The organism is Komagataeibacter nataicola, from assembly GCF_003207795.1.
Lineage (GTDB): Bacteria > Pseudomonadota > Alphaproteobacteria > Acetobacterales > Acetobacteraceae > Komagataeibacter > Komagataeibacter nataicola.
This window is the reverse complement of record NZ_NIRT01000001.1, coordinates 1-228,230: the sequence shown is the minus strand read 5'-3', so window position 1 is coordinate 228,230 and position 228,230 is coordinate 1. Positions and strand designations below refer to the sequence as shown.

At 64.2% G+C, this 228,230-nt stretch carries 215 protein-coding genes, 5 tRNA genes and 1 pseudogene (1 of these 221 running past the window's edge); 157 read left to right on the top strand and 64 right to left on the bottom strand.

The genetic code is table 11. The annotated features are described in order from the left end of the window. From rplC to CDI09_RS00980, 31 genes are all read left to right on the top strand, one after another. Positions 1–598: the 3' portion of a 50S ribosomal protein L3 gene (rplC, locus tag CDI09_RS01130; protein WP_061271393.1), read on the top strand. It extends 86 nt beyond the left edge of the window; 598 of the gene's 684 nt are visible here — the last part of the coding sequence; the start codon falls outside the window, past its left edge; its stop codon occupies positions 596–598. Positions 599–610: 12 nt separating this feature from the next. Further along, positions 611–1,225, top strand: coding sequence for a 50S ribosomal protein L4 (rplD, locus tag CDI09_RS01125; protein ID WP_061271391.1), 615 nt, complete (start codon positions 611–613; stop codon positions 1,223–1,225). 35 nt (positions 1,226–1,260) lie between these two features. Further along, the gene (locus CDI09_RS01120) at positions 1,261–1,557 is read left to right on the top strand and encodes a 50S ribosomal protein L23 (protein WP_172157796.1); all 297 of its coding nucleotides are present in this window, start codon (positions 1,261–1,263) and stop codon (positions 1,555–1,557) included. 16 nt (positions 1,558–1,573) lie between these two features. Next, positions 1,574–2,404 carry a 50S ribosomal protein L2 gene (gene rplB, locus CDI09_RS01115; RefSeq protein ID WP_061271389.1) on the top strand — a complete coding sequence of 277 codons (831 nt, stop codon included), beginning with the start codon at positions 1,574–1,576 and terminating at the stop codon, positions 2,402–2,404. A gap of 12 nt (positions 2,405–2,416) precedes the next feature. Further along, positions 2,417–2,695 (top strand): 30S ribosomal protein S19, encoded by a 279-nt coding sequence (gene rpsS / locus CDI09_RS01110; protein ID WP_007399623.1) that lies wholly within the window; start codon positions 2,417–2,419, stop codon positions 2,693–2,695. 2 nt (positions 2,696–2,697) lie between these two features. Next, positions 2,698–3,099, top strand: coding sequence for a 50S ribosomal protein L22 (gene rplV, locus CDI09_RS01105; RefSeq protein WP_007399624.1), 402 nt, complete (start codon positions 2,698–2,700; stop codon positions 3,097–3,099). A gap of 3 nt (positions 3,100–3,102) precedes the next feature. Then, complete coding sequence (gene rpsC, locus CDI09_RS01100) at positions 3,103–3,780, top strand: 30S ribosomal protein S3 (RefSeq protein WP_061271387.1); 678 nt, start codon at positions 3,103–3,105, stop codon at positions 3,778–3,780. A gap of 53 nt (positions 3,781–3,833) precedes the next feature. Continuing rightward, positions 3,834–4,250 (top strand): 50S ribosomal protein L16, encoded by a 417-nt coding sequence (gene rplP / locus CDI09_RS01095; protein ID WP_007399626.1) that lies wholly within the window; start codon positions 3,834–3,836, stop codon positions 4,248–4,250. 1 nt (position 4,251) lies between these two features. Beyond that, positions 4,252–4,488 (top strand): 50S ribosomal protein L29, encoded by a 237-nt coding sequence (gene rpmC, locus CDI09_RS01090; RefSeq protein ID WP_078524559.1) that lies wholly within the window; start codon positions 4,252–4,254, stop codon positions 4,486–4,488. A 13-nt stretch (positions 4,489–4,501) separates the two neighbouring features. Then, complete coding sequence (rpsQ, locus tag CDI09_RS01085) at positions 4,502–4,783, top strand: 30S ribosomal protein S17 (protein WP_078524558.1); 282 nt, start codon at positions 4,502–4,504, stop codon at positions 4,781–4,783. A gap of 14 nt (positions 4,784–4,797) precedes the next feature. After that, positions 4,798–5,166 (top strand): 50S ribosomal protein L14, encoded by a 369-nt coding sequence (gene rplN / locus CDI09_RS01080; protein WP_061271379.1) that lies wholly within the window; start codon positions 4,798–4,800, stop codon positions 5,164–5,166. Next, a complete protein-coding gene (gene rplX, locus CDI09_RS01075; protein ID WP_078524557.1) occupies positions 5,166–5,486 on the top strand; it encodes a 50S ribosomal protein L24 in 321 nt (106 codons plus the stop codon). The genes rplN and rplX overlap by 1 nt, the downstream gene beginning before the upstream one ends. 10 nt (positions 5,487–5,496) lie before the next feature. Beyond that, a complete protein-coding gene (gene rplE, locus CDI09_RS01070) occupies positions 5,497–6,066 on the top strand; it encodes a 50S ribosomal protein L5 (RefSeq protein WP_061271377.1) in 570 nt (189 codons plus the stop codon). A gap of 105 nt (positions 6,067–6,171) precedes the next feature. Then, the gene (rpsN, locus tag CDI09_RS01065) at positions 6,172–6,477 is read left to right on the top strand and encodes a 30S ribosomal protein S14 (RefSeq protein WP_061271375.1); all 306 of its coding nucleotides are present in this window, start codon (positions 6,172–6,174) and stop codon (positions 6,475–6,477) included. Between the two features lie 12 nt (positions 6,478–6,489). After that, the gene (gene rpsH / locus CDI09_RS01060; RefSeq protein WP_010506719.1) at positions 6,490–6,888 is read left to right on the top strand and encodes a 30S ribosomal protein S8; all 399 of its coding nucleotides are present in this window, start codon (positions 6,490–6,492) and stop codon (positions 6,886–6,888) included. A gap of 10 nt (positions 6,889–6,898) precedes the next feature. Next, positions 6,899–7,432, top strand: a complete 534-nt coding sequence (gene rplF, locus CDI09_RS01055; RefSeq protein WP_078524556.1) for a 50S ribosomal protein L6 — start codon at positions 6,899–6,901, stop codon at positions 7,430–7,432. Beyond that, the gene (rplR, locus tag CDI09_RS01050) at positions 7,432–7,794 is read left to right on the top strand and encodes a 50S ribosomal protein L18 (protein WP_078524555.1); all 363 of its coding nucleotides are present in this window, start codon (positions 7,432–7,434) and stop codon (positions 7,792–7,794) included. The genes rplF and rplR overlap by 1 nt, the downstream gene beginning before the upstream one ends. A gap of 17 nt (positions 7,795–7,811) precedes the next feature. Beyond that, positions 7,812–8,390, top strand: coding sequence for a 30S ribosomal protein S5 (rpsE, locus tag CDI09_RS01045; protein WP_014105019.1), 579 nt, complete (start codon positions 7,812–7,814; stop codon positions 8,388–8,390). Then, positions 8,383–8,571 (top strand): 50S ribosomal protein L30, encoded by a 189-nt coding sequence (gene rpmD / locus CDI09_RS01040; RefSeq protein WP_061271369.1) that lies wholly within the window; start codon positions 8,383–8,385, stop codon positions 8,569–8,571. The genes rpsE and rpmD overlap by 8 nt, the downstream gene beginning before the upstream one ends. A gap of 1 nt (position 8,572) precedes the next feature. Next, complete coding sequence (rplO, locus tag CDI09_RS01035; protein WP_078524554.1) at positions 8,573–9,061, top strand: 50S ribosomal protein L15; 489 nt, start codon at positions 8,573–8,575, stop codon at positions 9,059–9,061. Between the two features lie 158 nt (positions 9,062–9,219). Then, positions 9,220–10,569, top strand: a complete 1,350-nt coding sequence (gene secY, locus CDI09_RS01030; protein ID WP_078524553.1) for a preprotein translocase subunit SecY — start codon at positions 9,220–9,222, stop codon at positions 10,567–10,569. Then, positions 10,566–11,225 carry an adenylate kinase gene (locus CDI09_RS01025; RefSeq protein ID WP_078524552.1) on the top strand — a complete coding sequence of 220 codons (660 nt, stop codon included), beginning with the start codon at positions 10,566–10,568 and terminating at the stop codon, positions 11,223–11,225. The genes secY and CDI09_RS01025 overlap by 4 nt, the downstream gene beginning before the upstream one ends. 234 nt (positions 11,226–11,459) lie before the next feature. Continuing rightward, on the top strand, positions 11,460–11,837 hold the full coding sequence (gene rpsM, locus CDI09_RS01020; RefSeq protein WP_061271361.1) for a 30S ribosomal protein S13: 378 nt from the start codon (positions 11,460–11,462) through the stop codon (positions 11,835–11,837). A gap of 77 nt (positions 11,838–11,914) precedes the next feature. After that, entirely contained in the window at positions 11,915–12,307 is a 393-nt protein-coding gene (gene rpsK / locus CDI09_RS01015; protein WP_003621069.1) for a 30S ribosomal protein S11, read from the top strand. A gap of 121 nt (positions 12,308–12,428) precedes the next feature. After that, on the top strand, positions 12,429–13,448 hold the full coding sequence (locus tag CDI09_RS01010) for a DNA-directed RNA polymerase subunit alpha (protein ID WP_078524551.1): 1,020 nt from the start codon (positions 12,429–12,431) through the stop codon (positions 13,446–13,448). Between the two features lie 33 nt (positions 13,449–13,481). Next, a complete protein-coding gene (gene rplQ, locus CDI09_RS01005) occupies positions 13,482–13,907 on the top strand; it encodes a 50S ribosomal protein L17 (protein ID WP_061271359.1) in 426 nt (141 codons plus the stop codon). A 265-nt stretch (positions 13,908–14,172) separates the two neighbouring features. Further along, positions 14,173–15,216, top strand: coding sequence for an ABC transporter substrate-binding protein (locus CDI09_RS01000; RefSeq protein WP_078524550.1), 1,044 nt, complete (start codon positions 14,173–14,175; stop codon positions 15,214–15,216). Beyond that, a complete protein-coding gene (locus CDI09_RS00995; RefSeq protein WP_078524549.1) occupies positions 15,213–15,977 on the top strand; it encodes an ABC transporter permease in 765 nt (254 codons plus the stop codon). The genes CDI09_RS01000 and CDI09_RS00995 overlap by 4 nt, the downstream gene beginning before the upstream one ends. 5 nt (positions 15,978–15,982) lie before the next feature. After that, positions 15,983–16,792 (top strand): ABC transporter ATP-binding protein, encoded by an 810-nt coding sequence (locus CDI09_RS00990; RefSeq protein ID WP_408884477.1) that lies wholly within the window; start codon positions 15,983–15,985, stop codon positions 16,790–16,792. Between the two features lie 99 nt (positions 16,793–16,891). Further along, complete coding sequence (locus tag CDI09_RS00985) at positions 16,892–17,152, top strand: hypothetical protein (RefSeq protein WP_078524547.1); 261 nt, start codon at positions 16,892–16,894, stop codon at positions 17,150–17,152. A gap of 61 nt (positions 17,153–17,213) precedes the next feature. Then, positions 17,214–17,390: a DUF1328 domain-containing protein gene (locus CDI09_RS00980; RefSeq protein WP_078524546.1), complete on the top strand. Its 177-nt coding sequence runs from the start codon at positions 17,214–17,216 to the stop codon at positions 17,388–17,390. A 60-nt stretch (positions 17,391–17,450) separates the two neighbouring features. Here the strand turns inward: CDI09_RS00980 and CDI09_RS00975 are convergent, their stop codons facing one another. From CDI09_RS00975 to CDI09_RS00955, 5 genes are all read right to left on the bottom strand, one after another. Beyond that, positions 17,451–19,019 carry an efflux transporter outer membrane subunit gene (locus CDI09_RS00975; RefSeq protein ID WP_078524545.1) on the bottom strand — a complete coding sequence of 523 codons (1,569 nt, stop codon included), beginning with the start codon at positions 19,017–19,019 and terminating at the stop codon, positions 17,451–17,453. Between the two features lie 5 nt (positions 19,020–19,024). Then, positions 19,025–22,324, bottom strand: coding sequence for an efflux RND transporter permease subunit (locus CDI09_RS00970; protein ID WP_078524544.1), 3,300 nt, complete (start codon positions 22,322–22,324; stop codon positions 19,025–19,027). Beyond that, complete coding sequence (locus CDI09_RS00965) at positions 22,321–25,497, bottom strand: efflux RND transporter permease subunit (protein WP_078524543.1); 3,177 nt, start codon at positions 25,495–25,497, stop codon at positions 22,321–22,323. Before CDI09_RS00965 ends, CDI09_RS00970 begins: the two co-directional genes overlap by 4 nt. 63 nt (positions 25,498–25,560) lie before the next feature. Then, positions 25,561–26,778 (bottom strand): MdtA/MuxA family multidrug efflux RND transporter periplasmic adaptor subunit, encoded by a 1,218-nt coding sequence (locus CDI09_RS00960; protein ID WP_078524542.1) that lies wholly within the window; start codon positions 26,776–26,778, stop codon positions 25,561–25,563. Between the two features lie 181 nt (positions 26,779–26,959). After that, positions 26,960–28,348 carry an MFS transporter gene (locus tag CDI09_RS00955; RefSeq protein ID WP_078527704.1) on the bottom strand — a complete coding sequence of 463 codons (1,389 nt, stop codon included), beginning with the start codon at positions 28,346–28,348 and terminating at the stop codon, positions 26,960–26,962. A gap of 178 nt (positions 28,349–28,526) precedes the next feature. Between CDI09_RS00955 and CDI09_RS00950 the strand changes: the two genes are divergently transcribed. The 4 genes from CDI09_RS00950 to CDI09_RS00935 all read left to right on the top strand — a co-directional run bounded on the left by CDI09_RS00950 (position 28,527) and on the right by CDI09_RS00935 (position 32,047). Continuing rightward, the gene (locus tag CDI09_RS00950) at positions 28,527–28,829 is read left to right on the top strand and encodes a CsbD family protein (RefSeq protein WP_078524541.1); all 303 of its coding nucleotides are present in this window, start codon (positions 28,527–28,529) and stop codon (positions 28,827–28,829) included. Between the two features lie 156 nt (positions 28,830–28,985). Further along, positions 28,986–29,639 carry a ribonuclease HII gene (locus tag CDI09_RS00945; protein WP_078524540.1) on the top strand — a complete coding sequence of 218 codons (654 nt, stop codon included), beginning with the start codon at positions 28,986–28,988 and terminating at the stop codon, positions 29,637–29,639. Positions 29,640–29,646: 7 nt separating this feature from the next. Continuing rightward, on the top strand, positions 29,647–30,750 hold the full coding sequence (locus tag CDI09_RS00940; protein ID WP_061271341.1) for a site-specific DNA-methyltransferase: 1,104 nt from the start codon (positions 29,647–29,649) through the stop codon (positions 30,748–30,750). A gap of 22 nt (positions 30,751–30,772) precedes the next feature. After that, positions 30,773–32,047, top strand: a complete 1,275-nt coding sequence (locus CDI09_RS00935) for a DNA adenine methylase (RefSeq protein ID WP_110571147.1) — start codon at positions 30,773–30,775, stop codon at positions 32,045–32,047. 107 nt (positions 32,048–32,154) lie between these two features. Here the strand turns inward: CDI09_RS00935 and CDI09_RS00930 are convergent, their stop codons facing one another. The 5 genes from CDI09_RS00930 to CDI09_RS00905 form a co-directional block, all read right to left on the bottom strand. Then, entirely contained in the window at positions 32,155–32,751 is a 597-nt protein-coding gene (locus CDI09_RS00930; protein WP_078524537.1) for an ankyrin repeat domain-containing protein, read from the bottom strand. Positions 32,752–33,028: 277 nt separating this feature from the next. After that, complete coding sequence (locus tag CDI09_RS00920; protein WP_078524536.1) at positions 33,029–35,164, bottom strand: hypothetical protein; 2,136 nt, start codon at positions 35,162–35,164, stop codon at positions 33,029–33,031. 5 nt (positions 35,165–35,169) lie between these two features. Then, positions 35,170–37,905 carry a DUF4159 domain-containing protein gene (locus tag CDI09_RS00915; protein ID WP_110571145.1) on the bottom strand — a complete coding sequence of 912 codons (2,736 nt, stop codon included), beginning with the start codon at positions 37,903–37,905 and terminating at the stop codon, positions 35,170–35,172. Continuing rightward, the gene (locus CDI09_RS00910) at positions 37,902–38,903 is read right to left on the bottom strand and encodes a DUF58 domain-containing protein (protein ID WP_078524535.1); all 1,002 of its coding nucleotides are present in this window, start codon (positions 38,901–38,903) and stop codon (positions 37,902–37,904) included. The genes CDI09_RS00915 and CDI09_RS00910 overlap by 4 nt, the downstream gene beginning before the upstream one ends. 2 nt (positions 38,904–38,905) lie before the next feature. Further along, positions 38,906–39,958, bottom strand: a complete 1,053-nt coding sequence (locus CDI09_RS00905; RefSeq protein WP_078524534.1) for an AAA family ATPase — start codon at positions 39,956–39,958, stop codon at positions 38,906–38,908. Between the two features lie 94 nt (positions 39,959–40,052). Between CDI09_RS00905 and CDI09_RS00900 the strand changes: the two genes are divergently transcribed. The 6 genes and pseudogenes from CDI09_RS00900 (at position 40,053) to CDI09_RS00875 (ending at position 47,017) form a co-directional block, all read left to right on the top strand. Then, positions 40,053–40,622, top strand: a complete 570-nt coding sequence (locus tag CDI09_RS00900; RefSeq protein WP_078524533.1) for a DUF1285 domain-containing protein — start codon at positions 40,053–40,055, stop codon at positions 40,620–40,622. A gap of 29 nt (positions 40,623–40,651) precedes the next feature. Then, positions 40,652–41,839: a CCA tRNA nucleotidyltransferase gene (locus CDI09_RS00895; protein WP_205836690.1), complete on the top strand. Its 1,188-nt coding sequence runs from the start codon at positions 40,652–40,654 to the stop codon at positions 41,837–41,839. A gap of 74 nt (positions 41,840–41,913) precedes the next feature. Beyond that, positions 41,914–43,683, top strand: a complete 1,770-nt coding sequence (locus tag CDI09_RS00890) for an ABC transporter ATP-binding protein (RefSeq protein ID WP_078524531.1) — start codon at positions 41,914–41,916, stop codon at positions 43,681–43,683. Positions 43,684–43,824: 141 nt separating this feature from the next. Beyond that, positions 43,825–44,913, top strand: coding sequence for an HlyD family secretion protein (locus CDI09_RS00885; RefSeq protein WP_078524530.1), 1,089 nt, complete (start codon positions 43,825–43,827; stop codon positions 44,911–44,913). Continuing rightward, a pseudogene (locus CDI09_RS00880) lies at positions 44,910–46,485 on the top strand (DHA2 family efflux MFS transporter permease subunit). The gene CDI09_RS00885 and the pseudogene CDI09_RS00880 overlap by 4 nt, the downstream one beginning before the upstream one ends. 112 nt (positions 46,486–46,597) lie before the next feature. Continuing rightward, positions 46,598–47,017, top strand: coding sequence for an NUDIX hydrolase (locus CDI09_RS00875; protein ID WP_078524529.1), 420 nt, complete (start codon positions 46,598–46,600; stop codon positions 47,015–47,017). Here CDI09_RS00875 and CDI09_RS00870 read toward each other — a convergent pair. From CDI09_RS00870 to gpmI, 4 genes are all read right to left on the bottom strand, one after another. After that, complete coding sequence (locus CDI09_RS00870; protein ID WP_078524528.1) at positions 46,999–47,502, bottom strand: RNA pyrophosphohydrolase; 504 nt, start codon at positions 47,500–47,502, stop codon at positions 46,999–47,001. The genes CDI09_RS00875 and CDI09_RS00870 overlap by 19 nt on opposite strands. 22 nt (positions 47,503–47,524) lie before the next feature. Continuing rightward, a complete protein-coding gene (locus CDI09_RS00865) occupies positions 47,525–49,129 on the bottom strand; it encodes a S41 family peptidase (protein ID WP_078524527.1) in 1,605 nt (534 codons plus the stop codon). A 147-nt stretch (positions 49,130–49,276) separates the two neighbouring features. Continuing rightward, positions 49,277–50,587 carry a murein hydrolase activator EnvC family protein gene (locus CDI09_RS00860; protein ID WP_078524526.1) on the bottom strand — a complete coding sequence of 437 codons (1,311 nt, stop codon included), beginning with the start codon at positions 50,585–50,587 and terminating at the stop codon, positions 49,277–49,279. A 53-nt stretch (positions 50,588–50,640) separates the two neighbouring features. After that, positions 50,641–52,194, bottom strand: a complete 1,554-nt coding sequence (gpmI, locus tag CDI09_RS00855; protein WP_078524525.1) for a 2,3-bisphosphoglycerate-independent phosphoglycerate mutase — start codon at positions 52,192–52,194, stop codon at positions 50,641–50,643. Between the two features lie 92 nt (positions 52,195–52,286). On the opposite strand from gpmI, the gene msrB reads away from it, so the two are divergent. Further along, on the top strand, positions 52,287–52,688 hold the full coding sequence (msrB, locus tag CDI09_RS00850) for a peptide-methionine (R)-S-oxide reductase MsrB (protein WP_078524524.1): 402 nt from the start codon (positions 52,287–52,289) through the stop codon (positions 52,686–52,688). Between the two features lie 119 nt (positions 52,689–52,807). Next, the gene (upp, locus tag CDI09_RS00845; RefSeq protein ID WP_078524523.1) at positions 52,808–53,461 is read left to right on the top strand and encodes a uracil phosphoribosyltransferase; all 654 of its coding nucleotides are present in this window, start codon (positions 52,808–52,810) and stop codon (positions 53,459–53,461) included. 179 nt (positions 53,462–53,640) lie between these two features. On the opposite strand, the gene CDI09_RS00840 is transcribed toward upp, so the two are convergent. The 4 genes from CDI09_RS00840 to carA all read right to left on the bottom strand — a co-directional run bounded on the left by CDI09_RS00840 (position 53,641) and on the right by carA (position 60,121). Next, positions 53,641–54,837 carry a threonine ammonia-lyase gene (locus CDI09_RS00840; RefSeq protein WP_078524522.1) on the bottom strand — a complete coding sequence of 399 codons (1,197 nt, stop codon included), beginning with the start codon at positions 54,835–54,837 and terminating at the stop codon, positions 53,641–53,643. A gap of 10 nt (positions 54,838–54,847) precedes the next feature. Further along, the gene (gene greA, locus CDI09_RS00835; RefSeq protein WP_078524521.1) at positions 54,848–55,321 is read right to left on the bottom strand and encodes a transcription elongation factor GreA; all 474 of its coding nucleotides are present in this window, start codon (positions 55,319–55,321) and stop codon (positions 54,848–54,850) included. Between the two features lie 134 nt (positions 55,322–55,455). Next, positions 55,456–58,710, bottom strand: coding sequence for a carbamoyl-phosphate synthase large subunit (gene carB, locus CDI09_RS00830; RefSeq protein ID WP_078524520.1), 3,255 nt, complete (start codon positions 58,708–58,710; stop codon positions 55,456–55,458). Positions 58,711–58,723: 13 nt separating this feature from the next. Then, a complete protein-coding gene (carA, locus tag CDI09_RS00825; protein WP_078524519.1) occupies positions 58,724–60,121 on the bottom strand; it encodes a glutamine-hydrolyzing carbamoyl-phosphate synthase small subunit in 1,398 nt (465 codons plus the stop codon). A gap of 153 nt (positions 60,122–60,274) precedes the next feature. Here carA and CDI09_RS00820 point away from each other — a divergent pair, with 153 nt between their 5' ends. From CDI09_RS00820 to CDI09_RS00775, 9 genes are all read left to right on the top strand, one after another. Further along, positions 60,275–60,733: a GatB/YqeY domain-containing protein gene (locus tag CDI09_RS00820; protein WP_078524518.1), complete on the top strand. Its 459-nt coding sequence runs from the start codon at positions 60,275–60,277 to the stop codon at positions 60,731–60,733. A 22-nt stretch (positions 60,734–60,755) separates the two neighbouring features. Next, the gene (gene dnaG, locus CDI09_RS00815) at positions 60,756–62,549 is read left to right on the top strand and encodes a DNA primase (RefSeq protein WP_078524517.1); all 1,794 of its coding nucleotides are present in this window, start codon (positions 60,756–60,758) and stop codon (positions 62,547–62,549) included. A gap of 220 nt (positions 62,550–62,769) precedes the next feature. Then, the gene (gene rpoD, locus CDI09_RS00805) at positions 62,770–64,749 is read left to right on the top strand and encodes an RNA polymerase sigma factor RpoD (protein ID WP_110571143.1); all 1,980 of its coding nucleotides are present in this window, start codon (positions 62,770–62,772) and stop codon (positions 64,747–64,749) included. Next, the gene (locus CDI09_RS00800) at positions 64,739–65,341 is read left to right on the top strand and encodes a GNAT family N-acetyltransferase (RefSeq protein ID WP_078524514.1); all 603 of its coding nucleotides are present in this window, start codon (positions 64,739–64,741) and stop codon (positions 65,339–65,341) included. Before rpoD ends, CDI09_RS00800 begins: the two co-directional genes overlap by 11 nt. Before the next feature lie 94 nt (positions 65,342–65,435). Next, positions 65,436–65,990, top strand: a complete 555-nt coding sequence (locus CDI09_RS00795) for a hypothetical protein (protein WP_078524513.1) — start codon at positions 65,436–65,438, stop codon at positions 65,988–65,990. A 159-nt stretch (positions 65,991–66,149) separates the two neighbouring features. Beyond that, positions 66,150–66,635 (top strand): 30S ribosomal protein S6, encoded by a 486-nt coding sequence (gene rpsF, locus CDI09_RS00790; RefSeq protein ID WP_078524512.1) that lies wholly within the window; start codon positions 66,150–66,152, stop codon positions 66,633–66,635. Positions 66,636–66,641: 6 nt separating this feature from the next. Further along, a complete protein-coding gene (gene rpsR, locus CDI09_RS00785; protein ID WP_061271282.1) occupies positions 66,642–66,917 on the top strand; it encodes a 30S ribosomal protein S18 in 276 nt (91 codons plus the stop codon). A 13-nt stretch (positions 66,918–66,930) separates the two neighbouring features. After that, a complete protein-coding gene (rplI, locus tag CDI09_RS00780) occupies positions 66,931–67,521 on the top strand; it encodes a 50S ribosomal protein L9 (RefSeq protein ID WP_061271280.1) in 591 nt (196 codons plus the stop codon). A gap of 119 nt (positions 67,522–67,640) precedes the next feature. Next, positions 67,641–68,864 carry an SAM-dependent methyltransferase gene (locus CDI09_RS00775; protein ID WP_078524511.1) on the top strand — a complete coding sequence of 408 codons (1,224 nt, stop codon included), beginning with the start codon at positions 67,641–67,643 and terminating at the stop codon, positions 68,862–68,864. A 96-nt stretch (positions 68,865–68,960) separates the two neighbouring features. Here the strand turns inward: CDI09_RS00775 and rsmA are convergent, their stop codons facing one another. The 9 genes from rsmA to cysQ all read right to left on the bottom strand — a co-directional run bounded on the left by rsmA (position 68,961) and on the right by cysQ (position 79,900). Then, a complete protein-coding gene (gene rsmA / locus CDI09_RS00770) occupies positions 68,961–69,812 on the bottom strand; it encodes a 16S rRNA (adenine(1518)-N(6)/adenine(1519)-N(6))-dimethyltransferase RsmA (RefSeq protein ID WP_078524510.1) in 852 nt (283 codons plus the stop codon). A gap of 8 nt (positions 69,813–69,820) precedes the next feature. Further along, entirely contained in the window at positions 69,821–71,197 is a 1,377-nt protein-coding gene (locus CDI09_RS00765) for a peptidylprolyl isomerase (protein WP_236944607.1), read from the bottom strand. 25 nt (positions 71,198–71,222) lie between these two features. After that, positions 71,223–73,601 carry an LPS-assembly protein LptD gene (locus CDI09_RS00760; RefSeq protein WP_078524508.1) on the bottom strand — a complete coding sequence of 793 codons (2,379 nt, stop codon included), beginning with the start codon at positions 73,599–73,601 and terminating at the stop codon, positions 71,223–71,225. Next, complete coding sequence (lptG, locus tag CDI09_RS00755; protein WP_078524507.1) at positions 73,601–74,716, bottom strand: LPS export ABC transporter permease LptG; 1,116 nt, start codon at positions 74,714–74,716, stop codon at positions 73,601–73,603. The genes CDI09_RS00760 and lptG overlap by 1 nt, the downstream gene beginning before the upstream one ends. After that, complete coding sequence (gene lptF / locus CDI09_RS00750) at positions 74,713–75,879, bottom strand: LPS export ABC transporter permease LptF (RefSeq protein WP_078524506.1); 1,167 nt, start codon at positions 75,877–75,879, stop codon at positions 74,713–74,715. The genes lptG and lptF overlap by 4 nt, the downstream gene beginning before the upstream one ends. A 100-nt stretch (positions 75,880–75,979) precedes the next feature. Next, complete coding sequence (locus tag CDI09_RS00745; RefSeq protein ID WP_078524505.1) at positions 75,980–77,437, bottom strand: FAD-binding oxidoreductase; 1,458 nt, start codon at positions 77,435–77,437, stop codon at positions 75,980–75,982. Next, on the bottom strand, positions 77,434–78,087 hold the full coding sequence (locus tag CDI09_RS00740) for a hypothetical protein (RefSeq protein WP_078524504.1): 654 nt from the start codon (positions 78,085–78,087) through the stop codon (positions 77,434–77,436). Before CDI09_RS00740 ends, CDI09_RS00745 begins: the two co-directional genes overlap by 4 nt. A 38-nt stretch (positions 78,088–78,125) precedes the next feature. Continuing rightward, entirely contained in the window at positions 78,126–79,103 is a 978-nt protein-coding gene (locus tag CDI09_RS00735) for an L-threonylcarbamoyladenylate synthase (protein WP_078527702.1), read from the bottom strand. A gap of 11 nt (positions 79,104–79,114) precedes the next feature. Next, positions 79,115–79,900, bottom strand: a complete 786-nt coding sequence (gene cysQ / locus CDI09_RS00730) for a 3'(2'),5'-bisphosphate nucleotidase CysQ (RefSeq protein ID WP_078524503.1) — start codon at positions 79,898–79,900, stop codon at positions 79,115–79,117. Between the two features lie 151 nt (positions 79,901–80,051). Here cysQ and CDI09_RS00725 point away from each other — a divergent pair, with 151 nt between their 5' ends. The 9 genes from CDI09_RS00725 to CDI09_RS00670 all read left to right on the top strand — a co-directional run bounded on the left by CDI09_RS00725 (position 80,052) and on the right by CDI09_RS00670 (position 89,649). After that, positions 80,052–81,521, top strand: a complete 1,470-nt coding sequence (locus CDI09_RS00725) for a leucyl aminopeptidase (RefSeq protein WP_078524502.1) — start codon at positions 80,052–80,054, stop codon at positions 81,519–81,521. A 42-nt stretch (positions 81,522–81,563) separates the two neighbouring features. Next, positions 81,564–82,010, top strand: coding sequence for a DNA polymerase III subunit chi (locus tag CDI09_RS00720; protein ID WP_078524501.1), 447 nt, complete (start codon positions 81,564–81,566; stop codon positions 82,008–82,010). A gap of 52 nt (positions 82,011–82,062) precedes the next feature. Beyond that, positions 82,063–82,914, top strand: coding sequence for an aldo/keto reductase (locus CDI09_RS00715; RefSeq protein ID WP_078524500.1), 852 nt, complete (start codon positions 82,063–82,065; stop codon positions 82,912–82,914). Between the two features lie 458 nt (positions 82,915–83,372). Further along, positions 83,373–85,232, top strand: a complete 1,860-nt coding sequence (locus CDI09_RS00695) for a proton-conducting transporter transmembrane domain-containing protein (RefSeq protein WP_110571140.1) — start codon at positions 83,373–83,375, stop codon at positions 85,230–85,232. Continuing rightward, a complete protein-coding gene (locus CDI09_RS00690; protein ID WP_110571139.1) occupies positions 85,232–86,197 on the top strand; it encodes a hypothetical protein in 966 nt (321 codons plus the stop codon). The genes CDI09_RS00695 and CDI09_RS00690 overlap by 1 nt, the downstream gene beginning before the upstream one ends. 2 nt (positions 86,198–86,199) lie before the next feature. Next, positions 86,200–86,745: a hypothetical protein gene (locus CDI09_RS00685; protein WP_078524496.1), complete on the top strand. Its 546-nt coding sequence runs from the start codon at positions 86,200–86,202 to the stop codon at positions 86,743–86,745. Then, positions 86,742–87,803: a hypothetical protein gene (locus CDI09_RS00680; protein WP_078524495.1), complete on the top strand. Its 1,062-nt coding sequence runs from the start codon at positions 86,742–86,744 to the stop codon at positions 87,801–87,803. The genes CDI09_RS00685 and CDI09_RS00680 overlap by 4 nt, the downstream gene beginning before the upstream one ends. Then, a complete protein-coding gene (locus CDI09_RS00675; protein ID WP_078524494.1) occupies positions 87,800–89,200 on the top strand; it encodes an NADH-quinone oxidoreductase in 1,401 nt (466 codons plus the stop codon). Before CDI09_RS00680 ends, CDI09_RS00675 begins: the two co-directional genes overlap by 4 nt. Next, positions 89,200–89,649 carry an NADH-quinone oxidoreductase subunit B family protein gene (locus tag CDI09_RS00670; RefSeq protein ID WP_078524493.1) on the top strand — a complete coding sequence of 150 codons (450 nt, stop codon included), beginning with the start codon at positions 89,200–89,202 and terminating at the stop codon, positions 89,647–89,649. Before CDI09_RS00675 ends, CDI09_RS00670 begins: the two co-directional genes overlap by 1 nt. Positions 89,650–89,728: 79 nt before the next feature. Here the strand turns inward: CDI09_RS00670 and CDI09_RS00665 are convergent, their stop codons facing one another. The 3 genes from CDI09_RS00665 to CDI09_RS00655 are packed head-to-tail and all read right to left on the bottom strand — an operon-like array spanning position 89,729 to position 92,066. After that, on the bottom strand, positions 89,729–90,595 hold the full coding sequence (locus CDI09_RS00665; RefSeq protein ID WP_205836668.1) for a CDP-alcohol phosphatidyltransferase family protein: 867 nt from the start codon (positions 90,593–90,595) through the stop codon (positions 89,729–89,731). A 6-nt stretch (positions 90,596–90,601) separates the two neighbouring features. Further along, positions 90,602–91,279 carry a phosphatidylserine decarboxylase gene (locus CDI09_RS00660; RefSeq protein WP_078524492.1) on the bottom strand — a complete coding sequence of 226 codons (678 nt, stop codon included), beginning with the start codon at positions 91,277–91,279 and terminating at the stop codon, positions 90,602–90,604. 34 nt (positions 91,280–91,313) lie between these two features. Continuing rightward, positions 91,314–92,066 carry a methyltransferase domain-containing protein gene (locus CDI09_RS00655; protein WP_078527696.1) on the bottom strand — a complete coding sequence of 251 codons (753 nt, stop codon included), beginning with the start codon at positions 92,064–92,066 and terminating at the stop codon, positions 91,314–91,316. 108 nt (positions 92,067–92,174) lie between these two features. Here CDI09_RS00655 and gloB point away from each other — a divergent pair, with 108 nt between their 5' ends. After that, positions 92,175–92,906, top strand: a complete 732-nt coding sequence (gloB, locus tag CDI09_RS00650; protein WP_078524491.1) for a hydroxyacylglutathione hydrolase — start codon at positions 92,175–92,177, stop codon at positions 92,904–92,906. Positions 92,907–93,126: 220 nt separating this feature from the next. After that, positions 93,127–93,663, top strand: coding sequence for a polyhydroxyalkanoate synthesis repressor PhaR (gene phaR / locus CDI09_RS00645; RefSeq protein WP_110571138.1), 537 nt, complete (start codon positions 93,127–93,129; stop codon positions 93,661–93,663). A gap of 12 nt (positions 93,664–93,675) precedes the next feature. Here phaR and pdxR read toward each other — a convergent pair whose 3' ends face one another. Continuing rightward, positions 93,676–95,223 carry a MocR-like pyridoxine biosynthesis transcription factor PdxR gene (gene pdxR, locus CDI09_RS00640; RefSeq protein ID WP_078524489.1) on the bottom strand — a complete coding sequence of 516 codons (1,548 nt, stop codon included), beginning with the start codon at positions 95,221–95,223 and terminating at the stop codon, positions 93,676–93,678. A 94-nt stretch (positions 95,224–95,317) separates the two neighbouring features. Between pdxR and CDI09_RS00635 the strand changes: the two genes are divergently transcribed. Then, positions 95,318–96,058, top strand: coding sequence for a pyridoxamine 5'-phosphate oxidase family protein (locus tag CDI09_RS00635; RefSeq protein WP_236944605.1), 741 nt, complete (start codon positions 95,318–95,320; stop codon positions 96,056–96,058). 159 nt (positions 96,059–96,217) lie between these two features. On the opposite strand, the gene CDI09_RS00630 is transcribed toward CDI09_RS00635, so the two are convergent. From CDI09_RS00630 to CDI09_RS00610, 5 genes are all read right to left on the bottom strand, one after another. Continuing rightward, complete coding sequence (locus CDI09_RS00630) at positions 96,218–96,952, bottom strand: lysophospholipid acyltransferase family protein (protein WP_078524487.1); 735 nt, start codon at positions 96,950–96,952, stop codon at positions 96,218–96,220. Between the two features lie 75 nt (positions 96,953–97,027). Then, positions 97,028–97,678 (bottom strand): YdcF family protein, encoded by a 651-nt coding sequence (locus CDI09_RS00625; protein ID WP_078524486.1) that lies wholly within the window; start codon positions 97,676–97,678, stop codon positions 97,028–97,030. Further along, the gene (locus tag CDI09_RS00620; RefSeq protein ID WP_078524485.1) at positions 97,657–98,601 is read right to left on the bottom strand and encodes a cell division protein FtsX; all 945 of its coding nucleotides are present in this window, start codon (positions 98,599–98,601) and stop codon (positions 97,657–97,659) included. Before CDI09_RS00620 ends, CDI09_RS00625 begins: the two co-directional genes overlap by 22 nt. Beyond that, entirely contained in the window at positions 98,601–99,272 is a 672-nt protein-coding gene (locus CDI09_RS00615; RefSeq protein ID WP_078524484.1) for a cell division ATP-binding protein FtsE, read from the bottom strand. The genes CDI09_RS00620 and CDI09_RS00615 overlap by 1 nt, the downstream gene beginning before the upstream one ends. A gap of 22 nt (positions 99,273–99,294) precedes the next feature. Beyond that, entirely contained in the window at positions 99,295–99,702 is a 408-nt protein-coding gene (locus CDI09_RS00610; protein ID WP_078524483.1) for a hypothetical protein, read from the bottom strand. A gap of 133 nt (positions 99,703–99,835) precedes the next feature. Between CDI09_RS00610 and CDI09_RS00605 the strand changes: the two genes are divergently transcribed. The 11 genes from CDI09_RS00605 to CDI09_RS00555 all read left to right on the top strand — a co-directional run bounded on the left by CDI09_RS00605 (position 99,836) and on the right by CDI09_RS00555 (position 113,639). Then, the gene (locus CDI09_RS00605; RefSeq protein ID WP_078524482.1) at positions 99,836–100,429 is read left to right on the top strand and encodes a chemotaxis protein CheW; all 594 of its coding nucleotides are present in this window, start codon (positions 99,836–99,838) and stop codon (positions 100,427–100,429) included. After that, positions 100,426–101,808: a CheR family methyltransferase gene (locus CDI09_RS00600; protein ID WP_078524481.1), complete on the top strand. Its 1,383-nt coding sequence runs from the start codon at positions 100,426–100,428 to the stop codon at positions 101,806–101,808. The genes CDI09_RS00605 and CDI09_RS00600 overlap by 4 nt, the downstream gene beginning before the upstream one ends. Continuing rightward, on the top strand, positions 101,808–102,359 hold the full coding sequence (locus CDI09_RS00595; RefSeq protein ID WP_078524480.1) for a chemotaxis protein CheW: 552 nt from the start codon (positions 101,808–101,810) through the stop codon (positions 102,357–102,359). The genes CDI09_RS00600 and CDI09_RS00595 overlap by 1 nt, the downstream gene beginning before the upstream one ends. 6 nt (positions 102,360–102,365) lie before the next feature. Next, entirely contained in the window at positions 102,366–104,048 is a 1,683-nt protein-coding gene (locus CDI09_RS00590; RefSeq protein WP_078524479.1) for a methyl-accepting chemotaxis protein, read from the top strand. 10 nt (positions 104,049–104,058) lie between these two features. Further along, entirely contained in the window at positions 104,059–106,161 is a 2,103-nt protein-coding gene (locus tag CDI09_RS00585; RefSeq protein WP_110571137.1) for a hybrid sensor histidine kinase/response regulator, read from the top strand. Positions 106,162–106,166: 5 nt separating this feature from the next. Beyond that, on the top strand, positions 106,167–107,258 hold the full coding sequence (gene cheB / locus CDI09_RS00580) for a chemotaxis-specific protein-glutamate methyltransferase CheB (protein WP_408884479.1): 1,092 nt from the start codon (positions 106,167–106,169) through the stop codon (positions 107,256–107,258). 9 nt (positions 107,259–107,267) lie between these two features. Continuing rightward, positions 107,268–109,130: a response regulator gene (locus CDI09_RS00575; protein WP_078524476.1), complete on the top strand. Its 1,863-nt coding sequence runs from the start codon at positions 107,268–107,270 to the stop codon at positions 109,128–109,130. Positions 109,131–109,168: 38 nt separating this feature from the next. Then, on the top strand, positions 109,169–111,136 hold the full coding sequence (locus CDI09_RS00570; protein WP_078527694.1) for a response regulator: 1,968 nt from the start codon (positions 109,169–109,171) through the stop codon (positions 111,134–111,136). 64 nt (positions 111,137–111,200) lie between these two features. Further along, on the top strand, positions 111,201–111,794 hold the full coding sequence (gene hslV, locus CDI09_RS00565) for an ATP-dependent protease subunit HslV (RefSeq protein WP_078527692.1): 594 nt from the start codon (positions 111,201–111,203) through the stop codon (positions 111,792–111,794). Beyond that, complete coding sequence (hslU, locus tag CDI09_RS00560; RefSeq protein ID WP_078524475.1) at positions 111,794–113,107, top strand: ATP-dependent protease ATPase subunit HslU; 1,314 nt, start codon at positions 111,794–111,796, stop codon at positions 113,105–113,107. The genes hslV and hslU overlap by 1 nt, the downstream gene beginning before the upstream one ends. 85 nt (positions 113,108–113,192) lie before the next feature. Beyond that, complete coding sequence (locus CDI09_RS00555) at positions 113,193–113,639, top strand: SufE family protein (RefSeq protein ID WP_078527691.1); 447 nt, start codon at positions 113,193–113,195, stop codon at positions 113,637–113,639. Between the two features lie 231 nt (positions 113,640–113,870). Here the strand turns inward: CDI09_RS00555 and CDI09_RS00550 are convergent, their stop codons facing one another. Beyond that, positions 113,871–114,080 (bottom strand): heavy-metal-associated domain-containing protein, encoded by a 210-nt coding sequence (locus tag CDI09_RS00550; RefSeq protein WP_078524474.1) that lies wholly within the window; start codon positions 114,078–114,080, stop codon positions 113,871–113,873. Between the two features lie 237 nt (positions 114,081–114,317). Between CDI09_RS00550 and CDI09_RS00545 the strand changes: the two genes are divergently transcribed. Beyond that, a complete protein-coding gene (locus CDI09_RS00545) occupies positions 114,318–114,671 on the top strand; it encodes a hypothetical protein (RefSeq protein ID WP_211308930.1) in 354 nt (117 codons plus the stop codon). A gap of 630 nt (positions 114,672–115,301) precedes the next feature. Here the strand turns inward: CDI09_RS00545 and hpnR are convergent. After that, positions 115,302–116,846, bottom strand: a complete 1,545-nt coding sequence (gene hpnR, locus CDI09_RS00540) for a hopanoid C-3 methylase HpnR (protein ID WP_078524472.1) — start codon at positions 116,844–116,846, stop codon at positions 115,302–115,304. Positions 116,847–117,231: 385 nt separating this feature from the next. On the opposite strand from hpnR, the gene CDI09_RS00535 reads away from it, so the two are divergent. After that, positions 117,232–117,546 (top strand): hypothetical protein, encoded by a 315-nt coding sequence (locus tag CDI09_RS00535; RefSeq protein ID WP_078524471.1) that lies wholly within the window; start codon positions 117,232–117,234, stop codon positions 117,544–117,546. Positions 117,547–117,638: 92 nt separating this feature from the next. On the opposite strand, the gene CDI09_RS00530 is transcribed toward CDI09_RS00535, so the two are convergent. After that, the gene (locus CDI09_RS00530; RefSeq protein WP_078524470.1) at positions 117,639–118,199 is read right to left on the bottom strand and encodes an HNH endonuclease; all 561 of its coding nucleotides are present in this window, start codon (positions 118,197–118,199) and stop codon (positions 117,639–117,641) included. Positions 118,200–118,422: 223 nt separating this feature from the next. Here CDI09_RS00530 and gluQRS point away from each other — a divergent pair, with 223 nt between their 5' ends. The 3 genes from gluQRS to CDI09_RS00515 all read left to right on the top strand — a co-directional run bounded on the left by gluQRS (position 118,423) and on the right by CDI09_RS00515 (position 121,810). After that, a complete protein-coding gene (gene gluQRS / locus CDI09_RS00525) occupies positions 118,423–119,301 on the top strand; it encodes a tRNA glutamyl-Q(34) synthetase GluQRS (RefSeq protein WP_078524469.1) in 879 nt (292 codons plus the stop codon). Positions 119,302–119,369: 68 nt separating this feature from the next. Then, the gene (locus CDI09_RS00520; RefSeq protein WP_078527689.1) at positions 119,370–120,572 is read left to right on the top strand and encodes a pyridoxal phosphate-dependent aminotransferase; all 1,203 of its coding nucleotides are present in this window, start codon (positions 119,370–119,372) and stop codon (positions 120,570–120,572) included. Between the two features lie 11 nt (positions 120,573–120,583). Then, entirely contained in the window at positions 120,584–121,810 is a 1,227-nt protein-coding gene (locus CDI09_RS00515) for a pyridoxal phosphate-dependent aminotransferase (protein ID WP_078524468.1), read from the top strand. A 69-nt stretch (positions 121,811–121,879) separates the two neighbouring features. Here the strand turns inward: CDI09_RS00515 and CDI09_RS00510 are convergent, their stop codons facing one another. Then, positions 121,880–122,362: a hypothetical protein gene (locus CDI09_RS00510; RefSeq protein WP_078524467.1), complete on the bottom strand. Its 483-nt coding sequence runs from the start codon at positions 122,360–122,362 to the stop codon at positions 121,880–121,882. Positions 122,363–122,386: 24 nt separating this feature from the next. Next, positions 122,387–123,037, bottom strand: a complete 651-nt coding sequence (locus CDI09_RS00505; protein ID WP_078524466.1) for a hypothetical protein — start codon at positions 123,035–123,037, stop codon at positions 122,387–122,389. 403 nt (positions 123,038–123,440) lie between these two features. Between CDI09_RS00505 and CDI09_RS00500 the strand changes: the two genes are divergently transcribed. After that, entirely contained in the window at positions 123,441–124,016 is a 576-nt protein-coding gene (locus CDI09_RS00500; RefSeq protein ID WP_078524465.1) for a gluconokinase, read from the top strand. 6 nt (positions 124,017–124,022) lie between these two features. Here CDI09_RS00500 and CDI09_RS00495 read toward each other — a convergent pair whose 3' ends face one another. Further along, positions 124,023–124,595: a cob(I)yrinic acid a,c-diamide adenosyltransferase gene (locus tag CDI09_RS00495; RefSeq protein ID WP_078524464.1), complete on the bottom strand. Its 573-nt coding sequence runs from the start codon at positions 124,593–124,595 to the stop codon at positions 124,023–124,025. Between the two features lie 275 nt (positions 124,596–124,870). After that, positions 124,871–125,440, bottom strand: a complete 570-nt coding sequence (locus CDI09_RS00490; RefSeq protein ID WP_078524463.1) for a DUF4142 domain-containing protein — start codon at positions 125,438–125,440, stop codon at positions 124,871–124,873. 310 nt (positions 125,441–125,750) lie between these two features. On the opposite strand from CDI09_RS00490, the gene CDI09_RS00485 reads away from it, so the two are divergent. Then, positions 125,751–126,128, top strand: a complete 378-nt coding sequence (locus CDI09_RS00485) for a DUF423 domain-containing protein (protein WP_078524462.1) — start codon at positions 125,751–125,753, stop codon at positions 126,126–126,128. Further along, positions 126,125–127,081, top strand: coding sequence for an SAM-dependent methyltransferase (locus tag CDI09_RS00480; protein ID WP_078524461.1), 957 nt, complete (start codon positions 126,125–126,127; stop codon positions 127,079–127,081). The genes CDI09_RS00485 and CDI09_RS00480 overlap by 4 nt, the downstream gene beginning before the upstream one ends. Here CDI09_RS00480 and CDI09_RS00475 read toward each other — a convergent pair. The 4 genes from CDI09_RS00475 to CDI09_RS00460 all read right to left on the bottom strand — a co-directional run bounded on the left by CDI09_RS00475 (position 127,050) and on the right by CDI09_RS00460 (position 131,736). Continuing rightward, positions 127,050–127,349, bottom strand: a complete 300-nt coding sequence (locus CDI09_RS00475; protein ID WP_078524460.1) for a hypothetical protein — start codon at positions 127,347–127,349, stop codon at positions 127,050–127,052. The genes CDI09_RS00480 and CDI09_RS00475 overlap by 32 nt on opposite strands. 138 nt (positions 127,350–127,487) lie before the next feature. Next, the gene (locus CDI09_RS00470) at positions 127,488–129,161 is read right to left on the bottom strand and encodes a M3 family oligoendopeptidase (RefSeq protein WP_078524459.1); all 1,674 of its coding nucleotides are present in this window, start codon (positions 129,159–129,161) and stop codon (positions 127,488–127,490) included. A 51-nt stretch (positions 129,162–129,212) separates the two neighbouring features. Continuing rightward, the gene (locus CDI09_RS00465) at positions 129,213–131,153 is read right to left on the bottom strand and encodes an OPT family oligopeptide transporter (RefSeq protein WP_257788375.1); all 1,941 of its coding nucleotides are present in this window, start codon (positions 131,151–131,153) and stop codon (positions 129,213–129,215) included. Positions 131,154–131,157: 4 nt separating this feature from the next. Beyond that, on the bottom strand, positions 131,158–131,736 hold the full coding sequence (locus CDI09_RS00460; protein ID WP_078524457.1) for a hypothetical protein: 579 nt from the start codon (positions 131,734–131,736) through the stop codon (positions 131,158–131,160). Between the two features lie 251 nt (positions 131,737–131,987). On the opposite strand from CDI09_RS00460, the gene ispH reads away from it, so the two are divergent. The 18 genes from ispH (at position 131,988) to leuB (ending at position 147,944) form a co-directional block, all read left to right on the top strand. Further along, positions 131,988–132,986 (top strand): 4-hydroxy-3-methylbut-2-enyl diphosphate reductase, encoded by a 999-nt coding sequence (gene ispH / locus CDI09_RS00455; RefSeq protein WP_078524456.1) that lies wholly within the window; start codon positions 131,988–131,990, stop codon positions 132,984–132,986. A gap of 13 nt (positions 132,987–132,999) precedes the next feature. Beyond that, positions 133,000–133,971 (top strand): homoserine kinase, encoded by a 972-nt coding sequence (locus tag CDI09_RS00450; protein WP_078524455.1) that lies wholly within the window; start codon positions 133,000–133,002, stop codon positions 133,969–133,971. Next, on the top strand, positions 133,968–134,468 hold the full coding sequence (gene rnhA / locus CDI09_RS00445) for a ribonuclease HI (RefSeq protein WP_078524454.1): 501 nt from the start codon (positions 133,968–133,970) through the stop codon (positions 134,466–134,468). The genes CDI09_RS00450 and rnhA overlap by 4 nt, the downstream gene beginning before the upstream one ends. Continuing rightward, on the top strand, positions 134,465–135,190 hold the full coding sequence (locus CDI09_RS00440) for an ABC transporter ATP-binding protein (protein ID WP_078524453.1): 726 nt from the start codon (positions 134,465–134,467) through the stop codon (positions 135,188–135,190). The genes rnhA and CDI09_RS00440 overlap by 4 nt, the downstream gene beginning before the upstream one ends. 216 nt (positions 135,191–135,406) lie before the next feature. Further along, positions 135,407–136,189 carry an ABC transporter permease gene (locus CDI09_RS00435; RefSeq protein WP_078527687.1) on the top strand — a complete coding sequence of 261 codons (783 nt, stop codon included), beginning with the start codon at positions 135,407–135,409 and terminating at the stop codon, positions 136,187–136,189. 206 nt (positions 136,190–136,395) lie between these two features. After that, positions 136,396–137,301: a nucleoside hydrolase gene (locus CDI09_RS00430; protein WP_078524452.1), complete on the top strand. Its 906-nt coding sequence runs from the start codon at positions 136,396–136,398 to the stop codon at positions 137,299–137,301. Between the two features lie 182 nt (positions 137,302–137,483). Beyond that, on the top strand, positions 137,484–138,446 hold the full coding sequence (pstC, locus tag CDI09_RS00425) for a phosphate ABC transporter permease subunit PstC (RefSeq protein WP_078527685.1): 963 nt from the start codon (positions 137,484–137,486) through the stop codon (positions 138,444–138,446). Position 138,447: 1 nt separating this feature from the next. After that, positions 138,448–139,356, top strand: coding sequence for a phosphate ABC transporter permease PstA (pstA, locus tag CDI09_RS00420; RefSeq protein ID WP_078524451.1), 909 nt, complete (start codon positions 138,448–138,450; stop codon positions 139,354–139,356). Continuing rightward, entirely contained in the window at positions 139,353–140,138 is a 786-nt protein-coding gene (gene pstB / locus CDI09_RS00415) for a phosphate ABC transporter ATP-binding protein PstB (RefSeq protein WP_078524450.1), read from the top strand. The genes pstA and pstB overlap by 4 nt, the downstream gene beginning before the upstream one ends. A 147-nt stretch (positions 140,139–140,285) precedes the next feature. Next, the gene (locus CDI09_RS00410; RefSeq protein ID WP_078524449.1) at positions 140,286–140,822 is read left to right on the top strand and encodes a Spy/CpxP family protein refolding chaperone; all 537 of its coding nucleotides are present in this window, start codon (positions 140,286–140,288) and stop codon (positions 140,820–140,822) included. A gap of 196 nt (positions 140,823–141,018) precedes the next feature. Then, positions 141,019–142,413 (top strand): signal recognition particle protein, encoded by a 1,395-nt coding sequence (gene ffh, locus CDI09_RS00405; protein ID WP_078524448.1) that lies wholly within the window; start codon positions 141,019–141,021, stop codon positions 142,411–142,413. A 58-nt stretch (positions 142,414–142,471) separates the two neighbouring features. Continuing rightward, positions 142,472–142,816, top strand: coding sequence for a 30S ribosomal protein S16 (rpsP, locus tag CDI09_RS00400; RefSeq protein ID WP_010506467.1), 345 nt, complete (start codon positions 142,472–142,474; stop codon positions 142,814–142,816). A 40-nt stretch (positions 142,817–142,856) separates the two neighbouring features. Continuing rightward, positions 142,857–143,408, top strand: a complete 552-nt coding sequence (gene rimM, locus CDI09_RS00395; RefSeq protein ID WP_078524447.1) for a ribosome maturation factor RimM — start codon at positions 142,857–142,859, stop codon at positions 143,406–143,408. After that, on the top strand, positions 143,405–144,151 hold the full coding sequence (gene trmD, locus CDI09_RS00390; protein ID WP_078524446.1) for a tRNA (guanosine(37)-N1)-methyltransferase TrmD: 747 nt from the start codon (positions 143,405–143,407) through the stop codon (positions 144,149–144,151). Before rimM ends, trmD begins: the two co-directional genes overlap by 4 nt. 31 nt (positions 144,152–144,182) lie before the next feature. Then, positions 144,183–144,578, top strand: coding sequence for a 50S ribosomal protein L19 (gene rplS / locus CDI09_RS00385; RefSeq protein ID WP_078524445.1), 396 nt, complete (start codon positions 144,183–144,185; stop codon positions 144,576–144,578). Between the two features lie 137 nt (positions 144,579–144,715). Then, positions 144,716–146,119 carry a 3-isopropylmalate dehydratase large subunit gene (leuC, locus tag CDI09_RS00380; RefSeq protein WP_078524444.1) on the top strand — a complete coding sequence of 468 codons (1,404 nt, stop codon included), beginning with the start codon at positions 144,716–144,718 and terminating at the stop codon, positions 146,117–146,119. A gap of 2 nt (positions 146,120–146,121) precedes the next feature. Beyond that, positions 146,122–146,745, top strand: a complete 624-nt coding sequence (leuD, locus tag CDI09_RS00375) for a 3-isopropylmalate dehydratase small subunit (RefSeq protein WP_078524443.1) — start codon at positions 146,122–146,124, stop codon at positions 146,743–146,745. Between the two features lie 80 nt (positions 146,746–146,825). Beyond that, positions 146,826–147,944, top strand: coding sequence for a 3-isopropylmalate dehydrogenase (leuB, locus tag CDI09_RS00370; RefSeq protein WP_078524442.1), 1,119 nt, complete (start codon positions 146,826–146,828; stop codon positions 147,942–147,944). 166 nt (positions 147,945–148,110) lie between these two features. Here leuB and CDI09_RS00365 read toward each other — a convergent pair whose 3' ends face one another. Genes CDI09_RS00365 through def form a run of 4 tightly spaced genes read right to left on the bottom strand, consistent with a single transcriptional unit; the run spans position 148,111 to position 150,560 of the window. Beyond that, positions 148,111–148,848, bottom strand: coding sequence for a response regulator (locus CDI09_RS00365; RefSeq protein ID WP_061272125.1), 738 nt, complete (start codon positions 148,846–148,848; stop codon positions 148,111–148,113). After that, complete coding sequence (locus CDI09_RS00360) at positions 148,845–149,393, bottom strand: MarR family winged helix-turn-helix transcriptional regulator (RefSeq protein WP_205836667.1); 549 nt, start codon at positions 149,391–149,393, stop codon at positions 148,845–148,847. The genes CDI09_RS00365 and CDI09_RS00360 overlap by 4 nt, the downstream gene beginning before the upstream one ends. A 16-nt stretch (positions 149,394–149,409) precedes the next feature. Continuing rightward, positions 149,410–150,033 carry a COQ9 family protein gene (locus CDI09_RS00355; protein ID WP_078524441.1) on the bottom strand — a complete coding sequence of 208 codons (624 nt, stop codon included), beginning with the start codon at positions 150,031–150,033 and terminating at the stop codon, positions 149,410–149,412. Then, positions 150,030–150,560 (bottom strand): peptide deformylase, encoded by a 531-nt coding sequence (def, locus tag CDI09_RS00350; protein ID WP_078524440.1) that lies wholly within the window; start codon positions 150,558–150,560, stop codon positions 150,030–150,032. The genes CDI09_RS00355 and def overlap by 4 nt, the downstream gene beginning before the upstream one ends. A 239-nt stretch (positions 150,561–150,799) precedes the next feature. On the opposite strand from def, the gene rpsU reads away from it, so the two are divergent. Further along, positions 150,800–151,003, top strand: a complete 204-nt coding sequence (rpsU, locus tag CDI09_RS00345) for a 30S ribosomal protein S21 (RefSeq protein WP_010506446.1) — start codon at positions 150,800–150,802, stop codon at positions 151,001–151,003. A gap of 90 nt (positions 151,004–151,093) precedes the next feature. After that, positions 151,094–152,491: a sensor histidine kinase gene (locus CDI09_RS00340; protein ID WP_078524439.1), complete on the top strand. Its 1,398-nt coding sequence runs from the start codon at positions 151,094–151,096 to the stop codon at positions 152,489–152,491. A 23-nt stretch (positions 152,492–152,514) separates the two neighbouring features. Here CDI09_RS00340 and CDI09_RS00335 read toward each other — a convergent pair whose 3' ends face one another. Continuing rightward, a complete protein-coding gene (locus tag CDI09_RS00335) occupies positions 152,515–153,084 on the bottom strand; it encodes an outer membrane protein assembly factor BamE (protein WP_078524438.1) in 570 nt (189 codons plus the stop codon). A 184-nt stretch (positions 153,085–153,268) separates the two neighbouring features. Between CDI09_RS00335 and CDI09_RS00330 the strand changes: the two genes are divergently transcribed. The 7 genes from CDI09_RS00330 (at position 153,269) to CDI09_RS00300 (ending at position 157,797) form a co-directional block, all read left to right on the top strand. After that, positions 153,269–153,799, top strand: a complete 531-nt coding sequence (locus CDI09_RS00330; protein WP_078524437.1) for a YceD family protein — start codon at positions 153,269–153,271, stop codon at positions 153,797–153,799. A 171-nt stretch (positions 153,800–153,970) separates the two neighbouring features. Beyond that, positions 153,971–154,174 (top strand): 50S ribosomal protein L32, encoded by a 204-nt coding sequence (gene rpmF, locus CDI09_RS00325; protein ID WP_010506434.1) that lies wholly within the window; start codon positions 153,971–153,973, stop codon positions 154,172–154,174. 166 nt (positions 154,175–154,340) lie between these two features. Continuing rightward, a complete protein-coding gene (plsX, locus tag CDI09_RS00320) occupies positions 154,341–155,429 on the top strand; it encodes a phosphate acyltransferase PlsX (protein WP_078524436.1) in 1,089 nt (362 codons plus the stop codon). A gap of 89 nt (positions 155,430–155,518) precedes the next feature. After that, a complete protein-coding gene (locus tag CDI09_RS00315) occupies positions 155,519–156,490 on the top strand; it encodes a beta-ketoacyl-ACP synthase III (protein WP_078524435.1) in 972 nt (323 codons plus the stop codon). Between the two features lie 99 nt (positions 156,491–156,589). Beyond that, a complete protein-coding gene (locus CDI09_RS00310) occupies positions 156,590–156,913 on the top strand; it encodes an integration host factor subunit alpha (protein WP_078524434.1) in 324 nt (107 codons plus the stop codon). Continuing rightward, positions 156,910–157,638, top strand: a complete 729-nt coding sequence (locus CDI09_RS00305) for a MerR family transcriptional regulator (protein ID WP_078524433.1) — start codon at positions 156,910–156,912, stop codon at positions 157,636–157,638. The genes CDI09_RS00310 and CDI09_RS00305 overlap by 4 nt, the downstream gene beginning before the upstream one ends. Positions 157,639–157,723: 85 nt before the next feature. Next, positions 157,724–157,797, top strand: a tRNA-Pro gene (locus CDI09_RS00300). An 86-nt stretch (positions 157,798–157,883) separates the two neighbouring features. Here CDI09_RS00300 and CDI09_RS00295 read toward each other — a convergent pair. From CDI09_RS00295 to CDI09_RS00285, 3 genes are all read right to left on the bottom strand, one after another. Beyond that, positions 157,884–159,035 (bottom strand): AI-2E family transporter, encoded by a 1,152-nt coding sequence (locus tag CDI09_RS00295; protein ID WP_078524432.1) that lies wholly within the window; start codon positions 159,033–159,035, stop codon positions 157,884–157,886. A 68-nt stretch (positions 159,036–159,103) separates the two neighbouring features. Further along, entirely contained in the window at positions 159,104–161,188 is a 2,085-nt protein-coding gene (locus CDI09_RS00290) for a S9 family peptidase (RefSeq protein WP_078524431.1), read from the bottom strand. A gap of 26 nt (positions 161,189–161,214) precedes the next feature. Beyond that, positions 161,215–162,066 carry an NUDIX hydrolase gene (locus CDI09_RS00285; RefSeq protein ID WP_078524430.1) on the bottom strand — a complete coding sequence of 284 codons (852 nt, stop codon included), beginning with the start codon at positions 162,064–162,066 and terminating at the stop codon, positions 161,215–161,217. Positions 162,067–162,195: 129 nt separating this feature from the next. Here CDI09_RS00285 and CDI09_RS00280 point away from each other — a divergent pair, with 129 nt between their 5' ends. The 4 genes from CDI09_RS00280 (at position 162,196) to fusA (ending at position 167,161) form a co-directional block, all read left to right on the top strand. After that, a complete protein-coding gene (locus tag CDI09_RS00280; RefSeq protein ID WP_078524429.1) occupies positions 162,196–164,019 on the top strand; it encodes an ABCB family ABC transporter ATP-binding protein/permease in 1,824 nt (607 codons plus the stop codon). A 100-nt stretch (positions 164,020–164,119) separates the two neighbouring features. Beyond that, on the top strand, positions 164,120–164,386 hold the full coding sequence (locus CDI09_RS00275) for a hypothetical protein (RefSeq protein WP_078524428.1): 267 nt from the start codon (positions 164,120–164,122) through the stop codon (positions 164,384–164,386). Positions 164,387–164,567: 181 nt separating this feature from the next. Next, entirely contained in the window at positions 164,568–164,867 is a 300-nt protein-coding gene (gene rpmB / locus CDI09_RS00270; RefSeq protein WP_061272153.1) for a 50S ribosomal protein L28, read from the top strand. 206 nt (positions 164,868–165,073) lie between these two features. Continuing rightward, positions 165,074–167,161: an elongation factor G gene (fusA, locus tag CDI09_RS00265; RefSeq protein WP_078524427.1), complete on the top strand. Its 2,088-nt coding sequence runs from the start codon at positions 165,074–165,076 to the stop codon at positions 167,159–167,161. Between the two features lie 627 nt (positions 167,162–167,788). Here fusA and CDI09_RS00260 read toward each other — a convergent pair. Both CDI09_RS00260 and CDI09_RS00255 read right to left on the bottom strand, forming a co-directional pair. Further along, a complete protein-coding gene (locus CDI09_RS00260) occupies positions 167,789–168,655 on the bottom strand; it encodes an MBL fold metallo-hydrolase (RefSeq protein WP_078524426.1) in 867 nt (288 codons plus the stop codon). Further along, entirely contained in the window at positions 168,636–171,440 is a 2,805-nt protein-coding gene (locus tag CDI09_RS00255; RefSeq protein ID WP_078524425.1) for a phosphoenolpyruvate carboxylase, read from the bottom strand. The genes CDI09_RS00260 and CDI09_RS00255 overlap by 20 nt, the downstream gene beginning before the upstream one ends. 157 nt (positions 171,441–171,597) lie before the next feature. Between CDI09_RS00255 and CDI09_RS00250 the strand changes: the two genes are divergently transcribed. The 9 genes from CDI09_RS00250 (at position 171,598) to CDI09_RS00210 (ending at position 179,595) form a co-directional block, all read left to right on the top strand. Then, entirely contained in the window at positions 171,598–172,893 is a 1,296-nt protein-coding gene (locus tag CDI09_RS00250) for a DUF445 domain-containing protein (protein WP_078524424.1), read from the top strand. Positions 172,894–173,014: 121 nt separating this feature from the next. Further along, on the top strand, positions 173,015–173,476 hold the full coding sequence (locus CDI09_RS00245; protein ID WP_078524423.1) for an SUF system Fe-S cluster assembly regulator: 462 nt from the start codon (positions 173,015–173,017) through the stop codon (positions 173,474–173,476). 19 nt (positions 173,477–173,495) lie between these two features. After that, the gene (gene sufB, locus CDI09_RS00240) at positions 173,496–174,986 is read left to right on the top strand and encodes a Fe-S cluster assembly protein SufB (RefSeq protein WP_078524422.1); all 1,491 of its coding nucleotides are present in this window, start codon (positions 173,496–173,498) and stop codon (positions 174,984–174,986) included. Positions 174,987–175,001: 15 nt separating this feature from the next. Further along, positions 175,002–175,775: a Fe-S cluster assembly ATPase SufC gene (sufC, locus tag CDI09_RS00235; protein ID WP_078524421.1), complete on the top strand. Its 774-nt coding sequence runs from the start codon at positions 175,002–175,004 to the stop codon at positions 175,773–175,775. Next, positions 175,772–177,046, top strand: coding sequence for a Fe-S cluster assembly protein SufD (gene sufD, locus CDI09_RS00230; RefSeq protein WP_078524420.1), 1,275 nt, complete (start codon positions 175,772–175,774; stop codon positions 177,044–177,046). The genes sufC and sufD overlap by 4 nt, the downstream gene beginning before the upstream one ends. After that, positions 177,046–178,296, top strand: a complete 1,251-nt coding sequence (locus CDI09_RS00225; RefSeq protein ID WP_078524419.1) for an aminotransferase class V-fold PLP-dependent enzyme — start codon at positions 177,046–177,048, stop codon at positions 178,294–178,296. The genes sufD and CDI09_RS00225 overlap by 1 nt, the downstream gene beginning before the upstream one ends. A 9-nt stretch (positions 178,297–178,305) precedes the next feature. Continuing rightward, positions 178,306–178,734: a Fe-S cluster assembly sulfur transfer protein SufU gene (gene sufU / locus CDI09_RS00220; protein ID WP_078527681.1), complete on the top strand. Its 429-nt coding sequence runs from the start codon at positions 178,306–178,308 to the stop codon at positions 178,732–178,734. Between the two features lie 7 nt (positions 178,735–178,741). Beyond that, positions 178,742–179,194 (top strand): SUF system Fe-S cluster assembly protein, encoded by a 453-nt coding sequence (locus CDI09_RS00215; protein ID WP_078524418.1) that lies wholly within the window; start codon positions 178,742–178,744, stop codon positions 179,192–179,194. A 20-nt stretch (positions 179,195–179,214) separates the two neighbouring features. After that, on the top strand, positions 179,215–179,595 hold the full coding sequence (locus tag CDI09_RS00210) for a HesB/IscA family protein (RefSeq protein WP_078524417.1): 381 nt from the start codon (positions 179,215–179,217) through the stop codon (positions 179,593–179,595). A 127-nt stretch (positions 179,596–179,722) separates the two neighbouring features. Here the strand turns inward: CDI09_RS00210 and CDI09_RS00205 are convergent, their stop codons facing one another. From CDI09_RS00205 to CDI09_RS00195, 3 genes are all read right to left on the bottom strand, one after another. Continuing rightward, the gene (locus tag CDI09_RS00205) at positions 179,723–180,997 is read right to left on the bottom strand and encodes a class I SAM-dependent RNA methyltransferase (RefSeq protein ID WP_078524416.1); all 1,275 of its coding nucleotides are present in this window, start codon (positions 180,995–180,997) and stop codon (positions 179,723–179,725) included. A gap of 11 nt (positions 180,998–181,008) precedes the next feature. Next, complete coding sequence (locus tag CDI09_RS00200) at positions 181,009–182,580, bottom strand: DEAD/DEAH box helicase (protein ID WP_078524415.1); 1,572 nt, start codon at positions 182,578–182,580, stop codon at positions 181,009–181,011. Positions 182,581–182,793: 213 nt separating this feature from the next. Next, complete coding sequence (locus CDI09_RS00195) at positions 182,794–183,246, bottom strand: CopD family protein (RefSeq protein ID WP_078524414.1); 453 nt, start codon at positions 183,244–183,246, stop codon at positions 182,794–182,796. A gap of 135 nt (positions 183,247–183,381) precedes the next feature. Here CDI09_RS00195 and CDI09_RS00190 point away from each other — a divergent pair, with 135 nt between their 5' ends. The 27 genes from CDI09_RS00190 (at position 183,382) to CDI09_RS00060 (ending at position 211,814) form a co-directional block, all read left to right on the top strand. Then, complete coding sequence (locus tag CDI09_RS00190) at positions 183,382–184,845, top strand: NAD(P)H-hydrate dehydratase (protein WP_110571135.1); 1,464 nt, start codon at positions 183,382–183,384, stop codon at positions 184,843–184,845. Between the two features lie 81 nt (positions 184,846–184,926). After that, positions 184,927–185,011, top strand: a tRNA-Leu gene (locus CDI09_RS00185). A 97-nt stretch (positions 185,012–185,108) separates the two neighbouring features. Next, positions 185,109–186,446 carry a trigger factor gene (gene tig / locus CDI09_RS00180; RefSeq protein ID WP_078527679.1) on the top strand — a complete coding sequence of 446 codons (1,338 nt, stop codon included), beginning with the start codon at positions 185,109–185,111 and terminating at the stop codon, positions 186,444–186,446. Positions 186,447–186,710: 264 nt separating this feature from the next. Further along, positions 186,711–187,346 (top strand): ATP-dependent Clp protease proteolytic subunit, encoded by a 636-nt coding sequence (locus CDI09_RS00175; RefSeq protein ID WP_061272180.1) that lies wholly within the window; start codon positions 186,711–186,713, stop codon positions 187,344–187,346. Positions 187,347–187,480: 134 nt separating this feature from the next. After that, on the top strand, positions 187,481–188,740 hold the full coding sequence (gene clpX / locus CDI09_RS00170; protein ID WP_078524412.1) for an ATP-dependent Clp protease ATP-binding subunit ClpX: 1,260 nt from the start codon (positions 187,481–187,483) through the stop codon (positions 188,738–188,740). 162 nt (positions 188,741–188,902) lie between these two features. Beyond that, complete coding sequence (gene lon / locus CDI09_RS00165) at positions 188,903–191,398, top strand: endopeptidase La (protein WP_078524411.1); 2,496 nt, start codon at positions 188,903–188,905, stop codon at positions 191,396–191,398. Positions 191,399–191,579: 181 nt separating this feature from the next. Continuing rightward, positions 191,580–191,867, top strand: coding sequence for an HU family DNA-binding protein (locus CDI09_RS00160; protein ID WP_061272185.1), 288 nt, complete (start codon positions 191,580–191,582; stop codon positions 191,865–191,867). 82 nt (positions 191,868–191,949) lie between these two features. Further along, positions 191,950–192,024: transfer RNA gene (locus CDI09_RS00155), tRNA-Val, on the top strand. 34 nt (positions 192,025–192,058) lie between these two features. Then, a tRNA-Asp gene (locus tag CDI09_RS00150) sits at positions 192,059–192,135 on the top strand. A gap of 290 nt (positions 192,136–192,425) precedes the next feature. Beyond that, complete coding sequence (locus tag CDI09_RS00145) at positions 192,426–192,791, top strand: NADH-quinone oxidoreductase subunit A (RefSeq protein WP_078524410.1); 366 nt, start codon at positions 192,426–192,428, stop codon at positions 192,789–192,791. A gap of 23 nt (positions 192,792–192,814) precedes the next feature. Continuing rightward, positions 192,815–193,396, top strand: a complete 582-nt coding sequence (locus CDI09_RS00140) for a NuoB/complex I 20 kDa subunit family protein (RefSeq protein WP_078524409.1) — start codon at positions 192,815–192,817, stop codon at positions 193,394–193,396. 1 nt (position 193,397) lies between these two features. Then, the gene (locus tag CDI09_RS00135) at positions 193,398–194,054 is read left to right on the top strand and encodes an NADH-quinone oxidoreductase subunit C (RefSeq protein WP_408884478.1); all 657 of its coding nucleotides are present in this window, start codon (positions 193,398–193,400) and stop codon (positions 194,052–194,054) included. Between the two features lie 4 nt (positions 194,055–194,058). Then, positions 194,059–195,315, top strand: coding sequence for an NADH-quinone oxidoreductase subunit D (locus tag CDI09_RS00130; protein ID WP_078524407.1), 1,257 nt, complete (start codon positions 194,059–194,061; stop codon positions 195,313–195,315). 5 nt (positions 195,316–195,320) lie between these two features. Continuing rightward, positions 195,321–195,971 (top strand): complex I 24 kDa subunit family protein, encoded by a 651-nt coding sequence (locus CDI09_RS00125; protein WP_078524406.1) that lies wholly within the window; start codon positions 195,321–195,323, stop codon positions 195,969–195,971. A gap of 5 nt (positions 195,972–195,976) precedes the next feature. Then, positions 195,977–197,302, top strand: coding sequence for an NADH-quinone oxidoreductase subunit NuoF (nuoF, locus tag CDI09_RS00120; RefSeq protein ID WP_078524405.1), 1,326 nt, complete (start codon positions 195,977–195,979; stop codon positions 197,300–197,302). A 5-nt stretch (positions 197,303–197,307) separates the two neighbouring features. Then, positions 197,308–199,374: an NADH-quinone oxidoreductase subunit NuoG gene (nuoG, locus tag CDI09_RS00115; protein WP_078524404.1), complete on the top strand. Its 2,067-nt coding sequence runs from the start codon at positions 197,308–197,310 to the stop codon at positions 199,372–199,374. 4 nt (positions 199,375–199,378) lie between these two features. Next, positions 199,379–200,401 carry an NADH-quinone oxidoreductase subunit NuoH gene (gene nuoH / locus CDI09_RS00110; protein WP_078524403.1) on the top strand — a complete coding sequence of 341 codons (1,023 nt, stop codon included), beginning with the start codon at positions 199,379–199,381 and terminating at the stop codon, positions 200,399–200,401. Beyond that, the gene (gene nuoI, locus CDI09_RS00105) at positions 200,401–200,889 is read left to right on the top strand and encodes an NADH-quinone oxidoreductase subunit NuoI (RefSeq protein WP_078524402.1); all 489 of its coding nucleotides are present in this window, start codon (positions 200,401–200,403) and stop codon (positions 200,887–200,889) included. Before nuoH ends, nuoI begins: the two co-directional genes overlap by 1 nt. Before the next feature lie 78 nt (positions 200,890–200,967). After that, entirely contained in the window at positions 200,968–201,741 is a 774-nt protein-coding gene (locus CDI09_RS00100; RefSeq protein WP_078524401.1) for an NADH-quinone oxidoreductase subunit J, read from the top strand. Continuing rightward, positions 201,734–202,057: an NADH-quinone oxidoreductase subunit NuoK gene (gene nuoK, locus CDI09_RS00095; RefSeq protein WP_078524400.1), complete on the top strand. Its 324-nt coding sequence runs from the start codon at positions 201,734–201,736 to the stop codon at positions 202,055–202,057. Before CDI09_RS00100 ends, nuoK begins: the two co-directional genes overlap by 8 nt. A 5-nt stretch (positions 202,058–202,062) precedes the next feature. After that, complete coding sequence (gene nuoL, locus CDI09_RS00090; protein WP_078524399.1) at positions 202,063–204,000, top strand: NADH-quinone oxidoreductase subunit L; 1,938 nt, start codon at positions 202,063–202,065, stop codon at positions 203,998–204,000. A 25-nt stretch (positions 204,001–204,025) separates the two neighbouring features. Next, on the top strand, positions 204,026–205,450 hold the full coding sequence (gene nuoN / locus CDI09_RS00085) for an NADH-quinone oxidoreductase subunit NuoN (protein WP_110571134.1): 1,425 nt from the start codon (positions 204,026–204,028) through the stop codon (positions 205,448–205,450). Positions 205,451–205,453: 3 nt separating this feature from the next. Continuing rightward, on the top strand, positions 205,454–206,245 hold the full coding sequence (locus tag CDI09_RS00080) for a biotin--[acetyl-CoA-carboxylase] ligase (protein ID WP_078524397.1): 792 nt from the start codon (positions 205,454–205,456) through the stop codon (positions 206,243–206,245). Positions 206,246–206,543: 298 nt separating this feature from the next. Beyond that, on the top strand, positions 206,544–208,187 hold the full coding sequence (locus CDI09_RS00075; protein ID WP_078524396.1) for a ribonuclease J: 1,644 nt from the start codon (positions 206,544–206,546) through the stop codon (positions 208,185–208,187). A gap of 363 nt (positions 208,188–208,550) precedes the next feature. Then, positions 208,551–209,873 carry a proline--tRNA ligase gene (gene proS / locus CDI09_RS00070; RefSeq protein WP_078524395.1) on the top strand — a complete coding sequence of 441 codons (1,323 nt, stop codon included), beginning with the start codon at positions 208,551–208,553 and terminating at the stop codon, positions 209,871–209,873. Between the two features lie 2 nt (positions 209,874–209,875). Beyond that, a complete protein-coding gene (locus CDI09_RS00065; RefSeq protein WP_078524394.1) occupies positions 209,876–211,120 on the top strand; it encodes a lipoprotein-releasing ABC transporter permease subunit in 1,245 nt (414 codons plus the stop codon). Further along, positions 211,113–211,814 carry an ABC transporter ATP-binding protein gene (locus tag CDI09_RS00060; RefSeq protein WP_078524393.1) on the top strand — a complete coding sequence of 234 codons (702 nt, stop codon included), beginning with the start codon at positions 211,113–211,115 and terminating at the stop codon, positions 211,812–211,814. The genes CDI09_RS00065 and CDI09_RS00060 overlap by 8 nt, the downstream gene beginning before the upstream one ends. A 371-nt stretch (positions 211,815–212,185) precedes the next feature. Here CDI09_RS00060 and CDI09_RS00055 read toward each other — a convergent pair whose 3' ends face one another. Both CDI09_RS00055 and CDI09_RS17505 read right to left on the bottom strand, forming a co-directional pair. Further along, a complete protein-coding gene (locus CDI09_RS00055) occupies positions 212,186–212,701 on the bottom strand; it encodes a hypothetical protein (protein WP_078524391.1) in 516 nt (171 codons plus the stop codon). Positions 212,702–212,746: 45 nt separating this feature from the next. Next, positions 212,747–213,376, bottom strand: a complete 630-nt coding sequence (locus CDI09_RS17505; RefSeq protein WP_146220793.1) for a hypothetical protein — start codon at positions 213,374–213,376, stop codon at positions 212,747–212,749. Here CDI09_RS17505 and dnaE point away from each other — a divergent pair. The 7 genes from dnaE (at position 213,353) to CDI09_RS00015 (ending at position 226,711) form a co-directional block, all read left to right on the top strand. Then, entirely contained in the window at positions 213,353–216,787 is a 3,435-nt protein-coding gene (gene dnaE, locus CDI09_RS00045; RefSeq protein WP_078524389.1) for a DNA polymerase III subunit alpha, read from the top strand. The two genes, CDI09_RS17505 and dnaE, sit on opposite strands and share 24 nt — an antisense overlap. A 241-nt stretch (positions 216,788–217,028) precedes the next feature. Continuing rightward, on the top strand, positions 217,029–218,198 hold the full coding sequence (metX, locus tag CDI09_RS00040; protein ID WP_078524388.1) for a homoserine O-acetyltransferase MetX: 1,170 nt from the start codon (positions 217,029–217,031) through the stop codon (positions 218,196–218,198). A gap of 2 nt (positions 218,199–218,200) precedes the next feature. Then, on the top strand, positions 218,201–218,815 hold the full coding sequence (gene metW, locus CDI09_RS00035) for a methionine biosynthesis protein MetW (RefSeq protein ID WP_078524387.1): 615 nt from the start codon (positions 218,201–218,203) through the stop codon (positions 218,813–218,815). A 26-nt stretch (positions 218,816–218,841) separates the two neighbouring features. Then, entirely contained in the window at positions 218,842–219,453 is a 612-nt protein-coding gene (locus CDI09_RS00030; RefSeq protein ID WP_078524386.1) for a nitroreductase family protein, read from the top strand. A 308-nt stretch (positions 219,454–219,761) separates the two neighbouring features. Beyond that, positions 219,762–221,105, top strand: a complete 1,344-nt coding sequence (locus CDI09_RS00025) for a DEAD/DEAH box helicase (RefSeq protein ID WP_061272239.1) — start codon at positions 219,762–219,764, stop codon at positions 221,103–221,105. 492 nt (positions 221,106–221,597) lie between these two features. Further along, positions 221,598–226,190 (top strand): UDP-forming cellulose synthase catalytic subunit, encoded by a 4,593-nt coding sequence (gene bcsA / locus CDI09_RS00020; RefSeq protein ID WP_110571133.1) that lies wholly within the window; start codon positions 221,598–221,600, stop codon positions 226,188–226,190. 167 nt (positions 226,191–226,357) lie between these two features. Then, positions 226,358–226,711 (top strand): transposase, encoded by a 354-nt coding sequence (locus tag CDI09_RS00015; protein ID WP_170120481.1) that lies wholly within the window; start codon positions 226,358–226,360, stop codon positions 226,709–226,711. 50 nt (positions 226,712–226,761) lie between these two features. Here the strand turns inward: CDI09_RS00015 and CDI09_RS00010 are convergent. Then, positions 226,762–226,851 (bottom strand) — tRNA-Ser (locus CDI09_RS00010). Between the two features lie 66 nt (positions 226,852–226,917). Further along, complete coding sequence (locus tag CDI09_RS00005) at positions 226,918–227,976, bottom strand: tyrosine-type recombinase/integrase (RefSeq protein ID WP_078524383.1); 1,059 nt, start codon at positions 227,974–227,976, stop codon at positions 226,918–226,920. Between the last annotated feature and the right edge of the window lie 254 nt (positions 227,977–228,230).

Sequence of the window (228,230 nt, the reverse complement as noted above, 5' to 3'; positions counted from 1 at the left end):
GCTTGATGATCTGCAGGTGGTTGATGTTCGCACCACCGAGCGTGATGGCTACACAGCCGTCCAGCTTGGCGCGGGCAAGGCCAAGGTCAAAAATGTGTCCAAGCCGAACCGCGGCCATTTTGCCAAGGCCAAGGTCGAGCCCAAGAAGAAGCTGGCGGAATTCCGTGTATCGGATGACGCCGTCCTGGAAGTCGGGGCTTCTCTGTCCGCCGCCCATTTTGTGGTGGGGCAGAAGGTGGACGTTACCGGCACCAGCAAGGGTAAGGGTTTTGCCGGCGCGATGAAGCGCTGGAACTTTGCCGGTCTCGAAGCCACCCACGGTGTCTCGATCAGTCACCGTTCGCACGGTTCCACGGGTAACCGCCAGGATCCGGGCAAGGTTTTCAAGAACAAGAAGATGGCCGGCCATCTCGGTTCCGAGCGTATCACTACGCTGAACCTTGAGGTTGCGGCTGTTGACGCCGAAAAGAACCTGATCATGATCCGCGGCTCCGTGCCGGGCGGAAAGAATGAAACGGTTCTCGTTCGTGATGCGATCAAGAAGGCCCGTCATGCCGAGGCGCCGTATCCGGCGGCCCTGGTTGAGGCTGCGGGCTGAGGATAGAGGGCAATGGATTACGAGATCAAAACCCTCGATAACGGAAGCGCAGGTACCGCCAGCCTTCCCGACGAGATTTTCGCCGCAACGCCGCGCACGGATATTCTGGCGCGTGTGGTGCACTGGCAGCTGGCAAAGCGCCGGGCTGGTACGCACAAGGTCAAGGGCATGGGGGAAGTCTCCGGCACGACCAAGAAGCCGTATCGCCAGAAGGGCACGGGTAGCGCCCGCCAGGGTTCGCTGCGTGCGCCGCAGTACCGCACCGGTGGTATTGTTCATGGCCCCGTGGTGCGTGACCATGGCTATGACCTGCCCAAGAAGGTGCGTCGCCTTGGCCTGATTTCCGCCCTGTCGCAGAAGGCGGCGGAAGGCAAGCTGGTGGTGCTCGATGCTGCGACCGCCTCGGGCAAGTCGGCCGAGCTGGCCAAGAAGCTGAAGGTCCTGGGCTGGACATCCGCGCTGATCGTGGATGCCGCGGTTGAAGAGAACTTTGGCCGCGCGGCGCGCAACCTGCCGAAGATCGACATTCTTCCGACGGTGGGCGCCAATGTCTACGATATCCTGAACCACGATGTGCTCGCGATCACGCGCGCCGGGGTTGAGGGTCTGAAGGAGCGTCTGGCATGACCAACATCCTTGCAATCCGCAAGAAGGCGGAGCGTATGTCTCGGGAAGCGATGTACGACATCATCCGCTCCCCCCTGATCACGGAAAAGGCGACCGCCCTTTCCGAGAAGAATCAGGTTGGCTTCAAGGTCGCGATCAGCGCCACGAAGCCAGAGATCAAGGTTGCGGTCGAGACGCTGTTTGGCGTGAAGGTTCTGGGTGTGAACACGCTCATCCAGAAGGGGAAAGCCAAGCGCTTCAAGGGACGTCCCGGCCAGCGTTCGGATGTTAAGAAAGCGTTTGTTCAGCTTGCAGAAGGTCAGTCCATCGACCTGACCGCGAAGCTGGTCTGACGCGGGGTGACAAGAAATGGCATTGAAGCACTTTAATCCAGTTACCCCCAGCCTGCGCGGAACGGTTCTGATCGACCGCAAGGAGCTGTGGAAAGGCAAGCCCGTCAAGGGCCTGACCGAGGGGAAGAACAAGAGCGGCGGCCGTAACAACCACGGCCGCACCACCTCGCGTTTCATCGGTGGCGGACACAAGCAGTCCTACCGTTATGTTGACTTCAAGCGTCGCAAGTTCGACGTGGTCGGCACGGTGGAGCGCCTGGAATACGATCCCAACCGTACGGCGTTCATCGCGCTCATCAAGTATGCTGATGGCGAGCTGGCCTACATCATCGCGCCGCAGCGCCTGAAGGTGGGTGACGAAGTCATCGCCGGTGCGCGCGCCGATATCAAGCCGGGCAACGCCATGCCCCTGTCTGCCGTTCCGGTGGGCACGATCATCCACAACATCGAGCTCAAGGCCGGTGCTGGTGGCAAGATCGCCCGCTCGGCTGGCACGTATGCACAGCTGGTCGGCAAGGACATGGGCTATGCCCAGATCAAGCTGCAGTCCGGTGAGCTGCGTGTTGTTCGCGCGGAGTGCATGGCCACCATCGGTGCCGTGTCCAACCCGGACAACATGAACCAGCACCTGGGCAAGGCCGGCCGCAATCGCTGGCTGGGCCGCCGCCCGCACAACCGTGGTGTTGTCATGAACCCGGTTGACCATCCGCATGGTGGTGGTGAAGGACGCACTTCGGGTGGGCGTCATCCGGTTACGCCATGGGGCAAGCCGACTAAGGGTTACAAGACCAGGGTCAACAAGCGTACGGACAGTCTGATCATCCGTCGCCGGAAGACCGGCAAGTAAGGGGCATTTAAGATGGCACGTTCCGTCTGGAAGGGCCCGTTCGTGGACGGGTATCTGCTGAACAAAGCCGATGCATCGCGCGCGTCGGGCCGTAACGAAGTGATCAAGATCTGGTCGCGTCGATCCACCATCCTGCCGCAGTTCGTCGGACTGACGTTCGGCGTCTATAACGGGCACAAATTCCTGCCCGTGCAGGTTTCCGAGAACATGGTGGGGCACAAGTTCGGTGAGTTCTCACCGACCCGTACCTTCACGGGTCATTCTTCGGACAAGAAAGCGAAGCGGGGCTGAACATGAGCAAGCCTAAGCATCCGCGCACGCTCGCGGAAACCGAGGCGCAGGCGCTGACGCGGAACATCCGCATCAGCCCGCGCAAGCTGAACCTTGTTGCGGGTCTGATCCGCAACAAGCCGGCCGCGCAGGCAATCGCCACTCTCACATTCTCCAAGCGTCGTATTGCCCAGCAGGTCAAGAAGACGCTGGAAAGTGCGATCGCCAACGCCGAGAACAACCACCAGCTGGACGTTGACCAGCTGGTCGTTGCCCGCGCTGAGGTGGGCAAGTCGATCGTGATGCGTCGTTTCCACGCACGTGGTCGTGGCCGTTCGGCCCGCATCGAGAAGTTTTTCAGCCACCTGACCATCGTCGTGGCCGAAAAGAAGCCCGAAGCTGAAACCGAAAAAAAGGCGGCCTGATCCATGGGACATAAAGTTAATCCGATCGGGCTTCGGCTCGGTATTAACCGGACATGGGACAGCCGCTGGTACGCCGATGCGGACTATGCCCGCCTGCTGCATGATGACCTGAAGCTGCGCGCCTACCTGCGCCGCAAGCTGGCAGGTGCCGGCGTGTCCCGCGTGGTGATCGAGCGCCCGGCCAAGAAGCCGCGCGTGACCATCTATGCGGCACGGCCCGGCGTGGTGATCGGCAAGAAGGGTCAGGACATCGATGTGCTGCGCAAGGATCTGGCCCGCATGGCCAAGACCGACGTCGCGCTGAACATCGTCGAAATCCGCAAGCCGGAAATCGACGCGACCCTGGTGGCCGAGAACATCGCCCAGCAGCTCGAGCGCCGCGTTGCCTTCCGTCGCGCCATGAAGCGCGCCGTGCAGTCCGCCATGCGCCTTGGCGCGCAGGGTATCCGGATCAACTGCTCGGGCCGTCTTGGCGGCGCGGAAATCGCGCGCGTCGAGTGGTATCGTGAAGGTCGGGTGCCGCTGCATACTCTGCGTGCGGACATCGACTATGGTGTGGCGACCGCCAAGACGACCTATGGCACCTGTGGTGTGAAGGTCTGGATCTTCAAGGGCGAGATTCTTGCCCATGATCCGCTGGCGCAGGACCGTCGCGCCGCCGAACAGGCCCCGCAGCGCTAACTGCGGGGTCCAATGGACCTAGATGCGCCAGGCGGCGCGTGAGGATTTGAAAAATGCTTTCTCCCAAGCGGACAAAGTACCGCAAGGCCCACAAAGGGCGCATTCATGGGTTGGCCAAGGGCGGCACAACCCTGAATTTCGGGGCTTTTGGCCTGAAGGCTCTCCAGCCTGAACGGATCACGGCCCGCCAGATCGAAGCGGCCCGTCGGGCCATTACCCGTGCCATGAAGCGTGCGGGTCGTGTCTGGATTCGGATTTTCCCTGATCTTCCGGTCTCGACAAAGCCGGCAGAAGTGCGTATGGGGTCCGGCAAGGGGTCGCCCGAATATTGGGTGGCTCGTGTGAAGCCGGGTCGAATCCTGTTCGAGATCGAAGGTGTGCCGCCGGAAGTCGCGCGTGAAGCGCTGGCTCTCGGTGCGGCGAAGCTGCCGATCAAGACCAAATTCGTGACCCGTATCGGAGAGGCGTGAGATGGCAAAGGCAACAAAGCCGGCCGATCTGCGTGCCAAGACTGTTGAAGAACTGGATACGCTTCTCGTCGATCTGAAGCGCGAGCAGTTCAATCTTCGGTTTCAGCATGCGACCGGTCAGACCGAGGGGCAGTCCCGCATGCGTGCGGTTCGTCGTGAGATCGCGCGTGTAAAGACGATTGCGACCCAGGTTGTTAAGAAGAGTTCTGCTGGCCATGCGCCGGCAGTAAAGTCCTGAAGGGAGACGGGCGATGCCAAGGCGCGTCCTGACCGGGCGGGTAACCAGCGACAAGATGGACAAGACCGTTACGGTTCTTGTCGATCGTCGCATTATCCACCCGCTGTATAAGAAGTTCATTCGTCGCTCGAAGAAGTATGCGGCGCATGACGGCTTGAACGAATGCAAGGTGGGCGACACGGTGCGCATTGAAGAATGCAAGCCGATTTCCCGCCGCAAGACCTGGACGGTCGTTGTCCGGAATGGCCAGCCGCTCGCGGCAGCCACCGGTGCTGCGTCTGGCGCCCAGGCGTAAAGAAGGCATAGACCATGATCCATCCCGAGACCAACCTTGACGTCGCCGACAATTCCGGCGCCCGTCAGGTGCAGTGCATCAAGGTACTGGGCGGTTCCAAGCGGAAGTCTGCCTCGGTCGGCGACGTGATTGTCGTGTCCGTCAAGGAAGCCATTCCCCGCGGCAAGGTCAAGAAGGGCGATGTTCACCAGGCGGTGATCGTGCGTACTTCCTACCCCGTGCGCCGGGCTGATGGCAGCGCCATCCGTTTTGACCGCAATGCGGCCGTGCTGATCAACAAGCAGCAGGAGCCGATCGGCACCCGTATCTTTGGCCCGGTCGTGCGTGAGCTGCGTGCCCGCAAGTTCATGAAGATCATCTCGCTGGCGCCGGAGGTGCTGTAATGGCTGCTCGTATCAAGAAGGGTGACCAGGTTCTGGTCACCACCGGTGGTTCCAAGGGGACCCGTGGCGAGGTCGTTACGGTCCTGCCCGCGGCCAACAAGGCCGTGGTGCGTGGCGTTGCCATTGCGAAGCGTCATACCCGCCCTTCGCGCATGGGTGAGCAGGGCGGCATTGTCCAGAAGGAAATGCCGGTGCACCTGTCCAACCTGAAGCTGATCGATCCCAAGAGCGGCGATCCGACGAAAGTCGGCTTCCGTATTCTGGAAGATGGTCGCAAGGTTCGTGTCGCCAAGGCGACCGGCGAAGTAATCGAAGGCTGAGGGGGCGGGAATGTCTGAAGTGAAAGAAGCCCGCGCCCTGCCGCGCATGCAGCAGCGTTATCAGGACGAGCTGCGCGCGAAGCTGCGTGAGGAATTCGGGTACAAGAACGAGATGCAGGTTCCGCGTCTCGAGAAGATTGTCCTGAACATGGGTGTTGGCGAAGCCGCTGGCGACCAGAAGAAGCTCGACGCGGCGGTCAAGGAAATGACCCTTATCGCTGGTCAGAAGCCGGTCAAGACGGTTGCCAAGAAGGCAATCGCCGGCTTCAAGATCCGTGAAGGTCTGCCCATCGGGTGCAAGGTGACGCTGCGCCGTGCCCAGATGTTCGAATTCCTGGATCGTTTCGTGACGATCGCCCTGCCGCGCGTGCGTGATTTCCGCGGGCTGCCGGCGAACAAGGGTTTCGACGGCCGTGGCAACTTCGCTATGGGGCTGAAGGAACAGATTGTCTTCCCGGAAATCGAATACGACAAGGTAGACGAAATCCGCGGCATGGACATCATCTTCGTGACCACTGCGAAGACGGATGCGGAAGCGAAGGCTCTGCTGAAGGCGTTTGATCTGCCCTTCGCTGCATAAAATGTAGCGAAAGGGCTTCCGTCTGAAGTCCAGAAGACCTAATACACACGTTGTTTGGAAAACCGTTGGGACTGGCCCGACAGGTTCCGGAGGGTAAAACAAGGCATGGCCAAAATTTCCGCCGTAAACCGGAATGTCAAGCGCGAGCGCATGGCAGACCGGGACCGGGCTAAGCGGACTGCATTGAAGAACATCATCATGGATCGGTCTCTGCCGGTTGAAGATCGATTCGATGCGTCGCTCAAGCTTGCTGAACTTCCTCGCAATGGGTCGCGCGTGCGCGTGCGTCTGCGCTGCAAGCTCACCGGGCGTCCTCGCGCCAATTACAGAAAGTTTGAACTCTGCCGTATCGCCCTGCGCGACCTGGCCTCTAATGGTCAGATCCCGGGCATGGTCAAGTCAAGCTGGTAAGGGCAGGGAACGATGTCACTTTCTGATCCTTTGGGTGATCTGCTCACCCGGATCCGCAATGCGCAGCGTGCACGGCATGCTGCCTGCGTGGCGCCGGCTTCCAAGCTGCGCGCCAGTGTTCTCGAGGCGCTTCGCCGCGAGGGGTATATCCGTGGTTTCTCGCGTGAGGAACTGCGCAAGGGTGTGGCCCAGCTGCGCATCGAGCTGAAATATCTCGATGGCGAGCCGGTCATCAAAGAAATCCACCGTGTGTCCAAACCGGGGCGCCGCGTCTATTCCAAGATCAAGGAACTGCCGCGTGTCTATGCCGGGCTGGGTGTGTCGATCCTGTCGACGCCGCGTGGTGTTCTGTCCGATGCGGAGGCCCGCGCTGCCAATGTTGGCGGTGAAGTCCTCTGCCGTGTGTTCTGAGGAGGGATAAATGTCGCGAGTGGGCAAATATCCCGTCGAAGTTCCGTCGGGCGTTCAGGTTTCCGTTGCTGATGGCGTGCTGATCACGAAGGGCAAGCTCGGGGAGCTCAAGCTGCCCCTGTCCAGTCACATCGCCGTTGATGTCGCGGATGGCAAGGTTGCGGTAAAGCCGGTTGGCACCGAGGCCCAGGCCCGCATGATGTGGGGGACCACGCGTTCCCTGATCGCGAGCATGGTCAAGGGTGTGTCGGAAGGGTTTTCCAAGACTCTGGAAATCTCCGGGACCGGTTACCGCGCTGCGGTGCAGGGCAAGAACCTGGTCATGAACCTCGGTTATTCGCATGACATCGTCTATGCGATTCCCGAAGGCATCAAGATCACCACCCCGCGGCCGACGGCCGTGACTGTCGAGGGAATCGACAAGCAGCGGGTTGGTCAGGTTGCGCTTGATATCCGTAGCTTCCGCAAGCCTGAGCCCTATAAGGGCAAGGGTGTCCGTTATGAAACGGAAACCATCCGTCGCAAGGAAGGCAAGAAGAAATAATGAGCACGCAGAAGGATCTGCGGGAGCGGCGGCGCCAGCGCCTCCGTTTCCAGCTTCGCCTCAAGAGTGGTGGCCGTCCGCGTCTGTCGGTGTTCCGTTCGGGCAAGAATATCTACGCGCAGGTGATCGACGATGCCGCTGGCCGTACGCTGGCCGCAGCTTCGACCCTCGACAAGGATCTGCGTTCCACCCTCAAGGGTGGTACGGACGTGAAGGCAGCCGGTGCGGTCGGCAAGCTTCTTGCCGAGCGCGCGGTGGCTGCTGGTGTGTCGAAGGTCGTTTTCGACCGCGGCTCGTATCTGTATCATGGGCGTATCAAGGCCCTGGCGGAGGCTGCCCGTGAGGGCGGTCTCTCGTTCTGACGAAAGGGTCACGCATAATGGCACGTGAACCGAGAGAAGGCGGCCGGGGTGGTCGCGATCGTGACCGCGAAGGCGACGATCTGGTCGACAAGCTGGTCACGATCAATCGTGTTGCCAAGGTTGTAAAGGGCGGTCGCCGCTTTGCATTCGCGGCACTGGTTGTTGTTGGTGACCAGAAGGGTCGCGTCGGGTTCGGTGCGGGCAAGGCCCGTGAGGTTCCCGAGGCAATCCGCAAGGCAACCGACCGCGCCAAGCGGACGATGATCCGCGTTCCGATGAAGGAAGGCCGTACGCTGCATCACGATGTGGCCGGTCACTTCGGTGCGGGCAAGGTTGTCCTGCGTTCCGCTGATGCGGGCACGGGCATCATTGCCGGTGGTCCGATGCGCGCCGTGTTCGAGAGCCTGGGCATCAATGACGTGGTGGCCAAGTCGCTCGGCACCCGCAACCCGCACAACATGGTCAAGGCGACTTTCGCCGCGCTGGAGCGTTGCGCCAGCCCGCGTTCGGTTGCCAACCGCCGTGGCAAGAAGGTTTCGGACATCCTGGGGCGCCGCGAGGCTGCGGTAGCGACGGAGGCTGCGGCCGATGTCTGATACCAAGGCAACCATTCGCGTTACCCAGGTGCATTCTGGCAATGGCCAGAAGCCGGGCCAGCAGGCTACGCTGGTGGGCCTGGGCCTGAACAAGATCGGTCGTACCCGCGAGCTGGAGGATACTCCTTCGGTTCGTGGCATGATCCGCAAGGTGTCCCACCTGATCAAGGTGGAGGATTGAGATGAACCTGAACGAACTTCGTGACAACGAGGGCGCGCGCTATCGCAAGAAGCGCCTTGGTCGCGGCATCGGCTCTGGCAAGGGCAAGACGTCGGGCAAGGGTGTGAAGGGTCAGAAGGCACGCTCCGGTGTGTCTCTGAACGGTTTTGAAGGCGGTCAGCTGCCCATCTACCGTCGTCTGCCCAAGCGCGGCTTCAAGAACATCTTCCGCAAGGATTATGCGGTGGTGAATCTGGGCGTGCTCGACAAGGCGATTGCTGCTGGCAAGATCGATGCCAAGGCCGTGGTGACGGAAGAGATTCTGGCCACTGCCGGTCTGGCCGGGTCGGGCCGCTTCGATGGCATCCGCCTGCTGGCCGATGGCGCGCTGAACCACGCTGTGACCATTGAAGTGTCCGGTGCTTCGGCCGGTGCCATTGCCGCAGTTGAAAAGGCTGGCGGCAAGGTGCAGGTCAAGGTCCAGAAGCAGCAGGCTCCTGCCGCCGAATGACCGGCTGGGGGCACAGGCACGTTCTGTACCCGAAGCATGATAAAAGCGATGCTGCTTGCACTCGGCGGGCGCATCGCTTTATTACTTTCTGCGGTTTTTTTTATCATGACAGCGTCCCGTTTTCGGCGGTGGCGCTGTTCTTGTGAAAGGATGGGCGCATGGCCTCCGCGGCCGAACAGTTGGCTGCCAATCTGAATTTCAGTTCCTTCGCCAACGCAACGGAACTGAAGAAGCGTATCTGGTTTACCCTCGGTGCGCTGATCGTTTACCGGATTGGCACCTATATCCCCGTCCCTGGCGTCGATGCGACGGTGATGGGGCAGCTTCTGGCCCGGCATCAGGGCGGTATCCTGGGTATGTTCGATATGTTCACGGGTGGTGCGCTGGGGCGCATGACCGTGTTCGCACTCAACATCATGCCCTATATCAGTGCCTCGATCATCGTGCAGCTCATGTCGGCGGCCATACCTTCCCTTGAAGCCCTGAAGAAGGAAGGCGAGGGCGGGCGGCGCAAGCTGAATGAATATACCCGTTACCTGACGGTGGTCATTGCGCTGTTCCAGGCCTACGGCATCGCCATCGGGCTGGAGAACATGCATACGGAGGCGGGCTCGGCCGTTGTCTCACCAGGCATGTTCTTCATCGTCTCGTGCGTGCTGACGCTGGTGGGCGGCACCATGTTCCTGATGTGGCTGGGCGAGCAGATAACGTCGCGGGGGGTGGGTAACGGCATCTCGCTGATCATCTTCGCGGGTATTGTGGCAAACCTGCCCAATGCGCTCGCAAGCCTGTTCCAGCTTGGCTATACAGGCGCGCTTTCGCCGTTTTTCGTGCTGGTTTTCCTGGTGCTGGCCGCTGTGACCATTGCGTTCATTGTGTTCATGGAACTGGCGCAGCGGCGCGTGGTGATCCAGTACCCCAAGCGGCAGGTCGGCCAGCGCATGTTTGGCGGTGATTCGACGCATATGCCGCTGAAGGTGAACACCGCAGGTTCGATTCCGCCGATCTTCGCCTCATCGGTATTGCTGATTCCCGTTACCATTGCGGGATTCGTCAATAACAGCTCGATGCCTGGCTGGCTGTCCTTTCTGGGGCAATCGCTGGGGCAGGGCCAGCCGCTCTACATGCTGTTCTATGCGGCGATGATCGTATTTTTCTCGTATTTCTATGCGGCGGTGACGTTTAACCCGCAGGAGACGGCGGAGAACCTGCGCAAGCAGGGTGGGTTCGTGCCGGGGATCCGGCCTGGCGCCAACACGGCGGCATTCTTTGATCGCATCCTGACGCGCATCACGACCATCGGGGCGCTCTATCTTGTCGCTGTCTGCCTGTTGCCGCAGATCCTGATCAGCCATTACAACGTGCCGTTCTATTTTGGTGGTACGAGTCTGATCATTATCGTGACCGTGACGATCGATACGGTGACACAGGTGCAGTCGCATCTCGTGGCGCATCAGTATCAGGGCCTCATGCGTCGCGGACGGGGCCGAAAGGGCAAAATGCGGTGAATATTATTTTTCTCGGGCCGCCGGGTGCTGGAAAAGGCACCCAGTCAAAGCGGCTGGAAGAACGCTACGGAATCGCCCAGATTTCAACCGGCGATATGCTGCGGGCTGAAGTCGCGACCGGCAGCCCTCTGGGGCAGAAGGTCAAGGCGGTCATGGCGAATGGGCAGCTTGTGTCTGATGACCTGATCATTGCCATGATTGAAAACCGCATTCGCCAGCCGGACTGCGCCAAGGGGTTCATTCTTGATGGATTCCCGCGCACGCGGGCGCAGGCGGAAGCGCTTGATGCCATGCTGGCCCGTAGCAGGCAGCACATTGATGCCGTGCTGCTGCTGGATGTGGACGAGGACGCCCTGGCCGACCGCATCGCGGGCCGTTACACCTGCGCCAGCTGTGGCGCGGGATATAACGACGTGTCGAAGCGGCCGAAGGTGGAAGGCACATGCGATGTGTGTGGTGGTCACGAGTTTATTCGCCGCGAAGATGACCGGCGGGACACCGTGGCTGCGCGCCTGAAGACCTATCGGGAACTTACGGCGCCGATCCTGCCTTATTACGAGGCGGAAGGCCGACTGTATCGTGTGGACGGCATGGCGGATATCGATGACGTGACGAAGCAGGTCTTTGATGTTATCGATCGTATCACCAAAAAGTGATGCAAAATAATTGACTCAATGGGGGGCAGCAGTATATTGCGCGCCCTCAAGGTATGAGCGTCGTGTGAGTCGTCCATGAGGGGCGGCTCGTAGGGCCAGAATGTATGATGATGGGGTTGGCCGGTCCGTAAACCGGTATGTTCACGATGCTCCCGCCACACAGGGCGGGTGGTGTGACGCAGCCCTGCCTGATAGTTAGTGCCCTGAATCAGGGGCGGACGAGGAGTAAGTGGCGTGGCACGTATTGCCGGCGTGAACATCCCTAGCAACAAGCGGGTCACAATTGGCCTTCGTTATATCTATGGTATCGGGGCCACCAAGGCCCAGGCGATCTGCGACAAGCTGGAAATCCCGGCTGAGCGGCGCGTCAACGAACTGTCTGACGACGAGATCGGCAAGATCCGTGAACTGATCGACAGCGATTACCGCGTTGAAGGTGACCTTCGCCGTGAAGTGGCGATGAACATCAAGCGCCTGATGGACCTCGGCTGCTACCGTGGCCTGCGCCACCGTCGTGGCCTGCCTGTCCATGGTCAGCGGACTCATACCAACGCCCGTACCCGCAAGGGTAAGGCCGTGGCTATTGCGGGCAAGAAGAAGGCGACCCGCTAATCAGCGGATTGCCTGGTATGAGTGCATGGAGCCTGCGGGTTCCGTGCACCGTTTGAACTGACAGGATCGAGAAAATTATGGCGAAAGCTGCGGCTCCGCGTATTCGTAAGAAAGAGCGGAAAAACATCATCTCCGGTGTGGCGCATGTGCTGTCCACCTTCAACAACACCATGATCACCATCTCGGATGCGCAGGGCAATGCGATTGCCTGGTCTTCCGCTGGTGCCCAGGGTTTCAAGGGCTCGCGCAAGTCCACGCCGTATGCGGCGCAGGTCGCCGCTGAAGATGCAGGCCGCAAGGCCCGCGAGCACGGCATGGAAACGCTGGAGATCGAGGTTTCCGGTCCGGGTTCGGGGCGTGAGAGCGCCCTGCGCGCGCTGCAGGCTGTCGGCTTCTCGATCACGGCCATCCGTGACATGACGCCGGTGCCGCATAACGGCTGCCGTCCCCGCAAGCGCCGTCGCGTCTGATACGCCGTCTGCCTTAGTCGTATTTCCCCCGCATGCGGGGGAAGATTGTCATTCCGGTATCCTGCCACAGGGTACCATCTGCCACTCTCGGGTGGCAGATCAGTCTTGAAAGGCCATTACCTTGGTCCTCCAGAAAAACTGGCAATCCCTGATCAAGCCGGAAAAGCTGGAAGTCGAACCGGGGGCGGAACCTTCACGCATTGCTACCGTCGTAGCCGAGCCGCTGGAACGCGGCTTCGGCATGACGCTGGGCAACGCGATCCGTCGGGTTCTGCTGTCGTCCCTGCAGGGGGCTGCGGTTACGGCAATCCAGATTGACGGCGTGCTGCATGAATTCTCGTCGGTGGCGGGTGTTCGTGAAGACGTGACCGACATCGTGCTGAACATCAAGCAGCTCGCGCTGCGGATGCATGGTGAAGGCCCCAAGCGCATGGTGCTGACGGCCACGGGTCCCGGCGAAGTGCGTGCCGGCCAGATCCAGACCGGGCATGACATTGAAGTCATGAACCCCGATCTCGTGATCTGCACCCTTGATGAAGGGGTGAAGTTCGGGATGGAATTCACCGTGAACATGGGCAAGGGCTATGTTCCGGCAGCGGCAAACCGCCCGGAAGATGCGCCGATTGGCCTGATCCCGGTTGACGCCATCTACTCCCCGGTCCGTCGCGTGTCGTACAAGGTGGAGCAGACCCGTGTGGGTCAGGTCACCGATTATGACCGCCTGCTGCTGACGGTGGAAACCAACGGCGCGGTGACGCCGGAAGATGCGGTGGCCCTGGCCGCGCGTATCCTGCAGGATCAGCTCCAGCTGTTCATCAACTTCGATGAGCCGCGCACGGTGCGCACGGAAGAGCCGCAGGATGACCTGCCGTTCAACCGTAACCTGCTGCGCAAGGTTGATGAGCTGGAACTGTCGGTCCGCAGTGTCAACTGCCTGAAGAACGACAACATCGTCTATATCGGTGATCTGGTTCAGAAGACCGAGCAGGAGATGCTGCGTACCCCGAACTTCGGCCGCAAGTCGCTCAACGAGATCAAGGAAGTCCTGACCGCCATGGGGCTTTCACTGGGTATGAATGTGCCGGCGTGGCCGCCGGAAAATATCGAAGATCTGGCCAAGAGGCTCGACGAGCCGTTCTGATCCTCCGAACCGGATAAAACAGGAAATTACATCATGCGTCACGGTGTTGCCGGCCGTAAGCTCGGCGTTACCTCGTCCCATCGACAGGCCATGTTTCGCAACATGGCTGTCGCCCTGATCAAGCACGAACAGATCACCACCACGCTGCCCAAGGCGAAGGAACTCCGCCCGGTCGTGGAAAAGCTGATCACTCTTGGCAAGCGCGGCGATCTGCATGCCCGCCGCCAGGCTTTCGCCCAGCTGCGTGACGACAAGATCGTGTCCAAGCTGTTTGCCGCCGTGGCTGACCGCTACAAGGCGCGCTCGGGTGGTTACACCCGCGTGCTGCGTGCGGGCATGCGTCATGGCGATGCGGCCGACATGGCCGTGATCGAACTGGTTGACCGCGATGTGTCGGCCAAGGGCCAGGACAGCGGTCCGCGCCCCGAGGCCGCCACGGAAGAAAACCTGGCAGCCTGAGGAACCGCGTTCCTTCAAGGAAACCCGGCTTTATGCCGGGTTTTTTTGTGCCCGCAGCCTAATTGATCTTTTTTATCGTTATATAGATATACAGGCAGGATTGCGTATATTATTGATTAATACACTTGAGGGCTGTTTAAAAAGCTTTGAAGACCAGCGTCCGTTTTGAAAACAGGCGGCACGCGACATCTTTTATCAAGCGGGTGTTTTTAAAAAATCTCTTACCAGCAGGGGTTCCCCTGCGCGGCAGGATAGGGCGTAAGACATGGCAGCAAAGGTTTGGGGGCATTTGTTACGGTGCGGGCTTTACGCCATGGCCAGCGTGATGATGCTGTGCGGCACGGTGCAGGCGGCCTCCGTGCGGGTGGGCTATATTCCCGTAATCGGCTCGGCGCCGCTTTTTGTCATGCAGGGCACGCATTGGGGGCAGGAAGCGGGCGTGGACCTGCAGCTTGTGCGCTTCCAGTCAGGGCCGCAGGCCATACAGGCGCTGATATCGGGCAAGATTGATGCCTATGTGGCTGGTGTCCTGCCGCTGTTGCAGGCTCGTGCGCATGGGGCGGACGTCAAGGTTGTGGCCAGTGCGGCGACGGAGGAACTCGAAGTCGTTGCCCGCGGGGATCTGGCCATGGGTCTGCCCGAGCAGCCGGTAACGCTCACGCCCGATGCGCTGCGCCAGCGCCTGGCTGATTTTGCCGCGAAAGATGGGCACAAGCCCAAACTTGCCGCCCAGCCCCTGGGCTCGGTGCCTGATACGCTGCTGCGCTACTGGCTGAAGGCGGGCAACGGGCTGGACCCGGAGCAGGTGGCCGATATTGTCGGGATCGATATCGATGCCGCCCAGCAGGCCTTTCTGGCTGGCGCGGTTGATGGCGCCATCCTGCGCGAACCGGCGCTGACTATTATCCGCCATCGCCTGCCGGCCACCCGGGTGCTGGCCTCGGGTCATGACCTCATGCCCGGCCAGCCGGGATCGGTGCTGGCCATCGTCAATGAAAACGCACCTGACCGGGCCGCGTGGAAAAAGGCGTTTGTCAGTGCTTTCGTCAAGGCCACGCAGCTTCTGGCGACTGACCCCGAGCAGGCCGCGCCTTACGTGCAGCAGGCGCTTGGCGGTGGCATGCTGCCCAGGGCGATTATCGTCGAGGCGCTGAAAGCCTCGGCAGCAGGCTATGTGTCCGATCCTGAGCGGATCGTGGAGGCCGTGGGCAAATTGCAGGATTTCGAGGTTGAAAGCGGGCTGTTGCGCAAGGCGGAACCGGTGGCCGATCTGTTCGATCTTGAAACCTACCGGCAGGTCCGGCAATGAATCAGGCCCGCTCCCGGCTGCTGCGTCCTGCTCTGGGGCTAGCGGGGCTGGCCGTGCTGTTTGGCGTATGGGAAGGAGCCGTGCGCGGGGGGTGGATACAGTCCGGCTTCCTGCCAGCGCCTTCCAGCCTCGGTCCGGCATGGCTTGATGAGGTGCGCAGCGGGGCGTGGGTGCAGGCCATCCGCGACAGCCTGACCCATTACCTGACGGGCCTTGTGGCAGGCTCGGTCACGGGCACGCTGGTGGGGCTGCTGTGTGGGGCGCTGCCGGTGCTCGATGGACTGCTCTCGGGCATCGTGCGCGTGCTGCGCCCCATTCCCGGGCTGGCCTGGGTGCCATTTGCCATCCTGTGGTTCGGGCTAAACACGGCGGGAGCCACGTTCATCATCGCCATCTCGGTGTTCTGGATCAATTTCTACGCAGCCTACGGCGCGGTGCGCGCGATCGACCCGGACCTGTATGAGGTCGCTGCCGCATTTGGCCATGGCGGCTTCTGGGCGCGGCTGCGCACGGTGGTCCTGCCTGCCGCAAGCCCCGGCGTGCTCGACGGGCTGCGCACGGGCATCGGGCAGGCGTGGATGTCGGTCGTGGCGGCGGAACTGTTTGGCGTGCCGGGCATTGGCGCGCGGATGATGCAGGCTTCAAGCCTGCTCGCGACTGATCTGGTGGTGGTCTACATGCTCACCATGGCGCTGCTTTATGCGGTGACAGACATGCTGTTCATGCTGGTGCGGCGCAGGTTGCTGGGCTGGCAGGGATGAACACGATGGCAATACGCGAGACAGCCGCCTCCGGCACGGCAGATGTCGTTGTAAGGCTGGAGAATATCGGCCTGTCGCACGACCATGGGCGCAGTTTCATCCTGCGTCATGTCGATCTTGAAATCCGGGCTGGCGAGTTCGTGGCGCTGCTTGGCCCCTCGGGCGTGGGCAAATCCACGCTGTTGCGCGTCATTATGGGGCTGGTACCGCCGAGCGAGGGGCTGGTGACGCTGCAATCGCGCCCTGCTCAGGCGCACCGGCCCGCCGCCATGGTGTTTCAGGATGCCAAGCTCATGCCGTGGCGCAGTGTGCGGCGCAATGTGGAACTCGGGCTCGAGGGGCTGGGGCTGAACCGGGCCGAGCGGCAGGCCCGCGCCATGTCAGCTCTTGAACTGGTGGGACTGGCCGACAGGGCCGGGCGGTGGCCACGCCAGCTTTCGGGCGGGCAGCGCCAGCGCGTGGGGGTTGCGCGCGCGCTGACGGTGGAACCCGACCTGCTGCTGATGGATGAACCCTTTGGCGCGCTCGACGCCATTACGCGCGCCAGCCTTCAGCGCGAACTGCTCGACATTCATGCCCGCAGGCAGGGCACGGTGCTGTTCGTGACCCATGATCTTGATGAGGCCCTGCTGCTCGCTGACCGGATCATCATCCTGCAGGGGCAGCCGGCGGGGGTGAAGGGCGACTTCATGGTGGGGCCACGCCCGCATGAGGGTACTGCCGTGCGCGCCATGGCCGGGCGGATGAAGCGGCTCATCGCCGGTGAAGCCGACCCCGGCGCGGATGCGGCCTATTGGCAGGCATCGGAGATATGATAAGTCTCGGCACTCACCCTGCCTGGCGCAGGTGGGCATGAAGGCATGGGGGCAGGGCGGTCGGGCCTGTGCCTCTGGCAAGCATAGGGAAGACAGAACATGACCAATCCCCCCAATCTTGAAGCGCATCTCGAGGAAGGCATTGGCCGCCTTCAGGACGGGCTGGATGGTTTTGTCGGTGATTCCGGCATGCCGCTGTCAGCCCGCATGCAGGGCGCTGGTGGTGCTGCGCAGCAGGGCATGGGCGAGATCTGCGACAGCCTGCGTGACGTGACTGCCGACCGCCCGCTAGTTGCGCTGCTCGGCGCATCCTTTCTGGGCTTTATCGTAACCGCGTTTCTGCGCCGCAGGCGCGGCTGAGGCAACATATGCGTTGCTGCCGCGTTGAACGGGGTATGACTGATCTGCAAGGAAATAAGCCATGCTGAAACTGGCGCTGTTTTTTCTCATTGTCTCACTCGTGGCCGGCGTGTTCGGGTTCAGTGGCATTTCCGCGGTTTCGGCCGGCGCGGCGAAGATTATTTTCTTTGTCATGATCGTGCTGTTCGTGATCACCCTGCTGGTCGCGCTGCTCACGGCCAGTGCGCTGTTCAAGTAGGCACCATCCCCTTTTATGAAAAAACCCCCTGTCGCACGGGCGCAGGGGGTTTTTTCATGCCTATTTGTTGGTGTCCTTCTGGATGAAGGAGGGCAGGAGCGGGTTGTCTTTCTGGAGCGAGTTCTTGCTGGGCAGGCGGGAAGCATCCCATCCGCCGCCAAGCGCCTGCACCAGGCTCACGCTATCGACCATGCGCTGCTGCTGGATGCCAAGCAGCGTCTCGGCATCGCTCAGGGCCGAATTCTCGTTGGTGATGACGGTGGTATAGATCGCGGTTCCGGCCTGGTACTGGTTGAGCGAGACCTCGACCGTGCGGTTGGCCAGGTCCAGCGCCTTCTGCTGCTGGCTGCTCTGTTCGGCCAGGATGCGCAGGTTCGAGAGCTGGTCTTCCGTGTTCTGCAGGGCTGTCAGCACGGTCTGGCGGTAGGTGGCCACCGCACTGTCATACTGGGCGTTGGCCTCATGCACGGCGGCCGTGCGCGAGCCGCCTTCAAACAGCACTTCAGTGGCCGAGGCACCAAGCGACCAGACCCGGTTCATGGCCTGCATCAGCGAGGTCACCGGGTCGCCGCCACTTTGTGAATAGCTGGCATTGATGGTGATGTCGGGGAAGAAGGCCGCCATGTCCGCGCCGATCATGGCGTTGTATTCCTCCATCGTGCGCTCGGCGGCAGCAATGTCGGGGCGGCGTTGCAGCAGGTCAGCTGGCACGCTGACCGGAATGGGCGGCACGGTGCGCGCAAGCTCGGCCGGCGCGATCGTGACATCGGCGGGCGGCTTGCCCACCAGCACGGCGATGGCGTGCTCATACTGCGCGCGGTTGATGCCCGCCTGCACCAGCGAGGCCCGGTTCTGCTCCAGCGTGGTGCGGGCCTGCAGCACGGCGGTCGGGTCTGCGGTGCCCGCCTCGAACTGGTTCTGGGTAATCTGCAGCGCCTGTTCATTGAAGTGGACATAGCGCCGCAAGAGGTCGGTCAGGCTGTCCTGATAGCGCAGGTTGAAATAGGCCGTAGCCAGCTGCGCCTGATAGGATAGCGTGGCGTTGGCAAGGTCGGCCGCACTGGCCTGCGCCGCCGTGACCTGCTCCTGCACCTGCCGGCGGATCTTGCCCCAGATGTCGAGATCCCAGCTGGCGCTGGGGCCAATATCATAGGTGTTATAGGTCGTGCCCTCCTTGGCGTAATTGCTGCCGGTGGAGGAAAGCGACCCCGCCCCATGCCCCGCGCGGTTGAAGCCAAGGCTGCCGCTGATGGTGGGGAAAAGCTGGGCGCGCACGCTGTCGATCATGGCGCGCGCGTTACGGTAATTGGCCTCGTACTGCTTCACGTTCTGGTTGGAGATCGCAACCTGCGCCTCCAGCCCGTTCAGCACGGGGTCGTTATAGATTGTCCACCAGTCATGCTTGGGCAGTTCCGCAAGCCTGGGATTGGCGGCTTCCCAGCCAGGTTCGGGCCGCAATTCCTTGAAGCGGGCCGAGACGATGGCGGCGGGGCGATGGTATTTCGGCCCGATCATGCACCCGCCCAGCGCCGCGAGCGGCACAAGGGCCAGGGCAAGGCGCCCTGCCCGGCGCGGGCGGCGGGCGGGCATGTGGCTGGCACGGATGGGGGATGGCGAGGGAGGTGTCATCCGGTTCAGGAATCCTGCTGGTGGGAAAGACGATGGCGTCGGGACAGCCGCCCATACAGCCGGTTGAAAAGGTCGCGGCAGGCTACACCCATATGGTCGAGATAGAGATAGACAACCGGCGTGGTATAGAGTGTGAGCGCCTGGCTGACGAGCAGCCCCCCCACGATGGCGATGCCCAGCGGGCGGCGCAGTTCCGAGCCGTAGCCATGGCCGAAGATGAGCGGCAGCGCGCCGAGGGCTGCGGCAAACGTGGTCATCATGATCGGGCGGAAGCGCAGCAGGCACGCGGTGCGGATGGCCTCGAGCGCGGTATGGCCTTCATCGCGCTCGGCGGTGATGGCGAAATCGACCAGCATGATGGCGTTCTTCTTCACGATGCCGATCAGCAGGATCACCCCGATCATGGCAATCAGCGAGAACGCCTCGCCAAACACCTGCAGCGCCAGCAGCGCGCCCACCCCGGCCGAGGGCAGGGTGGAGAGAATGGTCAGCGGGTGCACGTAGCTTTCATACAGGATGCCCAGCACCATGTACACCGCAGCCAGGGCGGCGAGGATGAGCAGCGGCTCGTTATTGACCGATTTCTGGAACTGCGCGGCATTGCCGGCAAATGCGCCCTGTATGTTATCGGGCATGTGCAGGCGCACCATCTCCTCATTGATGATCTGCACCGCCTGGCTGAGCGAGACGCCATTGCTCAGGTTGAACGAGACCGTGCTCGAGACCGTCTGCCCGTCATGATTGATGCTGAGCGCGGTCTTGGTGGGCCTGAGGGTGGAGACCAGCGTGAGCGGCACCATGGATTCCGAGCTGGTGGACACCGCCGACCCGGTCGAGGCGCTGTTGCCGCCCGCAAGCTTGTTGGCAACCTGGTTGCGGAAGGACTGGGCACTGAGCTGCGAGGCGGTCGTGCCCGCATCGGTCTTGACGCGGATGGTGTTGGACTGCGTGCCGCCGCCCGCCGTGCCGCCCGCAACACTGACCCAGACCTGCTTGAGCGTGGTCGGGTCCGCCCAGAAGCGGGGCTCGACCTCCATCACCACGCGGTACTGGTTGAGCGCATTATAGATGACCGAGGCCGAACGCTGGCCATACGCATCGTATAGCGTGTTTGACACAAGCTGCGGCGTGATGTTGAGGCGGCTTGCGGTATCGCGGTCGATCTGCACGTCAAGCGCCGAGCCGCCTTGCAGCACATCCGATGAAATATCGGACAGCTCATGATGCTTCTGCAACGCCGAGACCAGCAGCGGCGTCCATTTGTACAGATCCTTCGAGGAATCGGAATGCAGCGAATACTGGTAGGCCGCATTGCTCTGCCGCCCGCCAATGCGCAGCTGGCCCGGCGCCGAAGCATAGAACGTCGCTCCCACCATGTTGCGCAGCCGGTGGGAGATGCGGGCGATGGTCTGGGCCGGGGTGTCGTTGCGCTCCGACTTGTCCTTGAGGGTGACGAACATGTTGGCCTGGTTGGAACTGCCGCGCCCGCCCATGAAGCCCATGACATGCGCCACGTCTCGATCCGCCATGATGGTGGACTGCACCGTATGCACCTGCGACTGCATGGCCTGGAACGAAATCGACTGATCCCCCATCAGGTGGCCCATCAGCATGCCGGTATCCGATTCAGGAAACAGGCTCTTGGGCATCTTGATGAACAGGCCAACCATGATGGCAATGGTGACGGGTAGCGACAGGATGGTGATGCGCCGGTGCGTGATCGCCCATTCCAGCGAGTGGGCATAGCCCTGCTGGGCGGCGGTCAGCCCTCTTTCCAGCCACAGGCCAAAGCGCCCGAACACGCCGCTGCCCGAGGTGGGCTTTTCATACTGCCTGAGCAGGCGCGAGGTCATCATGGGAGTAAGCGAGAGCGAGAGCACCATGGAGATGACGATGGTGAGCGACATCGTCATGGCGAATTCATGGAACAGGCGCCCCGCCACCCCGCTGAGCAGCAGGATGGGCAGGAACACCGCAATCAGCGATACCGTAATCGACAGCACCGTGAACGCCACCTCGCGCGTGCCGAGCAGGGTGGCCTGCAGCCGGTCCATGCCTGCCTCCATGTGGCGGCTGATGTTCTCCACCACCACGATGGCGTCATCCACCACGAAGCCGGTGGAAATGGTCAGCGCCATGAGCGAGAGGTTGTCGATCGAATACCCCATCAGCTTCATTGCGCCGAAGGTGGTGATGATGGACGTGGGCACGACAATGGCGGGGATGACGGTGATGCGCGGCGAGCGCAGGAACAGGAGCACCACCAGCACCACCAGCACGACAGACAGCACCAGCGTGAACTGCGTATCGGCCAGCGCCGCGCGGATGGTGGTGGAGCGGTCCATGAAGTTGCCAAGATCCACATCCGCAGGCAGGGCGGCCCGCAGCATGGGCAGCTGCGCGCGGATCTGGTCATTGGTGTTGATGATGTTGGCCCCGGCCTGTGCGAAGATGATGGCCAGCACGCCGGACTTGCCATCCACGTAGCCCGCGTTGCGCACGTCTTCCACGCTGTCATGCACGTAGGCCACATCCTCAAGCCGCACGGGGCGGCTGTCATGGTAGGCCACGATCAGGTCGCGATAGGCCTGGGCGTTATGCGCCTGGTCGTTGGTGGAGAGCACGAAGCGGTTGTCGCCCTGGTCGATAAAGCCCTTGGGCGTATGCGCGTTGGCCGAGGCGAGGGCTGCGCGGATATCTTCAAACCCGATGCCGAATTTGTACAGCGCCAGCGGGTTCATCTCCACCCGCACGGCGGGCAGCGAACTGCCGCCGATCTCGACCTGGCCCACGCCCTGAATCTGCGAAAGGTGCTGCTGCAGCACGTTCGAGGCCAGGTCATAAAGCTGCGGCGGCGTGCGCGTGCGCGAGGTCAGCGCCAGGATCATGACCGGCGCGCCGTTGGGGTTGGCCTTGAAGTAGCTCGGGTTCTGCCGCAGCGAGGAGGGCAGGTCGGCATGGGCCGCCTGCAGCGCCGCCTCCACGTCGCGCGCGGCGCCGTTGATGTCGCGGTCGAGCGAGAACTGGAGCGTGATCCGCGCCTGATTGGCCGATGACTGCGAGGTCATTTCCGTCAGGTCGGCAATGGCGCCGAGATGCCGCTCGAGCGGGGCGGCCACCGAGCTTGCAATTTCCTCGGGCGAGCCACCGGCCTGCTGCGCCTGCACCTGTATGACCGGAAAGTCCACATTGGGCATGTCCGCCACCGGCAGGGTGGTATAGCCGATCACGCCGCCCAGGATCAGCGCCACCGTCAGCAATACGGTGGCGACCGGCCTGCGTACGAAGATGGCAAGCGGGTTCATGCAGAAGCCTGCGGGCCGGGCTGGCCGTCAGGCTTGGCCGCATCCGCTGCGCCAAAGCGGCGGGCCAGCTTCTGGCTGATCCCGTCCATGAGCAGGTAGATGACCGGGGTGGTGAACAGCGTGAGCAGCTGGCTCACCGCAAGCCCGCCCACGATGGCGATGCCCAGCGGGCGGCGCAGTTCCGAGCCGGTGCCGGTGCCCAGCATCATTGGCACGGCACCCAGCATGGCGGCCAGCGTGGTCATGAGGATGGGGCGGAAGCGCAGCAGGGCGGCGTGGCGGATGGAATGGATCGGGCTCATGCCTTCCACCCGCTCGGCCTCAAGCGCGAAATCGATCATCATGATGGCGTTTTTCTTGACAATGCCGATCAGCAGCACCAGCCCGATGATGCCCATCACGTCCAGCCCCGATCCTGTCAGCCACAGCGCCAGCAGCGCGCCGATGCCAGCCGAGGGCAGGGTGGAAAGGATGGTGATGGGGTGAACGAAGCTCTCGTAAAGAATGCCCAGCACGATATAGACCGCAACCAGCGCCGCCAGCACCAGCCATGCCTCGTTTGACAGCGAACTGCGGAAGGCCGCCGCCGTGCCCTGGAACGAGGTCTGGAAGCTCGAGGGCAGGTGGATGTCCTTCGCCGCGCGCTCGATCGCATCCGTCGCATCCCCCAGCGCATAGCCGGGCCTGACGTTGAACGAGACGGTCGTGGCCGGGAACTGCCCCACATGCGTGATGAGCAGCGGTGCGGTATCCTGCGTTACCGTGGTGACGGAGGCAAGCGGCACCAGCCCCGACGTGGGCGAGCGGGTAGGCCCCGAGGTGCTCTCGCCCGCATTGCCGCTGATGCCCGGCAGATAGATCTGGCTCAGCGAGCCCATGTCCTGCTGGAACGCGGGCGTTGCCTCAAGGATCACGCGGTACTGGTTGGACTGGGTGAAGATGGTCGAGATCTGGCGTTGGCCAAAACTGTCATACAGCACGTTGTCGATGGTCTGTGGCGTAATCGAGTAGCGCGCGCCGGTGGTGCGGTCGAGATCGACATGCGCCACGAGGCCTGACGCCTGCAGGTCCGATGTCACGTCGGACAGCGCCTTCTCCTGCTGCAGGCGGGCAATGAATTTCGGCACCCAGGTGGTGAACTGGTTGTAGTCCGGGTTTTCGAGCAGGAACTGGTACTGCGTGGCGGCGACCGAGGTATCGAGCGAGAGGTCCTGCACCGGCTGCACGTACAGTTCGGCCCCCGCTATGTCGGCGGTCTCGGCGCGCAGGCGGGTTGCGACCTGCTGCGCGGTCGACGAGCGCTTGTCCACCGGCTTGAGGTTGATGAGGAAGCGCCCCTGGTTGAGGGTGACGTTCTGCCCGTCCACCCCCACGAAGGAGGACAGGCTGGCCACGTCCTCATCTTGCAGGATCCGCTCGGCGAGTTCCTGCTGGTGGCGCTTCATGGCGGTAAACGAGGTGGACTGCGCCATGACCGATATGCCCTGGATCACGCCCGTATCCTGCACGGGGAAGAACCCCTTGGGAATGATAACCGCCAGCACGCCGGTCAGCATCAGTGTTGCGCCAAACACGCCCAGCGTGAGCCTGCGGTGGCGCAGCACCACATCGAGCGCGCGGCCATAGCCCTCGATCGTGGCCACCGTCCAGCGCTCGATGGCGGCTGACCAGGCCGGTTCGGCGTGCTTGGTGTCGTGCTCATGCAGCAGGCGGGCGCACATCATGGGCACCAGCGTGAGCGAGACCACGGCGGAGAGGATGATGGTGACCGCCAGCGTCATGGCGAATTCATGGAACAGGCGGCCGACCACATCACCCATGAACAGAAGCGGGATCAGCACCGCGATCAGCGATACGGTCAGCGAAATGATGGTGAACCCGATCTCGCCCGCCCCCTTCAGTGCGGCCTGCATGCGGGTGTCGCCCATCTCGATGTAGCGGGCGATGTTCTCGATCATGACGATGGCGTCATCCACGACAAAGCCCGTGGCGATGGTGAGCGACATGAGCGAGAGGTTGTCGAGCGAGAAGCCGAACAGGTACATCACCGCCAGCGTGCCCACCAGCGACAGCGGCACCGACAGGCTGGGGATCAGCGTTGCGGGCACATTGCGCAGGAACACGAAGATCACGCCCACAACCAGCACCAGCGCCAGACCCAGTTCGAACTCCACATCCTCCACCGAGGCGCGGATGGTGGTGGTCCGGTCGGTCAGCGGCGTGATGGTGATGCCCGGCGGCAGGGATTCCTGCAGGCGGGGCAGGGCGTATTTGATGTTGTCCACCACCGCGATCACGTTCGCACCCGGCTGGCGCTGCACGTTCATGACCAGGGCTGGCGTGCGGTTGGCCCAGGCGGCAAGCTCGGTGTTCTCGGGGCCGATCACCACGCTGGCTACGTCGCGGATGCGCACGGGGCCATTGTTCTGGTAGGCGATGACCTGGTCGAGCAGCTGCTGCACCCCGGTGATCTGGCCATCAATGCGTAGCGTGGTCGCGCGCTTGGGGCCATCGAACGTGCCGGTGGGGGAGTTGATGTTCACGTTGCCAATGGTGGTGCGCAGCGTATCGAGGTCGATGCCGAACGAGGTCAGCTTGGGGATGTTGACGCGCACCCGCAGCGCCTTGCGGTTGCCGCCCGAAAGTGTAACGAGCCCCACGCCCGAGATCTGGCTGATCTTCTCGGCCAGGCGGGTATCGACATAATCCTCCACCTCCGTCAGCGGCATGGTCTTGGACGAGATGCCAAGGGTCACGACCGGCGTATCGGCGGGGTTGACCTTGGCATAGACCGGGGGGGCAGGCAGGTCGGTGGGCAGCAGGGAATTGGCCTGGTTGATCGCGGCCTGCACTTCCTGCTCGGCAATGTCCATGGTCATGGTCAGGCCAAAGCGCAGGGTAATGACCGATGAGCCACCTGAGGAGCGTGATGTCATCTGCTCCAGCCCCGACATTTCGCCGAGCTGTGTTTCAAGCGGGGCGGTGACGGAGGTGGCCATCACATCAGGGCTGGCGCCGGGGTAGAAGGTCTGCACCGTGATGGTGGGGTATTCCACCTCCGGCAGGGCCGATACGGGCAGGAAGTGATAGCCCAGCAGCCCCGCCAGCAGGATGGCCAGCATGAGCAGCGTGGTCGCGACCGGACGGTGTATGAAAAGGCGGGAGGGATTCACGCGGCAATCTCCGGCAACGCGCAGGGCAGGTCAGGCAGGGGGGCGGGCAGGCGGGCGCGCACCCTACTCCTTGCCCTTCTGCGGGGCGGCGGGGCTGTCGGCGGCCTGGGGAATACTGACTTTTACGCCATCACGCAGGTGGTCCACGCCATCGGTCACCACGCGCTCGCCTTCCTTCACGCCATCCGTCACCACGGTCATGGTGTTGTTGGCATGGCCGGTTTTGACGTTGCGCACCTCGACCGTGCTGTCCGCCTTGACGACGTACACGAACTGGCCGTTGGGGCCGTTCTGCAGTGCATTGGTGGGCACGAGCAGGGCGTCATGGTCGGTGCTGACCAGCATGCGGGCGTTGACGAACTGGTTGGGAAAAAGCTCTTCGTGCGAGTTGGGGAAGATCGCGCGCATGCGCACCGTGCCGGTCGAGGTATCGATCTGGCTGTCGAGCACGCTGGCCTGGCCGGCGGCGATCTTGTTGAGGTTGGCGCTGTCCCAGGCATCGACTTCAAGCGGCGTGCCTTCGCGCAGGCGGGTGGCCACGGGGCCGATGTCGTTTTCAGGCAGGGTGAAGATGACCGAGATCGGCTGCATCTGCGTCAGGATCACGAGGCCATTGGTCTGGCCCGCAGTGATGTAGTTGCCCATGTCCACTTCACGGATGCCCACGCGCCCGTCAACGGGGGCCACGATATGGCAGTAGGTGATCTGGAGCTTCTCGTTATCGACCAGCGCCTGGTCGGCCTTGACCGTGCCTTCGAGCTGCTCGACCTTGTACTGCTGGTCCTTGGCCGTCATGGCGGCAACGCTGTTCTGCTGGATCAGGCGCTGGTAGCGGGCGTTATCCACCTGCGCGGCTTTAAGCTGGGCCACGTCCTGTGCCAGCTGGCCTTCATACTGCGCCAGCAGCACCTCATAGGGGCGCGTGTCGATCAGGGCCAGCAGGTCGCCCTTGTGCACATGCTGCCCCTCGGTAAAGAGCACCTGCATCAGGTAGCCATCAATGCGCGACTGCACGGTGACGTTGGTGATGGGCACCACCGTGCCGAGTTCCGTCAGCACCACGGGCATGTCGCCCTTGCTTACGGCGGTGACCGCCACCGGCTGGTCGCCGCTTGTGGCGTGCTTTTTGTGGGTGGAGGCATGGGGGCGCAGGAAAGCGACCGCCAGGATGACCGCCAGCGCCCCGCCCGCCAGGTAAAGCACGCGCCGCCCGCGGCGCGGTCGGTCGGTCGGGGGCGTGGGGGTGGCGCTGGCGCGGGGCGGGGGGGGCGTTGTATCCATGCGGTCGGGTTTCTGCCTGCTTGCTGTCGGTTGGGGCCGGTGTGAATAACCGGGCCATTATAAAAAAAGCGTAAGGTCGAACCTGGGATTGCCCCAGTATTAACATGGCGCGTGAATGGAATAAGTTAGCGAATGTAACATCCCATCCGGCAGGTGGAAGGGCGAAAAACCTCCCGATGTTTCATAACCGGTCCTTTTGTGTGGCGGTGTGGTCATGACCACTCACCGCCGCTCCCGCATTGGGCGAAAGCCGCAGCAGGACAGGCAGCGCGATCATGGCGACAAGGCCGCACAGGATAAAGGTCAGGCGGTAGTCCTGCGCCTGGAGTGATGGCGGGAGCACCAGGCGCGCGGAGGTCAGTCCCCCCGCTGCAAAGCATATGCCCAGCGTGAGCATGACCTGCTGGGCGGTTGAATACAGGCTTGTCGCAGCCCCCATGCGCGCAGGCGGCATGTCGGCATAGGCGATGGTGTTGTAGCCGGTATAGACCGTGGTCTGCCCCATGCCATGCACGGCCAGCAGCGCCAGCAGCACGGCCGTGCCCATGGCGGGGTTGTACAGGGCGAGCAGCAGGCACACGCAGGGCAGGGTCAGGCTGCTGGCGCACATGACGGCACGGTAGCCCCGGGCGCGGTAAAGCGAGGGCGTGGCAAAGCGCATGACCAGCGCGCCCATGGGGGCGATGAAGGTGATCAGCCCGCTCTGCGCGGCACTCGCGCCAAAGCGGGTCTGGAGCAGGGAGGGCAGGAGAAAGATGATGCCCCCGGTGGCGATGCGCGTGCACGCCCCCGCGATGACCGAGATGCGGAAGGTGCTGACCCGCAGCAGCGACAGGTCAAGCACCGGGTGCGCGACCCGGCCCGCGTGGCGGATATACGCCACGCTGCACACCGGCGGCAGAACGAGCAGGGCGCAGGCCATGATGCGGGCCGTGCCGGAATGGGTCAGCAGTTCCAGCCCGAAGATCAGCCCCGCCAGCGCCAGCGCGCACCACACGTTGCCCCTGAGGTCAAACGGCGGGGGATGGGGCATGCGCACCTGCGGAATGAACCGCCCGATCAGCCCGATGGCCAGCAGCCCGAGCGGGATGTTGATGTAGAAGACCCACCGCCATGACAGCAGCGAGGTCAGCACGCCGCCCAGCACCGGGCCTGCCATGGGGCCGATGGTGGCGGTGAGCATGACCCACGCCATGGCCGACATCAGCTCCGATTTGGGCACGTTCTGCAGGATCACGAGCCGGCCCACCGGCACCATCATCGCCCCGCCCAGCCCCTGCACCAGCCGTGCGAGCGCCAGCACGGGCAGGTTGGGCGCAAGCCCGCCAAGCAGCGAGCCGCCAAGGAACACGACAATGGCCCAGCGCAGCGTGACTCGGTTGCCAAAACGCTCGGCAATGCGGCCCGAGGCCGGGATCAGCGCCGCAAGCCCCAGCATGTAGACCGTAAGCGTGATGCTGGTCTGTGGAATATCGACATGGAAGTCCGCCGCCATGGCGGGCAGCGCCGTGGTCAGCGCCGTGCCATCGATCTGTTCCATCATCATCAGGCTCGATACGATCAGCGCCATGAGCCTTTTGCGCCGGGGCGAAAGGGGAGGCATGTCGGTGCCGGGCGCGGGCCGTTCGGTTTGGGCTGTCGTCAAGGGCGGCGTCATCATGCATGATAATAAGAGGTACGGAACTGCAAGCGCCATCGTGGCGTTATGGGTCCACGCTACAAAACAGCGATATTACGGAGTGTGAGTGATGTCTGAAGACAAGGCAAAAAACATCGAGACCAAGGGCGAAGGCATGGTTGATGAAGGCATTGGCCGCCTGAAGGACGCCGCTGGCGGCCTTACGGGCAATGTGGGCATGCAGGCCGAAGGCAAGATCGACCAGCTTTCGGGCATGGCGCGGCAGGAATTTGCCGATCTGTACGATGAAGGCGAAGGCAAGCTCGAGCGCGCCGTGACCTTCGTGCGTGAACGCCCGCTGTTTTCCCTCGGTATCGCGGCGGTGCTCGGCACCATCATGGGGCTGATTTTCATCCCCCGTCGCAAGGGCTGATCGCGGCTCGAGTCGTTTTTTTTTCATTTTAAGGGACTCGATGAGTCCACAGCATCTTGCACAACCGTGCATAAAAATGGTTTCCATCCTTCCAGAACATGAATCTGGTGCGAATCGGGCCTGAACCCCGATTCGCACCCGGACGGGAAGGACTGGATGCCGGATTACACGCTTGAGCACGCCCATGGGGGACGGGTCGCCGGTGTCGATGAAGTCGGTCGCGGCCCGCTGGCGGGTCCGGTCGTCGCGGCGGCGGTCATGTTCCTCTCGGGCGTGCCGGGCAACCTGGCTGACACGCTTGATGACTCAAAAAAGCTCAAGCCCAGGGTCCGGCAGCAGCTTTACGATACGCTGCATGACACCCCTGATGTCCTGATCGGGGTGGGCGCGGCCTCCGTGGCCGAAATCGAACAGCACAACATCCTGCGCGCGTCATGGATCGCCATGCAGCGCGCCGTTGGCCGCCTGCCGCAATGGCCCGAACTGGTTCTGGTCGATGGTAACGCCGCGCCCGATTTCGGGTGCCCGGCGCAATGCGTCGTGGGCGGTGATGCGGTCAGCCTGTCCATTGCCGCGGCCTCGGTCGTGGCAAAGGTCGTGCGCGACCGGGCCATGGAGCGCCTGTCCCGGCGCTGGCCCGCTTATGGCTGGGAGCGCAATGCCGGTTACGGCACTCCCATCCACCGCGCGGGCCTGATGGCCCACGGCGTCAGCCCCCACCACCGGGCGGCATTCGGCACGGTGCGCCGCATCATGCAGGCTGCCGGTCCTTCTTCCTTACATTCAAGCGCGGAGCAGCCATCATGCTGAACAATTCATGAGCGGTGCGGTAATGATGGAATTGCCCCTTGACCAGGTGCTGCGTGGCGACTGTGTCGAGATGATGCAGACCCTGCCCGCAGGTTCGATCGACTGCGTGTTTGCCGATCCGCCATACAACCTCCAGCTCAAGGGGGAACTGCGCCGCCCCGATGACAGCGTGGTCGATGGCGTGGATGATGACTGGGACAAATTCGCCGATCTGCGGGCCTATGACGAATTCACCCGCGCCTGGCTGACCGAGGCCCGCCGCGTGCTGCGCAAGGATGGCACGATCTGGGTCATCGGCTCGTATCACAACATCTTCCGCATCGGGGCGATTTTGCAGGATCTGGGGTTCTGGATCCTGAACGATGTGATCTGGCGCAAGTCCAACCCCATGCCCAACTTCCGGGGGCGGCGCTTCACCAACGCGCATGAAACGCTGATCTGGGCCGCGCGCGGCCCAGACAGCCGCTACCGATTCAACTATCAGGCCATGAAGGCGCTCAATGACGATGTGCAGATGCGCTCGGACTGGTACCTGCCGCTATGCACCGGCGGCGAGCGGCTGCGCAACGAACACGGCCTGAAGCTGCACCCCACCCAGAAGCCAGAAAGCCTGCTGCACCGCGTGCTCGTGGCTTCGACCAATGTGGATGACGTGGTGCTCGACCCCTTTACCGGCACCGGCACCACCACGGCCATGGCGCGCAGGCTGCGTCGCCGCTTTATCGGCATCGAGCGCCACCCCGATTATGCCGAGGCCGCGATAGGCCGCGCCCGGCGCGAAAAGCCCGTGCCGCTTGACAGCGTGCTGACCACCCCCGCCCGGCGCGAAAGCCCGCGTGTGCCCTTTGGCGTGCTGGTCGAGCGCGGCATGGTGCCTGCGGGCACCGTGCTCATGGACCGGCAGAAGCGCGTGCGCGCCACCGTCTCGCCCGATGGCACGCTGGTCAGCGGACGGCACCGGGGCTCCATTCATAAAATGGGGGCGACGCTGACCAATGCGCCTTCGTGCAATGGCTGGACGTTCTGGTATTTCGAGCACGAAGGCGAACTGGTGCAACTCGATACGCTGCGCAGCGAGATCCGGGCGGAGCAGGCAGCCGTCGCATCCTGATGGCGGGGGAAGGCAGGGTGGCATGAACCGGCACCCCGATCCTGACGGGCCGCATGGCCCGTCCGGCATGGAATGGAGCCCGGGCCGCCATTCCGCGCTGCTGACCGGGGATTACCTGTTCAGCCAGCTCATTCCCTATATCGGCAACAAGCGCAAGCTGCTCGGCCTGATCGCGCAGGCCATAGCGGCCACGGGCGAGGCGCCGCCCCGCACGGACTTCATCGACCTGTTTGCGGGCACCGGCGTCGTATCAAGGCTTGCCAAGCGGCTTGGCTTTCGCGTGCTGTGCAATGACTGGGAGCCCTATAGCGAACAGATCAACCGCTGCCATATCGTCCAGTCACGCGCGCCGGTCTTTCATGGCGGGCGCAGTTATGAGCAGGTCATGGCGGAACTCAACGCCCTGCCGCCGCTGGAAGGCTGGATCACCCGCCACCTGTGCCCTGATGATGACGTGCATTATGACACCGCGCGCGACCGGATGTTCTACATGCGCAAGAATGGCATGCGCATCGACGCCATTCGCGCGCAGATTGCCCGGTGGGAACACGATGGCCTGCTTGATGCGGAGCAGAAGGCCTGCCTGCTGGCTCCGCTGCTGTACAGCGCCAGCTACAACAGCAATACCAGCGGGCTGTTCAAGGGGTTTCACCACGGCTGGGGCGGGCGCACGGGCACGGCGCTGTACCGCATTGCCGCCGACCTTGCGCTACGCCCGGCGGCCTTTATTGATAACGGGCATGAGAACAGGGTGCTGCGCATGGATGCCCATGCCCTGGCCGACACCCTGGCGGGGGAAGTGGGGGAGGCGGCCATCGCCTATATCGACCCGCCCTACAACCAGCACCCCTATGGCGCCAATTATCACGTGCTCAACACCATCGCCCTGTGGGACAGCCCGCCCCTGGCCCCCAAGATTACCGGGCGCGACAAGGCGGCCATACGCCAGGACTGGCGCACCGAGCGGCGCAGCCCCTACAACCACCGCAGGCAGGCGCTTGCGGCCTACCGGCACCTGCTATCGGTGCTCGATACGCGCTGGATCGCCACGAGTTACAGCACCGATGGCTTCATTGCGCTCAGGGACATGCTGCAGGCCAATTGCGAGCGCGGTGCGGTGCAGGTCTTTACCCGCCCCTACAAGCGCTACCGTGTCAGCCGCCAGCGTTATTCCACACGCCCCATGACGCTGGAATTCGTCGTGCTGACCAACACCCGCCGCCCGCCACAGCGCACGGCCGATGAGCTCTGGCACGAGATCACCACGCTTGAGACCAGCCTGAACGATGCCTCATGAAGAAAGACGTTTCTGGTGAAGCTTTTTTTTAAAAGCTTTGGAAAAGACTGCCGTAACTTAAAAAAGCAGCCTCTGATGCGCCAGCATTTCAGGCACTCCCGGTAAGTCTAGCTGCCGCCAAAGCCCAGGAACCCGATTGACGGGTCGGCATGGCCGCCGGACGCATCATAACGCCGGTCGGGTGAGGCGGTGGTCGAGGCATGCCGGGGCATGGTGAGTGGCGGGGTGTCGTCTTCCCCGCTTTCAAGGTTGTTGGAGGCGAAATGCGGATCGGCATCCGAGAAAGTGCGCATCGACAGCAGCAGGAAGGTGATGTCGTTACGGTTCAGGTCGATCGCCATATCAAGCGGCGTCTGGCCCAGCTGGTTCTGGGCCATCATGTCGGCCCCGCGGTTCAGCGCTTCCTTCGCCGCGCCAAGGCTGCCACGGTTGATCGCATCGAACAGCGCATTGGTCGGGTTCATGTCGGCATTGGCGTGGCCGTGCTCTTCCTCGCGCGATTCAGCACCGGGCAGGGCGGCTGGAGGCGCTGCCGCCTTGGCCGCGCGGCGGGCTTCGGCCTTTTTGGCGGCGTCGGCAGCTTCGGACTCGGCTTCAGAGTCTTCGGCGTCCTGTGCATGGGCCACATGCAGCGGCATGCACACGGCAGGAAGGCCCGCGAACAGGGCGGCGACAAGAAGATATATACCGGATCTGGAAATCATGTCCTGTCCCGAGAGTGAACGTTCAGCCAGCCGCGCAACAGCCCTACGCCGCCTGCCGGTTCTGCTGATTACCGCAAAATGATGGTTGATGCGACGATTAATCCACTTCCCCGCTACGGCTGCCTGAAAAGCCAGTCTGCTCAACATCGGGCAATCATAAAGGTGTTGTGGATAAAGCATTCGTCAGAACGCTTCACAGAACGCCGCCTTTTTGAAAAAAGGCGGTGCCCCAAAACTTTTATTCTTCTTTATCAATAATTTGGGTTCAATAAGGCTCTCACGGCCGACTCTCCCGCCACCATGCCATGAACACCATCAGCAGCACGAACAGCCCCACGGCCCAGGCCGGGAGCACGGCACTTGCCTGTTGCCCGGACACGCTGTGCGCATTGCGGGCGGGGAAGGCAAAACGGCTGGCCGATGAAGCGTGGCCTGCGTCTGCCATCACCATCTTCGGCAGGGAAGGAGCCTGCGCGTCCGCGCCAAGCCAGTGCACGCCGCCACCGGTTGCCGCCGCCATGGGGCCAAGCACGGATGCCGTGGCCCGCAGGTCGGCAAACTCCAGCGGGTCTTCCGCGCGCGGCGCGGCGAAGGCTTCATGCCCGGCGTCATCACGCACGGTCCATATGCCTTCCTGTGTTGCGGGCAGGCGGGCGCGGGCGAGGCCGGTATTGCCCGCGGGCTCGAGTGTGACCTGCCGGCTGGCGCCATCAGGCGCCGTGACATGCACCACCGGCGCAGGCCCGGTGGTGACCGAGCGGCGGGTGATGGTCATCTGCCCCCCCGTAATGCTGGCCTCAAGCTGGTTTTCCTCGAGTTCCGGCTCTTTCATCAGCCAGTGCGAGATGCGGCGCAGCAGTTCGGACTGCGGGCCGCCGCCGCCCTCACCATGCGACCACAGCCAGGCCTGATCGGACATGAGGAAGGCCACGCGCCCCTTGTCCGCATGGTCGAGCACCAGCAGGGGCTGGTGGTCGGGGCCGGTCATCAGCACCTCGCCCCGGGCGGAATCGCTGCGCAGGCTGCGGTACCACGGCCCCCAGCCAGGTTTGGCCCCCGCATGCTCGGGCGCGCCCGGCAGGCCGGAGGTAACCGGGTGGCGCATGCCGGTTTCGGTCAGGTCAGGCTGAAAACGCCTGATGGCCATGCCATTGTCCGTGGTCACATGCGCGGGCAGGATATCGGAAAGCGGCGTATCCTGAAGGGAGCCTGCGGTAAGGAATTCCGGCCCGCCAATCAGCAGCAGCCCACCGCCTTCGCGGATATGGTTGACGATGTTGCGCAGATAGGCTTCGGGCAGGATGCCGCGGTTTTCAAACCCGTCGAGAATGATGAGGTCGAACTGTCCCACTTTCTGCTGGAACAGTTCATTGACCGGGAAGGCGATCAGCGCCAGGTCGGAAAGCGGCGTGCCGTCATCACGGTCGGGTGGCCGCAGGATGGTGAAGTGCACGAGGTCAACCGAAGGGTCGGCCTTGAGCAGCCGCCGCCACACCCGCTCGCCCTGGTTGGGCGTGCCTGACACCAGCAGCACGCGCAGCCGGTCGCGCACGCCGTTGATGCGGATGACATCATGGTTGTTGCGCGTGGAGACCTCGCCGGGCAGTTCGGGGGCGGACAGGCCCACCAGCATCTCGCCCGGGTGGGTGACGGGCAGGGTAATGTCCTGCGGCTCACCAATCCTGACTGGCCGGGTGAAGGTCGCGCCATCGCCCTGCGTGAGCGTGAGCTGCGTGGTGGCGCCGGGCTGGGCAGGTGCCCCCTGGTCATCGATCTGCACGCGGATGGTCACGTCCTTGCCCACGATGGCGAAGGGCGGGGCCTGAAGTACGCGCAGGTGGCGGTCGGTTTCCTCGCCTTTGCCGGTCAGCAGCACGTGCAGCGGCAGAAGCGTGTGGTGGCCGTTGCCATCATCGGGGTTGAGCGTGTCGGGCACGGCGGCGGGCACGTCATGGTCCTCGCCATCGGTAATCAGCACCGCGCCCGCCAGGCGGGAGGGGGGAATATCAGCCGCTGCCTGCTGCAATGCGGCAAACAGCCGCGTGCCGCCATGCTGGGCCTCGCGCACGGTCACGATGCGCGGCACGAGGCCGGGCACGCGGTTCATGGCGGCCTGCACGCGGGTTGCCGCATTACGCGCCATCTCGCCCCGGTTGCGCTCGTTCATCGAGGCCGACTGGTCCACCACCACAAGTGCTGTTTCAGGCAGGGGGTGCCATGTCTCGGTAATGCGCTGGGGGTTGTACAGCCACAAGGCCACGCCCAGTCCGGCCAGCAGCCGCCATACGCTCCCGCGCACCCGGCGGGCAAGGCCCCACAGGGCGAGTGCGGCGCAGGCCACCACCAGCAGGTTGATGCACCATGCGGGCACAAGCGGGCTGAGCGCCATCATGTGGCGCGACAGGTCAGGCATGCCGCTTACTCCCCAAGCCGTTTGAGCAGCGCAGGCACATGCACCTGGTCCGCCTTGTAGTTGCCGGTCAGGGCATAGATCACGGCATTCACGCCAAAACGGTAGGCCGTAACGCGCTGTTCCGCCCCGTCGGGCACGGGGGCATAGGGCGTGTTGCCCGCTTCATCCACCGCCCAGGCATGTGCCCAGTCATTGCTGCCGATGATGACCGGACTTACCCCGTCATTGGTGCTGTCGCCCTCCTGCGCCACCCATACGGGCATGCCATCGTACCGACCGGGAAAATCATGCAGCAGGTAGAAGGTGTGCGAGAGCACATGGTGGCTGTCGAGCCGGGTGAGCGGCGGAAGGTCCAGCCCCGCCGTCATGCGCTTGAGTGCTGCTGCCGTGCCGGGTGCCGAGCCGGTATAGCTGCTGGCGTTTTCGGGGGCCGTGGCCGGGTCCTGGCCCTGCGTGTCGATCAGCAGGATGCCGCCGTGGCGCATATAGGTGTTCAGCGCCGCAGTGCGGGCGGGACTGGTGGGAGCATCTGGCGTGACCGGCCAGTAGATGAGCGGGTAATAGGACAGGTCATCATGCTCCGGCGTCACGCCATCGGGGTGGCCAAGCACGGCGGAGGTGCGGGCGTTGACGTAGTCCGACAGGCCCTGAAGCCCCTCCTTCGATACATCATCAATCTCGGGGTGGTCGGTCACGATATAGGCCAGCCGGGTCTCGAGCGCGGCGCGTGGCACGTCGGGCGGTATGTCGGCCGCCTGCGCGCAGGCAGTACCCATGCCGCAGCACAGGGCCAGCGCCGCAAGCCCGCGCCACTGCCGCCCGCGCTGCATGATGCTGATCAACCCGTCGGCCAGCAGCAGCACGGCGGCCAGAAGGAGCAGCGCAGGCCCGATCGACAGGTCAGCCACCTGCCCGCGCAGGTCGGATACGGTGCCGATGGGGGGCTGGGCCGCAAGGGCTGCCGGGTCATCGCCCACATTGAGCGCGCGGCGGCTGTTGCGCGGCCCGTACAGCCCCGGCGGGTGTTCGAGGCTGGGGGCGGTGTGGCCAAACGCATCGGCCCGCAGCGCCTGCGCCCCTGCGGGCGGCGAGACCAGCGTGCCATCGCCATCAAGCGCCATGTAGGGGGCGAGCAGGGTGGTGCCAGCGGGCGTTTCGATGCCTGAAGCCTGATCGATCAGGTGCTGGAGCATGCCCACGAACAGCCCCGAAAGCGGCAGGTTCGACCATTCCGCCGTGCTGGTGACATGGAACAGCACGACCTGCCCCGCGCCGAGCGCAGCGTGGGTGACCAGCGGCGTGCCATCATCCAGCCGTGCCCAGCTATGGCTGTCGAGATCGGTGGAAGGCTGGGCCAGCACCTGCCGCGACACCGTGACATCGGCCGGGATGTCCAGATCATGGAATGGCGATGTGGCGGGGAAGGGGGCCAGATGTTCGGGCCTGCTCCATGACATTGCGCCGCCGAGCACGCGGGCGCCATCCATCAGCGGCACGGGCAGCAGCGGGTCGGTCTGTGGCTGTGGCGTCTCGTCACCACCATTCGTGGCGTCGGCGCCCTGAATGAGCAGCGGGCCGGCAAAGCGGATCAGCGTGCCGCCCGCGCGCACCCATGCCGCGACTTTCTTGCGGCTTTCGGGGCTGCCCAATGTGCCATCGGGCGCGATGATGACCGAAAGCGGGCGCGCGAGCAGCGTATCGAGATCGCCTTCGCGCAGTTCGGCGGTGGGTTGCAGCGCGCGGCGGAGGTAGAACAGGCTGCCCATCAGCGGCGTGTCGGAACTGCCGGTTGCAATCAGCCCCACCGGGCGCTGGCGTTCGCGCTCGTCAAGCAGGCGCAGGCCCGCAGGCCCCGCCATGCCATCAAGGGCGAGGTGATCGACCTTGTTGCGCAGCTCGGCGGGCAGGTCGGGGGCAAGATCGGCATGGTCGGCGCCCGCGGGCAGGTTCACCGGCAGCAGGCCCAGCGTGCCGCCAGACGCGGTTTCAAGGCGGAGCTGGCCCGTGCGCGGATGGTCGCGCGGAACCGTGCGCAGCCGCGTGGCCAGGCTGCCCTGATTGCTGGCAGGCGGGGCGAGCAGCATGATATCGGATTGCGGCACCTGCATGTCATGCACGGGGCCAATGGCGGCCAGCGCCGTGGCAAAATCCGTGTCGCCTCCCGTGGCCAGACCGTCGGCAATGTAGATGACCGGCCCGCGCCAGCCCTGGCCCGCAAGGGCGGTGAGCGCATGGGTGGCCGCAAGGCGGTCGGTGGGCCAGGCGCGTGGCAGCATCGGGTCGATCTGGCTGCGCAGCAGGTCGGCCTGCACGGCAGGCTGGACCGTGATGGGGTCGAGCGCGTCATTGCGGGCGGTAAGCAGCAGGCGGGCGGTGTGGCCCGTGCGCGCAAGGTGGTCGAGCAGGCCATCAAGCGCGTGGATGCGCTGTGCCCATGTGCCCGCCGCAGCCCAGCCGTTATCAAGCACAATAAGGCAGTCGGCATCGGGCAGGCCGCCCTGTCCGCGTGGGAAAACCGGCTGTGCCAGCCCCAGCACCAGCCCCAGCACGGCCAGGCAGCGCAGCAGCACGCGCCATAACGGGGCGGAGGTCGCATCGGGCGGCGGGGCCGCGAGTGCGCCAAGCAGCCGCATGGGCGGGAAGGACTGCGTGCGCGGCGCGGGCGGGCGGGCATGCAGCAGCCACCACACGGCGGGCAGGGCCAGCAGGCCCAGCAGCATCCAGGGCGCCAGCAGGATCATGGCCGTCCTCCCGCTTCAAGCAGGGTGTGCAGGGCCATCAGCGCCGCAAGTGGCGGCTGGTCGGTCATGTGCATCACGGGTGGGCTGCCCACGGCTGCGCACAGCGTGCGCAGCCGTGCCTGATGGCGCTGCCAGACCAGGGCATAGTCCTGCTGCAGCGTGGGGCTGCCATGGAGCAGGCGGGCCATATCCTCCTCCACGCCGGTAAAGCGGGTGGGGCCGGTATAGGGCAGGGTGGTCTCCGCGGGGTCGAGGATCTCCACCAGCGTGGTGGTGGCCTGACACATGGCAAGCTGGCGCAAAAAGGTCTCGAGTTGCGCGGGTGGGTAAAGTCCATCGCCAAACAGCAGCACGCGGCTGCGGGCGGGGATGGCGGTGGTCAGCGGCAGGTCCGGTGCATCGGGCGCATGGCGCAGGGCGGCCAGCAGCGCATGGGCCATCTGTTCCAGCGCGTGATGGCCGTGCAGACGCAGCGGCGGAGTTGTGGGAGTGGTGCCAAGCAGGCGGATCCGTTCGCCCTGCCGCAGCAGCATGGCCGCACTCGCCAGCGCCAGCAGGAAGGCCCGCTCGGCCTTGGGCGGCAGGGCGGGATCGGAATGCCAGCGCATGGAGGCGCTATTATCGCACCAGATGCATATGATATGAGGAGTCTGTGCTTCGCGCTCGCGCACGAAGGCCCGGTCGCCCCGCGCCGACTGCCGCCAGTCAATGGCGCTGGCCGGCTCGCCCTGTGTTGCGGGGCGGTATTGCCAGAACTCGTCGCCCTGGCCTGCCTTGCGGCGTGCGTGGCTACCCTGACCTACGGTGCGGGCCAGGCGTTCGGCAGCAACGAGCAGGGCGGGCAGCCTTCCTGCCAGGTCATCAGCCAGCGCGGTGGCGGTGATGGCGTTGCGTGGCAGGAACCCGGCCTCCGCCGCCTCAGGCGCGGGGCGTGGCGCACCGGGCGTACGGGCGGCGTTCGGGATCAGCCGGGACAGGAAGGAGGGAAGGGCAGCCAATGTCAGCCGATCCGTCCGGCCAGCGTATCGATCAGGGTGGACAGGCGCAGGTTTTCCGCCCGTGCGGTAAAGGACAGCGCCATGCGGTGGGCCAGAATGGGGTGAGCCAGCGCCACCACGTCCTCGATGGTGGGAGAGAGCCTGCCATCAAGCAGGGCGCGGGCACGGGTGGCCAGCATCAGCGCCTGTGCGGCGCGCGGGCCGGGGCCCCAGGCCACGGCCTCGCGGATCGTGGGGTCATCGCTGGTTTCCGGTCGGGCCGCGCGCACGAGGCGCACGATCGCATCAACCACCTGCTCGCCCACAGGCAGGGCGCGCACCAGCGCCTGCGCCTCGATCACGTCGGCCGCCGTCAGTACGGGGCTGGCGGTGGCGGTGGTGGTGCCGGTGGTGGCCAGCAGCATGGCGCGCTCGGCTTCCGCGGTGGGGAAGTCGAGCGTTACCTGCATCAGGAACCGGTCAAGCTGCGCCTCGGGCAGGGGGTAGGTGCCTTCCTGCTCGATGGGGTTCTGGGTCGCCAGCACGTGGAAGGGGCGGGGCAGCGGGTGGTTGGTGCCCGCAATGGCCACCTCGCGCTCCTGCATGGCCTGCAGGAGTGCCGACTGCGTGCGGGGGCTGGCGCGGTTGATCTCGTCAGCCATGAGCAGCTGGCAGAACACCGGCCCCGCCACGAAGCGGAAGCTGCGGCGGCCGGTCTCGTCCTCATCAAGGATTTCGCTGCCCAGAATATCGGCGGGCATGAGGTCGGGCGTGAACTGCACGCGGCGTGCGTCCATGCCCATCACGTGACCCAGCGTTGTCACCAGCAGCGTCTTGCCCAGGCCCGGCGCGCCCACCAGAAGCGCGTGCCCGCCAGCCATGATGGTGGTCAGCACCAGATCGATCACCCGGTCCTGCCCCAGTATGACGCGACCGATTTCCGCCCGTGCGGCCCGCAGGCGGGCGCCCATGCTCTCGGCCCGGGCCGCGATCTGCTCGCCGGTCAGGGAAGGGGGGGATGTCATGCCCGCCTGCGGCGCCGCATGGAGGGGGGAGGTATCATCCATGGTCATCATTCCAACAGTCTGACAGGTCCGGGGGTTTCATCAAGGCAGTGTTGATCCCTATATCAAGTCCAGCAGCTTCCATAGTGTCGGGTTAACGCAATTGATGGACGATTTCGAGACAGGACAGAACCCGCCCGCCCGTGCGCCGGGGCAGGCGGGAACATGCGGCGCGCTGCCGTTCGTGATCAGGCGTGACGGAACGTGGCTGTACCGTGGCTCCCCCATCCGCCGCAAGCCGATGGTCTGCCTGTTCGCCTCCACCCTGCGGCGCGACGCGCGGGGTGGCTTCAGGCTCCAGACACCGGTGGAGCAGGGCACGATCGAGGTGGAGGACGCTCCGTTCGTGGCCAACCACCTTGAATGGCATGGCTGCGGGCGGGGGCAGGTGCTCTCGTTTCGCACCAATGTCGATCAGGTGATCTGTGCAGGCCCGGATCACCCGATTCGATGTGACTGGAACGTGCCGTGCGAAGGCTGCGGCACCGGCCCCGTGCCCTACCTGCATGTGCGCGATGGCGATGGCGCGCTGCCGATCGAGGCCCGCATCGCGCGGCCCGTCTATTACGAACTGGCCGCCCTCGCGGTGGAGGGGTACCATCAGGGCGTGCCCTGCCTTGGCGTGTGGAGCCAGCATGTGTTCTTCCCGCTTTCCGTCATGGAGGCGGCTTCGTGACCAGCCCGCTTGCCACGCTGGCCCAGGGCATGCCCGATGTGCTGGAACAGCTTGGCCGGATCTGGGCCATCATCCCTGATGCAAGGTTGGTGGGCGGCGCGGTGCGCGACCTGCTGCGCGGGCAGGCGGTCGCCGATATCGACCTGGCCTGCCCCACGCCCCCCGATGCGGTGATGGCGATGCTGAAGGCGGCGGGCATAAAGGTCGTGCCCACCGGGCTTGCGCATGGCACGGTCACCGCCGTCATCGACCGCCGCCCCTTCGAGATCACGACCCTGCGGCGCGATGAGGAAACCGATGGCCGCCACGCCACCGTGGCCTGGACGCAGGACTGGCGCGAGGATGCGGCAAGGCGTGACTTCACCATCAACGCCATGTCATGTGACAGCGCGGGCGTGGTGCATGATTATTTTGGCGGGCAGGCCGATCTGGCGGCGGGCAGGGTGCGTTTCGTGGGCGATGCCCGCCTGCGCATTACCGAGGATGCGCTGCGGATCCTGCGCTTCTTCCGCTTTCAGGCCCGTTATGGCCGCGGTCAGCCGGACGCGCAGGCGATCGACGCCATGACGGCTCTTGCCGCCCTGATCGACCGCCTCTCGGTCGAGCGGATCTGGTCGGAACTGCGGCGTATCCTGACAGGCCCCGAGGTGGTGCGCACCCTGGTGCAGATGCAGGCCTGCGGCGTGCTGGCCCATGTCCTGCCCGAAGGCTGCGCCATTCCCCGCCTCGGACGCCTGCTGGCCTGCGGCGCGCCGGATGAGCCGGTGCTGCGGCTGGCCGCGCTGGTGGCGGGCGATGAACGTGAGGTTGCGCGGCGGCTGAAGCTCTCCCGCGCGGAGGGGGGCGCGCTGGCCCGTGCGCGCGGCGGGCCGGTGCCCTCTCCCGGTCTTGGCGGGGCGGCCATGCTGCGCCTGCTGGCCGACCATGCCGCGCGTGACCTGATCTGGCGGACGTGGCTGCGGCAGGCCGACGCGCTGGGGCAGCCTGATGCCGGGTGGGACGCCCTGCGCCGCCAGCTTGCGCATACGCAGCCGCCGGTTTTTCCCCTTAACGGTGGGGATGTGATGGGGGCTGGCTGCCCGCCCGGTGCCGTGGTGGGGCAGGTGCTGGGGCAGGTGCGGCGCTGGTGGCTGCAGGAGGGCTGCGCGCCGGACCATGCCGCGTGTGTTGCGCGCCTGCGCGCCGTGCTGGCTGAAGGTGCCGCCCGCGCGACATAATTTGTAACCGCATGTCGCAGCGCTTTGTTTTACGCGGGCTTGCGGCTATAGGCCGATTGATGAACGCAATCAAAATGACCGCGCCGGATCGTGCGGCGGCGCCTGATGCACAGGCGTCGTCACGTCGCCTCATGCGGCGGCTGTGGCGCGATGAACTGGCCCACCACAAGCTGCGTATCATGACCGTCATGGTGCTGACGGCGCTCATGGCCATATTCAGCGCGCTCTACCCGCTGGTGATCCAGCGCGCGCTCGACATGTTTGCCGATCATGATCCGCGCATCCTGTACCAGGTGCCCGTTCTGGTGGTGGTGATTACGGTGGCCAAGGCCATCTCGCAGTACGGGCAGTCGATTGCGGTGCAGTCGCTGGTGCTGCTGGTCATCCGGGGCCTGCAGGGGCGCATGTTCCACCATCTGGTCAATGCCGACATCTCGCGCATCGAAACCGAGGCCCCCGCCCAGATCGCAGCGCGCTTCACCACGGATGCCGTCTCGATTCGCGAGGCCATGATCCGGGCCACCAATTCGCTGGGCGATGCGGTGAGCGTGGTGGGGCTGATTGCCTCCATGCTCTACATGGACTGGGAACTCAGCCTGATTGCCGCCGTGCTCTACCCCATTGCCGCCCTGCCGGTGCGCCGTCTGGGCAGGCGGCTGCGGCGCGAATCCGGCGGCGTGCATGAACAGATTGGCGAGACCAGCGCCATGCTGGCCGAAAGTTTTGGCCAGTCGCGCACCATCCGCGTCTATCGCCTTGAAGCCGAGGAGGAAGGCCGCGCCGCCCGCGTGCTCGACACCCTGCATGACCGCCTGCTGCGCATTGCGCGCGGGCGCGCGCGCGTGGACCCGATGCTTGAGGTGCTTGGTGGCATCGCCGTGGCCGCCGTGCTGGGTTTTGCAGGCTGGCGGGCCACGCAGGGGGGCGCCACGCTGGGCGATTTTTCGGGCTTTGTGGCCGCCCTGCTGCTCGCTGCCCGCCCGCTGCGTTCACTCGGCACGCTCAACATTGCCCTGCAGGAAGGGCTTGGCGGCCTGCAGCGTGTATTCGATGTGATTGATGAGCCCGTAGCCGTGGCGCAGGCGCCCGATGCCATCGGGCTGCCCGCAGGGGGCGGTGACCTGCGCTTCGAGCAGGTGGCCTTTCGCTACCCCGATGGACGCATGGGCCTGAACGGGCTGGATTTTGCGGCCGCTCCCGGCCTGACCGTGGCCCTTGTAGGCCCATCGGGGGCGGGCAAGTCCACAGCGCTTTCGCTCATTCCGCGCCTGCATGATGTCACCGGCGGGCGCATCACGCTTGATGGCGTGGACCTGCGCCGCCTGATCCTGGCCGAACTGCGCGATGCGATCGCCTATGTCAGCCAGGACACGCTTTTGTTCGACCTGCCGGTGATCGACAACATCCGCATGGGCAACCCGCAGGCTACTGACGCGCAGGTGCATGAAGCCGCCCGGGCCGCTGCGGCCGATACGTTCATTCAGGCCCTGCCGCAGGGCTATGCCACGGTGGTCGGCCCCGGCGGGCAGCGCCTTTCGGGCGGCCAGCGGCAGCGCGTGGCGCTGGCCCGCGCCCTGCTGCGCAACCCGCGCGTGCTGCTGCTTGATGAGGCGACAAGCGCGCTTGATAGCGAGAGCGAGGCCATCGTGCAGCAGGCCCTGACCCACCTGCGCCACGGGCGCACGACCATTGTGGTGGCGCACAGGCTTTCCACCGTGCGCTCGGCGGATCTGGTGGTGGTGATCGCGCACGGGCAGGCGGTTGAATGCGGCACGCATGATGCGCTGATGGAACACGATGGCCTGTATGCCCGCATGGTGCGCAATCAGGCCTTCACGCTCTGACGGCACGGGTGAATGTGCATCTGAACCGGGGTTGGCGGTTGAAGTGTGGCAAGCTTCGTGCAATGGATTGACCGACCCGTTCGGTCAATACGTGCGATGACAGGATCAGGGGCTGCAATCAAGTGATGATGAGGGAAGCAGATGGCCGCGGACGAAGGCAAGGCACCTGAAGACGGACAGGACAAGCAGAAAAAGGAAGTATCGCCGCGCCGCAAGCTGATCCTGATCGGTCTTGTCGTGGTGGTGGTGGTGGCGGGTGCGCTCTACTGGTTCCTGCACCGCAACGAGGTGGAAACCGATGACGCCTTCACCGCAGGCCGCGCCGTGGCGGTGGCCCCCCATGTGTCCGGCTACGTGACCGAACTGCTGGTCAATGACAACCAGTTCGTCCATCAGGGCGATGTCATTGCCCGTATCGATGACCGCAACTGGCGCGCCCAGCGTGACCAGGCGGCAGCCGCCGTCGATATCGCGCGCGCGCAGGTGCAGAACTATACCCTGCTGAGCGAAGTGGCCAAAAAGAACTTCCCCGGTCACCTCATGGTGGCGCAGGGCCAGTTGCAGCAGGCGCAGGCGCAGGAATTCAGGGCCGAGACCGATTACCGCCGCCAGCATGGCGTAACCCGTGAGGCGACATCGCAGCAGAACATCGATTACGCCACGGCGGCGCTGAACGCGGCCAGGGCGCAGGTGCTCGAGGCGCAGGGCAACCTTGAAACTGCGCTGCCCGTCATCCCCAACATCGCCAGCACCGAGGCCCGCGTAACCGAGCAGCAGGCCACCCTGAACCAGGCCGAGGCGAAGCTGCGCGAGGCGGAACTGAACGTGGAATGGACCACCATCCGCGCCCCGCATGATGGCTGGATCTCGCAGCGCAACATCGAGCGCGGCACCTATGTCACGGCAGGCCAGACGGTCGTGTCCGTGGTGGAGCCGGAAGTATGGGTCGTGGCCAACTACAAGGAAACGCAGCTCACCCACATGCGCCCGGGCCAGAAGGTGGATATCGCGATTGATGCCTACCCGTTCCTGAAGCTCAGGGGTCATGTTGACTCGCTGCAGCTTGGCACCGGGGCGACCTTCAGCGCCTTCCCGCCCGAGAATGCCACCGGCAACTACGTGAAGATCGTGCAGCGCGTGCCGGTCAAGATCCTGATTGACGAGGGGCTGCGCGCCGACCTGCCGCTTTCCATCGGGCTGTCGGTTGAGCCTACGGTCCATACGGAATGAGCGCGCAGGCAGCGCCTGCGGCCCCGGCGGATGGCGCGGGCTGGAAACCGAAGCACAACCCATGGCTGATCGCCGTGGTTGTGACGGTGGCCGCCTTCATGGAAATTCTCGATACCACCATCGTCAACGTGGCGCTGCCGCATATCGCGGGCAGCCTGTCCTCGACCTATGATGACGCGACCTGGACGCTCACCTCCTATCTGGTGGCCAATGGCATCGTGCTCACCATATCGGGCTGGCTGGGCAAGCTGTTCGGGCGCAAGCGCTATTTTCCTGATCTGCATTGCCATGTTCTCGCTCTCGTCGTTCCTGTGCGGCATTGCGACGAGCCTGCCCGAGCTGATCTTTTTCCGGCTGATGCAGGGCTTTTTTGGCGGTGGGCTCCAGCCCAACCAGCAATCCATCATTCTGGACACCTTTCCGCCCGACAAGCGCGCGGCGGCCTTTGGCCTGACGGCGATCGCCACCGTGGTGGCCCCCGTGCTCGGCCCGTCGCTGGGCGGGTGGATTACGGATAACTATTCGTGGCGGTGGGTGTTCTTCATCAACGTGCCGGTGGGCATTCTGGCCACCATCGCGGTCTCGATCATGGTCGATGACCCGCCATGGGCGCGCAAGCAGAACGCGCCGCTCGACTTCGTGGGCATCGGGCTGATTACCATCGGCTTTGGCTGCCTTGAAGTAGCGGTTGACCGTGGCGAGGATGAGGACTGGTTCGGCTCGCGCATTATCGTCACCATGGCCATCCTGGCTTTCCTCGGCATAGGGGGCGCCATCATCTGGCTGTTGCGGGCCAAGAACCCGGCGGTGGACCTGCGGGTGTTCAAGGACCGCAACTTCGCCGTGGGCACCGGGCTGATGGGGGCGGTGGGCGCGCTGCTTTATTCATCCGCGATTATCGTGCCGCAGTTCTCGCAGCAGATCATGGGCTATACCGCAACACTGTCGGGGCTGATTCTCTCGCCCGGTGGCATTGTGGTGATCGTGCTCATCCCGCTGGTGGGCATTGCAATGAAGTATGTGCAACTGCGCTACATCATCGCGCTGGGCTTTTTCCTGATGGGCGTATCCATGATCTGGTCGGCGCAGCTCGTGCCTGATCTTGATTTCCGCCATCTGGTCATGTTCCGCATGAGTCAGACGGGCACGATGGCCTTCCTGTTCGTGCCGATCTCGACCATTACCTACGCCACCTTGCCCCGCAGCCTGAATGCCGATGGCTCGGCGCTGTTCAGCATGGCGCGTAACGTGCTGGGTTCGCTCAGCATTTCAGGGGCTACAGCCATGGTGACGGAACTGCGCCAGGCGCACCAGAACCAGATGGTGCACTGGATGACGCCCTACCATCAGCCCTTCAACGAATACCTGGCCCAGAGCCGGGCGGTTGCCGTGGCGCGTGGCTACGCGCAGGGCGCGCTCAATAACGTGGCGATGGGGCGGCTGTACAAGGAATTCCAGCGCCAGGTCGCGATCCTTGCCTATAACGAGGTCTTCATGATCCTCGGTATCGGGTGCATGCTGGTTGTGCCATTCTGCTTTCTCATGTCGCCGCTCAAGGGCGGGGACAAGTAACATATAAAAGTTTTTGGTGAAGCTTTTTGCAAAAAGCTTCGAAAAAACGCTGCCTTTTTAAAAAAAAGGCAGCACCCAGAAATTTTTGTCAGTTTAAAGCAGGAGAAGAACCATGACAGGCATAATCCGGGTTGTCTGTGCGGCAGTTATCGAGCACGAGCGCCTGCTGGTCGTGCGCAAGCGCGGCACCACGGCCTTCATGCTGCCCGGCGGCAAGCCCGAGGCAGACGAAAGCCCGGAGCAGGCGTTAGTGCGTGAAATCGATGAGGAACTGGGCTGCGCCCTGACATTGGGGGCGGAACTGGCAGGCGATTTTTCAGCGCCTGCCGCCAATGAGCCGGGTTATGCCGTGCAGGCCCGCATCTGGACCGGCCGGCTTGAAGGCAAGCCTGCTATTGCTGCTGAAATTGCCGAACTGCGCTGGATTACGGCTACCGATGCCGCAGGCCTTTGCCTTGCCCCGCTGCTGAGTGGCAAAACGTGGACCGCCCTGGCCCGGGCGGGCCTCATGCCTCAGCTGGCAATGGCGTAAGGCGCGAAATAAGCGGCTAGCCGGGCATAAATATCTTTTTTTATGCCAACATTGAGGTGGGGCAACTGCTTGAGCGTCACCCATTTCCATAAATCGAATTCGGCGGGCTGGTGGGCATCAAGCCGTATGTCGGCATCCTGCCCGGTAAAGCGCAGGGCGAACCATTGCTGTGTCTGCCCCCGGTAGCGGCCGCCGAGCGCCTTGCCAATCAGGTGAGCGGGCAGGTCGTAGCTGAGCCATTCGGGGTAGGCGGCCAGGATTTCGGCGGCATTGGTGCCGATTTCCTCATGCAGTTCGCGCAATACGGCAACCTGCGGGGTTTCGCCCTCATCAATGCCGCCCTGCGGGCATTGCCACACGCCTTCATCCGGCGGGCCGCCTGCGCCGGGCATGTCGGTACGGCGGGCGACAAGCACCTGCCCATGCCGGTTGAACACGAGCGCACCCACATTGGGGCGGTAAGGCAGGGTGGTCTGACTGGTCATGAAGGCTGGCCTTCCGGCACGATCAGGGGTGAGCTGGTTCTGCGGGAACCGCAGGCGTGGCCGGGGCCGCAGGGGCCTGCTTTTCCGCCGGTGCGGGCGGAGGGGCAGGGGTTGCGGGCGGCGCTGCATCCGGCGTGGTCGCGGGGGCCGCAGGTGTTGTGGCAGCAGGCGGCGCGGCCTTTTGGGTGGCAGCGGCAGGCGCGGTGGCGGGCGCCTTGTCGGCACGGGTTACGGGTGGCTCGGGCGGCACGGGCAGCCCGGCCATGGAGCGCACGACCCGCAGCCCTTCCTGAAGCTGGAAGTCAGTCGAGGGCTTGGTCGGGTCAAATTCGGGCCAGTTGGCAGGCGGCTGGGCCGGGATGGTCTTGGCTATGGCGGGCAGATCGGTGCGCGTGGGCGCCTGGGCCGTGTTGCCGCCCCGGTTCTTGATGATATGCGCAAGATCGGCTTCGTGAATGCTGTAGCCGCTATCATCATGCGCCTCGCGCACGGGAATGTCGGGGATGATGCCCAGCCCCTGGATGGAACGGCCAGATGGCGTGTAGTAGCGCGCCGTGGTCAGGCGGATCGCGCCCTCGCCAGGAATGGGCAGGATGGTCTGCACCGAGCCCTTGCCAAAGGTCTTTTCGCCAAGCAGCACGGCGCGCTGGTGATCCTGCAGCGCACCGGCCACGATTTCACTGGCCGAGGCCGAGCCGCCATTGATCAGCACCACGATGGGCAGGCCGCCGGTAATGTCGGCATTGTGTGCATCCCAGCGCTGGCTGTCCTGCGCATGACGGGCGCGGGTGGACACGATCTCGCCACTGCGGATGAAGTCGGAGCCCACATCGATCGCCTGTGTCAGCAGCCCGCCGGGGTCGGAACGCAGGTCGATGATAAGGCCCGCCATCCTGTTATGGGTCTGGGCCTGCAGCTTTTTATAGGCCGCCATCAGGCCGGACTGGGTTTCCTCATTGAACTGCGCGATTCGGATGTAACCGACATTGTCATACAGCGCGGACTTGATGACCTGCAGCGGAATGATGGCGCGCGTGAGGGTGACGATGACGGGTTTGGGCGTCTTTTCACGGATCAGGGTCAGGGTGATGCGCGTATCGGGCTTGCCGCGCATGCGGGTCACGACCTGATCGAGCGGCTGGCCATCGATGTTCTTGCCATCGATCGCCACGATGAAGTCACCGGGCTTGATGCCCGCGCGGGCGGCAGGGGTGTCATCAATGGGGGAGACCACGCGCACGTGCCCGTCCTCGCCCTGCACTTCAAGGCCGAGGCCGCCAAAGGAGCCCTTGGTCTGGACCTGCAGGTCGGAGAACTGCTTCTCGGTCATGTAGGAGGAATGCGGGTCCAGCCCGCTCAGCATGCCGTTGAGCGCGTTGGTGATGAGGTCGCGCGTCGAGACCGGCTCGACGTAATTGGCCTTCACCTTCTCCAGCACGTAACCGAACAAGAACATGAGCTGTTCGATTTCCTGAGGGGAATTGTCATCCTTGGAGACTGCATCCGCCGCATGGGCCATGGGGGCGAAGCCGCTCCACCTGCTGGCTGAATAGTGGGCAATCTGCGGGGCCGCCACGATCCCTGCAAGAAAGGCGCAACCGATCAGCAGGCCATTACGGAATTTCATGCGTCGTTGTCTCCTGGATGCCCGCCGCCATGCTCCGGCAGGCCTGCACGTAATCTTCGCGTTGCGTTGTAACGTGGTCTTGCCCATCCGTCACGGGTCGGTAGCATATACCGAACCTGCACGGGGATAAAACCGCCTTGCGCGCCATTACAGGTATGGCGCCGGATTGACCGTGCTCCCCCCATGGCGCAACTGCACGAACAGGGTGGGCCTTGAGCCGCCGCCGTTCCATTGCGGCATCTGGCCCACGGCGGCCCCGCGGCTGACCTGCTGGCCAGCCGCCACCGCGATCTCGCCCAGTCCCGCCAGCACAAAACGGTAATGCTTGCCACAGTCAAGGATCATCATCTGGCCATAGGTACGGAACGGCCCGGCAAAATCAATGCGCCCCGTGCATGGCGCGCGCACGCTTGCGCGTGACGGTGGCGCGTAGGTGATGCCGGTGGCGGGGCCGCTTTCAGTCGGGTGACCCCAGCCGGTCAGCACCGTGCCCGCCACGGGTGCGCCCGCGCTGGCGTTGGTGGTGCTGATGCCCGGACCCGCGCCATCGGCCATTTCATGCGCCTGGCGCCGTGCGGCGGTGGCGGCCTGCATGTTATGCGCGCGCTCGGCGGCGCGGGCGGCCTGTTCCAGATTTTTCTCCGCCTGTGCCTCGGTTTCCTCGATGCGGGTGATGGCGTCCTGCACGCTCGAGGCGCGGCGGGCGGCATCTTCCACCGCCTGGGTTGCGCTTTGTGCTGCCGCATTCGAGCGCTGCTGGGCCTCAAGGGCGGCACGGGCCGCGCGGTTGACCGCATCGCGCTGGGTTTCGCGCTGTGTCACCACCTGGCGCATCTGCTGCTGCTGGCGGCCAAGTTCATCATCAAGGGCCAGCAGCCGGGCGCGGCGGTCGTGTATGGCGCGGGCCTGCCGGGCGATGTCGCTCATCATGCCATGCACCACCAGCAGGCCGGTCACGGCGCGGTCAGCGGGCAGGGGCACGGCCAGCAATGTGTCGGCGGGGTAGAGCGACAGGCGCTCGGCCAGCGGCAGCAGGGGGGCGAGGCGGGCAACCTGGGCGGCAAGCTGCTGGCGCAGGGCCGCCTGCTCGGCGTGCAGGTCGCCAATGCGGTCATCGAGATCGGCGGCCTGCTGCTCGGTGTGTTGCAGCCGGGCCGTGGCGTCTACCGTGGCGGCGGACAGGCTGGCTGCTTTTTCGGCATCCGCGCGGGCCTGTTCGCGGGCCTGCTGCTGTTCCTTGCGGCGGGCCTCGAGGTCGTGGGCCTGCTGCTGCTCGCGCGCCAGCAGGTTTTCATGCGCGGTGCGTGCGGCCTCAAGCTGTTCGCGGATGCGCTGCTCGCTGGCCGTGGTGGCATGGGGCGTTACGTGCGTGGCATGGCCCGCGCGGGCATGGGGCGTGCTGCCCCCCGCATGGGCCGGTACGGCCCCGGCAGGTGCGTGTGTTGCGCATAAAAACACGAACCCGCTGGCCAGGCGGACCGGCCAGCGGGCTCTGGAATGCAGGCGTGGTGTCAGGATGGCGTGGGCCCATCCAGCAGCGACTTTCCACTCATGGCGGCGGGCTGGGGCAGGTGCATGAGTTGCAGCAGCGTGGGCGCCAGATCGGCCAGGCGGCCATCATGCAGCCCCATGCCCTGTGGGCCACCTGCAAGCACCACGGGCACCACGTTGAGCGTATGGGCGGTGTGGGGGCCGTTGGTTTCGGGGTCGAACATGGTTTCCGCATTACCGTGATCGGCGGTGACCAGCAATGCGCCGCCTGCGTGTTCGATGGCTCTGGCAATGCGGCCCAGCCCGGTATCGACCGCCTCGACCGCCTTGATGGCGGCGGCGAGCACGCCGGTATGGCCCACCATGTCGGCATTGGCGAAGTTGAGCACAATCAGGTCGTATTTGCCACTGCCGATCGCCTCGACCGCGCGGTCGGTCAGTTCGGGGGCCGACATTTCGGGCTGGAGGTCATAGGTCGCGACCTTGGGGGAGGGCACCATGATCCGGTCCTCGCCCGCAAGCTGTGCTTCACGCCCGCCATTGAGGAAGTAGGTGACATGCGGGTATTTTTCCGTCTCGGCCATGCGTAGCTGCTTCAGCCCCGCGGCACTCACCACGTCGCCTAGCAGGTCATGCAGGGATTGCGGGGGAAAGAGCACGGTAATCAGTTCGGCCAGCCGGTCGCTGTAGCGGGTCATGCCGGTCACGGCGGCGAAGTTGATCACTTTCGTGCGCGTAAAGCCCTCGAAATCCGGCTCGAGCAGCGCATCGAGCAATTGTCGGATACGGTCGGCGCGGAAGTTGAAGCTCAGCACCCCGTCGCCATCGCGCATGCCGCCATATTCGCCAATGACGGTGGGGATGACGAACTCATCGGTGGTGCCGGCCTCATAGGCCTTGTCGAGCACATCGAGCGCATCACCCGCATGCGGGCCTTCACCGGCCACGATGGCGTTGTAGGTCTTCTCCACCCGGTCCCACCGGCGGTCACGGTCCATGGCGTAATAGCGGCCCGACACCGTGCCGATGCGTGTGCCCTCGGGCAGGGCCGAGAGCAGTTTGCACACATAGCCATGCCCGGATTGCGGGGCGGTGTCGCGCCCATCGGTAAAGATGTGCATGGTCACCGGCACGCCCGCCGCGCGCACGATGCGGGCGAGGGCCACGGCATGGTCCTGGTGGGCATGCACGCCCCCGGGCGAGACGAGGCCCATGAGGTGGCATGTGCCGCCTGTTTTTTTGAGGGCTGCGATAAAGTCCCGCATCACTTCGCTGCCTGCCACCGTGCCATCGGCCAGGCCGGTAGTGATGCGCGGCAGTTCCTGCATGACCACGCGGCCCGCGCCGATATTGAGGTGGCCGACCTCGGAATTGCCCATCTGCCCGCCCGGCAGGCCAACATCCTCGCCACAGGTCTTGAGGAAGGCGCGGGGGCCGGTCGCCCATAATTTATCAAAAGCGGGGGTACGGGCGGCTCTGACCGCGTTATTGGCGTCATCCTCGCGCCAGCCGAATCCATCAAGCACCACCAGCATGACGGGGCGGGGAGTGTTCACTGTTTCATGGTCGTTCATGGGGTTATTTTCTCCCTGTTTTATTTTGTGTGGCATGATGCCCTAAAAGCGTTCAGCGTCAAATGCCTCTGTAGCCAAGGAAGGAAGCAGCCATGTCTGATCCCGCAAGCAAGGGGCGCGCATCATGCGGCTGCCTGAGCCCCGAGCAGTTGCGCATATTGCGCGAACACGGCACCGAGCGCCCCGGCTCCAGCCCGCTGAATAACGAAAAGCGTGCCGGTGAATATCGTTGCGCGGACTGTGGCACGCCGCTGTTCCATTCCGGCACGAAATATGAAAGCGGCAGCGGCTGGCCTTCGTTTTTTGAGGCCATACCCGGCGCGGTGGGCACCACCACCGATACCAGCCACGGCATGACCCGCACGGAGGTGCATTGCGCGCAGTGCCACGGGCATCTGGGCCATGTGTTTCCCGATGGGCCGCCGCCCACGGGCCTGCGCTATTGCATGAACGGGCTGGCCCTGACATTCGTGCCGCGTGACGGTGCCGCCTGAAGCAGGCGCCAGAAAAAAGTTTTTGGGTGCCCTCTTTTCCCCTCAGGGCGGTGTTCTCTGAAGCTTCTTGAAAAAAGAGCTTCACCAAAAACTTTTATGACTTTTTAGAAGGAAGCAAGATGACCGAGCCTGCCACCCCGCATGATGCGGGTGTTGTTGTTGTCGATCACCCGCTGGTGCAGCACAAGCTGACGCTGATGCGCGAACGCCAGACTGCGACCGGCGCGTTTCGCACGCTGGCGCGTGAACTCAGCCTGCTGCTCGGCTATGAGGCGATGCGCGACCTGCCGCTTGAGCCGGTGGAAATCGACACCCCCATGGAGCGCATGGAGGCCCGGCGGCTGGCGGGCAAGAAGCTGTGTCTTGTGTCCATCCTGCGCGCGGGCAACGGCATTCTCGACGGGCTGCTCGATCTTGTGCCTTCCGCGCGTATTGGCCATGTCGGGCTGTATCGCGACCCCGAAACGCTGGAGCCGGTCGAATATTACCTCAAGCTGCCCGATGATGTTGGCAACCGCATCTGCCTTGTGGTCGACCCCATGCTGGCCACGGGCCACAGCGCCGTGGCGGCCATTGACCGGCTGAAGCAGGCCGGATGCAACAGGATGGTGTTCGTGTGCCTGCTCGCCTCGCCCGAAGGCGTGGCCTGCCTGCGCAGGGCACACCCCGATGTGCGGATCGTGACCTGCGCCATTGATCGCGGGCTGGATGAGCACGGCTATATCCGCCCCGGCCTTGGCGATGCCGGCGACCGGCTGTTCGGCACGAAATAAAACACCCTGGGGTGGCTATATGCTGCCCCGCAGGTCTGCGATTTTAAGAAACTGTTTTAAAACAACTCATTGATAAAAGTTTTTGGGTGCCGCCTTTTTTTTAAAAAGGCGGCGTTCTTCGAAGCTTTTTGAAAAAAGCTTCACCCAAAACTTTTATTCTCTGTTTTTGAGCGCCCGCGTCAGGCGCGCCGTACGATATAGGTCTTGGCCAGTTCCGCCTCGAGTGCGCGGGCATGTTCGGGGTCGCGGGCCTCGATCATCACCTCAAGCTCGGCGGCCTGCACGCTTGGCGTGGTGAACAGGCGCTGGTGCGAGACCTCGATGATGTTGCCGCCCTCTTCGCCAATCTTGCGCGAGATGTCAGCCAGCACGCCGGGGCGGTCGGGTATTTCCATTTTCAGGCACAACAGTCGCCCGTCGCGCAGCAGCGAGCGCAGCAGGGTATTGGCCAGGATGCGGCTGTCGATATTGCCACCCGTGATCGGCAGCGCCACACGCTTGCCCCGGAACAGTTCGGGGTAGGTCAGCACGGCGGCAAGGGCTGTAGCGCCCGCGCCCTCGCTCACCTGCTTGGCGCCTTCGGCCAGCATGGTAATCGCGGTCTCGATGGCACTTTCCGGCACGACGAGCACGCTGGAGACGAGTTCACGAATGACCTCGAGCGGCTGGCGGCCGATCTGCAGCACCGCAATGCCCTCGGCAATGGTCGCTCCACCCGGCGGCATCACCTCGTCACCGGGGAAACCGGAAAGCGAGGAGAAGTTTTCCACCTGCACGCCAGTAATGTCCATGCCCGGCTGGAGCGCCTGCCCGGCCACGGCGCAGCCCGCAAGCAGGCCGCCGCCACCAATGGGGCAGACGAAGGTGTCCAGCGGGCCTGCATCCTCGAACAGTTCGAGTGCAAACGTGCCCTGTCCGGCCATGACCTCGGGGTCATCATAGGGGTGCACGAACACACGCCCCTCGCGCTGGCACAGCATGTTGGCATGCGCCGTGGCTTCGGCGAAGTTGTCGCCTTCCAGCACTACGGTCGCCCCCCACGCAGCGGTGCGCGTCACCTTGGCGGCAGGCGTGAAGCGCGGCATGACAATCACCGCATCAATGCCAAGCAGGGAGGCATGGCGGGCCACACCCTGCGCGTGGTTGCCTGCCGAGACGGTAATCACGCCGCGCTCGCGCTCGCGCGGGGTAAGCAGGGCGAGCTTGTTGGCCGCCCCGCGCTCCTTGAACGAGCCCACCGCCTGCAGGTTATCGAGCTTGAGCACGATATCCGCGCCGGTCGCGCGCGAGAGGGTCTGGCACGGTATTGTGGGCGTGTGCAGCACGCGCCCCTTTATCCGCTTTGCGGCGGCGGTGATATCTTCAAGCGTGATCACGGTTTATGGCCTAGCCGTAGGTAACTTCCAGGATTTCGTAGGTCCGGTCGCCGCCGGGGGCGGGCACGGACACGCTGTCGCCCACGCTCTTGCCAATCAGCGACTTGGCCAGTGGCGATGAAATGGACAGAAGCCCCTGCTTGATGTCGGCCTCGTACACGCCCACGATCTGGTAGGTGGCTTCCTTGTCTGTTTCCTCATCCACCAGCTTCACGCGCGCGCCGAACTTGACCTGATCGCCCGAGAGCGAGGCCGGGTCGATCACCTCGACGGAGGAGACGATTTCCTCCAGTTCCTGAATGCGGCCTTCGGTAAAGGACTGGCGCTCACGCGCGGCATGGTATTCCGCGTTTTCCGAAAGGTCGCCATGGCTCCGCGCTTCGGCAATGGCGCGTATGATCGCGGGGCGTTCTTCACTCTTGAGCTTGCGCAGTTCGTCTTCAAGCCGTTCGAGCCCGGGGGCTGTCATCGGAAATTTCTGCAAGGTTTGTCCCCGAGGTGAAGGTCAGTTTCCGCAACTGACGGTTGGTTGCTGTGTCCGGGCATATCGCCAGTAATACAACGCGGGTAGCCTGCCAGCCCAGGGACCGGCAGACCACCCGCGTTGTGGCGATGCGCTCAGAATGATCCCTTAAAATAGGATTGAAGCGGCGCGACTTCAAGAACCCCCTCGCGCATGGCCGAAATGGCATGCGTCGCGGCCCGCGCTCCCGCAATGGTGGTGTAGTGCGGAATGCCGTGGGTGAGTGCGGAGCGGCGGATGTCGAAGCTGTCGCTCACCGCCTGCGCGCCCTGGGCTGTGTTGATGACCATCTGGATCTCTCCCGAGCGGATGGCATCGACACAGTTGGGGCGGCCTTCGAGCACCTTGTTGATCACGTCCACCGCAACGCCTGCTTCACGCAGGTATTTGGCGGTGCCGCGGGTTGCCACGACCTTGAAGCCCATCTCGACAAGCAGGCGGCCAATCGACTTGACGGCGGCCTTGTCGCTGTCGCGCACCGACAGGAATACCGTGCCCGAAAGCGGCAGCTTCACGCCCGCTGCAAGCTGCGACTTGGCGAAGGCCCGTTCGAACGAGGCATCAAGCCCCATGACCTCACCCGTCGAGCGCATCTCGGGGCCGAGGATCGTATCCACGTCGGGGAAGCGGTTGAAGGGGAACACTGCTTCTTTTACCGCCACATGCGGGGCGACGGCCCGGTCATCAAGTCGGAACTCGGCCAGCTTCGCACCGGCCATGACACGCGCGCCGATCTTGGCTACTGGCACGCCGGTCGCCTTGGCCACGAAGGGCACGGTGCGCGAGGCGCGGGGATTGACTTCGAGCACGAAGATCTCCTGCCCCTTGATCGCATACTGCACGTTCATCAGGCCCACAATGCCCAGTTCACGCGCCATGGCTTCGGTCTGGGCCTTGAGCTCGGTCACGATGGCGGGCGAGAGCGTGTAGGGCGGCAACGAGCAGGCGCTGTCACCCGAATGGATGCCCGCCTCCTCGATGTGTTCCATCACACCGGCCACATAGACTTCCCTGCCATCGGCAATGCAGTCCACGTCCGCCTCGATCGCGTCATTGAGGTAATGGTCGATTAGCACCGGGCCGTTGGCCACTTCCGCACCCGCAAGCTGCAGGGCCACGCGCATGTAGCGCTGCAGGCTGGCGCGGTCATGCACGATCTCCATTGCGCGCCCGCCCAGCACGTAGGACGGGCGGACCACGACCGGATAGCCGATCTTCTCGGCCACGGCCTCGGCTTCCGCCGGGCTGCGGGCAATGCCGTTGGCGGGCTGGCGCAGGCCGAGCCTGTGCAGCATGGCCTGGAAGCGCTCGCGGTCCTCCGCGCGGTCGATCGCATCAGCCGGGGTGCCGAGCAGCGGAATGCCCGCGGCCTCGAGCGCGCGCGACAGCTTGAGCGGGGTCTGGCCGCCATACTGCACGATGCAGCCCAGAACCTTGCCGTTCTCCTGCTCGCGGCGGATCAGGGCAATCACGTCCTCGGCGGTCAGCGGTTCGAAATACAGGCGGTCCGACGTGTCATAGTCGGTCGAGACGGTCTCGGGGTTGCAGTTGACCATGATTGTCTCGAAACCGGCCTCGCGCAGGGCGTAGGCGGCATGGACGCAGCAGTAGTCGAACTCGATGCCCTGGCCGATGCGGTTCGGGCCACCACCCAGGATGACGATCTTCTTGCGGTCCGTCGGCCGGCTTTCGCATTCCGGCACGCCGTATCCGCCCTCATAGGTGGAATACATGTAGGGCGTGGGGGATGCGAACTCACCGGCGCAGGTGTCGATACGCTTGTACACCGGGGTCACGCCACGGCCTTCGCGCAGCTTCGCAATCTCCTCGGCCTGCGTGCCTGACAGGCGGGCAAGCTGGATGTCGGAGAAGCCCATGGCCTTGAGCGCGCGCAGGCTGTCGGCATCCTCGGGCAGGCCATCACGCACCACCGCATGCTCGGCGGCCACGATCTTGGCCAGCTCGCGCAGGAACCAAGGCTCGAAGCGGCAGGCATCGTGAATGTCTTCCACGCTCAGCCCCGCGCGCAGGGCCTGGGCTGCCATGAGGATGCGCTCGGGGCGCGGCTGCGACAGGGCGGCGCGGAAGGCATCCGGCCCGCCATCGCCCGGTGCCTCGACCGGGTCCAGACCCGCCAGCCCGATTTCCATCGAGCGCAGGCCCTTCTGCATCGCCTCGGGGAAGGAGCGGCCAATGGCCATCGCCTCGCCAACCGATTTCATGCTGGTGGAAAGCAGCGCAGGCGTGCCGGGGAACTTCTCGAACGTAAAGCGCGGGATCTTGACCACCACGTAGTCGATCGTCGGCTCGAACGAGGCCGGCGTGCTGCCGGTAATGTCGTTGGTCAGTTCATCAAGCGTGTAGCCCACCGCCAGCTTGGCCGCGATCTTGGCAATGGGGAAGCCCGTGGCCTTCGACGCCAGTGCGGAGGACCGCGACACGCGCGGGTTCATCTCGATCACCACGACGCGGCCATCGACCGGGTTGATGCCGAACTGCACGTTCGAGCCACCGGTTTCCACCCCGATCTTGCGCAGGCAGGCCAGCGACATGTCACGCAGGCGCTGGTATTCCTTGTCGGTCAGGGTCAGGGCCGGGGCGACGGTGATGGAATCACCGGTATGCACGCCCATCGGGTCGATGTTCTCGATGGAGCAGATGATGATGCAGTTGTCAGCCGTGTCACGCACGACCTCCATCTCATACTCCTTCCAGCCCAGCACGGATTCCTCGATCAGGACTTCCGTGGTGGGGGAGGCATCAAGCCCGGAGGTGACGATGCGGTCGAACTCCTCCTTGTTATAGGCAATGCCGCCGCCCGAGCCGCCCATGGTGAACGAGGGGCGGATGACCGAAGGCAGGCCCACGGTGGCAAGGGCTGCGCGTGCTTCATCAAGCGAATGGGCGATCAGGCTGCGCGGGCTCTCGATGCCGATCTCGTCCATCGCCTCGCGGAATTTCTGGCGGTCCTCGGCGCGGTCGATCACCTCGGCGTTGGCGCCGATCAGCTCGACATTGTGCTTCTTGAGGAAGCCCGACTTGTCGAGCGCCATGGCCGTGTTGAGCGCCGTCTGCCCGCCCATGGTGGGCAGCACTGCATCGGGCTTTTCACGCAATATGATCCGCTCGACGAATTCCGGGGTGATCGGCTCGATATAGGTCGCATCCGCCAGCCCCGGATCGGTCATGATCGTGGCGGGGTTGGAGTTGACCAGAATGACGCGGTAGCCCTCTTCCTTCAGGGCCTTGCACGCCTGCGCGCCGGAATAGTCGAATTCACACGCCTGGCCGATTACGATCGGGCCGGCGCCAATAATCAGGATGGAGCTGATGTCTGTCCGTTTGGGCATGTCGGGTCGGCTTTCACGCGGTCTTGGTTGTGGTGTCGATCAGATCGACAAAACGGCGGAACAGGTAGTGGCTGTCTGACGGGCCGGGGCTGGCCTCGGGGTGGTACTGCACCGAAAACGCCGGGTAGCGGCTGGTGGCGATACCCTCGTTCGAGCCGTCAAACAGGCTGGTATGGGTGGCGCGCACGTCAGTTGGCAGGGATTTGTCATCCACCGCGAAGCCGTGGTTCTGGCTGGTGATTTCCACCTTGCCGGTTTCAAGATCCTTGACCGGCTGGTTCGCCCCACGGTGGCCACGCGCCAGCTTGTAGGTTTTCGCACCCAGCGCCAGGGCCAGAAGCTGGTGGCCGAGGCAGATGCCAAAGACCGGCTTGCCCGCTTCGAGCACGCCTTTGATGGCGGGCACGGCATAGGTGGCGGTCGCCGCCGGGTCGCCCGGCCCGTTTGACAGGAACACGCCCGCGGGGTCGAGTGCCAGGATTTCCTCGGCGGTCGTGGTGGCGGGCACCACGGTCACGTCACAGCCAGCCGAGGCCAGGCAGCGCAGGATGTTGCGCTTGGCCCCATAATCAACAGCCACCACCTTGCGGCGCTTTGCAGGCAGCGCTTCGGTGCCATGCGGCCACTGCCACACGCCTTCGCTCCAGCCGTAAGGTTTGGCGCAGGTCACTTCACGCGCAAGATCCATGCCTTCCAGCCCCGGCCAGGCGCGGGCCTTGGCGAGCAGGGCGGGGAGGTCGAATTTGCCGTCCGCCGGGTAGGCCACGATGGCCGTCTGCGGGCCGCCTTCGCGGATGCGCCGCGTGATGGCGCGGGTGTCGATGCCACAGATGCCCGGCACGTTCTGCGCCCTGAGCCATGCATCGAGCGATTCGGTCGCGCGCCAGTTGGCGGGCGCGGTCAGGTCTTCCTTCACCACCAGCGCGCGGGCGTTGATGGTGGTGGCCTCATCATCCTCCGGCGTGGTGCCGGTATTGCCGATATGGGGGAAGGTAAACGTGATGATCTGCCCCGCGAAGGAGGGGTCGGTCAGCGTTTCCTGGTAGCCGGTCATGCCGGTGGAAAAGCAGATCTCGCCCAGCGCGCGCTCCGTGCTGTACGCGCCGAATCCGCGCCCCCACAGGATGGTGCCATCGGCCAGGATCAGGGCGGCTGTCGCAGCTTTGGGCCTCTCGGCCGGTGCGATCGGGTTTGACGTGCTCATCGGGGGCTCCGGTCGGTCGGATTCTGTATCGGGTTGCAGGTCGGACAGTGACAGGCCGGTGGCGCGCAGCACGGTGGTCCAGTGCTTGGGCGGAATGGCGCGGGCCTGCCGCCATTTGCGAATGGCCTCGGTGCTGACGCCTGCCAGCTTCGCGGCCTGTTCGGCCCCGCCAAGGCGTTCGATAATACTTTCTATCGTCATCGGCATTGGATGATGTCCCTTCCGGGAGTATTGCCTAACAGCGTCTCTGGTAATTGGGAAGAAAATTCCCACATATCCTTACACCGAGACATTGGGAAAATTATTCCCGGCATGCAAGGGGGGCATCGTGCCCTCCCGCCGGGCAGAGGAGTTGACAGCATGTCCCTGCGCGCACGTTTCATGGATGACCTGAAAACCGCCATGAAGGCTGGCCAGAGCGAAAAGGTCGGCACCATCCGCATGATTACGGCAAAGCTGAAGGATGTCGATATCGCAGGCCGCGCCAGGGGCGAGGACCAGGTGAGCGATGAGGCCGTGATTTCCATGCTGCGCGGCATGATCAAGTCCCGCACGGAATCGGCGGCGATGTACCTCAAGGGCGGCCGCCCCGAACTGGCCGGAAAGGAAGAGGCCGAGATCGCGATCATCCGCGACTACCTGCCCCCCGATCTGGATGACGCCACCATCGAGGCCGCCGTGCGCGAAGCCATCGAGCGCACCGATGCCACCTCCATGAAGGACATGGGCAAGGTCATGGCGGCCCTCAGGGAGCAGTTTGGCGCGGCGCTGAACCCGGCCAGCGCATCCGCCGTGGTGCGTGCGCGGCTTTCGGCCTGATCGCGCCGGAGTCCGTATAACGATGGCGCTTGACCCCGCATTCCTCGATGAACTGCGTGCCCGCACGCCCATCGCCCCCGTGATCGGGCGGCGCACCAAACTGGTGCGCTCGGGAAAAAACTGGAAGGCATGCTGCCCCTTCCATGGGGAAAAGACGCCATCGTTCTATGTGTATGATGACCACTACCACTGCTTTGGCTGCCAGGCGCATGGCGATGTCATTACATTTGTCATGCAGAGCGAGGGCCGTTCCTTCCCCGAGGCGGTGGAGGAACTGGCCACGGCGGCCGGCATGGACATGCCAAAGCCCGACCCGGTGCAGCGCGAGCGCGCCGAGCAGGCCCGCAGCCTTGGCGATGTGCTCGAGGCCGTGCAGCAGTCATGGCGGCGCAGGCTGTATGAGCCGGAAGGGCGCGAGGGGCTGGCCTACCTGCAGGGTCGTGGCCTGACGGATGAGACCATCGCCGCCTTCGGTCTGGGCTGGTCGGGTGCGGGGCGGGGGGATCTGGTGGCCGAAATGGCCAAACTCGACATAACACCCGCCATGCTGCGTGATGCGGGGGTCATGCGCGCCGATGAAAGTGGCGCCCCCCAGCGTGAACTGTTCTTCAACCGCGTGACCTTTCCCATCCGCGACCGGCGCGGGCGGCTGGTCTCGTTTGGCGGGCGCATTCTGGGCGATGGCCAGCCCAAATACCTCAACGGGCCGGAGACCGCGATTTTCTCCAAGCGCCGGGTGCTCTTCGGCCTCGACCGCGCGCGCGAGGGCGTGCGCGGCAGCGGAGCCGGGGCCGAGCTGCTGGTGGTTGAAGGCTACATGGATGTGATCGCGCTGCATCAGGCAGGCTTTGCTGGGGCTGTCGCCCCGCTGGGCACGGCGCTCACCGCCGAGCAGCTCGAGGCGCTGTGGCAGGTCGCTCCGGCACCCGTACTGTGCTTCGATGGCGATGGCGCAGGCCAGCGCGCGGCGGTGAAGGCGGCGGAAACCGCCCTGCCGCTGCTCAATATCGAGCGCACCCTGCGCTTTTGCACCCTGCCCGAGGGCGAGGACCCCGACAGCCTCGTGCGCCGTCATGGCAGTGCCGCCATGGCCGCCATGATCGAGGGTGCGCGCCCGATGGGGCAGGTATTGTTCGGGCTGATGAGCGAGGGCGTACGCGACCCCGGCCCCGAACAGCGCGCGGCCCTGCGGCGCAGGCTCGTGGCGGTGGCGGCCCTCATACCCGACAAGACGCTGGCCGCCGAATACCGCTCGACCCTGCTCGACAGCTTTTTCCAGACCTTTCGCCGCGATGGGCGCGGGGGGGCAAAAAGGGTGCCCGTGGCCACTGCGCCGGTCGCCCCCATGGCTGCCGACCTGCAGCGCCAGTGCATTCTCAGCGCCATCCTGCTTGAACAGCCCCGCGTGCTCGACGCGGTGCAGGACGCCTATTGCAGCCTCGAACTGCCGCCCGACCTCGCGGCCCTGCGCGAGGAGCTGCTCGACCTGTATGACCGCAATGGCGAACTGCCCGATACGGATGAACTTGCAGCCCGGCTGGCCGCCGCGGGCCTTGCCGATGTGCGCCAGCGCGTGGCCGCCACACGCGGGCGGCGCGGCCAGGCGGCGGATGCCGACCTGTTCGATACCGACCCCGTGCAGGAGTGGTGGCATTTTTACGCACTGCTCGACGTGGAGCGCTTCGCCGCCGAACTGCGCGCCGATACCGAGCGCCTGTGCGCAGGCACGCCCGATGAGGCGGAATGGGACAGCCTGCGCACCCGCCTGCTGGCGCTCGACGCCCTGCGCCGTGGCGACGAGGAGGAGGAGGAATGAGGCGGAAAATGGGCCGATTGAATGAAATGGGGCGTGCGTGCCCTTGACTTCGACCATGTTATCGACCACCTGCACCAGACAAATGCAGATGAAAACGGTATGATTGGCCGTATCCTGTCCCGGAGCATGAAGGGGGCGGGAACAAGGGCGCGGCCCCTGTGCGCGGGCTGGTTTGGGCGCACGCGTGTAAACGGATTTGCTGGGTAGGGATAGATCGGGCATGGCGACAAAGACAGCCACGGGTACGGACACGGCTTCAGGGGATCAGGACAACGATACAACCCTGCTGGACACCCGGTCCGGCGCCGTAAAGAAGCTGATCGCGCGCGGCAAGGAACGCGGCTACATCACGTTCGACGAACTCAACGCCGTCCTGCCGCAGGACCAGATGTCCTCCGAGCAGATCGAGGACGTGATGGCCGCCCTGTCCGAGATGGGCATGCAGGTGGTCGAGAACGAGGATAACGACGAGACCGAGGCTGCTCCCGCCGCTGAAACCAAGAGCGACGACACCGCCGAGGAAGAGACCGAGAGCGAGGAACCCGCCGCCGGTAACGTCGATACCGAAAGCCTTGGCCGCACTGATGACCCGGTGCGCATGTACCTGCGCGAGATGGGCTCGGTCGAGCTGCTGTCGCGTGAGGGCGAGATCGCCATCGCCAAGCGCATCGAGGCGGGCCGTGACGAGATGATCGGCGGCCTGTGTGAAAGCCCGCTGACCTTCCGCGCCATCATTTCGTGGCATGAGCGGCTCAAGGCCGGTGAGATGCTGCTGCGCGACATCGTTGACCTCGAGGCCATGCAGGCAGGCGGAAACGACCCGGCCGAGACCGCCGAGGGCGAGGACGCCTTTGCCGAAAACGAGGGCAACGAGGCCGAAGAGACCGAGGAAAGCGAGAGCGAAGGCGAGGGTGAGGGCGAAGGCGCGGGCCTGTCGCTTTCCGCGCTGGAGGAAAAGCTCAAGCCCGAGATCCTCGAGCAGTTTCAGGAAGTCGAGGCGCTGTACGAGGCGCTGCACAAGGTGCAGGCCGAGCGGCTGGAAAAATTTACCGCGGGCAGCGAAATCTCCGCCGATGAGGAAGCCCGCTACGAGCAACTGCGCCTGGAGCTGGTGGGCAAGGTGCAGCAGGTTCACCTGCACAATGCCCGCATCGAGGTGCTGGTCGAGCACCTCAAGGAAATCTTCCAGCGCCTCAACGGGCTTGAAGGCCGCATGCTGCGCCTTGCCGAGAGCACCCGCGTCTCGCGTGATGATTTCCTGCTCAAATACCGTGGCCGCGAACTCGATCCGGGCTGGATGGACATGGTGGCAACCCTGCCCGCCAAGTCGTGGAAGAACTTTCTCGCCAAGCATGCCGAGACGGTGATCCGCCTGCGCAACCAGGTGGCCGAGCTGACACAGGAAACCGGGCTGCCGGTAGGCGAGTTCCGCCGCGTCTATGCCACCGTCTCGCGCGGGGAGCGGGATTCGGCGCGCGCCAAAAAGGAAATGATCGAGGCCAACCTGCGCCTCGTGATCTCGATCGCCAAGAAATACACCAATCGCGGCCTGCAGTTCCTTGACCTGATTCAGGAAGGCAATATCGGCCTGATGAAGGCGGTGGACAAATTTGAATACCGCCGTGGCTACAAGTTCTCCACCTACGCCACGTGGTGGATCAGGCAGGCCATTACCCGATCGATCGCCGATCAGGCGCGCACCATCCGTATTCCCGTGCACATGATCGAGACGATCAACAAGCTGGTGCGCACCTCGCGCCAGATGCTGCACGAGATCGGGCGCGAGCCCGCGCCCGAGGAACTGGCCGAGAAGCTGGGCATGCCGCTTGAGAAGGTGCGCAAGGTGCTCAAGATCGCCAAGGAGCCAATCTCGCTCGAAACCCCGATCGGTGACGAGGAAGACAGCCACCTTGGTGACTTCATCGAGGACAAGGCCGCCGTCATTCCGCTTGATGCCGCGATCCAGACCAACCTGCGCGAGGCGACGACGCGGGTGCTGTCCTCGCTCACACCGCGTGAGGAGCGCGTGCTGCGCATGCGCTTTGGCATTGGCATGAACACCGACCATACGCTGGAGGAAGTGGGCCAGCAGTTCAACGTGACCCGCGAGCGTATCCGCCAGATCGAGGCCAAGGCGCTGCGCAAGCTCAAGCACCCGAGCCGGAGCCGCAAGCTGCGCTCGTTCCTTGATGATAACTGAGGTTCCATGTACCCCCAGCCGCGATGAGCCGGATGGGGGTGGAACACGGATCGGGGTGGATGTGACGTTCCTGTGCATGGACCGTCCGCCACCCGGAATTCCTCCGGCGCTGCCGCCGGGCTACAGCATCCGCCAGACCTTCCGCCCAGGGGTTGCGTGGTACCGCGCCCTGTATGATGCGGTGGGGCAGGATTACTGCTGGTGGCTGCGCCGCGTCATGCCCGATGCCGAGCTTGCCCGCCTGCTGTCAGGCCCCGGCATTGCCGTGCATGTACTCTATGATGGCAGCGAGCCTGCCGGTTTCTGCGAACTCGACAGCCGCTACGGGCCTGACGTGAACATCGCCTATTTCGGCCTGCTGCCCGCATGGATCGGGCGCGGGGTGGGGCAGGCCTTCCTGCATAACATGGTGGCACGGGCCTGGGGGCTGCGGCCTGCGGCGCTCAGGGTCAATACCTGCACGGCCGATCATCCGCGTGCGCTGCCCAATTACCTGCGGGCGGGGTTTCGCAAGGTGCGCACCCTGCATGAGGTCTGGACCATTCCGCATGCGCTCGGCCTTGTGCCGCCCGCGCGGCTGCGGCTGGCCTGACATGCAGTCAGACGCATAAAAATAGTATCTCAGATATTGTTATAACACGAAACCGTTACCATTTCCTCTCTGTTGCATAATTGGAGAGAGGGCAATGGAGTTCGACGTATCCTATTACAAATTCCACGGCGTGGATCGGGCTGCCCTGCTCGATGCGCTTGGCCTGCGTGACACCGGCACGCCCGATCCGGGGGGTGAGGCGCCTTACGCCATAGCCGACCTGCCCAACGGGTGGTTTGTCATCCGTGTTGATAACGACAGCGGGCTTCTGGCCGATTATGACCGTAAGACCCTCGTGCGCGAGGGCAGGCTGGTCACGTGTGATGTCGGGAGCGTCGACCCCGTCAGCCAGGCTCAGGGCTACGAGGAGGGCGAGGAATGCTGGAGCGTGGTGCATGACGGGCGTGGCGGGGAGATGCTCGCGCTCGAGATAACCGGCGAGGCCCCGCCCGCCGTGCCCGCGCTGCACAGGGAGGCCTTTGTCGCCACCCGCGCCATGATGGAAAAGGGCGAGACCCGTGGCCCCGGCCCGATGCTTGACGTGCCGCTCGCGGTGGTCAAGTCGGTCACGGGGTTCCGCCATGACGAGCCGCAACTGGTCTCGCCCGAGCCGGTCTTTACGTGGCTGGCGCCGAAAGATCCGAAGTAAACCGTACTTTTTCCTTGTGCCGGGGCGGGGTTTGTGTTTCAACCCGCTCCTTCCCTGCCGGGTGCGTGGCATCGTCCCCGGCTATACCCGTGCCCTGTGGGCAACATGGCGGACCGTGTCCGGCCATGCGGGGGTTGAAGTGATCCGAAGGGAGTACCAATGCCGTTGTATGAAACCGTGCTGATCGCACGTAATGACGTGTCGCAGCAGCAGGTCGAAGCCATTGCTGATGGCATCGCCACCTATCTGGAAGCCGAATCCGGCTCCATCAAGAAGCGCGAATACTGGGGCCTGCGCACGCTGGCTTACCGTATCAAGAAGAACCGCAAGGGCCACTACATGCTCCTCGGCCTTGATGCGCCTGCCGCCGCGGTCAAGGAAATCGAGCGCCAGCTCAGCCTGAACGAAGATATCCTGCGCGTCCTGACCCTGCGTATCGACGAGATTGACGAGGCTCCCTCGGTCATCCTGTCGCGCAAGGGTGACGAGCGTGAGCGTGGCTTCCGTGGGCCCAAGCCCACCGGCCGTTTCGAGAGCGGCCGTGGCACGCGCCGCAATTTCGATGACCGCGAGGAGTTCCGCGCCCGTAACGAGCGTGAAGAACAGCAGCGCGCCAACGCCACTGCCAGCGCCGAAGCGGAGTAAGAGCTGATGTCTGAAACCACCGAGATCAACCCCGCCGCCCGCCGCGTTGCGGTTGGCGCGCGCCGTCCGTTCTATCGTCGCCGCAAGTCCTGCCCGTTCTCCGGCCCCAACGCGCCGAAGATCGACTACAAGGACGTGCGCCTGCTGAGCCGCTTCCTGTCCGAGCGTGGCAAGATCGTTCCCAGCCGCATCACGGCAGTCTCCGCCAAGAAGCAGCGTGAACTGGCCCAGGCCATCAAGCGTGCGCGTTTCCTGGCTTTGCTGCCCTACATTGTAAGCTGAGGGAGGCAGAATCATGTCCGCAGTAGAACTCATCCTGCTCCAGCGCGTCGAGAAGCTGGGCCAGATGGGCGAGATCGTCACGGTGAAGCCGGGCTATGCCCGTAACTTCCTGCTGCCCCAGGGCAAGGCGATCCGCGCCAACGCACACAACCGCGAGCGCTTCGAGCGTGAGCGCGTGCAGCTTGAGGCCCAGAACCTCAAGAACCGCGAGGAGGCCGAGCGCCTGTCCGAGCGCATGCACGGCCTGTCGGTCATCCTGATCCGTCAGGCGGGTGACAGCGGCAGTCTGTACGGCTCGGTTACGACCCGTGACATCGCTGAAGCGGCGACCAAGGCTGGCCTGACCATCACCCGTAACCAGGTGATCCTGCCCGAGCCGATCAAGCAGCTTGGCCTGTATGACGTAAGCGTTGCCCTGCACCCGGAAGTGTCCATGCAGGTGACCGTGAACGTTGCCCGCTCTGAGGAAGAAGCAGAGCGTCAGGCCCGTGGCGAGGAAATCGGCGTTGATATCGACGACGAACCCACACTGGCTGATGAAGGCGTGGTAACCGAGGGCGAAGTTTCGGAAGAGACCGCCATCGAGGAAACCCCGGCTGTCTGATTGACCTGATCCGTCACCCGCCCGCGGGTGAGCGGACCGGTTGTGAAAGCCCGGAAGAGGAAACTCTTCCGGGCTTTTGCCGTTCGGGTTGCAGCGTAAGGCATGCGGGGAGAAAACCGATGACGCCTGTACTGCTGGACCGGGCTTTCAGCCATTTCATCACTTCAGGCCGGCTCGAGGTCTATTACCCTGATGGAGACCGGCGCAGCTACGTGGGCAGGCCCGGCCCGCAGGCCGCCATGCACCTTGCCGATACGGCTACCGCGCGCGCCCTGCTGCTTGACCCCGCGCTGAAGGTGGGCGAGGCCTACATGGCCGGCACGCTGCGCCCCGTGGGGTGCACGCTGTATGAGCTGATGCATGTGCTCATGCGCAACGTGATGGAGCGCAGCCCGGCGGGCGAGCGCGTGTTCTCCACCCTGCGCTTCATGGCGCGGTCATGGCTGCAGGACAACACCCGCCAGCGCGCCCGGCGCAACGTGGCCCATCATTACGATCTCGACAGCACGCTGTACCGGCATTTTCTTGATGAGGACATGCAGTATTCCTGCGGCTACTTCCCCACCGGGCATGAAACGCTGGCCGAGGCGCAGGCTGCCAAAAAGCATCATCTCGCCGCCAAGCTCCACCTGCACCGTCCCGGCATGAGCGTGCTGGATGTGGGGTGTGGCTGGGGTGGACTGGGGCTGACTCTGGCGCGTGATTATGGCGCGTGTGTCACCGGCATCACCCTGTCGAGCGAGCAGTTGCACATTGCCCAGAGCCGGGCGCGTGCTGCGGGGCTGGAGGGCAGGGTGCGTTTCGAGCTGCTCGATTACCGCACTGTTGCACGGCAGTATGACCGGATCATTTCAGTCGGCATGTTCGAGCATGTGGGGGTGGCGCATTACCCTGCCTTCTTTGCCGCCATGCGCCGCGCGCTCCGGCCGCATGGGGTGATGGTGCTGCACGCCATAGGCCGCAGGGAAGGGCCGGGCGTGACCAATCCGTGGATTGACCGCTACATCTTTCCCGGTGGCTATTCCCCCGCCGTGAGCGAGGTGGTGGGGGCGGTGGAGCGGGCAGGGCTGTGGCTGGCCGATTGCGAGATCTGGCGCCTGCACTATGCCCGCACCATCGCCCACTGGCGCACCCGTTTTGCTGCGCGGCGCGCCCAGATCGCCCGGCTGTATGATGAGCGTTTCTGCCGTATGTTCGAGTTCTACCTGGTGGTGTCCGAACTGGCGTTTCGCGTGCAGGGGCACATGAACTTCCAGCTTACGCTCTCGCGTGAAATCAATGCCCTGCCGCTGGCGCGTGACTACATGCTGGCGCGGGGCCAGCGGGTAGAAAGTGCGGCATAAGGGGCAGAATAAAAGTTTCTGGGTACTGCCTTTTTTCAAAAAGGCGGCGTTCTTTGAAGCTTTTTGAAAAAAGCTTCACCAAAAACTTTTATCTTTTCAGGCTACAGCCGCGCTGCGGCGGGCATGCAGGCGGGCGAGGCGGTCGAAATCCGCGATTTCGAGCGTTTCCGCCCGGCGGCTGCCCTCAATTCCCGCTTCGGCCAGAAGCGCTTCGCCACCGATGGATTTCAGCGCCCCGCGCAGCATCTTGCGCCGCTGCCCGAAGGCTGCCGCCGTAACCTGCTCCATGGCGCGGAACAGGGCGGCATCGGGCTGCTGGGCATGCGGGATCAGCCCCACCACGGCGGAATGGACCTTGGGCGGCGGCGAGAACGCGCCGGGTGGAATGTGCATCATGACCCCACAGCGGCATGTCCACTGCGCCAGCACGCCCAGTCGGCCATAATGGTCTGAGCCGGGAGCGGCGCAAATGCGCTCGGCCACTTCCTGCTGGAACATGAGCGTCAGCCGCGACCATGCACTCGCCTGCCGCAGCCAGCCCACGAGCAGCGGTGTGCCCACGTTGTAGGGCAGGTTGGCAATGATCTGGCGCGGGGCTGGGCACAGCGTGGTCAGGTCGCGGCGCATGGCGTCCGCTTCGATGATCTGCAGGCGCTCGGGTGCATGGGCCGCAAGCTCGGTAATGACCGCCACCGCGCGCGGATCAACCTCGACGGCGATGATGCTGGCGGCCTTTGTGTCGAGCAGCGCGCGGGTCAGGCCACCGGGGCCGGGACCAACCTCGACCACATGCTGTCCCGCAAGGTCGCCCGCCAGGGCCGCGATCCGCGCCGTAATGCCTGGATCAAGAAGGAAGTGCTGCCCAAGCGCCTTGCGCGCATCCAGCCCATGCCGCGCAATGGTGTCGCGCAGCGGCTCAAGCCCGTGGGGGCGCTGTGGCATGGTCATGACGGCGCTCAGGTCTTGGAGCGCATGTCGATGATCGCGCGGCGCTGGAGGTCACGGTTGAGCTGGCGCGAGGTCTGCTCCACGCGCTCGCTCAGCAGGTGATCGGCAATCTGGCTGGGCGTCTGGATGGCGATGTTGCGCTCTTCACGCGAGCAGACCATCAGCACCAGAATGCCGTCCACCGAAACCAGCGGGTGGCTGGCCTTGCCGGGCGGAAGTGGCTCGAGCACTTCGCGCATCTGCGGGTTGAGGTGGTTCAGCATCAGGTCGCCGGGATCGGAGGGGTGCTTTTCGCCGTTTTTCTTGTTCTGCGCTTCCATCTGATCGCAGTTTTTGGCGCTGGCGGAAAAGGTATTGGCGGCGTCGAGCGTCTGCTTCTGCTGGTCCGTCGGGTTCTCGGGGTCGAGCGGCGCATCGAAGGGGAAGAAGGCCTGCCGGATGGACAGCACGGTTACCATCTGGTGGCCCACCGTGCGGCGCTCGGCAATGGTGGCGATCACGTAACCACCCGCCACCCGGATGGGGTTGGAGATGGCGCCATCGGGCATCTGGCGCGCGACCGCTACCACCTGCGGGTCAAGCCCGTCTTCCTGAGTCCAGCCCATCATGCCGCCGTCAAGCGCGCTCTGCCCCTGCGAGAACTGGGCCGCGACAATGGGGAAGGGCGCGCCCTCGCGCAGTTCCTGAATGATGGTTTCGGTGAATTTCAGCTCGCCTTCGGGGTGGCGCTGATCCTCGACGGGAATGAAGATCTCGCTGATCATGTATTCCGGCTTGCCATCCTCGCGCTTGAGCGCAGCCATGCGCTGCTCGATCTCGGCTGCGGTGATGCGCCCGTGTTCCGCCGTTTCCTGCCGCAGCACCTGCGACCAGCCAAGCTGCACGCGGATCTGGTCGATCAGCGTGGTCAGCGAGACGCCATCTTCCGCCAGCTTGTTGCGCAGCGCGTTCTCGGGCATGCCGTTGCGCTGCTCGATGCCGGAAATGGCCCCCGCGATCTGCTGGATGGGCACGTTGATGTGGCGATCGAGCATTTCCTGCATGCGCAGCTTTTCATCGATCAACTGGCGCACGATCTGCGGGCGCAGACGCTGCATCACGTCGTCGCTCACATCCAGCCCCGAGGAGAGCGCAAACAGCCGCCCGCGCGTGTCGATGTCGCGCTTGGTCAGCACCGCGCCGTTGACGGTGGCGACAATGGAATCCTGATCTTCCGCCGCCTGGGCCTGCTGGGCAATGGCATGGGCGCTGCGGGCGCTGGCCACGGGCTGGTGCCCCACCAGCACCAGGCATGCCAGCAGGGCCGTGGCAAGCGTGCGGCGCGGGCCGCGGCGGCGGGGCGCAGGGGGGAAGGCTGTGCCAGGGAAGGCAGGGAAAAAGGGCATCCGGCTCGGTCTTTCGCGCATCAGGTCAGCCATTTATACCAAACGTGCCGATGGTTTTGAACGTAAGGGAGAACATTACGGTCGAATTGCTCTGTTGGCCACCAATCGTGGTGTACTGCTTGAGATACATGACATCCAGCCCGAAGCAGTCATTCTGGTAGCCCGCATCGCCACCCACCGCCACGCTTTCCTTGCGCGACAGGCTGCGGCGCAGATAGGCGGCGATGTGCCAGTTATCCCAGTTGGAGGCGGCGCCCACCGTGAGTTCGCTGACCGGCTTGTAATAAATCGACGGCGCCGTCGTGGCATAGGTGCGCTGGGCGTAATAGTAATACGGCGTCACCGGCTCGAACAGGTATCCACCCGTTACGCGGAAATGGCGGAACCCCGCGCTGCCCAGCGCATCGGCAAAGTCCACCTTGCCCGCATAGGGGTCGAGCCGCATCTTGCCGTCAAAATCGAAATACTGGTTGGGCACCATGTGCGTGCCCATCACCACATCCGACAGATGATGGTTCAGCCCCGAATAGGGGATGCGGTTGTGGTCGATATGCTCCTGGAAGCTCTCGCCGATCAGCACGTCGATCTGGTGGCCGTTCCATGTCCAGTTATTGTGCAGCCCCACATTGGCGCGCAGGCCGCCGTCAAGCCGGTCGGTGCCCGCGTAGCGGTTGATGGCGAACAGCGTGGAATCGGTAAATTCGTAGGTCAGGCTGTCCTCGTTGGGGATGTTGCGCGAGGTGCTGTTGCCGGTGTTGGGCGCGGCAATGAACTGCACGATCGGCTCGAGGATCTGGGTGCCGGTATTGTGGTTGAAGCTGCGCAGGAAGGGCCAGTTCATTTTCAGCGCGACTGTGGGTTCCACCTGCCCCTGCACCTGTGTGCGGGCCGTGCGGGCAAAATTGGGCTGGCCGTTGAGGTCGGTCGCGCGATGCACGGCGGATTCGACATGCAGCGTCAGGTTCCATATCTGCCCCAGCGAGTTATGGAAGGGGCGGTCCCAGTTGAGCGAGAGCTGGCCGCGCTGGTCGGATGTGCCATTCTGGCGGTAGACATAGAAATCGGTCGTATCAAGCGCGAAGCGGCCGCCGAGCGCATCGGGCTGGCCAAAATAGCTGTAGGTGTAGCGCGGCAGGACCCAGGGCAGGTCCTTGTTGTTGATGATGCCCTGGTTCATGCCCTGGTAGCCTTCTGCATCGATGCGCGAATACGAGCCGGTGCCGAAGCCTTCAAGGTAAAGGTTGGAATTGAGCGTATCCTGCCCATAGCCGCTGACGCGGTAGTCGCGCATGTAGTTGGGCGAACTGGCCCAGCGGATGTTGCCGCCCGCGCGCCAGCTCCTGTTGATGTTCACCTGCCCGCTTGCCGAGATGTAGCCCTGCACGCCATGGTTGTTCGAACTGTTCACCGTATCGCCAAACGTATTGACGTATGTGCTGTCGTGGTGGGTGTCATAGGCGATGTTGCCGTTGATGTTGAGGCGTGCGGTATTGAAATACCGGCGGAAATTCATCATGAGTTCCGGCCCGGTGCGGGTGGCGAACAGGCCGGTTGCCGTAAGATCGGAGTAGCGGTCGATCACCCAGTAATACGGGATGGTGACATAGGTGCCCAGATAGCGGTCATGCGGGGTGAAGCCGGGGGTGAGGAACCCGCTCTGCCGCCGCACGGACGGATCGGTCATGGAGAAGGCGGGCAGGTAAAAAACTGGCACGCCAAAGAAATCAAAGAACACATCGCGGAATTCCAGCCGCTTGTGCTGCAGGTCATGCGTGGCGTCAAAGGAGCGGAACTGCCAGAACGGCGCGCGCTCGGGGTGGCGGGCACAGACCTCGCACGCGGTATAGACCACGCGCGTCAGGTCATTGACCTTGCTGTTGGTGCGGCGCAGGCCGTTGGCGGCAAGGCGGGTGTTGTCATACATCTGGGCGTACATGCGCGTCATGATGCCATCGCGCATGCCGTTGCTCAGCTCGGCATATTCGGTAAACAGCACGGTGCCGTCAGGCTCGACAAGCGCCACGTTGCCCCGTGCCGCGGCCACGCCGGTATTGCGGTCATATACGACCCTGTCGGCGCGCATGATCTGGTCATTCTGCCATAGCTGCACGTTGCCGGTCCAGGTGGCGATGCCGTTCTTGCTGTCATAGGCCACATGGTCGGCCTGGAAGGTCATCGGGTCGGTATTCGAGACCGTGCCGGAAAACGAGGCCGGGGCTTGGGGCTGGCTCTTGGGGGCGTGGATGGGCATGGCGCGCACCGGCCGGTCCGCCCGCGCCTCCGGGGCAAACAGGTTTCCGCCCATCATGGTGGCCGCAAGCAGCAACCCGCGCGAAAACCGCCGCATGGCGACGGGGGGCCGTACAGGTGACGGCGCGCGCGGGGAAGGGGCGGGACGGGACATTAACCGTCCTCTAGATGAAGAAGTAGCGTGACTGCAAGACAAAGCCCGGCCACGGTGGGTGCCCATGCGGCCAGAAGGGGTGGCAGTGTTCCCGTTTCACCAAACTGCGCCGCGATCTTGGAGATGGCAAATAGCGCGAAACCGGCCGCCACGCCAAAGCTTATCATGCGCACCACCCCGCCCCGCCGCGCGGGCCGCATGGAAAAACCGGCGGCCACCAGCGCCATGGTGCCCGACAGCACCGGCAGCGTGAGCAGGGTCTGGAAATGCAGCCGGTGGCGGATGGTGGAAAAGCCCGAGCGCCTGAGCTGGCGGATAAAGCCCGGCAGCGCCCAGACCGACAGCGTATCGGGCGAGGCGAAGCTTTCTTCCACACCGGCCAGGGTCAGGTCGGCGGGGAGCGTGATCTCGCCCATTGCCTCGGGCATCTCGTCGGGGCGCAGCAGGCGCGCGGTGGTCAGGATCCACCGCCCCTTGCCCAGATAGCCGTTCTCGGCCTCGATGCGGGCCATGAGGTCATCATCAGGCCCCATGCGGAAGACGGTGATCCCCCCCACATGCAGCATGCCGCCACTGAGCCTGACCTTGCGGGCGTGGATGATGGCCGTGCCGTGGCTGACCAGCCCGTTATCGCTCTGGCGCAGCCACAGCGTGCCGCCGGTCATGTTGAGTGACTTGCCGTTATTGTCGCGCAGGTACTGCCGGTCGAGCACCTCCGCACGGCGATACATGACGGAGGAAAGCGGCGAGACGGCGGTTGTCGCGACCGTGCCGATCAGCACGGCGCAGATGACCGGGCCTGCCAGAAACTGCCATGCCGAGATGCCCGCCGCCCGCGCCACCACAAGCTCCGACGTGCGCGCAAGCCGCCAGAAGCAGATGATGCCGCCAAGCAGCACGCCAAAGGGCAGGATCTCGAGGCAGGCGAAGGGAATGTGCAGGAACGCGATCTCGCTGACCAGCGAGGTCGGCACGTTGGGGCGTGTCGAGACCCGGCGCAGCAGGTCGATGAAATCGAACATCGTGATCAGCCCGGTCAGGAAGGCGATCACGGCCAGTGTTGCATAGGTGAACTGCCGCGCGATGTAGAGCGAGAGCGTAAAGGCCATGTTCATGGGCGTGGGCTGCCCGCCGGGGCCGGCCTGTCGCGGTCCGCGCGGAATTCGGGCCAGAACAGGAGCGCCGCGCAGATCAGGCCGGGGGTCAGCGTGCAGATCCACATCAGCGGCATGAGCTGGAGGTTGCGCGAGGCAAGGTTCTGCACCGCCAGCGTGAGCGCCTGCACGGCCACCACGCCAAGTATGGCCAGCACCGGGCGGATGATGCTGGCCTGGCGGGAATAATTGCCCCCCATGGCCCCAAGCAGCCCGATCATGGCGAACGAGAAGGCGCAGAACGGCGTGCTCAGCCTGCGCCAGGCCTCGATGACCATCTTGCTTTCATCGCGGCGGGAATAGAGGTGCATGTCGGGGTGCAGCAGTTGCGCGATCGGCAGCTCATTGGCGTCGGGCTGGCGGGTATGGTTGCCGTGCGGGCTGGACAGGTCGATGGTGTTGCGCGCGAAGGTGAGCACGTTGAGGCGGCCGGTATGGGCATCGATTTCCTGCCGCGAGCCGTTGAACAGCACCACGCGCGGCTGGTCGCCCACAATCACGAGGTTGCCTTCCTCCGCCAGGATGGTGGCCTCGGCGCCGGGAGTGCGGTCATCTTCCACCATGATGCCATGCAGCGTGCCATCCTTGTCGCGCGTGCGGATATAGACCGTCATGCTGTCCGACACCTGCGTGAAGACGCCATCCTGAATGAGGAAGGCGGCCATGCGGTTGCGGATCTGGAATTCATACTGCCTGAAGGCATGGTACGATACCGGCACCACCCACACGTTGAGCAGCAGGCATGCCCCTGTGGCAATGGCCGCGCACATCAGGCCCGGCCGCGCCATCATGAAGGGCGAGAGGCCGGCCGCCTGCATTACGGTCAGTTCGCGGTCGGTGCCGAAGCGCTGGTAGATGAACTGCACCACAACAAAGGTGGTGATGGGCAGGATCACCGCCACGAAGGAGGGGATGAGCAGGCTGGTCAGTTCCAGGAACACGCGCAGCGACAGCCCCCGCCCCACCACCAGCGAGACGAAATGCAGCGACTGGGTCAGCCAGATCAGCGTGGCCAGCGCGCCCGTGCTCGCTGCCAGCGCCAGCAGGAGCTGGCGCAGCATGTAACGATCCAGAATCGACAGGCGCGGCGCAAGGCGGTCGGGACCAGGGCGGAGGGCAGGCATGCCCCTGTCTACCCCTGTTCCCGCCGGGGCAAAAGGGGTGAACCCCGCCCGGATGGGGGGGTGGAACAGTCTGTTACGCGCGGCACGGCGTGGCGTGGGGTCATGCGCCCGGCTGGGCGGGCGGCAGGACCTTGCCGGGGTTCATGAGGTTTTTGGGGTCGAGGGCGGCCTTGATGTGGCGCATGGCCGCAAGCTCCGCGCCACCGCGCCAGGCGGGCATCATGTAGGGCTTGAGCTGGCCCACCCCGTGCTCGGCCGAGAACGAGCCATCAAGATCCTTCACGATATCGGCCACCGTATCCATGATGTCATGGCTGCGGGCCAGGAAGGCTGTGGGGTCCATGCCTTCGGGCTGGACAAGGTTGAAGTGGATGTTGCCATCGCCCATGTGGCCAAAAGGGGCGGGGCGGATGCCGGGTATCAGCGCCTCGCACGCCACTGTTGCGCGCCGGATCAGTTCAGGCACGTGCGTGACCGGCACCGAGACGTCGTTTTTCACGCTCGCGCCCGCGCGGCGCTGGGCTTCGGCATGTTCCTCGCGCAGCTTCCACAGGCCCGCACGCTGGCCTTCGCTCTCGGCAATCACGGCATCGGTGATGATGCCTTCCTCAAGTGCGTCGCCCAGCACTTCCTCGGTGTATTCACGCAGGTCGGCATCGGGGCGGGGGGTGGCGAGTTCAACCAGCACATAGGCGGGCGCGCGCTCGCCAAGCGGCAGGGCGGTGCCCGCTATCAGGCTGGTCACGAGGTCCATGCCCGTGCCGGACATGAACTCGAACGCCTGCACCAGCGCCGGGTCGCGCGCGCGCAGCAGGCCGAGCAGCTTCAGCGCCGCATCGGCGTCTTCCACCGCGCACAGCGCCGCCTCGATGGCGCGGGGCTGGGGGTGGAGCTGGATGATGGCGGTGGTGATGATGCCCAGCGTGCCTTCCGAGCCGATGAGCAGCTGGCGCAGCGCGTAGCCGGTATTGTCCTTGCGCAGGCGGCGCAGGCCATGGAACACGCTGCCATCAGGCATGACCGCCTCGACCCCGAGCGTGAGTTCACGTGCATTGCCATAGCGCAGCGTGTTGTTGCCGCCCGCATTGGTGGCCAGCACGCCGCCCATCTGCGCCGAGCCTTCCGATGAGATGGAAAGCGGCAGCATGAACCCCGCCTCGCGCGCGGCGTCCTGCGCGGCTTTCAGCGTAACACCCGCCTCGACCTCCATGGTCAGGTCAGCGGGGTCGATGGCGCGCACGCGGTTCATGCGCGACAGGCAGATCACCACTTCGCGCCCGCTGTCATCCGGTGTTGCGCCGCCGACCATGCTGGTGTTGCCCCCCTGGGGCACCATGGGCACGCCGTGCTCGTTGCACAGGCGCACGATGGCGGCGAGTTCCGCCGTGTTGGCGGGGCGGAGCACGGCCAGCGCGCGGCCATGGTACAGGTCGCGCCAGTCGGTGCAGAAACTGGCGGTGTCCGTCGCATCCACCAGCACGCCAACCGGGCCGAGCAGATCGGTAAAGCGCGCGATCAGGTCAGGGCGCGTGAGCGCGGGCGAGGGGGAGACGGTCATGACAGCATGTGTCCTGTATGGGAGGGGGAAGAAGAGGGCATGAGCCATGCCTGCCCATTGTGGCGCACGGGCGGGTAGGTGGCGCTGGCTTGCGCCGGGCTGGGCTGGGCCAGCAGGTGAAAGGCCTCGGTCAGCGCGAAGCCGGTCAGCGCGCCCACGGCGGCGGCCACGATCAGGCCCGATGAGCGGCGGCCGGCCGGGCGACTGTTATTATGCGCGGCCGAGAGGGCGGCCTGCGTCTCGGCACGGGCCTGCTGGGTCTGGCGCAGTTCGGCGGTCAGGGCCTCGTTGCGGGCGAGGGAGGCGCGCAGTTCAACCCGCGTGTCGCGCAGCGTCGCATCGAGCGTGCGGATGCTGTCCGCCATCTCGGCAATGCGGGCGTGCGACTCCTCTATCTCTTTCTTGGCGGCGGCGCTGGCCTTGGTGGCGCGTGGCGCGCGGGGCTTGGGCGCCGCCCTGGGTGGCGGATTGGGGGCTATGGCGGTGAACAGGTTCTTGAGCGCGCCGCCCGTGACCTGGTTCTTGCCCGCGCGCGCGCGGATGGCCGCCAGCGCTGTTTCCGACTGGCCAGCGTTCTCATCCAGCACAAGGGCGAGAATATCCGAAAGGATTCTCAGTTCCCTGGGGTCGATTGTCTGTGTATCGCTCATGTCAGCTGCACCAGGGTCGGATCATGCGGTTGAAGTCATTACGAACGCGGACAGGCCGCACGGGTCAGCCGGTCGCGGATGGCCCGCCCCAGCGCGTGCCGGGGCACGGGCTGCACGGCAATCCCGACCAGCCCCCGGCGCTGCCCCTCCATATCAAGAAACCGCAGCCCCGCGAAGAGGCGGGCTGCCGCTTCATGCAAATCACCGCTTTCGCTCAGGTTCCACACCAGCGGGCTGCCCGCCAGGGGCGCGCCAAAGGCCAGCAGGGCTTCATCCGTGCCCACGGCGGTGGCGTCAAGCCGCACAGGCAGGCCGGGCGCGTAATGCGATGAAAGCTGGCCGGGAGCGGAGGGGCGCGCATCATTGCTCGCGGCCTGCGGCAGGGCCACAGGCATGCCGCAGGCTTCCTCCAGCGCTTCAAGCGTGATTCCGCCGGGGCGCAGCAGCACCGGGCGGGGGCCGCTGAGGTCGATGATCGTGCTCTCCACCCCCACGGGGCAGGGGCCGCAATCGAGCACAGCGTCAATCCGGCCCGCAAGCCCGGCCATCACATGCTGCGCATCTGACGGGCTGACCTTGCCCGAGGGATTGGCCGAAGGCGCCACGACGGGAAAGCCGCACGCTGCCAGCAGCGCCAGCGTGGTGGCGCCTGCCGGCACCCGCACGGCGGCGGTGCCCAGCCCTGCCGTGGCGATGGGCGAGATGGTGCAGCCGGGGCTGTGGGGCAGCACCATGGTCAGCGGGCCGGGCCAGAACCGTGCGGCCAGCAGTCGGGCCAGTTCCGTTGCCTCAACCTGCGCGAAGGCGGCCTTGGCGCTGGCGAAGTGGCTGATGAGCGGGTTGCGCCCCGGCCTGCCCTTGGCGGCGTAAATGGCGGCCACCGCCCGGTCATTGCCCGCATCCGCGCCAAGGCCGTAGACCGTCTCGGTGCCGAAGGCCACGAGCCCGCCCGCGCGCAGGATGGCGCTTGCGGTCTCGATTCCGGCTGGGGTGTCAGGGAGCAGGCGGGTTTGCATGCGGGGCGCGCCTACCGTGCCCCACGGCACACGAAGTGCGGGTTGCGCCATTCCGGCTTGCCATAGGCCAGCGGCTTGCCATCGGGCGTGAGGATGGCGCCGCCGGCGGCCTCGACTACGGCCTGCGGGGCGGCGGTGTCCCACTCCATGGTGGTGCCGAGGCGGGGGTAGAGATCGGCCAGCCCCTCTGCCACGCGGATGAACTTGGCCGCCGAGCCGATATTGCCCAGATGGGCGACGGGATGGCCGCCCAGAAATTCCTTCAGGCGCGGATCATCGGCATAATGGCGCGAGGCCAGTACCGTCAGCCCCTCCGCCGGGGGGCGGCGCACATGAATCGCCTGCTCACCGTTTTTGTCGATGCGAAAGGCCCCCCGCCCGGCGCCTGCGCCATAAAGCTGGTGGTAGGCAGGCAGGGCCACGGCGCCGAGCACCGGCCGATTATGGCGGACAAGGCCGATATTGACGGTAAAATCATCACGGCCCGCGGCAAATTCGCGCGTGCCGTCAAGCGGGTCGACCAGCCAGAACTCGCTGCCGGGGTCGATGCGGATGCCCGCGGCCATTTCCTCCTCCGCCACGACGGGGATGGCGGGCGCATGGGCGCGCAGGCCCTTGAGGATATGCGCCTCCGCCGCGTGGTCGGCCTCGGTTACGGGGGAACTGTCGGTCTTGACCGTGGTGGCGAAGCCGCGCGCGCGGATGGCGCGGATCAGTTCGGCCGCTTCATCGGCAAGGCGCAGGGCCAGATCCAGAAGGAATCTGTCCTCATAAGCTGGCATGGATGGCGTATTCATGCTGTTCGCATTAGCTTACTCGTGCCGCGCCGTCATGCCTTTATCGGCCCTGATGGTGCCCGGTGGCGAAAAACCGGCCCGTTCCCGCATGGGCGGGGCAGGATTTCGCGCCGTTCATCCACCCTTTGCCTAGCGGAGCCCCGTGACCCTTATGCTCGATATTGCCTTTTCCGATGCTACGGCGCCTGCCGGCGGCACGATCGCCATCCTTGCGCCTTCCGGCACGGCGCCCGCGGGCCTGTTTGCCCAGATTGATGCCGCTACCGGGGGCGCGCTGGCGCGTGCCGCCAAAGCCGCGCGCTTCGGCTTCGAGGTGGCAAAGACCTGCGTGGTGCTCGCACCCGGCGCAGGCTATGACCGCGTGATCCTGGTCGGGCTGGGTGCGATGGACGCCCTGTGCGCAACGCAGGCCGAACGCGCGGGCGTTGCCGCGGCCCGTGCCCTGGCGCAGGGGGGCGAGCAGGGCGCCATTGTGGCCGACAGCCTTTCCCCCGGTCTTGCCGCCCATGTGGCGCTTGGCGCCGTGCTGGGCAGCTATCGCTTCGATTCGTATCGCACCACCCCGCGCAAGGGCGAGGTGAGCAAACTGGCAACGGTGAGCGTGCTGGTAGCTGACCCGGCGGCCACTCAGGCGGCATGGCAGCCGCTGCTGGCGGTGGCGCGTGGCGTGTTCCTGTGCCGCGATCTGGTGTCCGAGCCTGCCAACATGCTGCGCCCGCCGGAATTCGAGCAGCGCATCCTGGCCCTGCGTGACCTTGGCGTGGAAGTGGAGGTGCTCGACCGTGACGCCATGCACAAGCTGGGCTTTGGCGCACTGCTGGGCGTGGCCCAGGGCAGTGATGCGCCCCCGCGCACCGTCATCATGCGCTGGAACGGCGGCACGGCAGGCGAAGCCCCGGTGGCCTTCGTGGGCAAGGGCGTGACGTTTGATTCCGGCGGCATCTCGATCAAGCCCGCCGCTGGCATGGATGAGATGAAAACCGACATGGGTGGTGCCGCCGCCGTGGTCGGCACCATGGCGGCGCTGGCCGGGCGCAAGGCGAAGGTCAACGCCGTGGGCGTGGTGGGGCTTGTCGAGAACATGCTGTCCGGCAACGCCCAGCGCCCCGGTGATGTGGTGCGCACGGCCTCAGGCCAGACGGTGGAGGTGCTCAACACCGATGCCGAAGGCCGCCTCGTGCTGGCCGATGTGCTGTGGTACACGCAGGACCGCTTCAGGCCGCGCTTCATGGTCAACCTCGCAACGCTTACCGGCGCGATCGTGGTCAGCCTTGGCGTGGAACGCGCGGGCCTGTTCTCGAACAGTGATGAACTGGCAGGCCACCTGTCCGGCACCGGCGAGGCGACGGGCGAGAAGCTGTGGCGCATGCCGCTTGATGCCGCCTACCTTGAACTGCTGCGCTCGGACATTGCCGACCTCAAGAACATCGGCGGCCGCCCCGGCGGCTCGATTACGGCAGCCAAGTTCCTTGAATGCTTTGTCAATGACGTGCCATGGGCGCATCTCGACATCGCGGGCACGGTGTTCTCCTCGCGCGCCACGTCGCACGCGCCCAAGGGCGCGACCGGCTTTGGCGTGCGCCTGCTCGACCGCCTGGTCAGCACGCATTACGAGGGGTAATGCCTGCCCCGCGTGGCAGGACAGGGCAGGACAGGGAACTCCATGGCGCAGATCGGCTTCTATCACCTGACGCGTTCCAAGGCGGTGGAAGTACTGCCCGCGCTGCTTGGCCGCACGCTTGCGGCCAGCAAACGGGCGGTCATCCGCTGTGGCACGGCTGAGCGGGTGGCCGAACTCGATGACGGGCTATGGCGTTCCACCAGCCCGCTATGGCTCCCCCACGGCACAAAAGCCATGGGGCATGGGGAATGGCAGCCCATCTGGCTGACCGAAGGCGAGGACGTGCCCAATGGCGCGACCTTCGCCTTCCTGCTCGATGGGGTGGAGATGTCCGATCTTTCTCCCTTCGAGCGGGTGTTCGACCTGTTCGATGGCCATGACGAGGCCGCCGTGGCGGCTGCCCGCGCGCGCTGGGTGGCATGGCGCGAGGCCGGGCATGAGCTGAGCTACTGGCAACAGCAGCCCAAAGGCTGGGCGCGTCGCAAATAGGCACCATCGCGCGGGGCGCACCCGCGCGGCATGGACGAAAGGCAGGTTGCGTATGAAGACGGTCACTTTCCCCAACGGCACCACCGTCCCGGCCCTTGGCATGGGCACATGGAACATGGGGGACAGCGACAGCCGCCGCGCGGATGAAATAAAAAGCATCCATGCAGGGCTTGAGGCCGGGATCCGCGTGGTGGACACCGCCGAGATGTACGGCTCTGGCCGATCGGAAAAACTGGTGGGCGAGGCGATCCGCGGGCGGCGTGATGACGTATTTCTGGTCAGCAAGGTGTTGCCCTCAAACGCATCGCGCAAGGGCGTGCGGCGTGCGTGCGAGGCGTCGCTCAAACGGCTGGGTACCGAATATCTCGACCTCTACCTGCTGCACTGGGAGGGCAGCGAGCCGCTGGAGGAAACCATAGCAGGCTTTGATGACCTGGTGGCTGCGGACCTGATCGGCAGCTGGGGCGTTTCCAATTTCGATACCGATGGCATGCGCGAGGTGGAAAGCATTACCGCCACCACACCGTGTGCCGCCAATCAGGTGCTGTACAGCCTCGACTACCGTGGCGCGGAATTCGACCTGCTGGCGCGTGACCGTGCAGCAGGCATCGTGACCATGGCCTACTCGCCATTAGGGCAGGGTGGCGACCTGCTGCGCGCGCCGGTGCTGAAGCAGGTGGCGGCACGGCACAAGACCTCGCTCGGCCCGGCCAGTCCTGCCCAGATCGCGCTGGCCTGGGTGCTGCGGCAGGAAAACGTGCTGGCCATCCCCAAGGCAGGCAGCCCGAAGCACCAGCACGAGAACTTTGCCGCGACCGAAATTACGCTGACACGCGATGACCTTGCCGAGATCGACGCCGCCATCGCGCCGCCGCGCCGTAAGGAACCGCTGGCCATGATCTGACACGGTGGCAGGTCTGGATGAATGACGCCGCTTTAGCTTTCTGGAGCGGATCAGTGCGACCATGTAGCAGCTCAGCGGGGGCAATATCTTCGCACGGATCAAAACGCAGAGAAAAAGTTACCCTGACAACCATCAATCAAAACGTCATAGCCCTGAAAGCAGGAAACAGGAGTTCAAAAAAACGGTTCTTCGATCCCTTCAGATGTGCCGCCGGTCGGTTTCGTGGCGGGGCCGTGCATATGCGGGCGTGGCATGTGGCGTGCTGTAGATGCTGGTACCACCGGATGGGGGCGGTGTTTCGCCATGCATGGGCCGTCCTGCCGGGCATGCTGGCATCGCCTGCCGGGGCGGGGCGGAGCGGAGCAGCATGATACGCGATGGCCGGTCAGCGGACCGCCCGCATGAAACTGCCACCGTAAACGCGATCATCTTGACGCGCGGCGGTCTGGCGGAGATTGATGGAGTATCGCGCCGCCACGCCGCAAGGGGCAGCCGGGCGTGATCTGATTCCGCCCGGCCAGCCGGGGGCAAGCCGGAGGGCCATCATCATTCCTGTCATCCTTGTCGTTGCCCTGCTTGTGGTGGGGTTGGCAACCGCCCTGCGCGCCAGCCTGCCGGGGCAGGAGCGCAGGGCAGGGCCCGTGCTGGCGGCAGGCTGGCTGGTGGTGTGTGGCCTGGCTGTCGCCTGTTCGCACGGGTGCGCCCTGCCCGGCGGGGTGGTGGCCTGGTCGGGTGTTTTTGCTGGCGGCTCCGATGTGGTGCTGCTGGTGCCGCTTGGGCTTGTAGCCGCCCTGGCCCGCACCCCGCGTGATGGTTCGGCCAGCCTTGGCGCCGCCCTTGTGGTGAGCGGTGGGAGCGTCGTGTCATCCATCGGGGCGGGATGGGTTCTGCTGGCGTTGTGCCGCACGCCACAGGCAGGCAGGCGGCACGCGCCCGACATGATGGCCCTGCTGCTGCTGGCGGCGGGCAGCCGGTTGCCCGGTCAGGTCGATTACCTGCTGCCCGGGCTGTGCTGGCTGGCCACGCGGGGGCTGCTGGGGCTTTCGCTTTCTCTAAGGGTGGCCCCGCGCGGCCTGCGCCCGTTCCACATGGCCGATATCGCCGCGATGATCGCCGCCATGAGCCTGTGGGCGCGCCTGCCCGCAGGCACGGCGGTGGCCGACATGCGCTGGGGCGGCGTGCTGATCGTGGCGGGGTGCCTGTTTTACATGACCGCCTCATGGCGGGCGCTGCGCGCGCCTGATGCGCGCCGGGTCCTGACCGGGCTGGCAGGGGGCACGGGGGCCATCATCATCATGCTCGCGGGCCTCATGCTGCTGGCCCGGGCCGATGACCTGCCCGGCATGGCCGGTTGCGCCGGGCGCACCTACATGCTGGTGGCGGGCCTGCTGCTTGCTGGCGTGCTGGCCGCCCGGGCGCTTGATGTGATGGAGCGCGAAGCGGGTGCGCTCTCGCTGCTCCGGCTGGGCGGGCTGGGGGTGCTCATGCCGCGCCTGTCCGCGCTGTTCGCGCTGGCGCTGCTGGCCGAGAGCGGGCTGCCGCCACTACTTGGTTTTTCCATTATCTGGATGCTGCTGCGCCTGCTGGCGTCCATGCCGCATGCGGGTGGACTGGCGGGCGAGGTGCCGCTGCTGCTGGCGCTGGCCGTGCTGGGCGTGGGCTGGGCGGTGCGGATGCTGGCCCTTGTGCGTATTGTCGCGGTCATGCTGTGTGGCAGGCCGCGCACCCCGCGTGGCGCGGGGGCGGCAGACCCGCCCGTGCGCGACCAATGGGCCGTGCTGGTGGCGGGACTGCCGATCGTGCTGGTTTCCATCTGGCCCGGCTGGTGGCTGGCATTGATGCAGGGCGCTGGCTCGGGGGCGGCTGGCGGATGGGCCGGTCTGGCGGTGGTTGCCCTGACATCGCCCGATGGGGGCGCTGCGCTGCATCCCGCCCGGCTGTGCCTGTTTGTCGCGCTGGTGGGTGGCGTGGTGGCGGTGGTGCGCTGGCTGGCCTGCCGCACGCCCACGCGGCAGGTGGCGGGGTGGCAGCAGGGCGCGCCCGTGGTGCCACCGTGGATGGTGTTTGGCGATCCGCTCACACAGGTGGGGCCGGGCAACCCCGCGCGCATGCTGCTCGATATGGCCGTGGCGGCACCGGCGCGGCGGCGTTTCGTGCGTGATTACGCGCGTAGCCTGTGGCAGGGGCGCAGGCTCGTGCTGGCAGGCGCGGGGCGTGTGGCGGGCGCATGGCGCGGGCGGCGGTTGGCGGGGCCGGTGGTGCTGGTGGTGGCCTGCGTTCTCGCCCTCATGTTCATTGCGTGGCAGGGGCAGGGGTAATGGCACCATTCCTTGCGGCACACATGCAGGCGCTGTTGCTGGCGGGCTGGCATATGGCGCTGGTTGCGCTGATGGCGCCGGTCTGGATTGCCCTGCTGCGCTGGATGGCGGCCTGCATGGAAGGCGAGCGCCGCCCGCCCGACCCGCTGGCCCACTGGCGCGTGTTGCGCCATGCGTGGCGGCAGCCGGGGGTGCGCTCGGCCGCAGGCGCGCAGGTTACGGCGGTGGCCCCCTGGCTGGGCCTTGCAGCGGCGCTGGCCGCGGCAGGGCTGGTGCCTTCATTCTGCATCGGCCTGCCCGGCAGCGACCTGTCGGACCTGCTGATCGTGGGTGGCCTGCTGGAAATGGCGTTTCTGGCCCTTGTGGTCACGGCCCTTGCGGCGGGGCTGGCCCGGCCCGGTCATGCGGGGCTGAAGGCGGCGTGTCTTGGCATCATGATCCAGCCCGTGCTGCTGCTGGTCTGCGTGGTGCTGGGGTTGTGTCTGCCCGATGGCACGCTGGCGGGGCTGGTGCGGCAGGCGCATGTGGCGGACATGAACGTGGTGCGTGTGCCACTGGCGCTGGTGGCGGCGGCGCTGGTGCTGGCGGGAGTGGAGGAAAGCGATGGCACGGCGTTACGCCTGTTTGCCACCATGCTGGAGGATCTGGCAGGCCCCGACCGCGCGGTGGCGCTGTATGCGCGTGACCTGCTGGCGGTGGTGTGGATGATGCTGGCGCGTGATCTGGTCTGGCCCGAAGGGATTGTGGAGCCCGATCTCATGGCCCGCTCATGGCGGGGCGTGTCGCTGCTGGGGGCGATGGGGCTGTGGGCCGGGCATATGCTGCTGGCCTGCGGGTGCGTTGCGGGGCTGCGGGTATTCGTGGTCTCGGCGGGCAGGCAGCATGCGGGCTGGCGGGCGGGGCTTGCCCTGTTATGCGCCCTGATGGCCGGGGTGCTGCTGTTTGCGGGCCGGGGGGCGGATTGAGCATGCTTGTACTGTTGCTGGGCATGGTGGTGATTGTGTCGCTTTCCGGCTCCGGGGGGTGGGGTGGCGGCCTTGCCTGGCATGCGGGCTTGGCTGCGGCATGCGTGTGGCTGTGGCAATGGGCGCAGGGCAGCGTGGGAATGGCGTGCCTGCTGGCGGGCGCACAGGCGGGGCTGGTCGGGCTGCTGGGGGTGCAGATGCTGCACGGGCAGGCAGGCCCGCGTGAGCGCAGCGGCCTGCGCCTTTGCGGTGGGCTGGTCTGTGTTGCGGTGCTGGCGCAGGTGATCGTGCCCGGCATGCCCGGTGGCATGACGGCGCGGCTTATGGGGCTGGCGGGATTATCCGCCATTGTGTGCGGGGTGTGGGGGGCGTGCATTGCCCGCGCGCCTGCCGCCCTGTGCGCGGGGCTGGCCTGCGGGCTCGATGGCGTGATGCTGCTGGCGGGGCTGGCCGACAGCCCGCTGGTCATGGTGGAAACGCTCGTGGCGGTAGCGGTCCTGAACCTCGTGCTGCTGCGCGCGCGCCGGTCGGGTGGGATGGCACCATGATGTCACCCGCGCTTTTCATCAGTCTGGTGGTGGGCTGGATGCTGCTTGCGGTCATGGCCCTGATGGCAACCGGTGGCCCGCGCGCTTTGCGTGGCCTGCTGGCGGTGCTGCTTCTGGGGTTGTGCGCGGTTGGCTGTCAGGCTGCTCCTGCCATGGCGCAGGCGCTGATGCTGGCTGGCCCGGCACTGGCGCTGTGCGTACGCATTTTCATGCCGGAAACGACGGCGCGGGAGGAGGGCCGCATGGCGGGGGTCGAGCCCTTCATCCTGTCAGCCAATGCGACTCTGGCCGTGGCGTGCGGGCGGTGCGACCTGCTGGTCATGTTCATCGGGCTGGCGCTGGGCCTGTACCTTGCTTTTGGCAGGCAGGGTGACTGGACCGTGCTGCGCACGGGCCTGGGGGGGCTGGTTATGGCGCAGGGCGGGCTGTTCGTGCTGCAGGCCGGGTGGGGCGCGCGGCAGGAGCAGGGCGGTGCCGTGCTGCTGGCGGGCGGATTGCTGCTGGCCTGTGGCGTCATGTCGGGCAGCGCACGCGGGCAGGCGCTCGCGGAGCGGCAGATGGCGCTGCTGGCCACGATGCCGGTGCTGGCGCAGGCGGTGATGGCGTGGCCCGCCCTTCGTGCCGCGCTGACCTTTCTGGGCTGCGTGTGCCTGCTGTGGTCGCTGCGGCCCGGGGCTCGTGCGCCCTCGGGCGGCATGGACTGGTCGGGCTGGGTGGTGCTGGCTGCGGGGCTGCCGCCTGCCATGGCATCCCTGCCGCTTGCGGCCTGCCTGCTGGCGTTGGCCTGTGGCGGTGGAGTCCGGCGCATGGCAGGGCCTTTCAGCCTGTTGTGGCCGCCCTTTCTGCCAGGGGTGGCGCTGGCCCTTGTGCTACTGGCTGAAATGGGGGCCGCGCCGGGTGTCGCCCTGCTGGCCGGAGCCTGCCTGTGGCCTGTATTTGCCCGCATGTCTGCCGGGGCGGAACCGGACCCGGCTGCACGGGCGCGGGCAGGCCTGGCGCTGGCGTTGGGCTGCATGGTGCTGGCACTGGCCCTGCGTGGCGGGATGGTGCTGGCATGAGCGCTAAGGTAGCAGCCCTTATCCGGCAGGGTGCTCCTACCTCCTGCGCTGGGCGCTTTGTGCTCGATGCCGATGCGTGGCGGGCCATGATCGCGGGGTTGCATAACGCGGACCTGCCCCTGCTGGGGCTATGGGCTGATGGCGTGCAGGTGCATGCCCTGTTCCGTTATGGCCAGACCGCGCTGGTTGCCAGTGTCGTGACGCCACCTGAGGGTTATCCCGCCCTGTCGCCCGTGCGTATAGGCGCAGGGGCGCCGGAGCGCATCATCCATGACCTGTGGGGCATTCCGGCCATTGGCGGCAGACGTGATCCGTGGCTCGATCAGGGTCGATGGCCAGTCGCACCCCCTCTGGTGGCCCATCCCGCCCCCATGCCCGGTCTGCCGGAGGGGCGGGAGTTCATCGACGGCCCGGCAGTAATGCAGGCAGGCGGCACGGTGCTGGGTTATGGCCCGGCGGAGGGGAATTTCCGCGCGCCGTTCCATCTGAGGCTCGGCCTGCCGGGTGAGCGCATCGAGGCGGTGCAGCCCTGCATGGGTTACGCGCATCGGGGGCTGGCCGCACGCCTGCGGGGGCTTGCGCCACAGCAGGCTGCGCGGCTGGTCGCCCGGATTGATGCAACCGCGACCGTGGCGCACCAGCTTGCTTTTGCCCGTGCCCTGCACAACGCTACCGGCACTGCCATGCCCGCGCAGGACGTGGCGGCAGGCGTGATGCTGGGCGCCATGGAACGGATTGCCACCCATCTGGATGTGCTGGCGCAGGCCAGCGCGATGCTGGGGGATGGACGCAGCGCCACCCTGGCCGCCACCATGCTGGAGCAGGTGCGCCAGACCTGCAGGGAGCTTTGCGGGCGACGCCTGCTGTTTGATGTCATCCCGCCCGCAGCCACCTTTCCGGTGTGTGTGGAGGGGACGCAACTGGCTGCGCTGGCAGCGGGGCACGCGAGCCTGCACCGGCTGTTCTGGCGGCCTCGTGGCCTTGCGGCGCAGGCGCGTGGCAAGGGCGTGCTATCAGCCACAATGGCTGCCCGCTGGGGTATCATGGGCTGTAACGCCCGGGCGGCGGACAAGGGGCCGGGCGATATCACCGACCGGCTTGATGCCCGCCTGAGCGAGATCGGGGACAGCCTGTGCGCGCTTGCTACCCCACCTGAAGCCTCTGTCATGGAGGCCGAAGGCGGAGGCGGGGAAGGTCTGGGCTGGGCCGAAGGCCCGGCAGGCCCCATCTGGCACTGGCTGCGGCTGGAGGCGGGGCATGTTGCCGCCTGGTGGTGTGGCGACCCGTCACTGGCGCTGGCGCAGGCATTGCCCGTAATCCTGTCCGGCGCGGCTTATGAGGATGTGGACCTGATTGTGGTCTCGCTGGGCCTGTCAGCCACCGGGGCGGACCTGTAATGGCGCAACTGCATCTGTTCGGGCCCGAAGGCACGCCTTTGCCGCGACTTGAGGCGCTGGACATCTTTCATATCGAAAGCGGTGGCTGCACCGGTTGCGCGCTTGAGCTGGCCAGCCTGTCGCGGGCGTTGCTGGCGGGGAGTCATCCCATCCGCTTCGTGCCCACGCCACGGCAGGCGGGCATGCTGCTGCTGACCGGCAGCCTCACGGCGGGCATGGCGCCGGTGGTCGAACTGGCCTGGCAGGCCATGCCCGGCCCGCGCGTGCTGGCCGTGATCGGGGATTGCGCGGTGGATGGCGGCCTGTTCGGCGGCAATTATGCCGTGCTGGGCGGGGTGGGCGAACGGGCGCGCACCAGCATGGCGCTACCTGGATGCCCGCCCGCGCCGGATGAAATTCTGGCCGCCCTGGTGCGCTGGCAGGCGAGTGTTAGAGGGACATCAGGATAAGAGATTATTTGAAAACAAATTATTGATAAAAAATAAGAAAAGTTTCCGGGCGTCGCCTTTTTCCAAAGGCGGCGCTCCTTTAGCCTGGGCTTTGGGGCGCGGGTTCGTCACTTTCCTGCAGATCTTCCGCCGCGCGGCGCAGGCGGTGAAAGCTGCGCCGGCTGATGGGCAGGAGCAGGAGGTAGATCACGCCCGCCGCCGCAAGCGCGCCCCACGGCTCGGCAATCAGGATGGCGGCATAGGCTCCCGTGCCCAGCATGGTGGGCAGGATGAGCGGCGAAGGCACCTTGAAGTTCTTGAACGACCACACCGGCAGGGTGGAGACGAGCAGGAAGGCCGTGCCGCTGAGTGTGAGCGCGGGCATGAGCGGGTCGCGGGTAAGCTCATACAGCCAGTTCAGGTGCAGGCGCTGCGCCTCCAGCCCTAAAAAGAGCGGAAACAGCGCCAGCCCCGCGCCCGCGGGCGCGGGCACGCCGGTAAAGAAATTGGCGGCGTATTTGGGCTGGTTGGCGTCATCATCAAGGCTGGCATTGAAGCGTGCGAGCCGCAGCGCCATGCAGACCGTGAACATGATGCACGGAATGTAGCCAAACCGCCCCCCTTCATGTAGCGCCCACAGGTACAGCACGAAGGCGGGCGCCACCCCGAAGCACAGGAAGTCGGACAGGCTGTCGAACTCCGCGCCGAAGCGGCTGGTGCCACGCAGCAGCCGCGCGATGCGGCCATCAAGTCCGTCGATGCATGCGGCAATGAGCAGTGCCGTGGCCGCGCCGCCAAACCGCCCTTCCAGCCCGAATCGCATGCCCGTCAGGCCCGCGCACAGGCCGAGCATGGTCATGAGGTTGGGGATCATCCGGTTGAACGACAGGCCTCGCACACGGGGGCGCTGGCGTTTTTTCAGCCTGCGGATGCGGCGTGACCGGTTGGCGGGGGGAGGAACTGCCATAACCGCTTAGAGCCGCGCCATCACGGTTTCGCCGCCGATCATGGTCTGGCCCACCTCGACAAGCGGGGCGACATCGGCCGGCAGGTACAGGTCGGTGCGCGAGCCAAAGCGGATCAGGCCGAAGCGCTCGCCGGTTTCATACTGCATGCCTTCTTCCGCATCGCACAGGATGCGGCGCGCGATCAGCCCCGCGATCTGCACCACGGCAAGCTGCCGCCCGTCCTTGAGCGTAAGCCGCAGGGCATTGCGCTCATTGAGCTCCGATGCCTTGTCGAGGCTGGCATTGAGGAACTGCCCCGCATGGTAGGACACGCGCGTGACCGTGCCCGCGACGGGCATGCGGTTCACATGCACGTCGAGCACCGACAGGAACGTCGCGATGCGCCACACCGGGGCATCGCCCATGTCGAGTTCGGGCGGCGGGGCCACTTTCTCGATCGAGACGATATGCCCGTCCGCCGGGGCCACGGCCACGTTGGCTTCGGCCGGGGTGACGCGCTCGGGGTCACGGAAGAAATACAGGCAGAACCCGAAGAACAGGCCACTGGCCGTACCAAGCAGCTTTGTCACCCGCCACGGCAGCAGCCGCCCGATCACGGCACCCGCGCCGGAGGCGAGCAGGAAGGGGCGCGCGGCCGGGTGCGGCGGGGCAAGGACAAGCTTGAGGGATTGAATTAGCGACATGGGACAATGTTCATGGAGATTCCCGCAAAATTGGTCAAGTATCCTGCGCGTTCCCACCCCGCTGGCGATGGGTGAGGCTGCGCGAAAACAGCCGCGCGGGCCGCAGTTGCAGCCCTGCGGGCATGATTGTGGCCGGGCGGGTGGGCACCCCGGCATAAATATCCTTCACCGCCTCGATCATGCACACGCCGCCGAGCCGGGGGAAAAGGGTGCGCCCCGTCCATTCCGCCACGGTGGCGGGGCCTGCGGGGCAGGGACCGGCGGGGGGAATGTAGAGGGCGTCTTCATGGCGCTCGGCGCGGAAGCAGGCATTGGCCAGCCAGCGGTCGATCTGGCGGCGCGAAAAGGGCGTGCCCTGCCCGAAGGGTGAATTGTCAGTATGCGCCCACAGCCCCGCCCGGTTGGGCACGATGAGCAGCAGCACGCCGTCATCCTTGAGGACTTTCCAGACCTGGCGCAGCAGGGTGTTCTTGTCCTCGCTGGTTTCAAGCGCGTGGATCATCAGGATACGGTCGAATTTCAGGTCATCGAACGGCAGGCTGTCGCCACGCGCCACGCAGTCGCGCCCCTGCCACGGCTCCCCCTCGCGCGTGACGGGGGTGTCGAGCCGTGCCGAGAAGCACGGCTGTTCGGGCCGGTCCCATAGCGGCAGGAAGGGCAGGGCGTAGCCAAGCCCGAGCATGTGCCCACGCGCGCCTCCGGGCCAGAATCCGGCCATGCGCTGGCCGAGCAGCCGGGCGGCCATCTGGCCCCGGCGGGAAGCATAAAAGCTTGCGGCGGTGTGCATGTTGGCGCCCATGGGTGTTACACTAACAGGCTGCCAGCGTGCATGCCATGCCCATGGTGTGGCGGCAGGGCGCGTTGGGGCGACATCAGGTCAGGGAGGAGGGACGTCATGACACGGCAGCTTTTGATCGAGGCGATTCCCATCCTGTCGGACAATTACGCCTGGTTCGTGCATGATGGCCCGTCCGGCCCCGCCGCCATGATCGACCCTGCCGAGGAAGCGCCTCTTGTCGCCGCCATAGACGAAGCAGGCGGCCGGCTGGACATGATCTTCCTCACCCACCACCATACCGACCATATTGCCGCAGCCCAGGCCCTGCGCCAGCGTTATGGCGCGCGGATCGTGGGGGCGGCCGTGGATGCCTGCCGCCTGCCGCCGCTTGATATCGCGGTGCGCGATGGTGATGTGGTGCCGTTTGGCGCGGAACAGGTGCAGGTGATCGCGACGCCGGGCCATACATCGGGCGAGGTGTCATATTATTTTCCCACGGGGCCTGCGCTGTTCTGTGGCGATACGCTGTTCAGCATGGGCTGCGGGCGGCTGTTCGAGGGCACACCGGCCGACATGTTCGCCTCGCTCCGCCGCATCGATGCCCTGCCCGGCGGCACATTGCTGTGCTGCGGGCATGAATATACGCAGTCAAACGCGCGTTTCGCCCTGCATGTCGACCCGGCCAATCCTGCCGTGCAGGCACGCGTGCGCGAAGTTGATGCATTGCGGGCGCGTGGCCTGCCCACCCTGCCAGTCAGCCTTGATGTGGAGCGCGCGACCAATCCCTTCCTGCGCGCGCCTGACGTGGCGACGCTGGGCAGGCTGCGAAAAGAGAAGGACAGCTTCTGACATAATACGTCATGAATGCGCCGTGCCGGGCGCACAGGGCTCGCAGGCCAGGCAGGATATGGCGTTTTGTCAGGGTGGAAAGTGAAGGTTTAATGACACCGCTCATGGTCGGGGCGCGGGTTATGCCCTAAAGGGACAGGAGGCACGCCCTACGCAGGGCGTCCGCGCGGGGCGTTCCGGCCCCTCGGCCCGGTTCCCGCGCCATGTGAAAGGAAGGCATGTGTCGGTCTCTTCTGCTCCCGTCGTCATCAAGAAGTATGCCAACCGGCGGCTGTACGATACCGAAGTGTCGGCATACATCACGCTCGAGAACCTGATTGACATGGTCAAGCTCGACCGTGCCTTTGTCATTCTCGATGCCCGCACTGGCGATGACATCACCCGTGGCGTACTCGCGCAGGTGATGCTTGAGGAGGAAACGCGGGGCCGCGCCATGCTGCCGGTTGCCTTCCTGCGCCAGCTGATCCGCTGCTATGGCGATAGCAGGCAGGGCGAGGTGTCGGACTACCTCGAGCGCATGATGGGCGAATTCATGGACCGTCAGGCCCCGGATGCGGCAGGTGACGGGCTTGAGGCGCTCGGGCGGGAGCAGGCTGCCGTGGTGCGGCAGGCCATGTCGCTGTTCACCTCGCTTTATGCGGTGGAGCGCGCGGGCAACCGCACGGTGGAAAACCTGCTGCAGGAAATCATGGACCTGCGCCAGCAGGTGGAAACGCTGCAGGGCCAGCTTGCGGGCGAGCCGCGCGGAAGCGACTGAGATGCTCTCCCTTCAGGCCCGCCCTGCCGGGCGTTGTGCACCGGCCTGATGCGGCATGAGGGTTTCAAGGGCATGGGCCAGTTTCCGCACGGCGGGATCGATTTCATCATGCGGCGTGCCTGCATATCCCAGCAGCAATCCGTGCTGCCTGTGCGGGCCAGCATAACATTCTGAAAGGGGCGCAACGCGCACGCCTGCCTTCAGGGCCACAGCCGTGGCCACATTATCATCAAAGGTGGATGCGAGGGCACGGGTGGGGCAGGCGACCACATGCATGCCGCCTGAATCGGGTGTAATGCGCATGAGGCCCGCAAGGTGCCGGTCTGCTGCTTCCATCAGGCTTTTCTGGCGGGCGGCATAGAGCAGGCGCGTACGGCGCAGGTGGGCGACCAGATGCCCTTCCGCGATGAAACGCGCCAGCGCACCCTGCCCCATGAGCGGGGCGGGTGTGAAAGCCTGCGGCATGACCACCTGCGCGGCGGCTACGAGAGCGGGCGGCAGCACGATGTAACTCAGCCGCAGGGCGGGAAAGAGCAGTTTGGAAAAACTGCCCAGATAGGCGACACGCCCCGCGCGGTCGAGGGCGCGCAGTGGCGCTAGCGGGCGGCCAGCATAGCGGTACTCGCCATCAAAATCATCTTCGATGATCCAGCCCTGCCTTCGTTGTGCCCAGCTGAGCAGGGCCAGCCTGCGCTGCAGCCCCAGCACCGTACCCAGCGGATAATGATGTGATGGGGCCACAACCGCCAGCCGGGCATCCGGCGCCGTGGCAAGGGCTGTTTCGGGTGCAAACCCCGCTTCATCAATGGCAACCGGCACGGTACGGATACCCGATGCCGCCAGTGCGGCCTTGATGCCGGGATAGCCCGGCTCCTCCACATAGGCCTGCTCGCCTGCTTCAAGGGCGATGCGGGCAAACAGCGATACGCTCTGCCCCACACCGGAGGTGATGACGATGCTCCCCGGCTCGCAGCTGAAACCACGGGCGGTGCGCAGATAGGTGGCGATGGCCTGCTGCAGGGCAGGATGGCCAAATGGATGCGGCGCGCCAGCAATACCCCATGCAGGACTGCGCCAGTCCTGCTCAAGGAGTTTTGCCCATAGCGGAAAGGGGAATGCCTGCCTGTCCGGCTGCCCGAGGGGAAAGGCGATGGGCGGATAGTCGGGTGTCGTGCCGTCCGGCACGCGCCTCTGCCTGAGCAGCGCCATCGTGCGCTCCGGCAGCATGGGCGGCGGCAGGGGGGCATGGGGGGCGCTTGTGATGGGGGCGGGCGCAAGCATTTCATCGGGCAGGTCCCGTGCGACCGATACCCCCGAAGCGTTTCGGGCCACCAGATACCCTTCCGCCTGAAGCTGATCGAGGGCCGCGAGCACGGTGCCCCGGGCGCAGCCAAGCTCGACCGCCATCAGCCGGGAGGAAGGCAGCTTCGTGCCACATGCCAGCCGACCCTCCAGTATCGCGCAGCGGATATGTTCGTGAATCTGGGCCTGCAGCGTCTGGCGGCCGTTTTCCTCCAGCGTGATGCCTAGCGGCGCGGCCCGGCGTGCCTGTCGTCCCATAACTGGTCCAGTCCGTTTTTCGCTATCTGGTCCTTTTCCATGGGCCACTTTACCCCAATCGTGGGGGCACAACCACATTACGGGATCTGCAACCATGAAGAGACAGACACCAGCGGACCAGAACGGGATGCCTGACCGCTTTCCCGTAACGCCGGTCAACCGGGTGAGGCGCATGCCCGATCGGGGGCATTACGACAGGGCCACGATCCATGCCATCCTTGATGCGGCCCTGCTGTGCCACATTGCCTATGTCATAGACGGGCGGCCGTGTTGCATGCCCACCAGTTTCTGGCGCGAGGGGGAGCATCTTTACTGGCATGGCTCATCGGCAAGCCGGATGATCCGCACGCAGGCACAGGGCATCGACCTGTGCCTGACCGTAACCCACCTTGATGCGCTGGTCATGGCGCGTTCGGGCTTCCATCACTCGGTCAATTACCGCTCCGCGATGGTTTTCGGGCAGGCGCGTGCCGTTGAAGACATGGAGGAAAAGCGTGCGCTGATGGACCGGCTGGTCGACCGTATCTACCCCGGCCGTTCCAGCCTTATCCGGCCGCCAAATGCGAGCGAGGTCAGGGCGACATCCATCATGCGCATGGAAATCGAGACCGCCTCGGCAAAGATCCGCGACAAACACGTATCCGATGACGAGACGGATTACGCCGATGTACCGGCATGGACGGCGCTTTACCCCGTGACACAGGTGCTGGGCGCGCCGTCTCTCTGCCCCCGGCAGCAACCCGGCCTGGAGCGCCCGGCCGGGATGGCCGATTTCGCGCCCGGCGCCCGGCTTGATGAGGTCATGACCGCAACCTGGCGGCGGAGCTTTGGATAGTCTGTCTGCGCGCGAGCCGGGCGCTTATGGGGCAGGCGGGGTGATGAGGGTGGACCGCCACGGGCAGCCCATCGCAATCGTGAATCCCGCATCACCATAACCGAACCGGATGGCGCAGCACGGGCAGGGATGACGCGCGTGTGTGTCGTGCAGCGCGGATTACGTTCGGGCTGCGGGAGCCAGCGGCACGGGCAGCCCGTTTCTGGTGCACAGATCCTGCCACGCGCCGCCAATGGCGGGCAGCAGCTGGGCGCGCTTCAGCCCGGCGGGCAGGGGCCTGCCCACCACGATGTGAATGGTGCCCGGTGTCTTGACCAGCGCCTTCGGCCCCCAGTGCAGCCCCGCATCGGTCGCGACCGGAATGACCGGCAGGCCGGTATGGGCCGAAAGGGCGGCAATGCCCGGTTGCAGCTTTATTGGCGCGCCGGGTGCGGTGCGCGTGCCTTCGGGGAAAATGATGATCTGCCGCCCGTCCTTCGCCGCCCTGTCGGCATCGGCCAGCAGGTTGCGCAGCGCCTTGGCTCCGCCATCACGGTCCACGCCGATCATGCCGGTCAGGCGCAGCATGGGGCCAACGAGCGGAATGCGCTCAAGCTCGCGTTTCATGACATAGGTGGGCAGGGGTACGATGTTCATCCACGCGAATGTGTCGAACATGGACTGGTGCTGGCACGCCAGCAGGCACGGGCCGGGCGGCAGATGCTCGAGCCCGCTCACCTGTATGTCGATGCGGCAGATGCGCTCCAGCCCGCGCAGGGTCAGCCCGGTCCACAGCTTGGCATAGGCCAGCGCATATTTTTTGCCGAACAGCCTGATGGCGAAGGCCGAGACCCCCATCACAAGGGTCAGCACGATGAAATACAGGTTGAACACGAATGCGCGCAGTACGGTCATGGGGCTAACAGGTCCATCGGGGTGGTTCGGCGCTATCCTAACACCAGAAAACGCAGCCTGCGACAAGCCGCCCGCTTACCCTGTGGGGGCGGCGGGCCGTGTATCGGCATGGTTGAGCAGGCCGTGCAGCGGGCGGGTCAGGCGGGCGACATCAAGGCAGGCGAGCAGCCATTTGTCATATTCCACCACCATGAGCCGTATCGTGCCAGGGTGCAGCGGCTGGCGCAGGGCAGGCGGGCGGATGGGGTAGCCATACAGGTGCACGCCGGGCACGGTGCGCGCGATCTCGAGCATGGCGCGGCGGATGTGGTAGCCCGCCGTGACCACGATCACGCTTTTCATGCCGTATTCATGCACCCATGTGGCGGTTTCATCCGCATTGCCCAGCGTGGAGGCGGCGCGGTGGCCCAGTGTTGTCCGGGTCCATAACGCCAGGGGCACGGGGGGCGGCTGGTGGCGCAGGAAATCACCCAGTGTCGCATGCCGGTCCACGCCTGAAATCAGCAGCCGGTCGCCATAACCCTGCGCCAGCAACTGCAGCGACTGTTCGATGCGCCCCTGCCCGCCGGTCAGCGCCACGATGCCATCGGCATGCGCGGGCACGGCGGGCGGGCGGCGGGCATCAATGATGAACCAGCCCAGCCCGCCCCCCCATGCCGCAAGGCCCAGCAGGCACAGGCCCGGCAGCAGGCGGCGCAGGCGTGTCATGGCAGGCGGCGCAGCCACGCCCGCACGGTCAGTTGCGTGGTGGCCCAGCCGGTCAGCCCGGCAGCGGGCGGCACGATCACCAGCATCCACAGCAGGGCGGAGGGTAGCAGGGCGGTCCATGCATGCAGGTCGTGCCAGTCAGGTGCGGTGGCGGGGGCATCGCCCATGGCGGTGAAGGGGGCGGCAAGTTGCGAGAGTGCCAGCAGCATGGGCAACGCCAGCACGCTGCCGCACATGCCGCCCCACAGCGCCAGCAGCCCCACGCGCGTGGCGAACCGGCCCGAGATGTAGCTGTCGGTCGCCCCCAGCGCATGGATCAGCCCGATGGCCTGCCGCCGCGTGAGCAGCCCCGCCCGTGTCGCGGCCATGACCACGCACACCGCCACCGTCATCACCACCAGCACAGCCAGCCCCGCGCAGGCCTGCAGGCTGGCCGCAAGGGCCGCCAGCCGGTCGCTCCACACGCTGTCATGCTCCATCAGCACGCCCGGCGCCTGCGCCTGCAGCCGGGGCAGCACGCTGGCCGCCACATCCTGCCCCGGGGTGGTGTGCAGTTCGATCACGGCGGGCAGCGGCAGGCTGGGGTCACCGGTCTGCTCGATCCATGGGGCGAGCAGCGCGCGCAGTTCGGCATCACTCAGGCGATGGGTGTCGGTAATGCCGGGAGTGGCGGCCAGGATGGCCAGCACCGCATCAATGCGGGTTGCGGGCATCTGGCCCATGGCGGCCGTGGTGGTGGCGGGATCGGTGGGGCCGGGCACCTGCACGGTGGTTACCGCACCCGCCCCATGTGTCCAGCGTTGCGAGAGGCTGTGCGCCGCAATGCCGCCCGCCAGCGCCAGTGCCGCCAGAAAAGCCATGCTGCCCACAAGGAATGGCAGGAACCGCCCCGGCAGCGCCTGCCGCAGGGCCAGCCCGTCATGATAGCGCTGGCGGGCCATCAGCCGTGATCCCGCACGAGATGACCGTGAACCAGCTCAATGGTGGGGGCAGGGTATTTCGCCACGATGGCGTCGTTATGGGTGGCGACGACGATGGTGGTGCCAAGCTCTGCCAGGCGGTGGAACATGCGCATCAGGCGGCCGGCCTGGCGTTCATCAAGGGCGTTGGTCGGTTCATCGGCCACCAGCAGGGCCGGGCGGTAGATCACGGCACGCGCAATGGCCACGCGCTGCTGCTCGCCACCCGAAAGCTGCGGCGGCAGGGCATCGAGCCGGTTTTCCAGCCCCACCCATTTCATGATGGCATGCACCTCATGCGCGATCTCGGCCTCGGCACGGTGCTGCAGGCGCAGCGGCAGGGCCACGTTGTCGAACACGCTCATATCGGGCAGCAGGCCGAAATCCTGCTTCACCGCCCCGATGCGCCGCCGCAGCCGCGCAAGCCCCGCCCGCCGCGCCTGCCTGACCGGCACGCCCAGAATCTCGACCATGCCCGAACTGGCCTGCACCTCCAGCGACAGGATGGACAGCAGCGACGACTTGCCCGCCCCCGATGGCCCCAGCAGCCAGCGGAATTCGCCCTGCGCCACGTCAAGGCTGACATGCGACAGCGCGGCAACGCCGGTTTTGCTGCCGCCATAGGCGTAGCTGACATCATGCAGGCGGAACATATGGGCGGGTCCGTCCGTTTGTTTACATGGTGCGCGCGGCGATGGTGGACAGCGTGGCGCATAATGCCGCCAGCGCCATGAGCATCAGCCCGTCAAACATCAGCGAGGATGGCGTGAGGAAATGCGACCCCACTTCAAGATGATCGGGAATGGAGTGGGCCACATGGGCAATCATGTCACGGGCCTGCGGGTCGCTGCCCGCCGCCCCGTTGACGATGCCAATCACATGCGGCAGCGCGCTCCAGCCAATGCCCAGCACCAGCACCAGCGGGGCCACCAGCTCGGAAACCTGCTGCACGAGATAGAACGCGAAATAGAACACCGCCCACACGCCAACCCTTGCGATGCGCGGCATGTTCAGCCCGCCGGGAGGGGCGGCATCAGGCGGCAGCGTACGGTCCTGGGAGCGGTTGGAAAAGGGACTGTCCATCAAAACAAGACTCCGGCATGGGGCGGCTTCCCCGGATTGTAGGAAATGCATTCCTGCCCGAGGTAGCGATGGCTTGTATTAAATGCAAACTTCTGCCTTGTGCATATGGCAAACAGCGAAGGTCGCCGGAGCAATGGATCACGCCAGCCCACAGCAGGCCACGGCAACGGGGTCTGCCCGCCCTGAAGCCCCGCCGGTCATGGTCTTTCGGGTGGGAGAGCGGCAGTACGGCCTGCCTGCGGGGCTGGTGGTGCGCGAGTGCATGCCGGTGCCCGCCCTGCGCGCGCCCATGGTGCCGGTGGCGCATGTTTCAGGCTGGTTCCGCCTTGGGGCGGAGATGGTGGCGGTGCTTGACCTTGGGGTGCTGTTGGGCGTACGCGCCCAGGCCGTGCGCGCGCCGCTTGATCTGCTGTACCGCCCGCTGCTTTTGTGCAACCAGCCCGGTGGCGGCTGTGTCGCGCTGCTGGTTGATGCGGCCCTTGATGTCATGCGCCCGCAAAAGGGCAGCCCTGCCATGGTTGACGCAGGCCGCCGGGAAGCCGAGGGTGCGGGGCAGGAACTTGAACGGGGGGATGGCAGCATTGTCTTCATGTTGCGCATGACCGACATCCTGGATGATGATGAACGCATGCGGCTCGACAGCCTGCTCGAGCGCACCCGTGCGCGCGCGGCCCTGTGGGCGCAGACGGACCCCGATGCCACCACCACGCCCGATGGCGCGCCGTGAGCGGATCGGCCGCCTTTCCGCCTGCGGGGTTTCGCCGGCTGGTCAATGCCGTGACCCGGCGCACCGGCCTGCATTATTACGTGGACAAGGCCGACCTGCTTGAACAGGTGGTGGGCGCGCGCATGCGGCTGCATGGCTGCCGGACCTGCCATGACTACCTGGCCCTGCTGGCCGATGCCGAGTGTGGCGATGCGGAATGGCGCGAGCTGGAATCGGTCATCACCATCGGGGAGACCTTCTTCTTCCGCTATGCCGAGCAGTTCGTGGCCCTTGAGCGCACCATCCTGCCCCGGCTGATCCGCAAGGCGCAGGCAACGCGTCATCTGCGGATCTGGAGCGTGGGCTGCGCCAACGGGGCCGAGCCATACTCCATCGCCATCGTGCTTTCGCGCCTGCTGGATGAGGCGGGCCAGAAACTGGCGGACTGGCGCATCGACATCCTGGGCACCGACATCAGCACCCGCGCGCTCGACCAGGCGCGCGAGGCCGCATTCAGCGCATGGAGCCTGCGTGATATCGCCCCCACGCAGCGCGCGGAATGGTTCACGCCGGTCAGCACGCGCCTGTGGCGGCTGCATGAGGATTACCGGCGCATGGTCACTTTCCGCTACAGCAACATCCTTGACCTGCTGCGCCCCGATGGCGGCCCCGCCGGGCCGTTTGACCTGATCCTGTGCCGCAACGTGCTGATCTATTTCGCGCAGGCGCAGGCGGTGGGGCTGGTTCACGCCATGGCGGGGCGCCTCGCGCCCGAGGGCTGGCTGCTGCTGGGGCATTCGGAGCCGGTTTCCGATTTCAGGCCGTTTCTCGAGACCGTGCGCCTGCCCGGCACGCTGGCGTTCCGCGCGCCCGCGCCGGGGGGCGTGCAGGCTTTGCCTGCCACGGCGCAGCCGCTTCCCGCGCGCCATATGCCGCGTGCGGCACTGCCCGTGCCGCTGCCCGACAGCCCGTCCATTGCCGCCGCGATCCGCCGCGTGGCCGATGGCGGGCATGTGGCGCGCGCCATGCAGATGTGCCGCGACCATCTGGCCCGGCATCCGGTTGACGTGCGCATCCATTTTCTGTTCGCCGTGCTGGCATGGGGGCACGGAAACCTGCTGCAGGCCGAGGAATCGTTCCGTCGGGTCATCTATCTGTGCCGCGACCACGTCATGGCGCGCTGCTACCTTGCCCGCCTGCTTGAAGATGCGGGCGGGCATGCGCAGGCCGCCCGCATCCGCGCGCAGATGACGGAACTCGCCAGCCGCTGCCCGCCCGATGCCCCCCTGCCTGATGGCGATGGCCTGACCGCGGGCGGCCTGCTGCGCCTGGTGCGCCAGCTCGATGAGCCGCCCGGTGCGCTCCCGGTCGTGGCCCGCACCCAGCGGGTACCCTCCTGATGGCGCGTTTTTTCGGGCCGCCGCCCGCAGTTCCCCCCGTGGCGGGGCGCGAGGCGTTCGCGCGGCGCGTGCTGGCCGACCGCGCGCGCATCATGGCTGCCCGCGCCGACACCGATGCCGCTCCCGCGCCCGCGCGCCCGCTGGTCATGCTGGACCTTGCGGGCCAGTGCTGCGGGGTGGACCTGCATGCCGTGCTGCGCGTGACCGACCCGGTGTGGAGCGACATGCCCCGCAGGCCCGACTGCCCGCCCGGCGTGCGCGGCGTGCATGGCTATCAGGGTGATCTGTATACCGTGTTCGACCTGTCGGTGCTGCTTGGTGGCACGGCGCTGGCGCAGCCCGGTGTCATGCTGCTGCTGCGTTCGGTCTCGAGCATTCCGCTCGGGCGCATCGCCCTTTTGGCCAGTGGGGCGGGGGGCACGGTGGACATTACCGCAACGCCCATTCCGCTTACGCCCTCGGGTTTTCCGCAGGCCAGGCTGGCCGATGGGCGCAGCATGACGGTCATTGATCCCGCGCGCCTGTTTTCTTCCCGTTATGTCGGAGTGTGAAGTCCCGTGACTATCGCCAATCGCCTGCTGTTCGGTTTCATGGTCGGTGTCCTGCTCATGGTCTCGCTGGGCATCTATGCGCTGGGGCAGATCCGCGAGGTGCGCGACGAGATGACCATCATCGTCACGCGCGACCTCTCGGTCTATCGTGAACTGACCCATATCCGCGCCAATGAGAACGACCTCGTCGCCCGCAGGCTCGCCATCCTGGCGCATTACTATGCCCATGATTTCGAGACCGCTCCCGCCGTGCTCGAGGATGCCATTGCAAGCTGGGATGAAAAGGCCCGCGAGGCTGACAGCCTGCTCGCGGGCGTGCTTTCCCGTGCTGAGGAAGGCGGGCGCCTTGCGCGCAGCAACGACCAGCGCGAGATGTTCAATACCGTGGCCAGCCAGCTGCGCGACATTTCCAGCCAGTTCCAGATGGATACACGTGGCGCGGGGCTCCTGTTCCAGGCCATCCGCGCGGGCAATGACCCCAGCGTGCGCGAACAGGCCTCGCGCATAGACAGCCGCGAGCAGTCGATAGACCTGCTCGTGGGCCGCGCCGCCTCGCTGCTCGACCACGGGGTGCAGGTGGCCGAAACCCAGGGGGCTGCCTCCTATGACTACAGCCGCCGCTCGCTGGCCATTGGCATGGTGGTCGCCGTGGTGGTGGCGCTGATCGTGACCTTCTGGACGCGGCGCTCGATCATGGAGCCGATCTCGTCGATCATGCACGTGATGGAACGCGTGGGGCAGGGCGATCTCGCCACGCGGGCCAAGGTGGGTGGCATGGGCGAGGAGCGCGATGAAGTCGCCCGCCTTGCAGCGGGCCTCAACCGCATGATCGACGGCCTGCGCGAAATCGCGCGCCAGAGCGGCGAGGTGACGCAGAACCTCGATGCGGCGGTGGCCGAGATCCGCGCCTCCACCCAGCAGCAGGCCGCAAGTGTTGAAGAGCAGTTTGCCGCAGTCCAGGAAACGGCGGCCACGGTGGACGAGATCACCCATTCCGGTGCGCAGATCAGCAAGCGCGCGCGTGAGGTGATTTCATCAGCGGAGGTGATCGTGCACAGCTCGGCCAGCGGGCTTGAAGCGGTGGAGGAAACCGCGCGCGCCATGGCCCACACCCATGACGGCGCCGAGGCCGTGGCCTCGAACATCGTGGCCCTGTCCGAGCGCACCGAGGCGATCAGCGAGATCATCGCATCGGTCAATGACCTGTCGGAGCGTTCGCACCTGCTGGCGCTCAATGCCGCGATCGAGGCGGCGGCGGCAGGCGAGCATGGCCGCTCGTTCGCCGTTGTGGCCGCCGAGATGAAGATCCTTGCCGACCAGTCGCGTGACGCCACCCAGAACGTGCGCGCCATACTGGGCGACATCCAGCGCGGCATCAACACTTCGGTCATGCTGACGGAGGAGGCGGTCAAGCGCGTCTCGGCCGGCAAGGAACGCACCGACATCGCCTACCGCACCATCGAGCGCATGACCGGCGGCATCCAGGAGGGCGTGAACGCCTTCCAGCAGATCGTGGCGTCAACCAACCAGCAGCAGATCGGCATCGAGCAGGTCATGACCGCGCTGCAGAGCATCCGTCAGGCCAGCCAGCAGACATCGGGCGGCACGCGCAACCTCGAGGTCTCGGCCAGCAACCTTGGCAAGCTGTCCAAGCAGCTGCTCACCATTTCCGCGCGTTACCGGACCTGACGGTTGGCCCGTGGATAACCTGAGGGATGAATTGCTGGCGGTATTCGATGCCGAATACCGTGACCACCTGCGGGCCATCCGCGCCATCGTGGCGGCGGGCTGTCCGGACGCGCAGGGCCTTGCGGAAATTTTCCGTCGTGTCCATTCGCTGAAAGGCGCGGCGCGCGCGGTTGAACTGCCGGTTGTGGAGGGGGTCGCCCACGCGCTGGAGAACCGCCTCTCCGCACTGCTCTCGGCCCGTGCGCTGCCCGACCCCGCCGATCTTGCCGCCATTGCCGATACGCTTGACGAGATCGACCTGCTCATGACCGCCCCCCCCGCGGATGCGCCTGCCGCACCCGATGAGGGGGCAGCACAGGTTGAAAACCCGGCCTATGTGCAGGTGCCCGTGGCCCGGCTCGATGCGCTGGCCTCCGCCGTGCATGATCTCATGGCCGTGGCCGATCGGCATGAGCGGCTGTGGGCGCAGGTGATGGACCTGCTTGGTGATGCGCGGGCCGTCATGCACGCGCCCGAGCGCATGCTCGCCGACCCGGTGGCCGAATTCGCGCGCATGACGCGCCGGCTGATGGGGGTAGGGCGCGAGCGTGAACTCATGGCTGGCCAGATCGACCGCGCCCTGCTGCGCCTGGGCGAGGAAGTGCATGCCGTAACCCTTGTGCCCGCCGAGAGCGTGTTCGGCTCGCTGGCCGCCATGGCCCGGCGTATCGCGCGCGAGCATGGCGGGCCGGAGGCGGGCGTTGAGGTGCACATGACCGGCATGGAGGTGCAGACCGAGCGCCGCGTGATGCAGGCCTTGCGCGACCCGGTCATTCACCTCGTGCGCAATGCCATCGTGCACGGGCATGAAACCCGCGCCGAGCGGCTGGCGGCAGGCAAGTCGGAATGCCTCAACATCACCATCGCCGTGACCATGACCGGGGTGCGGCTGCAGGTGGCCGTAAGCGATGACGGGCGCGGCCCCGACCTGCGGGCCATCGCCGCCCGTGCGGCAGGGCAGGGGCTGGTCCATGCCGATGCCCCGCTTGATGCGCGGCAGTTGCTCGCGCGCGTGTTCGAGCCGGGTTTTTCCACCCGTGGCAAGGCAGACAGCCTGGCCGGGCGCGGGGTGGGGCTTTCGGTCGTGGCGGAGGCGGCGCGCGCACTGCACGGCAGCGTGCGCATGGAGCAGCGCCAGCCCGCGGGCACCACCGTCATCCTGACCGTGCCGGTCTCGCAGCGCCAGCGCACCGTGCTGCTGGTTGAAAACGCGGGCCAGGCGCTCGGCCTGCCCGGCCGGGTGATCCGCCACCTGCTGCGCGTGCGGCGTAACGAGATCCGCATGCTGGGCGGCATGCCGTTCGCCGTGGTGCCCCATCCGCCCGATGGCACGGGCGTAGCCCCCGAACAGCGCGAGGAGGAACTGGTACCGCTCGCCCCGCTGCGGGCCTTCGTGGGTGATGAAAACGCCCCGCTGCCGGTGCGCGATGGCGCGGTGAGCGTGGTGGTGATGGAGGTTGATGGCGTGCGCTGCGGCTTTGCCGTCGAGCGCATGGTCGATGTGCGCACGCTCCTGGTATCGGACGCCACCGCCGTGGGGCTGGATAGCGAACTCGTGCCTGGCATAGCCTGGCCGCGCGAGGACCAGCCGGTGTTCGTGCTCAGCCCCGACCGGCTGTTTGCGCGGTGGCGCGAGCGCGGCAATGGCGGGCGCGCGCATTTCAGCGACGTGGATAGCGCCGCCCCCGTGGTGCCCGTGCGCCACGCGCCGCTGGTCATGGTGGTCGATGATTCGATCACGACCCGGACATTGCAGAAAACGATCCTTCAGTCTCACGGTTATGACGTGTGCCTTGCGGTGGACGGGGAGGAGGCGCTGGCCATGCTCCAGCAGTCCTCGCGGCATGTGGATGTGGTGGTGACGGATGTGGAAATGCCGCGCATGGATGGCCTGACCCTGCTTGCGGCCATGCAGGGAGATGCGCATCTGGCCCATATTCCCGTCGTGCTCATGACCTCGCGTGATGATGGCGAGGATATCCGTCGCGGCATGGAAGGTGGCGCACGGGCCTATCTGACCAAGCAGCGCTTCGATCAGGGCGAACTGATCGATACCATAAGGGGACTTTTGTGAACGTGATCACGCCCCAGCCCGCCCAGCCGCCAAGGCGCGTGCTGATCGTGGAGGATTCGGCGGTACTGCGCCACCTGCTCATGCGCGTGGTGGCCGATGACCCGCGCCTTGAACTGGCCGAAGCGGTGGAAACGGCGGAGGAAGCCCTGCGCCTCGTGCCGCGCCTGCGGCCGGACGTGATCTCGATGGATATCTGCCTGCCGGGCATGGACGGGCTTGAGGCCACGCGGCAGATCATGGCGCATTTTCCCACCCCCATCGTGATCGTGAGCGACACGCTGGGCGGGCAGGCGACGCATGTCTCGATGAATGCGCTGCGCTCGGGCGCGCTGACCGTCATCGAGAAGCCGCAGGGCCTTACGGGCAGCGCGGGTGCCGCCGTGGCGCAGGGCATTGCCACCCAGCTTTACATCATGAGCCAGGTGCCGGTCATCCGGCGGCGGCTGATGCAGGCGGAACCATTTCGCCACAAGGGCATGTGGTCGCACCCGCTTGCCATTCACCCCCGCATCGTGGCCATGGCCGCCTCTACCGGGGGACCAACCGCCTTTGCCCGCGTGCTGGGCGACCTGCCGCCTGATTTCGCGCTGCCGGTGGTGCTGGTGCAGCATATGGGCCAAAGCTTCATGGAAGGGTTCGCCCGGTGGCTTGACCAGCAGGTGGCGCTGCCGGTCACGCTTGCGCAGCATGGCATGCCACTCGAGCGCGGCCGCGTGCTGGTGGCGCCGGGCGACCGGCACATGACGGTGGGCACGCGCGGCGAGGTGCTGCTGCATGACGCGGCCCCGGTGCAGGGGCAGCGGCCCTCGGCCGACGTGCTGTTTTCCTCGGTGGCAAAGGTTTTTGGCGCCGACGGGCTTGGCGTGCTGCTGACCGGCATGGGCGAGGATGGCGTGGAAGGGCTGGGCCGCATCCGTGCGCGCGGCGGCTACACGGTGGTGGAGGACCGCAGCACCGCCGTCATTCACGGCATGCCCGGCGCTGCCGAGCGCGCGGGGGCGGCGTGCATCAGCCTGCCGGTGCATGAAATCTCCCCTCATATCCTCCGGGCCATGGCGGGCGGCCCGGTTCCCTCCCAAGACCCCCTGGCTGGATAAGACGACCCCATGGTGCTGACCGACCGCGAAGACATTGCCGACACCCTGCTGCTGGTGGAGGATTCGGACACGCAGGCCCTGCGCATCCGCCGCATGCTGGAAAGCCATGGCTTTCACGTCCATCGCGTGGCCAGCGGGGAGGAGGCGCTCGATACGCTTGATGTCCGGCTGCCGGGGCTGGTGATTGCCGATTATCACCTGCCGGGCATGAATGGCGGCCAGCTGGCCCGCCAGCTGCGCATGAACGCGGTCACGCGCACCATACCGGTGCTGATCCTGACCGAGGGGATCGAGCCGGGGCTCGAGCGCGAGGGGCTGGAAAGCGGGGCGGATGCGTATATCCCCAAATCCTCCGACCCGGCGCTGATCGTCTTTCGCATCCGCGCGCTGTTGCGCGAGCACGCCGCGCATGCGCCCTCGCCTGTGCCGCAGCGCGTGTTCCGCCGGGCGCGCATCATGGTCATTGCCCCCGAGCCCGAACACAGGCGCGCCGTGCCCGAACTGCTCGACCAACTGCGGCGCGACGGGCATATCGTCACCTTGTGGCATGATCCCTCCCGGCTCGTGCCCGCACTCCTGCACGACCCCGAGCACATGCCGGACTGCGTGGTGATCGACCTTGCCTGCCGTGAGTTCGACGGACTGGAAGTATGCCGCAAGCTTGATGAATGGCGGCAGGAGGACCTGCTCTCGGGCAACGTGCCGCCGCGCATACTTGGCGTGGATGGCGCCCCCCGGCCCGATGCGAAGGAGTTCTCGGCCCGCGTGTTCGAGGCGGGGATTGATGATCTCGTCTCGCGTGATGTGGGGCCTGCGGCGCTGGCGCTGCGCATTCGCGTGCTGGTGCGGCGCAAGCTGTTGCAGGATGACGTGCGCCGCATCGAGGTGGAGCGGCAGGCGCGCGAGATCGCGGTGAAAAGCGCGCGCGCGGAGGCGGCGGCCATTGCGTCGAAGGCCTCGCTGGCCGAAGCGCTGGAGCAGGCCAACCGCGAACTGGCCGATGCCAACCGCAAGCTGATCGAAACCCAGGGCAAGCTGGTGCAGACCGCCAAGATGGCCTCCTTAGGTGAACTGGTGGCGGGCATCGCGCACGAGATCAACAATCCGCTGGCCTTCATCCTGGCGCACAAGGATACGGTGGCGCGCGGGCTTGACCGGCTCGCGGCCATGGAAACCACGACCACCGACCCCGATCACGAACAGCGCGGGGCGATCCTGACCAAGTGCCGCGACCGGGTGGGGTCGATGAACATGGGGCTGCGGCGGATCCAGAACCTTGTGCTGAACCTGCGCAAATTCTCGCGGCTCGATGAAGGGCTGTTCCAGATCATCGACGTGCCCGAGGCGCTGGAAACGGTCATGGCGCTGCTGACCCAGAAGCTGGGCAGCGGCATTGCGGTCAGGCGGCATTATGAGGCGCCTGACCGGCTGTACTGCCAGGCGGCGCTGCTCAATCAGGTCATCATGAATATTATCAGCAATGCGGCGGACGCAATTCTTGCCGCCCAGCATGATGATATGTCTGGTCAGGGCGGCATAGCGGTGGGCGAGATCGATATCCACACCTACCTCGCCCATAATGACAGCGGGCCTGACAGTTACGTCTTTGTCATTACCGATAACGGCCCCGGCATCGCACCTGATGTGCAGGAGCGCATTTTCGAGCCGTTCTTCACCACAAAGCCGGTGGGGGCGGGCACGGGGCTGGGGCTGGCCATTGCCTATAGCGTGGTGCAGGCGCACCAGGGCAGCCTGTCGGTCGGGCGGGCGCCGGAGGGCGGTGCGCGCTTCACCATTTCCATACCGTGGCATCCGGGGCAGGGGAGCGAAAGCCCGCCACCGGTCGCCACATCATCCGAGCGCATGGCCTAGCCATGCTGTCAGTCCGCGTGCAGGGAGAGACCATGCCCATAAATACAGATCCCGCCGCGCAGGTGCGCCCCGTTGTCCTGCTGGTGGATGACGAGGCGGAAATTCTCGTTGCCCTGACCGATCTGCTGGAAGACACGTTTACCGTCCTGTCCACCACATCGCCCACCGAGGCGCTGGAGATCCTCTCCACCCGCAACGACGTGGACGTGATCGTGTCTGACCAGCGCATGCCCGAGATGGGCGGCGATGTGATGCTGGCCCGTGCCCGCGCCCATAGCGACGCCCAGGCCATACTGCTTACCGGCTATGCCGATATCGGCGCGGTGGCGGCAGCGCTCAACCAGGGGCGCATCTCGTTTTATTCCCACAAGCCATGGGACCCCGACGCCCTGCGCGCCATGATCGTGCAGGCGGCGGATTACCACCGCCTCGAGCGGGAACTGCGCACCGAGCGCATGCTGCTGCACGGGTTGCTCGACAACCTGCGCTCGGGCCTTGGCTTCAAGGATGCGCAGGGACGCTTCATCCGCATCAACCAGCAGGCCGCCGATTTCTATGGCCGCGACATCAATGCCTGCCTTGGCCGCACGGAGGAGGAGCTGTGTGATGCTGACCTCCTGCCCATCGTCCGCGCGGCGAGCGCGCGCCTGCGGGCGGAGGGGCGCGACGAGGAAGCGCTGGAGCTGCCCGCCCATATCCGGGGTGCGGCGCAGGGGCGGTGGCGCGAGATCACGCGCGTGGTGCTTGGTGCGTTAGGCGATGGCTCGGCGGGCTCGGTCGTCATCAACCGCGACATCACCCGCCAGCAGGAAATGGCGGCCCGCCTGCGCCAGGCGGAAAAGATGCAGGCGCTTGGCACGCTGGCGGGCGGCATTGCGCACGACTTCAACAACCTGCTTACCGCCGTGCTCGGCTCGCTTGAACTGGTGCGTGACATGGGGCCGGAGGAAGGGCCGATGGCCCGCCTGCTCGACAATGCCGCCGCTGCCGCCCAGCGTGGCGCATCACTCACGCGCAGGCTGCTCAATTTCAGCCGCCCGCGTGACCTGAGCCTCGAGCCGGTGGATGTGAATGCCCTGCTGCACGGCATGAAGGACCTCCTGGCGCAGACCGTGGTGTCGCGTCAGGGCAAAGGGGCCAATGGGCAGCCCTGTTCCATCGTGGTCGATACCGCCGCCTCTGACGGGGCGTTGCCACCCGTGTGCACCGATGCGGGCCAGCTTGAACTCGCCGTGCTCAACCTGTGCATCAACGCAGTCGATGCCATGCCGGGCGGCGGCATGATCGTGGTCTCAACGGCACTCAAGCAGGTGAAGGAGATCGTGGCGGGCACCAACCTCGTGCCGGGTAATTACGTGATGGTTTCGGTCACCGACCAGGGGGTCGGCATGTCGCCCGATACGCTGGCGCGCGTGTTTGAGCCGTTCTTCACCACCAAGGATATGGGGCGTGGCACGGGGCTGGGCCTGTCCATGATCTACGGTTTCATCCGCCATGTGGGCGGCGAGGTGCAGGTGCGCAGCCAGCCGGGCGAGGGCACGCGCGTAGATCTGTGCCTGCCGGTGCAGGGCGGGGGCGGCGTGGGCGAGCGGAGCCTGCCTGCGCGGCTGCCGCAGGCGAAGGCAGGCGGGAGTAGCGCCCGCGCGCTGCATGTGATGGTGGTGGATGACGAGCCGGGCGTGCGCGCGGTTACAGTGGGCTTTTTGCGCGCGCGGGGGCATGAGGTGTGCGAATATTCCTCCGGCACGGCGGCGGTGCAGGCCATGAAGGAAGGGCTCGGGCCGATCGACCTCGTTATCATGGACGTGATGATGCCGGGCATGGGCGGCCTCGAGACGGTGCATCATCTTCAGGCCCTGCGCCCCGGCCTGCGCGTGCTGTACCTGACCGGCTATGCCAGCGCGGGCGCGCTGCCCGCGGGCAGCGCCAATGTCATGCACAAGCCCTTCACGCAGGCGGATCTTGCCGCCCATATCGACCGGATCATGCAGCGCCCGTCTGACTGAAATGCGGCGCGCGCCCGGCGCGTTGCCCCTTGTGCTGGCGCAGGAAGGTTTTATCTGTATCAACATGCAAGATCATCATTCCTCATCCCATGACCCGGTCGGGTGGCATGGTACGACCATTCTGTGTGTGCGCCGGGGCGGCCGTGTTGCCATGGCGGGCGACGGGCAGGTGACGCTGGGGGCCACCGTGATCAAGGGCAATGCCCGCAAGGTGCGCCGCATCGGGCCGACGGGGCAGATCCTGGCAGGTTTCGCAGGCGCCACGGCCGATGCCTTTACGCTGCTGGAGCGACTGGAAAACAAGCTCGAGCGCTACCCCAACCAGCTTGAGCGCGCCTGCGTGGAACTGGCCAAGGACTGGCGCACCGACCGCTACCTGCGCCGGCTGGAAGCGATGATGGCCGTAGCCGATGCCGAGCGTTCCTTCACGCTTACGGGCAATGGCGACGTGCTGGAACCTGAGGATGGCATCATCGCCATTGGCTCGGGTGGCAATTACGCGCTCTCGGCCGCGCGTGCCCTGCTGGGCATTGACGGGCTGGAAGCTGAGGATATTGCCCGCCGGTCGATGAAGATTGCCGGTGACATCTGTGTCTATACCAACCATTCCGTCATTGTGGAGACACTGGGCGCGGATGTGCATGAAGGGGCAGCCTGATGGAAATACCCAATCATACCCCGCGTGAGATCGTCTCCGAGCTCGACCGCTTCATCATCGGGCAGGGCGATGCCAAGCGCGCCGTGGCCATTGCGCTGCGCAACCGCTGGCGCCGCGCCCAGCTGCCTGATGCGCTGCGCGAGGAAGTGGTGCCCAAGAACATCCTCATGATCGGGCCGACCGGCTGCGGCAAGACCGAGATCGCCCGCCGCCTCGCCAGGCTTGCGCAGGCGCCTTTCCTGAAGGTCGAGGCCACCAAATTCACCGAAGTGGGCTACGTCGGCCGCGATGTGGAGAGCATCATCCGCGACCTGATCGAGGTGTCGATCAACATGCTGCGCGACCTGCGGCGCAGGGATGTCGAGGCCAACGCCGCGGAAGCCGCCGAGAAGCTTCTGCTTGATGCGCTGGTGGGGGAGGGCGCATCCGCCGAGACGCGCAACAAGTTCCGCCGCATGCTGCGCGCGGGCGAGCTTGAGCACAAGGAAGTCGAGATCTCGATTGCCGAGGGCGGCAACCCGACCCAGTCCGACATGCCGAACATGACGCCGGGCACCGTCATCAACTTCTCGGACATGATGAAGGGTTTCATGAACCGCGTGCCGCAGCAAAAGCGCATGACGGTGGCTGCCGCCCGTACTGCCCTGATCCGGCAGGAAGCGGACCGGATGCTCGATACCGAGGCCCTGACGCGCGAGGCCGTGGCCCATGCGCAGGATCATGGCATTGTTTTCCTCGACGAGATCGACAAGGTCTGCGCCCGTGCCTCGGAAGGGGGCGCGCGGGGCGGCGATGTCTCGCGTGAGGGCGTGCAGCGCGACCTGCTGCCGCTGATCGAGGGGACCACCGTCTCGACCAAATACGGCCCGGTGCGCACGGATCATATCCTGTTCATTGCATCTGGCGCATTCCACATCGCCAAGCCGTCCGACCTGCTGCCCGAACTGCAGGGGCGGTTGCCCATCCGGGTGGAACTCGCCTCGCTCACGCGTGAGGATCTGCGCCGTATCCTGACCGAGCCGGAGCATTCACTGCTCAAGCAGTATGTCGCGCTGCTGGGCACGGAGGATGTGAAACTGTCATTTAGCGATGGGGCGATTGAGGCGCTGGCGGAACTGGCGGCGGATATTAACGAACGGGTCGAGAATATCGGCGCGCGGCGTCTGGCCACCGTGCTCGAGCGCCTGCTCGAAGATGTGTCCTTTACCGCTGCCGACCGCAAGGGCGAGGCTGTGCTGATCGAGGCCGCCGACGTGCAGGCCAAGGTTGCTCCTCTGGCCCGCAAGGGTGATCTGAGCCGCTTTATCCTGTAGGGCATGACCCGACCCGCAGGGGGCCGTGCCGCAGGGCGCGGCCTTTTGCATTCTGACCGATTTGATGGCCACCACCGCTGGAAAGATGATGACTGACCCGTTTGTAAAGCCCGAGGACGATACCGCCGCTGACGCCATTGCCGAAATTGGCGAGGAACTGGCCCTGTTTGATGACTGGATGCAGCGCTACCAGTACATTATCGAACTCGGGCGCAAGCTGCCGCCTTTCCCCCCCGCGTGGCAGGATGATGCCCATCGCGTGCCCGGCTGTCAGAGCCAGGTCTGGATGGAGGTGCAGCCGCGTGATGGCGCACTCTACCTTGCGGGCGCATCGGATGCGGCCATCGTGTCGGGACTGGTGGCGCTGTTGCTGCGGGTCTATTCCGGCCGCAGCAGGCAGGAGATACTGGATACGGACCCGGCCTTCCTGCGTGAACTGGGGCTGGTGCAGGCGCTCTCCACCAATCGGGGCAACGGGGTGGAGGCCATGGCACAGGCCATACGCAAGGCAGCCGCAGCCCTGCCAGCCTGAAACGGAAGAAAGCTTTCAAAGCCGCCGCCTTTTACAAAAAAGGCGGCGCGTAGGCTATTCTGGCGTTCAGAGGCTGTTTGAAAAGTCAGGCTCCATAATATCCTGAAATTATAAAAGTTTTTGGTGAAGCTTTTTCCTCAAAAGCGTCAGAAGACGCCGCCTTTTTGAAAAAAGGCGACACCCAAAAAACTTTTCTTATTTTTTATCAGTGATTTGTTTTCAAACAATTCCTCAGTAACCCGCATCAAACCCTGCGTCGTCCACGGCGGCATACAGGTCTTCGAGGTTGGTGGAACGGGCATCATAGGTAACGAAGGCCTTGCCCTGTTCGAGCGAGACCTCAACCATCGAGACGCCATCCACTTTCTGGAGGGCCTGCTGTACCTTTGAGGCGCAGCCATCACAGGTCATGCCCTGTATGTTCAGTGTCAGTGTTTCCATGGTCTGGCTACCTTCTGCTGTCGCACGCCCGCAGTGGCTGCGTTGGGTTGTTCAGTCGAATCATTACAACGGAAAAGGGGGCTGCGCCATGACCTCTTCCGCAAGGGTAGCCTCCGTGGCATGGGACGAAATCCGGATTGCCGCAGGTTTGATAAAAGCATCGCCCTGATTATGGGATATATTGTATATATTGAGGTGGCATGAAAATGGAGGCCGGACGTTTTGAGTTACGACCTTATGGTTTTTGATCCCGCTGCTGCCCCGCGTGACAGGACGGAATTCCTTGCCTGGTATCGCCAGCAGATGAAAGACGCGGGTGACGGCAGTGCGACAACCCCGGCGCTGAACGCATGGTACGGGGATATGTGCCGCACATTCCCGGATATGGACAGCGTAGAACTCGAGGCATCAGATGATGCCGGTTCTTATATGACTGATTATTCATCAACTACGCCGCACATGATCTACGCAGCGTTTGCATGGTCGGTGGCCGAGGAGGCGTATGCCCTGACGCGTGAGTTGGCAATCCGGCACCAGATCGGTTTTTTTGATGTCAGCGCAACGGATGGCGAAATTTTATTTCCCGCATGATGGTTCAGAGACTGTTTGAAAAGGCAGTCTTAATAACACTTTGAAATTATAAAAGTTTTTGGTGAAGCTTTTTCGAAAAGCTTCGAAAGGCGACACCCAAAAACTGTTCTTAATTTTTAAAAGCACTTTTGGAGTGCCCTTACAGATTCAGGCAGGCAGCCTTTTGCGTGGTCGTTGTCATTAATAATATTATCACTCATAATAAAAATAGAAACGTGCTTATTCCATGTCCAGACAGGATACGATCAGGATCCTGGCGTGTTCATGGAGTAGCATGGAGCGGAAAATTGCCTGTGTCACTCACGGCCCGCGCGGCGGCTTGGAAATAGCGCGTTGATAAAAAAGGATAAAAGTTATGAGCGCCACCTTTTTTCAAAAAGGCGGTGTTCTTTAGAACAGATCGTGATTGGGTGAAAGCACCTAATTACGTGAAGATGCTATGAAAACAACAGGTTAGAGCAGTTCATTTGATTCTATCTAATATCAGATTTCTCCAAGGCATTCCCTAAAGATCGCTGGTATTTCCCCGGATAGCTTTTCGGGCAGCCGCGGCATCATGCAGCTGGGCATACAAAAAGGGCCGGTGCTTGCGCAACCGGCCCTTGCTTGACGGGATGATCGACGCAGGCGTCAGTCAACCGTGCTCATGCGGGTTTCATCAACGAACTTTTCGGTATCATCATCGATCTTGCGCGACTTGCGGCCAGCGGGACCGTGCACATACAGCGTCTTGCGGTCGATCTTCTGGTCCGAGCCCTGCGGCTTGAGCGGCATTTCATATTCGGGCTTCTGCGCATGGTCGGCCATCTGCAGCTCGGGATTGAACACCGAGTTGAACTTCCAGATCATGGTCAGGAAGTTGGTCTGCCCGCGCAGGGCCAGGCGCAGGGCAATGCCCAGCGTGTCCTTGATCGCACTCCAGCCCAGATGCTTGTTGTTCAGGATCTGCTGGGTCTTGACGAGTTCCTCATAGAACTCGCGCAGGGGCAGCGTGGTGGGCATGACCGCGTGCTGGATGTCGAACAGGCGATAGTCGCGCGTGGTCAGCTTGCGGGACTCGCTTTCCCAGATTTCGGTGCCGGGGTAGGGGGTCGTGACCGAGATGTTCACGATATCCGGAATCTCGAGGCACCACTGGCGAATGACCTCGAAGCGCTCGCGGTCCCATGACGGATCGGCAATCAGGTTGATGGCCACGATCAGGTCGAGCGAGCGGGCATATTCCAGCGCCTCGAAGTTGCGGTCCATCGACACGCGCTTGCGGAAGCGCTTCAGCCCTTCGGCATCGACCGCCTCAAGCCCGATGAAGATGTAGCTCAGCCCGATCTCTTTCCAGACCGCGAACACTTCCTTGTTGCGCATCAGCACGTCGGCGCGCGTTTCGAGGTAGTATTCTTTCTGGATGTTGCGGCGCTTGATCTCGTCGGCGATGGCCATGCCGTGCTCGGCATGCACGAAGGCTACGTCATCGACGATGAAGATGCCGGGCTCCTTGATCTCCTGCAGTTCTTCGCCAATCACCTTGGCGCTCGCCGTGCGGTAGGAGCGGCCATAGAAGGTCCAGGCGCTACAGAAGGTGCAGTCCCACGGGCAGCCACGCGCGAACTCGATTGAGGCGGCGGGGTCGAGTGTTCCGATGAAGTATTTGCGGCGGTGGCGCAGCAGGTCGCGCGCGGGGCGCACCTCATCAAGCGATTCGATGAAGATGGGCGGCGGGCCATCGCCATCCATGGTCACCACGCCGGGCACGGTGGTCAGATCCTTGCCCTGCTCCCATGCCTCGAGCAGCAGGCCGACGGTGGCATCGCCCTCGCCCTTGAGCACGCAGTTGATGGCGCCATCGGACAGGGCCAGCACGTCACGTGCGATAAACGAGATGGAATGCCCGCCAATGAACAGGAACACGTTGGGCAGGCGCTTGCGCGTTTCCTTGCACAGGTCAATGATCTCGGGAACATTGGCCAGGTAATTGCCCGAGAAGCAGATGGCATGCGGGCGGAATTCCTCGATGCGCTGCCAGTAATCGGGGTGCTTCTCGACCTGCAGGTCGATGATCTGCACGTCATGCCCCTTGTTGCGCGCGGCACCGGCAACCAGTTCAAGCCCCAGCGGTTCAAGACGCAGGAAGACCTTCGTGTACATGAGCGAGCTTGGATGAACGGCCAGTAATCTCATTCTTTTACCTCAGGCATCGATGGGGACGGTGACAACGCGCGACAGCCATACGCAATCTGGTAACAAATTTACAGCCGGTCCGGTGCTGTATTTGTAATTTTTATATATCACACATGATTTAAAAAAAATCAGAATAATGACAGAGGGTGGCAATATAAGGCCCGCCTGTCACCAAGATCACGGTAATATCACCTATGCATTCAGATGATAACACCGTCCGGCTTCATCATATTTTCTTGGCAGGCATGCTTTGAGTTCATGCCCGGCATTGCAGGTAGGGCACCTATGCATTGCCCACGCGGCACCGCGTGTCGTGCGTCTTGTTCCTCTATCGCGGGCAGCGCTTTCGTGGCAGTGTTGCCAGCGCTTAAGCGACGGGGTCGAAATGAAGCTGAAGATTGTGGAAAAACTGCCCGCCCGCCTCGGGCTGCTGGCATGTGGGCTGGTGGTGCTTGGTGGCTGCACGGCCGAAATCGGGCGCAAGCCGTTCGAGAGTGATGTAAAATGCCTGCGCGAGCAGCTGGGCACAACCATGCAGCTCAGCTTCCCCATCGCGGCGAATACCTGCCAGCGCATGAGCGACCACAACTTCATCTTCGGTTCCAAGAAGAAGAAGGCCCAGCCGCTGCCGCTCAACCTGCGTGGCGCACCCGACCTGCAGAAGATGGCCGATGAATACGGCTACAGCTACACAAAATAGCGTGTCCGCCCGGTAGGGGAACCCTGGCCGCCCTGATGCGTAACGCCCGCGTTCCGCCCCGGGGCGGTTCATTGCCCGCCGGGGCGGGGGCTTCAGTTTTCGAGTTCGGTATCCCAGTACAGATAGTCGCGCCAGCTTTCGTGCAGGTAATTGGGGGGGAAGGCGCGGCCATTTTCCTGCAACCTGCGGCTCGAGGGCCGCGCGGGCGTGCGGGCGGGATACATGCGGATCTGGTGCGGCATGTAGGAGCCTTTGATCAGGTTGCACGGGCTGCAGGCGGTCACCACGTTCTCCCAACTGGTGCGGCCACCCTTGCTGCGGGGAATGACGTGGTCGAATGTCAGTTCCTGCGTGGGGAAGCGGGTGTTGCAGTACTGGCAGGAAAAATTGTCGCGCAGGAAGACATTGAACCGCGTGAAGGCGGGCTTGCGGGCGGTGGGGATATAGTCTTTCAGCGCAATCACGCTGGGCAGGCGCAGGCTCTGGGTGGGGGAATGGACGACCGTATCATATTCGCTCAGCACCGATACGCGGTCGAGCCACACGGCGCGGATGGCATCCTGCCATGACCACAGCGAAAGTGGAAAATAGGAGAGCGGCCTGAAATCGGCATTCAGGACGAGAGCTGGCAGGTATTGACTGTCACAGGGCACGGACGCATTCCTTTCCGAATGCCGCCGCACAAAGTTCAGGCGTACTCTGTTCCGAAGCGAACGCCTTATGGATGTGCGTCGTCGTCAGGTAACTGTCGAATCTATTGCAGACCCCGCATGGCGTGGCAACCCCATGCCCGCGCGGCCACAGGGGTTGAACCATCAACGCAGCAGGGCAGGGTGGTGGCGCAATTTTTCGCCATGCCCCTGATTTGACTTGATAATGGCTGAAATTACCCGTTTTGCGCCCAGCCCCACGGGGCACCTGCATCTGGGGCATGTGGCCTCGGTGCTGCACGCCTGGCGCGCGGCCATGGAGTCGGGGGGGCGCTTCATCCTGCGGGTGGAGGATATCGACACCACGCGGTGCCGGCCTGAATTCATTGCCGATCTGTATGCCGACCTCGCCTGGCTCGGGCTGTCATGGCCGCAGCCGGTGCGCCGCCAGTCACAGCACATGGCCGCGTATCGCACCGCGCTCGACCGGCTGGCGGCGCATGGCCTGCTCTATCCCTGCTTCTGCACCCGGCGCGATATTGCCGAGGCTGCAGGCGCGCCCCATCATGCGCCCGATGGCGCCGTGGTCTATCCCGGCACCTGCCGCCACATGGACCCGGCCCTGCGGGCAGAAAAACTCGCGGCGGGCGCGCCTCACGCCCTGCGGCTGGACATGGCGCGCGCCCTGCAATGGCCGGGAGCGGATGTGCTGACATGGCATGAACTGGGCGAAGGCCCGCAGCCCGCCAATGCGGCGGCGTTTGGCGATGTGGTGCTGGCGCGGCGCGATGTGCCCGCCTCCTATCATTTATGTGTCACCCATGATGATGCCCTGCAGGGCATCACCCTTGTCACGCGCGGGGCGGACCTGCGGCCCGCAACCGGCCTGCACCGGCTGTTGCAGCACATCATGGGCTGGCCCGCGCCGCGCTACAGCCACCATGCGCTGCTATGTGACGCCGATGGCAGGCGGCTGGCCAAGCGCGATGGCGCGCCCTCCATCCGCTCCATGCGCGTGGCGGGCATGACGCCGCGGCAGGTCTGTGCGGCGGCGGAGCGGGGAAATGGCATATCTGCTGTTTCCTCCGGCACGGCTTCGCTTTAGGCTGGCCTCCCCGTTTCCCGGCAGCAGGCCGGGAATATTGTTCCAACTCTTGATGGATCTTGAATATCATGGATCTTACCGCCGCCCGATTGGCCCGGATCAGCCCGAGCCAGACGATTGCCATCTCAACCAAGGCACGTGAACTCAAGGCGGCGGGGAAGGACATCATCAGCCTTTCCGCCGGTGAGCCGGATTTCGATACGCCAGACAGCATCAAGAAGGCTGCCATCCGCGCGATCGAGGCGGGCGAGACCAAATATACCGATGTTGCAGGCACCCCCGCCCTGCGCCGCGCCATAGCCGAGCGCTTCCGTGCCGATAACGGGCTGGATTACACCTGGGATGAAGTGATTGTTGCCAATGGCGGCAAGCAGATCATCTATAACGCCATGGTCGCGACCATCAATCCGGGCGACGAGGCCATCATTCCCGCGCCGTGCTGGGTGTCGTATCCCGATATCGTGGCGCTGGCCGAGGGCACGCCCGTCATCGTGCCGTGCAGCGTGGAAAACGGCTTCAAGCTCCAGCCGGCCGAACTCGAGGCCGCGATTACGCCGCGCACCAAATGGCTGCTGCTCAACTCGCCCAACAACCCCACCGGGGCCGCCTATTCCTTCGAGGAAATGCGCGGCCTGTGCGACGTGCTGCTGCGCCACCCCGATGTGTGGATCCTGACTGACGATATCTACAACAAGCTGGTCTATGATGGCTTCCGCGCGCCCACCGTGGTCGAGGTCGAGCCCCGTCTGCGTGATCGCACCGTCACCATGAATGGCGTGTCCAAGGCCTATGCCATGACCGGCTGGCGCATTGGCTATTCCGCGGCCCCCGTGCAGATGACGCGGGCGATGAACAAGCTGCAGGGCCAGTCCACCTCCGGCCCCGGCTCGGTCAGCCAGGCGGCGGCGGTGGAAGCGCTGACCGGCCCGCAGGACTTCATCGGCACCATGGTCAGCACCTATCAGGCGCGGCGTGACCTCGTGGTGGGCATGCTCAACGAGGCGAAGGGCCTGAACTGCCCGGTGCCCGAGGGCGCGTTCTATGTGTTCCCCTCGCTCGTCGGCTGCCTGGGCAAGACCAGCGCGGGCGGCACGCTGATCGATACCGATGAAGCGTTTGTCACGGCCCTGCTTGATGAGGAGGGCGTTGCCGCCGTGCATGGCAGCGCGTTCATGTTCGCCGGGCATTTCCGCATTTCCTATGCCACCGACACCGTCAGCCTGAAGGAGGCCTGTCTGCGCATCCAGCGTTTCTGTGCGGCGCTGCGTTAAGGAGTGTTGCCATGAACAGGAATGAGGGGCTGGCCCATCCGCTGTTCGCGCAGCGGATGGAGCGCCTGAGCGTGCCCGCCACCATCGCCATGGCGCAGCGCGCGCGTGAACTGCGCGCGAAGGGGGAGAAAGTGCTCTCGCTTGCACTGGGCGAGCCTGACTTCGCAACGCCCCCCGCCGTGATCGAGGCGGCGCATCGCGCAGCCCTTGACGGCCAGACCAAATACCCCCCCGTTGATGGCACGCCCGCACTCAAGGCCGCGATCGCGCGCAAATTCGCACGCGAGAACGCCCTAGACTACGCCCCGGGCGAGATCATGGTCTCGAACGGGGGCAAGCAGGTCATCTTCAATGCGTTCATGGCTACCGTGCAGCCGGGGGATGAAGTGGTCATTCCGCGCCCGTACTGGGTCAGCTACCCGCTGATTGTCGAGATGTTTGGCGGTACGCCGGTTTATGCCGACTGCCATGAGGCCGATGATTTCCGCCTCCGGCCCGAGGCGCTGGAGGCGGCGATCACGCCACGCACCAAATGGCTGGTCCTCAACTTTCCCAACAACCCCACGGGCGGCACCATGGGGCAGGCGGATCTCGCGGCCGTGGCCGAGGTGCTGCGCCGCCACCCGCATGTGCATGTGCTCTCCGACGAGATATACGAGCACCTGCTCTATGACGGGCAGCGCCATGCCTCGCTTGCCGCCGTTGCTCCCGACCTCAAGGGCCGTATCCTGACCCTGAACGGCGTGTCGAAAGCCTATGCCATGACCGGCTGGCGGGTAGGTTACGTGGGTGGACCCACGCCGCTCATCCGCGCCATGACCGCCATACAGGGCAGCTCGACTTCAGGTATCTGTTCCATCAGCCAGGCCGCTGCCGCTGCCGCGCTTGACGGACCGCCCGACATTATCGCGCAGATGTGCGCGGTCTATGCCCGCCGGCGCGAGATGGTGGTGTCAACCCTGCGCGCCATTCCCGGCCTGACCTGCGCCATGCCGCACGGGGCGTTCTATGCCTATCCCGGCATTGCGGGCTGCATCGGACGCAGGACTGCAGGCGGCAGGATGCTCGGCACGGACGAGGATTTCGCCATCGCGCTGCTGGCCGAGCAGCATGTGGCCGTGGTACATGGCTCGGCCTTCGGGCAGGGGCCTTACCTGCGCCTGTCCTATGCAACGAGCGATGACATCCTTACGGAATGCTGCACGCGGCTTGCGCGGTTTGTTGATGGGCTGTCCTGACAGCAGACCGGCCAAAAGGTTCAGCCGCCGCCTTTTTTCAGGAAAGGCGGCAGTTTCTGAAGCGTAATGTCAGTCCGGATCGGGCGAGGGCGGGTTGAGCAGGAAAACCCCCTCGGTCAGGATGGCGGGCAGGAGCGGGGTGGCCAGTGGCAGGCCCGAAAGCACGATCGCCCCCGCCGAGGCTGCGCAGGCGCCCACATAACCGGTGCGCCCGCCGAGGCGCTCGGCAATGACAAACAGGAAGACCGCCACAAGTTCCAGCACCGCCGCCCCGCCAAGCCGCAATGGGTGCAACTGCGTCTGCAACCCCATATCCGACAGCAGGCGCAGGAGGGTGGGTGACTGCTCCTGCGGGCTGCCGCCCAGCCCGAACATGAAGGAAAAGGGCAGGATCAGCACGCCGAGTATATCGCGCAACAGGTTGATCAACCCACTGACCAGCGGCAGCAGCACCATGATGGCGAGGCTCATGCTGGTACAGGTGGCGACAATGATCAGTCCGACCTGTCTCTGCCGGGCCGCCGGGTTGCGAGGTGGTTCAGCGGGTTCCATGGGCACGGTGGCTCGCGGCTGGCGTCACCACCATTTTACGGGTTCGGGCTCATTGGGGTCAGTCGCGTCGTCGCCCGTCGGGGGAGGGCTGGCTGGCACGATCCGGTTTTCCGCCGCGCGGTTTCTGGCCCTGTGCCGGCTGGCTTCATCGCGCAGGCGGTCGGCTTCTTCACGCGCGGCATAAATTTCGGCGCGCAGGCTCAGTATTTCAGCGTCGCGTTCAGCGAGTTTTGTCTTGTTCTCGGCGGCGATGACATCGGCATGGCCAATGCGGGTGGTCAGGGAGCGGATCTGCGCCTGCGCTTCCGAAAGGCGGAGCTCGGCCTCCTCGCGCAGCTTCTGCTCGAACTGGATCTTGTGGCGCAGCTGCTCCGCCTCGCCCCGGTCCTCGGGCTGGGCATGCAGCACACGCGGCGAGGCGCGGCCGGTGGTCAGTGAATGATGTTCGACACGCACATCACCATCCTGCACGAATTTGCGGCGGCGCTGGGTGGGGTCAGCCTGACGCACGGGGCGCGCCTTGGCCTGCGGTGCCTTGGGCGCGCCGGGGCCGCGCGGCTTGCCCTTGCCAAGGCGCTCGAGCGCCTGGCGGAAGGCGGTTTCATTGACTTCGTCGCGTTGGGGGCTCTGGTCTTCTTCCTTCGGAAAGGAAAGAAAATCGTTATAAGATGACACAGCAGAACTCTCGATAACTCAATGCACCATGCGAGATGTTAAATGGGCCATACTTAGGAAAATATTCCTCTGACCGGGATGCCGATGGTGTCTGTTTTTAAGTGATTGATCGAGTATATAACGCCTTCGTGGCAGCCTGCGCAAGAGGTATGAAGATAAATATAATAATGAATGACGTAATTATTATGTCATAATATTTTTAACAAAACTCAAGAAAATTAAAAAGAAATAAGAATATAAATTGAAAATATTTTTTCATATTTGAGTAAAAATACAGCATATTTCATAATGAAATTTGCTGTATTGGTGTTCCTGCATGGCAGCGGTCACTTGCGTTTTGAGGGATAGTTGGGCCAGATAACGCGCGATAACGTCTTTTCCGTAATATCCGGCAGGATACAATATGTGTGACAATGGGCAAAATGCCGTTGCGGTCTCTCTCTCGCGCAGGCTCGCGCAGGCGGCGCGCCCGCGCGTGCTGGTGGTCATGGGGGTATCAGGGTGTGGCAAGAGCACCGTGGCCCAGCTTATGGCTGAGCGCCTGGGCTGGCCTGTCATTGAAGGCGACGACCTGCATCCGCCCGCCAATATTGCGCGCATGAGCAACGGCATTCCCCTGACTGACGCTGATCGCGCCCCCTGGCTCGACCGTATTGCCGCCGAGATCCAGGCCTGGCGTGAGCAGGGGCAGTGCGGCATCGTGACCTGTTCATCGTTGCGCCGCGCCTACCGCGACCGGATTGGCAATGGCCATGCGGAGGTCTGCTTTATCTACCTCAAGGGCAGCCAGGAAGACATTGCCCCGCGCCTGCGCCAGCGCACGGGGCATTTCATGCCGGTTGGCATGCTCGACAGCCAGTTCGCCACGCTGGAAGAACCCGACATGCACCATGAGGTGGTCATGACGCTCGATGTCAACGCCTCGCAGGCTCATCTAGCCGAGCAGGCCTGCCAGCATCTCGCCCGCCTGCCGGACTGAAAGCCCTCATTCAGCCATGGGTGGCGGGGAGGCCGGGGTCCATGTCAGGTCACCGGCCCCGTTATCATTGAGGTGACGCCCGAGCACGAACAGGTAATCGGACAGGCGGTTCATGCAGGCGGGAATATCGGGGCCAATGTCTTCGCAGCGCGCCAGCGTGGCCAGCCGTCGCTCCGCCCGGCGCACGACGGTGCGCGCCAGATGGGCATGGGCTGCGGCCATCGTGCCGCCGGGCAGGACAAAGCTGCCCAGCGGTGGAATATGCGCGCGCAGGTGCTCCACCTCATCTTCCATGGCCTTGACCGCCACGGCACCCTGCGCTAGCGCGCGGGGCGGGTTGCCGGGCATGCACACCACGCCGCCAATATCGAACAGAACCCCCTGCAGCCAGGCAATGAAACGGGCGTTCCGGCCCGCGGGCAGGGTCGCGCGCAGCAGCCCGATCACGGCATTGGCTTCATCAAGGGCGCCAAGGGCCTCGATACGCATCGAGTCCTTGGCCACACGCGTGCCATTGCCCAGTGCGGTCTGTCCGGTGTCGCCGCCACGGGTCACGACCCGGTCGATGCGAATGCTCATGGATTTATCTGCCTGCCATAAGAAAAAAGAACAATCGATATGTAATAATTATTAAAAAAAATACATTAATAAAAAATATAAATCTTAATATAATTATATTTGTTAAAGTAAAATCTCACATCTTTTATTTTTTTTTCTGGTCCAGATCAGGAATACTCTATCATTAAAAAAAGTTTTTGGTGAAGCTTTTTTCAAAAAGCTTCAGAAAACACTGCCTTCTTGAAAAAAAAAAGGCGGCAACCAGACACTCTTATCAGTAATCGTGGCGCCAGTCTTCAGCGTGAAGGCTTGGCAGCGCCCAGCTTCAGGGAATCGTTGAGCAGGGTCTGCAGCGTGTCCGCCGTGGTGGAGGCATAGGTCTTGAGTTCGGGGTCAGAGGCAGACTCCGCCTCGTTCTGGAACATGGCCAGCGCATCGCTCGCAGCCTGCGCCTGCAGGTCGAGGTAATCGCGCTCGAACTTGGCGCCGGTTTCAGTCTTGAGCTGGGCTGCCACATCTTCCTCGTCCGGGCTCATTTCCTTGTGCAGGGTCAGGCCGTGCTTGAGGGCGATTGCGGAGAGAGCGGTCTCGTTGGCGGTGTGCAGCTTGACCGACCGCGTGGCGAATTCCTGCACCTTCCGCCGTCTGGCCTCTGTCGTGGCCATTTTGGAGATGGTGATCTCGAATGCGTTCAGGGCCGACACGTTTTCAGAAAAGGTGGAATCGGATTCCGTAAGCGGCGGCAGGCTCGGCGCAGGCGCTGCCGCAGGGGGGGCGGCAGGCGGCGTTGCAGGACGGGCCGCAAGGCCTGCTACGGGAAGAAGGCTGACAGACGCGCAAAGAAACCAGACGGCGTAATTTTTCATGCTTTCATCTTCCCAACGTGTAAAATTCAGGCGGTTTTACTGAACGCTCCCCCGGTTTATCAGTTTTGGGCCGCCATACAAAGCCGGTGGAGCACAATAGTGGCCTATTGGGGCAGGCAGACATGATGGGGCAGGAGGAAGGAAAACTTTCCTACGTCACGAACCGGCGCATGCAGCGCGCAGTCATCTGGTCTGCTGGCCTGCGGCCTGCCTCACGTCGGGCTGGCCTATACGATGCGCCCATGCCGGGAGTAGGGTGTGCCCGCCCGCTTCATGTGCGGATCGTCACCCTGTTTTGCGGATATCCTGAATGCCTACTGTTGTCCGGTTCCTGTTGTGTTTTGCGGCGCTGGCCGCGTTCTCCGCCGTCATGGGCGGAGCGCTGACCGCCCATCTGCCCGACCGTTTCTTTGCCGAGGGCGGGCGTGACATGGCCCGGCAGGCCATACAGATGCAGATGTGGCACGCGCTGGCCATGATCGGCATTGCAGTGTTGATGATCCAGCAGGGATGCCGCGCACTCATTTCTCTGTCCGGCTGCCTCATGGCGGTGGGCACCGTCCTGTTCAGCGTGGGCGTGGCGCTGACAGCGTTCTGGGGCATCCATCCCGGCCCGGTGGCGCCAACGGGGGGCAGTCTCCTCATGGGGGCATGGCTTTTGCTGGCGGTGGGGGTCATGCGCGCATGAACGCCCAGCCCGAAACGCACACGCTGCCCGCATGGCCCGTGCGCAGCGCCTATCTGGCCGCACCCGGGTTTGAGGCGGTTCTGGAGCAGGAACTGGCGCGCAGGGGGGCGGGAGCATTATGCTGGCATGGGCGGCTGGCGCTGTCGGCCCTGCCGCCCGTGGCCAGCCTGTGGGCGATTGACATATGGAATGCGCCCGAACTGCACCCGGTGCCCTCCATCAAGGGTGCGGCGCGGATCATGCGCGGCATGCAGCGCAACTGGGCCGGTTACGCGCCCACACTCCATCGTCGCAGCGCCCTGATTACGGATGCCCTGCCACCGGTGCGGCCGAAGCCCGTGAGTTTTCCGTCCTCGCCACCTGATGCCCATCTGGGCGGCTGGACGCTGCTGGCCCCGGACCAGCTGCTGCTCTCGCCCACCAAGTCCTCGCCGTTCATCAATGGCGAGGTGGCTTTTGTCGAGAACCGCACCGACCCGCCTTCACGCGCCTATCTCAAGTTATGGGAGGCGCTGTTTCGCCTCGGCCGGTGGCCCGTGGCAGGCGAGACCTGCATCGACCTCGGAGCGTGCCCCGGCGGGTGGACATGGGTTGCGGCCAGCCAGGGCGCGCATGTTACGGCCATTGACCGCGCGCCGCTGGCCGAGAGCGTGGCAGCCCTGCCCAACGTGACATGCCGCTATGAAAGCGCCTTCGGGCTGGACCCGGCGGCCTGCGCGCCGGTGGACTGGCTGTTTTCCGATATCATCGCCTATCCCGCCCGCCTGCTCGCGCTGGCGCAGCGGTGGATTGCCTCAGGCAGGGCTGCGCGGATTGTCATGACCATCAAATTCCAGGGCGAGACCGATCACGATACGGCCGAGGCCTTTGCCGCCATTCCCGGCGGGCGCGTGCTGCATCTGTGGCACAACAAGCATGAGCTTACTTTTTTCTGGCAACGCGACGGCGCGTGAGCAGCCGGTCGGCAATTTCCACCACCCCGATGGCGAGCAGGCAGCACACAAGGGCCACCGCCATCACGATCAGCCGTTCCTGTTCGGTCTCATCGGTGGCGCCTGCAAGACGATAGACCGACAGCCACAGATCGGTGCCCGCAATGCGGTCGACCAGACCGGCCACGGTGGTGCTCAGGCGCAGGCTGAGCATGAACAGCGCCGTCAGCCCAATCACGGCCAGCGTCTTGTACAGGGTGTGGGTAACCGTGGGCGTGTGGGTGGGCATGCATTCCCCTCAGGCAAGAGCGCGTGCGTGTAAATAATTTATAAAAAACAAAAATTTTGGATGAAGCTTTTTTCCAAAAAGTTTCACGAAACGCCAACTGTTCAAAAAAGGCGGCACCCGGAAAACGCTTCCCCGGTTTCAGTCATCCAGCAGGGCGCGCGCGGTGCGCACCACATCGGCCAGCGTGCCGGGCTGGAAGGGGGACTGAAGCCCGGCCGAACGCACGAGCCGGGTAAAGGGTTGCGCGCCCCCCTGTGCGCACAGGTCGACATAGGCTTTCAACGCGCCCGGCGCATCGTCGTGGCTGCGAATCCAGAACTGCATGGCGCAGCACAGGGCGAGCGCATAATCGATGTAATAGAACGGCGAGCGGTAGATATGCCCCTGCGCCTGCCACCTTCCCCCCATGGTGGGGTGGGGCAGGCCGCCATAGTCGCGCCAGGGCAGGTAGCGCTGCTCAAGCTCGCGCCATACGCCGTGGCGCTCGGCGGGGGTCATGTCGGGGCGGGCATAGACCTCGTGCTGAAAATGATCGACACACACGCCATAGGGCAGGAAGGCGAGCGACGAAATGAGGTGCATGCGCCGGTAGCGCTCGCCCTGTCCGGGTTCGACCATCAGGTCGATATGCGGCCAGGTAAGGAATTCCAGCGCCATCGAGTTGATCTCGGCGGCGTCCATGGTCGGCCACAGCAGGTCGATGGCGGGCAGGTTGCGGCTTTTCCAGTTCTGGTAGGCATGGCCCATCTCGTGCGTAAACACGTTGATGTCGTGCTGCGTGCCATTGAAGTTGGCGAAGATGAACGGCATGCCCACCGTGGGGAAGGACGTGCAGAACCCGCCACCTGCCTTGCCGGGCCGGTTGATGAGGTCGAGATAGCCGTTCTCGCGCATCTGGGCGAAGAAGGAGCCGAGATCACCGCCCATGCGCTCGAACATGGTCTGCGCGCGCGCCATCAGCAGGTCATGACCGCCTGCGGGGCGTGGGTTGCCCAGCGGGTCGATCAGCGGTTCATCCCATGAATACAGCACCTCCCACCCCATGGTGGCGGCGCGTTTTTGCACGATGTCATGCACCAGCGGCACGACATGGGCCTGCACGTCATCACGAAAGCGCGCCACATCGGCAGGCCCGTAATCCACGCGCCGCATGCGGCGGTAGGCCAGCGGAATGTAGCTGTCATAACCCAGCGTGCGCGCCATGCCGTGGCGCAGGTGCACCATGTCATCAAACAGGGTGTCGAGCCGGGGTGCATTTTTGGCGAAGAACGCCCAGCGCAGATGTTCGGCCTGCTGGCGCACGGCCCGGTCGGTGCTCTCGGCATAGGGCGCGAGACCGGACAGGTTGACCTGCTGGCCACCGATTTCCACCCGCGCGCTGGCCAGCAGGGCGGTGTATTCACCACTCAGGCGGGCTTCTTCTTCCAGCGCATCGGCAATGCGGGGGTCGAAGGTGGTGATGTCCGTGCGCCACAGTTCCAGCGTGTGCGGGGTTACGACCTGGGCCACCGCCGTGGGGTCGGGGTATTCGAGCAGCCTGCGCTTGAGGGTGACTTCATGCGCGGTGACATACGGGCCCAGCCCATCGGCGTAGTCACGGTCGGCCTTGGCCGTCGGGCTGGTGGTGTCCTGTGCGAAGCGCAGGTCAACCAGGGCGGACCAGCTTTCATAATCGCGGCGGATCGTATCGAACAGGCAGGCGGCATCGGCCACGCGGCCCTGATCGAGCAGGGTCGAGACCTGGCCGAAGCGCAGGGCCAGCGCATCACGCGCGGGGCGGGGGAAGGCGAGACTGTCAAAAGGGCGGGCCATGCAGGCAGGGTGCCATGGAAAGCGGGCCTGCGTCCATGCCCCCTGATCCGCTTATCCGCCCGTGCCTCCCCGTTGTGCGCGGGCAAACCACAGGCATAAGGCGCCGAAGGCCACAAGCCCCGCAAGCTGGGGCAGCAGGCCGCCCACGCCTGCGGGCAGCAGCGAAAGCGGCGCGTCACGCCCGCTGGCGGCAGACAGGCAGGCCAGCACCACCCCGGTCAGGCTCTCGCCCACGATCAGGCCCGAGGCGACCATGGTGCCCTGATGGCGGCCCGCCCCCTTTGTCAGCCGCGCCATGACATGGCCGAGCAGGGCGCCCACGGCCAGCGTCATGGAAATGCTCATGGGCAGGTAGATGCCAATGCCCACGGCCAGTGGCGGCAGTGCGCCGCGCCCGCTGCGGCGCAGAACGCCATCCAGCGCAATCAGTCCGCAGCCCGTGGCCATCCCCAGCCCCAGCATGCTCCAGTCAAGCTGATGCAGGAAAATGCCCGAGGTAATCATGAGCAGGAGGGCAGGCTGCGGGGCGGCCAGCGCCTGCGTGGGGTCCATGCCCGCATGCGGCATGGCGCCCACAAAGCCATAGGTCTGGTAAAGCACGTTCAGTACGGGCGGAATCACCATGGCCCCGGTCACGCAGCCGATCAGCAGGGCGATTTCCTGCCGCCACGGCGTGGCATGCACCATGCGGCCGGTTTTTAGGTCTTGCAGGTTGTCATTGGCAATGGCGGCGGAAGCGGTGATGGCGGTCAGCGCATACAGGCAGAACCCGATGGCAAAATGCTGCCCCTCCGCGCCCGCAAACAGCCCCACCGCGCGCAGCGCCACGAACACGCAGGCCAGACACATCGCCGCAAGGATGATGACGCCGGACAGCGGCGAGGAGGATGACCCCACCAGCCCTGCCATGTAGCCGCACGCCGCCGCCACGAACAGCCCCAGCCCCAGGCAGCATGCCAGCCCGGCCAGGGCCGCCACCAGCGCCGATGCCAGCCCGACGGAGGCGGAAAAGGCCACGAACATGCCGCCAATCGTCACGACCACAAGGCCTGCGATGGCCAGCATGGCGCGGGGCGAGAGGTCGGTATCGGTGCGTGCAGGCCGTGCCGCCATGGCGGGCGGGCGCACCAGCAGTCCGCGCATGCTGCCCAGCAGCGGGCGGCCCATGCGCAGCACGGTCCAGATGGCGGCGACGCCAATCAGCCCCACGCCGATGAAGCGCGCCTTGTCCTTCCAGATCTGCGTGGCGAAATCACCGGCAGGCAGCTCCGGCGGGTGTGGCAGCATGTGCGCCATGACGGGAATGGCGACTTCCCATGTCAGCAGCGCGCCAAGCAGCATGGCCAGCCCCCCTTCCAGCCCCACGAGATAACCCGCGCCGAGCAGCGCTGGCGAAAAGCCGAGCGAGAACCGGAAGGCCGAAAGCCCATAGGTGAGGGAGGCCGTAACCCCATCGCCCAGCAGCCGCAGCCCCGCCGAGGCGAAGGTGAAGCACCCCGCAAGGATGCCGCCGTGCACCAGCGCGCGCAGGCCGCCGGGGCTTTCGCCATGGTTGCCCGCGCGCAGGATCTCGGCCGCGGCCACCCCTTCGGGGAAGGGCAGGGCGGGGTCAGCCAGCATGACCCGGCGCAGAGGGATGGTGAACAGCACGCCCGTCATGCCGCCCGCCGCCGTGAGCACGGCTGTCTGCAAAAAGGGAAAGCGTTGCCAGAACCCGGCCATGACCAGCGCGGGCAGGCTTGCAAACACGCATGACAGCGTGCCCGCCGCCGAGGCCTGGGTCTGGACAAGGTTGTTCTCGAGGATCGTGCCGCCACCAAGCGCGCGCAGTACCGCCATGGAAATGACGGCGGCGGGGATGGAGGTAGCCACCGTCAGCCCCACCCGTAGGCCAAGATAGACATTGGACGCAGTGAAGACGACGGTAATCAGCGCGCCGATCACCACCCCGCGCCAGGTCAGTTCTTTCATGTCTGCTGCGTGCTCGGGCACGGCCTTACATCTTGTGGAAGGTGGGCATGACAAGGTGAGCGCGGTTGAAGTCAAGCTGCGCCTTGGTGAGCTGGAAGCCGATCTCGATATGGTACTGGTCACTGTGGATATGGCGCGACACCGGCAGCGTGATGGGAATGTTGCGGGTGTGGGTCAGGTCCTGCATGCGCCCGTCATCAAACGAGACATGGGCCACGAATTCCTTCTTGCTCTTGATCTCGCCATTGAACACCACGGCCACGAAATACGGGATGTTGACGAAATTGACGCCCGAGGCCGGCCCACGTTCGACATGCAGGCCGATCTTCATGTTGGTCATGACGGTGCGCTGCTGGCCTTGCTCGCACGCGCCGACCACGCGTGTGAGGCTGGCGCGCGCCACGAGGTGGGTCACGTCGTGGTCATTGCCGGTGTACTGGTAGTAATCCGCTGCCTCGCCCGGAATTTCCACCACCGGGCAGGCCGGAGCGAAATCGATCGAATCGGATTCGCCCTCGCACGCGCCCAGCAGGGACAGGCCCGCGACCGTGCAGATTTTCAGGGCATTGCGCCACAGGCGCGGCGACACAGGGGCAGGGATCATGCGGGCGTTCCGGCTAGGTCAGGTGTGGATGAAGCCCCACGGCGCGGGCATGGCGCGGGGCGGGATGTGCGGGCGGCAGGGCGAGGGGGGAGGACAGGCATGGCAGAATACGTTAGGATGAACGGGAAAATGGCTTGCGCCATTGCCGTGGTTTGCGTAGGGCCGGGTCCATCGCTCGGGATGCCGGCGCCGCAACTGTAGCAGATCGCGGCCCGTATCCTATACCGCCCGCCGGATGTTTGGGGAACACCATGCCCGACCAGATGATTCATACGCCCGATAATACCGCCGCTGATGCCCCGCCCCGCGTGCTCAAGGTGCTGCTCGCAGGGCCGCGCGGCTTCTGCGCCGGTGTCGATCGTGCCATCCGCGTGGTGGAGGAAGCGATCCGCCGTTATGGCGCGCCGGTCTATGTCCGCCACGAGATCGTGCATAACCGCACCGTGGTCGAGGCCCTCGAGGCGCAGGGCGCTATCTTTGTCGAGGAACTCGATGAAGTGCCCGCCGATGGCCAGGTCGTGTTCTCGGCCCATGGCGTGCCCAAGACCGTGCCGGCCGAGGCCATGCGCCGCAACCTGCTCTACCTCGATGCGACCTGCCCGCTGGTGTCGAAAGTGCACCGTGAGGCCGAGCGCCACTTCGCCGATGGCGGGCCGGAAAGCCGCCATATCCTGATGATCGGCCACGCCGGTCACCCCGAAGTGGTGGGCACCATGGGCCAGTTGCCCGTGGGTGCTGTCACCCTCATCAACGATGCCGAGGAAGCCCGCACCGTCCAGCCCGCCGATCCCTCGCGGCTGGCCTTCATCACCCAGACCACGCTCTCGGTTGATGACACGGCGGAAATCGTGGACATCCTGCGTGACCGCTTCCCGCTGATCGAAGGCCCCCGGCGCGAGGATATCTGCTACGCCACCACCAACCGGCAGGAAGCGGTCAAGGCGATCGCGCCGGGCTGCGACCTGGTGATCGTGATCGGCTCGCCCAACTCATCGAACTCGCAGCGCCTGCGCGAGGTGGCCGAGCGTTCCGGCGCGCCGCGCGCCCTGCTGGTGCCGCGCCTGAACGCGCTGGACTGGTCGGCGCTTGATGGCGTGTCCACGCTGGGCATCACCGCTGGCGCCTCCGCCCCGGAATCGCTGGTGCAGGAAATGGTGGCGGCGCTGGCCAAGCGCTTCACGCTCGAGATCGAGGAAATTACCGTGAAGGAAGAAAACGTGGCCTTCCGCCTGCCGGCACCGCTGGGCTGAACCGTACCGTCACATGGCAGTCTATACCGAAGTGCCGGAAGATGCGCTGGCTGCGTTTCTCGAAGGCTATGACATCGGCAGGCCCATAGCCTGCCACGGCATTGCGGAAGGGGTGGAAAACAGCAATTTCCTGCTGAAGACCACCGAGGCCACCTTCATCCTGACGCTGTACGAGCGCCGGGTGAACCCCGAGGAACTGCCCTGGTTCCTCGGGCTGATGCAGTACCTGGCCGCACGTGGGCTGTCCTGCCCGCTGCCGGTGGCCGACCGGCAGGGCCGCACGCTGCGCGCGCTGTGCGGCAGGCCCGCCGCCATCACCACCTTCCTGCCCGGCAGGGGGGCTGCGGCGGTGGATGTGGATATGTGTGCGCAGGTGGGCACCGCCATGGCCCGGCTGCACCTGCTTGGTGAGGGGTTTGTTACCGAGCGCCCCAACTCCATGGGGCCGCAGGCCTGGACCGGGCTGCTTGATGCCTGCCGCGCACGCGGCGATGAACTGCGCCCTGGTCTTGCGCGTGACATCGGGGCGACTCTCGCCCGCGTGCTGCCCGCATGGCCGGGCACGGACAACAACCCCACCCTGCCGCGTGGGCAGATCCATGCCGACCTGTTCCCCGATAACGTATTTTTCCGTGACGGCGCGCTTTCAGGCATCATCGATTTCTATTTTGCCTGCACCGACTGGTATGCCTACGACCTGGCCATCACCATCAATGCCTGGTGTTTTGACGCCGCGCACCGTTTCGTGCCCGCGCGGGCGGCAGCCATGATCGCGGCCTACCGCCATGTGCGCCCGCTGGAAGAGGCGGAGGACGCGGCCCTGACCACGCTGGCCACGGGGGCGGCCATCCGCTTTACGCTCACACGGCTGTATGACTGGATCAACACCCCGCCCGATGCGCTGGTCACGCGCAAAAACCCGCTTGATTATCTGGCGCGCATGGAATTCTTTGCCGCCCATCTGGGTAAGGAATTCCCCGCATGAGTGAAGACGCAGCCCCGGCCGCCGTGGCGCAGAACGCGACCGATCTGGTGGAAATCTGGACCGATGGCGGCTGCAAGCCCAATCCCGGCCCCGGTGGCTGGGGGGCGCTTTTGTGCTTTCGCGGGCAGGAGCGCGAGCTTTCGGGCGGCGAGGCGGAGACAACCAACAACCGCATGGAACTCACCGCCGCAGCGGAAGCGCTCGAGGCCCTCAAGCGCCCCTGCCGCGTGGTGCTGCATACCGATAGTGAATATGTGCGTAATGGCATAACCCGCTGGAGCACCGGCTGGGTGCGGCGCAAGTGGCGCAATGCGGCGGGCGACCCGGTGGCCAACATGGATCTGTGGCGGCGGCTGCTCGATATCAGCGCAAAACACGAGATCGAATGGAAATGGGTGCGCGGCCATTCGGGCGACGTGAATAACGAGCGCGTGGACCAGATGGCCACCGCCGCGCGTGACGCGCTGGGCATCGCCTACCCCAAACGTAAAAAATGACACCGCCGCCCCCCGGTATCCGGCTTGAAGGCGTCGGGCTGGACTTTGGCAACGCCCCGCTGTTCCGCGGGCTGGACCTGCTTGTTGCCGCCGGGCACATGACCGTGCTGCTTGGCGCAAGCGGGGTGGGCAAGACCTCGCTGCTACGCATGATCGGTGGGCTGGCGGCGCCGGATTACGGGCGCATTACGGCCGATGACGACCTGCCCCTTGCGGGGAGGGTGGCGTGGATGGGCCAGCAGGACCTGCTGCTGCCCTGGGCCAGTGTGCTCGATAACGTAACACTGGGTGCGCGCCTGCGTGGCGAGCGGCCCGATCTTGACCGCGCGCGCCACCTGCTGGGCTGCGTGGGGCTGGCCGATCAGGCGGCCGCGTTGCCTGCTGCCTTGTCTGGCGGCATGCGCCAGCGCGCGGCCCTGGCGCGGGTGCTGTATGAAAATCGCCCCGTGGTACTGATGGATGAACCCTTTTCCGCGCTCGACAGCATAACGCGTGCCCGCATGCAGGATCTGGCCGGGCGCATGCTGGCCGCCCGCACCGTGGTGCTGATTACCCATGACCCGCTCGAGGCCTGCCGCCTGGCCGATGCCATGCTGCTCATGGCAGGCAACCCCGCCACCATTACCAGCCTGGCCGTGCCCGAGGGGGCCGCGCCGCGCCCGGTCGACGCCCCGGCGGTGCTGAGCGCGCAGGCCAGCCTGCTGCGGCGGATGATGCAATGACATGCTCCATCCATATGACGGTGGCATGGGTGCAGTCGCACCGGCTGCGGGGGGAGGCGCAATGATGCGCTCCCTCACCTGTCATGCGACCGCATCTGTAGTGAGGGCAGGGGTCATGACAGGAACCATCTCCCATCGCACCGTGGGGTTGCCATGCCCTGTGGCTGGTGCATCGAGGCGGCACGCGCCACCATGCGGGCGGCGCAGGTGGGGGCGATGACACGACCCGTTTTCTCCCGTCGCGGCATGGCGGTGTTGCGCCCGGTGCTGACCTGCGCCGGGCTGGTGGCGCTGTGGGGTGCGCTGGCACGGTGGGGGCATGTGCCGCCCTATATGCTGCCTGCGCCCGATGCCGTGGCGCGGGCATTGTGGTCGGGTCGCGCCCAGCTTGAACCTGCGGCCGTGACCACGCTGGAGGAGACGCTGCTTGGCCTTGGCATCGGCGTCGGGGCAGGCAGCGCGCTTGCCATCGCCATGGCGTTATGGGCGCCCCTGCGGCGATGGGTCATGCCGATGGTGCTGCTCAGCCAGGCCGTGCCGGTTTTCGCGCTCGCGCCGCTGCTGGTGCTGTGGTTCGGATTCGGCATGGCGTCCAAGGTGGTGATGGCGGTGCTGGTCATTTTCTTTCCCGTCACATCAGCACTTGGCGATGGCCTGCGCCAGACCGAGGCGGGGTGGATGGATCTGGCCCGCACCATGGGGGCCACGCGCTGGCGCGTGCTGGTGCATATACGCCTGCCCGCCGCCATGCCCGCCTTTGCCACAGGCGTGCGCATGGCCACGGCCATTGCGCCCATAGGCGCAGTGGTGGGGGAATGGGTGGGCGCATCCTCCGGCCTTGGTTTTCTGATGCAGACGGCAAATACCCGCTTCCAGACCGACCTCATGTTTGCAGCCCTTGCCGTGCTGGCAGTCATGACCGTGCTGCTGTGGTGGGGAGTGGACAGGCTTCTGGCGCGTGCGCTGTACTGGCAACCGCCCCATGCGGATATTGATTGATATATCGTTCTGAAAGTTTTTGGATGCCGCCTTTTTTCAAAAAAGACGGTGTTCTTTGAAGCTTTCCGGGAAAACGCTTCACCAAAAACTTCTCTATGTCTGCCGCGCCAGCTTTTTACCTCACCCGGCAGGCCATGGTTGACGGAACTGTTGTAACAGGCCACCACCATCCCCACACCGCGCAACCCATGCAGGACAGGATGCCCATGACACGCCCCATCATTCTTGATCTGACACCCGGCGCGCAGGCCGCGGCAACCCTGCTGGCCGCTCTTCAGCTTTCCGCGCATGTGCGCGTGGTGGGCGTGCTGTTCAGTGGTGCGGGCACGGAGGTCGGGGTCGCCATGGCCCATGCGCGCGACATGCTCGATCAGCACGGCCTGGCGGATGTGGGCGTTTATGCAGGCGTGCCCGGCCCGATGGTGCCGCTCCATAACGTGGGGCGCAGCCTGCCTGCGGGCCATGACGGGCTGGGGGCGGCGCAGATGGTGCAGGCCATACGCGCCTGCCCGGCCGATAGCGTGACGGTATGCTGTAGCGGCCCGCTGGGCACGCTGGCGCTTGCCATGGTGCAGGCCCCCGATCTGGCGGCGCATCTGCATGGCGTGGTCATGGCGGGCGGCGCCTTTCACGTGCCGGGCAATGCGACGACGGTAGCCGAACACAATATCGCAACCGACCCCGAGGCCGCGTCCATTGTGCTGGGGATGGGCGTGCCGGTCACCCTTGTGCCGCTCGACTGCACGTCCCGCTTCGTGGCCGATGCGGTGTGGATGGAGCAGCTTGCCGCCATGGGCCGTGACCCGGCCTCGGTCGCGGGGCGGGTGCATGCCGATCTGGTCGCCGCCCGCATGGGCCGCGGCGGCGGCAACGGGGTGGATCTGGCGCTGGCCGCTGCCGCCCCCCTGCTGGCGCTGGTGGCCCCCACCCTGTTCAGCGGCCATCTGGCCCATGTGGCTGTGGAATGCTGTGGCACGTTTACCCGTGGCATGACTGTCATCCAGCTTTCCCGGCTTTCAGGCGGGCAGCCCAATGCGCTTGTGCTCGAGCGCATGTCGGTTGACGCGGCGCGGGGCGTGCTGCGTGACCTGCTGCTGGCCGCGGTGAAATAACGCGGGGCATATGCCGGCGGAATTGCACAAAAATACAACGATCTGGCGCAAACTTCGCCATTGGGCGATCATGACGGTTGCAGAACCGCCATCCGGTCCAGTATTGGTCCCGGCATTCCGGTGTGCCTGCGGGCGCGAATGTTGAGAACTTTGATGCGTGTGGCGGCACGGAGGTCTTCTGTATGGAGCGGTCTGCAACATCCCCTTCGGCCCTGACCGGGGCGGCAAAGGGAAACGGGGATGCCGTATTCGCCGCCATTGTCCGCTTTAGCGCGGCCCTGATCCTGCTGGGGCTGGGCGGCATGGTTGCCGTCATGGCCTGGGGCGCGCGCGGCGCATTTGCCAGATTCGGGCCGGGATTCGTGTTTGACAAGGCATGGAATCCCGTCACCCAGCATTTCGGGGCAGCCGCCCCCATGTTCGGCACGGTCATCACCGCGCTGCTGGCCATTCTGCTTGCCGTGCCGCTGGCCTTCGGCATCGCGGTGTGGCTGACCGAGATCGCCTCGGCGCGGATCGCGGGCGTGATCGGAACCCTCATCCAGCTTCTGGCCGCCGTGCCGTCCATCATCTTCGGCATGTGGGGCTTTGCGGTGCTGGTGCCGTTCATGGCGCATTATGTCGAGCCGCTGGCCAGCCACACGCTGGGCCGGGTGCCGGGCATCGGCACGCTGTTCCGTGGCGCGCCATATGGCACCGGCTTCCTGACCGGCGGCATGATCCTCGCGGTCATGATTACGCCCTTCATCTGTGCCGTGATGCGCGATGTGTTCCTGTCCATCCCCGCCGTGCTGAAGGAAAGCGCCTACGGGCTGGGCATGACCCGGTGGGAGGTGGTGCGCCGCATCATCCTGCCATGGTCACGCTCCTCGGTGGTGGGTGGCGTGATGCTGGGGCTGGGCCGTGCGTTAGGCGAGACGATGGCCATCACCTTCGTTATCGGCAACGCCAACCATATCGGCTGGTCGCTGTTCTCGCCGGGCAACACCATTGCCTCGCTCATCGCCCTCGAATTCCCCGAAAGCGCTGTGGGCAGCCTCAAATTTTCCTCCCTCATGGCGGCTGGGTTCCTGCTCATGCTCATCTCCCTTGGCACGCTGGTCTGTTCGCGGCTGCTGCTGCGCACCAAAGCGGCAGGCCGCTGACATGACCACGCACACCACCACCCCTACCGTGCAGGCAGCGCCCTGCGTCGGTGCGCGCTGGCAGGGCAACAGCGTATCCGCCATCCGCCGCCGCATGGTTGACCGCGTGGCCACCGCCCTGTGCTGGGCGGCGACAGTGCTGGTGCTGCTCATGCTGTTTTCCATCCTGTTCGTGCTGGTGCGTAACGGGGTGGGCGGCCTGCGCTGGGTCACGTTCGTGCATGTGACCCTGCCGCCGGGGCAGGCGGGGGGGCTGGCCAACGCCATCGTGGGCAGCCTGATCCAGACCGGGCTTGCCGTGCTGATCGGGGCCCCCGTGGGACTGCTGGTGGGCATCTATCTTGCCGAGTTCACGGCTACTGACGGAAAGCTGATCAATTTTGTCCGCTTCGTATCGGACCTGCTGCTGTCGGCCCCGTCCATTCTGGTGGGGCTGTTCATCTACATGATCGTGGTGGTGCCGAGCGGGCATTTTTCGGGGCTGGCGGGCGCGCTGGCGCTGTCCATGCTGGTGGTGCCGGTGGTGGTGCGCACCACCGAGGACATGCTGCGCCTCGTGCCGCTGGCCATGCGCGAGGCGGCGATTGCGCTGGGCGCGCCACGGTGGCGGATGATCCTGTTCGTGTGCCTGCGCGCCGCGCGCGAGGGGGTGGCGACGGGCATCCTGCTGGCGCTGGCCCGCGTATCGGGCGAGACGGCGCCGCTTCTGTTCACCTCGCTGGGCAACATGAACTGGTCGGTAGCCCCCGGCAAACCCATGGCCAGCCTGCCGGTCACCATCTACCAGTATGCGGGTGCCGCCTATGCGGACTGGACCGCACTGGCCTGGACCGGCGCGCTGCTGATTACGGCGGGCATCCTGATGATCAACATAACCGTGCGGCTGGGGCTGGGACGTAACAGGAAATGAATATGACAGTCGCGCAAAATGACGCTGCGCCCGCAGCCATCTCGGTGCGGAACCTCGATTTCTATTACGGCGCGCACCATGCGCTCAAGAATATCTCCATCGACTTCCCGCAGGGGCAGGTTACGGGCATGATCGGGCCTTCGGGCTGCGGCAAGTCCACGCTTCTGCGCGTGCTCAACCGCATGTACGACCTCTATCCCGGCCAGCGCGCCACGGGCGAGGTGATCTTTGATGGCTGCAACATCATCGGCCCGAAGGTGAACCTCAACGTGCTGCGCTCGCGCGTGGGCATGGTGTTCCAGAAGCCCACGCCATTCCCCATGTCGATCTATGACAACATCGCCTTTGGCGTGCGCCTGCATGAGCGGCTCGACCGCGCGGCGATGGAGGCGCGGGTGGAAGACGTGCTCAGGCGCGTGGCGCTGTGGCCCGAGGTGCGCGACCGGCTGCGCGATTCGGCGGCGGCGCTTTCAGGCGGGCAGCAGCAGCGCCTGTGCATTGCGCGAACCATCGCCACACGCCCCGAGGTGGTGCTGCTCGATGAGCCGACCAGCGCGCTCGACCCGGTCTCGACCGCGCGGATCGAGGAACTGCTCGATGAACTGAAGGCCGATTTCACCATCGCCATCGTAACCCACAACCTGCAGCAGGCCGCGCGCTGCGCCGACCAGGTGGCGTTTTTCTATATGGGCGAGGTTGTGGAGGTGGACAGCGCCGACCGCATGTTCACCACGCCCCGTGAAAAGCGCACGCAGGACTACATTACCGGGCGTTTTGGCTAGGCGCGCGGGCTGACCTTACATTTTGTAGCAAGTTTGCCCCTATTGAACCGGATGGGGTGATGTAGCGTTGCGTTTACAGGCCTTGTATCAGCCGAGCGCTGCATGCAGGGTATGAAGCAGGTTATAACAGGAGTAGACTTGGTTCCCATGATGAAGAAACTGATTCTCGCTGCCACGATCGTTGGTGGTATGGCAACCGGCCTTTCCGGTCAGGCTTTCGCCAGGCATCATCACGGTGCACCCCCGCCGCCGGGTGGTGGCTGTGGCATGATGGCTGGCCCGATGGGCGGCCCGGGTGGCGGTGGCTATGGCATGCCGTTCCTTGGCAACGTGCAGCTGACCTCGGCCCAGCACAAGAAGCTGCAGGCGATCCTGAAGGACAGCCACCCCGATTTCCGCGCCGACATGGAGCAGGAGCACGGGCTGCACAAGCAGATCCAGAACCTGCTGGTGGCGCCGGGCAAGGTTGATGAATCCCAGATCGTCGGCCTGCAGCAGCAGATCACGGCCATTCACCAGCGCCATGAAGCCGCCCGCCTGCAGACGGCCATCCGCATCCACGATATTCTGACAGCCGACCAGCTGAACCAGATCCACACGACGCAGGACAAGATCGACAGCCTGCACGAGCAGCTGCGCGCGCTGACCGCGCCGCCGCAGTCGCCGGACGACGCGAAGAAGTAAGACCGCCCTGCCTGCCCCGCGCAGGTAAGCGGACCATAAGCGGCTGCCCGGCTTCGTGCCAGGCAGCCGTTTTTTGTTGCGGAGCGCCCGCAATGCTTGACACGCAGGGGCGGGGCGCGATACATCCGCCCGACTAATCAGGCACGTCACTTCGCGAGGGTTCGCGCAGTGGCGCGTCTTCTTTTGGGGAAATACGTTGTTCGAGACGCTGTCAGGCAAGCTTTCCGGTGTGTTCGATGGCCTCGCCAAGCGCGGGGCCCTGTCGGAAGCAGATGTTACGGAAGCAATGCGCGAAGTGCGTCTGGCCATGCTGGACGCCGACGTGGCGCTGCCTGTCGTCAAGGATTTCGTCAACAAGGTGCGTGAACGCGCCGTGGGCCACGAGGTGCTCGACAGCATCTCCCCCGGTCAGGCCGTTGCCAAGATCGTCAATGACGCGCTGATCGATGCGCTTGGCGGTGCCGGTGCCGTTCCCCTCAACCTGAATGCCGCCCCGCCGGTGCCGATCCTGATGGTCGGCCTGCAGGGCTCGGGCAAGACCACTACATCGGGCAAGATCGCCCGCCGTCTCGCCCAGCGCGAGCGCAAGAAGGTGCTGCTCGCCAGCCTCGATACCCAGCGCCCCGCAGCCCAGTTGCAGCTCGCCCAGCTTGCCGAGCGCGCGGGTGTGACTTCGCTGCCCATCATCGCGGGCCAGACGCCGGTGCAGATTGCCGAGCGCGCCATGGATACGGGCCGGCGCGAGGGGTATGACATCGTCATCCTCGATACCGCGGGCCGCCTGTCCATTGATGAAGCGCTGATGGATGAGGTCCGCACCATTCGTGCCGCGACTGATCCTGCGGAAACGCTGCTTGTCGTCGATGCCATGACCGGGCAGGACGCGGTCAATACCGCCAAGGCGTTCAATGAGGCCGTGGGTGTGACCGGCGTGGTCATGACCCGTATGGATGGCGATGCCCGTGGTGGCGCCGCCCTGTCCATGCGTGCGATTACCGGCGCGCCGATCAAGCTGACCGGCTCGGGCGAGAAGCTTGACGCGCTCGAGGAATTTCACCCCGAGCGTGTTGCTGGCCGCATCCTCGGCCTTGGCGACATTGCCGGCCTGGTGGAAAAGGCTGCCGATACCCTTGATCATGAGGAGAGCGAGAAGCTCGCCCTCAAGATGATGCAGGGCAAGTTCGATCTGGATGATTACGCCGCCCAGATCCGCCAGATCAACAAGATGGGGTCCATCTCCGGCATTCTGGGCATGTTGCCGGGCATGGGCAAGCTGAAGGACGCGCTGGGCGACAAGGAGCTTGATACCTCCGTGCTCAAGCGCCATCAGGCCATCATCTCATCCATGACCCGCAAGGAGCGGCGCACGCCCTCCATCATCAAGGCCTCGCGCAAGAAGCGCATCGCCAGCGGGTCCGGTACGACCGTGCAGGAGATCAACCGTCTGCTCAAGCAGTATGACGCGATGGCCTCCATGATGAAGCGGTTCAGCAAGTTGGGCGTGAAGGGACTGATGCGTCAGGGTCTGTCCGCACTCATGCCAAACGGGGGTCGCCCCCCGGGCGGCGGCGGGCGGCCACCTTTCGGCTGAGCCTGAGCGTCGTTCCCGTTTTTTCTTTTTGTCTTTCTACTGTCTGGAGAAATCTTAAATGAGCCTCAAGATCCGTCTCGCCCGCGCGGGCGCCAAGAAGCGCCCTTACTACCACATTGTCGTGGCTGACAGCCGCTCTCCGCGTGATGGCCGCTTCATCGAGCGCGTGGGTTCCTATAACCCGATGCTGCCGTCCGACCACGCTGACCGCGTGCGTCTGGTTGCCGAGCGCATCACGCACTGGCTGTCCAACGGCGCGCTGCCGACCGACCGCGTGGCCCGCTTCCTGGGCAATGCCGGCCTGGCGCCGAAGCCGACCTGGAACGAGCAGCCCAAGAAGTCCGCGCCCAAGAAGCGCGCGCAGGAGCGTGCCGCCGCCGCTGCCGAAGCAGCCGCAGCGTAACTGACGCGATAGACAGGCAGGAAAGGCAGGCAGTCATCCCATGAACCGCGATCAGGTCCTGATGGGTGTGGTGGGTCGTCCGCATGGGGTGCGGGGGCTTGTGCACGTGCACAGCTACACCGCCGTGGCGGAAGATCTGGCCACCTATGAGGGCCTGGTCGATGATCTGGGGCGCCCGTGGCGGCTGGCATGGCATGGCAATGGCATTGCCCGGCTGCATGATGCGGCGGGCAATGCCATCGACAGCCGTGAGGCTGCCCAGCAGATGGTCAACCGCAAGCTGTACGTGCCGCGCACCAGCCTGCCCGAACCCGATGCGGACGAATTCTACTTCGCCGATCTGGTCGGGCTGGAAGTGCGCGAGCAGGGCAGCGGGAGGGTGATCGGCCACGTGATGGCCGTGCATGACTATGGTGCGGGCACCAGCCTTGAAATCGATGGGGCAGGGGGCAACATCCTGCTGCCGTTCACCGAAGGCTGCGTGCCGGTGGTGAATGTGCGCGCAGGCTGGATTGAAGTCTGCCTGCCTGACGAGATCGAGGTCCCGGTCGAGTGCTTTCCCGGCACCGGCCACACGGATGATGCACCATGACGTGGCAGGCAACGGCGCTGACGCTGTTTCCCGCCATGTTCCCCGGTACGCTGGGGCAGTCACTGGCCGGGCGCGCGCTCGAGCGTGGCATCTGGTCCATGGAGGCGCGCGACATGCGTGACTACGGGCTGGGGCGCCACCGGGTGGTGGATGACACGCCCTTTGGCGGTGGCGCGGGCATGGTCATGCGGCCTGACGTGGTGGCGGCGGCGATTGCCGGTATCGAGCGTGCCGGTCGCCCGCTGGTCTATCCCACGCCGCGCGGTCGCCCGCTGGCGCAGGCCGATATCCGCCGTTACGCGGCGGGGCCGGGCGTTGTGGTGCTGTGTGGCCGCTACGAAGGGGTGGATGAGCGCGTGCTCGAAGCCTCGGGTGCTGAACAGGTCTCGATCGGGGATTATATCCTCTCGGGCGGGGAAGTGGCGGCAACGGTGCTGCTTGATGCCTGCGTGCGGCTGCTGCCGGGCGTGATGGGATCGGGCGAGAGCGCGGTTGAGGAAAGCTTTGCCGATGGCCTGCTTGAATATCCGCTTTATACCAAGCCGGCGCAATGGGACGGGCGCGACGTGCCCGAGGTCCTGCTGTCCGGTCATCATGCCGCGATCGCCAAATGGCGGCACGCGGCATCCGAGACGGTGACGCAGGCGCGTCGGCCGGACCTGTGGGCGGCCTATCAGGCCCGCACGGGTCAAGACACTCCCCGGATCGCAGGCCCCCGTGCCGATGCGGACCGGCTGAACTGAACATGAAATCCTATCGAACGAGGACCGGATCATGAACGTTATCCAGAAGTACGAGGCGGAAGAGATCGCCCGCCTGACCGCCATCCGCGCGGTGCCCGAATTCGCGCCGGGTGACACCGTGCGCGTTGGTGTGGAAGTGGTTGAAGGCACCCGCAAGCGCGTGCAGAACTACGAAGGCGTGGTGATTGCCCGCTCCAACAAGGGCCTGAACAGCAACTTCACCGTGCGTAAGATTTCCAACGGTGAAGGCGTGGAGCGTGTGTTCCCGCTGTATTCCCCCACCATTGCCGAGATCGTCGTGGTGCGTCGTGGCGTGGTCCGCCGCGCGAAGCTGTATTACCTGCGTGGCCGTCGCGGCAAGTCCGCCCGTATTGCCGAGCGCAAGCGTGAAGTGGCAGCACCCGCCGCGACCGCAGCAGCCGAGTAATAGACTGACCCTTCGCCCGTTTCCCGCCGCCATGGTGGAAACGGGCGAACCGTTTCATGCAAGATTTTCTGGCTGCCTGTCGCGTGCATCGTCTGTGCGTGATGGCGGCCTGTTTCCGTCCGGGAGAGGATAGCAAGATGGCCCCGCGCACATTGTTCGACAAGATATGGGACAGCCATGTGGTCGAAACCCTTCCGGACAGGACGGCCATCCTCTACATCGACCGCCATCTCGTGCATGAAGTCACGAGCCCGCAGGCGTTTGAAGGCCTGCGCCTGAGCGGTCGCCGCCTGCGCCACCCGGATGCGACGATTGCGGTGGTGGACCACAACGTGCCCACATCCGACCGCACCCAGCCCATTGAGGAAGCGGAAAGCCGCAACCAGATCGAAACGCTCGAGCGCAACGTGAAGGAATTCGGGGTGCCGTATTTCCCGCTGCTCTCGGCGCGGCAGGGCATTGTGCATGTGGTTGGCCCCGAGCAGGGCATCTCGCTGCCGGGCATGACCATCGTGTGCGGCGACAGCCATACCTCCACCCACGGCGCGATGGGGGCTCTGGCTTTCGGCATCGGCACGTCCGAGGTCGAGCACGTGATGGCGACCCAGACCATCCTGCAGAAGCCCGCGAAGAACATGAAGGTGGTGGTCGAGGGGCAGGTTGGCCCCGGTGTTACCGCCAAGGACATCATGCTCGCCATCATCGGCCATATCGGCACGGCGGGCGGCACGGGGCACGTGATCGAATTCGCGGGCTCGGCCATCCGCGAGCTCGACATGGCGGGCCGCATGACGCTGTGCAACATGTCGATCGAGGCCGGGGCCCGTGCAGGGCTGGTGGCGCCAGACGAGACCACGTTCGAATACGTGCGCGGCCGCCCCTTCGCGCCGAAGGGCGAGGCGTTTGACGAGGCCGTGGCCTACTGGAAGACGCTGGCCGCCGATGAAGGCGCGCATTACGACCGCGTGGTCGAAATGCGCGCCGAGGACATTACCCCCGTGCTGACCTGGGGCACGAGCCCAGAAACGGTCATCCCCGTGACCGGCACCGTGCCGGACCCGGCAGCCGAGGCCGATGCCGGCAGGCGCGCGCAGATGCAGCGCATGCTGGACTATATGGGGCTAAAAGCGGGCCAGAAGATTGCGGGCACGCCGGTTGATGTCGTGTTCATCGGCTCGTGCACCAACAGCCGCATCGAGGACCTGCGCTCTGCCGCCGCCATTGCCGCGGGCCGCAAGGTGGCAGCGGGCGTGCGGGCGATGATCGTGCCCGGATCGGGCATCGTGAAGGCGCAGGCGGAAGAGGAAGGGCTGGACAAGGTCTTTCTCGAAGCCGGGTTTGAATGGCGCGAGGCCGGGTGCTCCATGTGCCTGGGCATGAATCCCGACCGGCTGACCCCGGGGCAGCGCTGTGCCTCCACGTCCAATCGTAATTTTGAGGGCAGGCAGGGCCCCGGCGGGCGCACGCACCTGCTTTCGCCCGCCATGGCGGCGGCCGCCGCCGTGACCGGATGCCTGACCGATGTGCGGGAGCTGATCTGAAAATGGATAAATTCACTGTTCTGTCGGCCGTGGCGGCCCCGCTGCCCGAAGAAAACATCGACACCGACAAGATCATCCCCGCGCGCTTTCTCAAGACCACCAAGCGCACCGGCCTTGGCGTGCATGCGTTTGACAGCATGCGCTACCGCGCGGACGGATCGGAAAACCCGGATTTCGTGCTGAATCAGGAGCCTTACCGCAAGGCGGAGATCCTGATTACGTATGACAATCTCGGCTGCGGCTCCTCACGCGAGCATGCGCCCTGGGCGCTGCTGGATTTTGGCATCCGCTGCGTGATCGCGCCGTCATTTGCCGATATTTTCCATAACAACTGCTTCAAGAACGGCATCCTGCCCATCGTTCTGCCGCATGATGTGTGCGAACAGCTGATGGAAGATGCCCGCATGGGCGGCAATGCGCGCCTGACCATCGACCTGCCCCGGCAGGTGGTGGTGCGGCCCGATGGCACCGAGGTGCCGTTCAATGTCGATCCGCTGCGCAAGAAGCTGCTGCTCGAAGGGCTGGACGATATTGGCCAGACGCTACAGCACGAGAAGGAAATCACCATCTTTGAGGAGCGCCGCGCGCAGGCGCAGCCGTGGATTCCGCGCATCGTGCTGGATTGAGCGGGCAGGGCGGTTCGTGCCGCCCGCAGCCGCACGGCAAAGAGCATTTAACAAACCGATTTAACCGGATGGGAAACGTCATGTCCGCACCCAAGAAGCTCCTGATCCTGCCTGGCGATGGCATTGGCCCCGAAATCATGAACGAAGTCCGCCGCATCATGGACTGGATGGCGCAGGCGCGCGGCATCCGCTTTGATGTGAGCGACGACCTTGTGGGCGGCGCATCGCTTGCGGTGCATGGCCAGCCGATTACGCAGGAAGTGATTGATGCGGCGCGGGCGGCGGATGCGGTGCTGTTCGGCTCGGTGGGTGATCCGAAATGGGCTTCCGCCGGGTTTGACCGTCGGCCCGAGATCGCGATTCTCAAACTGCGTCAGGAGCTTGGCCTGTTCGCCAACCTGCGCCCGGCCAAGGTGTTCGACTCGCTGGCCGATGCCAGCACGCTCAAGCCCGACGTGGTGCGTGGCCTCGATATCATGATCGTGCGCGAGACGGTGGGCGGCATCTATTTCGGGAACCCGCGCGGCATCGAGACCCTGCCCGATGGCACACGCCGGGGCATCAACACCGAGGTGTACACCACGCCGGAAATCGAGCGCGTGGCCCGCGTGGCATTTGAACTCGCCCGCAAGCGCGACAACCGCGTGTGCTCGGTCGAGAAATGCAACGTGATGGAAAGCGGCCTGTTGTGGAAAGAGGTCGTGACCGACCTGCACGCGCGTGAATATCCCGATGTGCAGCTGACCCACATGCTGGCGGATAACTGCGCCATGCAGCTGGTGCGTAACCCGCGCCAGTTTGATGTGATCGTGACCGGCAACCTGTTTGGTGACCTGCTGTCCGACCTGGCCTCGATGCTGACGGGCAGCCTGGGCATGCTGCCTTCGGCCACGCTGGGGGCGAAGGGCGAGGATGGCCGCATGCCTGCGTTGTATGAGCCGATTCATGGCAGCGCGCCCGACATTGCAGGGCAGGGCAAGGCCAACCCGCTGGCGCAGATCCTCTCGTTTGCCATGCTGCTGCGCTATTCGTTCGACATGCAGGAAGATGCCGCCCTGATCGAGCAGGCGGTCTCCAACGTGCTGGACCGTGGCTTGCGCACGCCCGACATCATGAGCGCTGGCAGGACGGAAGTGAACACGGCAGGCATGGGTGCCGCCGTGGTGGAAGAACTGGCGCGTCTGAACAAGGCGGCCTGATCCACACCCCTTATTGATAAAAAAACCGGCATGGTGTTCATGCCGGTTTTTTTGTGCCTGTAGCATTAAGGAAAACGGATGAAAGTTTTGGTGAAGCTTTTTTCAAAAAGCTTCAGAGAACGCAGCCTTTTTGAAAAAAAGCGGCACCCAGAAACGTTTACCTTTTTTACAGCCCCGGCTTGAGTACGTAGCCCTTGCCGCGCACGGTCTGCAAAAAGCGTGGCTCCTTGGGGTCAGGCTCGATGCGGCGGCGCAGGCGGGTCACCTGCACATCCACCGCGCGCTCGCCAATTTCTTCCATGTCCAGCGTGGTGGCGATGGCGGTGCGCGACAGGATCTCGTTGGGGTGGCGGGCCAGCACCGAGAGCAGCGCCGATTCGCCACCCGTCAGGTGCACGATTCCCTCCGCATTCGACAACAATCCCCGCACGGGGTCGAATTCCAGATCGCCGAGCCGCACGATGCGCAGGTTGCTGCTCGGCGCGGGCGGCACGAAGCGGCGCAGATGCGCCTTGAGCCGCAGCAGCAGCTCGCGCGGTTCGAACGGCTTGGCCAGATAGTCATCGGCCCCGGCTTCAAGGCCGATGATCCGGTCTTCAGGCTCGCCGCGCGCGGTGAGCAGCAGGATGGGGAAGTTCAGGTTGTCACGCCGCAGTTCGCGGGTCAGTTCCAGCCCGTTTTCCCCCGGCATGGTAATGTCGAGCACCAGCGCATCGGGCTGCATGAAGCCGAGCACCTGCCGCGCTTCCTGCGCCGAGCACGCGGCGCTGACCCGAAAGCCCTGCTCGCTGAGGTAACGGTGCAGCAGGCGGCGCAGGCGGGGGTCGTCATCCACCACCACGACATGGGCATCCATGATCATGCTGTCGCGGGGAAGGGCGGAATCGCAGGCCGTCTGGATCATGAAGAACTCCGGTCAGGAGGGTGAAAGGCATCGGTGGATACGCCGGGCATGGCCGATTCGTCTATCAGGCCGCGCATCACGCGGCGAAAACCGTCAACCGCCCGGCCACCCGCGTTGCGGTACACCCGTAGCAGCACTTCACGTTGCAGCGAAAAGAGTCGGTTTTCAATCTCCGCCCCACGCGCGCTCAGGTGCAGGCAGCGCCGCCTGCGGTCCTGTGGCGTGGTTTCGTGGCGCAGCAGGCCGTGCGCCACCAGTTCGCCCAGCGTGCGGCTCATGCTCTGCTTGGTAATGCCCAGCACATCAAGCAACGCACCCACGGCAATACCGGGCTGCAGCGCCACGGTCTGCATGATGCGGTAATGGGCGTGGCCCAGCCCGTATTCGTGCAGGGCGGGGTCGATCACGTTGCCAAAGGCGCGGCAGGCCAGCAGGAGCAGTTCCTGCGCCTGGCGCATGTCTTCATCACGCAGGAACAGAAGTTCCACGCCCGCGCCCGCCACAGGGGCGGGGCGCGCGGCAGGTGGCCGGGGCGGGGTGGTCATGGCAGGCGGGTGACCGTCAGGCGATGCGGCCGGTCAGCCGGTTGCGCAGGCGGGTGATGCGCCCGATTTCGGCAAGCCTGCGGTCAAGGAATTCCTCCACCGAGGCCGGGTTGCCCCCGCGCGTGAGCCAGAACAGCAGGGTGGCGACATAGACCCCGCTCAGGCTCAGCCGCTTGGTCATGTAGGTGAAGCCGGTGGAAGTATCGCCCGCCGCATCCCATATTGCATTGACGCTGCGGCCCAGCACATGGGCCAGGATGCGGGCATGGGTGGGCACCAGCAGCACCGCCAGCGCCTGCCTTATGGCCGCGCGGTGGGGAGCTGCGCGTTCCAGCCGGAACAGGATGGCCGCGCGCACCCGGCGGCTGATCTTGCGGCTGCGAAAGGTGTGGGCGTGGCCCAGCATGTCACGGTCCATCAGGTCGAAGCAGGCTTCGGCCAGCTCCGCCATGCCACCGGGAAAGAGCAGGTCCGAATCCGGCCCGGCGCACTGCCGCAGCAGTTCTGGCGTCCAGGCATGGCTGCCCGCGCGCGAATCGGACAGGAAACGGCGGAGCAGCGCATCACCTTGATGTGAATGCTGCACCGCGGGCGGATGCAGGCACGAGGCCGCGCGCGCGACCAGGGCGGAAGGATTCATGGGCGCTCTCCATAACGGGCCATTTCGCTGTCAAAGCCCATGCGGCCAAGACTGGTCATGCGCATGGGATAGAGGATTCCGTTCAGGTGGTCGTATTCATGCTGCAATACATTGGCCAGAAAGCCCGATGCAACGCCCTGCACCACATGCCCGTGCGCATCCAGCCCCTTATAGGCCACGCGGGCATGGCGCGGCACCCAGCCCCGCAGGCCGGGAATGGACAGGCAGCCCTCCAGCCGGTCCACCATTTCATCTCCCACCGGCTCGAGCACGGGGTTGAACAGGACCGAAGGCGGGCGCGGCGGGTCATCCTCGCCCGTGCTGCGGGCCAGCGGCACATGATAGACGAACAGCGCCAGCCCGTGATGCACCTGTGGCGCGGCGAGTCCAGCGCCGCCTGCATCGAGCATCGTCTCGATCATGTCGGCCACCAGCGTGCGGATGGCGGGAGCCTGCGTATCGGCCACCGGCTGCGTTGGTTGCAGCAGCACCGGATGGCCCATGCGGGCGATCTTGAGCAGCGTCATGCAGGGAAAGGCCTTCCTGTTTCGGGGAACATGTATATGACAGCGTTGACGCGCAAAGCGCAGCACCAAAATTCATGCGGCTTTATATGCGGGAATGATTTGTGTTGCGCGGCGCGAGTGTGATATAGGTGCGGCCCGTTTGGGAATCGCACGAAGGGAATGGCCTCGGGCGGACGTTCCCCAAGTTTCAGTTTCATGGATCATCCATACCGGATGGCAGATCAGGAGTTGACGACCCAGTGCAGGTTCTCGTTCGTGACAACAATGTTGATCAGGCCCTCAAGGCCCTCAAGAAGAAAATGCAGCGCGAAGGCATCTTTCGCGAAATGAAGCTGCGTCGCCACTATGAAAAGCCGTCCGAGCGCAAGGCGCGCGAGGCAGCCGAGGCCGTGCGTCGTGCCCGCAAGATGGAGCGCAAGCGCCTTGAGCGTGAAGGCTTCTAATCCTTCGCGTATCGGAATACGGGTTATGACCCACAAAAAACCGGCTTCTGCAAGGAAGCCGGTTTTTTTTGCGTCTGGAGAGGTAAAGCCATGGGCACGGAATCCGCATCCGGCGCTGAATACGCGCCCGGAGCCTCCACAGGCTGGCGGCGGTGGCGGGTGCGGCTGGCGCGCCGCATCCTGCCGCGCTCCCTGCTGGGGCGGATGCTGCTGATCGGGTTCATCCCGCTGCTGGCCACGCAGGCCATCTCGCTCGAGCTGTTTTATGGCAACTACCTGCAGATCGTTTCGCGCCGCCTGTCCAATGACATGGCCACCACCATTTCCATGACGCTGGACATGCTCGAGCGCTATCCTTCCGATACCGATCGCAAGTGGATTCTTGAGGATGTCGGCCGGCGGGCGGGGCTGGTCATGACCCTGCGCGAGGGGGAAAGCCTGCAGCGGCGCGGCTCGAACCACGTGCTCGGCCCCATTGACGAGGACTTGGCGCGCGACCTGCAGGCCAGCGTGCGCTGGCCCACCTTCGTTGACTGGAAAAAGGCCCACCGCCGCGTCGTGATCCTGGTGCAGACACCCATTGGCGTGTTGCAGGTCGTGGCGTTGCGCAAGCGGCTGGATGTGGCTCCGGTGTGGCTGTTCGTGGCATGGGCCTCAGGGAGTGCGCTGCTGCTGTTTCTTATCGCGGCGCTGTTCATGCGTAATCAGGTCCGCGCCATCCGCAGGCTGGCACGGGCGGCGGAACTGTTCGGCCTTGGTCGCGATACGGTGCCCATCGTGCCCGAAGGCGCGCAGGAAATCCGCAAGGCCTCCGTTGCCTTCAACCGCATGCGTGACCGCATCAACCGCTTTGTGGAGCAGCGCACCACCGTGCTGGCCGGAGTCTCGCACGACCTGCGCACGCCGCTCACCCGGCTGCGGCTTTCACTGGCCATGTTCCCGCGCAGCGGCATGGTGCAGGCCGAGGATCTCCAGCCTGATATTGCCGACATGATCGGCGATATCGTGGAGATGGAGCACATGATCGAGGGGTATCTGTCATTTGCGCGCGGGGAGGGGGCTGAAACGCCCTCGGTCATCCGGGTGGAGGACCTGTTCGAGGAAAGCGTTGCCGCCCTGCGCCGCGTGGGCGCGCGGGCGCGCATCGGCTTCGTCAATCCGCCGGATCTGAGCATTACCGGGCGCAGCAATGCCCTGCGCCGCGTGCTGAACAACGTGGTGGAAAACGCGCGGCATCACGCTACCCGTATCGAGCTTTCAGCCGAGCGGGGGCGCAAGCAGGTGTTCGTGTATATCGATGATGACGGCTGCGGGGTGGAGGAAGCCCGGCGCGAGAGCGTGTTCCGCGCCTTTGAGAGCGGCAAGGAAGGGGGCACGGGACTTGGCCTGGCCATAGCGCGTGACATCATTCACGCCCATGGCGGCCATATCGGGCTGGAGGCCGGGCCGCTGGGCGGCGCGCGGGTCAGGATCGAGCTGCCAGCCTGAGCGTGGCCCGGGCGGCCGTGGCGTCAGGGCAGGGTATTGCCCGCGCCACCATGGCCGGGGCCGCCGTTCATGCTGTTCATGGGGCCTGTGCTGCCGCCATAGGTGCTGCTCATCTGGCTGAGCGGGTTGTAGCGGCCCACATTGCCCAGGATCTGCTGCATGATGTTGATCTTGGTGCCTGGCGTGGGGGTTTTGCCCGGCATCATGGTTACGTAGCGGGCGTCATCCTTGTGCAGGGTGCGCAGGTTGCGCAGCACGCCATCCTGATCGAAGGTCAGCACCACCACTTCCTGCTTCTTGATCTGCGGAAAGCTGATGGGCGCGAGCACCTGCTTCATGGAAACGTAGAGCCATGTATTGTCATCAAACGTGGCATGACCGGTGGGCGAACCGAGGGCGTCCATCACGTCCGAGCGTGAGGTCTCGCCTATCTTGAGCTTGTTGTAGTCATCCGCCTCGACAAGCGAGCCGCGCTGCATGGTGCTTGGCTTGAAAAGGCTGCATCCGGACAGCGCAATCCCCGCCCCGATGACAGCGCACGAAAACACGCGTAATGAACGGGAGCGGGGCAGGTTGTCCTTGGGTGACCTCATGGTCGGGAAAATATCCTGAAATAGGGCAGGGCGCATATGCGGTTCGTCTTTCCGGTGCCCCATCGGGTAAATGAAGTCAATCACAGATCGCCCTGGTGGTGGAAAAACACCCCGCCAGCCCCATATTTTTACCATCATCGCAACACGGGCGCCCCCCGTGGTCACATGCAGGAGTTAAGACGAGATGGATGCAGAATTTTCCCGCCCGCTTGCCGTGGGCCGCATCCCGGTCCAGGGCATGGAAACGGTGATCGAGGCGAAGGACGCCGAATGCCGTGCGCTGGCCCGCCGCTTCGGCATTCCCGGCCTGCGCAACCTGTCATGCCGCTACCGGCTCAAGCCGGGGCAGGACGGGGAGGTGCTCGCCGAGGGCTGGCTGACCGCCCATGTCACGCAGGAATGCGTGGTCAGCCTCGAGCCGTTCGAGGATGTCATGGCGGAATCGTTCACCGTGCGCTGCATCCCTGCCGCGCGTTTTCGGGAGGACGACGAGGTCGATCCGTTCTCGATCGATGAGGTGCCCTACGAGCGCGATACCATCGACCTTGGCGAACTCGCGGCGGAAGAAGTTTCGCTGGCGCTCGACCCCTATCCGCACAAGCCCGGCTGCGCGATTCCGGCCGAATTTGCGGGCACGGATGAGGCCGCCCCGGAAGAAACCACGCGCAGGCAGCCTTTTTCCGCTCTGGCCGAGTTGAAAAAAAAGCAGAACTGACGCAAAGGAGAGGCGCGAGCGGGGGTGTCTCGCCATGAGCCGTGCACATAATCCCTTGTGCAAGTGCAAATGGTCTGCTAGAGCGCCCCCCTCAATTATTGATAACTGACCGGTGTATCGCCACGAGGGTGTGCCTGCCGGTTGTGATCCAGATCGGAGGGGCCCGGGCCCATGGCTGTACCCAAGAGAAAAACCTCGCCGTCCCGTCGTGGCATGCGTCGCAGCCACGCTGCGCTGAGTGTTCCGGCGCATGCGGAATGCTCTAACTGTGGCGAACTCAAGCGCCCGCATCATGTCTGCAGCCACTGCGGGCACTATGATGGCCGCGAAGTCGCTTCCGCCGGCAAGGCGCTGAAGACGGCGGTCCGCGCCTGATAACACGACGCCACAGGCGTCATTACCCGGTAACGGCGCGGCCCGGTTTGGTCGCGTCGGCGGGCTGGCCTCGGGCCGTCCTGTCCGGGTCGCGCGGGGAATGTAATCTTTTCAAAGTGTATTCCCCGATCTTGCGCGTTCCTTTCTTACCCGGCACAAGACGAGCATGAGCGAGACAGGTTCCTCCTTTTCCGAGACTGGGCCCTACACCCTTGCCATTGATGGCATGGGCGGGGATGGTGGTCCGGAAGTTGTAGTGGCCGGACTGGCGATTGCGGCAGACCGACATCCTTCAGCCAGGATTCTTCTGGTTGGTGATGAGGCGACGTTGTCCGGCCTTCTGGCCCGCCATCCGCGCGCGGCCGCAATCTGCACAATCCGTCCGGCCAGTTCGGCCATTCCCATGGACATGAAGCCCACCGCAGCCCTGCGTGTGCGCGATTCCTCCATGCGGCTGGCCATGGATGCGGTATCACAGGGCGAGGCGCAGGGCGTCGTTTCCGCTGGCAACAGCGGCGCGATGCTGGCGCTGGCCAAGATCGTGGTCAAAACCCTTCCCGGCATTACCCGCCCGGCCATGGCCGCCATCAGCCCCACCACGCGGGGTGACGTGGTCATGCTCGACCTCGGCGCCAACGTCTCGTGCGACTGGCGCAACCTGGTCGAGTTCGCCATCATGGGTGAGGCCTTCGCCAAGGCGGTGCTCGGGCTGCCCGCGCCCAGCATCGGGCTGCTCAATGTCGGCTCCGAGGAGCTCAAGGGCGACGAGCGCCTGCGCCAGGCGGCTGAAGTGCTGCGCAACAGTTCGCTTGCCCCCCAGTTTCACGGCTTTGTGGAAGGCCACGACATCACTGCCGGCACGACCGATGTGGTGGTGACGGATGGCTTTACCGGCAATGTCGCGCTGAAAACGGGTGAGGGCGCGCTGAAAATGGCGTTCACGCTGCTGCGGCAGGTCTTCACCTCCAGCCTGCTGGGCCGGATCGGCTACCTGCTGGTGCGCCCCGGGCTTGAGCGGATGAAAGAATGGCTCGACCCGCGCCGCTATAATGGCGCGGTGTTCGTTGGGCTGAACGGTGTTGTGGTCAAATCGCATGGTGGCACGGACGCTGAAGGCTTTGCCGCAGCGGTTGACGTGGCGATGGACATGGTCACCCACCGCTTTACCGACAGCATCCGCGAGCGCCTCGGGCACATGGAAAGCCTGACCACCGTCAAGGCGTCCGACCCGTCGCAGACGGTCCCTGCATCCTGATGCGGCAATAACAGCCGGTGCGGGGTCAGCAGGCGGGGCCTGCCTGTGCCCGCCCGTGCATATGAAATGATAGTGGTGGAAAAACAGGCATGACGGCGAAACGCTCGCTTCTGTCCGGTTTTGGCGGTTACCTGCCCGAGCGGATCGTTACCAACGATGAACTGGCCACGTGGCTCGAAACATCGGATGAATGGATTCGTGCCCGCACGGGAATCGCCCAGCGCCACATGGCGGGCGAGGGTGACACCGCCGTTTCCATGGCGGCGCACGCCGCCCGGCAGGCACTGGACTATGCGGGCGCCACGCCTGATGATGTCGATGCCGTCATTGTCGCGACCAGCACGCCCGACCAGGCTTTCCCCTCAACCGCCGTGCGGGTGCAGGCCGAACTGGGCATGACAGGCGGCTTTGGCTTTGATCTTGCCGCCGCGTGCTCGGGCTTCATTTATGCGCTGTCCATGGCCGATTCGCTCATTCGCAGCGGGCAGGCGCGTTCGGCGCTGGTGATTGGCAGCGAAGTCTATTCGCGCATTCTCGATAAAACAGACCGGGGCACTTACGTGCTGTTTGGCGATGGGGCAGGGGCGGTGTTCGTGACCAGCACGGACGATACGGCAGGGGATGCGGGCATCCTGTCCACCCACCTCCATTCCGATGGCCGTTATGGCGACCTGCTTTTTGTCGATGGCGCAACCGGCCTGCATGACAAGCCCGCCCACCTGCGCATGAACGGGCGCGAAGTGTTCCGCCATGCGGTGGGCAAGCTGTCTTCCTCGGTGGATGAGGCGCTGGCCGCCAATGGCCTGACCCATTCGGATGTGAACTGGCTGGTGCCGCACCAGGCCAACCTGCGCATTATTGATGGCGTGGCCCGCAAGCTTGCCCTGCCGCCCGAGCGCGTGGTGGTGACTGTGGACCGGCATGCCAATACCTCTGCCGCCTCCATTCCGCTGGCCCTGAACGAGGCCGTGCGTGACGGGCGCATCAACAAGGGCGATCTGGTGCTGATGGAAGCGCTGGGCGGCGGCCTGACATGGGGTTCGGCGCTGGCGCGGCTGTAATGTCGTTTCGGTACCACATTGAAACGGTCACGAAACAAACAGCCCGTAGCCCTGCGACATTCAATTGACGATACGCACGCGCATGCATAACGTTTGCGCATGAGCACCGTCACGCGCGCCACTCTGGCAGAACACATATATGATCAGGTCGGCCTGTCCCGCCATGAATCCGCCGATATTTTAGAAGATATCCTTGAGCGGATGGCACGGACCCTTGAGGCTGGCGACACCCTTAAAATAAGCGGTTTTGGCACGTTCTCTGTCCGGCAGAAGGGGCAGCGCACGGGCCGTAACCCCAAAACTGGTGTGGAAGTGCCGATTCTGCCACGCTCCGTTCTGGTGTTTCGCCCCAGTCAGTTGCTTCGTGCCCATGTCAACGGACAGTCCGACGGGCAGACCCCGCCGGAAGGAGACGATGAATGACCACGGAGCACTTTCCTGGCGGCACGATCGAGCCAGGCACGGACTGCCTGCCGATCTATGAGGTCGCGCGCGAGCTGGGCCTTGCGCAGCATGTCATGCGCATGTGGGAGGCGAGCTTTCCGCAGTTGCAGCCGCTGCGCGGGCCGGTGGGGCGGCGCTATTACCGCCCGCAGGACATAACCGTGCTGCGCGAGATTGCCGACCTGCTTTATGTGCGCAAGCTGTCGGTGGCGCAGGCGCAGGCCGAACTGGCGCGGGAGACCCTTGCCGCACCCGAATCCGAAGGTGAGGTCGTAACCCCACCCGCCGAATCACCCGTGGCGCAGGCCCCCATGGCACAGGCTCCTGTGACGCAGGATGCACCGCTCGAAGCAGAGCCCGCTACCGAGGCTGCAACGGCCGGGATACAGGTGACGGTGATCGAGGAAGTGGTGGAAACCGTGGTGGCCTGCGAAGCGCCCCCCGCGGAGGCCCCGCCCGTGCCTGAAGCTGAAGCGCCCGCGCCGGTGGAAGCCGCCGCAACCGGGGCGGATGTTGCCCCGGCGAATGAAGACTTGGTGGAGACGGCGGCGCAGGAGCCCGCTGACGAGCCGGAGCAGCCGCCGCTTGAGCAGATTGTCATGATCGAGGTTGAGCGCCTGCAGGCGGAAAATACGGTGCTGCGCGACAGCCTGCGCGGTGTGCTTGTTGAGCTGCAGGCCCTGCGGCAGATGGTGCCGGTCTGATCCGGGGCATTTTTTTTCGTTTTGGTTCATTACATGGGTTGCAGTCCCCCCTATCGGCTGCTACACCCTGCGCATCGCAGACAGGCGGGCAGTAGCGCAGCCTGGTAGCGCATCAGTCTGGGGGACTGGGGGTCGTGGGTTCGAATCCCGCCTGCCCGATATCCCTGTCTGCGATAAGAATGCCAAGCAAGCAAAGCATCCTGAAAAGGGTGCTTTTTTTGTATCTGGCGCCAGCCTGTCCCGTGTCAGTAGCGGGCCCGGCTCCAGTTCAGCCATAGCATGTGCAGCACCGCCATGATGGCAGGCCCCATGAACAGCCCCAGCAGGCTCCAGCTTTCCGCCCCACCCAGTATGCCCGCCAGCACCCACAGGAAGGGCAGTTGCGTCGAGCCGCCAATCAGGGCCGGGCGCACGAGGTGGTCCGCCAGGAAGATCACGGCCATGCCCAGCAGGATGATGGCCATGGCGCCAAACAGGGCGCCGGTCTTGATGAGCAGCGTGAGGGCAACGGCGCTGATGGCGATGAACGCGCAGAACGGAATCATCGCGGCGATGGCCGTCACCACCCCGAACAGGAAGGGATGCGGCGCGCCCGCGACCAGATAGGCCACGGCCATCAGCATGCCTTCGCCAATGCCGACGAGCACCAGCCCCGATACCGAGCCATGCACCGAAGCGATTATCTGCAACGCGATCCGCTCGCCCCGCTTGCCAAAGGCGCGGCGCGAGACGTTGAGCGACTGGCGGATGACGGAATCGCCATCTTTGAGCACGAAAAACAGCGTGAGGATGGCAAAGGTGAACAGCAGCACCCGGTGCAGCACCTGCGAACCAAGCTGCTGCGTGACCTTGACGCTCTGCCCGATATTCATCGAGCCGAGCAGGGTGGAAACATCTGCCGGGTTCTTCAGGTGCTCGTTCCACAGGGCGGTGATCGCCTGCTGCCCATAGGGCAGGTTGCTGATCCATCCCGGCACGGGAATGCCGGAATGGCGTGCTTCGTTGAGGAAGCGCAGCACGCTTTCCGCTTCGCGCCCCGCCTCCAGCCCGAACAGTGCCAGCGGCCCGATGAAGATGAAGGCGATGGCCAGCGTAAACAGCAGCGGCAGCAGCGTTTTATGTGCCCGCCCGTTCCATCGCCGCCGCGCGCGCGCGTAAAGCGGCCAGGAGGCGATGGCGAACACGCAGCCCCATATCAGCGAGGGCAGGAAGCCGCGCACCGTATAAAGCCCCAGCAGCACGAAAAACAGCGCCAGCACCGCGCGGGCGATGCGTTGCGCGCGCTGGGTCTCGCGGAATGACCGGAAGGTTCGCATCGTGGAGGGATCGACCTCACGCCCCGTCATGGGGGCGGGAAAGCCGTCCTGATCCGCGTTGTGGGGATCCGTCATTCTCATTCCTCTGGGATATGCTGGCTCTGCTGTATGGCGCTACTTATGCTAACGCGCCCGTGTGCGGAAAGACATTAATCCTGCGTGGCAGGCGCGGTTTCAATCGCCCACAGGGCGAAGGTATGGATCAGGGCCGCTTCCTTGAGGGAGTCAAAGCGCCCCGTGGCCCCCCTATGCCCGGCCTCCATGTTGGTGCGCAGCATGACGGGCCGGGCCGAGCGGTTATGCGCGCGCAGGCGGGCGACCCATTTGGCGGGCTCCCAGTAGGTCACGCGCGGGTCGGTCAGGCCGCCCATGGCCAGTATGGCGGGGTAGGCGCGGGGGGCGACCTGCTCATAGGCGGCGTAGCTGGCGATCAGGTCATAGGCCCGGGCATCTTCCAGAGGGTTGCCCCATTCGGGCCATTCCGGCGGTGTCAGTGGCAGGGATGCGTCGGACATGGTGTTGAGTTCATCTACAAACGGCACCACGGCCACGATGCCCGCAAACAGGTCGGGCCGCATGTTGGCGATGGCTCCCATTACCATTCCGCCAGCGGAACGTCCATCGGCCACGATGCGGCCCGTGGCCCCAAAGCCTTCGGCCACGAGGGTTTCGGCACAGGCGATGAAATCACTGAACGTGTTGGGCTTGTTGCGCCCGCGTCCGCCAAGGAACCAGTTCCAGCCTTTTTCCGAGCCGCCGCGCACATGGGCGATGGCGTAGAACCAGCCCCGATCGACAAGGCTGAGCGTGCGGGTGGAAAAGACCGGGTCGATGGCGTGGCCATAGGCGCCGTAGCCATAGAGCAGCAGCGGAGCCGAACCATCAATGGGCGTGTCGTGGCGGCCCAGCACCGTAACCGGCACCTGCTCGCCATCAGGGGCGTGGGCCATGAGCCGCCAGCAGCGGTACTGCGCCGGGTCGTGGCCCGAGGGCACTTCCTGCTGCTTGAGCAGGGTCTCGGCCCCGCTCACCATGTCACGCGCATGCCACGCGCGCGGGGTGGTGGGGGACTGGTAGATGTAGCGCAGTTCGGTGGTGTCGTATTCGTATCCGCCCACCAGCGTCAGGTCATAGGCGGCTTCATCGGGTTCGAGGGCTTCTGTCGCCCCGTCCACGCTGCGGATGATGATTCGCGTGTTGGCGTCGCGCCGCTCGCGCCAGGCCAGGTGGCCCGACCAGACCATGCAGTCCGTGATGTAGCGGCCCGGTTCATGGACCACGAGGTCGCGCCAGCTGGCGCGCGCGGGTGTGGCGTCAGGCGTGGTCATGAGCTTGAAGTCATACGCGCCATCGGCATTGGTCAGGATGATGAAATCCGTGCCCTGATGGTACAGCCCGTAAATGAGGCCCGTTTCACGCGGGCTTGCGCAGCGGGGAGCGGCCTGCGGGTCATGGCCGGGGATGAGCCAGGACTCGGAGGTATCATGATTGCCGCTGGAGATGATGATCCACCCGCCCGAGCGCGTGGTCTCCACGCCGACGAAAAAGCCAGGATCGGCTTCTTCATACACCAGCGTGTCGTGGTCCTCGCCAATGCGGCGGCGATAGACGCGGGCCGGGCGGCCATGGCTGTCGCGCCAGACCCAGAACAGGAACGCGCTGTCGGGCGAAAAGACGAACGCCCCGCTACAGTTCTCGACCGGGGGCAGGGGTGTGGCCTCACCGCTCAGCCTGCGGATGCGGATGCGGTAGATTTCCGAGCCCTGCGTGTCCTCCGCATGGGCGAACAGGGTGTGGTCGGGGCTGTGGGCGGCAGCAGCGACGGCGTAATATTCATGCCCTCCTGCCGCTTCATTCACATCCAGCAGCACTTCCTCGGCAGCGGGGGAGGCGGTGAGGTAGCGTTTATAGACCGGGTACTGCGCGCCCGCCGTGTAGCTGGTCTGGTAGCAATAGGGGCCGTGCGGGGCGGGGGGGTAGGTGTCATCCGCCTGCATGCGGCCCTTCATCTCGGCCACGAGATGTTCCTGCAGCGCTTCCGTGCCGGACAGGACAGACTGCGTATAGGCGTTTTCCGCCCGCAGGTGATCGGCAATGTCGGCGCGCAGGAGGGAAGGGTCGCGCAGCACCTCCTGCCAGTTATCGTCCTTCATCCACGCATATTCATCGTGCCGGGTGCGGCCAAGCTGCGTGATGGCGTGGGGAATCTGGCGGGCAATGGGGGGCGTGGTCATTGCATGGTCCTAAGGTCGCAGGGGGTTCAGGCGGAGCGGGGGGCGTGCCAGCCGGTCAGGCCTTCGCGCAGGCGCTGGCCTTCAGGGCTGGCGGCATCAATCAGCCCCGTGCGCAGGAACAGGTCGATCAGCACGAGGTTGACGTTGAACTTGAACGCATCCGTGTCACGCACCAGCGTATAGGCCTCCTCGATCGGGATCAGGCGGAATTCCTCCACTTCCCCATCGGCGGGGGCAGGCACGAAGTCGGGCGGCAGTTCCAGCTCGAAGCAGTGCAGCACGTCGCGCCGCAGCCCTTCGGGGCGGTCGAGCGCGTAGCGGATATCGGCGGTGGGGCGCGCACGCTGCACCAGATCTGCGGGCAGGCTGGCCTCCTCCGCCGCTTCCTTGAACAGGGCTTCGGCTGCCGTATGGCCTGCCGGTATGCCGCCCGCCACCAGGTGGTCGAGCTTGCCGGGGTCGAGCCGCTTGGTCATGGAGCGCCGCGCGATCCACAGATGCAGGCCGTGGGGCAGCCTGACCAGCCCGTTGAGGTGCACGCCCGCCGCCATCAGGCCAAACAGCGGCAGCGCGCCACGGTCGATGCGGGCCACGGGGGGCTTGGCCATGTCGGTCCACACATCGAACAGTTCATGGTGCGAGCGGTACACGCCTGCCTGCGCCATGGCCTCGCCAATGGCTTCGAGCCGTGCGGGGTCGGCAAGGGTTACGGTATTGCCCGCATGGGTCATGCCGTGTTCGAGCAGCACCGGCAGCAGGGCGGGCTGCACCCAGCCCGCGGGGGCGTGCCCCAGCCGGAACTCCAGCCGCCCGCCGGGCAGCACCGCCGTGTTGCAGGCGGCGATATGACGAAAGAAACCTTCAAGGCTGCGTGACATGTTTCATCCCTGTCCTTCGGGTTGAGGGTGGCATAACGGCTGCCCCCCAGCCTGACAATGCCAGCCTGTGCCACCAGCATATGGGAATATGGGTTGCAAAACAGGCGACGTGTGCCACATGCGGTGGCTATGGCTGTTTCCCCTACTGCCCGGCCCGATAGGCCCGAGCGCTCCGCCGCCGCCACCCTGCGCGGCCTGTTACCCTATCTGTGGCCCCGCCATGACCTGCGCACCCGCCTGCGCGTGGTGGGGGTGTGCCTGCTGCTTGTCGCGGCCAAGGTGGCCACCATTGGCGTGCCCTATGCCTATAGCCGCGTAATCGATGCGCTCCAGCCCCATGCGGGCGGCGTTGCCATGATGCCGCTCGTGCTGATTGTGGGCTATGGCCTGCTGCGCATGGCGGCGGCGGGCCTGGGCGAATTGCGTGATGCCCTGTTCGCCCCGCTGCGCTACCGCATCAGCCGGATTGCGGCCATGCAGAGCTTTACGCACATGCACCAGCTTTCGCTGCGCTTTCACCTCAACCGCCAGTCCGGCGGGGTGACGCGGGCGATCGCGCGCGGCACGGAAGCCATCGAGACGCTGCTGCGCGTGGGCGTGTTCAACGTGGTGCCCACGCTGATCGAGGCGCTGATGGTCATCATCGTGATCTGGCATCTGTTCGACTGGCGCTATGCGGTGGTGATGCTGGCGGCTGTGGCGGCGTATGTGGTCTTCACCATCAAGTTCACCTCATGGCGCATCGGGCTGCGCCGCCAGATGAACGAGATCAACAGCGAGGCCAGCTGGAAGGCGCTCGACAGCCTGCTCAACTACGAAACCGTAAAATATTTCGGCAACGAGGAGCATGAGCGCCAGCGCTACGAGGATGCCCAGCGCCGCTACGAGCATGCGGCCATCCGCACCCAGATCTCGCTCAACGGACTCAATTTCGGGCAGGCGGCGATCATTGCCGTGGCCCTGATCGCGGTCATGCTCATGGCCGGGCGCGATGTGGAGGCAGGCGGCATGACGGTGGGGCACTTCGTGCTGGTCAACACCTACCTCATGCAGCTTTACCTGCCGCTCAACTTTCTGGGCAGCGTGTATTCCTCGCTGCGCAATTCACTCGTCGACCTTGAGCACATGTTCGGCCTGATGGATGAACGCGCCGACATTACCGATTCCGCCCGCGCCCTGGGTCTGCCCGCGCGACTTGATGAAGCGCCCGCCGCCGATATCCGCTTCGAGGACGTGCATTTCAGCTACCACCCCGACCGCGAGATCCTGCGCGGCATCAGCTTCCATGTGCCCGCAGGCCACCGGGTGGCCATCGTGGGGCCGACGGGGGCGGGCAAGTCCACCATCAGCCGCCTGCTGTTCCGCTTCTATGACGTGACGGCGGGCCGCATCATGGTCGACGGGCATGACATCCGCGACTACACCCAGGCCGCCCTGCGCGGGGCCATTGGTGTGGTGCCGCAGGATACCATCCTGTTCAACGACACCATCGGCTACAACATCGCCTATGGCCGCCTTGGCGCCACGCAGGCGGAGGTGGAGCAGGCGGCGCGACTGGCCTGCATCCATGATTTCATCATGAGCCTGCCTGAAGGCTACGCCACGAGGGTGGGCGAGCGGGGGCTCAAGCTCTCGGGTGGCGAGAAGCAGCGCGTGGCCATTGCCCGCACCATTCTCAAGAACCCGCGCGTGCTGCTGCTCGATGAGGCGACAAGCGCGCTCGACACCGGCACCGAGCACGAAATCCAGACCGCCCTGCGCGCGGTGGCGGCCAACCGCACCACGGTCATCATCGCCCACCGGCTCTCCACCATCGTGGACGTGGATGAAATTCTTGTGATGGGTCACGGCCAGATCCTTGAGCGTGGCACGCATCGCGCCCTGCTCGAGCGTGGCGGCCTGTATGCCGGCATGTGGGCCGCCCAGGCGGAGGAGGATGCCGAGCGGGGATAAAGCCCCTGCGCGGGCTTGTGACCCCCTGCATGCCCGCCCCGCACTGGTCAGGGGCGGCAAGGCGGTACATATCAGGGATAACGCGAAAAGGAGCCGTGACATGACGGACAAGACCAACCCGCCCCCCGAAGGGGACGGAATCCCCCCCGAACTGAGCCATTGCGGCGCGGTGGTGGACAAGGCCATCGAATACATGCTGGGCGAGAACCTGCCGCCCATGGCCATTGCCTCCGCCCTGCTTGGCGGCTCGCTGGGCCTGCTGTCGCGCACCATGGGGCGCGAGGCCATGCAGGGCCTGCTTGAAAACGCGCTGCACAGCGTGCAGGCGGGCGAACTGCACCCCGACCATGAAGGCGGTGCTGGCTGAGGCCTGAAGGCCATGAAAGGGCTGGAACGGCGCCGTTTCAGCCCTTTTGCATACAAAATATGCCGAATCATGCTTATGCATCTTGACGGATGGCGGTGGTTTGGCGATAAGCCGCGCCTAATCTAGACGATCCTTGCCGGGCATTTATGCCTCGGCCAAAGTTATATCCGAGGATGATAAAATGTCTCGCCGCTGCCAGATCACAGGCAAGGGCGTGCTGACCGGTAACAACGTCAGCCACGCCAACAACAAGTCCCGCCGCCGCTTCCTGCCCAACCTGCAGGAAACCTCGCTGCTGTCCGATATTCTCGGTACGGCCGTTCCCCTGCGCATGACCACCAACGGGCTGCGCACGGTCGAGCACAATGGCGGGCTGGACTCGTTCCTGCTGTCCACCCCGAACCGCAAGCTGACGCCGGAAGCCATGACGGTGAAGCGCCGCATCCTGCGCGTTCAGGAAAAGAAGGCCGCCGTGGCCTGACACATTCCGGGCCGCCTCTTCACGGTTGTGGGGAAGCGGCCCGGTGCTGTCAAAAAGCCTGACTGATGTCTGGCGCATTGTTCCGCTGTGCCGGTCTGCGTCGTCCAGGTTGAAAGAGACTGAGGGCGGAAGCAGCTTACGGTTCCGGCAGGCGCGAAAGGGAAAGGTTCCCCTTCGCGCCCGTGTTGTCTTGTGGAGGTTCTCCCGTGTCCGCCAAGTCTGATCTGTCCCTGATTCGCAATATCGGTATTACCGCGCACATTGATGCCGGCAAGACCACCACCACCGAGCGCATCCTGTATTACACCGGTGTGTCCCACAAGATCGGTGAGGTGCACGAAGGCAACACCACCACCGACTACATGGCGCAGGAGCGTGAGCGTGGCATCACGATCACCTCGGCTGCCGTGACGTGTGAGTGGGAAGGCCACCGCATCAACATCATCGACACCCCGGGCCACATTGACTTCAACATCGAAGTCAACCGCTCGCTGCGCGTGCTCGATGGCGCGATCTTCATCATCGAAGGCGTCGCTGGCGTGCAGCCGCAGTCCGAGACCAACTGGCGTCTGGCTGACCGGTACAACGTGCCGCGCATCATCTTCATCAACAAGCTCGACCGCACGGGCGCCAACTTCTACAACGCGTTTGACACGCTGAAGGAGAAGCTGGACATCGTGGCGATTCCGCTGCAGCTGCCCATCGGTGCTGAAGAAAACTTCGTTGGTGTGGTCGATCTGATCGAAATGCGCGCCATCGTATGGGAAGGCGGCGAGCTCGGTGCGAAGTTCCACTACGAGGAAATTCCCGCCGACCTGAAGGAAAAGGCCGAAGAGGCCCGCCAGAACCTGCTCGACACCGCGCTGTCCGTTGATGACGCCGCGATGGAAGAATACTTCGACAAGGGCGACGTGGACGTTGCAACGCTCAAGCGCTGCATCAAGAAGGGCACCATCGCCGGTGACTTCCGCCCCGTGCTGTGTGGCACCGCCTTCAAGAACAAGGGCGTGCAGCCCCTGCTTGACGCCGTGATCGACTTCCTGCCCGCGCCGAACGACGTGGAAGGCATCCGCATCGCGCCGCCGGAAGACGAGGAAGTTGACGAGAACAAGCTGCCGATCGTCCCGGTTGACCCCGATGGCAAGTTTGCTGGCCTCGCCTTCAAGATCATCAACGACAAATACGGCACGCTGACCTTCGTGCGTGTTTACCGTGGCGTGCTCAAGACCGGTGATACGGTTCTGAACACCACCAAGGGCCACAAGGAGCGTATCGGCCGCATCTACCAGATGCACGCTGACAAGCGCGAGGAACTGTCTGAAGTGCACGCGGGCGACATTGCCGCCTTCGTGGGCCTGAAGGACAGCCAGACCGGTGACACGCTCGCCGATCCGACCGACCCCGTGGTGCTCGAGCGCATGACCTTCCCGATCCCGGTCATCGACATCTCGGTCGAGCCGAAGACGAAGGACGGCGTGGAAAAGATGACGCTGGCGCTGCAGAAGCTGTCTGGCGAAGATCCCTCCCTGCGCCTGAAGACCGATCAGGAAACCGGCCAGACCATCCTGTCCGGCATGGGCGAGCTGCATCTCGACATCATCATCGACCGCCTGCGCCGCGAATATGGCGTGGATGCGAACATCGGCGCGCCGCAGGTGGCGTATCGTGAAACGATCACCAAGCCGCACACCGAGACCTACACCCACAAGAAGCAGTCGGGTGGTTCGGGCCAGTTCGCGGAAGTGAAGATCGAGTTCGCGCCGGTCGAGCGTAACGAGGGCATCTCCTTCGAGAACAAGGTCGTTGGCGGCACCGTGCCCAAGGAATACATCCCGGCGGTGGACAAGGGCATCCAGGCCCAGGCCACGACCGGCGTGCTCGCGGGCTTCCCCACGGTGGACTTCAAGTTCACGCTGCTCGACGGCAAGTACCATGATGTCGACTCCTCGGCGCTGGCGTTCGAAATCGCGGCGAAGGCCTGCTTCCGTGAAGGCATGAAGAAGGCCGGTCCGGTCATTCTCGAGCCGATCATGGATGTGGAAGTGACCACCCCGAACGATCACGTTGGTGACGTGGTGGGTGACCTCAACCGCCGCCGTGGCATGATCCAGAGCCAGGAAACCGCCGGTTCCACCGTTATGGTCCGCGCATCGGTGCCGCTGAAGGAAATGTTCGGCTACATCTCGCACCTGCGCTCCATGACCAAGGGCCGTGCGTCCTTCACCATGCAGTTCCATCACTACGATCCGGTGCCCCGCAACGTTGCGGAAGAGATCATGGCGCAGTCCGCCTGATCTTTCTCGAAAGAGAGCATCAAATAGAAACCGGCCCCCGAAAGGGGGCCGGTTTTTTTTGTATGCAAAGCAATCCTCATTGAAGCATGAGATTTTACGCTCTCAAAGAAAAGCAGAGCTGTGCAGTGCTGTTATGTGTGGTGAAATCAATAAAATTTAAGATGTCAATGAAGTGGTGGATTTTCAGTTTAGGTATTAATGAATATGAAGTGAGTATAGAAATATTATACCTGATATTTTCATCATTATTATTTTGTAAGTTACTATACGAAAGAAGAACAATATGATCCGATAGTGTCCAGTCGGGTTATTAAATCTCTTATTAAAGGTCGTAAGTCTCGATTCTTTACGTGCGTAACGACAGCGACTAAAAATAAAAATATGATCAGATAAACATAGAGAACTTCTGATCCCGATTTTCTTATGCCAACTTCTGTCAGGGCGATGTTGTTTTGGGAAAAAAGGGAGCCAAGGACAAAATGTTCGAGGAAGGCATTGTTGCATTTCCCCAAGTGCTTGAACTCGCCCGTTCGGCGGACGACAGGTCTGGCATCCTGTCATACAACAATTCCTGGAACGCTCCCCGTCCAGCAATGCGCACTGACACCAGAAGAGGTGCCTACCGTATTACGGGAGCAGTCTGGCCCATTGAGTTCCTTGTAACTCGACCTTTCCGTCCTCAAGCAGTTTCTCAAGGTGCGCCTGCAGGTTGAGTCGCGCGGCACGGCGCAGGGCAGGGCGCAGGTTGTGGTACAGGCTGTCCACAATCTCATCGAGCGTGCTCGGCCGGGTGGGGAGCAGCGCCATGATGCTGTCCTCGCGCGCCATGCGGTGGGCGACAAGCCCGTCAATGCAGGCTTCCACCCGGGTTATGGCGGGGCCGTGGGCAGGCAGCAGCAGGCGGCCCCCGCGGGCACGTAGAATGTCCATGCTGCGCAGGAACTGCCGCACCGAGCCATAGGGCGCTGGCGGAATCATGGTGGTGGACCAGCCCATGACATGGTCGCCGGTAAAGATGATGCCATCCGCCGTTTCAAGGCAGATATGGTCGCTGGCATGGCCGGGCGTGTACAGCACCCGCAGGCCTGCGACCCTGTCCCCGTCGCGCAGGCCGAGATCTGGCATGAAATCCGGATCTTCGCTGGCATGGAACCCACAGACCGGAATGCCAAGCCGCGCCCCGAGCGGGCGGGCGCCATCAAGGTGGTCATGATGGGTATGGGTCAGGATGATGTGGGTCAGGGGCCGCTCACCTGCCGCCGCCACAAGGGCATCGAGATGGGCGGGCTGCGCGCTGCCAGGGTCGATGACCGCGCAGCCGCCTTCATGTTCCACCAGCCAGCTATTGGTGCCATTGCCGGTCATGGGGCCGGGATTATGGGCGACCACCCGCTTTATGGCAGGGGTCTGGGGCAGTGGCACCCCATAGGGCGGGGGTGGTTCACTCACTCGCCACCCGTTGCGTGGGGCCAGCTTAGCCAAACGCGCCAACATGGTGCATCACGCCGGTGCTGATTTCACGCACCATCTGGAATAGGCGCTGCATCGGCTCGAAAATTTCGGTGTATTCGCGGCTGTAGGTGCCTTCCTGCCGGGGGCCGTGGGGCTCGTGGAAATCGAGGTCGAAGCTGCCATCGGAGCGGTAGGGGAAAATCTGCTCCAGCTCCTTGAGCACGGCGGGCACTTCAAGGCACAGCACCTTCAGCGTCATGACATCACGCGAGAAGGCATGGCGGGGCGAGAAGTAGGGCACGCGGGTGGAGAGCATCCAGATCTGCTCGATCAGCGCGATGCGGATGGCGTGCAGCAGCAGTTCATCGGGCTGCATGCGCGGGGCTTCGGGCCAGGCGCGGCGCAGGGCGAGGTGGTCGGACTGGATGCGGCGGAACATGGCCTGCGTGCTGGCCCAGAAATCAAGCTGTTCCAGCCCGTGCATCAGGGTCAGGCAGGCCTCCTGCGCGCCCGCGTCGCGCTGGGTGGTGGCGCGTTCAAGCCACATGTCGGGGTCGAGCAGGCGGATCACGCCGCGCAGCACCCCGTGGTCGGAATGAGCCAGGCCGTGGGCCGCGAAATCCATGGCGCGGCGGAAGCGCGGGCTCTCGGCAAGGTATTTCTCGAAGGTTTCTGGGTGGCGGGCCGCCGCCGTGCCCAGCCCCTGCAACGTGTTCGCGCACCAGGCCAACTGTTGCAGGATGGCGTTGTTGGGAATGGCGCGGAGCTGGCTGGGGTGCTTGATGCGCGTGACCGTGGAGGCGGCATCGCTCTGCCGCGCAGAGGGGCGCGAGCCGGTCTTGTCGATCAGCGAGGGGCCGAACGCGCCAAGCAGGGCGGCATAGCCGGGGTCTTCCACCAGTCCGGTCATGCCATTGGCGATGGTGGAGAAGAAATCGGCCGAGAAATCTGGCTCATCATAAACCGGGTCGCGGTCGAGCACGCTTGTGGCGAAGGCGTGCTCGGCAATGATGCTGACCGTGGCATCGGCCAGGGTCTGGGTGCCGAACAGCAGGTAGCCATCCCCGCCCTGAAAGGCGGTTTCCTCGCGTAGCTGGATGCCTGCGCGGGTAAAGCGGGCGCGGGCATGGGGCGGGGAGAGGTAGTCAAACCGGTCGGCCAGCCGGTAGGGGTGGGCACCACGGCCAATGCTCTCGCCATGCGTGTCGAACAGGATCACCTCGACAAAGGCGAGGTCCCACTTGCGCAGCAGGTCGCACACCTTGATGCGCAGCCGCTCGATCAGGTACGTCGCGGCCAGCTGCCCCACATACCGCCCGGAATCGGAGAAGCCGAACTGCAGGCTCAGCTTGCGCGTGCGCTGCAGGTAGGCCCGCCAGTGCGGCGAGCGCAGGGCCTCCTCGATGATCTGCTCGCCGTTCTCCAGCGCGTCCTGCGTCTCGAACAGGGGCGAGATCTCGATCATGTCCTCCACGCCATAAAGCCGCGCCAGCCACAGCGCGGTAAGCAGCGTGTAGCCGGTCTCGGTCTCGGCAATGAGGAAGCGGATGGGGCTGGTGCGGTCGATATGGCGCAGGATCTGGCGCACCGTCATCATCAGCCGGCCGGCGCTGGCCTGCTCCATCAGCAGCGAGCCGAAATCGATCTCGACCGGCTCGACCGTGTCCAGCGCCTCGTTCATGCGGCTTATCAGCGCGCGGCGCTGGGCGGGAATGTCCGGGTTGTCGGTAATGTTCAGCCGCTGGCGGGCGATGTTGTGCAACTGGGTGGCGTTGAGGCGCGTATGCGTGTGGGCTGCGGAAAGCCCATGCGCCATGAAGCCCGCGCGGGCCACCGCCAGCACCATTTTGTCTTCGGGGGTGGCGGCGTCGATCGCCTCGCTGAAAGTTGCATGCAGGTCGTTGCTGCTGGTCAGGGCTTCCGTGCTGCGGTTGATCAGCACATCGGCAAAGCGCGACACGCCTTCAGGCTCGGGGCCGGTGGGGCAGGCGGTGATCTGGGCGGTCACGGCCTCAAGCGCTGCCGCCACACGGGCGCGGAGGTCATTGGCGCAGGACGCGACGGGCTCAAGCTGGGCCTGCAGGCGGCTCAGCTGCAACTGCTTCATGCGCAGGCGCAGGCGCAGCGTGTCCCACCAGCCGATATCGGTACGGCCATCGGTGTCGTAGCCCACCCAGCTGGTCATGATGATGGGGCGCGGCACCAGCGTGGACCACTGCTGCGGCCAGTGGGTGCGCGCCTCTGACAGCAAGATGGTGTTGAGCCGGTCGAGCGCATTGCGCCCGCGCAGGATGGCCTGGGTGGCGAGCGTGAACTCCTCATCCAGCGTGGGCGGCCCCACGCGCCGGTGCGTGAGGAAGGCGGGAACGTGTTCGGGGGCCTCGGCGGGGTTGGTGGAGGCCAGTTCGGCCAGGGCCTCATAAACCGGGTTGGCCAGAGCGAAGGTGGGGTGCGCGGTAAACACGGCGGCAAAGCGGCTGCGCTCGATGGCGGCGCGGAAGCGCTCGATGGGCACCGGGCCGTCGGTGGGGTCGGGCTGCACAATGTGGTGGGCGACAGTGCGCATGCGCGTGGTCACGGCCTGTTCATCCGGCCCGTCGAGATAGGTGGCGATATGGTGGGCGCGGCCGGCAAAGGCGCGGTCGCGCAGCAGGCGCACGATGTCCTCCACCGCGTTCATCGGCAGGGCGCCACTGGCCATCTGCCGCCCGATCTGGCGGGCAAGCGCCATGACGGGACTGCCCGATGCGGTCTCATCATGGCTTGCGATCAGCTGTGTGGCCTGCTCGAGCAGGTTGGACACATTCCGCGCGGCGGCTTCGGTCATCGGGTCGTCCTGTCATGAAAGGTCGTCATGGTTCAGCCCCCCAAATCCCATGTTCGGCGGCGGGCTGCAATGTCTCGCGTGGTTTATTCACGTCTATTTGGCGGGCTATAACGAGTGTTGCTTGGGCTGGCGGGGAGACAATGGTATCAGTGACTTCATGAATGGTATTCCACAAACGGACCAGGATGCGCGGCGCACCCTGCTGCGCTACAAGCGGTCCGCAACGGGCCTGCTGGCCGCCATGGCGGGGCTGACGGTGGCAGGCTACGCCCTGCCGCAGATGGGCTGGCTGGCCGATCGCCCCTGGCTTGAAATCCTGCGCTCGGGCACAAAGGCGGGCGTGGTGGGCGGCCTTGCGGACTGGTTTGCCGTGACCGCGCTGTTCCGCAGGCCGATGGGGCTGCCGATTCCGCACACCGCCATCCTGCCCGCCCAGAAGGAGCGGCTGGCGCAGGCGCTCGGGCGTTTTGTCTCGAACAACGTGTTTACGGAAAAGGAAGTCGGGGCCGCCTTCAGCCGCATCGACCTGCCTTCGCTCATTGGCAATATCCTTCAGGAGCCCGAAACGGCGGAGATGGTCAACCGCGCCGTGCTTGGCTCCGTGCCCCACGTGCTTGACCGGCTGGAAGACGGGCGGGCGAGTTCCGCCATAGCCAGCCTGCTGCCCACCCTGCTGGGCGGCGAGGAGATCGCCCCCATCGTGACCCGCAGCCTGCGCGCGATGGTGGAGGGGGATTGCCACCAGGAGGTGCTGTCCTTCCTGCTCTCGCGCCTGAAGGAAGGGATCAAGGCCAAGGAACCCGCCCTGCGCATGATGATCGAGGAGCGCGTGCGCGAGCAGGGCGGCCGCGTGCTGGGCTGGGCCATTGGCGGCTCGATCGCCACCAAGGTGCTGCTTGCCGCCAGCCAGGAACTCGACCGCATCGACCCGCAGAACTCCGAGCTGCGCGAAGGATTCACCACCTGGGTGCGCACCGAGATCGACCGGATCGAACTCGACCCCGTGCGGCGCGGCGAGATTACGGATGCCGTGATGGGCGTGCTGACGCATGACAGCGTGCGCGGCTGGAGCAGCGATGTCTGGCGCCGCCTGCGCCGCGTGATTGAAGATGACATGCGCAAGGGCGACACCAGCTGGGTCGCGACCCTGGTGCGCGACGCCCTGCAACGCCTGGCCGACCAGATGTATAACGACGCGGCCATGCGCAAGCGCGTGGAAGACGGCGCGCGCAACATGATCGTGAGCAGCCTGCCCTTCCTGCGGGATCGCATGTCGCGTTTTATTTACTCGGTCGTAAACGGCTGGGATGCCGAAAGCCTGAGCGACCGGCTGGAACTGCGCGTGGGCAAGGATCTACAGTATATCCGGCTTAACGGCACGCTGGTCGGTTTTCTGGCGGGGTGTGGGCTGTCCGTGTTATTACAGCTGATATTCGGAACCGGGATCGGCTAGGGCATGCCTGCTTTACGATTGGACTTGACGGCGCCCGGCTGGTAGCCCATCTGAAACTTCAGGAAACAGTACTGTTCTGGTCCAATTATGAATGCAGGCTCAGGACGTACGGGAGAGCGGAATGCTGAAACTGTCGAAACTGACCGATTACGCCGTGGTGGCTCTGGTCCGGCTGGGGCAGAAGAGCGAGGTCACCACCTCGCCTGTCCTGTCGCGTTCGACCGGCATTCCCGAACCCACGGTGGCGAAGGTGCTCAAGATTCTGGCAACCCAGGGCATCGTGAGCTCGCAGCGCGGCGCGCGTGGCGGCTACAGGCTGGCCCGGCCGCTTGAGGAGATCTCGATCGCAGCCGTGATCCAGGCCATTGATGGTCCCATATCGCTGACCACCTGTGTCGATGGTGGCGATTGCGACGCGCGCTCCACCTGCGGGCTGGGCGGGCAGTGGGATATGGTCAATGCCGCCATCCGCCATGCACTTTCAGCCATTACGCTGGCAGACATGAAGAACCATACAGTAACGGACAGACTGGGCGGCCTGCACGTGCCGCCCATGCCCGACGGGCCCGAGGCCACGGCCTGAAACAGGGGAGGAAAGACACATGCCGGCAGTAGCCGAAACCCGCAAGACGGTCGAAACCCTGGGCCAGAACACCTATAAATGGGGGTTCGAGACCGATATCGAGATGGATATCGCCCCCAAGGGCCTGAACGAGGACACGATCCGCCTCATCTCCAGCCGCAAGAAGGAGCCGGAATGGCTGCTGGAATGGCGGCTGAAGGCCTACAGGTCATGGCTGGAGATGCGCGAGCCGACCTGGGCCAAGGTTCATTACCCGCCCATCGACTACCAGGACGTGCATTATTACGCCGCCCCCCGCAAGAAGCCCGGCCCCAAGTCGCTTGAAGAAGTCGACCCCGAGCTGCTGCGCACCTACGAGAAGCTGGGCATCCCGCTGCACGAGCAGGCGATGCTGGCAGGCGTGGAACTGCCCGAAGGCGAGGAAGCCCGCCCGCCGGTCGCGGTCGATGCGGTGTTTGACAGCGTGTCCGTCGCCACCACCTTCCGCAAGACATTGCAGGAAGCGGGCGTGATCTTCTGCCCGATTTCCGAGGCGGTGCAGGAGCACCCCGAACTCGTGCGCAAATATCTCGGCTCGGTCGTGCCGGTAACGGATAATTTCTACGCAGCCCTCAACGCCGCCGTGTTTACCGATGGCTCCTTCGTGTTCGTGCCCAAAGGCGTGCGCTGCCCGATGGAACTCTCGACCTATTTCCGCATCAATGCCCGCAACACGGGGCAGTTCGAGCGCACGCTGATCATTGTCGAGGACGGCGCTTCCGTCTCCTACCTTGAAGGCTGCACCGCGCCGATGCGCGACGAGAACCAGCTCCATGCCGCCGTGGTCGAGCTGGTTGCGATGGAAGATGCCTCGATCAAGTATTCCACCGTGCAGAACTGGTACCCCGGTGATGAGAACGGCCGCGGCGGCATCTACAACTTCGTGACCAAGCGCGGGGCGTGTCGTGGCGCGCGCTCCAAGATTTCATGGACGCAGGTTGAAACCGGCTCTGCCATTACGTGGAAGTATCCGTCGTGCATCCTGCAGGGCGAAGGCTCGGTGGGCGAGTTCTACTCGGTGGCGGTGACCAACAACCACCAGCAGGCCGATACCGGCACCAAGATGATCCATATCGGGCGCAATACGCGCTCGACCATCATCGCCAAGACCATCAGCGCGGGCCAGTCCGACAGCACCTATCGCGGGCTGGTGCGGATGATGCCCAAGGCCTCGGGCAGCCGCAACTTCACCCAGTGCGACAGCCTGCTGATCGGCGACCGTTGCGGGGCGCATACCGTGCCCTATATCGAGAACCGCAACATGTCCGCACGCGTGGAGCATGAGGCGACAACCTCCAAGATATCGGAAGACCAGCTGTTCTACTGCCGCCAGCGCGGCCTGTCGGAAGAAGATGCGGTAGGGCTGATCGTAAACGGGTTCTGCAAGGACGTTCTGAAGGAATTGCCGATGGAATTCGCCGTGGAAGCCCAGAAGCTTCTGCAGATCAGCCTAGAAGGCAGCGTGGGCTAACAGGGATTCAAAGACGTGAGCAAGCAATTCGTAAGCATCAATGGCCTGTGCGCCCGCATCGATGATGGGGAAGCCCACAAGGAAATCCTGCGCGGGGTCGATCTCGAGATTCCGGCAGGCGAGGTCCATGCCATCATGGGGCCGAACGGCTCGGGCAAGTCCACCCTGTCCTATGTGCTCGCCGGGCGCGAGGATTATGAGGTGACGGCTGGCTCGGCTACCTTCAAGGGCGAGGACCTGCTGGCCCTTGAGCCCGAAGAGCGCGCAGCACTTGGCCTGTTCCTCGCGTTCCAGACGCCGGTGGAACTGCCGGGCGTGAACAACGCCAACTTCCTGCGCACCGCCGTCAACGCCGTGCGCCGCGCACGTGGCATGGACGAGCTTGATGCCGTGGCCTTCCTCAAGGCCGTGCGCAAGGAGACCAAGCATCTGTCCATGTCCGACGAGATGCTCAAGCGCAACGTGAATGTCGGTTTCTCGGGTGGTGAAAAAAAGCGCAACGAGGTGCTGCAGATGCGCATGCTCCAGCCTTCCTTCGCCATCCTCGACGAGACCGATAGCGGGCTGGACATCGATGCGCTGCGCATCGTGGCCGAGGGTGTGAACTCGCTGCGTTCGCCCGATTTCTCGGCGCTGGTCATTACCCACCACCAGCGCCTGCTGGACTATATCGTGCCTGACCGCATCCATGTCATGGCCAGGGGCCGCATCATCCACAGCGGCGGGCCGGAACTGGCCAGGCAGCTTGAGGCGCAGGGTTATGCCCAGTTCCTCTCGGAGGCGGCGTGAACGCCATTGCACCGGTCGGGATCAGTCCCTCAGCCTTTCTTGACCGGGGTGACGTAAAGGGGAATGCCGCGCGGCTCAAAGCCGCCGATTACCTGCGCACGGTGGGCCTGCCGCGCGCGGGCGTGGAGGCGTGGAAATACACCTCGCTGCGCGCGCTGGCCGATGTGCCGTTTGCCGTGGCGCCGCGTGATGTCGATGTCGGCGTGGTCGATACGCTGCTGGCCGAGGTCGAGACCATCTCGGGCCTCGGGGCCGGGGCCAATCGCGCCGTGTTCGTCAATGGCCGTTTCGATGCCGGGCGCTCGCGCCTGCCCGTAGGGGTGAAGGTTTCCGCCTTTGATCCGGCTGCCGGAACGCGTGACGGGATCGACCCGGCGGGCGATGTGACCACCGCGCTCAATACCGTGCTGGCGGATGACGGGCTGGCGCTGGTCGTGCCCGAAGGGGTTGATGCGGGCTGCCTGCTGCTGGTCAGCATTGGCCTTGCGGGCGATGATGCGCCGGTTTCCTTCCACCCGCAGCACCGCATCGTGGTGGAAAAGGGTGGCAGGCTGGCCATGCTCGATGCCGCCGTGGGAAGGGGTTATTACCTGCATAACCCGCTCTATGACATCACGGTGGAGGAGGGCGGCTATCTGTCGCATGCCCGCATCCAGGCGGAAGGCAGAAAGGCGCTCCACCTTGCGGTCAGCCACGCCCGCGTGGCCACCCATGGCGTGTATGACAGTTTTACGCTCACGCTCGGCGCCAGCCTCTCGCGCCATGAGGTGCATGCAGGGCTGAACGCCGCGGGGGCCAGCGTGCATGTGAATGGCGCTCAGCTTCTGTCGGACCACCAGCATGGTGACCTGACCAGCGTCATCACGCATGCCGCACCTGACTGCATCTCGCGCCAGACGGTCAAGAACGTGCTGGCCGACCATGCGCGTGGCGTGTTTCAGGGCAAGATCCATGTCGAGCGGATTGCCCAGAAAACCGATGGCTATCAGATGAACCAGGCGCTGCTGCTGTCTGACACGGCCGAGATCGACGCCAAGCCCGAACTCGAAATCTACGCCGATGACGTCAAATGCAGCCACGGCGCCACGGTGGGCGCGCTGGATGATGACCAGCTTTTCTACCTGCGCAGTCGCGGCATCCCCAACGAAGCCGCCCGTTCCATCCTGATCCGCGCCTTTTTGCATGACGTGGTGGACCAGATCGATGATGCGCGGCTGAAAGACAGCCTGAACCTTGCGGTGGAAGCCTGGTGGAAGCGGGAGGTCGCCTGATGGACCAGAGCGTCATCACGTCGGTGCATGCGGCAGGCAGCCTGCGGCATGTCCGCGCCGACTTCCCCATCCTGAGCCAGAAGGTGCATGGCAAGGACCTTGTGTTCCTTGACAGCGCGGCCTCGGCCCAGAAACCGCGGCAGGTGATCGATTGCATGGCCGACACCATGCGCACCCAGTACGCCAACATCCATCGTGGCCTGTACTGGATGAGCGAACGCACCACCGAGGCGTATGAAGCCGTGCGCGATCAGGTGGCGCGCTTCCTGGGTGCTGCCGCGCGTGAGGAAGTCGTCTTTACCCGCAACAGCACCGAAGCCATCAACCTCGTGGCCCATTCCTATGGCGGGCTGCTCAGGCCGGGGCAGGTGGTGCTGGTGTCCGAGATGGAACACCACGCCAATCTCGTGCCATGGCAGATGCTGCGCGACCGCACCGGCGTTGAACTGCGCATCACCCCCATCACCGATGACGGGGCGCTGGACATGGAAGCGCTGGCGGCCAACCTGGCCGATGGCAAGGTGGCGCTGGTGGCGATCACCCATATGTCCAACGTGCTGGGCACCATTACCGATGCCCGCGCCATTATCGACATGGCGCATGCGGCAGGAGCGAAGGTGCTGCTTGATGGCAGCCAGCTTGCCGTGCACCGCCGCGTGGACGTGCAGGCTCTGGGGGCTGACTTCTATGTCGTGACCGGGCACAAGCTGTATGGCCCCACCGGCATTGGCGTGCTGTGGGCGCGGCGTGAACTGCTGGAGGCAATGCCGCCTTTCCTTGGTGGTGGTGACATGATCTCCACCGTGTCGTTCGAGCGCTCGACCTGGGCGAACGTGCCGCATAAATTCGAGGCGGGCACGCCTGCCATCATCGAGACCATTGGATTGGGCGCGGCCCTTGCCTATATCGAGTCCATCGGGTTTGACGCGATTGGCGCGCATGAAGATGCGCTAACGGCCTATGCGCTTGAGGCGCTGGGTAATGTCAGCGGGCTGAAAGTGATCGGCACGGCGCCGCAGCGGGGCGGGGTGATCTCGTTTACCATGAAGGATGTTCATCCGCATGATATCGCCACCCTGCTTGACCGCAACGGCATTGCCGTGCGGGCGGGCCATCACTGCGCCGAGCCGCTCATGCGCAGGCTGGGTGTAACGGCCACGGCACGCGCGAGCTTCGGCATCTACACCACGCCGGAGGAAATCGACCTGCTGGCCAGGACGCTGGAACAGATTCGTGGCTTTTTTGTCTGATGGCAGATGATGGCGCAGGATGATCTGTACCGCACCGTGGTGCTGGAGCGTGCGAAGGCGCCACGACACGCCGGACCATTGCCCACGGCCACGCTGAACGGACAGGGGTCCAACCCGCTGTGTGGCGACCGTGTGCAGTTGCATGCGGTGCTGGACGGGCAGGGGCGGATCGAGGCGATCCGGCATGAAACGCGGGGCTGCGCCATCTGCGCAGCCTCCGCCGACCTCATGGCCGGGCGGGTAACGGGCCAGAACCGTACGCGGGTGAACAGGCTGCATGCGGAACTGGTCGAGGCGGTTGAAACCGGCACGGCTCCGGAGGGGCTGGGCGAGCTTGCCGCCTTTGCGCCACTGCACCAGCACCGTTCGCGCAGGCGCTGTGCCCTGCTGCCATGGTCAGCACTGATTGATATGCTCAATGATGATAAAGACAGGTGAAAGTCTCATGGACGAGAAAAATCAGGTAGAGCCTGCCATGGGCATGGCGGAAGAGACCGGGCATTTTTCCCTTGAGGCCAGCGATGCGCCCGCCGCGCAAGCGGCGCCCGTATCGGCCTGGACACCGGATGGCGAGCAGCCCGCGGGCAAGGCGGCCATGCCCGATGAGGACACGGTGATCGAGGCGATCGCCACGGTGTATGACCCCGAAATTCCGGTCAATATTTACGAACTTGGCCTGATTTACGCCATCGACCTGCATGAGGATGGATCGGTCAAGGTGGAGATGACGCTCACGGCCCCCAACTGCCCCAGCGCGCAGGAACTGCCCGCGCAGGTGAAGGAAGCCGTTGAAAAGATAGAGACGGTAACCTCCGCCACGGTCGAGATCGTGTGGGAGCCGCCATGGGACATGTCGCGCATGAGTGAAGATGCCCGCCTTGCCCTGAACATGTTCTGAACCCTCAAGGGGACTGTGCCATGACCGAACACCAGACAGCCACACCCGCAAAAGCCCCCACCCGCCGCGCCCTGCCACCGCTCATGACCCTGACGGACCGCGCGGCGGCACGGCTGGAAAAACTCTACCAGACCAAGAATGCGGGCCATCTGCTGCGCATTGCGGTTTCAACCAAGGGTTGTTCCGGCCACGCCTATGACATGAGCTTTGTCGAACAGGCCGGTCCTGGTGATGAAGTAGTAGTGGACAAGGGCGTGACCCTGCTCGTGGACCGCAAGGCGACGCTGTTCCTGATCGGCTCGGTAATGGATTATGAGGTCAAGCAGCTTGAATCCGGCTTTACCTTCACCAACCCCAATGAAAAGGGCCGCTGTGGCTGCGGGGAAAGCTTTCACGTCTGATTGCCGGAGATAAAGATAAGGGATTGTTTGAAAACAAATCATTGTAAAAAATAAGAAAAGTTTTTAGGTGTCGCCTTTTTTCAAAAAGGCGGCGTGCTTTAAAGTTGTACCAAAAACTTTTCTCGTTTTAGCGTCGGTGGTTTTTACCCGTGCCCGGCAGTTTCAGCACGCACACGGCCTCGACCTCGGTTGACCACAGGAACTGGTCGATCACCGTCAGGCGCTCGAGTCGGTAGCCCAACTGCTGCAGCGGCGTCAGGTCGCGCTGCAGGGCCGTCGGGTTACAACTGACATAAATGACATGGCGCGGCTTGCCTGCCACGATCTGCGCCATCTGTGCGCCCGCGCCGGCATGGGGCGGATCAAGCACCACGGCCGCAGCCTTGGCCAGTTCGGCCGCCATGACCGGCTGGCGGTTCAGGTCACGCAATGCGGGCAGCACGCGGGTGCCGCCACTGGCCTGTTTGAGGCAGGCCAGCGCTGCGCGGTCCCCTTCATAGGCCAGCACCTTGGCATGGGTGGCAAGCGCGAAGGACAGCGTGCCACAGCCCGCATAAAGCTCGATAATGCCTGCCTTCAGCCCCTTGGTGGGGAGCGCTGCCAGCACGGCAGCCCTGATGGCATCCTCGCCGCGACGGGCGGGTTGCAGGAAAGCACCGGGCGGCGGGGTGACGCGCACGCCATCGAAATGATGGAAGACCGGGCCATTCAGCGCCAGTGTTTCAGGCGGCGTGCCGCCCAGCGAGATGCGCGGTATGCCATGCGCCTTGCTGAACTGGGCCAGGATGCGCCGGTCATTGGCATCCGGCGTGCCATCCATCGTAATCAGCAGGTCCGGCCCGCTGTCGAGCAGGTTGATCTGCAGGTCACCCCCCGCATGCACGCCGGGCAGCGAGTGCAGCATGTCGCGCAGCGGCGCCAGCAGGGCAAACAGGGTGGGGTCGAGCAGGGTGCATGCAGTCATGTCCACCACATCGCCCCGGCGGCGATGCAGCCCGAGCACGATGCGCCTGCCTTCACGGCGGAAGGCCAGATCAACGCGCCGCCGCTCCTGCGGGGCAACCTGCACGGTGGCAGGCGTGGGGATGGTGGCGAAGCCCGCGCGTTGCAGTGCCTCGGTCACGCGCCCGGCCTTCCATGCCAGCAGGGCAGGCAGCGCCATCTGCTGCACGCGGCAGCCACCGCACTGGCCAAACAAAGCGCAGGGCGGTGTGACCCGGTCCGGACTGGGGGTTATGACGCGCTCCAGCACGGCGTGGGTGGCCTGGACCGGACCAGGCTGCACCGTATCGCCCGGAATGGCGCCGGGCACGAATATCCGTCCTGCCAGGGTCTCGGCTATGCCATCCCCGTCATTGCCAAGCGCCACCACCCTGGCGGCGCCGGCCATGTCCTGTTCCATGCCTGTTCTGTTTATTCGTCAGCCGGGACGACGGGCTTTTCCCGGCGCGGCAACTGCATGAAGGCCGGGATATCATCGCCAAACCCGGTAATGGCATGGTCAGGGGCTGCCGGAAGCAGGCCCTGATCGCGACGGCCTGCGCCCGAGGCAGGTGCGGAACGGCTGCGCGAGGGCTTGGGCGCGGGGGCTGCTTCCTCAACCGGCGTGGCTGATGCGGGTGCGGGGGCAGGGGTAGCCGCGTTGCTCTTGCGGCGCGAACCGCTCTCGGCACGGGATTTACGCCGACCGCCCGCCGGGCGCGGCTCATCCGACCATTCCAGGTTATCCACGCCTTTGACCTCGATTCGGGGTATGGGTTTGCCCGTCAGTTTCTCAATGGCCTGGGCAAGGCCTTCCTCGTCGGGCGTGGCGAGGCTGTAAGCATGGCCAGTGCGGCCCGCGCGGCCGGTGCGGCCGATTCGATGCACGTAATCCTCGGCATGGAATGGCAGGTCGAAGTTGAACACATGCGACAGGCCGCCAATGTCGATTCCGCGTGCTGCGATATCCGAGCAGACAAGGATTTTCAGTTCACCCGACTTGAACGCCTCAAGGGTCGAGAACCGGACCGACTGCGGCAGGTCACCATGCAGCGCACCGGCTGAAAAACCATGCTTGATCAGCGATTTGCACAGCACATCCACATCACGCTTGCGGTTGCAGAACACGATGGCGTTCTGCATGTCCGCCTCGCGCAGCAGCTTGCGCAGTGCGCGGCGCTTGTCAGCCGAATCGACAATGGCCAGCCCCGTCTCGATGGTGGAGGCGACCGAGGAGGGGCGGCTGACCGTGATTTCCTTGGGGTTGCTCAGGAACGCATCGGCCAGGCGGCGGATTTCAGGCGCCATGGTGGCCGAGAAGAACAGCGTCTGGCGCAGCGGCGAGAGCATGCCCACGATTTTCTCGATATCGGGGATGAACCCCATGTCGAGCATGCGGTCGGCCTCGTCAATGACCAGCAGCTTGGTCTGGGTCAGCAGCAGGCCACCGCGCTCGAACAGGTCGATCAGGCGGCCAGGCGTCGCGATCAGCACGTCCACGCCCCGGTTGAGCACTTCCTTCTGCTCGGCCATGCTCTCGCCACCAATCAGCAGCGCATGGGTCAGCTTGAGGTGCTTGCCGTAATTGACGAAATTCTCGGCAACCTGCAGCGCCAGCTCGCGCGTGGGTTCAAGGATCAGCGACCGGGGCATGCGCGCCCGGGCGCGCGAACCCTGGAGGATCTCGAGCATGGGCAGGGTGAAGGATGCCGTCTTGCCCGTGCCGGTCTGGGCTACGCCCAGCACGTCGCGGCCCATCAGCACATAGGGAATGGCCTGCGCCTGAATGGGGGTGGGATGACGGTATCCCATCTCATCAATGGCGCGCTGGATGGGCTCGGACAGGCCGAGTTCCGAAAACAGGGGCAGCGCCTCTTCCTGCGCCGGGGTGGCCTGCTCTGGCGCGTCAGGCGGCAGGACCGCTTCCGTGCTGGCGGCGGGGGCCGGGGCTACCGCCTTTTTTGCGGAACGGGTCGGGGCGGGGGACGTTTTTTTGGCGCTCAAATTACTCTCGAACGTATCAGCAGATGAATATGGCCCCGTCCGATTGCCACCGTGTCGCGCTGTATCAGGCTGCCGTCCCTGATGTACCTGCAGCAATGCAGGGAAGGGGAGTGTGACACGCGACAGGGATAAACCCCTCAAAGCGCCACATTCCCTGTGCCTATCCATATTTGCAATGAAAATCAAGGGGGCGTGAGGTTACGCCCCATATTTTCAGAAAGGATGGGCCAGGCAGGCGGTGATGATGGTCAGGATGCCGATGCCGGTGTTGAGCAGCACCAGCGAGCGGATCGAGTCGAACTGCCCCGGCTGCGGGCGCATGGCGCGGCGGGCCTTCTGGTAGGGGCCGAAATAGATGCGGGCGAACACGCCTGCCATGATCAGGCCGAACAGCTGCATGAGGTTGATCTGCCACGGCAGTGTGGCGAACCCGCCTTCGTGCCAGATCATGAGCCAGCCGCTTACGAGCACCATGGGCATGGTGTGCCACACGATGCGGAAGAAGCGGTTCAGAGTCTGCAGGTGCACCGAGGCGCGCTGCGTTGCATCAAGCAGGTTCAGGCTGGGCTTGAGCACGAAGGCCGCATACATCATGCCGCCAACCCAGGCCGCCATGCCCGTAATATGAAGTGCGAGCACAAGGCTCCAGACAATGGAAAGGGACATGAAGCCTCCTTGCGGGGATAAGGAATAAGGAAAACGCTCACCTGCCATAAAGCAGGATGTGGGGTGCTTGTTTCCTCATTCCTGTATCATGTGCAAGGCCAGTGCGGCAGCCAATTGCCGGAAAAGGGAGAGAACATGCCCGCCAGTGAACATACCCAAGCCCCCCTGGCGGCCCGCCTCGTGCTGCCCACGCCAGTACAGATGGGCCAGATCGATGCCGCTGCCGCCCGCAGCGTGCCGGTGTCGGTGCTGATGGAAAACGCAGGCCGCGCGGTGGCCCGCGCCATACGCCAGCACATGCGCCCGTGCCGGGTGCTGGTGCTGTGCGGGCCAGGCAATAACGGCGGCGATGGCTACGTGGCGGCCCGCAGGTTGGCCGAGCAGGGCTGGCCGGTTTCGGTTGCAGCGCTCGCCATGCCGCGCCCCGGCGGGGATGAAGCGGCCGCCGCCGCCCTGTGGCGCGGGCCGATGGTGCCGTTTACACCGGAAAGTGCCGCAGCCTTCGACCTTGTGGTCGATGCGGTGTTCGGCGCGGGGCTGAGCCGTGACGTGGAGCCGGATGTGGTGGCCGTGCTCGAGGCGGCGCGGCGCATTGTGGCCATCGACATGCCCAGCGGCGTGGATGGCGCGACGGGCGCCGTGCGCGGTGGTGCCGCGCAGGCCGAGATGACCGTGACCTTCTGCCGCCTCAAGCCCGGCCACCTGCTGCTGCCCGGCCGCACGCTGTGCGGGCGCACCGTGCTGGCTGATATCGGCATTCCCGAATCCGCGTTCGGGGGCGTTGCGATTCGCACCTGGCGCAATGAACCCGGCCTGTGGCGCACGCCTGCCTGCACGGCTACTTCCTATAAATACAGCCGCGGTGTGGTCAGCATCTGTGGTGGGCGCGAGATGCCGGGTGCGGCCCGCCTTTCCGCCGCGGGCGCGCGGGGGGCAGGGGCAGGGCTGGTGCGACTGGCCGCGGGCGACAGCGCCGAGGTCTACCGCATGACCGCGCCCGCTGGCCTGATTGTGGATTCCGACCCGCTGCAAGCCCTGCTGGAGGATAAGCGCCGCCATGTCTGGGTGTGTGGCCCCGGCCTTTCGGTGGCGGAGGTGGCGGCGGTCTTTCCAGCCCTGGTGGGGGCGGGGCGTGGGGTGATTGCCGATGCCGGAGCCTTCAGCATGGCGGCAGGTCATCCCGGGCGGCTGAAGGGGGCTGCCATCATCACGCCGCATATCGGCGAGTTCTCGCGTGTGTTCGGCAAGCCCGGCGCGGACCGGGTGGAGGCCGCGCGCAGGGCGGCAGAGTGCACTGGCGCCGTGACGGTGCTCAAGGGGCCGGACACCATCATTGCCGCACCTGATGGCCGGGCGGCGATCAATGAGCACGCCACCCCCATGCTGGGCACGGCAGGCTCGGGCGATACGCTGACCGGTATCATCGCCGCCATGCTCGCCGCCGACATGCCCGCGTGGGAGGCGGCCTGCGCCGGGGTCTGGCTGCATGGTGATGCGGCGCTACATGCGGGCGAGTGGCCGCTGGCCGAGGATTTTGACCGCCATATCGGCGCTGCCCGCCACCGGGCGGAGGGGCTGGCGAAAAAAGTTTTCGGCTGAAAAGCCCAATCCTTTTCCCTTCGCATCTTGCCCCATGGCCTGTGGTGCGCTAAAGCCGCGCGCTTACAGGCTGGGCACTGTGCGGGCGTGGTGGAATTGGTAGACACGCCAGATTTAGGTTCTGGTGGCGCAAGCTGTGGGGGTTCAAGTCCCTCCGCCCGTACCAATGATCCCGGCAAGTCGCGTTATGCGAGCAGACGTGGTGGCCCCAACCGGCTTCTTGCGTTCTTTGACACGTTCTGACCGAGAGGATGGCCTGGCAGATGCAGGTTACTGAAACGCTTTCCGATGGCCTGAAGCGCGGTTTCACCGTTACGGTGCCCGCAGCAGAAATCGAGAGCAAGCGCACCGCGCGCCTGAAAGAAGTTGGACAGTCCATGAAGCTGCCGGGTTTCCGCCCGGGCAAGGTGCCGATGAGCATCCTGCAGCAGCGTTTTGGCGAATCCGTGCAGGGTGAGGTGATGGAGCAGGTCGTCAGCGACGCGACCCGCACCCTGCTTGACGAGCGCGGCCTGCGCCCTGCCATGCAGCCGAAGGTTGACCTCGTTTCCGGCAGCGAGCCGGGCAGCAAGGAAGACCTGAAGTTCACGGTTGAATTCGAGATCCTGCCCGAGATCACCATTCCCGATCTGTCCACCCTGTCGCTCGAGCGCCTCAAGTCCGAGGTGAATGCCGAGACGGTGGACAAGGCGCTCAACGAAATCGCCAGCCGCCAGCGCGAGTTCGAGAAGGTCGAGGAAGACCGCCCCGCCGCCGATGGCGATGTGGTGACGGTGGACTTCGTGGGCAAGGTTGACGGCACGGCCTTTGAAGGCGGCTCCGCTGATGACGTGAACGTCGAACTCGGCGGCGCGGGCTTCATCCCCGGTTTTGCCGAGCAGATCGTGGGCATGAAGGCCGGTGAAGAAAAAGTGATCACCGTCACCTTCCCCGCTGATTACGGCGCGGAGCACCTTGCCGGCAAGGAAGCCACCTTCGACATCAAGGTGAAGGAGCTCAAGCGCCCGGTCGAAGCCAAGATCGACGACGAGCTGGCCAAGAAGCTTGGCTTCGAAGGGCTCGAGCAGGTGCGTGAACTGATCACGCAGCAGGTCACGCAGGAATATGACCAGCTTTCCCGCCTGCGCCTCAAGCGTGAACTGCTCGACAAGCTGGCTGAAAAGACCGACTTCCAGGCCCCTCCGGGCATGGTGGACGCCGAGTTCAGCCAGATCTGGGCCCGCATCGAGGAAGACCGCAAGGCCGGTCGCCTCGATGATGAAGACAAGGACAAGGACGAGGACACGCTGCGCGCCGACTATCGCAAGATTGCCGAGCGCCGCGTGAAGCTGGGCCTGCTGCTTGCCGAAATCGGTCGTGTGAACAACATCACCGTGACGCAGGAAGAAATCGTCCACGCCGTTCGGGCCGAAGCCGCGCGCTATCCGGGCCAGGAACAGGCCGTGTTCGAATATTTCGGCAAGAATCCGCAGGCGATCGATGGTCTGCGCGGCCCGATCTTCGAGAACAAGGTCATCGACTACATCGTCGAGCTGGCCAAGGTCGAGGATAAGGTCGTGACGCCGGAAGAACTGGCCGAAATGCCGGAAGCTGACGTCTGATCCGCTCTGGCGGCATAGGTAACGCCTGCGGCGCGCGGAAGGGGACTTCCGCGCGCCGTATGTGTTTGTGGACAGGTGAACACGCGCTGATTGTGCGGCCCGTTTCTGGCAAAATGACAGGGGTGGGGTGGTATCTGGCGTGTTTGTCTCTATTTTGTCATAAGTAACCGGGAAGGGTCCGGCTATGCCTGCGCTGTCCGTGCCTCCTGCACCGGGCGCGTGACATGGAACGGGCCCTTGCTTTTCAGGATCGGGAATATGGCTATGAGGGATCGGGATCCCGTAGAGATCTTCAATAACGCTCTGGTACCGATGGTGGTCGAGCAGACCTCCCGCGGGGAACGGGCATTCGACATCTATTCCCGCCTTCTGCAGGAACGGATCATCTTTCTCACCGGGCCGGTCTATGATCAGGTTTCGGCGCTGGTTTCCGCGCAGCTCCTTTATCTGGAAAGCGTGAACCCCAGCAAGGAAATCTCGTTCTACATCAACAGCCCCGGCGGCGTGGTGTCGGCGGGGCTCGCCATCTACGACACCATGCAGTACATCCGCTGCCCCGTCAGCACGGTGTGCATCGGGCAGGCGGCCTCGATGGGGTCGCTGCTGCTGGCCGGTGGCGAGAAAGGTCGGCGATTCGCGCTGCCCAATTCGCGTGTCATGGTGCACCAGCCTTCGGGCGGGGCGCAGGGGCAGGCCAGCGATATCGAGATCCAGGCGCAGGAAATCCTGACCATCCGCCAGCGCCTGAACGAGATCTACAAGGAGCACACCGGCCGCACGCTCGAGGAGATCGAGCAGAAGCTGGAGCGCGACAGTTACATGTCAGCGGAAGAAGCGCAGGCATTTGGCATCGTGGATGAAGTGGTCCGTCGTAACGTTGCGTCAAAACCTGCAGAGTAATCTGCATCAGGGGGCGCGTCCGCAGGCGCGCTCCCGGCCCCGGTGGGGAAGGGTTGCCTGCGGCGGTCCAGGCAGCGTTTCCTGCCTGGTCGCAAGGTATGAAGAAGTTCCCCCAGGCGGGAATAGGAGCGGTTATGAATAACAAATCCGGCGATTCCAAAAATACGCTTTACTGCTCGTTCTGCGGCAAGTCGCAGCACGAGGTCCGCAAACTGATCGCCGGTCCCACCGTGTTCATTTGCGATGAATGCGTCGAATTGTGCATGGATATCATCCGTGAGGAACACAAGACGCATCTGGTCAAGTCGCGCGACGGGGTGCCTACGCCGCGTGAAATCTGCAAGATTCTCGATGATTACGTCATCGGGCAGGGCCATGCGAAGAAGGTGCTGTCGGTGGCGGTGCACAACCACTACAAGCGCCTCGCCCATGCCCAGAAGAACAATGATGTCGAGATTGCAAAATCCAACATCATGCTCATCGGCCCCACCGGCTCGGGCAAGACCCTGCTGGCCCAGACGCTCGCCCGCATCCTTGACGTGCCCTTCACCATGGCCGACGCCACGACCCTGACCGAAGCAGGCTACGTGGGCGAGGATGTTGAGAACATCATCCTCAAGCTGCTGCAGGCCGCCGACTACAATGTGGAGAAGGCCCAGCGCGGCATTGTCTACATTGACGAGATCGACAAGATCTCGCGCAAGTCGGACAACCCCTCCATCACGCGCGACGTGAGCGGCGAGGGCGTGCAGCAGGCCCTGCTCAAGATCATGGAAGGCACCGTGGCCTCCGTGCCGCCGCAGGGCGGGCGCAAGCACCCGCAGCAGGAATTCCTGCAGGTGGACACCACCAACATGCTGTTCATCTGTGGTGGCGCGTTTGCGGGGCTCGACAAGATCATCAGCGCGCGTGGCAAGGGCTCGGGCATCGGCTTTGGCGCCGATGTGCAGTCGCCCGACGAGCGGCGCATGGGTGCCGTGCTGCGCGAGGTGGAGCCTGAGGATCTGCTGAAATTCGGCCTGATCCCCGAATTCATCGGTCGCCTGCCCGTGGTTGCAACCCTTGAGGATCTTGATGAGGCTGCCCTGATCGAGATCCTGACCAAGCCCAAGAACGCGCTCGTCAAGCAGTATGCCCGCCTGTTCCAGATGGAGGACGTGCAGCTCACCTTCACCGAGGATGCCCTGCGCCAGGTGGCCCAGCGCGCCATTGCGCGGCGCACGGGGGCCCGTGGCCTGCGCGCCATCCTCGAGAGCATCCTGCTGTCGACCATGTTCGACCTTCCCGGCCTGAAAAATGTCGAGGAAGTGGTGGTCAACAAGGAAGTGGCCGAGGGCAAGGCGCAGCCCGTCTATGTGTATGGCAAGAACCAGCCGGCCGAACAGTCCGCCTGACGGACTGGCCGCTTTACGCCGAATTGTCGCCACCGGGCTTGTGGTGGTGGCGCGTCGTGACAACATTAAAGTGAGGTTGTCGCATATGCGGCGCAACGGATGGGCAGGCCACGTGCTTGGATGCCCATCCGGGATCGTCCATCAGGAGGTCAAAAAAACAATATGTCTGAAACTGACAGACTGACTCCCGTGCCCGAAGGCACGGAAACCACCGATACCAACATCGCCGGCACCCCCGTCGCCGCCACGCGTGGCGCGGAGGAGGCTGATGACGACACGACGCGTGACACGATTGCTGTCCTGCCCCTGCGCGATATTGTCGTCTTTCCGCACATGATTGTGCCGCTGTTCGTGGGGCGTGAGAAATCCGTCCGCGCGCTTGAGGCCGTGACGCGCAGCGACAAGCAGATCCTGCTCGTGGCGCAGAAGAATGCGGCGCAGGATGACCCCACGCCCGATGATATCTATCGCTACGGCACGGTCTCGACCATCCTGCAGCTGCTCAAGCTGCCCGATGGCACGGTCAAGGTGCTCGTCGAGGGCGGCAGGCGCGCCCACATTACCGCGCTGCACGAGGTCGATGGTCATTTCGAGGCCGAGATCGAGGATGTGCCCGAGCAGGAAACCGATGGCAAGGAAGCCGAGGCCATTGGCCGCACGCTGATCGGCCAGTTCGAGCAGTACATCAAGCTGAACAAGAAGATCGCGCCCGAGGTGCTGGTCTCGCTCAACCAGATTGATGACCTGTCAAAACTGGCGGACACCATTGCCAGTCATCTGAACCTGAAGATTCCCGAAAAGCAGGAAATCCTCGAGATTCAGGACGTGAATGCACGTCTGGAGCGGGTTTTCGCGCATATGGAAGCCGAGATCGGCGTGCTTCAGGTAGAAAAGCGCATCCGTAACCGCGTGAAGCGGCAGATGGAGAAGACCCAGCGCGAGTACTATCTCAACGAGCAGCTCAAGGCGATCCAGAAGGAGCTTGGCGAAGGCGAGGACGGCAAGGACGAAACCGCCGAGCTTGAGGAAAAGATCGCCAAGACCAAGCTGAGCAAGGAAGCGCGTGACAAGGCCCTGGCCGAGCTGAAGAAGCTGCGGAGCATGAGCCCGATGTCCGCCGAGTCGACGGTGGTGCGCAACTATCTCGACTGGATTCTGGGCATTCCGTGGAAGAAGCGCTCGAAAGTGCGCCATGACCTGTCCGAGGCCCAGAAGGTGCTCGACACCGACCATTACGGGCTGGAGAAGGTCAAGGAACGCATCATCGAGTATCTGGCCGTGCAGAGTCGCGCCCAGAAGCTCAAGGGGCCGATCCTGTGCCTTGTCGGGCCGCCGGGCGTTGGCAAGACCTCGCTGGCCAAGTCCATCGCCAAGGCGACGGGGCGGCAGTACGTGCGCATGTCGCTTGGTGGCATGCGTGACGAGGCCGAGATCCGTGGCCATCGCCGCACCTATATCGGCTCCATGCCCGGCAAGATCATCCAGGGCATGAAGAAGGCCAAGACCTCGAATCCGCTGTTTCTGCTTGATGAGATCGACAAGCTCGGTGCCGACTGGCGCGGCGATCCGTCTTCCGCCCTGCTTGAAGTGCTGGACCCCGAGCAGAATTCGACCTTTGGCGATCACTATCTCGAGGTCGATTATGACCTGTCGGATGTGATGTTCATTACCACCGCCAACAGCCTGAACATGCCCCAGCCCCTGCTGGACCGTATGGAGATCATCCGCCTGTCGGGCTACACCGAGGATGAGAAGGTCGAGATTGCCAAGCGCCACCTGCTGGGCAAGCAGACGGAGGCCAACAACCTCAAGCCGGGTGAATGGTCGGTATCGGATGATGCCCTGCGTGAACTGATTCGCAGCTACACGCGTGAGGCGGGCGTGCGTAACCTCGAGCGCGAAATCGCGACACTGGCCCGCAAGGCCGTGACCGAGATCGTGACGGGCAAGGCCAAAACCGTGGCGATCACGGCTGAAAATCTTGAGAAATACGCAGGCGTAAAGCGTTTCCGCCATGGTGAGACCGAGTCGGAAGACATGGTCGGAGTCGTGACCGGGCTGGCCTGGACCGAAGTGGGCGGGGAAATCCTGACCATCGAAAGCGTGATGGTGCCGGGCAAGGGCAATATCAAGCTGACCGGCAAGCTTGGCGACGTGATGAAAGAAAGTGTCGCGGCAGCCCTGTCCTATGTGCGCAGCCGTGCGGTGAGCTTTGGCATCAGCCCCGCCCTGTTTGAAAAGCGCGACCTGCACGTGCATGTGCCTGAAGGCGCCACGCCCAAGGATGGTCCTTCGGCCGGTATCGCCATGGCCACCTCGATCGTGAGCGTGATGACGGGCATCCCCGTGCGGCGCGACGTGGGCATGACCGGCGAAATCACGCTGCGTGGCCGCGTGCTGCCAATTGGCGGCCTGAAGGAGAAGCTGCTGGCCGCCCACCGCGCGGGGCTGCGGACCATCTTCATCCCCAAGGATAACGAGAAAGACCTGGTGGACATTCCCTCGGTGGTGACCGAGGCGCTGACCATCGTACCGGTCTCGCATGTGGATGAAGTGATTGGCCAGGCGCTGGTGGAAAAGCCCGAGCCGATCGAGTGGACGGAGCCGGTGGCAGCCCCCGACACCGAAGGGGCCGCAACACCTGCATTGACGCATTGAGCGCCGTAGGGCAGGGGTGCGTGGTCGCAAAATTGTCATGATGGAGGGGAATGACGGTTTTCTCTGTCATTCCCCGAATTCTGTTGGTTGACGTGAGAAAAAACAGCGGCATAGTGCGAGCAGAAATGCGGCGCGATGTTTGAACGATTGCGTAAGCGCACAGTACAAAGAAAGGCGTAAAATGGAGAAGCCACTTAACAAGCAGGAACTGGTTGCTGCGGTAGCCGAGGAAGCCGATCTGGCCAAAGCCAAGGCTGGCGAAGTGGTTGATGCGGTTTTCGGTGCGATCGAAAAGGCGCTGGCAAACAATCAGGAAGTTCGTCTGGTCGGTTTCGGCACGTTCGTTACGGCGACCCGCAAGGCCGCCAAGGGCCGCAACCCCCGCACGGGTGAACCGCTGGACATTCCGGAATCCACGTCCGTGCGTTTCAAGCCGGGCAAGAACCTGAAGGAAGCGGTCAGCAAGTAAGACCGCCTGTTTTCAGGAAAAAAAGAGGGGGCAATCCATTTTCCGGGTTGCCCCCTTTTTTGTAATCCCTTACTAGGGGCGCGGGCGATTAGCTTAGCGGTAGAGCATCTCGTTTACACCGAGAGGGTCGGCGGTTCGATCCCGTCATCGCCCACCATGTTTTCCTGTATCCGCGCAGGAACATGCCCCATGCGGGTGTAGCTCAGTTGGTTAGAGCGCCGGCCTGTCACGCCGGAGGTCGCGGGTTCGAGCCCCGTCACTCGCGCCATTATGGCGCAGCCCATCATGATAGTCCGTACCACGCCAGATGCCATTGCACTGGCGTTTTTTTATGCCCGTTTTTCCACACGGAAAAATGAGAATAATAAATCGTACCATTATAGTCATGACAGGGCCGTGTTAACGGAAGCGTTACTGTATTCATCTTCACGGTAATGTTCATGAATGCACACGGTTAAGTAACTGTTCCCCCCACCGGGTTGGGGCTAGCATCCGTTCAGCCACACATAAGTCGATAAAGACACCGGGCGGCGTATTAACAGGTTGGGAACACGGAAGATGCATTCCGTTATCGCTGATTATTTGCCCGTACTGATATTCGGGTGCATTGCTGTGGTGATCGCGGGGGCCATGCTGGGCAGCTCGCTGCTTTTTGGCCACCAGAAACCCTATGCCGAGAAAACGTCGGCCTATGAATGTGGTTTCGAGGCATTTGACAATGCCCGCCGCCGGTTTGACGTGCGGTTCTATCTGGTGGCGATCCTGTTCATCATTTTCGACCTTGAGGTCGCTTTCCTCTTTCCCTGGGCGCTCAGCCTGTCGCGCATCGGCTGGTTCGGCTTCGTATCCATGATGGGTTTCCTTGGCGTTCTGGTCGTCGGCTTCATTTACGAATGGAGCAAGGGCGCGCTGGACTGGGATTGAGCATGACAAGGGGAGGCGCCCCAATGGGCAACGACGATACCTCAGGGCCGGGCCGGCCCGCTGACAGCATTGCCTGGAACCGCGACATGCTGCCCCCGGGGCCGGAGCAGGATGCGGTGATAAAGGGCATCACCGGCGAAATGACGGAAAAGGGCTTTGTCGTCGCCAGTCTCGACAAGCTGGTCAACTGGGGGCGCACGGGCAGCCTGTGGCCCATGTCATTCGGGCTGGCCTGCTGTGCGGTGGAGATGATCCACGCCTACATGCCGCGCTATGACCTTGACCGCATGGGCATCATTCCGCGCGGCTCGCCGCGCCAGTCCGATGTGATGATCGTGGCGGGCACGCTGACCAACAAAATGGCCCCGGCCCTGCGCCGCGTTTACGACCAGATGGCCGAGCCGCGCTGGGTCATCTCCATGGGGTCATGCGCCAATGGGGGCGGGTATTACCATTATTCCTACTCTGTCGTGCGCGGGTGTGACCGGATCGTGCCGGTGGATGTGTATGTGCCCGGCTGCCCGCCCACGGCGGAGGCGCTGATCTACGGCATCCTGCAACTGCAGAAGAAGATCCGCAGGACGGGGACGATCCGCCGTGGCTGATGTGCAGAACCTTCCCGCCACCGCGCCGCGCGGGGTCACGGGCAGCCTTGGGGCCATCAGCTTCCGGCTTTCCACTACCGTGCCGGGCATCATGTCCGCTGGCATCGAAAAGGGCGAACTGGTGGTGCGTACCACACGCGACCGCCTGCTCCCCCTCATGGCCATGCTGCGCGATGACCCGCTTTATGCCTGCCAGCAGGTGATGGACATATGCGGCGTGGACTTTCCCGATCGGCCCGAGCGGTTCGAGGTGGTCTACAACCTGCTGTCGGTCACCCATAATCACCGCATCCGCGTGATCGTGACCACGGACGAGACCCATCCCGTGCCGTCGGTGCACCAGCTCTGGCCCGCCGCCACATGGTGGGAGCGCGAAGCCTATGACCTGTTCGGCATTCTGTTCACCGACCAGCCGGACCTGCGCCGCATCCTGACCGATTACGGCTTTGAGGGGCATCCGCTGCGCAAGGACTTCCCGCTGACCGGATATGTCGAGATGCGGTACGACGAGGAACGGCGGCAGGTGGTCTATGAGCCGGTCGATCTGGTGCAGGATTTCCGCAATTTCGACTTTGAATCGCCATGGGAAGGCATCCTGACCCTGCCCGGCGATGAAAAGGCCCATGCCGACCGCCACGACATCAAGCGAAAGGGCTAAGCCGATGAGCGATGTCACCCTTCGTAGCGATACGGACATTCCCGACAGCCTGCTGCCAGAAGAGCCTGATGGCGAGGTGAAGCGCCATGTGGTGGAAATTGATTCCCATGCGCTGAACTTCGGCCCCCAGCATCCCTCCGCCCACGGCGTGCTGCGCCTGGTGCTGGAAATGGAGGGCGAGGTCGTGGCCCGCGCCATCCCGCATGTGGGGCTTTTGCATCGCGGCACGGAAAAGCTGATCGAATACAAGACCTACCCCAAGGCGCTGCCGTATTTCGACCGGCTCGATTACGTCTCGCCCATGTGCGAGGAGCAGGCCTTTGCGCTGGCGGTGGAAAAGCTGCTCAACATCGAGGCTCCGGATCGCGCGAAATGGATCCGCGTGATGTTTGCCGAGATCACGCGCATCCTCAACCACATCCTCAACCTGACGTCTTTCGGGCTGGATTGCGGGGCGCTTACCCCCGCGCTGTGGGGTTATGAGGAACGCGAGAAGCTGATCGAGTTCTATGAGGCCGCATCGGGCGCGCGCTTTCATGCCAATTACGTCCGCCCCGGCGGCGTGGCGCAGGACCTGCCCGCCGGGCTGGAGGAACGCATTGCCAACTGGGCGCGCACCTTCCCGCAATGGATTGACGATCTTGAATCCCTGCTGACCAGCAACCGCATCTGGAAACAGCGCACGGTGGGCATCGGCGTGTTCACCACCGAGCAGGCGCTGGCCTGGGGCTTCAGCGGCCCATGCCTGCGGGCCTCGGGCGTGCCGTGGGACCTGCGGCGCAGCCAGCCCTATGACAATTACGACAAGGTACACTTCAACGTGCCCGTGGGCCGGCAGGGTGACTGCTATGACCGTTACCTCGTGCGCGTGGCCGAGATGCGCGAGAGTGTCAGCATCATCAACCAGTGCCTCGAGCAGATCCGTCCCGGCCCGGTCAAGGTGCAGGATCACAAGATCACGCCGCCGCCCCGGCGCGAGATGAAGCGCTCGATGGAGGCGCTGATCCATCACTTCAAGCTGTTTACCGAAGGCTATCACGTGCCTCCCGGCGCCACCTATACCGTGACCGAAACGCCGAAAGGCGAGTTTGGCGTGTATCTGGTAGCCGATGGCAGCAACCGGCCGTATCGCTGCAAGATCCGGCCCACGGGTTTTTCCCATCTCCAGGCAATCGACGAGATGTCGCGCCGCCACATGCTGGCGGATGCCGTGGCCATCATCGGGTCGCTCGACCTGGTGTTTGGCGAGATTGACAGGTGACCGACATGTCCACCCAACTCACTGCGCCCGGGGGCGCGGAACCCACCCATTTCGCATTTGATGCCGAGAGCGAGCAGCAGATTGCGGGGATCCTTGCCAAATACCCGCCCGAGCGCAAGGCAAGCGGCGTGCTGCCGCTGCTTTACGTGGTGCAGAAGCAGATGGGCCGCCAGACCGGCAGCGCGTGGATTCCGCGCATCGCCATGGACGTGGTGGCCGAACGCCTCGAAATGGCTCCGATCCGGGTTTACGAGGTCGCGACCTTCTACCTCATGTTCAACACGAAGCCGATTGGTCGCTATCACCTGCAGGTGTGCACCACCACCTCGTGCTGGCTGCGCGGGTCGGATGATGTGACGGCGGCCTGCAAGGCGGCCACGGGCATAAAGGCATTTGGCGAGACGAGTGCGGACGGCCTGTTCACCCTGACGGAGGTGGAATGTCTTGGCGCCTGCGCCAATGCCCCGATCCTGCAGGTTGATGATGATTACTACGAGGATCTCGACGGTCCGCGTACGCTTGAGCTGATCGAGGCGCTGAAGCGTGGCGAGCGCCCCACGCCCGGCCCCACCATCGACCGCATGAGTTCCGCCCCCGCAGGCGGGCGCAAGGTGCTGGTGGATGATGCGGCGGCCAAGCCGCAGGGGCAGGGGTAAAACGCATGTTGCAAGACAAGGACCGCATCTTCACCAACCTGTATGGCCAGAATGACTGGACGCTGGCCGGGGCCCGCGCCCGGGGTGACTGGGATGGCACGGCGGAAATTCTGGCGCGCGGACGCGATGCGATCATCGGCGAGATGAAGGCATCGGGCCTGCGCGGGCGCGGTGGGGCGGGTTTTCCCACCGGGGTCAAATGGTCGTTCATGCCGCGCAAGAATGACGGGCGGCCGCATTACCTCGTCATCAACGGTGATGAGTCGGAACCCGGCACCTGCAAGGACCGCGAGATCCTGCGTCATGACCCGCACAAGCTGGTGGAAAGTGCGCTGATCGCCTCCTTCGCCATGGGGGCGCATGCGGCCTACATCTACATTCGCGGCGAGTTTTACAATGAGGCCATGCACCTCCAGCACGCCATTGACGAGGCATATGAGGCGGGGCTGATTGGCAGGAACGCCTGCGGCTCGGGCTGGGATTTTGACTTCTACATCCACCGTGGCGCGGGTGCTTACATATGCGGTGAGGAAACGGCCCTGCTCGAAAGCCTTGAGGGCAAGAAGGGCCAGCCGCGCATGAAGCCGCCTTTCCCCGCCGCCATGGGCCTGTATGGCTGCCCCACCACGGTCAACAACGTGGAAAGCATCGCGGTATCGGCCACCATCCTGCGGCGCGGGGCGGCATGGTTTGCCGGGCTGGGGCGGCCCAATAACGCGGGTAGCAAGCTCATGGCCATATCGGGCCACGTCAACACGCCATGCGTGTTTGAAGAAGAGCTGGGCGTGCCGATGCGCGAGATCATTGAAAAGCATGGCGGTGGCGTGCGTGGCGGGTGGGATAACCTGCTGGCCGTCATCCCCGGTGGCTGCTCGGTGCCCATGCTGCCGCGCGATGTGTGCGAGAATGTGCTGATGGATTATGACAGCCTGCGCGCCGAAGGCTCCGGCCTTGGCACCGGCTGCATGATTGTCATGGACAGATCCACCGACATCATCGCGGCCATCGCCCGGTTCTCGAAATTCTTCAAGCATGAAAGCTGTGGCCAGTGCACGCCGTGCCGCGAGGGCACGGGCTGGATGATGCGCATCATGGAACGCATGGTGGAGGGCCGCGCCGAGATCGAGGAAATCGACATGCTCGAGCAGGTTACCCGCCAAGTGGAAGGCCACACCATCTGCGCATTGGGCGATGCGGCGGCGTGGCCCATCCAGGGGCTGATCCGCCGGTTCCGCCCGGTGATGGAAGAACGCATCCACGCCTACAAGGCGGCCCATGGTGGCGGGCGGCCGGTGCAGGTGCCCACCGGCCTTGTTGAAGCGGCGGAGTAGGAACAGTGGTTAAAGTAACCGTTGACGGTATTGTGGTTGATGTAGCCCCCGGTTCTTCCGCGCTGCAGGCATGCGAGGCGGCGGGCAAGGAAATACCGCGCTTTTGCTATCATGAGCGGCTGTCGGTCGCGGGGAACTGCCGCATGTGCCTCGTTGAGGTCTCGGGCGGGCGCAAGCCGGTGGCGTCATGCGGCTTTCCCATCAGCAATGGCATGCAGATCTTTACCGACACGGCGGTGGTGCGCCGCGCGCGCAAGGCAGTGATGGAGTTCCTGCTCATCAATCACCCGCTTGACTGCCCGATCTGCGATCAGGGCGGCGAGTGCGATCTGCAGGATCAGGCCTTTGGCTACGGGGCGGACCATTCGCGCTACCGCGAGAACAAGCGCGCGGTGACCGACAAGTATCTCGGCCCGCTGGTCAAGACGGTCATGACGCGCTGCATCCAGTGCACGCGCTGCATCCGCTTTTCCACCGAAGTGGCGGGCGTGCCGGAACTTGGCGGCGTGTCACGCGGCGAGAACCTCGAGATCACCAATTACGTCGAGAAGGCGCTGACATCCGAACTGTCAGGCAACCTGATCGATATCTGCCCCGTCGGCGCGCTGACTTCGCAGCCCTATGCCTTCAGCGCACGACCCTGGGAGCTCAAGCGCACGGACTCCATTGATGTATGCGATGCGGTGGGCACCAATATCGTCATGCAGGCGCGCGGGGCGTCGGTGCTGCGCATCGTGCCGCGCATCAATGATGAAGTGAATGAGGAATGGCTGGCCGACAAGGGGCGCTTCGTGGTCGATGGCTTCCGCCGCCGCCGCCTTGACCGGCCATGGGTGCGGGTGGAAGGCAGGTTGCAGCCTGCAAGCTGGGCCGATGCGTTCTCGCTCATCGCAACGCGCCTCAAGGGCGTGCCGGGCGCGCGCATTGGCGCGATTGCGGGCGACATGTGCGACGGTGAGAGCCTGATGGCGCTCAAGGACCTGATGGGCATGCTTGGCTCGCCCAATATTGATTGCAGGCAGGATGGCGCGCGTTACGATACTTCCCGCCGTGACTTCTATACCTTCAATACCGGTATCTCCGGCATTGACGAGGCGGATGCGCTGCTGATCGTAGGCTCCATTCCCCGGCAGGAAGCCCCGGTGCTCAACGCCCGCATCCGCAGGCGGTTTGTCGATGCGGGGCGGGGTAAATTCCCCATCGCCATGATCGGCGCGCCCAATGCCGACCCGACCTATGCCGCAACCGTGCTGGGCGAGGGGCCGGACACGCTGGCGAAACTCGCAGCAGGCGAACTGCCCTTTGCCGAGGTGCTGGCCAACGCGAAGAACCCCATGATCATCGTGGGCCACGGCGCACTGACCCGCCCCGACGGGCAGGCCATTGCAAAGGCATGCTGGGATCTGGCGGTGCAGATGAATGCCATTCGCCCCGACTGGCACGGCTTCAACGTGCTGCACACGGCGGCAAGCCGGGTGGCGGGGCTGGATCTCGGCCTCGTGCCCGGCCCGCAGGGGCGTGACGTGGCGGGCATGCTCGGTGGTGGGGTGGACGTGCTGTGGCTGCTCGGCGCGGATGAGTTCGCGGTGCGTGACATCGGACCTGACACGTTCGTCATCTATCAGGGCCATCATGGTGATGCGGGGGCGGCGCGGGCGGATGTGATCCTGCCCGGAGTACTTTATGCCGAAAAGCCGGGCACCTACACCAATACCGAAGGCCGCGTGCAGCGCGCCTTCCGCGCGGTCATGCCGCCGGGCGAGGCGCGCGAGGACTGGCGCATCCTGCGTGCCTTCTCGGAGGTGGCGGGCCGCAAGCTGCCCTATGACACGATCGAGTCCCTGCGCGCGCGCATGGCGCAGGCGCACCCGGCCTACGGGCAGGCGGAACATGCCCGCCTCGGCGCAGCGGACACCACGGCGCCGCAGGCGGGCAGCGTTGCGGTGGCGGCAACGCCCTTTTACCCGGTCATTGCCGATTATTACCTGACCCATGCCGTGTGTCGCGCAAGCCCGACCATGGAAACCTGTTCGGGGATTTACGTGCGCCCCGCAATCGAGGCGGCGGAGTAGGGACATGGCGGATTTCTTCTTTCACACCACCCTGGGCCAGATCCTGCTGATCGTGCTGGAATCGCTCGCGGTGCTCGTGCCGCTGCTGCTTGGCGTGGCCTATCTTACACTGGCCGAGCGCAAGGTGATGGCCGCGATGCAACTGCGCAAGGGGCCGAATGTCAACGGTCCGTTTGGCGTGCTGCAGGCCTTTGCCGATGCCATCAAGATGCTGACCAAGGAGACGGTCATCCCCTCGGGCGCGAACAGGATGCTGTTCCTGTTCGCGCCGTTCCTGACCTTCTCGCTGGCCATGATCGCGTGGGCGGTCATTCCCACCGGCAACGGGCTGGCCATTGCCAACATCAATGTGGGCATCCTCTACCTGCTCGCCATCTCCTCGCTCGGCGTTTACGGCATGCTGATCGCGGGCTGGGCGTCGAACTCCAAATACGCCTTTCTTGGCGGGCTGCGCTCGGCGGCACAGATGGTGTCGTATGAAGTGTCCATCGGGCTGGTGATCGTGTCGGTGCTGCTGGCGGTGGGCAGCCTCAACCTCAACGACATCGTGCTGGCGCAGCGCCATGTTTGGTTCTGCCTGCCCATGTTCCCGATGTTCATCGTGTTCTTCATCTCGGCACTGGCCGAGACCAACCGCGCGCCGTTTGATCTGCCCGAGGGCGAGAGTGAACTGGTGGCGGGCTTCTTTGTGGAATATTCCGCGCTCGCCTTCGGCCTGTTCTTCCTGGGTGAATACGCGAACATGTTCCTCATGTCCGGCATGGTCAGCATCCTGTTCCTTGGTGGCTGGCTGCCGCCGCTGGCCATGGCACCCTTTACATGGATACCGGGGCCTTTGTGGCTGATCGCCAAGATCCTGTTCTGCCTGTTCGTGTTCATCTGGGTGCGCGCGACATTTCCCCGCTACCGCTACGACCAGCTCATGCGGCTGGGCTGGAAGGTGTTCCTGCCGTTCTCGCTGGCGTGGATGGTGCTGACGGCGGGGTTCCTGATGGTAACGGGCCTTCTGCCCGGAGGAGCAGGCTGATGAATGCATTAACCAAAGCCGCCCGCTCCATGCTGCTGGCCGAACTCGCCGCAGGCATGGGGGCAACGCTGAAGGCGTTTTTCAAGCCCAAGGCCACGATCAACTACCCCTATGAAAAGGGTGTGCTCTCGCCGCGCTTTCGGGGCGAGCACGCGCTGCGCCGCTACCCCAACGGGGAGGAACGCTGCATTGCGTGCAAGCTGTGCGAGGCGACATGCCCAGCCGAGGCGATCACCATCGAGGCCGAACCGCGTGATGACGGCTCACGCCGCACCACGCGCTACGACATCGACATGACCAAATGCATCTATTGCGGCCTGTGCGAGGAAGCCTGCCCGGTCGATGCGATTGTCGAAGGGCCGAATTATGAGTTCGCGACCGAAACCCGCGAAGAACTGATGTACGACAAGAACAAGCTGCTGGCCAACGGCGACCGCTGGGAAAGCGTGCTGGCCCGCAGGCTCGAGCTTGATGCCCCGTACCGCTGAACATGCATGGCCGCCCCGGCCCATGCCGGGGCAGCCTTGCCAGCAGGAGGAAACATCCATGCGGCAGGAAACCTACCCATGATGACCCAGATTGTTTTTTACGTTTTTGCTGCGGTTCTCGTCCTGTCCGCCACCATGGTGGTGAGCGCGCGCAACCCCGTGCATTCGGTGCTGTTCCTGATCCTTGCGTTCTTCAACGCGGCAGGCCTGTTCCTGATCGCAGGCGCCGAGTTCCTGGCGATGACGCTGGTCATTGTCTATGTCGGCGCGGTCGCCGTGCTGTTCCTGTTCGTGGTCATGATGCTGGATGTCAATTTCACGCACATGCGTGAAGGCGTGCAGCGTTACGCGCCCATTGGCGGCATTGTGGGTGGCGTGCTGCTGGTTGAACTGCTCATGGCGTTCATGCACTGGCGGTCGGCCTCCAATATCGGGCAGATCGCGCATCTTGTTCCGTCCTCGCCCGAGCGCACCAACACGGCGGCGCTGGGAGATGTGATCTATACCCACTACATCTTCCTGTTCCAGGCCTGCGCGCTGGTGCTGCTCGTGGCCATGATCGGGGCCATCGTGCTCACCCTGCGCGAGCGGCCTACAGGGCGGCGGCAGAACATCAACCGCCAGCATGACCGCACGGTCACTGATTCACTTGAAATGCTGCAGGTGCCGCTTGGCGCGGGTGTTGATGCCCAGGGCGGCTTCCTGCGCCCGCATGAAAGCTACGACATCGCCGCCGTGCCCGGCACCTATGGCACCGAGGCCTGGCGCGTGGCCGAAGCACAGGAAACGACCGGCACCGCGCTGGTCATGACGACGCCTGCGAATGGCACGAAAGGAGAGGGCGATGAATAGCCCGATTGAGGCCATCGGCCTGACACCCTATCTGAGCATTGGCGCGATTTTGCTGGTGCTGGGGGTGTTCGGCATTTTTCTCAACCGCAAGAACGTCATCATCATCCTGATGTCAATCGAGTTGATCCTGCTTTCGGCCAATATCAATTTCGTGGCGTTTTCAGCCGCCACCGGCGACCTGTCGGGGCAGGTGATGACCCTGTTCGTGCTGACCATCGCGGCGGCGGAATCCGCCATCGGGCTGGCCATTGTCACGGTGTATTTCCGTAATCGCGGCTCGATCGAAGTCGACGATATTACGATGATGAAGGGGTAAGGAACATGCAGGCGGCATCCTTCCTTTTTGAAGTCGCGGTCTTTGCGCCCCTGATCGGGTTTCTTCTCGCCGGTGGCTTTGGCCGCCTGATGGGCGATAGTGCTGCGCGGTTCACCACCATTGCCCTCATGCTGTGTGCGGCCCTGTCCGCCATTGGGGTGCTGGGGTACGAGATGGGGGGCGTGAACCCCATTGTCGTGCCCGTGGCCGACTGGATCCATGCGGCAGGCTTTACGGCTGACTGGCAGTTGCGCATGGACATGCTCTCGGTCAGCGTGGTGGCCATGGTCACGACCGTGTCGCTGCTGGTGCATGTGTACAGCGTGGGCTACATGGCGCATGAGGCGCAGCCGGTTTACCGCTTCTTCTCCTATCTTTCACTTTTCACCTTCGCCATGCTCATGCTGGTCACGTCCGACAACCTGCTCCAGCTCTTCTTCGGCTGGGAAGGGGTGGGGCTGGCGAGCTACCTGCTGATCGGTTACTGGTATGACCGCCCCGCAGCCTGTGCCGCCGCCATCAAGGCGTTTGTGGTCAACCGCATCGCCGACCTGTTCTTCCTTGTCGGCATCTCGCTCATTTATATCCGGCTGGGCAGCGTGTCGTATGATGCGATCTTCGCCGCCATTCCTTATCATGTGCATGACACCTTCCAGCTTTTCGGCACGCATCCGCTGCTGGAGGTGATCGCCACCCTGCTGTTCATCGGCGCCATGGGCAAGTCGGCACAACTGTTCCTGCACACCTGGCTGCCTGATGCGATGGAGGGGCCGACCCCGGTCTCGGCGCTGATCCATGCGGCCACCATGGTCACGGCGGGCGTGTTCCTGATGGTGCGCATGTCGCCTCTGGTGGAGCTTGCACCCGTAACCCGCGACCTGATTATCCTGATAGGCGGCACCACCAGCTTCTTTGCCGCCACCGTGGGGCTGGTGCAGCCTGACATCAAGCGCACCATCGCCTATTCCACCTGCTCGCAGCTTGGCTACATGTTCGTGGCCGTAGGCGTGGGGGCGTATCAGGCCTCGATGTTCCACCTCACCACGCATGCTTTCTTCAAGGCGCTTTTGTTCCTTGGCGCGGGCTGCGTGATCCATGCCGTGCATGACGAGCAGGACATGTTCCGCATGGGCGGGCTGTGGCGCAAGATCCCCTATACCTACGCCGCCATGTGGATTGGCAGCCTCGCACTGGCCGGTATCTTCCCGTTTGCGGGCTACTGGTCGAAGGACGCCATTCTGGAGGCCGCGTGGATGTCGGGTTCCTCCATGGGGCATTATGGCTGGATGATGGGCTGCATCACCGCGTTCCTCACCGCGCTGTATAGCTGGCGGCTGATCTTCCTGGTGTTTCATGGCCAGCCGCGTGATGCGCACCTGCACGAGGGCGCGCATGAAAGCCCGCCTTCCATGATGGTGCCGCTTGCGGTGCTGTCGGTCGGCGCGGTGGTGGCGGGCGTGGTGCTGGCGCCGTTCTATGTGGGTGTGAACCAGGCCGGGTTCTGGGGCGGGGCCATTGCCAGCCTGCCGGGGCATGACATCATGGAGCGCCTTGAGCAGACACCGGGCCTGATTGCGCTGGTGCCCACATTTGCGGGCGTTGCGGGCATTGCGGTGGCCTATCTGTGCTACATCGCAAGCCCCGGCATTCCGGCCACGCTGGCGCGCAGCCTGCGCCCGCTTTATCTGTTCCTGCTCAACAAATGGTATTTCGATGAGCTGTACGACGCCGTGTTCGTGCGCCCCTACCGTGCGCTGGCGCGGCTGCTGTGGAAGGGCGCTGACGAAGGCGTGGTCGAAGCCATACCCGAAGGGCTGGCCAGACTGACTGCGGGCAGCGCCGGGCAGGCCGTGCGGGTGCAGACCGGCTCGATGGCCGTTTATGCCTTTTCCATGCTGATCGGGCTGGTGGTGCTGCTGACCACCATCCTGTTCGCCAGCTAACCCCAAGGATGTCAGGGCCAAACCAATGAACTGGACACTTGCTCTGCCCGAAATCGTGCTGGCCCTGTCCGGGCTGGTCATCCTGCTGGCCGGGGTGATGCAAAAGCGCGGTCAGGCTTTCTTTTCATGCACGATGATGACGCTGTTCGCCCTGGTGGTGACGGCAGCGCTTGTGGTGCTCTCGCCCGATGGCACGGGTTACAGCCATGTCTTCATCAATGATGGCTTCGCGCGCTTCATGAAGGTGCTGGCGCTGGCGGGGGCAGCACTCTCGCTGGTGCTGGGCATTGGCTATGCACGGGAGATGGAAATCGACAAATTCGAGTTCCCCGTGCTGGTGCTGTTCTCGACCCTTGGCGCCATGATTATGGCGTCATCTGGTAACCTCATGACCCTGTTCGTGGGGCTGGAGCTTTCCTCGCTGTCCATCTACATCCTGTGTGCATTTGCGCGCGATCAGGTTACGGCGGCGGAGGCGGGGCTGAAATACTTCGTGCTGGGCTCGCTGGCCTCGGGCATTCTGCTTTATGGCATCTCGCTGGCTTACGGCTTTGCGGGCACGCTGGACTATGCCGGCCTGCAGCAGGCGGTGCGCGGCAGCGCGGTGCTGCCGGCGGGCCTTATGGTTGGCATCGTGTTCGTGCTGGTGGGGCTGTGCTTCAAGCTGTCCATGGTGCCATTCCATATGTGGACGCCCGATGTGTACCAGGGTGCGCCGACATCGGTGACCGCCTATATGGCGGGTGCGCCCAAGATCGCGGCATTTGCCGTGCTGCTGCGGGTGATGGCGGGGCCGTTCGGCTCCATGGCGCACCAGTGGCAACTGCTGATCGAGGTGGTCTCGGCGGCGTCGATGGTGTTTGGCGCGCTGGCCGCCATTCCGCAGGGCAATATCAAGCGGCTCATGGCATATTCCTCCATCGGGCATATGGGCTACGCCATGATCGGGCTTGCGGCCGGCACGGCGGAGGGCACGCGCGGCACGCTGGTCTATCTGGTGACGTACCTGTTCATGAACGTGGGCGCGTTCGCAGGCATCGTGGCCATGTGGCGCAAGGGGCGTGCGGTCAGCCGCATCAGCGACCTTGCGGGGCTGGGCCGCAGCGACCCGGGCATGGCGCTGGCCATGGCGGTGTTCATGTTCTCCATGGCGGGCGCGCCACCGCTGGCCGGGTTCTTTGGCAAGCTGATGGTGTTCTATGCCGCGATCAACGCGCAGCTTTACGGGCTGGCGGCAATCGGTATCATCAGTAGCGTGATCGGGGCGTATTATTATATACGCATCGTCAAGATCATGTTTTTCGATGCCGCCGCCCCGGCGCTGGATCGTGCGCCGGTTTCGGTCTCGTTCGTTTCCGTTGGCATGGGGCTGGTGACGGTGTTCTTCATCGTAGCACTCGGCCCGGTTGCCACGGCGGCGCAGGCGGCGGCAGGCGCATTGTTCAGGTAGTTCATGACCCATAGCCCCCCTGCTTTCCATACCATGAGCATTCCCCGCAGCAGGGAGCGTGCATGGCCGTTGCAGGTGCATGACAGGCTCGGTTCCACATCCGACCTGTGCAAGGACATGCTGGCGGCGGGGCAGGGGCAGGACGGACTTGCAGTGCTGGCGCTGGAACAGACAGCCGGGCGCGGCAGCCGGGGGCGCGGGTGGTGTGATCCGGGTGGCAATCTGGCGCTGTCGGTCATGCTGGTGGGGCAGGGGGCGATCGTGCCGGTGGGGTTATGGCCGTTCATTGCAGGGCTTGCGCTATATGACGCCGTGGCGGGTTTTGTGCCTGAAGCGGGCGCGCTGGAACTCAAATGGCCCAATGACCTGCTGCTGCACGGGCGCAAGATGGCGGGCATCCTGATCGAGAGCGGGGCCAGTGAAGCAGGGCCGTGGCAGGTGCTCGGCATGGGGGCCAACCTCAAAGCCGCCCCGCGCATAGAAGGCCGTGAACTGGCCTGTCTGGCCGAATGCGGTGTTGAGGTCAGCCCGCCCGACATGGCGCGCGCCGTGCTTCGCGCCCTTGATGCCTGGCTGGAATGTTATGCGGCGCAGGGGTTTGACGCCATACGCGCGGCGTGGCTGGCCCGCGCTCACCCGCCGGGCACGAAGCTGCGGGTGTTGGCAGGCAACCAGGCCTTCAGCGGCACGTTTGCGGGGCTGGCGGAAGATGGAATCCTGCTGCTCGACACGCCCGCAGGGCCCCGGCAGGTGGTGACGGGCGAGGTGCTGATGGCGGGTGGCAGGCAAGAATAATCCGCCCCGATTGCGGAAAGAGATTTAAGTCAGAGGGATTACATGATAATCCCTTGCATGAATTCATCGTGCGTCGTTTTGTTTCGGTGCGGTGTCGAACGCCATTTTCCGGGCGGGAAATGTGCTGGTTCCACCGCCTGTTTCAGGTCGCGCACACTGCCAGCTTATGGCGAGAGAACGGAATCTTGGCCCCGACCGGGCTGACAACAGGACAGACAAACCGGCACGGAACAGGCGTTCCGGGCCCTTTCTTCAAACGCATCTTCCAACCCATGATATCTTGTAACAGGACTTTTTAATGAATGACATGACAGGCGTTTCTTTCCTCCCGCTGGGCGGAACCGGCGAAATCGGCATGAATCTCAACCTCTACCGCCAGGGCGACACGTGGCTTGCGGTGGATTGTGGCATCGGCTTCAGCGGCAATGACACGCCCGAGGCGGAGATCATCCTGCCTGATCCCGTGTTCATCGCCGAACGCCGTAAGGCGCTGGCAGGGCTGGTCGTGACCCACGCGCATGAGGACCATCTGGGCGCCATCGCCCATCTGTGGCCGCAGCTTGGCTGCCCGGTCTATGTCACGCCGTTTGCCGCAGCCGTGCTGCGCCGCAAGCTCGGTGAGGCAGGGCTGGTGCAGCAGGTGCCCATTCACGTGATCGCGCCCGGTGGCGCGTTCAACGTGGGACCGTTTGACCTGCGCTTTATTTCGGTCACGCATTCCGTGCCGGAATCACAGTCGCTGGTGCTGCGCACGCCGCAGGGCATCATCATCCACACCGGTGACTGGAAGATCGACCCCGACCCGCAGGTCGGGCCGCCGACCGACCTTGAAACCTTTGCCGCCCTTGGCCGCGAGGGCGTGCTGGCCATGGTGTGCGACAGCACCAATGTCCGTACCGAAGGGCCTTCCGCATCGGAAGCCGATGTGCGGCGCGAGATGACCCGCCTCATCGCATCGCTTGAAGGGCGCATTGCCGTCACCTGCTTTGCCAGTAACGTGGCGCGGGTGGAAACGCTGGCCAAGGCGGCGCAGGCCGCGGGCCGCCGTGTGGCCGTGGTGGGCCGCAGCCTGCGCAACCTCGAGGTTGCGGCGCGTGAATGCGGTTATCTGTCCGATGTGCCGAACTTCCTGTCCGAGCAGGACGCCAATTCGGTGCCCGATAACCAGATCATGCTGATCGTGACAGGCAGCCAGGGCGAGCCGCGCTCGGCGCTGTCACGCATCGCATCCGACACGCACCCCAACATCTCGCTTGGTGAGGGGGATACGGTCATCTACAGCAGCCGCATGATTCCCGGCAACGAGCAGGCCGTCATTCAGGTGCAGGACAACCTGACCCGGCGTGGCGTGCATGTCATTACCGACAAGGACCACCTTGTGCATGTGTCTGGCCATGCCACGGGTGGCGACGTGCGCAAGCTGTATGACCTCGTGCGCCCGCGCTTCCTCATTCCCGTGCATGGCGAGTGGCGTCACCTGACCGCTAATGCCGCCATTGCGCAGGAACTCAACATCGAGCCGGTGCTGCTTGAGGATGGCGATATTCTCGACATCAGCAGCAACGGGGTGGAAATTGGCGATACCGCGCCCACCGGGCGGCTGGTGCTTGATGGCGGCCGCATCCTGCCCATGAATGGCGGCGTGCTCTCGGCACGGCGGCGCATGCTGTTCAACGGCATGGTGCTGGGCAGCTTTGCTGTGGATGATGAAGGCTACCTGATTGGCGACCCCAAGGTGAGTGCGCCCGGCCTGCTCGATGCCGAAGACCCCGAGACCGTGCGCGTGACGGAAGAGTTCGGCAATGCGCTGGACGAAATTCCCGATGAACTGCGCGAGAATGACGCCACCTTCCGCGAGGCCGCCAAGACCGCGCTGCGCCGCGCGCTGGGCCGCAAGCTGCAAAAGCGCCCGCTGGTGGATGTGCATCTGCTGCGCGTGTAAGAAATTATTTTCAAGGACCGAAAGTTTCAGAACGCCGTCTTTTTTCAAGGCGGCGTTCCTTCAGGTTTTGGATCAGAAATGATTATGGCAGGGAACGGATAGACCGTTTCCTGCCATTTTTTTTGGTACGTTTTCCCTAAACCCGACCGCTTTCGTGCAACCAGATTTGCGTGGGCACCATACGCCCGTAAGGCCCGCGCCGCCATGCCTGCTCACGCGGATGTTTACGCCTGTACCACCGCTTTGCATCACGCTTGAGTGTAATGAGGGGGCGGGCCGTGCACATGCCCCATTCCACGGGCGTTGTGATTGGTCTAGGGTCCGCAGCACTATCGGTTCTCATACGTCAAGGTTCATACGGATATGCGTCTGTCCCGCAGTTTTCTGCCGACTCTTAAGGAAAATCCGGCCGAGGCCCAGATCACCTCGCACCGCCTCATGCTGCGCGCGGGCATGATTCGCCAGACATCGGCCGGCATCTATGCCTGGTTGCCCGCGGGCCTGCGCGTGCTGGAGAACATCGCCAATATCGTGCGTGAAGAGCAGGATGCGGCCGGCGCGCAGGAAGTGCTGATGCCCACCATGCAGTCCGCCGAGTTGTGGAAGCGCTCGGGCCGGTATGATGATTATGGCCCCGAGATGCTGCGCATCCGCGACCGCCATGAGCGCGACATGCTGTTCGGCCCCACCAATGAGGAAATGATTACCGATATCTTCGGTCAGGTGGTCAAGTCCTACAAGGAACTGCCGCAGGTTCTCTACCAGATCCAGTGGAAGTTCCGTGACGAGGTGCGCCCCCGCTTTGGCGTGATGCGTGGCCGCGAGTTTTACATGAAGGACGGCTACAGCTTCGATCTTGATACGGCCTCGGCGGTCGATACCTATCGCCGCATGATGCTGGCCTATCTGCGCACCTTCCAGCGTCTTGGCGTGCGCGCCATCCCCATGCGGGCCGATACCGGGCCGATTGGCGGCGAGCTGAGCCATGAGTTCCTCATCCTTGCCCCCACCGGCGAGAGCGGCGTGTTCTTTGACAGCGCGCTCGAGGATCAGGACTGGCTGGCCGAGAACGTGGACATCAATGACCGCGCCTCGCTGGAACAGTTCTTCACGCGCATGACCTCGTTTTATGCCGCAACCGACGAGATGCATGACACGGCGGCCTGGGCCGAAGTGCCCGCCGCGCGTCAGCGCGAGGGGCGCGGCATCGAGGTGGGGCATATCTTCAACTTCGGGCGTAAATACACCCAGTCGATGGATATTGCGGTCAGCGGCCCCGATGGCGCACCGCTCTACCCCGAGATGGGTTCCTACGGCATTGGCGTCTCGCGGCTTGTCGCGGCCATCATCGAGGCCAGCCATGATGAAAACGGCATCATCTGGCCGGAATCCGTGGCGCCCTTCAAGGCGGTCATCATCAACCTCAAGAATGGTGATGCCCAGTGCGACGCGCTGTGCGAGCAGCTTTACGCCGCAGCGTCCAGGGCCGTGCTGTATGATGACCGCGCCGAGCGCGCGGGCGCGAAGTTTGCCGATGCCGACCTGATGGGCCACCCGTGGCAGCTGATCGTGGGGCCGCGGGGTGCCAAGGAAGGCAAGGTGGAGGTCAAGAACCGCCGCACCGGCGAGCGCACCGAGGAAACGCTGGAAGGCGCGCTGGCCCTTATTGCGAAACTGCAGGGCTGAGCATGTTCGGTCCCTTCGAGCGGATGATCGCCGGGCGCTACCTGCGGGCCCGGCGGGGGGAGCGGTTCGTTTCCATCATCGCGATCTTTTCGCTGGTCGGGATCGCGCTTGGCGTCGCCACGCTGATTATCGTGATGTCGGTCATGAACGGGTTCAAGGCAGACCTGCTCGGCCGGATCCTGGGCCTGAATGGCGACCTGAGCGTGTATGGCCTGAGCCGCACCATCAGCGATTATGATGCCGTGGCAGGCCGCGTGCGCGGCGTGCCGGGTGTGGTCTCGGCTGCGCCTTTGGTTGAATCGCAGGTGCTGCTCAATTCAGGCAATTATAATGCGGGCGGACTGGTGCGCGGCATGACGCGGGCCGACCTGGTGGGGCTGCATGAGGTCAGTGACAATCTTGTCGCGGGCAGCCTTGATGACTTTGGTGGCGATGACACGATCATTGTCGGCACCACGCTGGCCGAGCGCGCGGGGCTGACCGTGGGGGGCAGGCTCACCCTTGTCTCGCCGCAGGGTGCGGCCACCGCCTTTGGCACCATGCCGCGCGTGCGCGCCTACCGCGTGGTGGCGATCTTTGATGCGGGCGTGAGTGACTATAATTCCAGTTACGTGTTCCTGCCGCTGCATGCGGCCCAGGTCTATTTCCAGCTACCGGGGCAGGTGACGCAGGTGCAGGTCATGACAAAGGACGCTGAAAACGTCATCCCCATCCGCGAGGCGATTGAAAAAGCGATGGATGGCGAAGTGCGCGTGATGGACTGGACCCAGAGCAACAACGCCTTCTTTGGCGCGGTGCAGGTGGAGCAGAACGTGATGTTCCTGATCCTGACGCTCATCATCCTTGTTGCGGCCTTCAATGTCATTTCCTCGCTGATCATGATGGTCAAGGACAAGAGCGCCGATATTGCCGTGCTGCGCACGCTGGGCGCCACGCGGGGTGCGATCATGCGCATCTTCCTCATGTGCGGGGCTTCGGTGGGGGTGACGGGCACGTTTGTCGGCACCGGACTGGGCATCGTGTTCTGCCTCAATATCGAGCGCATCCGCCAGCTGCTCCAGCGCATGACCGGCACCGACCTGTTCAATGCGGAGGTGTATTACCTTGAGCACCTGCCCGCCAAGCTGGTGTGGTCGCAGGTGATTGAGGTGATCGCCATGGCGCTGGTGCTTTCGCTGCTGGCAACGCTCTACCCCTCATGGCGGGCGGCCAAGACCGACCCGGTGGAGGCCCTGCGCCATGAATGATGCTGTAAACACCGCCCCGCCGCTGCACCTTGATGGCGTGGTGCGCCGCTATATCAGCGGCGAGGAAACGCTCGAGGTACTGAGCGGGGCCGACCTTACGCTGCGGGGTGGCGAGATCGTGGCCCTTGTGGCGCCCTCGGGCACCGGCAAGTCCACCCTGCTGCATGTGGCGGGCCTGCTGGAAAAACCCGATGCAGGCTGCGTGCTGCTGGCAGGGCAGGATGCGGGTGCGCTGGCTGATGGCGGGCGCACGGAACTGCGGCGCGACCGGATCGGGTTTGTCTATCAGTTCCATCACCTGCTGGCCGAGTTCACCGCGCGTGAAAATGTCATGATTCCGCAGATGATCGCGGGTGTGCCCCGCGGGCAGGCGCGGGCGCGGGCGGATGAACTTCTGGCCGATTTTGGCCTGGCCCACCGGCTGGACCACCTGCCGGGCAAGCTTTCGGGTGGGGAGAAGCAGCGCGTGGCCATTGCCCGCGCGCTGGCCAACCGCCCGCATGTGCTGCTGGCCGATGAGCCAACCGGCAACCTTGATGTGAATACATCCGATGCCGTGTTTGATGCCCTGCTGGTAACCGTGCGCGCCCATGGCGTGGCCGCCCTGATCGCCACCCATAACATGGAGCTGGCCCGCCGTATGGACCGCATCGTGACCCTGCGTGATGGAAAGGTGGTGCCGGTGGAGGGATGATCCCTCGCGCCCGGCAGCCCACACGCGAAACGACGATACAGGCATCTCCATATCGAACTGCTCGGTCATGATGAGCGCAACTGCCCCTGAAATGGATCAGGTGTTACGACACGCCGGGCCTCTATGATGACTGTTTCCTAACGAATACGCGTAGCAGCGTGATCTGTTCTGGCTTGAAGATGATCCGCCCTTTGCGCAAGAGCCGGGTCTGAATATCAACCGCATTGTAAAATATGCGAAGGAAAAGCAGAAACAACAGGAACACGAAGCCAGCGGGTATAAAGCCAGGCTCTCGATGATGAATTTCATTCACCGGATTACAACGCTTTTCTGACAGGGCGGCGCATTGGCGGCCCTGTCTCCACCATGTGCTACTCCGCCTGCCAGAAGGTCAGGCACACGCCCAGTTCACCTTCCAGGCCATCGGCGGAGATTTCAAATTCGAATTTTCTGTCAGGAAAACACCTGTTCAGTGCCATACGCCAGTATTTCTCAATCTGATGGGCGAAGATGACCATCAGTTCGATGTCTTTTTTATACCGTGCGTCTTCATCCTTGAGGGAAGGAGGCCATTCTTCCCATTTCTGGAAATGGGTGCCTATTTCAAATAGATTGAGGTAATGTTCAATCCGCTGCATTTCCTTGAATCCTCTTGGTTTCCCTTCATCTATTTTTCTCTTTTCTTCTATGTATTTTATGGTTTGTGGATTTTTCCATAAAATATAACCGTCTATTTCAAAAAAATCCGGGTTGAGCATGCCGATTGTGGCAAGGGCCTGCTCTACTGTGACAAAATGCGTCGCATGCAGGAAAAAATCATGATCAGGGAAAGAAGCGGTAAATAATTCCAAAATATTTTTATCAAGACCACTTTTGCAAACCTTCATGTGCCTGTTCCTTATGAATCGAGCATGGTCAGTGAGGTGAAAGGGTTATTTCTGGCAGAATGTGACAACGGGACCATAATCCTGTTCATCATGAAAATATTTTACGGCAAATTCCCGTTCAGGAAATGTTTGTTTTAAAACCATGTCCCATGAAAGCCGGACAATCTTGCCTATTTCCTCAAAAACCATATCAGACACTTTTTCGCCCAAGCATTCGAATACCTCATAAAGGAATGTGTTGTTCATATTTTCTTCAATTTTTCTTTTATCATTATTATAATTTTTGCAGGCATCCAGAAAGTTACTTTCAGTATAATAAAATTCCAGAAGGAAGCATCCATCCACCACGATAATGGTGGGGAACAGCAAGGTGCAGAAGGCCAGTGATGTGTAAGGGCTGCAATTTCTGGCAATATAGGCCAGCTTGTCGTGCGCGCTGCCCTGTTCCATTGCATTCATGATTGAATTGACGTTTTCAATGCAGGGTAGGGAATCAACCAGTCTGGTTTTCATAATATAACTTCTCCGCAACAGGCATTGTGTAACAGATTGCCGTAAACCCATAATTGTCTTTGTCACGCACCACCTGCGCTGCTTTGCGGTCGCGTCAGGGGAGTGCACATCGCGCCCCGAGTGGGGTAGAATGGCTGCATGTCCCATGCCGATTTTGTCCATCTGCGCGTCCACTCCGCCTATTCCCTCAGCCAGGGGGCCATCCGGGTGCCTGAACTGGTGGCGCTGGCGCATGACATGCGCATGCCCGCCGTTGCCATAACCGATACGGGCAACATGTTTGGCGCGTTGGAGTTCTCGCAGTATTGCGGCAAGAAGGGTGTGCAGCCTATCATCGGCTGCCAGCTTTCGCTGCCTTCGCGCAGTGACAAGCCCGGCATGCCCGCCGAGCCGCTGGTGCTGCTGGCGCGTAACCCCGAGGGGCTGGCCAATCTGCAGTTCCTGTCCTCCGCCGGGTTTTTGCAGCACGAGACGGATGAGCCAACCGTAACACTCGACCAGTTATGCGAACGCGCGGGCGGGCTGTTCCTGCTCACTGGCGGCAGCCGTGGTCCGCTGTTTCATATGCTGGCTGAAGGGCAGGAGAAGGAAGCCGCCCGCTTCATGGACCGCCTGCATGAGGCTTATGGCAGCCACATGGCAGTCGAACTGCACCGCCACGGGCAGGCGGCCGAGCGCGCGGTGGAGCCGGGCATGATCGCCATGGCCGACCGCATGGGGCTGCCGCTGGTCGCCACCAATGAATGTTTTTTTCCCCGGCCCGATATGTACGAGGCGCATGATGCGCTTTTGTGCATTGCCCAGGGCCGCACCATGGCCGAGCGCGAGCGCTGGCGCGTCACCCCCGAGCACTGGTTCAAGCCGCCGGAGGTGATGCGCGAACTGTTTGCCGACCTGCCAGAAGCCTGTGACAATACCCTCGAGATCGCGCGCTGCTGCGCCGTTCAGGTGGAAACGCGCAAGCCGCTTCTGCCAATGTGCCCCAAGGTGCAGCCCGGCAAGACCGAGGATGAAACCCTGCGCAACATGGCCATTACCGGCCTGAAAAACCGCCTGTCGCGCATGAGCGTGGATGACGACACACGCACGAAATACGAGGAACGCCTCGCGTTTGAACTCGATATTATCGCGCAGATGGGTTTCCCCGGTTACTTCATGATCGTGGCCGACTTCATCCAGTGGGCCAAGGCGCATGACATACCCGTGGGGCCGGGGCGTGGCTCGGGCGCGGGGTCGCTCGCGGCCTGGGCGCTGACCATTACCGATATCGACCCCATTCCCTTCAACCTGCTGTTCGAGCGCTTCCTCAACCCCGAGCGCGTGTCGATGCCGGATTTCGATATCGATTTCTGCCAGGACCGGCGCGATGAGGTCATCAGCTACGTCCGTAGTGAATACGGCCCGGACCGCGTGGCCCAGATCATCACGTTCGGTAAGCTGCAGGCGCGTGCCGCCGTGCGCGACGTGGGGCGCGTGCTTGGCCTGCCATTCGGCATGGTCAACCGCGTGGCCGAGCTCATCCCCAACAACCCCGCGCAACCGGTTACGCTCAGGCAGGCGATCGAGGGCGAGCCACGACTGCAGGAAATGCGCGACGAGGACGAGGCCATCCGCCGCCTGCTGGAAATTGGCCAGCAGCTCGAGGGCCTGTTCCGCCACGCCAGCACCCATGCCGCAGGCGTTGTGATTGGTGACCGCGAACTCGTGGAACTGGTGCCGCTCTACCGCGACCCCAAGAGCGAGATGCTGGTCACCCAATATAACATGAAGTTCGTGGAGCAGGCGGGGCTGGTCAAATTCGACTTCCTTGGCCTGACCACGCTCACCATCCTGCAACGCGCGGTGCAGTTCCTGCATGGCATGGGCATCGAGGTCGATCTGTCCGCCCTGCCGCTGGATGACGAACTGACCTATGACATGCTGGCGCGCGGCGATACGGCGGGCGTGTTCCAGTTTGAAGGCGCGGGCATGCGCGACGTGCTCAAGCAGATGCGCCCGACCCGGCTGGAAGACCTGATCGCCGCCGTGGCCCTGTACCGCCCCGGCCCCATGGCCAACATCCCCGATTACTGCAGGCGCAAACATGGCGAGGCGTGGGAGCCGCCACACGAGGAAATCCGCGATATTCTTGAAGAGACCTACGGCATCATGGTCTATCAGGAACAGGTGATGCAGATTGCCCAGAAGATGGCGGGCTACAGCCTCGGCGGGGCCGACCTGCTGCGGCGCGCCATGGGCAAGAAGATCCGCGCCGAGATGGACCGCCAGCGCGTGATCTTTACCGAAGGGGCGATGAAGCGCGGCATCGAGCAGGACAAGGCCGCCGAGGTGTTCGACCTCATGGCCAAGTTTGCCGATTACGGCTTCAACAAATCACACGCCGCCGCCTACGCGCTGGTGTCGTACCAGACCGCGTGGATGAAGGCGAACCACCCCGTGGCCTTCATTGCCGCGTGCATGTCGCTCGCGCGGGAAAAGACCGACAAGCTGGCCGGGCTGCGGCAGGAGGCAGACCGGCTCGGCATTCCGCTGCTGCCGCCCGATATCAATGCCTCCGGCGCCGATTTTACGGTGGAAAAACTGCCCAATGGCGAGACCTACGGCATCCGTTACGCGCTGGCGGCGATAAAAAAGGTGGGGCTCGGTGCCATGCAGTCGCTCGTGGCGGTACGTGGCAGCAAACCCTTTACCGACCTTGAGGATCTTGCCGCACGCCTTGACCCCAGGCAGGTCAACAAGATGCAGCTTGAAAATCTGGCGCGGGCGGGCGCGTTCGACACCATCCTGCCCAACCGCGCCCAGGCCTGTGGGGCCGCCGAGACCGTGATGCGCCGTGCGCAGGCCAATGCGCAGGAGGCGGCGAGCGGGCAGATCGGCCTGTTTGGCGGTGGCAGTGGCGCGCCTGCCCAGCGCGAGCCGCTGCGCATGCCGCGCTGCGCCGACTGGCCGGAATTCGAGCGGCTGAACATGGAGGCCGACGCCATCGGCTTTCACCTGACCGGCCACCCGCTGGATTCCTACGGCCCGCTCATGCGCAGGCTGGGCGCAATCCGGGCCACGGGGCTGGAGGCTGCGGCACAGGCCGGGATCGGGCGCGTCAAGATCGCGGGCTGCGTGGTGGACCGCAAGGAGCGGCCCACGCGCACGGGCAACAAGATGGCGTGGGTGCGCCTTTCGGATGCATCGGGCGGGTGCGAGGTCACGTTCTTCTCGGAGGTGCTGTCGCGCGCGCGCGAAATTCTGGTGGCTGGCAATGCCGTTGTGGTCACCGCCGACCTCAAGCTCGAAGGCGAGGCCCTGCGCATTACCGCATCCGACGTGATGGAACTTGAACAGGCAGCGGCGGAGGCTGCGGCCGAACTGCGCATCTGGTTCGATCAGGCCGAGGCCATCGAGCCGATCCGCGACGTGTTGCTCGGCCATGGCAGCGGGCGCGGGCGGGTGATCCTGATGCCATCGGTCGCCGCCACGCAGGACGTGGAACTGACCCTGGCCGAGCGCTACCGCGTGACCCCCCGGGTGGCGCAGATGATCAAGGCCATTGAAGGGGTGGGCAAGGTGGAACAGTTCTGAGCATGACCGGATAATTGAAAGTAAAAGTTTCTGGTGAAGCTTTTTTCACAAAGCTTCAGGAAATATCGTTGTTTTGAAGAAAGAGGCTGCCCGGGAACATTCATTATCCTGCCAATGCGGCAGTGTTGCCAGACAATCGCCCGCCCGTGGGGGCATGAACCTTGCAAGCCCGGGGCAGCGGTGCCATACGCAGGGGCTGCCTTTCGCGCATCATCCCTGTTCATGCAAAGCCGGATTCAGAATGGACAATGCCATTCCCGCCACCAGCCTGTCGCACCAGAGCGTGACCTTTGCCGATGGGCTGCCGCTTGACTGCGGCTTCCATCTGGCCCCGGTCGACGTGGCGTACCGCACCTATGGCACGCTTTCGCCCGCGCGGGACAACGCCATCGTGGTGTGTCATGCGCTGACGGGCGATCAATACGTGGCCGACCCGCATCCGCTCACCGGCAAGCCCGGCTGGTGGAGCCGCATGGTCGGCCCCGGCCTGCCGATCGATACCGACCGCTTCTTTGTCATCTGCTGCAACGTGCTGGGCGGCTGCATGGGCACCACCGGGCCGCGCAGCCCGCGCACGCTGCCCGATGGCACGCAGGAGCCGTGGGGCACGGACTTTCCCGCCATCACCATCCGCGACATGGTGCGCGCGCAGAAGCTGCTGGTCGACCATCTGGGCATTACGCGCCTGCTGGCCGTCGTTGGCGGGTCGATGGGCGGCATGCAGGTGCTGGAATGGGCCGCGACCTACCCTGAATGCGTGTTCGCGGCCATGCCCATTGCCACATCCCCGTTCCATTCCGCCCAGAACATTGCGTTCAACGAGGTCAGCCGCCAGGCCATTTTCGCTGACCCGCAATGGCATGGCGGGCGGTATTGGGAATGCGGCGAGATCCCGGCGCGCGGGCTGGCGGTGGCGCGGATGATGGCGCACATCACCTATCTTTCCGAGGCCGCGCTGACGCGCAAATTCGGCCGCCGCGTGCGCCATGAGCCGGGGCGCGTCGGGGCAGGGGGGCCGGGCTCGCTGTTTGGCGAGATGTTCGAGGTGGAAAGCTACCTGCGCCACCAGGGCTCGACCTTCGTGCGGCGCTTTGATGCCAATTCCTACCTCACCATCACCCGCGCCATGGATTATTTCGACCTTGGCGCCGAGCATGATGGCGATATGTCGCACCCCTTCGCGGGCACGCGCACGCGTTTTTGCATCGTGTCGTTTTCATCTGACTGGCTGTTCCCCACATCACAGTCGCGCCTGCTGGCGCGTGCGCTGAACCGGGTCGCGGCCAATGTGTCGTTTGTCGAGATCGAGAGTGACAAGGGCCATGACGCCTTTTTGCTTGATGAGCCGGATTTTGACCGTACCATCCGTGGTTTCCTGTGCGGAGCCGCCGAACATGCCGGGATTGCCTGACCATGCGCCTTGACCAGCGACTCATCGCCGGCATGATCCGCCCCCGCACCCGCGTGCTTGACGTGGGTAGCGGCGATGGCGCGCTGCTCGACTACCTGTTCCGCAACAGCGGCTGTGATGCCCGTGGCATCGAGATCGACATGAAGGAGGTGACCCGCTCGGTCGCGCACGGCCTGCCGGTCATGCATGGCGATGCGGATCATGACCTGGCCCATTACCCCGATAACGCCTTTGACTATGTAGTGCTGCAGCGCACGCTCCAGGCGGTCGAGCGCCCGCGTGAGGTGCTGCGCCAGATGCTGCGCATCGGGCGGTATGCCATCGTCTCCTTCCCCAACTTTGGGCACTGGCGGCTGCGCCTGCAACTGCTCACGCGCGGGCGCATGCCCATGACCAGCGTGTGGAGCAGGCCGTGGTACGACACGCCCAACATCCACCCGTGCACCATTCTCGACTTTTTGACGCTGTGCCGCGATGAGGGTTATGGTGTGCAGCAATGGATGGCCGTTGATGAAGACGGCGAGCGCGCACCGTGGCGGCGCTCGATCCGGCTGGCCAACCTGTTTGGCGAACAGGCGCTGTTCCTGCTGCGGCGCAAGGACGGCCCACGCCCCTGAACGCGCCACGATGGGGAGACCCGACCATGGACACACTTGAAGCCATTCGCACCCGGCGCGCCATCCGCGCCTATGATCCCGACCACCGGATCAGCGATGCCGAACTGCGCACCCTGCTCTCGGCGGCGCGCATGGCGCCCTCGGCGTTCAATGTCCAGCACTGCCGTTTCGTGGTGGTGAAAGACCCCGCCCTGCGGCGCGAACTGCGCAGGGTGGCGTGGGACCAGGCGCATGTGACGGATGCTTCGGTGCTTGTCGTGCTGTGTGCCGACCGTGATGCCTGGAAGGAAGACCCCGCCCGTTACTTCAGCGGCGCGCCCGATGCGGTCAGGCAGCAGATGGCGCAAACGATCACCCGCTACTATGAAGGCCGCGAATGGGTGCAGCAGGACGAGACCATGCGCAGTTGTGGTCTGGCCGCCCAGACGCTCATGCTCGCCGCCACCGCCATGGGCTACCAGTCCTGCCCGATGGATGGCTTTGATTATGAGGCCGTGGGCAAATTGATCAACCTGCCGCCCAACCATGTGGTGGCGATGTTCGTGGTGATCGGCAGGGGCACGCAGGAGGCGGCCCCGCGTGTGGGCAAACTGCCTGACAGCGAAGTCATCCTGACCGACCGCTTTCCCCCGCGCTGATGCTGCGGGCAGGCAGGGCGCATTAAAAGCTTGCGGTCCTGCCCGCAACGCGATAGAGCATCACGCTCGGGAACGGACCGCGCCTGTTCCCCGTGCTGGCTAGATTGCACGTGTCCTTGACGCGGGGGACACGACCATAAGCAGACTGGACCGGCCTCTATTCCTTACATGATATCCTTGCGACGACAGAACGAGTGCTCTCATGCACATGAGGGCCGGTTTCGGATTCATCTGTCGGTTCGCCACCCGGGCATGCAGCGCCCTGTGGGATTCGCTGCCCCGTTTTTTCGCGCCAGGAGGCGCCATTCATGACAACGACGTTTGCCGATCTTCATCTTGCAGAGCCCCTGCTGCGGGCACTGGACGAGGAAGGCTACGCCACGCCCACCCCCATCCAGGCCGGCGCCATTCCCTACCTGCTCGAAGGGCGCGACCTGCTGGGTCTGGCCCAGACCGGCACGGGCAAGACCGCAGCCTTCGCGCTGCCCATCCTTGACCGCCTTTTCCGCGAGAAGGGCCGTGCCCACCCCAAGGGCGCGCGCGCCCTGGTGCTGGCCCCCACGCGTGAGCTGGCCTCCCAGATCGGGGAGAGCTTTGCCTCCTACGCCCGCCACATGCGCTTCAGCCACGCTGTCGTGTTCGGTGGCGTGGGGCAGGGCCGCCAGATCGAGGCGCTGCGCCGTGGCGTGGACGTGCTGGTCGCCGCTCCCGGCCGCCTGCTCGACCTGATGGGCCAGGGCCATGTCGACCTGTCCGGCCTTGAAGTGCTGGTGCTCGATGAAGCCGACCGCATGCTCGACATGGGCTTCGTGCGCGATATCCGCAAGATTGTCGCGGCCCTGCCCACCGATCGCCAGACCCTGCTGTTCTCGGCCACCATGCCCAAGACCATATCGGACCTGGCGCATGGCCTGCTGCGCGACCCGGCCACGGTGCAGGTCACTCCGCCGTCCAGCACGGTGGACCGCATCCGCCAGGCCGTGATGTTTGTCGATACCGGCAACAAGCGCGAGGCGTTGAAGCTGCTGGTGGACTCGCCCAAGGTCGAGCGCGCCGTGGTGTTCACGCTGATGAAGCATGAGGCCAACAAGGTCGCGACCTTCCTCAACGAGCACGGCATTACTGCCGAGGCCATTCACGGCAACAAGTCGCAGGGTGCGCGTGAACGCGCCATGTCCGGCTTCCGTTCGGGCAATGTGAAGGTGCTGGTGGCGACCGATATCGCAGCCCGCGGCATCGACGTGGATGACGTGACCCACGTGTTCAACTACGACCTGCCCAACGTGCCCGAGAGCTATGTGCACCGCATCGGGCGCACGGCGCGCGCGGGGCGCGAAGGCTGGGCGGTCTCGCTATGCGATGCCGAGCAGCGCGCCTGGCTGCGTGATATTGAAAAGAATATCGGCAAGAAGATTCCCGTCGTGTCCGAGCATCCGTACCACTCGGAAGCTGCCGAGAACTCGACCATGCGCCCGCCCGTGCTCGGTGGCGGTGGCCGTGGCCGTGGTGGCGGTGGTGGTCGCCCCGGCGGCGGGCGCCCCGGTGGTGGCGGTCGGCCTGCAGGTGGCGGTCGCCCGCCCGGTGGTGGCCGGGGTGGCCGCCCCGGTGGCAACCGCTCCGGCGGTGGTGGCGGTGGCCGCCGCGCGGTCTGATCCGACCATGGCCCGTCTTGCACAGGCAGGTGGGCCACGGCACACGGAATGATTGAAAAAAGGCGCCTGGCCTCTGGTCGGGCGCCTTTTTGCATGGGCTGTTACGGGGTAGAGGAAGTATTATTTCAGATTAATTTATGTTATATCATTCGATAAAATAATAAATAAAGCCTGATAAAGGCATATTTTTTACAGGTTGCAATATTTATACTGGTAAAATAAACAGCCCGGCGTATCTGTGCCATCCGCTTGTGAAATAAGTGAAAAAACCAGATAATATCTTGCAGTGATGGGGGCTGCTCATTTACTGTTCCGCTTCGTTAAGAAAGACCTAACAGGCACATTCTTTTTTTGTGGAGCCATCAATTATAGGGAGCAGGGCGCGGCCGTAGGGCAGGCGGGCAACCTGTTGCCCGCAGGGGTTCTGGCGCGCCCCCGGGCATGCATATACGTATTGTAGGGCTTTATGTTCGGGTAATCTGGTAGTCAATCATGTTCAGGGAATTATGGCTGAAGTGGGGCGGGGCGGCATTAATGGCCACACCTGCCGCGCAGCGGGGGCTGATCTTCCTGCTCGTGGCAGGTGGCGCGCTCATCTGCGTCTCGGTGGGGGGCGTTACCGTCACGCCCATGCAGCAGGGCTGTATTTCCATTGGCACTGTGGGGCTGTTCTTTGTGCTCAACCGCAGGCCGGGGCGGCGTATTACCTGTATCCTCATGATGCTGTCGCTGTTCGTGTCCTTCCGCTACCTGATCTGGCGGCTGGGCAGCACGGTGCAGTTCGCGAGCCCGCTGCAGAGCGTGCTGTCCGTCGCGCTGCTGATGGCGGAGGGGTATGCGCTCTCCACCCTGTGCCTGAGTTATTTCCAGATGTCGTGGCCGCTGCACCGCAAGCCCCACCAGTTGCCTGACAACCTTGATGACTGGCCTATGGTGGATGTGTACGTTCCCTCTTATAACGAGGATCTGGAACTGGTGCGCTCGACCGTGCTGGGGGCGATGGACCTGCACTGGCCCGAAGGCAAGCTGAACGTCTATATTCTCGATGACGGACGGCGCAAGGCGTTCCATGACTTCGCCAAGGAATCCGGGGCGGGCTACATCATCCGCTCCGAGAACAATCACGCCAAGGCGGGCAATCTCAACCATGCGATGCAGATCACGGAAGGCGAATTCGTGGTCATTTTCGATTGTGACCATGTGCCCACGCGCTCGTTCCTGCTCAAGACCATTGGCTGGATGGTGGCCGACCCCAAGCTGGCCCTGCTCCAGACACCGCATCACTTCTATTCCCCCGATCCGTTCCAGCGTAACCTCGCCGCAGGCTATGACGTGCCGCCTGAAGGCAACATGTTCTATGGCCTGGTGCAGGACGGCAATGATTTCTGGGATGCCACCTTCTTCTGCGGCTCATGCGCCGCCATCCGTCGCTCCGCGCTGCTCAGCGTGGGCGGGTTCGCGACCGAGACGGTAACGGAGGATGCGCATACCGCGCTCAAGATGCAGCGCAAGGGGTGGGGCACCGCCTATCTGCGCCAGCCGCTGGCAGGCGGCCTGGCAACCGAGCGGCTGATCCTGCACATTGGCCAGCGCGTGCGCTGGGCGCGCGGCATGCTCCAGATCATGCGGCTTGATAACCCCATGCTTGGCCCCGGCCTGCGGTGGGAGCAGCGGCTCTGTTATCTTTCCGCCATGTCGCACTTCCTGTTCGCTATTCCGCGCGTGATCTTTCTGGTCTCGCCGCTGGCGTTCCTGTTTTTTGGCCAGAACATTATTGCCGCATCGCCGCTGGGCATTACGGTCTATGCGCTGCCGCACATCTTTCATTCCATCATGACGCTCTCGCGCATCGAGGGGCGGTGGCGCTATTCCTTCTGGAGCGAGATTTACGAAACCTCGCTCGCGCTGTTTCTGGTGCGCATTACCATCGTGACCCTGCTCCAGCCGCACAAGGGCCAGTTCAACGTGACCGACAAGGGCGGCCTGCTGGCGCGGGGCTATTTTGATTTCAGCGCGGTGTACCCCAATGTCATCATGGCGCTGGTCCTGTTTGGCGGCATGTTGCGTGGCCTGTTCGGCATGGTGTTCGACTATCATGAGAAACTGGCGTTCCAGTCCTTCGCGCTCAATACGCTGTGGATCACCATCAGCCTGATCGTGGTGCTGGCCTCCATTGCAGTGGGGCGCGAAACCCGGCAGATCCGCCATGCGCCGCGTGTGCGGGTCAAGCTGCCGGTTGATATCTGTTTTGAAAATGGCGATGTCTTCCATGCGCATACAACCGATATCTCGCTCGGTGGGGCGGGTGTTACGCTGCACCTGCCCGTCAAGCTTGAAACGCCCGTCGATATCGAACTGCGCTATACCCGCCCTGAAGATGGTATTGAAGTGGCCGTGCCCACCCGCATTCTGGGCCAGCGCGGCGGATGGCTGCACCTGCAATGGAAGATCGAGACGCTGGAAGAGGAACGGCAGGTTGTGAGCATGGTATTCGGGCGCAGCAACGCGTGGGATAACTGGGCCGACTTTAAGGAGGATCGGCCTCTTAACAGTATCTATCAGGTTATAAAAAGTATCGGTGGGCTGCTGGCGCCCCCGTATCTGTGGAATATCAGCCCTTCAGGCGGAAACGGGGATGAGGAGGAAGCCGGAGAAAAGAAAGAGGAAGAGAAGCTGGAAAAGAAGAGTCTGATCGTGCCGCCCACCCATGCCAGCAGCATACGCGGAAGCATGGGCGCGCTGGTTGCGTCACTCGTGCTGGCGGTCTTTCCCGCCATGGCGGCGGAACCTGTGCACCCCACGGTTTTTGACCGCACGGGCGTATCGTCCGCAACGCCATGGGGCGACAGCAATTCCGGTGATCTGCCACCCGTGCCGCAGCCGGTGGATTCCGCCGCCGCAGGGCGCATCGCCGATACCGAGGTCACGCGCACCATTGCATTTCGTGACATGGGGCTGGTCAACGGGCCGCTGAGCCTGACCGGCATCTCCCCCCTGCAGGGGCTTGACGTGGTGGTGCCGGCCAACCGCGTGGTCACGCACGCGATGCTAAGCCTGTCCGGCGCGATTTCACCTTCGCTCCTGCCTGAAGCATCTGCCGTCAACGTCACCCTCAACGAGCAGTATGTCGGCACGATCCGGGTCGATCCCACGCACCCGACCTTCGGGCCGATCGAGTTCCCCATAGACCCGCTCTACTTTACCGAGGACAGCAAGCTCAACTTCCGCTTCGCGGGTGAATACCGGCGTGACTGTAATGATCTGTATAATGATGTACTGTGGGCCAAGATATCGGACCAGTCCAGCATAACCCTCACCACCGCCCGCATCACGCCCGAACGCACGCTGGCGCGCCTGCCTGCGCCTTTCTTTGACCCCGCGCTGCGGGTGGCGATGCGCGTGCCCGTTGTCCTGCCCGCGCCTACATCGGCGCCGGAGGTTCTGCGCGGGGCGGGGCTTGTGGCCTCGTGGCTGGGCCGGATGGCGGGGTCGCACCAGATTTCCTTTCCCGTATCATCCGCCCTGCCGGATACGGGAAACGCCATTGAAATTGGCGAGAACCTGCCAGTTGATGACCAGGGCCATCCCCCTGTGGGGCCAACCCTGCTGGAAATGGCCAACCCTGCCGACAGGTGGGGTACCATTCTGGTCGTGACCGGGCGCAATGCCAGGGAGGTGGAGATCGCAGCGCGCAAGCTGGTGTTCTCGCCTGATACGCTGGGCGATGTCGCGTCCACCGTTGTGCAGGATGTCAGCCTGCGCCCGCGTCGGCCTTATGACGCGCCTGCGTTCATTCCCACCGACCGGCCGGTGCGGTTGGGTGAACTTGTAGCCGCAAGCGACCTGCAGGCCTCAGGTTTTGTGGGGGCGCCGCTACATGTGCCCTTTCACCTGCCGCCTGACCTGTATACCTGGCACCAGTTGCCTTTTCTGATGGACCTGTGGGTCCGTGCGCCTGACGGGGCGGTGATGGACCTCAATGCATCGCGGCTCGATATCCATCTCAATCACAATTATATCCAGAGCTATTCGCTACGCCCCAACAGCCTGTGGCGGGCATGGTCGGAGCGGATGGTGACCCAGCATGCGGGCTCCATGGGGCACGTGACCGCCATGCCGCCGTGGCTTCTGTTCGGGCAGAACGACCTCCAGTTCAGCTTCAATACCCGCCCGATGGACCCCGGCGCGTGCCGCCGCACGCCGGGCGACGTGCAGATGGCGATTGATTCGGATTCCATGCTCGACTTCCGGCGTGGGGTGCATTTCGCCATGCTGCCCAACCTGTCCTATTTTGCCGAGATCGGTTTTCCGTTCTCGCGCATGGCCGATCTGGGCGAGACCACGGTGGTGCTGCCCCGCACGCCTGACCACGATACGCTTGGCGCCTATCTGGACCTGATGGGTTTTTTCGGGTCGGTTACGGGCTATCCGGTCGCGGGCGTGCACCTGGCCAGCACGGATGAGGTCGCGCAGAAACCACCCTCGGGCGACGTGATCCTGCTTGCGCCGGTGCAGCAGATGGGTGGGGCGGCAGCGTTGCTGTCACGTTCGGCCTATCATATCGATGCCAACCATCTCGCCGTTGGGCAGGACATGGGGCTGCAGGGTATCTGGTACCTGTTTCAGGACCGGGACAACGCTGGCCTGCGCAATGGCGTAACGGCCAATCTTGATGCCCCCGTCAAGGGGGCGGCCTTCATGATCGGGGCGGAATCTCCCTATGCGGCGCATCGGTCGGTCCTGGCGCTGGTCGGCGATGATGGCGGGCAGATCCACGACCTGGTGCTCAGCCTGCATGACAGCAGGATGCTGCCGCAGATACAGGGTGATCTGGTGCTGAAAAATGGCAGCCAACTGACTACCTACCGCACCTCGCCCACCTATAGCGTAGGTCACCTGCCATTGTGGATGTGGGTGGACTGGTTCCTCTCACGTCATCCGCTGCTGATGTATCTGTGTGGCGTGATGGGAGCGGTCATGCTGGGCACGGGCGTGTGGATGTGGCTGCGCGCGCGGGCGCGACGCCGGGTGCGCGAGCAGGCAAAAGCCGATGAAGAAGCCCGCATGCGGGGGGAGGGACACTAACGGGCGCCATTGAAGCCGGTTTATGTGGCAGCGTATGATTTGCCGTGCGTGCTGCCATGATGACAGGATAAGGGAAACCCGGCTCCGATCGGGATCGGGCGTTTTCTTGTGGGGAACCAAATTCTTTCTGGCGCATGGAGGTTTGAATGGGGATAAAGCGTTACGAGTTGAGCACGCCGCAATGGCGGTTTGTTGCGCCCCTTCTGCCTGGCAAATTCAGTGATGCGGATGATGGGGCAGAAGATACCCGCCTGTTCGTGAATGGCTGCCTGTGGATCCTGCGTTCTGGCGCGTATTGGCACCATCTGCCTGAGCGCTATGGTCAATGGCAGACGGTGTATCGTCGCTTTAACCGCTGGTGCCATGCGGGGGTGTGGAAAACAGTGTTCGAGAGGCTGGTTGCCGATCAGGATAACCTGTATCTGGAATTCGATTCAGCCATCCTGCAGGCCCATTATCAGGCCGCGAACGCAACAGGGCGGCGACGTGTGAGGCGCTGGGGCGTGCCTAATATGTTTTGATGGCCAGTCGAAGCGGCCATCGTGAAATAGATTTGTGCAGGGGAATATTTTGGCGGAGAGGGTGGGATTCGAACCCACGGTACGCTCACACGCACGGCGGTTTTCAAGACCGCTGCCTTCAACCGCTCGGCCACCTCTCCATAAGGTCTGTTTAGCCAGCTATTCCGCCGCCGTCTAGATGTTACCGTGCACAAAAACCGCTACAGTCATGGGGTCTCTGTGCCGTCTGTTGTGCCGACATGCAGCACGCGGTCCAGTTCATCCGCCGTCAGGGCGGACAGGTAGATTTCGGTTGTCTTGACCGATGTATGTCCCAGATGGCGGCTCAGCCGGTAGATGTCACCACCCGCCTTGAGCCATCGGATGGCGAAGGCGTGGCGGAGGTCATGGATGCGGAAGCGGGTGAAGGGTATGCTTTCGGCCTCGCAGCGTGCAGCGACCCGGCGCATGACCTGTCCGTAATTCGAGGCCGCGTTGCGATAGGCGGCGCCATCACGGTTGGGAAACAGGAGGCCGCTGCGTGGCGCGTGTTCCAGTAATGTCGCCGCGTTCCCACCCGGTGTGGCCCAGGCGATCGTTCGCGGTCGGCTCGTTTTGGTCCGGATCAGACGGATCTGGTGGCGTTCGTGGTCCACGTTTTCAGCCATCAGGCTGACGGCCTCGTTTTCGCGCATGCCGGTCTGTTCCAGCAGGTCGAGAATCGCGGCCATGCCGGGCGGGCAGGCGGTTTTGACCCGTGCCACCGAATCGGGGCAGGGCAGCGTGATCGGATCGCGCCGTTCGCGGATGATCGTGCGGTCAAAGGACAGGGCCGGGTTGGCGGTGATCCACCCCCACGCCACGCAGGCCGACAGCAGGCGGGACAGGGCAGCCAGGTCACGGCGAATCGTGGCGTTGGTGACATTGCCCGACCGGCCGGATACGAAATTGGAAATCAGTCGGGTGGTGATGTCACGCACCCGCACGCCTTTGAATGTGCCCTCAAGGCTGCAGATGGAGATGGTGTAGCGCCGCATGGTCTGGGGCTTGACCGAGGTTTCCAGCACTTCCGTGATCCAGCGGATGACCGCTTCCTCAAAAAGCTGGTCGCTGTCGCCCGTTACGGCCTCGCGCTCGAGTTCCGTTTTCCAGTGGCGGAGCCTGCGCCGGGCTTCCCGCGTGTCAGTCGTGCGTAGGCTGCTTCGATGCTCGCGGCCGGCAATCTGGAGCCGCCCCCAATACGTTTTGCCTCGAAGGTAGATGTTGGCGTTGGTGCGGCCTGACAAACCTGGGCCTCCTGATTATTGATCCATGCGTGGATCTTGAGGGGATCGAACGTCCAGATCCTAGAGGTCAAAAAATAAGAATTATCAAAGCACTCAAAGTCGCCTAAAGACGGTTGTTTTATATTCACTGAATGAATAATTGCTGAATGAGCAGACTAGGGCGTGTTAGACCTTGAATGACAGAACGGACTGCATAGCTGTTTATGATGAGCATGATGCAGTCTGTCTTTTCCGATACCGCATGGTCCGTCTGG

Bases quoted from the DNA above. Each gene is read 5' to 3' on its own strand.
- rplD (WP_061271391.1), top strand. From the start codon at position 611: ATGGATTACGAGATCAAAACCCTCGATAACGGAAGCGCAGGTACCGCC.
- CDI09_RS01120 (WP_172157796.1), top strand. From the start codon at position 1,261: ATGTCTCGGGAAGCGATGTACGACATCATCCGCTCCCCCCTGATCACG.
- rplB (WP_061271389.1), top strand. From the start codon at position 1,574: ATGGCATTGAAGCACTTTAATCCAGTTACCCCCAGCCTGCGCGGAACG.
- rpsS (WP_007399623.1), top strand. From the start codon at position 2,417: ATGGCACGTTCCGTCTGGAAGGGCCCGTTCGTGGACGGGTATCTGCTG.
- rplV (WP_007399624.1), top strand. From the start codon at position 2,698: ATGAGCAAGCCTAAGCATCCGCGCACGCTCGCGGAAACCGAGGCGCAG.
- rpsC (WP_061271387.1), top strand. From the start codon at position 3,103: ATGGGACATAAAGTTAATCCGATCGGGCTTCGGCTCGGTATTAACCGG.
- rplP (WP_007399626.1), top strand. From the start codon at position 3,834: ATGCTTTCTCCCAAGCGGACAAAGTACCGCAAGGCCCACAAAGGGCGC.
- rpmC (WP_078524559.1), top strand. From the start codon at position 4,252: ATGGCAAAGGCAACAAAGCCGGCCGATCTGCGTGCCAAGACTGTTGAA.
- rpsQ (WP_078524558.1), top strand. From the start codon at position 4,502: ATGCCAAGGCGCGTCCTGACCGGGCGGGTAACCAGCGACAAGATGGAC.
- rplN (WP_061271379.1), top strand. From the start codon at position 4,798: ATGATCCATCCCGAGACCAACCTTGACGTCGCCGACAATTCCGGCGCC.
- rplX (WP_078524557.1), top strand. From the start codon at position 5,166: ATGGCTGCTCGTATCAAGAAGGGTGACCAGGTTCTGGTCACCACCGGT.
- rplE (WP_061271377.1), top strand. From the start codon at position 5,497: ATGTCTGAAGTGAAAGAAGCCCGCGCCCTGCCGCGCATGCAGCAGCGT.
- rpsN (WP_061271375.1), top strand. From the start codon at position 6,172: ATGGCCAAAATTTCCGCCGTAAACCGGAATGTCAAGCGCGAGCGCATG.
- rpsH (WP_010506719.1), top strand. From the start codon at position 6,490: ATGTCACTTTCTGATCCTTTGGGTGATCTGCTCACCCGGATCCGCAAT.
- rplF (WP_078524556.1), top strand. From the start codon at position 6,899: ATGTCGCGAGTGGGCAAATATCCCGTCGAAGTTCCGTCGGGCGTTCAG.
- rplR (WP_078524555.1), top strand. From the start codon at position 7,432: ATGAGCACGCAGAAGGATCTGCGGGAGCGGCGGCGCCAGCGCCTCCGT.
- rpsE (WP_014105019.1), top strand. From the start codon at position 7,812: ATGGCACGTGAACCGAGAGAAGGCGGCCGGGGTGGTCGCGATCGTGAC.
- rpmD (WP_061271369.1), top strand. From the start codon at position 8,383: ATGTCTGATACCAAGGCAACCATTCGCGTTACCCAGGTGCATTCTGGC.
- rplO (WP_078524554.1), top strand. From the start codon at position 8,573: ATGAACCTGAACGAACTTCGTGACAACGAGGGCGCGCGCTATCGCAAG.
- secY (WP_078524553.1), top strand. From the start codon at position 9,220: ATGGCCTCCGCGGCCGAACAGTTGGCTGCCAATCTGAATTTCAGTTCC.
- rpsK (WP_003621069.1), top strand. From the start codon at position 11,915: ATGGCGAAAGCTGCGGCTCCGCGTATTCGTAAGAAAGAGCGGAAAAAC.
- rplQ (WP_061271359.1), top strand. From the start codon at position 13,482: ATGCGTCACGGTGTTGCCGGCCGTAAGCTCGGCGTTACCTCGTCCCAT.
- CDI09_RS01000 (WP_078524550.1), top strand. From the start codon at position 14,173: ATGGCAGCAAAGGTTTGGGGGCATTTGTTACGGTGCGGGCTTTACGCC.
- CDI09_RS00995 (WP_078524549.1), top strand. From the start codon at position 15,213: ATGAATCAGGCCCGCTCCCGGCTGCTGCGTCCTGCTCTGGGGCTAGCG.
- CDI09_RS00990 (WP_408884477.1), top strand. From the start codon at position 15,983: ATGGCAATACGCGAGACAGCCGCCTCCGGCACGGCAGATGTCGTTGTA.
- CDI09_RS00985 (WP_078524547.1), top strand. From the start codon at position 16,892: ATGACCAATCCCCCCAATCTTGAAGCGCATCTCGAGGAAGGCATTGGC.
- CDI09_RS00980 (WP_078524546.1), top strand. From the start codon at position 17,214: ATGCTGAAACTGGCGCTGTTTTTTCTCATTGTCTCACTCGTGGCCGGC.
- CDI09_RS00975 (WP_078524545.1), bottom strand. From the start codon at position 19,019: ATGACACCTCCCTCGCCATCCCCCATCCGTGCCAGCCACATGCCCGCC.
- CDI09_RS00970 (WP_078524544.1), bottom strand. From the start codon at position 22,324: ATGAACCCGCTTGCCATCTTCGTACGCAGGCCGGTCGCCACCGTATTG.
- CDI09_RS00960 (WP_078524542.1), bottom strand. From the start codon at position 26,778: ATGGATACAACGCCCCCCCCGCCCCGCGCCAGCGCCACCCCCACGCCC.
- CDI09_RS00955 (WP_078527704.1), bottom strand. From the start codon at position 28,348: ATGGCGCTGATCGTATCGAGCCTGATGATGATGGAACAGATCGATGGC.
- CDI09_RS00950 (WP_078524541.1), top strand. From the start codon at position 28,527: ATGTCTGAAGACAAGGCAAAAAACATCGAGACCAAGGGCGAAGGCATG.
- CDI09_RS00945 (WP_078524540.1), top strand. From the start codon at position 28,986: ATGCCGGATTACACGCTTGAGCACGCCCATGGGGGACGGGTCGCCGGT.
- CDI09_RS00940 (WP_061271341.1), top strand. From the start codon at position 29,647: ATGAGCGGTGCGGTAATGATGGAATTGCCCCTTGACCAGGTGCTGCGT.
- CDI09_RS00935 (WP_110571147.1), top strand. From the start codon at position 30,773: ATGAACCGGCACCCCGATCCTGACGGGCCGCATGGCCCGTCCGGCATG.
- CDI09_RS00930 (WP_078524537.1), bottom strand. From the start codon at position 32,751: ATGATTTCCAGATCCGGTATATATCTTCTTGTCGCCGCCCTGTTCGCG.
- CDI09_RS00920 (WP_078524536.1), bottom strand. From the start codon at position 35,164: ATGCCTGACCTGTCGCGCCACATGATGGCGCTCAGCCCGCTTGTGCCC.
- CDI09_RS00915 (WP_110571145.1), bottom strand. From the start codon at position 37,905: ATGATCCTGCTGGCGCCCTGGATGCTGCTGGGCCTGCTGGCCCTGCCC.
- CDI09_RS00905 (WP_078524534.1), bottom strand. From the start codon at position 39,958: ATGATGACCATGGATGATACCTCCCCCCTCCATGCGGCGCCGCAGGCG.
- CDI09_RS00900 (WP_078524533.1), top strand. From the start codon at position 40,053: ATGGACGATTTCGAGACAGGACAGAACCCGCCCGCCCGTGCGCCGGGG.
- CDI09_RS00895 (WP_205836690.1), top strand. From the start codon at position 40,652: ATGCCCGATGTGCTGGAACAGCTTGGCCGGATCTGGGCCATCATCCCT.
- CDI09_RS00890 (WP_078524531.1), top strand. From the start codon at position 41,914: ATGACCGCGCCGGATCGTGCGGCGGCGCCTGATGCACAGGCGTCGTCA.
- CDI09_RS00885 (WP_078524530.1), top strand. From the start codon at position 43,825: ATGGCCGCGGACGAAGGCAAGGCACCTGAAGACGGACAGGACAAGCAG.
- CDI09_RS00875 (WP_078524529.1), top strand. From the start codon at position 46,598: ATGACAGGCATAATCCGGGTTGTCTGTGCGGCAGTTATCGAGCACGAG.
- CDI09_RS00870 (WP_078524528.1), bottom strand. From the start codon at position 47,502: ATGACCAGTCAGACCACCCTGCCTTACCGCCCCAATGTGGGTGCGCTC.
- CDI09_RS00865 (WP_078524527.1), bottom strand. From the start codon at position 49,129: ATGAAATTCCGTAATGGCCTGCTGATCGGTTGCGCCTTTCTTGCAGGG.
- gpmI (WP_078524525.1), bottom strand. From the start codon at position 52,194: ATGAACGACCATGAAACAGTGAACACTCCCCGCCCCGTCATGCTGGTG.
- msrB (WP_078524524.1), top strand. From the start codon at position 52,287: ATGTCTGATCCCGCAAGCAAGGGGCGCGCATCATGCGGCTGCCTGAGC.
- upp (WP_078524523.1), top strand. From the start codon at position 52,808: ATGACCGAGCCTGCCACCCCGCATGATGCGGGTGTTGTTGTTGTCGAT.
- carB (WP_078524520.1), bottom strand. From the start codon at position 58,710: ATGCCCAAACGGACAGACATCAGCTCCATCCTGATTATTGGCGCCGGC.
- carA (WP_078524519.1), bottom strand. From the start codon at position 60,121: ATGCCGATGACGATAGAAAGTATTATCGAACGCCTTGGCGGGGCCGAA.
- CDI09_RS00820 (WP_078524518.1), top strand. From the start codon at position 60,275: ATGTCCCTGCGCGCACGTTTCATGGATGACCTGAAAACCGCCATGAAG.
- dnaG (WP_078524517.1), top strand. From the start codon at position 60,756: ATGGCGCTTGACCCCGCATTCCTCGATGAACTGCGTGCCCGCACGCCC.
- rpoD (WP_110571143.1), top strand. From the start codon at position 62,770: ATGGCGACAAAGACAGCCACGGGTACGGACACGGCTTCAGGGGATCAG.
- CDI09_RS00800 (WP_078524514.1), top strand. From the start codon at position 64,739: ATGATAACTGAGGTTCCATGTACCCCCAGCCGCGATGAGCCGGATGGG.
- CDI09_RS00795 (WP_078524513.1), top strand. From the start codon at position 65,436: ATGGAGTTCGACGTATCCTATTACAAATTCCACGGCGTGGATCGGGCT.
- rpsF (WP_078524512.1), top strand. From the start codon at position 66,150: ATGCCGTTGTATGAAACCGTGCTGATCGCACGTAATGACGTGTCGCAG.
- rpsR (WP_061271282.1), top strand. From the start codon at position 66,642: ATGTCTGAAACCACCGAGATCAACCCCGCCGCCCGCCGCGTTGCGGTT.
- rplI (WP_061271280.1), top strand. From the start codon at position 66,931: ATGTCCGCAGTAGAACTCATCCTGCTCCAGCGCGTCGAGAAGCTGGGC.
- CDI09_RS00775 (WP_078524511.1), top strand. From the start codon at position 67,641: ATGACGCCTGTACTGCTGGACCGGGCTTTCAGCCATTTCATCACTTCA.
- rsmA (WP_078524510.1), bottom strand. From the start codon at position 69,812: ATGACCATGCCACAGCGCCCCCACGGGCTTGAGCCGCTGCGCGACACC.
- CDI09_RS00765 (WP_236944607.1), bottom strand. From the start codon at position 71,197: ATGCCCTTTTTCCCTGCCTTCCCTGGCACAGCCTTCCCCCCTGCGCCC.
- CDI09_RS00760 (WP_078524508.1), bottom strand. From the start codon at position 73,601: ATGTCCCGTCCCGCCCCTTCCCCGCGCGCGCCGTCACCTGTACGGCCC.
- lptG (WP_078524507.1), bottom strand. From the start codon at position 74,716: ATGAACATGGCCTTTACGCTCTCGCTCTACATCGCGCGGCAGTTCACC.
- lptF (WP_078524506.1), bottom strand. From the start codon at position 75,879: ATGCCTGCCCTCCGCCCTGGTCCCGACCGCCTTGCGCCGCGCCTGTCG.
- CDI09_RS00745 (WP_078524505.1), bottom strand. From the start codon at position 77,437: ATGACCGTCTCCCCCTCGCCCGCGCTCACGCGCCCTGACCTGATCGCG.
- CDI09_RS00740 (WP_078524504.1), bottom strand. From the start codon at position 78,087: ATGAGCGATACACAGACAATCGACCCCAGGGAACTGAGAATCCTTTCG.
- CDI09_RS00735 (WP_078527702.1), bottom strand. From the start codon at position 79,103: ATGCAAACCCGCCTGCTCCCTGACACCCCAGCCGGAATCGAGACCGCA.
- cysQ (WP_078524503.1), bottom strand. From the start codon at position 79,900: ATGAATACGCCATCCATGCCAGCTTATGAGGACAGATTCCTTCTGGAT.
- CDI09_RS00725 (WP_078524502.1), top strand. From the start codon at position 80,052: ATGCTCGATATTGCCTTTTCCGATGCTACGGCGCCTGCCGGCGGCACG.
- CDI09_RS00720 (WP_078524501.1), top strand. From the start codon at position 81,564: ATGGCGCAGATCGGCTTCTATCACCTGACGCGTTCCAAGGCGGTGGAA.
- CDI09_RS00715 (WP_078524500.1), top strand. From the start codon at position 82,063: ATGAAGACGGTCACTTTCCCCAACGGCACCACCGTCCCGGCCCTTGGC.
- CDI09_RS00695 (WP_110571140.1), top strand. From the start codon at position 83,373: ATGGAGTATCGCGCCGCCACGCCGCAAGGGGCAGCCGGGCGTGATCTG.
- CDI09_RS00690 (WP_110571139.1), top strand. From the start codon at position 85,232: ATGGCACCATTCCTTGCGGCACACATGCAGGCGCTGTTGCTGGCGGGC.
- CDI09_RS00685 (WP_078524496.1), top strand. From the start codon at position 86,200: ATGCTTGTACTGTTGCTGGGCATGGTGGTGATTGTGTCGCTTTCCGGC.
- CDI09_RS00680 (WP_078524495.1), top strand. From the start codon at position 86,742: ATGATGTCACCCGCGCTTTTCATCAGTCTGGTGGTGGGCTGGATGCTG.
- CDI09_RS00675 (WP_078524494.1), top strand. From the start codon at position 87,800: ATGAGCGCTAAGGTAGCAGCCCTTATCCGGCAGGGTGCTCCTACCTCC.
- CDI09_RS00670 (WP_078524493.1), top strand. From the start codon at position 89,200: ATGGCGCAACTGCATCTGTTCGGGCCCGAAGGCACGCCTTTGCCGCGA.
- CDI09_RS00665 (WP_205836668.1), bottom strand. From the start codon at position 90,595: ATGGCAGTTCCTCCCCCCGCCAACCGGTCACGCCGCATCCGCAGGCTG.
- CDI09_RS00660 (WP_078524492.1), bottom strand. From the start codon at position 91,279: ATGTCGCTAATTCAATCCCTCAAGCTTGTCCTTGCCCCGCCGCACCCG.
- CDI09_RS00655 (WP_078527696.1), bottom strand. From the start codon at position 92,066: ATGCACACCGCCGCAAGCTTTTATGCTTCCCGCCGGGGCCAGATGGCC.
- gloB (WP_078524491.1), top strand. From the start codon at position 92,175: ATGACACGGCAGCTTTTGATCGAGGCGATTCCCATCCTGTCGGACAAT.
- pdxR (WP_078524489.1), bottom strand. From the start codon at position 95,223: ATGGGACGACAGGCACGCCGGGCCGCGCCGCTAGGCATCACGCTGGAG.
- CDI09_RS00635 (WP_236944605.1), top strand. From the start codon at position 95,318: ATGAAGAGACAGACACCAGCGGACCAGAACGGGATGCCTGACCGCTTT.
- CDI09_RS00630 (WP_078524487.1), bottom strand. From the start codon at position 96,952: ATGACCGTACTGCGCGCATTCGTGTTCAACCTGTATTTCATCGTGCTG.
- CDI09_RS00620 (WP_078524485.1), bottom strand. From the start codon at position 98,601: ATGGCCCGCCAGCGCTATCATGACGGGCTGGCCCTGCGGCAGGCGCTG.
- CDI09_RS00615 (WP_078524484.1), bottom strand. From the start codon at position 99,272: ATGTTCCGCCTGCATGATGTCAGCTACGCCTATGGCGGCAGCAAAACC.
- CDI09_RS00610 (WP_078524483.1), bottom strand. From the start codon at position 99,702: ATGGACAGTCCCTTTTCCAACCGCTCCCAGGACCGTACGCTGCCGCCT.
- CDI09_RS00605 (WP_078524482.1), top strand. From the start codon at position 99,836: ATGGATCACGCCAGCCCACAGCAGGCCACGGCAACGGGGTCTGCCCGC.
- CDI09_RS00595 (WP_078524480.1), top strand. From the start codon at position 101,808: ATGGCGCGTTTTTTCGGGCCGCCGCCCGCAGTTCCCCCCGTGGCGGGG.
- CDI09_RS00575 (WP_078524476.1), top strand. From the start codon at position 107,268: ATGGTGCTGACCGACCGCGAAGACATTGCCGACACCCTGCTGCTGGTG.
- hslV (WP_078527692.1), top strand. From the start codon at position 111,201: ATGCAAGATCATCATTCCTCATCCCATGACCCGGTCGGGTGGCATGGT.
- hslU (WP_078524475.1), top strand. From the start codon at position 111,794: ATGGAAATACCCAATCATACCCCGCGTGAGATCGTCTCCGAGCTCGAC.
- CDI09_RS00555 (WP_078527691.1), top strand. From the start codon at position 113,193: ATGATGACTGACCCGTTTGTAAAGCCCGAGGACGATACCGCCGCTGAC.
- CDI09_RS00550 (WP_078524474.1), bottom strand. From the start codon at position 114,080: ATGGAAACACTGACACTGAACATACAGGGCATGACCTGTGATGGCTGC.
- CDI09_RS00545 (WP_211308930.1), top strand. From the start codon at position 114,318: ATGGTTTTTGATCCCGCTGCTGCCCCGCGTGACAGGACGGAATTCCTT.
- hpnR (WP_078524472.1), bottom strand. From the start codon at position 116,846: ATGAGATTACTGGCCGTTCATCCAAGCTCGCTCATGTACACGAAGGTC.
- CDI09_RS00535 (WP_078524471.1), top strand. From the start codon at position 117,232: ATGAAGCTGAAGATTGTGGAAAAACTGCCCGCCCGCCTCGGGCTGCTG.
- gluQRS (WP_078524469.1), top strand. From the start codon at position 118,423: ATGGCTGAAATTACCCGTTTTGCGCCCAGCCCCACGGGGCACCTGCAT.
- CDI09_RS00520 (WP_078527689.1), top strand. From the start codon at position 119,370: ATGGATCTTACCGCCGCCCGATTGGCCCGGATCAGCCCGAGCCAGACG.
- CDI09_RS00515 (WP_078524468.1), top strand. From the start codon at position 120,584: ATGAACAGGAATGAGGGGCTGGCCCATCCGCTGTTCGCGCAGCGGATG.
- CDI09_RS00510 (WP_078524467.1), bottom strand. From the start codon at position 122,362: ATGGAACCCGCTGAACCACCTCGCAACCCGGCGGCCCGGCAGAGACAG.
- CDI09_RS00500 (WP_078524465.1), top strand. From the start codon at position 123,441: ATGTGTGACAATGGGCAAAATGCCGTTGCGGTCTCTCTCTCGCGCAGG.
- CDI09_RS00495 (WP_078524464.1), bottom strand. From the start codon at position 124,595: ATGAGCATTCGCATCGACCGGGTCGTGACCCGTGGCGGCGACACCGGA.
- CDI09_RS00490 (WP_078524463.1), bottom strand. From the start codon at position 125,440: ATGAAAAATTACGCCGTCTGGTTTCTTTGCGCGTCTGTCAGCCTTCTT.
- CDI09_RS00485 (WP_078524462.1), top strand. From the start codon at position 125,751: ATGCCTACTGTTGTCCGGTTCCTGTTGTGTTTTGCGGCGCTGGCCGCG.
- CDI09_RS00480 (WP_078524461.1), top strand. From the start codon at position 126,125: ATGAACGCCCAGCCCGAAACGCACACGCTGCCCGCATGGCCCGTGCGC.
- CDI09_RS00475 (WP_078524460.1), bottom strand. From the start codon at position 127,349: ATGCCCACCCACACGCCCACGGTTACCCACACCCTGTACAAGACGCTG.
- CDI09_RS00470 (WP_078524459.1), bottom strand. From the start codon at position 129,161: ATGGCCCGCCCTTTTGACAGTCTCGCCTTCCCCCGCCCCGCGCGTGAT.
- CDI09_RS00460 (WP_078524457.1), bottom strand. From the start codon at position 131,736: ATGATCCCTGCCCCTGTGTCGCCGCGCCTGTGGCGCAATGCCCTGAAA.
- ispH (WP_078524456.1), top strand. From the start codon at position 131,988: ATGCCCGACCAGATGATTCATACGCCCGATAATACCGCCGCTGATGCC.
- CDI09_RS00450 (WP_078524455.1), top strand. From the start codon at position 133,000: ATGGCAGTCTATACCGAAGTGCCGGAAGATGCGCTGGCTGCGTTTCTC.
- rnhA (WP_078524454.1), top strand. From the start codon at position 133,968: ATGAGTGAAGACGCAGCCCCGGCCGCCGTGGCGCAGAACGCGACCGAT.
- CDI09_RS00440 (WP_078524453.1), top strand. From the start codon at position 134,465: ATGACACCGCCGCCCCCCGGTATCCGGCTTGAAGGCGTCGGGCTGGAC.
- CDI09_RS00435 (WP_078527687.1), top strand. From the start codon at position 135,407: ATGACACGACCCGTTTTCTCCCGTCGCGGCATGGCGGTGTTGCGCCCG.
- CDI09_RS00430 (WP_078524452.1), top strand. From the start codon at position 136,396: ATGACACGCCCCATCATTCTTGATCTGACACCCGGCGCGCAGGCCGCG.
- pstC (WP_078527685.1), top strand. From the start codon at position 137,484: ATGGAGCGGTCTGCAACATCCCCTTCGGCCCTGACCGGGGCGGCAAAG.
- pstA (WP_078524451.1), top strand. From the start codon at position 138,448: ATGACCACGCACACCACCACCCCTACCGTGCAGGCAGCGCCCTGCGTC.
- pstB (WP_078524450.1), top strand. From the start codon at position 139,353: ATGAATATGACAGTCGCGCAAAATGACGCTGCGCCCGCAGCCATCTCG.
- CDI09_RS00410 (WP_078524449.1), top strand. From the start codon at position 140,286: ATGATGAAGAAACTGATTCTCGCTGCCACGATCGTTGGTGGTATGGCA.
- rpsP (WP_010506467.1), top strand. From the start codon at position 142,472: ATGAGCCTCAAGATCCGTCTCGCCCGCGCGGGCGCCAAGAAGCGCCCT.
- rimM (WP_078524447.1), top strand. From the start codon at position 142,857: ATGAACCGCGATCAGGTCCTGATGGGTGTGGTGGGTCGTCCGCATGGG.
- trmD (WP_078524446.1), top strand. From the start codon at position 143,405: ATGACGTGGCAGGCAACGGCGCTGACGCTGTTTCCCGCCATGTTCCCC.
- rplS (WP_078524445.1), top strand. From the start codon at position 144,183: ATGAACGTTATCCAGAAGTACGAGGCGGAAGAGATCGCCCGCCTGACC.
- leuC (WP_078524444.1), top strand. From the start codon at position 144,716: ATGGCCCCGCGCACATTGTTCGACAAGATATGGGACAGCCATGTGGTC.
- leuD (WP_078524443.1), top strand. From the start codon at position 146,122: ATGGATAAATTCACTGTTCTGTCGGCCGTGGCGGCCCCGCTGCCCGAA.
- leuB (WP_078524442.1), top strand. From the start codon at position 146,826: ATGTCCGCACCCAAGAAGCTCCTGATCCTGCCTGGCGATGGCATTGGC.
- CDI09_RS00365 (WP_061272125.1), bottom strand. From the start codon at position 148,848: ATGATCCAGACGGCCTGCGATTCCGCCCTTCCCCGCGACAGCATGATC.
- CDI09_RS00360 (WP_205836667.1), bottom strand. From the start codon at position 149,393: ATGACCACCCCGCCCCGGCCACCTGCCGCGCGCCCCGCCCCTGTGGCG.
- CDI09_RS00355 (WP_078524441.1), bottom strand. From the start codon at position 150,033: ATGAATCCTTCCGCCCTGGTCGCGCGCGCGGCCTCGTGCCTGCATCCG.
- def (WP_078524440.1), bottom strand. From the start codon at position 150,560: ATGACGCTGCTCAAGATCGCCCGCATGGGCCATCCGGTGCTGCTGCAA.
- CDI09_RS00340 (WP_078524439.1), top strand. From the start codon at position 151,094: ATGGGCACGGAATCCGCATCCGGCGCTGAATACGCGCCCGGAGCCTCC.
- CDI09_RS00335 (WP_078524438.1), bottom strand. From the start codon at position 153,084: ATGAGGTCACCCAAGGACAACCTGCCCCGCTCCCGTTCATTACGCGTG.
- CDI09_RS00330 (WP_078524437.1), top strand. From the start codon at position 153,269: ATGGATGCAGAATTTTCCCGCCCGCTTGCCGTGGGCCGCATCCCGGTC.
- rpmF (WP_010506434.1), top strand. From the start codon at position 153,971: ATGGCTGTACCCAAGAGAAAAACCTCGCCGTCCCGTCGTGGCATGCGT.
- plsX (WP_078524436.1), top strand. From the start codon at position 154,341: ATGAGCGAGACAGGTTCCTCCTTTTCCGAGACTGGGCCCTACACCCTT.
- CDI09_RS00315 (WP_078524435.1), top strand. From the start codon at position 155,519: ATGACGGCGAAACGCTCGCTTCTGTCCGGTTTTGGCGGTTACCTGCCC.
- CDI09_RS00310 (WP_078524434.1), top strand. From the start codon at position 156,590: ATGAGCACCGTCACGCGCGCCACTCTGGCAGAACACATATATGATCAG.
- CDI09_RS00305 (WP_078524433.1), top strand. From the start codon at position 156,910: ATGACCACGGAGCACTTTCCTGGCGGCACGATCGAGCCAGGCACGGAC.
- CDI09_RS00295 (WP_078524432.1), bottom strand. From the start codon at position 159,035: ATGAGAATGACGGATCCCCACAACGCGGATCAGGACGGCTTTCCCGCC.
- CDI09_RS00290 (WP_078524431.1), bottom strand. From the start codon at position 161,188: ATGACCACGCCCCCCATTGCCCGCCAGATTCCCCACGCCATCACGCAG.
- CDI09_RS00285 (WP_078524430.1), bottom strand. From the start codon at position 162,066: ATGTCACGCAGCCTTGAAGGTTTCTTTCGTCATATCGCCGCCTGCAAC.
- CDI09_RS00280 (WP_078524429.1), top strand. From the start codon at position 162,196: ATGGCTGTTTCCCCTACTGCCCGGCCCGATAGGCCCGAGCGCTCCGCC.
- CDI09_RS00275 (WP_078524428.1), top strand. From the start codon at position 164,120: ATGACGGACAAGACCAACCCGCCCCCCGAAGGGGACGGAATCCCCCCC.
- rpmB (WP_061272153.1), top strand. From the start codon at position 164,568: ATGTCTCGCCGCTGCCAGATCACAGGCAAGGGCGTGCTGACCGGTAAC.
- CDI09_RS00260 (WP_078524426.1), bottom strand. From the start codon at position 168,655: ATGTTGGCGCGTTTGGCTAAGCTGGCCCCACGCAACGGGTGGCGAGTG.
- CDI09_RS00255 (WP_078524425.1), bottom strand. From the start codon at position 171,440: ATGACCGAAGCCGCCGCGCGGAATGTGTCCAACCTGCTCGAGCAGGCC.
- CDI09_RS00250 (WP_078524424.1), top strand. From the start codon at position 171,598: ATGAATGGTATTCCACAAACGGACCAGGATGCGCGGCGCACCCTGCTG.
- CDI09_RS00245 (WP_078524423.1), top strand. From the start codon at position 173,015: ATGCTGAAACTGTCGAAACTGACCGATTACGCCGTGGTGGCTCTGGTC.
- sufB (WP_078524422.1), top strand. From the start codon at position 173,496: ATGCCGGCAGTAGCCGAAACCCGCAAGACGGTCGAAACCCTGGGCCAG.
- CDI09_RS00225 (WP_078524419.1), top strand. From the start codon at position 177,046: ATGGACCAGAGCGTCATCACGTCGGTGCATGCGGCAGGCAGCCTGCGG.
- sufU (WP_078527681.1), top strand. From the start codon at position 178,306: ATGGCGCAGGATGATCTGTACCGCACCGTGGTGCTGGAGCGTGCGAAG.
- CDI09_RS00215 (WP_078524418.1), top strand. From the start codon at position 178,742: ATGGACGAGAAAAATCAGGTAGAGCCTGCCATGGGCATGGCGGAAGAG.
- CDI09_RS00210 (WP_078524417.1), top strand. From the start codon at position 179,215: ATGACCGAACACCAGACAGCCACACCCGCAAAAGCCCCCACCCGCCGC.
- CDI09_RS00205 (WP_078524416.1), bottom strand. From the start codon at position 180,997: ATGGAACAGGACATGGCCGGCGCCGCCAGGGTGGTGGCGCTTGGCAAT.
- CDI09_RS00195 (WP_078524414.1), bottom strand. From the start codon at position 183,246: ATGTCCCTTTCCATTGTCTGGAGCCTTGTGCTCGCACTTCATATTACG.
- CDI09_RS00190 (WP_110571135.1), top strand. From the start codon at position 183,382: ATGCCCGCCAGTGAACATACCCAAGCCCCCCTGGCGGCCCGCCTCGTG.
- tig (WP_078527679.1), top strand. From the start codon at position 185,109: ATGCAGGTTACTGAAACGCTTTCCGATGGCCTGAAGCGCGGTTTCACC.
- CDI09_RS00175 (WP_061272180.1), top strand. From the start codon at position 186,711: ATGAGGGATCGGGATCCCGTAGAGATCTTCAATAACGCTCTGGTACCG.
- clpX (WP_078524412.1), top strand. From the start codon at position 187,481: ATGAATAACAAATCCGGCGATTCCAAAAATACGCTTTACTGCTCGTTC.
- lon (WP_078524411.1), top strand. From the start codon at position 188,903: ATGTCTGAAACTGACAGACTGACTCCCGTGCCCGAAGGCACGGAAACC.
- CDI09_RS00160 (WP_061272185.1), top strand. From the start codon at position 191,580: ATGGAGAAGCCACTTAACAAGCAGGAACTGGTTGCTGCGGTAGCCGAG.
- CDI09_RS00145 (WP_078524410.1), top strand. From the start codon at position 192,426: ATGCATTCCGTTATCGCTGATTATTTGCCCGTACTGATATTCGGGTGC.
- CDI09_RS00140 (WP_078524409.1), top strand. From the start codon at position 192,815: ATGGGCAACGACGATACCTCAGGGCCGGGCCGGCCCGCTGACAGCATT.
- CDI09_RS00130 (WP_078524407.1), top strand. From the start codon at position 194,059: ATGAGCGATGTCACCCTTCGTAGCGATACGGACATTCCCGACAGCCTG.
- CDI09_RS00125 (WP_078524406.1), top strand. From the start codon at position 195,321: ATGTCCACCCAACTCACTGCGCCCGGGGGCGCGGAACCCACCCATTTC.
- nuoF (WP_078524405.1), top strand. From the start codon at position 195,977: ATGTTGCAAGACAAGGACCGCATCTTCACCAACCTGTATGGCCAGAAT.
- nuoH (WP_078524403.1), top strand. From the start codon at position 199,379: ATGGCGGATTTCTTCTTTCACACCACCCTGGGCCAGATCCTGCTGATC.
- nuoI (WP_078524402.1), top strand. From the start codon at position 200,401: ATGAATGCATTAACCAAAGCCGCCCGCTCCATGCTGCTGGCCGAACTC.
- CDI09_RS00100 (WP_078524401.1), top strand. From the start codon at position 200,968: ATGATGACCCAGATTGTTTTTTACGTTTTTGCTGCGGTTCTCGTCCTG.
- nuoK (WP_078524400.1), top strand. From the start codon at position 201,734: ATGAATAGCCCGATTGAGGCCATCGGCCTGACACCCTATCTGAGCATT.
- nuoL (WP_078524399.1), top strand. From the start codon at position 202,063: ATGCAGGCGGCATCCTTCCTTTTTGAAGTCGCGGTCTTTGCGCCCCTG.
- nuoN (WP_110571134.1), top strand. From the start codon at position 204,026: ATGAACTGGACACTTGCTCTGCCCGAAATCGTGCTGGCCCTGTCCGGG.
- CDI09_RS00080 (WP_078524397.1), top strand. From the start codon at position 205,454: ATGACCCATAGCCCCCCTGCTTTCCATACCATGAGCATTCCCCGCAGC.
- CDI09_RS00075 (WP_078524396.1), top strand. From the start codon at position 206,544: ATGAATGACATGACAGGCGTTTCTTTCCTCCCGCTGGGCGGAACCGGC.
- proS (WP_078524395.1), top strand. From the start codon at position 208,551: ATGCGTCTGTCCCGCAGTTTTCTGCCGACTCTTAAGGAAAATCCGGCC.
- CDI09_RS00065 (WP_078524394.1), top strand. From the start codon at position 209,876: ATGTTCGGTCCCTTCGAGCGGATGATCGCCGGGCGCTACCTGCGGGCC.
- CDI09_RS00060 (WP_078524393.1), top strand. From the start codon at position 211,113: ATGAATGATGCTGTAAACACCGCCCCGCCGCTGCACCTTGATGGCGTG.
- CDI09_RS00055 (WP_078524391.1), bottom strand. From the start codon at position 212,701: ATGAAGGTTTGCAAAAGTGGTCTTGATAAAAATATTTTGGAATTATTT.
- dnaE (WP_078524389.1), top strand. From the start codon at position 213,353: ATGTCCCATGCCGATTTTGTCCATCTGCGCGTCCACTCCGCCTATTCC.
- CDI09_RS17505 (WP_146220793.1), bottom strand. From the start codon at position 213,376: ATGGACAAAATCGGCATGGGACATGCAGCCATTCTACCCCACTCGGGG.
- metX (WP_078524388.1), top strand. From the start codon at position 217,029: ATGGACAATGCCATTCCCGCCACCAGCCTGTCGCACCAGAGCGTGACC.
- metW (WP_078524387.1), top strand. From the start codon at position 218,201: ATGCGCCTTGACCAGCGACTCATCGCCGGCATGATCCGCCCCCGCACC.
- CDI09_RS00030 (WP_078524386.1), top strand. From the start codon at position 218,842: ATGGACACACTTGAAGCCATTCGCACCCGGCGCGCCATCCGCGCCTAT.
- CDI09_RS00025 (WP_061272239.1), top strand. From the start codon at position 219,762: ATGACAACGACGTTTGCCGATCTTCATCTTGCAGAGCCCCTGCTGCGG.
- bcsA (WP_110571133.1), top strand. From the start codon at position 221,598: ATGTTCAGGGAATTATGGCTGAAGTGGGGCGGGGCGGCATTAATGGCC.